Source organism: Streptomyces sp. NPDC002853, assembly GCF_053591915.1.
The window spans coordinates 625,523-824,174 of sequence record NZ_JBSFUS010000001.1 but is presented as its reverse complement, the minus strand read 5'-3'; the positions used below and the strand labels follow the sequence as shown (position 1 = coordinate 824,174).

The window sequence follows — 198,652 nt, the reverse complement described above, 5'->3', positions numbered from 1 at the left end:
GCACTCACCGGACCCCGCACCGCACTCACCGGACCCTGCACCGCACCCGCCGGACCCTGCACCGCACTCACCGGACCCCGCACCGCACTCACCGGACCCTGCACCGCACCCGCCGGACCCTGCACCGCACTCACCGGACCCCGCACCGCACTCACCGGACCCCGCACCGCACTCACCGGCCCCTGCACCGCACCCGCCGGTCCCTGCACCGCACCCGCCGGTCCCTGCACCGCACCCGCCGGTCCCTGCACCGCACCCGCCGAACCCCGCCGCACCCGCCGAACCCCGCGACGCACCCACCGGACCCCGCACCGCACTTGCCGAACCCCGCGCCGCCCCACCGAACCCCGCGCCGCACCCCCGCCTCGCCCTCCGTTCACCTTCCGGTTCACGTACGTCTGCGAACATCCCCGGGTGGACAACCCGAACCCCCCGCACCCTCCCGCGCACCTCCTCGCCCAGGCCCCCGGCGCCCCCATCCGCTCCGGCATCCCCGAGCACGGGCGCATCCCGAAGTACTACGCGGTGAAGGCCAAGATCGCCGACCTGACGGAGGAGTTGGGGGACGGGCAGACGCTGCCGACCGAGCGGGACCTCGCCGTCCGGTACGAGGTCGCGCGCGAAACCGTGCGGCAGGCGCTGCGTGAGCTGTTGCTGGAGGGACGGCTGCGCAGGCAGGGGCGCGGCACCGTCGTCGCGGGCCCCAAGCTGGAGCAGCCGCTGTCCCTCGCGAGCTACACGGAAGGCGTCCGGCGACAGGGGCGTACCCCCGGGCGAAACCTCATCTCCCTCGACCGATTCCCCGCCCCGCAAGCACTCGCCGCCGAGATCGGGGTCACGCAGGGCGAGCCCGTCTGGCACATGGAACGCGTACTGCTCGCCGACGACGAGCGGGTGGGCCTCGAGAGCACGTACGTCTCCGTGGCCCGAGTCCCCGCCCTTGACCGGGAGTTCGAGCCCGACTCCTCCTTCTACGCCTACCTCCGCGACCAGCTCGGCATCTCCTTCGGCGACGCCGACGAACGCATCGAGACCGTCCTCGCCACTCCCCGCGAGGCCCTCCTGATCGGTACCCCTCCCGCGCTGCCCATGCTGCTGATCCACCGCGTCTCGCGTGACACCACCGGCCACCCCCTGGAGCGCGTCCGCACCCTCTACCGCGGCGACCGGTTCTCCTTCACCACGCATCTGGGGAACAGCGGCGCCTGAACTCCTCGTACGCGAACAGGGAGCCGTTTCGTAGTAACGAGAATGTAACGGGTCTAGTCCAAGCTTGGGTGGCCGTTCACCATCCCGTTGCCGCCCGGCCCACGGCGGGACACTCGTCCCCAGGAGCGTTGCCGCCGTGAGAGTCATCGTCGTAGGAGCCGGCGTGGTGGGAACCATGCACGCCTGGCACGCAGTGGAACGCGGCCACGAGGTCGTACAGATCGAGCGCGAGAGCGAGGCCCGCGGGGCGTCGCTGCGCAACTTCGGGCAGATATGGGTGAGCGGCCGCGCCGGGGGCGAGGAGCTGGACACCGCCCTGCGAGCCCGCGAGCTGTGGGAGGAGATCGGCGCGCGGGTGGAGGGCATCGGCTTCCGGGCCAACGGCTCCCTCACCCTGGTGCGCGACGAACGCGAGCGCGCGGTCGCCGAGGCCGCCGTCGCCCGCCCCGACGCGGCGGCCCGCGGCTACAAGCTGCTCGACGCCGACGAGGCCCGCGCCCTCAACCCGGCGCTGCGGGGTGACTTCATCGCCGGGCTGTGGTGCGAGCGGGACGCCGCGGTCGAGCCGCGCGTCGCCCAACTCCGGCTGCGCGAGGCGCTGTTGGCCTCCCCCCGTTACACCTTCCTGCCCGGCCGCGAGGTCCGCGAAGTCGTCGGCGAGAACGCGGTGCGGGACGACCACGGTGACGTACACACCGGTGACGTCGTCGTGCTCGCCACCGGCGCCTGGCTCGGTGGCCTCGTCCGCGAGCTGGCGGGGCCCGACCTGCCCGTGCGCCGCGTACGGCTCCAGATGATGCAGACGGAAGCCCTCGGTGAGGCGCTCACCACCTCCGTCGCCGACGCCGACAGCTTCCGCTACTACCCGGCGTACGCGTCGGACGCCCTCGACGCGCTCAATGCCGGGCAGCCGCAGACGCCGACCGCCGCCGAGCACAAGATGCAGCTCCTGATGGTGCAGCGCGAGGACGGCGGCCTGACCATCGGCGACACCCACGAGTACGAGCACCCCTTCGCCTTCGACACCCTTGAAGACCCCTACGACCACCTGACGGAGGTCGTCGAGGGCTTCCTCGGCCGTCCGCTGCCGAAGATCAGGCGGCGCTGGGCCGGGGTGTACGCGCAGTGCGTCGACACGGCCCGTGTCGTGCACCGCCAGCAGGTCCGCGACGGGGTGTGGCTGGTCACCGGGCCCGGCGGGCGCGGCATGACGTGCTCGCCCGCGATCGCGGAGAAGACCGCCGACGAGCTGGGATGGTGAGGGAGTTGACCACGCAGAGCAGCATTGGACTCGTCGTGCTCGACATGGCCGGTACGACCGTCGCGGACGGCGGCCTCGTCGAAGAGGCCTTCGCCGCCGCCGCGCGGGAACTCGGCGTCGAGCCCGGGTCCGCCGACCACGCCGAGAAACTGGACTACGTACGCGCCACCATGGGCGAGTCCAAGATCTCCGTCTTCCGGCACCTGTTCGGCGACGAGACCCTTGCCCGGCAGGCCAACGCGGCCTTCGAGAAGGCGTACGGGGAACTCGTCGACGGCGGCCGGATCGCGCCGATACCCGGCGCGCGCGAAGCCGTCGAGGAGCTCAAGTCCGATGGCCGCACGGTGGTGCTGACCACCGGCTTCGCCCGCGTCACCCAGGACGCCATACTCGACGCGCTCGGCTGGCGGGACCTCGTCGGGCTCACCCTGTGCCCCGCAGACGCGGGCGGCCGCGGGCGGCCCTACCCGGACATGGTGCTCAGCGCCTTCCTGCGGACGGCGGCGGTGCAGGACGTCCGGCAGGTCGCCGTCGTGGGCGACACGGCGTACGACATGCTCAGCGGCGTACGCTCCGGCGCCTCGGTCGTCGCCGGGGTGCTGACCGGAGCGCACGACGACGGGACGCTGCGCTCCGCGGGGGCCACACACGTCCTGGCGTCCGTCGCCGAACTGCCCGCTGTTCTCAAGGGTGTCGGCGGATGAGCAGCGGTATCCGCTTCGATCGCGTGTCGGTCGCCTACGGCAAGAACACCGTGCTGGACTCGCTCGACCTGACCGTCGAGCCCGGCGAGGTCATGGCCCTCTTCGGCCCTTCGGGCTCGGGCAAGACGACCGCGCTGCGGGCCGTCGCCGGGTTCGTGCGGCCCGCGTCCGGGAGGGTGTTCATCGGGGAGCGCGACGTCACCGGTCTGCCGCCGCATCAGCGGGGGATCGGGATGGTCGTCCAGCAGTACGCGCTGTTCCCGCACATGCGGGTGGCGGAGAACGTCGCCTTCGGCATGAAGGCGCGGAAGGTCGCCAAGTCCGAGATCCCGGGGCGGGTCACCGACGCGCTGGAGATGACGGGGATGGCCGCGTACGCCAAGCGGTATCCCCGGGAGCTCTCCGGTGGGCAGCAGCAACGGGTCGCCATCGCGCGGGCGCTGGCCATCCGGCCCGGGGTGCTTCTGCTCGACGAGCCGCTCTCCGCACTCGACGCGCAGTTGCGGTCCGGGATGCTGGGGGAACTCGCCCGCCTGCACCGGGAGTTGCCGGACGTCTCCATCCTGTACGTCACCCATGACCAGGTGGAGGCCCTGACCCTGGCGGATCGGATCGCCGTCATGGACCGGGCGCGGTTGCGGGACTGCGGGACTCCGCAGGAGCTCTACCGGTCGCCCCGGACCGAGTTCACGGCCTCTTTCGTGGGGAACGCCAATCTGTTGCCGGTGCGGGTCGGGTCCGGTTCCGTCTCGCTCGGCGGGACCGACCTGAAGGTCGATACGGGGGAGGCGACTCGGGGTGCCACCGCCACCTTGTGCGTGCGGCCGCATCTGGTCGGCCTTGGGGACGGACCCAACGCCCTTTCCGGCCGGGTCGCCGAGGTCCAGTGGCGGGGTGCCACCCACCGGCTGTACGTCGATGTCGCCGGGCAGCGGGTGAAGGCGGACCTCCGGGAGCTCCGGGACCCGCCGGGCATCGGTGACGAGGTCACGCTGCATTTCGCACCGGAAGACGCCGTGCTGCTGTCCGGTGGGGTGAGCGATGGTTAGCGCCACGCTGACCGCGACCCGTGCGGGGAAGGACAAGCGGCCCCCGCAGGTGCCCCGGTGGGTCTGGGCCCTGCCCCCCGTCGCGGCCCTCGCCCTCTTCTTCCTCTACCCCCTCGCCCTCGTCGTCCAGCAGTCCGTCCAGCCCGACACCGGCGGGACCTCCCTGCGGCCCTACTCCGATGTCTTCGCCTCCGCAGCGTTCCGGGAGGCGCTCGGGACCACCGTGTGGCTGGCCGTCGGGTCCACCGTCGGGTGTCTCGTGCTCGGGTTCGCGCTCGCGCTGATCATCGCTTTCGTGCCGTTCCCGGGAGGAAAGGCCGTCGCCCGGTTCATCGACGTCTTTCTCTCCTTTCCGTCCTTCCTCATCACCCTCGCCCTGCTGTTCATCTACGGCACCAAGGGCATGGCCAACGGAACATGGACGGACGCGACCGGGGGCGCCGAAGGGCCGTTCCAGTTCCTGACCACCCCGTGGGGCGTGCTCCTGGCCGAGATCACGTACTTCACGCCGTTCGTGATGCGCCCACTGCTCGCCGCGTTCTCTCAGATCGACACCGCGCAGCTGGAAGTGGCATCGAGCCTCGGGGCGAAACCCGGCCGCATCGTCCGGCGGGTCATCCTGCCCGAGGCACTGCCCGCCCTCGCCGCCGGCGGCAGCCTCGTACTCGTCATGTGTCTGAACGAATTCGGGATTGTTCTCTTCACCGGGGCGAAAGGGGTCACGACCCTTCCCATGCTCGTCTACAGCAAGGCAATTCTCGAATCCGACTATCCGGCGGCCTGTGTCGTCGCCGTCGTCAACATCGCGATCTCAGTGGGTCTTTACAGCCTCTACCGGGTGGTGAGCCGTCGTGTTGGTGCATAGCCGCAAGGGGAAATGGGCCACCTGGTTCCTGTTCCTCGTCTTCTTCCTGCCGCTCTTCGCGCTTCCCCTGCTCGTGATTCTTGCGGCGTCCTTCTCCTCGCACTGGTCCGGGGCATTTCCGTCCGGGTTCACCACGGGGCACTACGAGTCCGCCACCCGCGGTGAATCGCTCAAGGCGCTCACCACCAGCCTGGTCACCGCGGCCGGCGCCAGCCTGCTCGCGCTGACCGTCGGCACCTGGGCCGCGCTCGCCGCCGCCTCGCTGAAGAAGGGAGGCAAGCGCCTCCTCGACACCCTCTTCATGCTGCCGGTCGCCGTGCCGTCCGTCGTGGTCGGGCTCGCGATCCTCGTGGCGTTCAGCAAGCCGCCGATGATCCTCAACGGCACGCGCTGGATCGTGATCCTCGCGCACGCCATTCTCGTCACCGCGTTTGCCTACCAGTCGGTTTCGGCTGCCATCGTCCGACTCGACCCGGCGTACGAACAGGCCGCGGCATCGCTCGGTGCCCGGCCCTCGTACGTTCTGTGGAAGGTGCGGCTGCCGCTGCTGCTGCCGTCGCTCAACGCGGCCGCGGGCCTCTGCTTCGCCCTCTCCATGGGCGAGTTGAGCGCCACGATGATGCTCTATCCGCCCACCTGGATGCCGCTGCCCGTGCAGATCTACGCGGCCACCGACCGCGGCTCCCTCTTCACCGGCGCCGCCGTCGCGGTGGTCCTGATGGCGGCCACGCTGCTCGTCCTTCTCGCCTTCTCCCGCATGCGCACCCGCGCCTCCTACCGCTGAGGCCCGCAAGCTCTCAAGGAGTACCAAACGTCATGTCACGCCTTACCCGAGTCCGCCACGTCCGCACGCTCGCCGCCGTCTCCGGCAGCCTCGTCCTCGCCGGATCACTCACCGCGTGCGGCGGCGAATCCGCCGCGTCCGACGCGAAGGAGGTCACCGTCTACAGCGCCGACGGCCTCAAGGGCGAGAACGGCGACGGCTGGTACGACCAGGTCTTCGAGGACTTCGAGAAGAAGACCGGCATCAAGGTGAACTACGTGGAGGGCGGCTCCGGCGAGATGGTGCAACGCGCCGTCCGCGAGAAGTCCAACACCCAGGCGGACGTGATCATCACCCTGCCGCCGTTCATCCAGCAGGCCGACGAGAAGGGGCTGCTCCAGGCCTACAAGCCCGAGGGGTCCGACCAGGTCGACGGCGCCCTCAAGGCCACCGACGGCAAGTGGACCTCCGTGGTGAACAACTACTTCGGCTTCATCTACAACAAGAAGGAGCTCGGCGGCTCCAAGGCCCCCAAGACCTGGGAGGACCTCACCGACTCCGCGTACAAGGACAAGGTCCAGTACTCCACGCCCGGTGTCGCGGGCGACGGCACCGCCGTGCTCATCAAGGCGATGCACGACTTCGGCGGCAAGAAGCCCGCCATGGACTACCTGAAGAAGCTCCAGACGAACAACGTCGGGCCCTCCGCCTCCACCGGCAAGCTCGCGCCCAAGGTCGACAAGGGCGAACTCCTCGCCGCGAACGGCGACGTCCAGATGAACTACGCGCAGTCCAAGGACATGCCGAACCTCGGCATCTGGTTCCCGGCCAAGGAGGGCGGCAAGCCCACCACCTTCGCGCTGCCCTACGCGGCCGGCCTGGTGAACAAGGCCCCGCACTCCGCCAACGCCAAGAAGTTCCTGGACCACCTCCTGACCCAGAAGGCCCAGCAGCAGGTCAGCGAGATCGGTGGCGGCTTCGCCGCGCGCAAGGACATCAAGGCCACGGACGCCGACGCGGTCGCCCTCGACAAGATCGTCGACGGCGTCGAGGTCTTCGAGCCGGACTGGGGCGACATCTCCGGGAACCTCCAGGCGTACGTGGAGGACTGGAAGTCGGCCACCGGCAGCTGAGAGACGATCGGCGGGGTCAAGATCACCCCTTCCTGATTAGGGTGGGGGCGTCGGCACAGCGCTGTCCCGGCGCCCCAGCCAACCCGTACACCGCAGGAGTGCACCCCATGGCAGAGCGCAAGCCCATCGAATCGTGGCTCACCGACATGGACGGCGTGCTCATCCACGAGGGCGTTCCGATCCCCGGAGCGGACGCCTTCATCAAAAGGCTTCGTGACTCCGGCAAGCCCTTCCTGGTCCTGACGAACAACTCCATCTACACCGCGCGCGACCTCCAGGCCCGGCTGAACCGCATGGGCCTCGAAGTGCCCGTCGAGAACATCTGGACCTCGGCCCTCGCCACCGCGAAGTTCCTGGACGACCAGCGCCCCGGCGGCACGGCGTACGTCATCGGCGAGGCGGGGCTCACCACCGCCCTGCACGACATCGGGTACGTCCTGACCGACCACGCCCCGGACTACGTGGTGCTCGGCGAGACCCGTACGTACTCCTTCGAGGCCATGACCAAGGCCGTACGGCTGATCAACGGCGGGGCCCGTTTCATCTGCACGAACCCGGACGAGACCGGGCCCTCCATGGAAGGGCCCCTGCCCGCGACCGGTGCCGTCGCCGCGCTGATCACCAAGGCCACCGGCCGCAGCCCCTACTTCGCCGGCAAGCCGAACCCCTTGATGATGCGCACGGGCCTGAACGCCATCGGGGCGCACTCCGAGACCAGCGCCATGATCGGCGACCGCATGGACACGGACATCCTGGCCGGTCTCGAGGCCGGGATGGAGACCTTCCTCGTCCTCACCGGCCTGACCTCCCGCAAGGACATCGACCAGCACCCCTTCCGGCCGTCCAACGTCGTGGACTCCATCGCTGACCTGGTCGAACGCGTCTGAGATCACCCGTTTGCCGCACACGGGAGGCGTGAGCCGACAGCGCGCGTGAACCTCGATACAGGAGGTTCACGATGCGTAGAGGCTCACTCACCCTGCGTGGTATAGCCGGGGCCGCTGTCCTCACCGCGCTCCCCCTTGCCGCCACGGCCCCCGCTCACGCCCACGAAGAGGGCAAGGTGCACGCCACGGTCACCCCGGCCAGTGCCGCGTCCGGGGCCAAGGTGGAGATCAGCGTCACGGGCTGCGAGGGAACGACCGGATCCGCTGGGTCCGGGGCGTTCTCCGGGGACGCGAAGCTCACCGGCAGGGACGGCGACAAGTACACGCTGAACGGCTCCGCCACGCTGCGGGACGGCGTCAGCGGCACGTACGACGTGACCGTGGTCTGCGACGGCCACCCCCATCAGGGCGTGGGCACCGTGGACGTCGTCAAGAACCGCACCGAGCCCGTCTCGCCGGTCCGCGCGGGCGGCGGCGGCACCGCGCAGCTCGCCGCGCACACCCAGGAAGCGGGCCCCGGCACCCGGCACGCGGTGATCGGCCTGGTGCTCGCCGGGGTGGCGGCGGTGGCCGTGGCGCTGCGCAGCGTCCGCCGGCGCCGTTCCGAGTGACGGGCGAGGACCGGCATGTCGGGTCATGAGGGGTCCACGGGGCACGGGCGGTTCCTCACCGGGGTCGCCTGGGCGCTGGTGCTCGTCGGGCTCTGGCTGTGGGGCAGCGAGATCACCGACGTACGGGGCGGTGTCTCCGAGCCCACGAACGGCGACGTGGCGGCGGTCGGCCGGCCGTTCGCCGTCGAACTCCCGGACGCACACGAGCCGTTGGGTGCTGCCATGCCGCAGCGCGTCGATGTTCCCTCGCTGAAGGTGCGGGCACCCGTGATCACCCGGGGGCTCGACCAGGACGGTGCCATCGATCCGCCGCCCTTCGAGCAGGCGGGCTCCGTCGGCTGGTACGGCGGCGGGACGCGCCCCGGAGCGGCGGGCACGTCCCTGTTCGTGGGCCACGTCGACACCGAGACGCGCCCCGCGGTCTTCTACGACCTCAGCGCGGTGCGTCCGGGCGAGAAGATCCTGGTGTCCCGGGACGACGGCTCGGTCGCCGAGTTCACCGTGGACGACGTGCAGGTCATCAGCCGGGACCGCTTCGACGCGAAGAAGGCGTACGGGCCCCACGAGGAGGGCCGCGCCGAACTCCGCCTGATCACCTGCGGCGGCACGTTCGACCGGGCCACCAGGACGTACTCGGCGAACGTGGTGGTGTCGGCCTACCTCACCGGCGTGGGGCCCTAGGGGGCGGCGGCGAGGCGCGAGCGCACTCCCGCCGCGCTCGCGCCGTGGTGGCGTGGGCCTGACTCAGGTGTCTGGGCAACCCGGCCCGGTCGGCGGCCCGCTCCCCCCGGAGCCGTCGACCGGGCTGGTCCTCGACCGCGCGCGCACGAGCTGCGGGAGTAACCCGGCGCCGGCGCGGGAGGTTCGGTGGCCAACCCCGCAGTGCGGGATGGACGACAGGCCGGGGGCTTGGGCCGTACTGACGACTCTAGAACGGATGGGCGCCGGAGCCTAGGGGTGGAATGACGCCATGTCGTGATCCGCTTCCCCTGCGTGATCACCGCAGGTGGTGGTGGCTGCGGTGTTGACCGTCACGAAGGCTCGGACCAACCGCCGCGCAGCGTCGCGTCGTCGAGCGATCCCTTGATCACCTCGGTGGCCACCAGGTCCATGACCAGCCGTTCTCTGCGCGCGTACCGACGCAGTGCGTCAAAGGCCTCGTCCATCCCGGTGTGCCAGCGCTCGGCAAGGACGCCTTTGGCCTGTTCGATGCGGATACGGCTGGTCAGAGCGCCCTGGAGCTGTGTGGCGAGCGTCCGATACTCCGTGTAGGCGCGGTGGTTGTGCAGCCCCACGGCGGCGGCGTCGGCGATCGCCTGCGCGAGCCGCAGCTCACCGTCGGCGCTCGGACTGCAGGAGGCCGCCTCGGGCATGAAGACGTTGAGCGCCCCGAGCAGGGTCTCGCGCTGCCGCAGCGGAACCGCGTACGTCGCCCCGATCCCATGGCGTCGCGCCAGCGCGGTGAACTCCGGCCAGCGTGCGGCGGCTTCGTCCTCGGTGAGGCGCACCGGCGGCACGGGACGCCCCGTGCCGAGGCTCTCCACGCAGGGCCCGCCGTTCTGCTGGGCCCCGAGCAGGCCGAGTGCGAGGTCCCGGGGGTGCCCGCCCGCGGCGAACGCGGGTGAGCCCGAGGCGTCGAAGATGACGCCGGCGGCGCACGCCTCGAGCAGCTCCACGCAGTGACCCGCGACCCGGCTCAGGTAGCGATCCGGGTCGAAGTCGTCGTCCAGTGTGTTCGTGGTCTCCACCAGAACGTGGGCCAGCCGTAGTTCAGAGGTGCGATCCCGCATGATCTCCTCCCCAGGAGCTCGGCCCCGCCCACTGCGCCTACCCCCGCGCGCCGAGCTGTAACAGGTCTCCAACAGGTCTCCGCAGCGGATGGGCGGGCCTCGTGAGCCGGGAGTGCGTATGTCAGGATTGAGAATCGGACAGTGCACCCAAGGGGGAGTGGATGTACCACAAAGGCACCGGCCGCGGTCATCGGATCGCGGCCCGGGGGGTGAAGGCTGCGGCGGCGTTTGCGGGGGCTGCGCTGCTGCTGTCGGGGTGCTCCTCCGATGACGGCTCGGGCGAGGAGGAGTCCTCGGGGCAGCCGGTCAAGCAGCAGCCCAAGGGCTCCGACCCGTACTGGGTCAATCCGGAGGGGAACGCGGCCAAGCAGGTCGCCGCGTACGAGAAGGACGGCAAGAAGGACGACGCCGGGCTGATCCGGAAGATCGCCGAGCAGCCGGTCGCCGAATGGATCATCCCGGAGAACGCGGAGGACCAGGCGCGCGGCTTCACCGAGGCCGCCGAGAAGGCCGACCGGGACGCCCTGTTGGTCCTCTACAACATCCCGCACCGTGACTGCGGCCAGTACTCGGGCGGCGGCGCGGCCGACGGCAATGAGTACAGGAAGTTCATCGACCAGGTCGCCAAGGGCATCGGCGACCGGAAGACCACGGTCATCCTGGAGCCGGACGCCGTGCTCCACATGGTCGACAACTGCACGCCGGAGGAGTTCCACGAGGAGCGTTACGACCTCCTCAAGGGCGCCATCGGGAAGCTCAAGTCCCTGAAGAACACCAAGGTGTACCTGGACGCGGGCAACGCGGGCTGGAAGAACCCGGACTCGCTCTGGGAGCCCCTGAAGTGGTCGGGCGTCGAGCAGGCCGACGGATTCTCGGTCAACGTCTCGAACTTCCAGACCACCGAGGCCAGCACGGAGTTCGGCAAGAAGCTCTCGGCGAAGATCGGCAACAAGCCGTTCGTCATCGACACCGCGCGCAACGGCAACGGCCCGTACACCAAGGGCAAGGACACCTGGTGCAACCCGCCGGGCCGGGCGCTCGGCGAGGCACCCACGACGAAGACGGGCGATCCGCTGGTCGACGCGTACCTCTGGATCAAGCGTCCCGGTGAGTCGGACGGGACCTGCCGGGGTGGCCCCAAGGCGGGGGAGTGGTGGCCCGAGTACGCGCTGAAGCTTGCCGAGGGCGCCAAGTAGCGGCAAGCCGCAGTCGCATCCGCCGGGATTTCGGCGGATGCGACCGCGGCTTTTTCGTGGTTGCTCGCGCAGTTCCCCGCGCCCCTTGCGGGGCTAGGGAATGTGCACCCACTGAGCCTTGCTCGGGGTGCCCTGATCGTCCGTCACGAAGAGCATGTACCAGCCGGACTCGACCAGGCTCTTCTCCTTCGGGATCGTCACCGTGACGCCGCCCGCGGACTTCTTCAGGTCGAGTGCGACCGACGTCTGGTCGATGTCCGTGACGTGCGTCGACGCGCTCGGCCTGATCAGGCGGGCCGTCTTGATGGACGAGGCGTGCTGGGTCTTGAAGGTGCCCGAACCGCCGCGCCTGATCTCCTCGGGGCCGCCGGTGAGCGTGGGCTGCGAGCCCTGGTACAGGTACGGCGGGGTGTAGATCTCGATGCGCTGCTCGAACTCTCCGGGCTTGGTGTTGGCCTTGTCGGAGTAGAGCGAGTCGGAGCCGAAGAACATCACGCGGCCGTCCGGCAGCAGGATCGAGCCCGAGTGGTAGTTGCGGCCGACCTCCGGGTCCGCGACCCGCCGCATGTTGCCGGTCTTGGCGTCGTAGATCCGCGCCTGCTTGATGTTCGAGTCGCTGCGGCCGCGGTAGTCCTCGGAGCCGCCGGATATGAGCACCGTGTCGTCCGGCAGGGTCGAGGCCTGCGGGTAACGCGTGCCCTTCTCCAGCTCGGGGCCGTCCTCGAACTTCGGGTCGTCTTCCAGGAGGTCGACGATGCGGGTCTTCTTGCTGGACTTCTTGGACTCGCCGACACCGCCGCCGCCGATGACCATGTACTTCTGGTCCTGCGCGGGCGGCAGTTCGACCGTGTTGGAGGTCTCCAGGAGGTTCGGGTCGCTCATCCCCGGAATCCCCTTCCAGCTGCCCTTCTTCTCCAGGTCCCAGGTGCCGGGCTTGCGGCCGACGTCATCGGGGCCGTAGCCCGCGTTCGATCCCGAGTAGAAGAGCCTGCCGCTCTGCAGCTGGAACACGGCGGGGTAGGTGGGGAACTGGCGGACCTGCTTGGTGTAGGTCCACTTCTTGGTCTTGGGGTCGTAGATCTCGTTCTTGCCCGGGACCAGCTGGCCGATCTCGTCGAGGCCGGAGAGGCTGAGCACCTTGCCGTCCGAGAGCGTGGTCAGCGTGGGGTACCAGCGGGCCTCGTTCATCGGGTCGACCTTGATGTACTTCTCGGCGACCGGGTCGAACTCGAAGGCGTCCTTGATCCCCTGGAAGTCCTTCTTGTCCAGGGCGAGCTTCTGCGCGATGCCGTACGTGTTGCGGGTCGCGGCGCCCTTGAGGCCCTGCACGCGGTAGTTGTCCTGCGTGCCGGTCTCGTACTTCGTGCCGCTCTGCTGTGCCTCGACATACACCCGGCCGAGGCCCGGTTCGTTGCGCACGAACGCGCCGGTCTGCTTGTCGAAGACCTTCTTGGCGCGCTCGACGACCACCGGGTCCTTGGAGACGAACGTCTTGCCGTTCTTCTTGCCGGTGAACTTCGTGCCCGCGGGCAGCGTGATCGGCTTGTCCGGGTCTTCGTTGTGCACCACCATCAGGCCGCCGGCCTTGGTGATGTCGCCCTTGAGCTTCTCGTAGCGCTGGGTGCCGCCGGCGATGAGGAGATTGCCGTTGGCGAGCTGGGTGTGGCCGGTGCAGAAGAGGTCGACGGGTGTCTTGATCTTCTTGATGGTGTTCTTGACCGGGTCCCACAGGCGGGTGTCGAACTTCTTGGCGTCGAAGTTCTTCTGGTTGTTGCCGGAACCGGCGACCAGAAGGATCTTGCCGGTGTGCAGGAGCGCCGCGTGGATCGTGTTCTGGCGGTACTCCTCGGGGAAGTTCACGACCTGCCAGTGGCCGTTGTCGGCCTTGTACTCCGGCTTGTTGATCTTGTAGTCGTGGTACTTCTCCGAACCCACGCGCCACAGCCACGGGCCGTTCATCCCGGCCAGCGCTATGACCACCGCCGCGCCTATCGCGATGCGGCGGGCGCGGCGGCGGCTGGAGCGGTCCTTCATTTCTTACGTCCCCCAAGGGCGATCTGCATGGTCTGGTCGTTCGCTGCCCAGCTGGGCTTCTGCTGCGGCGCGTGCGGCGCCTGCGGCGGCTGGTGTCCCTGTGGCAGCTCCGCCGTGGCGTCACGCTGCTGCGGCACCGTCGGGTCCCCGCCGCCCGAAGGCGGCCCCGAGGGTCCGGCACCGTGCCGGGACCTGCGCTTCTTCTTGTCCTGGCGCATGCCCCACCGCCAGGCGAAGATCGGCGCGGCCGTGATCAGGAGGGCGAACGTGGCCCAGATGATCATCGCCGGGTGGACGTGGTCGAACACGAACGCGGCGGCCATCGATCCGGCGAAGACCAGGATGAAGAACAGGTGGATGCGGAACGTGCCGAACAGGGTGTCCGGACTCGCCGAGTCGCCCTTGGGGGTCACCACGAACTTGCTCTTGCGGCGCAGCACGGCGTCGAGCAGGGAGCGTGCGTAGACCGGCGCGGAGAGGGCCGACATCACCATGCCCGCGATACCGCCGGAGCCCTCGGGCTCGTGCGGCGAGACGTTGTGGCGGCGGTTCCAGATGTAGAGGCCGATCTGCAGCGCCGAGGCGTTGCCGTACAGCATCAGCCAGATCGTCGGGTCGATGTTCACGCCCGATGCGCCCATGCCGAGGAACAGCGCGCAGGAGAGCGCGGCCAGAATCCAGTTCATGGCGGACATCGGGTAGAAGATGACCATCATCGTGTAGTTGAAGAGCCGGCCGGGCGGCAGCGAGAACGGCGCCTTCCAGAACTGCTTCAGGATGGTCTCGTACGTCCCTCGCGACCAGCGCAGCTGCTGCGTGAAGAAGTCCGTCCAGGCGTTGGGGCCCTCACCGACCGCGAGCACGTCCGGGGTGTAGATCGACTTCCACTTCTTGCCGGTCTTCGGGTTCGTGGCGCGGTGGATCTCGAAGCCGGTCGCCATGTCCTCGGTGATCGAGTCGTACAGACCGCCGATCTGCTTCAGGGCGCTGATGCGTACGGCGTTGCTCGTGCCGACGAACATGGGGGAGCCGTAGGCGTTGCCCGCGCGCTGGATCAGCGCGTGGAAGAGGAACTGCTGGGACTCGGCGGCCTTGGTGATGAAGTTGTCGTAGTTGCCGTAGACCTGCGGGCCGATGACGAAGCCGACGTTCTCGTCGCGGAAGAAGCCGAGCATCCGCTCGAGATAGTTGGGCATCGGGACGTGGTCGGTGTCGACCGATGCGAAGTAGTCGTAGTCGTCGCCGTGCGCGTCGAGCCAGGCGTTGTAGTTGCCGTGCTTCGTCTTGGCGCGGTGCGGGCCCTTGGCCATGTTCCACTTCGCGACGCCCTTGCGGGAGAAGTGGTGCACGCCGAGCCGTTGGCAGACCTCCTTGACGGCGGGGTCGTCGCCCTCGTCGAGGAGCCAGACGTGCATCAGGCCGCGGTGGCGGATCTTGACCGCGGCCTCCAGGGTCTTCGTCACCATCTCCAGCGGCTCTTTGCCGGGCACGAAGGAGGTGAGGAAGGCGACACGGGTGCCGGTCTCGGGCACCACGGGTATCGGGTCACGTGCGACGAGCGTGGCGTGCGCGTTCGACAGCACGTTCATGCAGCGGAAGAACTCGATCAGGCCGATGGATATGAGCATGATGACGTCGAGCGTCGGCAGCCAGTCGTTCGCGACGTAGTCACGCTTCGTCCAGTGCGTCGGCTGCAGCAGCCAGGCGAGCAGCACGAGGGAGAGCAGCGGCGCGGCCCCCAGCATGAGGGCGGCCCTGATCCGGTGCGGCTCCTGCGAGAGCAGGGAGCGGTACTGCACCTTGTACGGCTTGGTCGGGTCCGGCTGCGTGAGCGGCCCCGCGAGACGGCTGTAGTGCTCGTAGTCGTATCTCGGCAGTGCCTTCTTGATACGCCTGAACCCGCCTGTCCGGTGCGACGGCACCCGCAGTTGGGTCGTCTCTGACGGGTCGTTCGGCCGCGCGCCCGTCGGCGTCGACGTCATGAGTCATCCCCCCGCACGCGGTCGCCCGCGTGTTCGTTGGTCCTTCCGTCCGGCCAGGTCCCCCGACCTTCACGGACGCATCAGTGGCAGGCCACCGTCCCCATAGACATGGAACAGCTACCTTCCGGTTGCATGATGCCCCCCTCGGCATCCAATCGTGAAAGGGACCCCCGTCCCTCACCCCGTGGGCCTCGGTCCGCCGGGCCCCCCAACTGCCCGGCACCGCCAGCCTCATGAGAGCCAATGGCTCCAGCACAAGGTTCTACGCCCCTAGCCATGATCGCAAGAGCGAAACAAGGTGTTTACCGGTCATACGAGAGATCCGAGTTACCTGTTGGGACAGGAGCGCTCAATCGCGTTCGAATATTACCGAAGTGTTCCCGTATCGCCCGCTCGGCCCGCAGTACATCGCCGGACCGGACCGCGTCGAGGATCTCCCGGTGCTGACGGCAGGTGACCTTGGGATCGTGCGGAACATCGACCAGATCGGTGCGTACCTTGTGGAAGGCGTCCCAGAACGCCTCCAGGACCTCGCCCAGCAGCGGATTGCGCAGGCAGCGGTAGAGAGTGGCGTGAAATGCGCGGTCGGTTTCGGTGTGCACCGCGCCCGGCTGACCGCTCCGGCCGTCGCTCTCCGCCGCCTCGGTGTCCATCCGGTCCACGAGTGCGTCGAGTTCGGCCAGATCCGCGGCCGGAATGCGACCCGCGAGGCGCGCGATGAGTCCGGTCTCCACGGCCTCCCGCAGCTCGAGGAGCTGGAGCAGGCTGTCCTCGCCGCGGTAGTGGCCGGCCACCGTGCGGAAGGTGAGGCCCTCGATCATCGGAGCCATCGACATGGGTCCGACATATGTGCCGAAACCGTGCCGGATTTCCACGATGCCCATCGCCTGCAGCGCCTTGAGGGCTTCTCGCACGGAGTTCCGACTGACGCCGAGGCGTTCCATCAGTTCGGGCTCGGTGGGCAGAGAGGCGCCCGAGGGCAGCCGCTGGTCGATGATGAGCTTCTTGATCCGCTCCTGAATGTCGCGCGCCATGGCGCAACGGTAGCGGTACGAACCACGAAAGCCCCCCGCGTGAACGGGGGGCTTTCGCTGTCTGTGCGCCGCCAGGGACTCGAACCCCGGACCCGCTGATTAAGAGTCAGCTGCTCTAACCAACTGAGCTAGCGGCGCCTGCTGACCTGGAGAACTCTACCGGACGCCGACGGGTGCTCCGAACCCTCCGGGAGCCTGCGGGTGCCCGGGGTAGCTCTGGGCTGGGCTTCGAGCGGGTTTTGCTCGAGGGCGGGTCCCCGGGGAATGCGGGGTGGCTCCATCATTCGGACCGTCAACATGCGATATCACCGGACAGTTGAGAAGCTGACGACTGTGCAGATGCGACGCAGGCATTCTTTCCTGGAGTGTGAGGGGAATCGCATGGAGGGTGCTCCGGCATTCGAGGAATTCGAGCCCGAGAGCGACTGCGATTGCCCCGGATGTATTCACCGGCGACGAGCCATGACCCACGCACTCCCCGTACGGCAGGGCGGCCACCCGGCGGCGCACGGCGCGCGCCGCGCCCTGGTCGTCGCCGCGGCGGCCGGCACCGTGCTCGGCGGTGGCCAGGTCCTGCCGGCGGTGGCGGCACCGGGCGCCGGCCATCACCCGGTGGGACCACCGGGCACGGCTCCGGCGATCCCGCCGGACGAGGACCCGGGTACCGGGCCGGGCCCCGGTACCCCGCAGGGCGACACGAGCGCGCTGCACGGGGTGCCTGGCAGGCCGGGTTCGCCGGGTCCCGCGGCGTCGGCGGCGCGGAACACGACGCGGGCCCAGATCCTCGCCCGCGCGCAGAAGTGGGTCGCGGCGAAGGTGCCGTACAACATGGGCGCGTACTGGTCCGACGGCTACCGGCAGGACTGCTCGGGCTATGTCTCCATGGCCTGGAATCTCGGCCGCAACGAATGGACGGGCAGCCTCGCTCGGTACTCGGTCCGTATTACGAAGGACCAGCTCCAGCCCGGCGACATCCTTCTCTTCCATAATCCCGCGAACCCCGAGAAGGGGTCGCACGTGACCATTTTCGGCGGCTGGGCGAACGCGGCGCACACCCAATACGTCGCGTACGAGCAGACCCGCCCGCACACCCGCAAGCAGACGACCCCTTATGCCTATTGGAGCAATGCGAGCCGCTATCTGGCGTACCGCTACAAAGGGGTCACGGTCGGCACCACCCCGGGCGGCGCGGGTCCTGGCACGGGGACGCGCTACCCCGGGGCGGCGTCCTTCGGCCCGGGCGCGAACAACGAGTACGTCACCCGGCTGGGCAAGGCGCTGGTCGCCCGGGGCGGTGCCCGCTTCTACACGACGGGGCCCGGCCCACGCTGGAGCGACGCGGACCGCCGGGCCACGCAGGCGTTCCAGCGGGCGCAGGGCTGGACCGGCGCCGACGCGGACGGTCTGCCGGGCCCCGGGACCTGGTCGTACCTGATGACGGGCAAGGGCCGGGACATCCCGCGCGCCGGGTCGGGCGGCACCCAGGGCGGCGCGCCGGCGTACCCCGGCAGGGGCGTGTTCCGACCCGGCCAGTCCAGCCCGTCGATCGAGCAGCTCGGCAGGCAGCTGGTGAGGAAGGGCTTCGGCCGGCACTACGCGCGAGGCCCGGGCCCGCAGTGGAGCGAGAGCGACCGCCGCAACGTCGAGGCGTTCCAGCGGGCCCAGGGCTGGCGGGGCGCGGCAGCGGACGGCTACCCGGGCCCCGAGACCTGGCGGCGGCTGTTCGCGTGAGCCCCATGAGCGCGGTCGCGAGACCGATCCGCCCGAGACGCGGGCAGGAAGGTGACCGGGTCACGTATGAGACCGGGGCACGAATCGCGGCGAGGCTCGGATGTGGCCGGGGCACGGATGACATTCAGGCACGTATGAGATCGAGGCACGTATGAGCCGGAGGCAAGGATGAGTGCGACAGCGGCATCACGGTCACAGACCCCCCAGCCCGAGGAACCGCAGACCGCCGGCGCCCCGGACACGGCCGCCCGCTCCCCGCGCCTGATCCACAGCGAGGCCACCACCGAGATCCCCATCCATCTGCTCTTCCGCGACGACCCCGCCGACCCGGGGGTGCCCTTGGCGCCCGCCGTGGTGCGGCGCCGCCAAGGAACAGGGGAACAGCCGCGCGCCAACCGGCGGCCCCCGGCCAAGGCGTCGCCCGCGTCGGCGGTGGCGCGGCCCCTGCCCGTGGTCGACCCCGACCTCGGCGAGCGGTCCGCGCGCGTGCTGCCCGGCGCGGTCGGTGTGCTCGGCGGCGCGGCGGGAGTCACCGGATGCGTGGCGGCGCTGTGGTGGGCGGGGGTGCTGCCCGAGCCGGTGGCGCAGGCGGCCGGATTGTTCGGGGTGGAGGAGCCCGGCGGCCACGGCGCGTACGCCGGGATCGGTCTCGCGCAGTGGGCCTCGCTCGCCGGATCGGGCGCCCTCGCGCTGTTCGGGTTCGGGGGCCTTGCCCGGGGGAGGGTCGGTACGGCGTGGGTGCTCACCCTCTTCGGGCGGTACCGCGGCAGCATCCGCCGCACCGGCCTGATGTGGGTCAACCCGCTTCTCCTGCGCCGCCGCGTCGACGTACGCCTGCGGCACTGGCGCAGCGAACCGATGCCCGCCGTGGACCGGGGCGGGGTCGCGCTGCGGGTCGTCGTCCTCGTGGTGTGGCGGGTCAAGGACGCGGCGCGGGCGACGCTCGGCGTCGCCGACCATCAGGAGTATCTGCGCGAGTGCGTCGAGGCGGCGACGGCACGCGTCCTGTCGCGGCTGCCCGCCGACGCCTTCCACGACGACACCCCGACCCTGCGCGACGCGGACGCGGTGGGCGACGCGCTGACCCGGATGCTCGTGGCGGAGGCCGAGCCGGTCGGCATCGAGATCTTCTCGGCCCAGCCGACCCGCATCGAGTACGCCCCCGAGATCGCCGACACCATGCGTCTGCGCCGGGTCGCCGCCCTGGACGCACGGCACCGGGACAGCGTGCTCACCTCGGTGGTGGACTCCGTCGAGGACACGGTGACCCGGCTGACCACCCGCGGCCTGGTCGAGCTCGACGACTACGAGCGCAAGGCCTTGGTCAAGGACCTCACGGTGGCGTTCTATACGGGACATGGAGACCGCTGACCCCACCCCCGCCCCTGACCCCACCCCCACCGCCGCCCCCACGCTCCCGGCCCTGGCCAGGGAAGCCCGGCTGCTGACCGCCGACCGGCCCCGCGTCCTCCTCGGGATCGCGGGGCCGCCCGGCGCGGGCAAGTCGACGTTCGCGCGGGCGCTGGTGGAGGAGATCGGCGAGGGGGCCGCGTATCTCCCGCTCGACGGGTTCCACCTCTCGAACGACCAGTTGGAGCGCCTCTCCCTCACGTCCCGCAAGGGCTCGGAGCCGAGCTTCGACGTCCGGGGGTACGTCGCACTCCTCACCCGGGTCCTCGACGACACGGGCCACGACATCTACGTACCCGATTACGACCGCACGCTCCACGAGCCGGTGGCCGCCCGGCACCGCGTCCCGCCGACCGCCCGGATCGTGGTCACCGAGGGGAACTATCTGGCCTGCGATCTGCCCGGCTGGCGCGACGCGCGGGAGCTGATGAGGGAGTGCTGGTACGTGGCGGCACCTGCGGAGGTACGTCAACAGCGCCTGATCGAGCGGCAGTTGACGGGCGGCCTGACGGCCGGTGGGGCGGCCGCGTGGGTGGAGACGAACGATGGCCCGAACGGTGATCTCGTCGAGAAGTCGCGCCACCGCTGCGATCGGATCGTCTCCACTATTGGTATGGACATGTTCAACTACCGCCCATAATCTGGGCTTGGTCTAGACCGCAGTACTCACTGCATTCACTGCGCCCCGCACCCGCGGCGGTGCGGTGCCGCGGCGCGCGCACGGCTCACGGAACCCCCACGTTTCCCCTGGAGCGGCAGCATGCGAAACAAGAAGTTGTACGCGGCCATGCTCGGCGCCACCACGGTCGGGGCCCTCGCGCTCTCGTCCGGTGGCGCGAGCGGTCACGGCTACACCGATTTGCCGGCCAGTCGCCAGATCAACTGTGCCAACGGCACGGTGAGCGGCTGCGGTTCGATCCAGTACGAACCCCAGAGCGTCGAGGGCCCCAAGGGCTTCCCGGCGTCCGGTCCCGCCGACGGCAAGATCTGCTCGGCGGGCGTCGGCGGCTTCGACTCGCTCAACCAGCCGAAGGCGCCGGGCGGCGGAGCCTGGCCGACGACCAGTGTCAGCGCGGGGCAGAACTACAGCTTCCGCTGGCAGTTCACGGCACGCCACCGCACCACCGACTTCAAGTACTACATCACCAAGCAGGGCTGGGACGAGAGCAAGCCCGTCACGCGGGCCGCCCTCGAGACGACCCCGTTCCTCAACGTCCCCTACAACGGCCAGCAGCCGCCCGCCACGCTCTCGCACTCCGGGACCATCCCCGGCGGCAGGAGCGGACACCACGTGATCGTCGCGGTGTGGACGGTCCACGACACGGCGAACGCGTTCTACGCCTGCTCCGACGTCAAGTTCTGAGCAGGGCTTGAGGCTCCACGGCACTCCCCACGGGTAGGTTCTGCGCACGCCGTCCAAGGTCAGGGCGGCGTGCGCGGGGCAGTACCGGCAGCAACCACCGGGGGATGCAGTGGAGTTCTTCTTCTATGCCGTGCCGACATTGATCGGCGCCGTTGTGATCGCCACGGGGGTCGCGGTGATCAATCGCCATCTGCGGCTGCGCGAGGCATGGGCAAGTGGCCTGACGGCGCAGGCGCGTTGTCTGCGCACGTACACCACGACGAGCCGCCACGGCGACCGGGGCCGCGTCAGCACCTCGCTGCACCACGTCTACGAGTTCACCCCGCCCGCGGGCCGCCCCGTACGGTTCGAGGAGACGAACGGCCCCGGGACGATCATCGAGGGCGACATCGTCACCGTGTACTACGCCGCCGACCGCCCGGAAGCGGCGACGGTGCGTGCGCCGGACCCCGCCAGGAGCACGGCGGCCCTGATCGGCGCGCTCTGCTTCTTCGGCGTCATGCTCGCCTTCTGCGTCTTCTTCATGGTGACGGCGAACGACATGTTCGACGCCTCTGAATCGTTCGACTGGGACCCGACGGACTCGGGCGACGAGATCGACCAGGGGTGGCCGTAACCCTCTCCCCATCTGACGAAGCATCAGTTATGGTGCGCGGCCATGGAGTCCACCGGGAGAACCGTCGCGGAACTCGTGCAGGCGCGCTGGGGCGACCACCACACCGGGCTGCGCTTCGAGCAGCAGGAGCTCACTCACCACCAGGTCGCGGCGGGCGCGGCGGCCAGAGCGGCGCTCCTCGCCGACCTGCTGCCCAAAGGAGCCGAGCCGCATGTCGGCGTCCTGCTCGACAACACCCCCGAGTACCCCCTGTGGCTGAGCGCGGCGGCGCTCGCGGGCGCGGCGGTGGCAGGCATCAACCCCACGCGCAGGGGCGCGGAACTGGCCCGCGACATCGTGCACACCGACTGCCGGGTCCTGGTCACGCAACGGGCGCATCTCGCGCTCCTGGACGGGCTCCAACTCCCGGGCGTACGCATCCTGGTGACGGACACGGATGCGTACGGGGAGCTGCTCGCCCCTTACGCGGACGCGCGCCCGGAGGTGTCGCGGGCGGCGACCCCGTCGAGCCGGATGCTGCTCTATTTCACCTCCGGGTCGACGGGCGCGCCCAAGGCCGCGATCTGCAGCCAGGGGCGTCTGGCGGCGGCGGGGCAGTCCCTGGCCGGCCACTTCCGGCTCGGCCCGGAGGGCGTCCACTACATCTGCATGCCCATGTTCCACGGCAACGCGGTGATCGCGGACTGGGCGCCCGCGCTCGCGGCCGGGGCGGGGGTGGCGCTGCGGCGGCGCTTCTCGGCCTCGGCGTTCCTGGACGACGTACGGGCGTACGGGGCGACGTACTTCACATACGTGGGCCGGGCGGTGCAGTACCTCCTGGCGACGCCCGAGCGCCCCGACGACACGGAGAACCCCCTCCTGATGGGCTTCGGCACGGAGGCCGGGGCGGTGGACGCGGCGCGGTTCGAGAAGCGCTTCGGCGTGCGGCTCGTGGAGGGCTACGGATCTTCGGAGGGCGGTGCGGCGATCCAGCGGGTGCCGGGGACTCCGGCCGGGGCGATCGGGCGGGCGGCGCCGGGGGACGAGCTCGCGGTGGTGGACGCCGGTACGCGTGAGGAGTGCCCGCCTGCCGTCTTCGCCGCGGACGGGCGGCTGCTGAACGGCTACGCGGCGATAGGGGAGTTGGTCAACAAAGGCCGGTCGCCCTTCGAGGGGTACTGGCGCAACGCGGAGGCGGACGCGGCGCGGCTCCGGGACGGCTGGTACTGGACGGGGGACCTCTTCTACCGCGACGCGGAGGGGTTCCTCTACTTCGCGGGTCGCACGGATGACAGGCTCCGCGTGGACAGCGAGAACCTGGCGGCGGCGATGATCGAGAACATCCTCGCGCGGTGGGAGGCGGCCGCGGCGGTCGCCGTGTACGCGGTGCCTGATCCGGTTTCCGGGGATCAGGTGATGGCGGCGATCGCCCCGCGGCCGGGGGTGGAGTTCGATCCGCTCGCCTTCGCCGAGTTCCTGCTGGCGCAGGGGGACCTGGGCACGAAGATGGCGCCCCGCTTCGTACGGGTGGTGGGGCGGATGCCGGTCACCGCGACCAACAAGGTGGCGCGGGCCGCGTTGCGGGGGGAGGGGTTCCGCTGCGGGGACCCCGTGTGGTGGCGACCGGATCCCGGGGCGGGGGACTACCGCCGCCTCGTGCCGTCAGCCATGGCTGAACTGCTGGGCCAGTACCGGGCCCAGGGCCGCGAGGGTCTGCTGACGGGTTGATCCGCAGCCCATACCGTGGCCTCATGACCGGGGTGAGCGCGTGGGTGGGCATGCAGGGGCGGGCGTATCTGAGGAGCGGGGCGCCCTGGAGGGGCGTGGCGTACCTGCTGGGGGGTGTGCTGCTCGGGGTTCTTGTTCTCATCGGCGGGATTCTCGGCCTCACCCTCGGCCTTGCCCTCGCCCTGGTCCTCGTGGGCATCCCCCTCCTCCCCCTCCTGGCCTTCGCCGGCATCCCCATCGCCGCACTCGAACGCCGCCGCACACGCCTCGTCGACCCCGCACCCCCGGCCCCCACCCCGCACCGCACCCCCGAAGCCCCCGGCATCCCCGCCTGGTTCAGGCTGCGCCTCAAGGAGCAGGCCACCTGGCGCGAGCTCGCGTACGCCGTGCTGCTCGCCCTCGTCCTGTGGCCGCTGGACCTCCTGGTGCTCGCCTGCACCGTCGGAGCCCCCGCCCTCCTCATCGTCACTCCCGCCCAACTCGCCCTGGACGGCGGCGAGATCCGCGCCGCGAAGCTCTGGCTGGTCGGTGACTACCCGCACGCCTTCGCCCTGGCGGCGCTCGGACTCGTCCTCCTGGCCCCGCTGCTCTACCCCCTCGGCGCCTACGCCACCGCCCGAGCCTCCCTCGCCCGCCTCCTCCTCGCGCCCCGCGAGGCCGAGTTGGCCACCCAGCTGGAGCAAGTGACCCGTTCCAGGGCCCGACTCGTCGACGCCTTTGAGGCCGAACGGCGGCGGATCGAGAGGGACTTGCACGACGGGGCCCAGCAGCGACTCGTCGCGCTGACCATGACCCTGGGGCTGGCAAGGCTCGACGCCGCCCCCGGCAGCGCCCTCGCGGCCCAGCTCGCCACGGCCCACGACGAGGCGGGCAGCGTCCTCACCGAACTGCGCGAACTCATCCGCGGCATCCACCCCCAGGTCCTCGCCGACTACGGCCTCGCCGCCGCCATCGAGGACGCCGCCGACCGCTCCCCGGTCCCGGCGGACACCGACCTTGACCTGCCCCGCCTCCCCGAACCGGTCGAATCCGCCGGGTACTTCGCCACCCGCGAGGCCCTCACCAACATCGCCCGGCACAGCAACGCCCGCCGCGCGCACATCAGCGCCCGTCATGAGCGAGAGGTGCTGCGCATCGACGTGCGCGACGAGGGCGACGGCGGCGCGGATCCCGCCCACGGCACCGGCCTGACGGGCCTGGCGGACCGGATCGCGGTGCTCGATGGCACACTGACGGTCACCAGCCCGCCGGGCGGCCCGACCGTACTGTCCGTGGAGATCCCGTGCCGAGCCCAGCAACCGACCAGCGCCCAGCACTGAGAATCGTCGTCGCCGAGGACAGCGTGCTGCTCCGCGAGGGACTCATCGGCCTGCTCGCCCGCTTCGGCCACGAGGTGCCCGCCGCGCTCGGTGACGCCGAAGGACTGAGCGCCGCCGTCGACACGCACGAACCGGACCTCGTCCTCACCGACGTGCGCATGCCGCCCAGCTTCCAGGACGAAGGGCTGCGTGCCGCCCTCGCGTTGCGGGCACGGCGGCCGAAGCTGCCGGTGCTCGTGCTCAGCCAGTACGTGCAACGCTCGTACGCCGCCGAGCTCCTGGACACCGGGGACGGCACCGGCGTCGGCTATCTGCTCAAGGACCGGGTGGGCCAGGTCGAGCAGTTCGCCGACGCGGTGGCGCGGGTCGCGGACGGCGGCACGGTCGTGGACCCGGAGGTCGTACGGCAGCTGATCAGGCGCCGCCGCGACCCCCTCGAACAGCTCACGCCGCGCGAGCGCGAGGTGCTCGGCCTGGTCGCCGAGGGCAGGTCGAACGCGTCGATCGCCGCCGAACTCGTCGTCAGCGAGGCCGCGGTGGGCAAACACATCGGCAACATCCTCGGCAAACTGGACCTGCCCCCGGGGGACGGAACGCACCGCAGGGTCCTCGCGGTCCTGGCGTACCTGCGCTCCTGAGCCGGGAAAGCATGCACAGGCCACCGGTCAGGTCGATTACGATCCTGAACCATGAGCACGTCAGACCAGATACGGGCAGGCCTCACGCCGCGCCAGGCCCGCCGCATACGGATCGCCGCGGCCTCGGTGCTGATGGCCGCGGCGGCCGTGGTGCTCGCCGTACGTCTGGCGAGCCGGTCGTCCGTGCTGGTCGTGGGGGTGTACGGGCTGCTGCTCGTGCTCTGCGGCCTGGTGATCGAACTCAGCAGGCGGGGCAGGACCCGGCTCGGCAGCTATCTCCTCGCCGCCGGCCTGGTGGCCGCCCTGGTCATGGACTGGGTGGTGCTTGCCTGACGAGGTCCTGGTCGGAAGAGGTCTCCTCGCGCAGCCCGTACCGCTGGTGGAGTTTCCGCATCCGCGGCGGCGCCCACCAGGCACGGCGGCCCAGCAGCGTCATCGTCGCCGGGACGAGGAACATCCGCACCAAGGTCGCGTCGATGAGCACCGCGAGCGTCAGGCCGAGACCGATCTGCAGGATCGGTGAGAAGCCGCCGGTCATGAAGCCGCCGAAGACGATCGCGAGCAACAGCGCCGCGCAGCTGACGACACGGCCCGAGCGGCGCAGGCCCTCGACCGTGGCGGCACGGTGGTCGCCGGTCTCCAGCCACGTCTCCCGCATCCGGGACAGGATGAACAGCTCGTAGTCCATCGCGAGCCCGAACGCGATCGCGATGATCAGCGGCGGTGCGGTCAGACTCAGCGCCCCGAGACCCTCACCGCCGAGCAGCCCCGCGGGATGCCCGTCCTGGAACACCCACACCACGACGCCGAGGGCGGCGCCCAGGCTGAGCAGGGTGGTGGCGAGCGTACGCAGCGGGAGCAACAGTGAGCCGGTGAAGGCGAAGAGCAGGGCGAACAGGCCGACCAGGACGGTGAGTACGGCCCAGGGAGCGCGCTCGGCGAGCATCGAACGGAAGTCGACGAGGCTCGCCGCGTTGCCGGTGACCTGGACCGGTTCGTCGCCCCGGAGGTCGCGCACCTGCTCCACGAGCCGCGTGGCGGTGGGGCCGTCGACCGAACCCACCGGGGTCAGTTCGAGCAGGACCGTGCCGTCGGAGAGCCGCTCGCTGTCGGCCGACCTGACCCCGGCCAGGGCCCGGAACGCGTCCTCGCGGTCAGGATCGGCGTCCGGCCGGATGAGCACCTGGACGGGGTCGGTGTCCGTCCCCGCCGGGTAGTGCTCGCGCACGGTCTCGTACAGCTGCCGCGCCTCGGTGTCGTGCGGGAGCTGCCGTGCGTCGCCGATGTTGATCCGCATCCCGAGTGCGGGCAGGGCGAGGAAGGTGAGTACGGCCACGGCGGTGGCGGTCACGGCCACCGGGCGCCGGGCGGAGAAGAGGGCGAGGCGGGCGAAGAAGGCACCGGGCTCGGGTGCGGCCCCCGCCCGGCCGGCGCGCCGCCAGGTCAGGCGCCGCGTACGGGGCTTCGCGCCCGAAGGGGCGATCTTCCCGCCGAACAGGGCGAGCAGCGCGGGCAGCAGCGTCAGCGCCGCCAGCATGTCGACCACGACCACCGCACCGGCCGCGAGGCCCATGCTGCGCAGGAACGGGCTGGGGAACCAGACCAGCCCCGACAGGCTGATGGCCACCGTCAGACCGGAGAACAGGACGGTGCGTCCGGCATTGGCGACGGTCGCGTGCACGGCCCGCACCACGTCATCGGTCTTCCCCCGCTCCTCGCGGAAGCGGATCACCATCAGGAGCGCGTAGTCGACGGCCAGGCCGAGGCCCAGCATGGTGACGATCTGGACGGCGTAGACGGAGATCTCGGTGAACTGGCTGAAGCCGTAGAGGGTCAGGAAGGCGCCGGCCACGCCGCTGACGGTGACCAGGAGGGGGAGCCCGGCGGCCCGCAGCCCGCCGAAGATGAGCAGGAGGGCGATCAGTACGGCGGGCAGGGTGATCAACTCGGCCTGGGCCACGTCCTCCTGGGCCCTGCCGCCCATCTGTTCGCCGAGCAGCGGCCCGCCGCTCACCGCCACGTCACCGGCGGTGATCTCACGGAGGCGGTCGGCCGCGTCGCCGACGGCCTCCTCCTCGGCGTCGTCGTCGAGGCCGCCCTTGAGCGTGACGGGGATGAGCAGGGCCTTCCCGTCCTGGGCGACCAGGCCACGGGTGGTGTACGGATTCGGCACCTGGGCGATGCCCGGCTGCTTCCGCACGTCGGCCACCGCGTCGCCCACCTGCGCGCGGATCTGCGGGGTGTCGACGGAGGGAGCGGCCACGACGGCGTTGAAGTCGTCGCCCTCCGGGGTGAGTTCGGCCAGGCGTTCCGTCGTGACGACCGACTCGCTTCCCGGCACGTCTTCCACCGAGGAGGTCAGATCACCGAAGACCCGGGTGCCGAAGCCCAGGCCGATGACGAGAAGCAGGAGCCAGACGAGGACGACGGTTCGAGGGCGTCGGGTCGCGGTACGGGCGAGGGCGGCCGGCATGGCTCTGCCTCCTCCAAGGAAGGGGTCCGGGTACGCCCCTCAGCGTCGCCGTCGACCGGACGCGGCGGATCGCCGTACCGAGCGGTCTTGCCGCCTCCCTCGCGCGGGGCAGACCTCCGTCGGACGGGGGAGAGGAAACGGCGGCCAAGGGCGCGGCCCTAGCTCCCCGGCACCACGAGCCCCGTCTCGTACGCGCAGATCACCGCCTGTACCCGGTCCCGCAGCGCCAGCTTCGACAGGACGTTGCTGACGTGGGTCTTCACCGTGTGCTCGCTGACGACGAACGACGCCGCTATCTCCGCGTTGGACAGGCCCCGGGCGAGCAGCCGCAGCGTCTCCTCCTCGCGGGCGGTGAGCACCGCCAGGCGTTCGGAGGGCGACACGGGGGGCGCGTCGGCGTCCGTGCGGCGGCGCCGGACCACGTCCGCCACCAGGCGCCGCGTCACCGAGGGCGCGAGCAGCGAGTCCCCGGCCGCCACGACGCGCACCGCGTGCACCAGGTCGTCCCTGCGCACGTCCTTGAGCAGGAAACCGCTGGCTCCCGCGTACAGCGCCTCGTACACGTACTCGTCGAGGTCGAAGGTGGTGAGCATGACGACCCGGCAGCTGGACTGCGCGCACACCTGGCGGGCCGCCTCGATGCCGTCCATCCCCGGCATCCGGATGTCCAGGAGGATGACGTCGGGGGTGTGCCTGCGCACCGCCGCCACCGCCTCGGCGCCGTCACCGGCCTCCGCCACCACCTCGATGTCGGGCTGCGCCTGAAGGATCATGGAGAAGCCGCTGCGCACCAGCTCCTGATCGTCGGCCACGGCCACCCGGATGCTCATCCCCCAAGGATGCCGTGGGCAGCCGCACGGCGACACGGAATCCACCATCGGGCCCGTCCCCGGCTTCGGCGGTGCCGCCGCAGGCGATGGCACGCTCATGAATGCCGACGAGGCCGTGCCCGGTGCCGTCGGAGGCGGAACGCCCGCAGCCGTCGTCCTGGACGAGCAGCGTCAAGTCGACGGTGCTCCATTCCAGTTGAACGGTCACGGTGGTCGCCCCCGCGTGCTTCACGCAGTTGGTCAGCGCTTCCTGGACGATGCGGTACGCGGCCACCTCGACGTCGGGCGGCAAGGGGCGGGGCTCGCCCTCCTCCGTCAACTCGACCCGCAGGCCCGCCTGTTCCACCAGCTCGGCCAGCTCCGGGAGCGCCGCGAGCGTCGGCTGCGGGACGCGCCCGCCACCGGGGTCCGACGGCTCCCTCAGTACGCCCAGAATCCGTCGCAACTGCACCATCGCGTCGCGTCCCGCACCCGCGATCGCGTCGAACGCCCCCACCGCGCGGTCCGGGTCGCTGCGGACCACCACGGGGCCCGCCTCCGCCTGGACCACCATCAGGCTCACCGCGTGGGCGAGGATGTCGTGCATGTCGCGGGCGATCCTGGACCGCTCCTGGCCGACCGCCCGCGCCGTCTCGGCGGCACGCTCCCGCTCCAGGCGCCGGGCGCGTTCCTCCAGGGCCTGGGTGTACGCGCGCTGCACGCGGGCGAAGGACCCGAGGGCGTACGCGCTGATGAGGCTGAGCAGGTGGAAGGGGTACTCGTACGGCTCGGCGTGCTCCTTGAAGGTCATCGTGACGGCGGCCCCCGTCAGCCACCCGGCGAGCATGACGCGCCGCTGCAGCGGGGTGCTCAGGGCGGCCACGGTGTAGAGGGCGACCATGCCGCCGATGCAGACGTCGGGCGGCGGCCGGTGGTACAGCGCCATGGCGGGCGTGAAGACGGCGATCACGCTCGCGCAGATCATCGGCGCGCGACGCCGCCAGATCAGCGGGAGCGCGGTGCCCGCGCCCAGCGCGAACCCGGCCGCGCTGAGCGGATCGCCGCCCTCGTCCGGGAAGAGGAACTGGAGCGAGACGGCGAAGAGCACCAGGGCGGCGAGCGCGGTGTCCATGACGTAGGGGTGGGCGGTGCGCAGCCGGGTCAGCCTGGACAGTGCGGGGGAGGGACGGTGCACGGGGCGGCTCCTCGGGGCAGGAGGGCCGTGCCAGTATCGCGGGGCCCTGAGGGCGCTGTCCTCACCGGTGCGAGGGATATGCGCGGGAGATCCCGCCCGGATCTGCCGCGAGACCGCCGCCGAACGAAAGAAGCCCCTCGCTTCCGCGAGGGGCTTCCTTCTGTCTGTGCGCCGCCAGGGACTCGAACCCCGGACCCGCTGATTAAGAGTCAGCTGCTCTAACCAACTGAGCTAGCGGCGCCTGCTGACTCAAAAATAATACCTGGTCCCGAAGGGTGCTCAGGACCGCCCACGACCGGCCGGGCGTCCGCCCCTAGATCGCCAGCGAGAGCAGCACCGGCGCGGCCCTGCGATTGAGCGTCCGGGCCGCCTCCCGCAGCCGGTGCGCGTGCTCCACCGGGAGGGAGAGCGCCAGGCAGCCGACCGCGGAGCCCGCGGTGATGGGGACGGCGGCACAGACCGTGCCGACCGCGTACTCCTGGAGGTCGAGGACCGGGACCGTGGCGGGCTGGGCGGCGAGGCGGTTCAGCAGGACCCGCTCGTTCGTGATCGTCCGCGAGGTGAGGCGGGCCATCTTGTGGCGGGAGAGATGGTCCCTGCGGCCGTTCAGGTCGAGCTGGGTCAGCAGGCTCTTGCCGACCGCGCTGGCGTGGGCGGAGGAGCGGAAGTCCACCCATTCGTTGACCTTGGGGGTGCGGGGGCCGTCCGCGAAGTCGGTGATCTTGATTTCGCCGTCCTCGTACCGGCTGATGTAGACGGCGGCGCCGATCGAGTCGCGCAGTTCGTCGAGGGTGTCCTTGAGCTTGTCCCGCAGGGCCTGCTCGCGGCGGTGGGCCGAACCGAGGCGGGCGAGGGACGCACCGGTGACATACGCGCCGTCGGCGACCTGCTCGACGTACGCCTCGCGACGCAGCATCCGCAGCAGGGCGGCGAGCTGGGGTGCGGGCAGTTTGGTCTGTCGGGCGAGCTCGGCGTCGGTGACGCCTGCGTTGTGCCGGGCGACGATCTCGAGCACGCGCAGCGCGCTCTGCACCGAGTGCTGCGGCGTGGTCGGCTCGTGCTTCAGCGCCACGGCTTCCCCCTGCGTGCAACGGTTCCGGACAGCTGGGCTCCGTCCACGATAGCGGCCAAGAGGGGTATATGGAGCGGCTGTTGGGGACATTGGTGGCGCGTTCCGGCACTCTCAGCAGGAACGCGCCACCCTGGCATATGCCAGCGTCATCACCCAAGGCCATAGCCTGCGCAATTGCGATGTGCGGTCACAGAACCGCGCTGAGGAACTCCCGGGTCCGCTCGTGTTCGGGCTCGGTGAAGATCTTCTCCGGCGTCCCGGACTCGATCACCCGGCCGGAGTCGAACATCAGGACCTGGTCCGAGATGTCACGGGCGAAGTTCATCTCGTGGGTCACGCAGAGCATCGTGATGTCCGTGGTGTGCGCGATGTCCCGCAGGACGTCGAGGACACCCGCCACCAGCTCGGGGTCGAGCGCGGACGTGACCTCGTCCAGGAGCAGCACCTGCGGGCGCATCGCCAGGGCGCGCGCGATCGCGACGCGCTGCTGCTGGCCGCCGGAGAGCTGGTTGGGGTACTTGTCGATGTGCTCGGTGAGCCCGACCAGTTCCAGCAGCCCGCGGGCGCGCTCCTCGGCCTCGTCCTTGGACAGGCCGAGCACCTGGACCGGCGCCTCGGTGATGTTCCGCAGGACCTTCATGTTCGGGAAGAGGTTGAACTGCTGGAAGACCATCCCGATGTTCTTGCGGACCTCGCGGATGTACTTCTCGCCCGCGGGCACGAGCTTGCCGTTCTTCTCCTCGTGCGTGAGGTAGCGCCCGCCGACCTTGATGGTGCCCTCCTCGGGCTTCATCAGGGTCATGAGCAGCCGCAGGATCGTGGTCTTGCCGGAGCCCGACGGGCCGATCAGCGTGACGTGCTTGCCCGAGTCCACGGAGAAGTCGAGCTCGTCCAGGACGGTGTTCGAGCCGAACCTCTTGGTGACCTTGTCGAAGCGGATCAGCTCGCTGCCGTCCACCGCCGGGTTGGCCGTTTCCTTGGGAGTGGTTTCAGACGACAAGACGACGCTCCAGAGCTCGGAGGAGGAGGGAGGACGGGTAGGCGATGACGATGAAGGCGACGCCGACGACGGTCAGGGCCTCGGTGTACTGGAAGGTCTCCGCCGCCTGGAGCCGCGAGCGCTGCAGCAGCTCAAGGACGCCGATGCTGGCGAGCAGCGGGGTGTCCTTCAGCATGGCGATGACGTAGTTGCCGAGGGCGGGGATCACGCGGCGGATGGCCTGCGGCAGGATCACCGCGGTCCAGGTGTGGCGGTAGGGCAGGCTCAGCGCCGTGGCGGCCTCCCACTGTCCGACGGGTACGGCCTCGATGCCCGCGCGGTAGACCTGCGCGGTGTACGTCGAGTAGTGCAGGCCGATCGCGATGGTGCCGGTCGTCAGCGCGGAGAACTGGATGTCCCACTCCGGCAGCACGAAGAAGAAGAAGAAAAGCTGCACGAGCAGCGGAGTGTTGCGGATGAACTCGGTGATGATGCCGACCGGCCACCGCACGAAGCGGCTGGGCGCGCGGAACAGGAGCGCCCACACCAGGCCGAGCGAGAACGAGATCAGCGAGCCCAGGGCGAGGATCTGCAGGGTGGTGAGGACACCGTCCCAGAAGTGCGGCATGAAGTCGGAGACGGCGCCCCAGTCCCACTTGTCAGCAGCGATGATCATGCGCCGGTGCCCCCGCTCTTCGGAATCTGTGCAACTTCGATCTCCTGACGCCAGTTGAGCCTGGACATCAGGCCCCGGGACTCGGTCTTCTGCCCGATGCCGGCCTTGGTCTTACGCTCCAGGGAGCGCATCCCGCGGGTCAGCAGGAACGCGATCACGAAGTAGATGACCAGGGTGATCGTGTAGATCTCGGCGCTCTCCGTGGTCGCCAGGCGCACCAGGTTCGCGGCGAAGGACACGTCGCCGATGCCGAGCAGTGAGACCAGGGCGGTGCCCTTGAGCAGCTCGATCAGCAGGTTCGAGAACGGCGGGATCATCTCCGGGATGGCCTGCGGCAGCAGGATCAACCGCATCCGCTGCGCCGGGCTGAAGCTCAACGCGACCCCCGCCTCGCGCTGTGCCGGTGTCACGGAGTTGAGCGATCCGCGCACGATCTCGGCGCCGTACGCACCGTAGGAGAGTCCGAGTGCGAGCACGGCCGCCCACATCGGGACCAGCGCCCAGCCCACCAGCTGCGGCAGGACGAAGAAGATCCAGAACATCAGCACCAGCGACGAGGTGCCGCGGAAGATCTCGGTGTAGAAACCGGCCAGGAAGCGCACCGTGCGCAGCCGGTGGGTGCGGGCCATGCCGACGCCGAAGGCGACGACGGTGGCGAGGGCCGCGCTGTAGACCGTCAGTTGGATGGTGATCCAGATACCGGGCAGAACCCAGTGTTCCCACAGTCCCGCTGTCATTTGCACAGCTCCTCTGCGGTCAGCGTGGTCATCTCGTCCTTGGTGAAGCCGAAGTCCTTCAGCATGCGGAAGAGCTCGCCGCTCTTCTTCATCTTGTGGATCTCCACGTTGAAGGCGTCGCGCAGCTCCGTGTCGGTCGGCCGGAAGGTGAAGCCGCCGCCGTCGATCTGCTTCTCACCGTCGACGATGGGCGCGAAGGCCTCGGTCGCCTCCGCCTTGGTGCTCTTGCGCACCACGCCACGACCGGTGAGCGCGGTGCCCGCGAAGAAGTCGATGCGGCCGGCCTCGACGGCGTTCATGCCCGCGACCGGGTCCGGGAAGATGGAGATGTCGCCCCGCTTGTAGCCCGCTGCGATGCCGTAGTCGATCTCCGCGTAGGCGGGACCGGTGCCCATCTTCGCCTTGATCTTGAAGGCGTCCTGGTAGTTGTTGATCTTCTTCGGGTTGCCCTTGGGGACGATGAAGGCGTCCAGCATCTGGTACTCGGGGTCGGAGAAGATGACCTGCTGACAGCGCTCTTTGTTGATGTACATCCCCGCCGCGACCACGTCGAACTGCTGCGTGTTCAGGCCGGGGATGAGTGAACCGAACTCGGTCGCCACGGGCTGGACCTTGGCGACGCCGAGGCGCTTGAAGATCACTTTCGCGAGCTCCACCGCCTCGCCGGTGAAGGCTCCGTTCTCGTCGATGTACCCGTACGGCGCCTCACCCGCGATCCCGAGCCGTACGGTCCCCTGCGACTTCAGGCGCGCCAGCGTGTCCCCCGTGGGCACCTTGCTGCAGCCCGCGGCGCCGAGCGCGCCCATCGCACCTACCGCGCCCGCGCCGAACAGGAGTGATCGTCGGCGGACCCCGGTGTTCCGAGGCGCCGCACTCGGTCCCGGGCCGTCGGCACGGGAGCTCTCTGTCTCATTGCTCTCTGGGTTGTTCCAAAGTGGTGGAGCCATGGGCGCGCGGCTACCCGACTCGACGCGGAATATGCGGGCCAATTTCAGCCCCTGATGCAATCGTTGTGGTCTTGACCCAGGGAGGAGCATGGGACACATGGCAGACCGATTCATCGAAGTCTCCCTCGCCAAGCGGGGAGTTCAGTGCACGGCAAGGCTGCTCGACGACCGGGCCCCGTTGACCTGCGAGGCGGTGTGGGAGGCGCTTCCGCTCAGCGAGGACGTCTATCACGCGAAGTACGCCCGCAATGAGATCTACGCCCTCTTTCCGGCTTTCGCGGACCGCGAGCCGCCCCTGGAGAATCCGACAGTCACCCCCATTCCCGGCGACCTCTGCTATTTCTCTTTCAACGGGACGCAGTTGGGCACGCAGGCCTATGGGTACGAACCGGCCGCGGACGTCAAGGCGGGCGCCACGGTCGTGGACCTCGCCCTCTTCTACGAACGCAACAACCTGCTGCTCAACGGCGACGTCGGCTGGGTCCCCGGCATCGTCTGGGGGCAGGTGGTCGACGGCCTCGACCGGATGGCCGAGGCCTGCAACGACCTGTGGCGCGCGGGCGCGCAGGGCGAGACGCTGAATTTCCGCAGAGCGTAGGCCGCGGGCTCGCAGGTTCAGTCAAGGGCGGGCGGCGCGATCCCCGCGCTGCCCGCTTCGTACAACGCGTGCGCGGCCCGCAGGACGAGCGCGTCCGCGTGCCGCGCCCCCACGATCTGCACCCCGATGGGCAGCCCCTCCCCGCCCACCCCGCACGGGACGGTCGCGGCGGGCTGCTGCGTCAAGTTGAAGGGGTACGTGAAAGGGGTCCATCCGGTCCACCTGCGATGGCCGGAACCTTTCGGTACCTCCGCCCCCGCCTCGAACGCGGTGATCGGCAACGTCGGAGTGACCAGGAGGTCGTACGTCTGGTGGAAGCGGCCCATGCGACGGCCCAGCTCCATGCGTACGTCGACTGCGGCAAGGTAGTCGAGCGCGCTGTACCGGGCGCCCTGCGCACAGATCTCGCGCAGCCCCGCGTCGAGCAACTCCCGCCGGTCGGGCGGCAGATGCTGGGTCACCCGCGCGGCCCCGCTGAACCACAGCGTGTGGAAGGCCTCCACCGGGTCCGTGAAGTCGGGGTCCGTCTCCTCGACGTACGCACCCTGCGCGGCGAGGGACTCCACCGCCCGCCGCACCGCGGCGGCGACCGCGGGCCGCACCGCGACCTGGCCGCCGAGCGAGGGTGAGTACGCGATGCGCAGGCCGCGTACGCCGCCTTCGATACCCGCGCTGAAGCTGTCCGTCGCCGGGGCGAGCTGGGACCAGTCACGCGCGTCGGGCCCGCTGATGACGTCCATCAGGAGCGCCGCGTCCGCCGCGTCCCGCGTCATGGGGCCGACGTGCGCGAGTGTGCCGAACGCGGACGCGGGGTACAGCGGCACCCGTCCGTACGTCGGCTTCAGCGCGAAGATGCCGCAGAAGGCACCCGGGATACGCACCGAGCCGCCGCCGTCCGTGCCCAGCGACACCGGTGCCGCGCCGAGCGCCACGGCCGCCGCGCTGCCGCCGCTCGAACCGCCCGCGGTGCGCGAGGTGTCGTACGGGTTGCGCGTGATCCCGCTCTGCGGGCTGTCCGTGACGCCCTTCCAGCCGAACTCGGGTGTCGTCGTCTTGCCGACGAACACCGCGCCGTGCTCACGCAGCCGCGCCACCGACGGCGCGTCCTCGTTCCAAGCCCCTTCCGTACGAATGGTCTTGGAGCCCCGCAGCGTCGGGCCGCCACGCTGCAGCAGGATGTCCTTGACGGTGACCGGAACCCCGTCGAGGAGGCCCTGCGGCTCACCGCGCCGCCACCGCCCGGCGCTCTCCTCGGCCTGCGCCAGGGCCTGTTCGCCGTCCACCCGCACGAAGGCGTTCACCGCGGGCTGCACTTCCTCGGCCCTGCGCAGCGCCGCGCGCGTAGCGTCGACCGGACTGAATTCGCCCTTGCGATAGGCCTCGACGAGTTGTACCGCGGTGAGATCCGTGAGCTCGGTCATGCACGCTCCTCAAGGGTGATCAATTCCCGGGTACATACCCACGTTTTTTGTCGACCACGTTGGAGAGGGGTCGCCCGGCCGCCCACTCCTCGTACAACTCCACGAACTGCGCGCCCAGTTCGTCGCGCCAGCCCACCGTGTCGCCGCTCATGTGCGGGGACACGAGGAGCCCCGGCGCCGTCCACAGCGGGCTGTCCGCGGGCAGCGGCTCGTGCTCGAAGACGTCCAGCGCCGCGCCCGCGATCCACCGCTTCGAGAGGGCGGCCGCGAGATCGTCCTCGACGACGAGCGCGCCGCGCCCGATGTTGATGAAGCGCGCCGACGGCTGCATCATCCCGAAGCGCCGCTCGTCGAACATGCCGCGCGTGTCGTCGGTGAGCGGCGCCGCGCACACCACCCAGTCGGCGCGCGCCATCAGCCGGTCGAGCTCGTCGGGCCCGTGCACGCCGTTCCGCGCGCTGCGCCCCACCAGGGCGGTGATGATCCCCAGGCCCTTGAGCATCCGGACGATGGCGTGCCCGATCGGTCCCGAACCGACGACGCACGCGCGCGTACGCGCGACACGCTGGGTCTCGCGGTGCTGCCAGGTGCGTTCGTCCTGGAGCCGGAGGGTGCGCGGCAGGTCCTTGGCCATGGCCAGGACGAGGGCCGCCACGTACTCGGCGATGGGCTGGTCGAAGACGCCGCGGGCGTTGGTGACCAGCGTGTCGGACGCGGCGAGCTCCGGGCACATGAGGCGGTCCACGCCGGCGCTCGCGGTGTGCACCCAGCGCGGCCGCGGGCCCGCGCCCGGCCACGCGAGCCGCACGGCGTCCGAGAGGAAGTCCCACACCAGCAGCACGTCGGCGTGGGGGAGTTGCTCCGCCAGGGTGTCGGCGTCCGCGTGCAGGATGCGGGCGCGGCCGGTGAGGCTGCCGAGGCGGGGCGGCGGGGCGGGAGATGGGGCGTCAAGGACCAGAACGGTTGTTTCGGACATCTGATCAGGCGTTGATTCGGACATCGAGGAGAAACCGTTTCGCAATGAGAGTCCGCTTCCCTGGGATCGTGTCGGCCAGAGCCGTCTGAGATGCGCGGATTGACCACGCTCGCACCTGAAACTACCTTCGTCAACAGAGGTGCTCTATCACAAGCACCCCACGACTGAGTACTCTCCGTACGAGGTCGTAGCACACTCTGTAGCGCTTTCTTCGCGCCTTCTGCCCCATCCCGACGTCCCGGCGCGTCGCCGGTTCCGCATCTCCCGGCCCCCGGCCGGTCCCTCCATTGCACGCACGCACGAACTTGGGGCCTGCTCATGGACGTCTCCTTCCTCGGCGGACCACACCCTCAACGCGGTGTAGGTGTCGTCGCCCCTTTCGACTTCGCCCTCGACCGGGAGCTCTGGCGCTGGGTGCCGGACGAGGTCTCCCTCCATCTGACCCGCACTCCCTATGTGCCCGTCGAGGTAAGCCTTGACCTGGCACGACTCGTCAGCGAGCACGAAACGCTCGGCGAGGCGGTGCGGGCGCTGAGCGCCGCCGAACCCGAAGTCCTCGCGTACGCCTGCACGTCGGGCAGCTTCGTCGGCGGCATCGCCGGCGAGCGCGCGATGTGCGAGGCCATGACCCGCGAGGGCGCGGTCTCCTCCGTCACGACCTCGGGCGCGCTGCTCGAAGCGCTCGCCGACCTGGGAGCGCGGCGCATCGCGCTCGTCACGCCCTACACCTGGTCGGTGACGCAGTCCCTGGAGCACTATCTGGCCGAATCCGGCGTGTCCGTCACCGGCCGCGCCTACCTGGGCCTGACCCGGCACATCTGGAAGGTGCCGTACAAGGACGTGGCGGACATGGCGCGGCGGGCGGTGCTCGGCGGGGCCGATGCCCTCTTCATCAGCTGCACCAACCTCGCGACGTACGACGTCATCCCGCAGCTGGAGGCCGAGCTGCGGATGCCGGTGATCTCCGCGAACCAGGTGACGATGTGGTCCGCCCTGCGCCGTCTGGGTACGCATGCGGTAGGGCCCTACCAGGCGCTGATCAATCCGAGCGCGAGGCCGGGCGCGGGTCCGGTCTCCGCACCGGGCGAGCTGCCCGGTGTGCTGCCGCTCGATCCGGGTCAGGGCCTGCCCGAAGGGCCACCAACGCTGCCTTGAAGGAGGCTGGAAGTGACCGCACTTGGTTTCCTCTATCCGGGTCACTCGGCTGAGGACGACTACCCCCGCATGGAGCAGATGCTGGGGAGTGATGTCCGGCTGCAGGTCGTCCACACCGACATCGGCGAGGACGCCCACCGGGTCGACGCGCTCCTGGAGATGGGGTCGGCGCAACGGCTCGCCGCCGGGGTCGAGGAACTGCGCCTCGCCGGGGCGGAGGCGGTGGTGTGGGCCTGCACCAGCGCGAGCTTCGTCTTCGGCTGGGAGGGTGCGCACGACCAGGTCCGCGCCCTGGCCCGGTCGGCGGGTCTCCCGGCGTCCAGCACGTCGTTCGCCTTCGCCCACGCGGTACGTGAGGTGGGGGCGGGGCGCGTCGCTGTCGCGGCGACGTATCCCGAGGACGTGGCGGGGCTCTTCGCCTCGTTCCTGAAGGCGTCCGGCGTGGAGGTCGTGTCGACCCAGGGGAGCGGCATCATCACGGCGGCGGAGGTGGGCACGTGGGGCTGGGACGAGGTGAGAGCCATGGCCCGCGCGGGCGACCACCCCGACGCGGAGGCGCTCCTCCTGCCCGACACGGCGCTGCACACGGCGGCGTACATCCACGACCTGGAGGAGGACCTCGGCAAACCGGTCCTGACCGCGAACCAGGTGACGGTCTGGGAGGCCCTGCGCCTGGCCACCCGCAGGGTGAACGCGCCGAGCCTGGGCGCACTCTTCACGAAGGAGCCGGTGGTGCAGGTGAAGGGGTAGCCGAAACCCGCCCACCAGCCCGGGGGAATAAAGCGGAGTCCACCTCCTGTTAGATCTGCGAAGCAGTACGCACCGCACACGCACGCGCAGCAGGAGGCAGGACCCCGTGACAGTGGACCCGAGCGACGACATCCGCGGCGAGCGGCACGGCAGCGCGCCGGTCCCGCTCTCCGTGCTTGACCTGGTGACCGTGGGGGCGGGACGGACCGCCACCGACGCGCTGCGCAAGAGCGTGGAGATCGCCGAGCTGGCGGAGGGACGCGGATACCACCGCTACTGGGTGGCCGAGCACCACTCCATGCCGGGCGTGGCCTCCTCCTCCCCGGCGGTCATCCTCGCCCACCTCGCCGCCCGCACCGAGCGGATCCGCCTGGGCTCGGGCGGCGTCATGCTGCCCAACCACGCCCCCCTCGTCATCGCGGAGCAGTTCGGCACCCTGGAGGCCATGGCTCCGGGCCGGATCGACCTGGGCCTCGGCCGCGCCCCGGGCACGGACGGCGCGACCGCCGCCGCGCTGCGCAGGACGGACCGGCTGAACGAAGGCGCCGACGACTTCCCGCAGCAGCTCGCCGAGCTCACCCGCTTCCTGGACGACGACTTCCCCGACGGCCACCCGTACAGCCGCATCCACGCCGTCCCCGGCCCCGTCCAGGCCACCTCACCCGGCGGTGTCCAGTCCATGCACCGCCCGCCCCTGTGGCTGCTCGGCTCCTCCGGGTTCAGTGCCCGCCTCGCCGGGGTCCTCGGCCTGCCCTTCGCCTTCGCGCACCACTTCTCCGCGCAGAACACCATCCCGGCGCTCGACCTCTACCGGGAGTCGTTCAAGCCGTCCGCGGTGCTCGACGCCCCGTACGCCCTGATCGGCGTATCGGCGCTCGCGACCGACGACGAGAAGGAGGCCCGGCGGCAGGTCCTCGCCGCCGCCCTGAACATGGTCCGGCTGCGGACCGGGAAGCCGGGGCTCGTCCCGACCCCGGAGGAAGCCGAGGCGTACGAGTTCAACGAGATGGAGCGGGACTTCATCAACAGCTGGAACTCCAACGTCATCCACGGCACCGCCGACCAGGTCCGCACCGGTCTCGACGACCTCGCCAAGCGCACCGGCGCAGACGAGTTGATGATCACCGCCAACGCGCACAGCGGCGAAGTGCGCCTGCGCTCCTACGAGTTGATCGCGGACGCCTACGGACTGCCCTCGGCCTGACCGGCCGAGCAGCCCTCAACCCGCCGCCAGCAGGGCGGAGATACGATCCGGCGCCACCGGGCGGGAGTACAGCCACCCCTGCCCGGTGTCGCACCCGATCCGCCGCAGCCGCGCCGCCTGGGACGTGGTCTCCACGCACTCGGCGGTGACGGTGAGGCCGAGCCGGTGCGCCAGTTGCACCAAGGCCTCGACGATGACCTCGTCCGCGGGGTTGATGTGCGCCTCGCCCGCCTCGGCGTCGTACTGGAAGCCGCGCACGAAGGAGCCGTCCAGTTTGAGGACGGACACCGGGAGCCGGCTCAGATACGCCAGGTTCGAGTACCCCGTGCCGAAGTCGTCGATGGCGATCCGCACCCCCATGTCGCTGAGCGACTGGAGCGCCTGCAACGGCCGGCCCGTCGAGCCCATCACCGCCGACTCGGTGAGCTCCAACTGGAGCAGTTCGGGGGCGAGTCCGGTCTCGGCGAGGATCTCCGCGACATCGGCCACCAGATCCGAGTCCCACACCTGGCGCACCGCGACGTTGACGCTCACGAAGACCGGTGGCCGTTCCGGGTGGTCCAGCTGCCACTGCCGGGCCTGACGGCACGCCGTCCGCAGCACCCAGCGGCCCAGCTGCACGATCGAACCGTCCTCCTCGGCCAGTCCGATGAACCGATTCGGCGTAAGGAGACCGAAGCGCGGATGCTGCCACCGCACCAGCGCCTCGACCCCGCGCACACCGCCGTCCTCCAGGCGCACCAACGGCTGGTAGTCGAGCAGGAATTCGCCCCGCTCCACGGCCGGGCGCAGTGAACTCGACAGTGTCTGGCGGGTCATGCGGTGGGCGTTGCGCTCGGGGTCGAAGAGCGTCCAGCGTGCCTTGCCGTCCGACTTCGCCCAGTAGAGCGTCGTGTCGGCCGCCTGCATCAGGCAGGTCGCCGTGGTCCCCGCGGCGCGCCGCTCCACGACACCGATCGACGCCGATACGGAGAGCCGCTGGCCCGCCAGGTCGAAGGGTTCCTGGAGCGCCTTGAGCGCCGTCTCGGCAAGGTCGGCCAACTGGTCCGTGCCCGTCGAGTCCTCCACGAGCAGCGCGAACTCGTCGCCTCCGAGCCGCGCCACCAGCGGCGTCGCCGTTCTGCCGTGGCCCGCCTCGTCGGCGCACCGCGTGAGCCGCTCCGCGACGGCCGCGAGCAGCCGGTCGCCGACCCGGTGGCCGAGGGTGTCGTTGACCGCCTTGAACCCGTCGAGGTCCAGATAGCAGAGGCCGATCCGGCCGGTGCCCGTGTCGTCGTACGCACCCGCTTCGAGCGCGGCGGCCAGCCGCTCGAAGAACAGGCTGCGGTTGGGCAGCCGGGTCACCGGGTCATGCATCTGCAGGTGTCGCAGCCGGGCCTGGAGCTCGCGGCGCGCGCTGATGTCGGTGGCGGCGAGCAGCACCGTACGCCCGCCGGGCATCGGCGAGACCGTGACCTGGACCCACAGCGAGTGCCCGTCGGGATGTTTCAGGCGCCGGGTACAGCGCAGCTTGGCCTGGCGGCCGCGGAGCACCTCGCGGTACGCGTGCCAGGTGCGCGCCTCCGACGTCAGGTCCACCAGATCGGCGGCCGGCTGCCCCGCGAGCTCGCCCGGGGTCACGCCGAGCAGCTCGGCGAGCGCGTCGTTGGCGTCGATGACGAGGCCGTCGCCGTCCACGACGCCGAGGGCCAGCGGGGCGGCGGCGAAAGCGGCTCGGTGGTCGGGCCGCTGCCCCCGATGGCGACGCTCCGTGATGGGCGCCCTGGCGAGGTCGGGTGCTGTGACCGCTGTGGGCGCTTGGCCTTCAGACGTTCCGTTCACCACTTGCTCCCGCAGTGCAGTTGTTCGGCGAGGCCGGGCCCGCGCAGGAAAGTGTGCCGATCATAGGGGCTGGCCCGAGGGCGCATCCAGCCACCGAGCGGTGCCGCGTGGCGGCCGCGCAGGGCATAGGACAGGCGCATGCCCGGCACGGATGTGGCACCTACCCGGCGACAGATCGTTTCTGCTCGCCCGTGTACTGCTTCCTTTACGCCTCAATCAGCCCGGCGACAACTTGTGACGTTCCGTGAGCGCTCCGGGAGTGGCGCATCACCCGGCTGGCCCAGACAAACAGGGCACAACAGAAAAAAGCTGCACAGGGTGGGTGGGATGCCCCGTAATCCGCATCCGGAGGTGGACGTGCCGCGTCAGCTACCCCCCTGGGGACTCACCCGTGGAGGGGAGAGACCCCGGTTGCGCAGCACGGCCGCCGTCCTTACGTCCTTGACCGCACTCGCCGCGACGGGGCTGGTCGCGGGCCCCGCGAGCGCCCGGACCTCGGCGGTCCCGTGTGCGCTGGAGCGCACACCGGCGCACCACTCGGAGGGCCTGGACACCTGGAACGGCGCCTATACGCGGCCCGACCGGGCCCTCGACGCCGTGATGGTCTTCCTCTCCTTCCCCGACTCCCCGCCCCAGGTCGCCACCGAGGATCTGACGGCCGACTACTTCCCCGCCACCAGCCAGTTCTTCGACCGCGCCTCCTACGGCAAGCTGGCCCTGCGCCCGCATCCGCGCCGCGAGTGGGTGGAGATGCCGGACGACTCCACCTCGTACGCCATACAGCGCGACTGGAACGCCTCCCGGCGCAGCGCCTATCTGCGGGACGCGGTGGCCGCCGCCGATCCGCGGGTCGACTTCTCGCGGTACGACGTCGTCTACTTCGTCGCCGACCCGGACGCCCCCGGCGTCGACTCGGACGCGACGAAGGTCGTCAACTTCGACCGGCCGATGCGGGCCGACGGCGCCGACATCAAGCGCATCGTCACGGTCTTCGAGCGCCATCCGCCGGACCGCAACGTCCTGGCCCACGAGACGGGCCACGTCTTCGACCTGCCCGACCTCTACCACCGGCCCACGGACGGCGACGGCGACTGGGACACGCACGTCGGCGACTGGGACGTCATGGGCAGCCAGTTCGGGCTCTCCCCCGACCTCTTCGGCTGGCACAAGTGGAAGCTCGGCTGGCTGGACCAGCGGCAGGTGGCGTGCGTGGAGGGCGAGGGCCGGCGGCTGACCCTGGAGCCGCTGTCGACGCGGCCCCTGCGCGGGGGCATCGGCGGCACCAAGCTGGCGGTCGTCCGCACGGGCCGCGGCAGCGCGATCGCCTTCGAGGCACGCGCGGCGGCGGGCAACGACCGCGCCACGTGCAGCGAGGGGGTGCTGGTCTACCGCGTACGCAACGAGGCGCCGTCCGGCGGCGGACCGGTCGAGGTGCTCGACGCCCACCCGGACTCCGAGGCGTGCTGGTCCGACTCGGTGTATCCGCCGCTCGCGGACGCGCCGGTGAGCGCTGGGGAGAGCTTCACGGTGCCGGGCGAGGACGTGCGCATCGAGGTGGAGGGGCGTACGGCGTCGGGGGCCTGGAACGTGAACGTGTCGGTGGGCTGACGGGCGCACCCCGAGCTCGTACCGGGCATGAAAGAAGCCCCTCGCTCGCGCGAGGGGCTTCTTTCTGTCTGTGCGCCGCCAGGGACTCGAACCCCGGACCCGCTGATTAAGAGTCAGCTGCTCTAACCAACTGAGCTAGCGGCGCCTGCTGACGTCGTAGACCTTAGCACCCTGATCGCCGCCAGGAAAAATCGATATACGGACCGCGGAGCCGGCCGCCGCGCGCGCCGCGCGGACGCACGCCCAGAGCATGACCTCGGGCCCGGGAAGCCAGGGGTGGCGGGCATCGGGAGCCACCAGCCAGCGCGATTCGAGGTGCCCCTCAAGGCGTCCGGAGTGCGCCGCGCCCCGGGTCTGCGGGGTGACCGGCGGCACCGTCACGGCGTCCCCCATGCCGTGGCAGAGGATGCCGGGCACGGCTCGGCCCCACTCCTCCCATTCCAGGAGCGAGGGCAGCCGCTGGGCGGTTCCCGGGGCGGCGAATAGGAGCATCCGGCCGCGGTGCGCGGCGACGGGGCCCGAGCCGGGGCCGTCCTCCCATAAACGGTCGAGCATCCGCCGGCCGAAGACCGCGGGGACGCTCACCACGTCGAAGACGGCGCCGCAGGGGAGAACGGCGGGGGCGGTGGGGCGGCTGCGCCAGTGGGCGAGCGTGCTGCGCGGATACGTTTCCGCGGAGGCGAGCCAGGCGGCTCCCTCGGCCGTGACGTCGGAGATGTCCTGGACGCGGGCGGGGTCGGGGCCCGGGTGGAGACGTGTGCTGCTCATGGCAACTACATCTACCGGTGGTGAGCGTTCCATTTCTGAGAGTTGTCAGAAATGGGGACAGTGGCGGGTGCGGAGGAGTACCTTGCCCTCCTTGGCATATGCCCGTGATCTTTTGGGCCGCCCTCAGGCCTCCGGGCCGCCGCCGCCCGCGCCGGACGCGCGCAACAGATCCCGGCCGAACTCGACCATCTTCTTCGCGTAGTCCTCGGTCCACTGGGCGCGCTCGGCGATCGCGGCGGGCGTCAGCCGGTCGAAGCGCCGGGGGTCGGCGAGCTGGGCCGCCGCGATGGCCTGGAACTCGACCGAGCGGTCCGTCGCGGCACGGAAGGCGTGCGTCAGCTCGGTGGCGCGGGCAAGCAGCTCCCGGGGGTCCTCCATCGACTCCAGGTCGAAGAAGTGCTCCGGGTCGGCGGCGGCTTCCGCGGGCTCGAAGAGCAGGGGCGCGGGTCGAAGGCGCTGCTCGGTCCGGGGCCGCTCGGGCTCCGCCATGGTTCTCCTCCTCGTACGGTTTCCGGCCGTGCGGCCGTCTTCCATTCTCCCTTGCCGCGCAAGGGGGCCCTGCGCCCTGGCGTTACGCCTGCCGCCATGGCACGCGGTGGTTGGACAGGTGGTCCCAGGTGGTCATCATGGCGTCCCAGCCATCGGGGAACTTCACCGTGACGCCCAGCTGGACCGGTTCCGTGGACGGGTGGTCGTCCAGCAGTTCGCTGACGCCCGCGCGGCAGATCACGATGCAGGCGTGGCGGTGGCGGGAGGTGAGGACGCAGAGGCGGCCCGTCTCCAGGTGGAACGCGGTGGCGTCCGGGCGGCCGGAGAGCGGGTGCAGGACCACCGTCACGTCGAACTCGCGGCCCTGCAGCCGGTTGGCCGTGTCCACCGTGACGTCCGCGACGCCGAGCTCCGCGAGGGCGGCGCGCACCGCCGCCGCCTGGTCGCGGTGGGCGGTGCCGACGGCGATCCGGTCGGCCGTCAGGGGAGTGGGGTCGGGGCCGCGCTCCGACGTGGCCGCGCCGCCGCGGTCCAGGAGGCGCCGGACGACCTGAGCCACCGCGCGTACGGCCTCGGGGTCGGTCCGCGGGGTGTTGCGCGCGGGCAGTTCGAGCAGGCCCCAGCCCGACTCGGCGGCCTCGTCGATCACCCGGTCGGGGGCCGAACCGTCCGACGGCACACCGAAGGTGAGCGCCCTGTCGCCGTGGTCGGTCCCGCTGCGGAAGGGCGTGTACGGATAGAACGCGGCCGAGACCAGCGGAGCCGCCGACGCCGGGAGCCGCCAGGACACCGGGAGGCGGTGCTGCGGCAGTTCGGGGTTGTGCGCGAGCAGGGTCGTCACCGCGCTCGCCGAAGGGTCGTACGCGAGGCCGGCCCACTGCTCGGCGCCCACGATCGAGAACGGGTCGAGCTGGCCGGGATCGCCCACGAACAGGGCCCGTTCGAAGAGGCCCGCCACGGCGAGCAGCGCGTCCGAGCGCATTTGATACGCCTCGTCCACGATGGCGTGCCGCCAGGGCTCCACGTCCTTGACGTGCGCCCACTTCGCCGCGGTCGAGACGACGACGTCGAGCCCGGCGAGGTCGGCGGCCTTCGTCGACGTACGGACGAAGGGCAGGTCGTCCAGGGCCTTGTCGTACGCGTCCGGGTCGCTGCTGTGCAGCCGGCCGACCGGCAGCTCCGGATCCTTCTCGGCGAGGCGCAGGACCAGGTCGTCGACCTGCGCGTTCGTCTGCGCGATCACCATCAACGGGCGTCCCGCCGCGGCCAGTTCGCGGGCCGCGCGCACGACCAGGGTCGACTTGCCCGCACCGGGCGGCGAGTCGACGACGACGCCGCGGTGCGCGCCGTGCAACGTGTCGTGCAGGATCGCGTCCGTGGCGCGACCGGCCGCCGCGCCCGGGTCGAAGGAGGCGCGGTCGAAGGAGGCGCGGTCGAAGGGAGCGGTCGGACTCACAGGGTGTCCTCCGGCGTGACGGGGTCAGGGCGCTCGGCGACGTCGCCCGGCGGGCCGCCGTGGGTCCAGGGAGTCGCCTCGGGGTCGGGGAGCTTGGGGCCGCCGCGCTGCTCGTGCTCGAAGAGCGTCCAGCAGATCTGGTCGCCCTTCTCCGGCACGGAGCCGGGCTCGGGCTCCTTGCCGCGGCCCATCTTGTCGGTGATGCGCAGGACGACAGACGTGGCGGGTCCCTCGGTCTCGTACGTCACGAACTCGGCCGACTGCGGCTTGCCGTGCAGCGAGCGGTACACCTTCGCGCGCTCGGCCAGGTGCGGCTGGTCGTCCGTGCGGACGGTGACCAGGGGGCGGGGTCTCGGGCTTTTCGCTTCGTTGTACGCCATGACCACCTCGGTCACCTCACCGGCGAACGCCTCGCCCGCGAGCCGGCGGCCCGCCATCACCAGGGGGTCGTCCAGGGCTTCCTGTGCCTCGAGTCTGGCCTGCTCGCGTTCACGCGTGGCGAGCTTGTTGGCCGCCGTCACCGCGTCGTCGACGCGCGGCTGCGGGGGTTCGCCGGCCGTCACGCGGTCCCGGTGGCCGGTGAACGACCAGCGGTCGCGGGTCCAGCGGTCGGCGGCGTGCGGGGCCTCGGGGAGCGTGCAGAGCGCGTCGAGGCCGCGCCACACGGCGTCCCAGGTGGGGCGGGTCCTGCTCTCGATCAGGGAGCGGATCTCCCGCTCGGCCGCGGACAGTTCGGCGAGGCGGGCGTCCGCCTGGATGCCGTCCTGCGCGGTGGCGAGGACGCCGCGCGCGCGGTCGTACCGCTCGATGGCCGGGGCGAGCAGACGGTTGTCGAACGCCGGGTCCGTGGCGGGGCCCGCGGGCGGGCAGAGCAGCTGGCCGTCCTTGTCCCGCGCCAGCTCGGCGCGGAGTGCGGCGTCGGCGCCCGAGGTGCCTTCCGGGGCCTCGATCCAGGCGAGCAGGGCGCCCAGATGCTGGTCCTCCAGGCTGGACTGGCCGGTGGCCCAGTGCAGCGAGAGCAGTTCGGTCATGGCGACCAGGAGGGAGGAGCCCGGGACGCGGGCACGCTCCCCGAAGTGGGTCAGCCAGCGGCCGAGGAGGGGGACGCGGGGCGGCGCGGGATACGGGGTCTGCGGGTCCTGCTCGGCGGTGCGGCGGAAGCGGGTGGAACGGCCGATCAGCCGGACGAAGTCGATGCCCGCGCGGCTCGGGACGATCAACTGCGGTGCGTCCGAGCAGAGTTCGACCTCCACCTTGACGCGCTTGCCGGTCTCGGGGTCCGTCTCGCTGCGTTCCGCCGCCTCGACGTCTTCGGTGAACGAATCCACGTACTCCAGGACGGTGTCGGCGAGTTGGGCCAGGAAGGTGAAGCGCAGATCGCGGTCGCGGGGCTGCGGTACGACGAGGACGCGGGGCGAGGTGCGCTCCGTCCCGACCAGCGCGCCGAGCGGGGCACCGGCCTCACCGGCGGTGATGAGGGGGACGAGGACGAGGGGGCGCTGGGTGAGGTGGCGGTGTCGAACGGTCGCGCGCGGCTGGGCGCGGCCTGTGGTGACCGCCTCCAGTCGGGCGAGGTTGTCGATCAGCGACATCAGGCCGTCCTCCCTTGCGGGCCGTGGGGGATCGCCCCGCCGCTGCGCGGCGATTCCTTCCCGTCCACCCACCCGTCCACCCAGCCGATCACCCGGCGTCGAGCCGACACCGAAGAGCCCGAGAAGGCCACGTGCCTCAGCATCCCGCACCCCCTGCGGCCCCGCCCGAGGCGCTCCCGCCGGCCAACGCCTCGGCCCGTAGCGCCGCCGCCCGCCTGAGCGCCGCCACCGCGGGATCCGCGGGATCGCCCGTCGTGCCGTTCGCCGCCGACAGGACCCCGGCGACCGTCGTCAGGCCGCCGAGCTCGCCCCGCACCGAACGCCCCAGCGCCGTCACCGCACCCTCCTCGCGGGAGCGCTCGCGGCAGTGGAAGGCCAGTTCGCAGGCGGCCAGGCACTCGGGGGCGTACGTCGCCGGGACCGATTCGACCGCTGCCGTCAGGTCGGCCGTGGGTCGGTTCACGTCGAAGGTGGTGCCCTCCGGGAGCGCGTCCGCGATGTCCTCGATGCGGGTCAGGCGCGCCAACTGGCGCCTGGTCACGGAGATCTGCTTGCGCACGTCGATCGCCGACGCCGTGGGGAGGTTCGAGAAGTCCTTGGGGCAGACCAGGAGCACGTGGTGGCGGATGCGGGGCGCGGGGTCCATGTGGGCCGCCACCCGCTCGAGCGCCAAGGCGTACACCGCGGACTGGCGGGCCGCCGCGCCCACCTTCGCGGCGTCCGCCGAACCGTCGATCATCGGGAAGGACTTGATCTCGACGACCGTCCAGCCGCCGTCCGGATGGACCACCACCGCGTCCGGTTCGAGGAAGGCGGGCGTCCCCGCCACGTCGAGGGCCAGCATGGGGTGGTCCAGGAGGGTCCAGCCCTCCGTCGCCGTGGCCTCGCGCAGCGCGAGCGAGGTGCGGGCCGCGCGGCCCTCGGGGCCCACCGCGGCGAGGTCGGGGACGGCTGACTCACCCGGCACCGGTTCCGGGCCGCCCCCGAGCCTGCCGTGCACCAGACGCAGCAGCTCCGCGCCGCCGTCGGCCTTGACCTTCGCCTCGAAGGCGTTGCCCCGCATGAACGCGAACTGCGACTGACCGAAGGGTGCGGGGGAGCCGAGTGACTGCGCGAGCGTCGCCTTGTTCACACCCGCGCCGTCGAGCAGCGCGCGCCGTCGGCAACCCGGATTCGCGGCGAGGGCCGCGAGCGCGCGGGCGTCGAGCGGCGACGCGGGGACGTCCGGTCCGCGCAGCTCAGCGAGCCGCTGTCGGAGTGCTGTCCCCCGCTTCGGCGGGTCGGGCACTGGGCTCGGCGCCTGGCTCGGCAGGCCGCTTGCGCGGCCGGGGAATTCGCTCACCCACGGAAGTCTGGCACCCGCCACTGACAATTGAGGACTCTGGGGCGGACGAGACGGACGACACGCCCGCGTGGGGCGCCGGGCGGGCCCCGCCCGCGACCCCCGACGAAGGCCGCGCGACATCGAACGGCAGTTTGACCCTGGCCTTCACGCGGTCCGCGAGTCGCAGCACCGGCTGTGCGAGGAGCAGTCCGAGGCCCATCACCGCGGCGCCCGCGACCGCGTCGAGGAAGTAGTGGTTGGCGGTACCCATCACGACGATCGTGGTGATCAGGGGGTAGGCCACCGCCGCGGTCCTGACCAGCGGTGAGCGGCCCTGGCGCCACAGCACGACCCCGCACCACAGCGCCCACCCCACGTGCAGGCTGGGCATCGCCGCGTACTGGTTGGTCATGCCGCCGAGCCCGCGCGGCGCGCTGGCCTCGCCGCCCCACCAGCCGAAGTCGCTGTACTGCGCCATGGTGTCGACGAAGCCGTACCCCTCGCTCAGCAGGCGGGGCGGGCAGGTCGGCAGGAGCGTGAAGCCGACCAGGCCGATCATGGTGGAGGTCATCAGCCACGCGCGCGCCGCGCGGTAGTGCACCGCGCGGCTGCGGAAGAGCCACACGAGGACCAGGGGCGTGACCAGGTAGTGCAGGGACGCGTACCAGAAGTCGGCGGGGACACCTATCCAGGAATGGTCGGTGAAGAGACGGTTCAGCGGGTGCTCGGCGTTGAGATGCAGGAACTTCTCGACCCGGAGGATGCTCAGGCCGTTGTCGACCGCGCCCGCCACATCGCCGCGGGCCAGCAGGCGTCCCGCCGAGTACGCGGCGTACACCAGCACGATCAGCGGCAGCTCCGTCCACCAGCGGAGCCGAAGCCCGCTGATGCCCCCGGTGCCCGGAGCGTCAGTCTGCGGCATCCGGTCGGTCCCCCATCTGTCTTTGGTCATGCGGTGTTCAACGGCGCCTCACCTTACGGCGTACGCGATGGGACGCTGAGGCGGTCCCCGGTCGTCTTAGACGCAGAGATCGACGAGCGGGTTGCTCCTGGCGGGCAGGAGTGATCGCGACATGGCACGTGAGTGATGATGGAGGGGACGGACAGCTGTCTGTCCACAGAATTCCCTCTATGACGGCTGATGGTCTCCACCGATGGGCTGTCGGCTCGGAAAGGCTCGACATGGCACCGCGCATCCTGCTGGCCCGCCACGGACAGACGGAGTGGTCCCTGTCCGGGAAGCACACCGGCAGGACGGACGTCCCGCTCCTGGAAGAGGGCCGCAACGGCGCGAAGCTCCTGGGCGAGCGCCTGCACCGCGCCCCCTTCGACGGCCTCAAGGACGTCGAGGTGCGCACCAGCCCCCTGGCGCGTGCGCGCGAGACCTGTGAGATCGCCGGCTTCGGGGAGCGCGCCACCACCTGGGACACGCTCATGGAGTGGGACTACGGCTCCTACGAGGGGATGACCCCGGCCGACATCCAGGCCGTCCGCCCCGGCTGGTTCATCTGGCGCGACGGCGTCCCCCGGGGCGAGACCCTGGAGCAGATCACCGCCCGCGCGGACGAGGTGGTGGCCTGGGCGCGCGGCGCGGACCGTGACGTCCTGGTCTTCGCGCACGGGCACATCCTGCGCTCCATCGGCGCGCGCTGGCTCGGCCTCGGCGTCGACTTCGCCGCCCGCGTCCGCCTCAACCCGACCTCGATCTCCACCCTGGGCTGGGCCTACGGCGAACCGGCCATCGAGTCGTGGAACGACACCGGACACCTGGCTTGAGGGCCCGCTAGACGGCCCGCGGCAGCGACGCGTGCCGCTCCAGGAAGCCGCACACCCCCGAGGCCCGCCGGTGCGGAAGCAGCACCCGGGCCGTCGTGGCGAGCATCGCCTGGATGCGTGAGGACTGCACCTCGTCGAGCAGCCCGAGCACCCGCATGCCCGCCGTCGCGGCCTCGTCCGGACGGCCCGCGCGGGCCAGGTCGTCGGCGAGCTCCGCGGTGTAGAGGGCGATGTTGCGGGTGAACTGCGGGGTCTGCGCCGACGCGATGCCCGCCGCCCGCCGTGCGTGCCGGGCCGCCCGCTCCCAGTCGCCGAGCGCCGACCAGCACTGCGCCTCGAGGACTTCCAGCTCGGCGGGCCCGTAGAAGGTCATCCACTCCGGGTCGGAGTCCGCCGGGCCACGGTCGAACAGGGCGTGGGCGCGGACGAGCGAGCGTTCGCAGCCGGCCCGGTCCCCGAGCCCCGCCCAGCCGCCGCCCTCCCGCAGCGCGAGGAGCGAGAGCAGCCGCGGTGACGCGAGTTGCCGGGCGGCCCGGGTGGCCGCCTGGGCCGCCCGCACCGCCTCCCGGGGCCGCCCGGCATCGCGCGCGAGGAAGGCCGTGTTGCAGAAGGCGTGCGCCTCCAGGGCCGGGTCGCCGGCCATGCGGGCCGTCGCGAGCGCCTCCGCGTAGTGCGAGCGGGCGTCGTCGAAGCGGCCCGAGTCGTGCGCCAACCACCCCACGGAGATGGACAGTTCCCCCGCGCCCGTGTAGAGCCGGTCCGCCATCGGCTGGCGGGTCGTGCCCGCGTCAAGGAGGGCGTATGCGGTCCGCAGCGGGGCGGACGCGCGCCGGTAGAGGCCGTCGGCGCCGTGCCGGTCGTCGAGCAGCCGGATCCTGCGCACGGCCTCCTCGACCGCGGTCGCCTCGGCCTCGCCCGGCCGGCCGCCGCGCTGCGCGGTGGCCTGGGCCGGACTCGTGTCGGCGAGCCCGAAGGGCCCCAGTGAGGCGGCGGCCACCGTGGCCGTACCGCTCATGAATGCGCGACGCCGCACGTCGATCTCCTCGTGACTCTGGATCTCGTACGGGTCGCACTCGTGCAGTTCGGGGCTCAGCGGCCCGGACGGGGGAGACTCATACAGCTGGATCGTGGTGTGTGATGCGGGCGCCCCGGACTTGGCGCGCGCCCCCCGCCCGCGCACTGTGGAACGGGGCGCGAACCCCAGATCCGTCAGTGTCCGGCCGGGGAACATGTGCAGGAACACCCGCTCGTAGGCGTAGTTGGGACAGCGGATCTCGCCCGCCTCGACGCGTCCGATGTAACGGGCGTCGCAGCTGACGCGCTCACCGATCTCGCGAGCGGCCCGCCGGATCAAGGCGGCGAACTCGCCCGGAGAGCGCTGTCCGCGCAGCTGCCTGAAGCGAAGGTTCGGTCGTGGGGACGGAGTTGACGATGCCATCGGTGACGACGCCATGGCCTGACCCTCTCGTACGGATCGTGCCGGATTGCGCTGAATCCTGCGGATTCGGCGATACTGCCCCTGTTCCGGCGGAGCACGAACGTACCCGCTGTCATGGGTCCGGCACGCAGAGTTTGGCTACAAACCGGATATCTCACCCACGATCCGCCATGAAGTGCCATCCTTTGCGGCGGCATTGCGCCGTAGCCGTTGACGCCCTGCCGCGTTGAACCATGCGGAGAGGGAGCGACGCGGCTTCCGCCCTTGCGAGGAGGGGTCCCCTTGTCGGAGATCGGCTTGTCGGAGATCGGCGTGCAGAACGGCGAAGCGAGGGCATCGCTGACCACGGCACGGCACCTGCCGTCGCAGGAGCGCAGCGCACCACCACGGCAGGGCGCCCGGCCCCCCGAGCCCGCCGACTTCTGCGATCTCGTCACCGTCCCGGCCCGCCAGGGACTCGAAGCGGTCGACATCCTGCGCCGCGGGGCGGGCGACGACGCGGTCGGCCCCGTCCTGCACGACGGCAGCTGCGACACCCTCGGCTTCCTGGTGCCGCCCGGCACCGCCGAGTGCTGGGACCTGCCGGGCAGCGCGTGTACGCAGACCTTCGGCCGCGGCATCCGCGCGCACGCCGAACCGGCGCCCGCACCCCCGCCGCCCCCGGTCGCGGGCACCGGCTGGCTGCTGCCCCCCGACGAGACCGACCCGGTCACCGACCCCGCAGTCCTGCGCGAGGCGCTCGGCAAGGCGGCCCGCACGATCGAGGCCGCCGACAACTGCCGCTGAGCCCGGCAGAAGCGGTTCTCCAAGGTCATCGGGCCGCGCACCGCGCGTACGCCGATAATGGTCCGATGGCAAGGAACAGGCGGTCCCGGGAAGAGGCGCAAGCCGTCGTCGAGGAGGTTGACGGGGGGCTCGCCGAGCTGATGCCCGACCGGGACAGGCCGCGCGCGTGGACGCTGCTCGTGGACGGCGCCCCGCAGTCCCACGTGGACCTCGACGACCCGGCGTATCTCGACTTCGAGTACCAGCGCAGGCTCGGCCACGTCGCCGACCTGGTCGCGCCGCCTGGCAAGCCGGTCCAGGCCCTGCACCTGGGCGGCGGAGCCTTCACCCTCGCCCGCTACATAGCCGCGACCCGCCCCCGCTCCACCCAGCAGGTCATCGAGCGCGACACGGCGCTCATCCAACTCGTGCGCCGCGAACTGCCCTTGGACCCGCAGGCCCGGGTCAGGGTGCGCGGCACCGACGCCCGCGAAGGGCTCGCGAAGATCGCGGACGGCTGGGCGGACCTCGTCATCGCCGACGTCTTCAGCGGCGCCCGCACCCCCGCCCACCTCACCAGCGCCGAGTTCCTCGGTGACGTACGCAGGGTCCTGAGGCCCAACGGGTTCTACGCCGCCAATCTCGCCGACGGGCCGCCGCTGGCGCATCTGCGCGGCCAGCTCGCCACCGCCGCCACGCTCTTCCCGGAGCTCGCGCTCATCGCCGACCCCGCGGTCCTTCGCGGCAAGCGCTTCGGCAACGCGGTGCTCGTCGCCTCCGGCCTGCCGCTGCCGATCGCCGAGCTGACGCGGCGCAGCGCGGGGGACTCGCATCCGGCCCGGGTCGAGCACGGCAGGGCGCTCATCGACTTCAGCGGGGGAGCGGCAGCGGTCACGGACGCGAGCGCGGTGGCGTCACCGGCGCCGCCGCCCTCGGTGTTCCGCTGAACCGGCCCATGAACTGACCCGGCCGGTCAGTACTCGTTGATCTCGACCGCCGGGGCGTGGTCGTGCCACGTGCAGAACACCGAGACCTTGTCGGCGCCCGACGTGAACTCCACCCGGATCCAGGTGTCCTGCTTCCACACCTGCACCGACCAGCCCGCCGCCGGGGTCGCCGACACCAGCGTCGCGGAGTCCTTGCCCAGGTCGAAGACGACCCGGCCGCCCTCGGATGAGTAGCTCTTCACGTTGCCCGGTGCGGCGGCGGGGGTGGAGGGGCTGCTCGGCTTGCTCGTCCGCGTCTTCGACGGCTCGCTCTCGGGGGGCTTCGAGGACTTTGACGACGCCGGGGGCTTCTTCGTCTTAGAGGGCGTCGGGGTCGGCGCCGGGTCCGGGCGGTGCGTGGAGGAGGAGAGCGGCTCGGCACGGTCGCCGTCGGCGGCCAGTGGCACGGCACGCGGCGGGTCGTAGGCGGTGCCCGCCATGACCGTGTGGACACCCCACCAGGAAAGCGTGACCGCCGCGCCCGTGGCGAGCGACCAAGCCATTGCGTGTATGAGTCCTCTGCGCATCGCGAGCCATACTGCACCACCGGGCCCCTCGGCGTCCCAGGAGGACCGGGGTCACTCACATGGCGTACGGTGCCGCCCATGGCAAGTGTGCTCGTCGTCGAGGATGACCAGTTCGTACGCTCCGCTCTCATCCGGCATCTGACCGAGGCATCGCACACCGTGCGCAGCGTCGGCACGGCCCTGGAGGCGCTGCGCGAGGTGGCCCATTTCCGGTTCGACGTGGTGATCCTGGACCTCGGTCTGCCCGATCTGGACGGTTCCGAGGCATTGAAGATGCTCCGCGGGATCACCGACGTCCCCGTGATCATCGCCACCGCGCGCGACGACGAGACCGAGATCGTCAGGCTCCTGAACGACGGCGCCGACGACTACCTGACCAAGCCGTTCTCCGTCGAGCACCTCTCGGCGCGGATGGCGGCCGTCCTGCGCCGCTCGCGCGTCCCGGCGGGCGAGGCCCCGCCGAGCCGGGAGATACGCGTCGGCGGGCTCGCCATCGATCCGCTGCGCCGCCAGGCAGAGCTGGACGGGGCGCGGCTCGATCTGACCCGGCGCGAGTTCGATCTGCTCGCGTTCCTCGCCGGGCGGCCCGGTGTAGTCGTACCGCGCAAGGAGCTGCTCGCCGAGGTGTGGCAGCAGAGTTACGGGGACGACCAGACCATCGACGTACATCTGTCGTGGCTGCGCAGGAAGCTGGGCGAAACGGCCGCGCGGCCGCGTTATCTGCACACGCTGCGGGGTGTCGGCGTCAAGCTGGAGCCACCGCTGTGAGGTGGGCGCTCGTCAAGGTGTGCCTGGCCGTCACGACGATGGTCGTGGTCGCCTTCGCGGTGCCGCTCGGCCTGGTCATCCAGGAGATGGCGCGGGACAGGGCCTTCTCGAACGCCGAGCGGCACGCGGCCGGCATGGGCCCCACGCTCTCCATCACCACCGACCGCGATCAGCTGACCCGGGCCGTCGCCACGTCCGAGGCGGGCGGCGAGGGCCGCATGGCCGTGTACGTGCCGTCCGTCGACAAGGCGCCCGCCCTGGAGATCGGCGACCGGCGGGCGGACGCGGACGCGGTGGAGACCACACGCAAGGAGGGCCGGGCGCGGACGACGACGGTCGACGGCGGCTTCGCGCTGCTCCAGCCGACGGCGCTCAGCTCCGGCCAGATCGCCGTCGTCGAGATCTTCGTGCCGGAGGGCGCGGTCAGCAACGGCGTGACCACGGCCTGGCTGGTGCTCGCGGGCGTCGGCGTCGCGCTGATCATCGGGTCCGTGGCGGTGGCCGACCGGCTCGGCGTACGCATGGTGCAGCCCGCCAAGCGGCTCGTGGGCGCCACGCAGTCCCTCGGCGAGGGGAAGCTGGGGGCGAGGGTCCCGGAGGAGGGGCCGAAGGAACTGCGCCTGGCCGCCGTGGCGTTCAACTCGATGGCCGACCAGGTGGTCCAACTCCTGGCGAACGAGCGGGAACTGGCGGCGGACCTGTCGCACCGACTGCGTACTCCGCTGACGGTCCTTCGGCTCAACGCGGCCTCGCTGGGGGACGGGCCCGCGGCCGAGCAGACCCGGATCGCGGTGGAGAAGCTGGAGCGCGAGGTCGACACGATCATCCGCACCGCGCGCGACGCCAAGCCGCAGACCGCCGCGGTCGGGCCCGGCGCGGGCTGCGACGCCTCCGAGGTGATCCGGGAACGCATGGCCTTCTGGTCGGCGCTCGCGGAGGACGAGGGGCGCGAGGTACGCGTCGCGGGTGTGGAGCGGCCGGTGTGGATTCCGGTGGCGCGCCCCGAACTGGTCGCCTCCCTGGACGCGTTGCTGGGCAACGTATTCCGGCACACGCGGGAGGGTGCGGCGTTCGCGGTGGACGTGCACAGCGGCGAGGACGCGGTGATCGTCCTGGTGTCGGACGCGGGGGCGGGGATCGCCGACCCCGAGGCCGCGTTGGCGCGGGGCGCGGGGTCGGGAGCCGACGGGTCCACCGGCCTGGGGCTCGACATCGTGCGGCAGCTGGCGGAGTCCACCGGTGGTGACGTGCGCATCGGGCGGTCCGTGCTGGGCGGGACCGAGGTCCGCATCTGGATCCAGCTGGACGGGCGGCGGCCTGTCGCCGGGGGGCGGGGGCATCGGGGTGCCGCCGTACGCCGCCGAAAGCGCACCCCGAGCGTCGGCTAGGCCCTGAACCGCCGCTTCGCGGCGGATGTTTCCCGCCCACCCACCCGATACCCCGAGCCGGCCCCTTGACGGAAACTACCTGCGCTCCGTTCACAGTCGGATGCGGGGTAATCGAGTGGGTGAGCGGGAAAAGATCCGCGCGAAGCGCGGAAAGGTGTCCGCGGCTCGCACCCGGGAGCACCCCGGAGCCCCCCGGAAGCACCCCGGAGCCCACCATTAAACGCCCCCGATCGCTCCCTTAAGCCCGCCCTAAGATCCAGTGCAGAGCCCCAATTGCCCGCAATGTCGCGCCCACGCGAGGCTAACGTGCAGCACGCACCCCCACCCCCCGCACAGCTAAGGCAGGCACGCGATGAGCAGCACGCATCGACGCACGGTGAGCGCCAGGTCCAAGGTCATAGGCGGGCTCGTGGCCGCGGGCCTCGTCGGCGGCGGCGCTTTCCTCTTCTCGGGAACGGCCCTCGCGACCAAGGCGCCTGCGGAGAAGACCCCCGCCGAGGCGGCCGCCCAGGCCAAGTTCGCCCCGTTCGTCGACACTTCGCTCGCCCCCGCGTACGACCTCGTCGACACCGCCGACAAGACCGGCGTCAAGGAGTTCACCCTCGCCTTCATCACCTCCGGCGGCAGCTGCGAGCCCCTGTGGGGCGGCACCACCGGGCTCGACGACGACAAGGTCGCCTCGCAGATCGAAGCGCTGCGGGCCAAGGGCGGCGACGTACGCGTGTCCTTCGGCGGCGCGGCGGGCTCCGAGCTGGGCCTCAAGTGCTCCAGCGCCGACGAGCTCGCCAAGGCGTACGGCAAGGTCATCGACAAGTACAAGCTGACGAAGGTCGACTTCGACATCGAGGGCGCGGCCTTGCCCGAGACCGCCGCCAACACCCGCCGCGCCCAGGCCATCGCGCAGCTGCAGAAGGACCACGAGGGCCTGGACGTCTCGTTCACGCTGCCCGTCATGCCCGAGGGGCTGACCCAGCCGGGCGTCGACCTCGTCGCGGACGCCAGGAAGAACGGTGTGCGGGTCTCCGCAGTCAACATCATGGCGATGGACTACGGGCCCTCCTACAGCGGCGACATGGGCCAGTACGCCATCGACGCGGCAACCGCCACGCAGAAGCAGATCAAGGGCGCCCTCGACCTCTCCGACGAGGCGGCGTGGAAGACCGTCGCGGTCACCCCGATGATCGGCGTCAACGACGTCACCACCGAGATCTTCAAGGTCGACGACGCCACGGAGCTGGTGAAGTTCGCCGAGGAGAAGGGTCTCGGCTGGCTCGCGATGTGGTCCTCGACCCGCGACAAGGCCTGTGAGGGCGGCGCCAACAACGGTGCGCAGCCCACCTGTTCCTCGATCGAGCAGGAGCCGCTGGCCTTCACCAAGGCGTTCGCCGCCTACAAGTAACCCCTGAACCACCGCCCCCCCCACGGCGCCTCGACCGGCATTCCCCCCACCCGGTCGGGGCGCCACTCATGCTCAGACCCTGCTCGCCTGCCACTCCGCCGCGTAGTCGTGGAAGATCGCCCGCAGGTGGTGGCCGATCTTCAGGTAGTCGAGGTCGTCGAGATTGGCGAGCGACACGCGCACCGACCACTCGGGGCCCTCGAACCCGCCCCCGTTCAGCAGGACCACATGGGTCTGCTCGGCGAGCCGGAACAGCGGGTCGACCGGCTCGTAGTTCTTCTCCAGGAAGTCGGCGAAGTCCTTGCCGTGGACGCGTTCCGCCTCGGCGAGCAGATCGAGCTCGATGTAGTAGCCGGCCCGGTGCGGATCGTCCGAGATCTTCATCTCGGCTCCCTCCAGGAGGAGTTCGAGCCGCCGCTGCACGATCGCGCGGATGCGCCGCTTGTACGCCTGTCCTTCCTCCAGCATGTCGAAGAGGGAGAACAGGGCCATCATCATCTGCTGGGGGAGCGAGAGCCCCGAGGTGTGGTTCAGGGCCACCTGGCGCGAGTCGGCGACGAGACGGTCGATGAACTTGATCTTTGCGGGATCCAGCGTCAGCGTCCCGTACCGCTTGGCGAGCCGGTCCTTCTCGGCCTGCGGCAGCGCCGCGATCAGCTCGTCGATGACGTTGTCGTCGTGCAGCCCGATCACGCCGAGCCGCCAGCCGGTGGCGCCGTAGTGCTTGGAGTACGAGTAGACGAGCAGCGTGTTGCGCGGCAGGTCGGCGGCGAGGGAGCGGAAACCCTCGACGAACGTCCCGTACACGTCGTCCGTCACGATCAGCAGGTTCGGGTTCGACGTGGCGACGATTCTCTTGATCTGGTCGGCGACCCGCTGACTCAGCGCGAGCGAGGGCGGGTTGGAGGGATTGACCAGGCAGACCATCTTGATGTCGGGGTCGGCGAGCTTGGCGACCTCCTCCTCCGGATAGCGCCACTCCCGCACGCCCTCCTCGGCGAACTTGCCGGCCTCGACGTACGTCACGTCGAACTCGTACGTGTCGAGCTCGGGAATCTCGATGTACGGCGTGAACACCGGCACCATCAGGGCGATCTTGTCGCCCTTGTGCAGGATGCCGTTCTTCATGAGCGAGTCGAAGATGTAGCACATCGCCGCTGTGCCGCCCTCGGTGGCGAAGAGCGACAGATTGCCGGCCGGCGGTTTCTTGTCGAACATCTCGTCGGCGATGTAGCCGCGCACGATCTGCTCCGCGTGCTTCAGCATCCGGTCCGGCACGGGGTAGTTGTCGCCGACCGAGCTGTCCGTCAGCTCGTGCACGAACTCGTCCTTGTCGAAGCCGAACCGCTCGATGGCGTGCTCCACGCACTTCTGGAGCAGGTCGATGCCGGGCAGGTCCGGGTGCCGGTGCGCGAAGGTGTCGAAGCGGGCGCCGGCGCCCGCCTTCTCCGGCATGCCGCCGAGGTCGTCGGCGGTCCAGACGCGGCGGGACTCGGAGAGGGCGAAGTATCCGAGCGCGTAGAAGGCCTCGCGGGGGCCCGTGGCGATCCAGTTGGGATTGCCGCGTCCCGCGTTCAGCATCTGAACGCTGGAGGTCTCCTTCTGCCCCGGCTTGTCGGCCTGCACCGTCTGGGCGATCTGGATGAACTTGTCCTTCAGCTCGAACGGGCTGAGCTGGGCGAACGACTGGATTTCCGCGCGGGTGAAGGTGGTCTTGGGCACGGCTCGTTCCTCACGTGGGGGAGCGGGGGGTCAGTGGTGGAGCAGGACGATGACGGCGCCCCAGATGGTCAGGAGCACGTTTCCGACGGCGTAGGGGATCGTGTAGCCGAGCGTCGGGATCTGGGACCGCGACGATTCGTTGATCGCGCCGATCGCCGCGGTGGTCGTCTGGCCGCCCGCGAGGACGCCCATCAGGATCGGGAAGCGGATCTTCTGTACGTAGTGGCCGAAAAGGAAGCCGACGATCAGCGGGATCACCGTGGCGACCGCCCCGAACAGGAGCAGCCCCCAGCCCGCGGTCGAGAGGCCGGAGGTGAAGCTGGGCCCGGCGTTGATGCCGACGACGGCGACGAAGAGGCAGAGCCCGAGGGTGTCCATGAACCACTGGGCGCCGGGCGGGACGTTGCCGTACGTCGGGTACTTGCCGCGGATCCACCCGAAGACGAGCCCCATGATCAGCGCGCCGCCGGAGGTGGAGAGCGAGATCGGCACGCCGCCCGCGGTGAGCGCCGGGATGCCGATGCAGCCGCCGAGGAAGATGCCGAGCCCCACCCAGATCATGTCGGTGGCGAAGGACGTCGGCACGGGTTTGCCGAGCTCCTTGCCCGCCGGGTCCACCAGGCGTTTGGGGCCGGTGAGGATCAGGGTGTCGCCACGCTCCAGCTTCGTGGTGAGGCGGTAGGGGAACTCGGCGCCGGAGCGGTACAGCTTGTCGACGTAGACCCCGACCATGAACGGTTCGCGCCGCAGGTCCGCGATGCTCTTGCCCAGTTGGCTCTTCTCGGAGGCCACCACGTGCAGTGACTCGGTCTGGTAGCCGAGGAGTTCGACGTCATCGGTCTCGGCGCCGATGTGCGTACGGGGGTCGAACTCGACGAGGGAGCCGCGCAGTGCGCTCAGTGCGACGACGTCGCCCTCACGCAGGGCGGTCCGCTGGTCATGGTCGAGGATGTTCCCTTCTCTGCGTACGCGGGTGATGTAGACCCGGCGGCCCAGCTCGCGCTGCTGGTTCTCGAAGTCCTCGATGGTGCGTCCCGCGAGGTCGGGGCGCTGGATGGTGTAGGCGCGCAGGACGACCTCGTAGTAGCCCTCGGCCAGGTCGGGATTGGCGCCCGGGGCATCCAACTCGCGTGCCAGCGCCGCCGATTCGGCTGCCAGATCACGCCGGTAGAGCCTGGGCAGCACGTTGGCGAGCAGCATCGCGCAGAGGATCGTGCCGAGCGGATAGGTCACGGCGTACCCGATGGCGACCAGGTTCGACTCGCTCTTGACCTGCGCGGAGCTCAGACCCGGAAGATTGGAGATGGCGTCACCCGCGACACCGATGACGGCGGACTGCGTGAGCGCCCCGCCGAGCAGCCCTGCCGAGAGCCCGGGTCCGTAGCCGAGCATCGCGGCGAAGGCCCAGCAGACGAGGAGGCCGGTCACACAGACGACGACCGCGTTCAGGACCTGCGGCAGGCCGTCCTTCTTCAGGCCGCGGAAGAACTGCGGGCCGACCTTGTAGCCGAGGGCGAAGAGGAACATCGTGAAGAAGAGGTTCTTCACCGTCCCGTCGATCTCGACCTTGAACTGCGCCCCGAGCAGCAGTCCCGCGATGAGACAGCCGGTGACCGCGCCGAGGCCGATGGCCTTGTAGCGCAGTTTCCCGAAGAGGAAGCCGATCGCCACGGTGATGAAGACGAGCAGCTCGGGGTGGGGCTGGAAGATGTTCCGGTTGAGGAAGTCGATCATTTTCTACCCTCCGGGTGCGCCGCCTCAGGCACCTAGTACGCCGACGAGGATCGGCCCGGTCAGGGGGAGCAGGAAGTTCGAGAGGGCGTAGGTGATCGTGTAGCCGAGCAGCGGGACCGAGCTCTGGGCCACCTGGGTGACGGAGGTGATCGCCGGGGTCGAGCACTGCTGGCCCGCGATGGCGCCGATCAGGAGCGGTTTCTCGATCTTCAGGAGCTTGCGGCCCACGATCAGCGAGATCGTCGCCGGCACCAGGACCATCGCGATCCCGGCGAACGGAAGCAGCACGCCGTACTGCTTGAGCAGCGGCCAGGCCTGCGGCCCCGAGACGAGCCCCGTACAGGCGATGAAGATCGCCAGACCCATGTCCTTGAGGGTGTTGGCTGCCTGCGGCGGGAACGCCCCGAAGGTCTGCTTGCGGGAGCGGAACCAGCCGAAGAGCAGCCCGGAGATCAGGCAGCCGCCGCCCGTGCCGAGCGACATGGGCACGTCGCCGAAGTGCACGACGACCTGCCCGAGCAGGGAGCCCGCCGCGATGCCGAGACCCAGATAGATGAAGTCGGTGGCGTCGTTCTTGACGACGGCGCCGATCCTGGCGACCAGCTTGTTCAGGCCCGAGCGCGCACCCACCAGGGTGAGCACGTCACCGCGGCGCACGGTGGTGCCGCCGGCCGCGGGCAGGTGCTGATCGCCGCGCAGTACGTCGGTGACGTAGACCCCGTCCTTGATGAACTCGGGGTGCGCGCGCTGCAGCTCGTCCACGCTCAGGCCGTCCGACGCCTTCTCGGTGACGGCGACCTGGGCGGTGGCCAACGGGGTGTCGACGCCGGGGATGCCGGGGGTCTCGGGGCCGATGAGGTGCCCGGACTCGATGACGTTGGCGCGGCGGCCGACCACCAGGACCAGGTCGGAGAGGGTGAGCGCGAGGCCGGGTGCGGGCGTCAGCTGCTTGCTGCCGCGCTTGACGGCCTCGACGGTGACCCGCCCGTCGAGCTCCGCCTCCAGATCGCCGACGGTCCTGCCGTCGCCCGCGGTCACCAGATAGGTGCGGCCGACCATGCCCGGCAGCGCCTGGCGCTCGTCGGACTCCAGACCGCCGCCCGCGCCTCGCATCTTCTCCCACAGCTCGCGCGAGGCGTCCCGCAGGTTGATCCGCAGCATCATCGGCATGATCTGGCTGGTGTAGAGCACGATGGTGATCAGGCCGAAGAGGTAGCAGACCGTGTACGCGGTGGCGACGTGCCCCTGGTACTGGGTGATCTGGTCCGGGGTGAGGCCGTCCAGCTTGCCGATGGCCTCGGTCGCCGTGCCGACGACGGCCGACTCGGTGGCCGCGCCCGCCAGGATGCCCGACGCGGTGCCGACGTCCAGGTCGAAGGCCTTGGCTAGGCCGAGCGCGATGCCCAGGACACAGACGAGCTCGATCCCGCAGAGCGCGAAGAAGCGCAGGCTCTCGCGGTTGAGGTTGGAGAAGAACTGGGGGCCCGCGAGATAGCCGAGGGCGAAGATGAAGAGCGCGAAGAAGATCGTCTTGACGTCGTCCGAGACGACGACCTTCGCCCAGGCGCCGAGCAGCAGCGAGACGATCAGCGTGCCGCAGATGCCGCCCAGGGTGATCGGGCCGACGCGTACCTTGCCCACGAGGTAGCCCAGGGCGAGGCAGACGAACAGCGCGAGCTCGGGGTGGTCACGGAGTACGCCCATCGGCGCTCACCGTGCCTGTTCTCTTGCGTTATGTGGCATATCGGCAACCTAAGGAGCCGAGTGGCGCAGTGCCACTCGGCCCCTCGGGTCTGCCGGCCCCGCGGGTCAGCCCGCGACGTGCTCCCGCGGCAGCTCACCGCTGGACGCGACGCCCGCGTACCAGTGGGCGCTGGACTTGGGGGTGCGGGCCTGCGTCTCGTAGTCGACGTACACCGCGCCGAAGCGCTTGCTGTAGCCGTACGACCATTCGAAGTTGTCCAGCAGGGACCACAGGTAGTAGCCGCGGACGTCGGCCCCGTCCGTGATGGCCCGGCGTACGGCGGCCAAGTGTCCGTGCAGGTAGGCGATGCGCTCGGGGTCGTGGACGCGGCCCTCCGGGTCGGGCTTGTCGTCGTACGCCGCGCCGTTCTCGGTGACGTACAGCGGCAGGCCCGGCGCCTCCCGGGTGTAGCGCATGATCAGGTCGTGCAGCCCCGTCGGGTCGATGGTCCAGCCCATCTCGGTGCGGTCGCCCGGCGTCTGGTGGAAGGCCACGTCGTCGGAGCCGGGCCACGGGGAGTGATCGCTGGCGCCGTGTCCGTCGTTGCGCGCGTTCGCCGGGTCGTTCCGGGCGTCCGAGACCAGCGCGGGCGTGTAGTAGTTCAGGCCGAGCGCGTCCAGCGGCTGATGGGCGGCGGCCAGATCGCCGTCCTGCACGAAGGACCAGTCGGTGATCCGGGCGGTGTCGGTGAGGAGGTCCGCCGGGTAGGCGCCGTGCAGCATCGGGCCGTGGAAGACGCCGTTGGCGAGGTTGTCGATGCGGCGGCGGGCGTCCTGGTCCGCCGGGCTGTCCGAAACCGCCCTGACCACCGACGAGTTGAGGCTCACCGCCACCCGGGCGCGGGCCGGAAGCGCCGCACGCAGCGCCTGGGTGCCAAGGCCGTGCGCGAGGTTGAGGTGATGCGCGGCCTGCAGCGCGGCCGCCGGGTCGGTGCGGCCGGGCGCGTGCACGCCGGAGCCGTAGCCGAGGAAGGCGCTGCACCACGGCTCGTTGAGCGTGATCCAGGACTCGACGCGGTCACCGAGCGCCTCGGCGACGAAGCCCGCGTACTCGGCGAAGCGGTAGGCCGTCTCCCGCGCCGGCCAGCCGCCCGCGTCCTCCAACTCCTGGGGCAGGTCCCAGTGGTAGAGGGTCAGGGCGGGCTTGATGCCCTTGGCCAGCAGCTCGTCGACGAGCCGCCGGTAGAAGTCGAGGCCGCGCTGGACGGCGGGGCCGCGCCCGGTGGGCTGCACCCGCGACCAGGAGACGGAGAAGCGGTAGGCGTTCAGGCCGAGGTCCGCCATGAGCGCCACGTCGTCGCGGTAGCGGTGGTAGTGCTCGACGGCGACATCACCGGTGTCGCCGCCGGCCGTCCTGCCGGGCGTGTGGCTGAAGGTGTCCCAGATGGAGGGGGTGCGGCCGTCTTCGCGTACGGCGCCCTCGATCTGGTACGCGGACGTGGCGGCACCCCAGAGGAAGTCGGCCGGAAAAGCAAGGGATTCAGGCATGGAAGCGCTCCCATGGAAAGGGGAAAAGGACAGGGGGAAGAGAAGGAGGGGCGGACGGGGCGGATGGCCAGGGCCGAGGTGGCGGCGGCTCGGCCCTGGCGGGGGAGGAATCGGCGGGCGGCCGGGCCTCAGCCCTTGACGGCGCCCTGCATGATGCCGCTCACGATCTGCTTGCCGAACAGGATGAACGCCAGGAGCAAGGGCAGTGTGCCGAGCAGGGCACCCGCCATGATCACCGCCCGGTCCGGGATGTAGCCCGTACCAAGGGAGTTGAGCGCCACCTGCACGGTGGGGTTCGACTGGTTCAGCGCGATGATCGGCCAGAGGAAGTCGTTCCAGGCCATCACGAACGTCAGCAGGCCGAGCACCGCCATCGCGGGCCGTGCCGCGGGGAACACCACGTGCCAGATGATCCGCAAGCTGCTCGCCCCGTCCATCCGCGCCGCCTCGATGAGTTCGCTCGGCAGCGCCTGCAGCAGGTACTGCCGCATGAAGAACACCCCGAAGGCGCTCACGAACGTCGGCAGGATCACCGCCTGCAGCTGGTTGGTCCACTGCAGGTCGGCGACCCACAGATAGAGCGGTACGACACTCAGCTGCGGCGGCACCATCATCGTGCCGATCGTCAGGAGGAGCAGCAGCCCGCTGAACTTGAACTTCAGCTTGGCGAAGGCGAACCCGGCGATCGTGGAGAACAGCACGGTGCCGATGGTGATGCTGCCCGCCACGATCGTGGTGTTCAGCATCGCGTCGCCCAGACTCGCCTCCACCCAGGCCCGCTCCAGGTTCTTGAAGAGGTTCCCGCCGAACCACAGGGGCGGCGGTGTCTGGGCGAGCCGCCCGCTCGTGCGGGACGCCGCGATCGCCGTCCAGATCAGCGGGGCCAGCGACACGGCCGTGAACAGCGCGAGCACGAGGTAGGTCCACGGACCCGCGTGCATCGTGCGCCCGGCCTTGAGCCCCAGCGGGCGGCCCGACTTCGGACGCGGCGCCGAAGCGGCCTTCGGGCTCGTGATCACGTCGGTCGGCGGGTCCGATACGAGGTCCGTCGTCGGGCCCGAGGTGCGGGACTTCATTGGGCCTTCCTCAGACGTCGGGCGATCAGCAGATTGACCGCGGCGATGAGCAGCAGGATCGCGAGCATCAGCCAGGCGACGGCCGAGGCCCGGCCCAGATGGCCGTTGATCCAGCCCTGGTCGTAGAGATAGAGGCCAAGGGTCTGGAACTGGTGGTCCGCGCCGCCCTTGGACCCGGCCGTGCCGCCGAACAGCAGCGGCTCACCGAAGAGCTGGGTCGCCCCGATGGTCGAGACGACCACCGTGAACAGGATCGTCGGACGGAGCATCGGGATCGTCACGTGCCGGAACTGCTGCCAGCGCGAGGCACCGTCCAGGGACGCCGACTCGTACAGGTCGTGCGGCACGGCCTGCATCGCCGCCAGGTAGATCAGCGCGTTGTAGCCGGTCCACCGCCAGATGACGATCGACGACACCGCGAACTGCGAACCCCACGAGGATTCACGCCAGTTGATCGGGTCCACCCCGATCGACCCGATGATCCAGTTGACCATGCCGCCGTCCCACGCGAAGAGCAGCGTGAAGACCAGCGAGGCACTCGCCACCGACGTGGCGTACGGGGCGAGCATCGCGACGCGCCACAGGGTGGAACCGCGCAGCTTGTAGTTGAGCAGATGCGCGATGCCGAGCGCGACGCAGAGCTGCGGGACGGTGGAGATGACGCCGATGGTGAAGGTGTTGCCGAGAGCGTTCCAGAAGTAATCGCTCTGCAGCAGGTTGGTGTAGTTCTCCAGACCGATCCAGGTGCTGCCGTCGAGGTCGGTCAGCGACAGCCGGTGCAGCGAGGCCCAGCCGGTGTAGAGCAGCGGGAACAGCCCGAAGGCACCGAAGAAGAGGAAGAAGGGGGCGACGAAGACGTACGGCGACGCCTTTATGTCCCAGCGGTACAGGCGGCTGCGCCACGAGGACGTGGGGGAGGACTTGCGCCTCCCGGACGCGGCCGGGGCCGCGCCCCCCTCTTCGGGGGACGCGGTCTCGGCGTACTCAGCGGTCTCGGACATGCGCGTCACTGTCCCAGAACATCCTTGATCTCCTTCTGCGCGGCCTCCCAGCCCTGCGCCGGAGACTTGCCCTGTTGCTCCACCTGGAGCACGCCGATGTCCGTGATGGACTGGCCGATCTGGGCGTCCTTCAGGCCGTAGATGGCAGAGGGGGTGTTCTTCGCGATGTCGGCGAAGATCTCCGTGATGGGCGCGTCATTGAAGTACGCCTTGGTCGCCGGGGACGGCTTCAGCGTGTCGTACGCCGACGGGGTGGAGGGGAAGCTGGCCTGCTTGGCGAAGACCTTGGCGAGCTGCTCGGGCTGCGTCAGCCAGACGGCGAGCTCGGTCGCCTCCTTCTTGTGCTTGCCCGCGCTCGGCACACCGAGGAAGGTGCCGCCCCAGTTGCCGTCGGTCGGCGCCTTGGCCATGTCCCACTGGCCCTTGCCCTCCGGGCCCGTCTTCTCCTGGATGTAGCCGGCCATCCACGCGGGGCAGGCCACCGAGGCGAACTTGGCGTTGGCGAAACCCTGGTCCCACGTCGGGTCGAACTGCTTGAGCTTGGACGACATGCCGCCCTGCGCGACCTTCATCGCCGCGTCCCAGGCGTCCTTGCGGCCCTGGCTCTTCTCGTAGATCTCCTTGCCGCCCTTGTCGTAGTACCGCTCGGTGGCACCGGCGAAGACCGCGTTGTAGACGCTGGAGGCGGAGTCGACGAACTTGGTGCCCTCGGGGGCCTTCTTCATGTACTTGTCGCCGAGCGCGACGTACTTGTCCCAGCCGCCGGCCCACTCCTTGGCGAGCTCCTCGCGGTCGGTGGGCAGACCGGCCTTCTTGAAGAGGTCCTTGCGGTAGCACAACGCCGTCGGGCCGATGTCGACGCCGAGGCCGACCGTCTTGCCGTCCTCGGTCGTGGCCTGGTTCCACTTCCAGTCGAGGTACGTGGACTTGTCCACGCCCTCGGCCTTGCTCAGGTCCTCGAACTTGGCGCCCTGGGTCTGTACGACCTCGGTGATGTTGCTGACCTCGATGGCGGCCACGTCATTGACACCCGCGCCGGACTGGAGCTGGGTGAGGAGCTTCGGGTAGTAGGCGTCGTTCCGCTCGATCACGTTCTCTTTGATCTTGATGTTCGGGTGCGACTTCTCGTACTCGTCGTAGAGACCGGCCTGCTTGAGGCCCAGCACACCGAACGTGCCCACATTGAGCGTGACCTTGCCGTCGCCGCCCTCCGAGCTGCTGTCGTCGTCGCTGGAACAACCGGCCAGCAGGCTGCCGGCCAGCGCGGTCACGGCCGCGAAGGCCACCAGCCGACCGGGTCGGCGGGAACTCGTGCGCATTACGTCCTCCTGTTGCCTGACGTGCCGACCCCCCGGCCAACTGCACTTCATGCCCCGTTGCTTGACTCTTCGGCTCGGGCGGGGAACGTGCGGGATGTGTACGTGTCAGGTACTGTGGGAGCGCTCCCACAAGTGATGAGTTGAAGAGTCGTGGCTCGGAGCGGGGGTGTCAAGGGACCGGACAGCGAGACATGTCTTCAGTTATCGGGCTGTTACGAGGAGGCCCGCGCGATCGGCCCATCCGATCGGCGAAGATCGGGCTGTTACATTCCTCTACATTCCTCGCCCGGGGGAAGTGCGACGGGAGGCGGACAATGCCAGCTCACGGACCGCGCGGCCGCAGCGGCGGACGACCGACCCTGGAGGAGGTCGCCGCGAGGGCGGGAGTGGGCCGCGGGACGGTCTCCCGGGTGATCAACGGCTCGCCGCGGGTGAGCGAGGCGACCCGGACGGCCGTCGAGGCCGCCGTCGCCGAACTGGGTTACGTCCCGAACACGGCGGCCCGCGCCCTGGCCGCCAACCGCACCGACGCCATCGCCCTGGTCGTGCCCGAGCCCGAGACCCGCTTCTTCGCCGAGCCGTACTTCTCCGACGTCCTGCGCGGGGTCGGTGCGGAGCTCGGCGAGACGGAGATGCAGCTCCTGCTGATCTTCGCCGGGAACGACCGCAGGCGCCAGCGCCTGGCCCAGTACCTCGCGGCCCACCGCGTCGACGGCGTCCTGCTCGTCTCGGTCCACGCCGACGACCCGCTGCCGGACCTCCTGGCCCAGCTGGAGATCCCCGCGGTGATCAGCGGCCGCCGCTCGGCCGACGAGCAGCTGCCCTCGGTCGACTCCGACAACTTCGCCGGGGCCCACTCCGCGGTCGAGCACCTCCTGTCGCGTGGCCGCACGCGGATAGCCACCATCACGGGCCGCCTGGACGTCTACGGCGCCCAGCGCCGCCTCGACGGATACCGCGCGGCGCTTTCGGACGCGGGCCGCCCCGTGGACGAGCGGATGATCGCGCCGGGCGACTTCACGGAGGAGGGCGGCCGCAGGGCGATGACGGAGCTGCTCGCGGCGTTCCCGGACGTGGACGCGGTCTTCGCGGGCTCCGACGTGATGGCGGCCGGCGCCCGCCAGGTCCTGCGCGAGGCGGGGCGCCGGATACCCGACGACGTGGCGCTCGTCGGCTTCGACGACTCGGCGATCGCCCGCCACATGGACCCGCCCCTGACGAGCGTGCGCCAGCCGATCGAGGAGATGGGCCGCGCGATGATCGACCTCCTGCTGGCCGAGATCGCCGACGACCGCCCGGCATCGGCCCGCCGCCTGGAGCACCGCCAGCTGGTCCTGCCCACGGAACTGGTGGAGCGGGAGTCGTCCTGAGCGTCCGGGCGAGGCACGAAGAAGGCCCGGTCCGCTTTCGCGGACCGGGCCTTGATCATTCAGGGTGAGTGACGGGACTTGAACCCGCGGCCACCTGGACCACAACCAGGTGCTCTACCAACTGAGCTACACCCACCATGTCCGGTCGTCTTGCTTTCTTCCGACCGGCCGAGAAAAAGTGTACAGGGTCCGAAGGGGTGCTCGCGCACGCGTTTTCCGGACCCCGTACAGAGGTGATCCGCGAAGGCTACTCCGCAGGCAGCACGTACTTCGCCGCGATCGTTTTCGCGGTGTCGGAGTCCGGACCGGGCTGCGGGACGAAGACCGCCTCGCGGTAGTAGCGCAGCTCGGCGATGGACTCGCGGATGTCGGCGAGTGCCCGGTGGTTGCCGTTCTTGTCCGGGCTGTTGAAGTAGGCCCGGGGGTACCACCGCCGGGCGAGTTCCTTGATGGAGGACACGTCGACGATGCGGTAGTGGAGGAACTCCTCCAGGGTCCGCATGTCACGCAGCAGGAAGCCGCGGTCGGTACCGACCGAGTTGCCGCAGAGCGGCGCCTTCCGCGGCTCCTTGACGTGCTCACGTACGTACGTCAGGACCTGCTCCTCGGCGTCGGCCAGCGTCGTGCCCGATGCCAGTTCGTCGAGGAGCCCCGAGGTGGTGTGCATCTTGCGCACCACCTCGGGCATGGTCTCCAGCGCCGCGTCCGGCGGGCGGATCACGATGTCCACACCTTCGCCGAGCACGTTCAGTTCCGAGTCGGTGACCAGTGCGGCCACCTCGATAAGTGCGTCATCCGTCAGCGAGAGCCCGGTCATCTCGCAGTCGATCCACACCATGCGATCGTTCATGCGTCTTACCCTACGGCGCACTCCTCTGGCCGGGCAGTGGCGGACGTCCTGGCGCGTACACATCCGAGTTCGGCTTCCCCGGCTCCGCGGTCAGCGAGGCCGACGGGCCGATGGCACTCGCGGCCGCCGTACGCCGTGTCTGCGAGGGCACGGGTCCCGTGCCCTCCGCGTGCACCGTCGCCGTGGCGGGCACGGGCGCCGCCGATTCCAGCAGTGCCCGCTCACCCCCCTGCGGCCTGCGGGCGCGGTAAGCGGCCCGGTAGGCGGCGGGCGACGAGCCCAGCTGGCGCCGGAAGTGGCCGCGCAGGGCCACCGGCGAACGGAAGCCGCAGCGGCCCGCGACCTCGTCGACGGAGTAGTCGGAGGTCTCGAGCAGCCGCTGTGCCTGCAGCACGCGCTGAGTGATCAGCCACTGCAGGGGAGCGCTCCCGGTGAGCGAGCGGAACCTGCGGTCGAAGGTGCGCCTGCTCATGTACGCGCGCGCGGCCAGGGTCTCCACGTCGAACTGCTCGTGGAGATGCTCCAGGGCCCAGGCGACGACCTCGGCGAGCGGGTCGGCGCCGATCTCCTCAGGTAAAGACCTGTCGAGATAGCGCTCCTGGCCGCCGGCCCGGCGTGGTGGCACGACGAGCCTGCGCGCGAGCGCGCCCGCCGCCTCGTTGCCATGATCCGTGCGCACGATGTGCAGGCACAGATCAATTCCGGCCGCGGTCCCCGCGCTGGTGAGCACGTCCCCGTCGTCGACGAAGAGCTCACGCGGGTCCACGTGGACGGACGGATATCGCTTGGCCAGCGTCGGTGCGTACATCCAGTGCGTGGTCGCCGGACGGCCGTCGAGCAGACCGGCCGCGGCGAGCACGAACGCCCCGGTGCACAGGCCCACGATGCGGGCGCCCTCTTCGTGCGCGCGGCGCAGCGCGTCGAGTGCCTCCGGCGGCGGCGGTGATGTGATCGACCGCCAGGCCGGCACCACGACGGTGCCCGCGCGCCCTATCGCCTCCAGGCCATGTGGCGCGGTGAGTTCGAGCCCCCCGGTCGTACGCAGCGGTCCCTCTTCACCGGCGCAGACCAGCAGCCGGTAGCGGGGGACCCCGGCGTCCTGCCGGTCGATCCCGAACACGGAGAGCGGTATGGAACTCTCGAAGATGGGGCCACCGCTGAACAGCAGCACCGCGACAATCTCCCTGCGGCGGCGTCCGGAGAGTTTCCGCGACGCGGCTTCTTGCACGGCAGTGGAGTCGTGGCTCATGGTGCTAAGCCCCCCTCGGTCGTCGCGGCTCCCTGTTCTTGGCGTGCTCTGTCTCTGCGTGTCCTGCGTTCTCGGCGCTCTTGGCGTTCCTGTCGGACCTGTCGCTCCTGCACGTTTCCCCTCGGTCCTCCACCAGTCCCCCGCCGTAATACAGTCATGATCGAATCTACTGCGTCCCGTGCTGCCGGGGTGACCAGTTAAGGACCCGGCACTATGTCGACATGGCAACTTGGCGTGAAGCAGTCGATCACGAAGCGTTGCACTCACGGGCGTTGCTGGGAAGTGCGCCTCAGCTCCGTGGCCGGTCCCCGTAGGGTTCAGGCGCCCTCCGCATGCCTTTCAGCCCTGGTGGGACCGGGGTTGAGCACCCCTTCGGCCAAGGAATGCATGGCCATAGGAAGTTGGCTGAAAAGTTACGGGTAGGTGCGCGTGAATCGGTCAGTCCACCGGCGCTGACCCACCAGCATGCCGACCGCCCCTGTGTGCCCCCGGAGCCGTCCGTCCGTGCCGCCCGCGACGCTCGTCCGCCGGCTCGTCGCGCCGCTCGTCGGCCGACCGCGCCGCCCCCCGCTCGGACTGCCGCAGGAGCAGCCGGCAGACCCCCGTCACGGCAAGCAGTCCGAGGGCCGAACCCGCGGCTCCCGCCAGCGAGGTCCCGTACCCCACGAGGACGACGGGAACCAGGACGCAGCTGAATGCCGCCCAGCGCACGACATCGCTCGCGGAGTCCTGCAAGGGGGTGGGTGGCGACTCCTCGGCGCGCGGCGCCGGGACGCCTCCGCGCTGGCGCTCACGCGCCCCCTCGGGCGGGCGTCGGTGGCCCTGCGGCGTGACGCGTGAGGATGTCGTGGCTCGTGAGGTCGTCGTGACTCGTGAGGACACTGGCGGCGGTCCAGGCACGGCGGGCTCCCTGTGGCGGTGGCGTACCGAGGTTCAACGCGTGGTCGCGCGGCCGGTCACTGGCGTGATCCTTGTGGCCGACGACAGCCCCACGGGTGGGTGCCCAAACCACCTGTACGAGGCAGCAACCATTGCCATACGGGCGCCGCTCATGCATGCTCCGGTGAACGCCGTGAGGCTCCCGCAGGGCCGACAGCAAGCTCTGGGCAGGAGAGGAGTGTCGCCGTACCCTTGGGGGTATGGGATTGGGAAGATGATTCCCGGACACAGCTCCGGTGGTCGCCGCTCCTCCTCGTCCCTGCCCGATCCTGTCTGATCTTGTCCGATCTGCTCCATCTGCGCCGTACGACCCGAACAGAGCCGACCCTCCCACAGAGGACTCCTTCGCCGAGACACCCATGGCCGGTCACGAATTCTCCGAACCAGCGGACCGCAAGCGGCAGGTCGCCGATTCCACGGCGACCCCCCAGGCGGCGGAACAACCACGTCACTCCTGCGATCCGGCCTTCCGGCACGGAGTCGTCGTCGGATTCGACGGCTCGACCTCCAGTGAACGCGCTCTCTCGTACGCGATCGGGATGGCCCATCGCTCGGGCTCCGGCCTGATCATCGTGCACGTCGCCAACCGGCTTCCCACCACGGTGTGGGCGGGCTGTGAGCCGCCGGTCTTCGTCGACGTGCCGGATCACCGCACGGAAGTGCTCGGTCTCGAACTGGCCTGTGCGGACTATCTGGCCGAGGTGTCGTGGATCCTGGTCGAGCGCGGCGGCGACATCTGCCACGAGCTCGAAGAGGTCGGCCGGGAGTACTCCGCGGACGCCATCGTCGTCGGGTCGACGCACGGGATCGTGGGGCGCATCTTCGGCTCGGTCGCGGGCCGGCTCGCGCGCCGTGCGCAACGCCCCGTCGTGGTCATTCCCTGACGTCCCCGCGTCCCAGGTGGGGTGAGGGTGGCGAGGCGTCAACTTCCTTTGTGTGTAGATAAATCTACTCGTGCGTAGAGGTGCTTTGTGCCCTTGTGAAGGGTACGTACAGGGGCACGACCACCTGCCGACCGGGGAGTGACGGCTACCGGCTTTGGCAGGCGTGGGTCGGGGGAATGGGCGCCCCTGGCCCCTGAAGAACGACCCCTCGCACGCTTGGTGGCACGCGCGAGGGGTCGTTCATCTCCGGGTGTCCGGTGCCCGGGGCGGTCCTACTCGACCGTGACCGACTTGGCCAGGTTGCGCGGCTTGTCGATGTCGCGGCCCAGGGCCAACGCCGTGTGGTAGGCGAGGAGTTGGAGCGGGATGCCCATCAGGATCGGGTCGAGCTCGTCCTCGTTCTTCGGGACGAGGATGGTCTGGTCGGCCTTCTCCTGCTCCTGGTGCGCGACCGCGAGGATCTTGCCGCTGCGGGCCTTGATCTCCTCCAGGGCGGCGCGGTTCTTCTCCAGGAGGTCGTCGTTCGGGACGATCGCGACCGTGGGGAGCGCGGGCTCGATGAGCGCGAGGGGGCCGTGCTTGAGCTCGGACGCGGGGTAGGCCTCGGCGTGGATGTACGAGACCTCCTTGAGCTTGAGGGAGGCCTCGCGGGCGACGGGGTAGCCGCGTACGCGCCCGATGAAGAGCATCGAACGGGCGTCCGCGTACTGCTTGGCGATCTTCTTGATCTCGTCCTCCTGCTTGAGGATCTCCGAGATCTGCCCCGGCAGCTTGCGCAGGCCCTCGATGATCCGCTTGCCGTCGGAGACCGACAGGTCGCGGATGCGGCCCAGGTGCAGGGCGAGCAGGCCGAAGGCGACCGTGGTGTTCGTGAAGCACTTGGTCGAGACGACGCAGACCTCCGGGCCCGCGTGGACGTACACGCCCGCGTCGGCCTCACGGGCGATCGCGGAACCGACGACGTTCACGACGCCGAGCACACGGGCGCCCTTGCGCTTGAGCTCCTGGACCGCGGCAAGGACGTCGTACGTCTCGCCGGACTGGGAGACCGCGATGTAGAGGGTGTCGGGGTCCACGACCGCGTTGCGGTAGCGGAACTCGGACGCGGGCTCCGCGTCGGCGGGGATGCGGGCCAGCTCCTCGATCATCTGGGCGCCGATCATGCCCGCGTGGTACGAGGTGCCGCAGCCGAGGATCTTGACGCGGCGCACCTTGCGGGCGTCGTGCGCGTCCAGGTTCAGCCCGCCGAGGTGCACGGTGGAGAAGCGGTCGTCGATGCGGCCGCGCAGGACGCGGTCCACGGCGTCGGGCTGCTCGAAGATCTCCTTGTGCATGTACGTGTCGTGGCCGCCCATGTCGTACGACTCGGCCTCCCACTCCACGGTGGTCGGGGAGGCGGTCGTGCGCGAGCCCTCGGTGGTGTAGGTGCGGTAGTCGTCGGCCTTGATGGTGGCCATCTCGCCGTCGTCGAGGGTGACGACCTGGCGGGTGTGCGAGACGAGCGCGGCGACGTCCGAGGCGACGAACATCTCCTTCTCGCCGATGCCGAGGACCACGGGGGAGCCGTTGCGGGCGACCACGATGCGGTCGTTGAAGTCGGCGTGCAGGACGGCGATGCCGTACGTGCCCTCGACGTGGCGCAGGGCCTCGCGGACCCGGTCCTCCAGCTTGTCCGCCTGGGCGCGGGCGATCAGGTGGGTGAGGACCTCGGTGTCCGTCTCGGAGAGGAACTCGACGCCGTCGGCGGTGAGCTTGGCGCGCAGCTCGGAGGCGTTGTCGATGATGCCGTTGTGGACGACGGCGACCTTGTTGTCGCCCGACATGTGCGGGTGCGCGTTCTCGTCGGACGGGGCGCCGTGGGTCGCCCAGCGGGTGTGGGCGATGCCGGTGGTGCCCTTGAAGCGGGCGGGCACCTTCGCCTCGAGGTCGCGGACGCGGCCCTTCGCCTTGACCATCTTCAGGCCGGAGGTCTTGGGGCTGGTGATGACGACGCCCGCGGAGTCGTAGCCGCGGTACTCCAGGCGCTGGAGGCCTTCGAGGAGGAGGGGGGCCACGTCACGCTTGCCGATATAACCGACGATTCCGCACATAGAGGGTTTCCTAGCCGTAGATGATGCGGCGCAGCTGCCGGAGGGTGAGCTCGGGCGGCGCGACCGCGCGGTATGTGAGGTCCGCCGAGATCTGTTCGAAGATCGCCGCGTTCAGCAGGCCCTGACCTTGCAGTTCGCGGTGGCGGCGACGGACGAATTCTTCGGTCGTCTCGTCGAAGTAGGCGAGCACGTCCTGGATGACCCGCAGCGCTTCGCCCCGCTGGAGCGGGGTGCTGCGGGTCAGGTGATCCACCAGGTCGTCGTGCATTCGTTGATCCTGAAGGAAGAGCCCCGCGCGTGCAACAATCCTGCCCGGTATCGGGCAGGGATGCGTCGAAAACTGGCCCCGACGGCTTACATCCGCTTCCGCTCGCTCACATTCGCTTCAGGATCGCCTGCTTGGCGAGAGCGAACTCCTCGTCCGTGAGTATCCCGCCCTTGTGCAGCTCGCCCAGCTCACGCAGGCGCCGCAGCAACGCGTCATGGTCGTCCTCGGCGGACACCGGCGCGGGCGTGGCGGTCGCCGCCGTGAGGGCGGCCGGGGCCTCGGGGGACTTCGCGAGGCCCGGCGTCCCGGCCGGATGGGGGAGCCGTACCTGCACGGCGGCGGCGACCAGCGCCATCAGCGGGTCCTTCTTGAAGCCCCACAGCTCGACCGAGTTCGGGTCGTACTTCGGCGGGGCCTTGGTGGGCGCGTGCCGGACGGTGAAGCGGAGGCAGCCGTTCTCCAGGCCCACCGCGGGCTGCCATTCCACCGCCGCGACCTCGGAGAGGGACAGCGTGCGCGTACCGGACGCCGACTTCGCCTCCTCCGTCTTCCAGTTCCACTCCAGGCGGATGGTCTCGCCGTCGAAGCTGGCCGTGCCGTCCCCCGCCGAGACCGACAGCGGCACCGAGGGGCCCGGCAGCAGATAGCTGTCGCAGGGCGCGGCCGGCACCTGTTCGAGCAGCAGCGCGTTGCGGACCTCGTCCACGACGTACTCCGCGACCCCGTAGCGGTCCGAATCCACCGCGAGCTGATACGGATCGGCATCCCCGAGCTTGCCCCCCGCGGCCTGCAGCAACGGGTCGGCGCCGTCCCGCAGCCGCAGCCGCAGACGCCCCGACTTCTTGCCCTGTTCGAAGGCGATGCCCGCCAACGCGTCCAGCGGCACGGCCAGTTCTCCCAGCGCCTTGCGCAGCAGAGACACGTTCTTGTCGCGTCCCGGCACCAGGCGCAGCGTCTCTCCGTCGAAGGTCCAGGTCCCGTCGCGCTGGATGATTTCCGCCATGGGAGGATTCTTCCATTGGCGGGCGACCGAAGTGGTCTACACCCTTGACCCGCTCCGGGGCGCAAGGTACCCATGGTGACCGTTCGATTGCGATGCACCACAGTGATGGCCCGTCGAAGGGACCCGCTCGTGAGACAGCACCACAGATCGACCCGCCTGTTCGGCTCGTTGCTGCTCGTCGCCGCGGCCGGCTTCTCGTCCGTGGCCGCCGTGCCCGTCGGCGACAGCGGGGCGCGGGAGGCGGCCGCGGCCACCACGCCGACCCCGCTCGGCCAGGTCGTCCCGGCCCCCGTGTCCGCCGACCCGGGCGGATCCCCGTACGCGATCAACTCCAAGACCCGCATCAGGGTCGACGACTCGCGTGACGCGCGCCGGATCGGCGGCTATCTGGCGGATGTCCTGCGCCCCTCGACCGGCTACCCCCTGAAGGTCACCGACGACGGGGGCCGCGACGGCATCCGGCTCCGGCTGGACTCCAAGGACAAGTCCCTGGGCAAGGAGGGCTACCGCCTCGATTCGAGGCGGGGTTCCGTCACCATCACGGCCCGCGAGCCCGCCGGGCTCTTCTACGGCGTGCAGACGCTGCGGCAGCAACTGCCCGCGGCCGCCGAGAAGAAGACGAAGCAGGAGGGCCCCTGGCTCGTCGCGGGCGGCACCATCAAGGACGCGCCCCGCTACGCGCACCGCAGCGCGATGCTCGACGTGTCGCGGCACTTCTTCTCGGTCGACAAGGTCAAGCGCTACATCGACCAGATGTCGCTCTACAAGGTCAACAAGCTGCACCTGCACCTGAGCGACGACCAGGGCTGGCGCATCGCCATCGACTCCTGGCCCAGGCTCGCGACGTACGGCGGCTCCACGCAGGTCGGCGGCGGCAAGGGCGGCTACTACACGAAGGCCCAGTACAAGGACATCGTCCGGTACGCGGCATCGAGGCAGCTCGAGGTCATCCCCGAGATTGACATGCCGGGCCACACGAACGCGGCCCTCGCCTCGTACGCCGAGCTGAACTGCGACGGCGTCGCGCCCCCGCTCTACACCGGCACCGAGGTCGGCTTCAGCTCGCTGTGCGCCAAGAAGGCGGTCACGTACGACTTCGTGGACGACGTCATCCGCGAGATCGCCGCGCTGACCCCCGGCAAGTACATCCACATCGGCGGCGACGAAGCGCACTCCACGAGCCACGAGGACTACGTGGAGTTCATGAACAAGGTGCAGCCCGTCGTCGCCAAGTACGGCAAGACCGTGATGGGCTGGCACCAGCTGACCGGCGCCACGCCCGCCAAGGGCGCCGTCGCGCAGTACTGGGGCTATGACGCCACCGGCGCCGCCGAGCGCGAGCAGGTCGTGAACGCCGCGAAGAACGGCACCAAGCTGCTCCTCTCGCCGGCCGACCGCTCCTACCTCGACATGAAGTACAACAAGGACACGCCGCTCGGCCTCTCCTGGGCGGGCCTGGTCTCGGTGCAGCGCAGCTACGACTGGGACCCGGCGACCTACCTGAAGGGCGCGCCCGCGGACTCGATCCTGGGCGTCGAGGCACCGCTGTGGTCGGAGACGCTCTCGACCTCGCAGCACATCGAGTTCATGGCGTTCCCGAGGCTGCCCGGCATCGCCGAGCTCGGCTGGTCGCCCGCCTCGACGCACGACTGGGACACGTACAAGGTGCGGCTCGCCCAGCAGGGGCCGCGCTGGGACGCGATGGGCATGGACTACTACAAGGCCTCCGAGGTGCCCTGGCCCGCCAAGTGACCTGCGCGGTCGGGCATGAGAGCGGGGCTCCCGGGGACCGTCCCGGGAGCCCCGCTCGGCTCATGAGGTGACCGTCTCCTGCGCGATCGGGTTCGCCAGCGTCCCGACCAGCTGGAGCGCGCCCGCCGGGTCGGCGAGGTCCACCATCTGTTCGTTGTCCCGCAGCTGGAGCCGGTTCAGGCAGGAGCGCGCGAACTCCGGGGCGAACATGTCGTACTGCTTGAACTTGTCGGCCAGCTGGGGCGTGGCCTCCTGGTACGTCGTCACGCACTCGGCGACGGCGTCCCAGAACGTCTCCTCGTCCACCAGGCCCTCGGTGACGAGGTTCGCGGACAGGAAGCGGAAGAAGCAGTCGAAGACGTCGGTGAAGATCGACAGGAGCTTCTGGTCGTCGGGGACCTCGACCCGCAGCCGCTCGACCGCGGGCGGCAGGACCGCGTCCGGGTCCATGACCGCGATCTCCTCGGCGATGTCCTTGAAGATCGCCCGCTGTACGACGCCGTCCTTGAGGACCAGGATGACGTTCTCGCCGTGCGGCATGTAGACGAGGTCGTACATGTAGAAGCTGTGCAGGAGCGGCGTCAGGTAGGCGTGCAGATAGCCGCGCAGCCACTGCGCGGGGGTGAGACCGGAGCGCTCGATGAGGGCGCCCGCGAAGGACGCGCCCTCCTGGTCGGTGTGCAGGAGCGAGGCCATCGTGGCCAGCTGCTCGCCCTCGGCCAGCGAAGGGACGGGGCTCTCGCGCCACAGGGCCGCGAGCATCTTGCGGTACGGGGAGTAGCGGTCGGTCGCGGCCTCGTACTCCAGGTGGCGATAGCCGACGGCCGCGCGCTCGCGGATGATCGTGAGGCCGGTCGACTTCAGGGTCTCGTCGGTGTCGATGAGGTTCGCGAGCCAGTCGTTGATCGCGGGGGTCGCCTCCATGTACGCGGCCGAGAGCCCGCGCATGAAGCCCATGTTGATGACCGAGAGGGCCGTTTTGACGTAGTGCTTGGCCGGCTCGCTCTTGTTGAAGAAGGTACGGATCGACTGCTGGGCCAGGTACTCGTCGTCGCCTTCGCCGAGGCACACCAGGTGCCGCTGGGCGACCTCGGCCGCGAAGGTCACCGACAGTTTGTTCCACCACTGCCACGGGTGCGCCGGGATCAGGAGGTAGTCCTCCGGGTCCAGGCCCTGCTCACGGAGTGTGCGGTCGAACCGGTCCAGGGTCTCCTGGCCCAGTTCGGCCCGCAGGAACGACTCGTAGTCGATGCCCGCGCCCGCCGTGAACGCGGCCCGCTCCTTGCTCGCCGCCAGCCACACGAGCCGTACGGGGCTCGCGGTCTCCGGCGCGTACGAGAGGTACTCGTGGACGCCGAAGCCGAGCCGGCCGTTGTTGGCGACGAAGCAGGGGTGGCCCTCGGTCATGCCCGTCTCGATCTCCTGGAAGCCGGAGCGGGAGAGCTCGGCGGAGGGGATCGCGGGCTTGGTGAGTTTGTAGCAGGTGCCGGAGAGGGTGGAGGAGATCTCCTCCAGGTAGACCGGCAGGATCTCGTCGCTCAGGCCGAGCGCCGTACGCAGCTCGATGAAGAAGTCGAGTGCGTTGAGGGGGAGTTCGGCGCCGTCGCGGTGCCGGGAGATCGAGTCGGCGTCGACCTGCCAGTGGTCGAGCCGCAGCCGCTTGGCGGTGAAGCGGTAGCGGGTCAGGGCGTCGTCGCTGCGGATGACGTATTTGTCCTCGCCCAGTGGCTCCGGGGTGAAGAGCCGCTCGTGGGAGAACTCGGCGATGGCTTTGCGGATGAGGAGGCGGTTGGCCTGCTCCCAGCGCTCGGGGGAGAGGTGCGCCGTTGCGTCGGACAGGGTCATATCGCCGATTCCCTTTCGCGTACTGCTGTGTCGAACTGTTCGCGGGTGCAGAAGCTCAGCAGAGCTTTCTTCTCCGGCTTCTGGATGACCTCGGACGCCCGGAAGCCGACGGCTTCGTTGAGGGCGTGCACGGCCGTGTTGTCGACGTCCGGCTCGACCACGACGCGCTCGGTCGCCGGGTCCTCGAAGAGCGTCGTCATGACCTTGGTGATCACGTCCCGGGTGAAGCCGGGGATGCGCACGTCGGAGGGCGCGGTGAGGAAGTGCATGCCCACGTCGCCGGGCTGCGGCTCGTAGAGCCCGACCAGTTCGACGTACCGGGGGTCGTAGCGCTCCATCAGGAAGGCGGGGACGCCTTTGTGCAGGCCGATGAACGCGTCGTGGTGCTCGTGGGCGGCGATCGCCATGTACTCGCGTTCGACGTCCGGCAGCGACGCGTCCTGCATCATCCAGAACGAGGCCTTGGGGTGGGTGACCCAGCCGTGCAGGAGCTCGGCGTCCTTCAGGGGGTCGAGGGGGCGGAGGGTCAGCTCCGGATTCGTGCTCGGGTTGCTCGGGTTGCTCATACGGCGAACTCCTGGAACGCGATGGACTTCTCGACGGGGTAGTACTCCGCGCCGAGCAGCTCACCGATGATGTACGCGTTGCGGTACGGGCCCATGCCCAGGTCCGGGCTGGTCAGCGAGTGGGTGTGCACGGCTCCGTTCTGCAGGAAGATGCCGCGCCCCGTGGTGTCGATGGAGTAGTTGCGGGCGACCTCGAAGCGGCCGCGGCCGTCCCAGCGGATGCGGTCGCGCACGGGCTCCAAAAAGTCGGGCGTGACGTACTGGTAGCCGGTGGCCAGGATCAGGCCCTCGGACTCCAGCTCGAAGTCCTTGCCCTGCTCGTCCTGGTGCAGGCCGAGCGTGTAGGTGCCGTTCTCGTGACGGGCGCTCTGCAGCGAGGAGTTGGTGAGCAGCCGCGTCGGCACCGGGCCGCCGAGGTTCTTCTGGTAGAGGAGATCGAATATCTCGTTGATCAGGTCGCCGTCGATGCCCTTGAAGAGCGTCTTCTGCTGATCCTGGAGGCGGTAGCGGGTCGCTTCCGGCAGTGCGTGGAAGTAGTCGACGTACTCCGGGGAGGTCATCTCCAGGGTCAGCTTGGTGTATTCGAGCGGGAAGAAACGCGGGGAGCGCGTGACCCAGTTCAGCTTGTAGCCGTGGACGTCGATCTCGCTCAGGAGGTCGTGGTAGATCTCGGCGGCGGACTGGCCGCTGCCGACGAGCGTGATCGAGTCCTTCTTCTGGAGCTCCCGCTTGGACTGCAGATAGCGGGAGTTGTGGATGAAGTCGCCGCCGAGGCCCGCGCACGCCTCGGGGATGTGCGGCGGGGTGCCGGTCCCGAGGACGAGGTGGCGGGCGCGCAGGGTGTCGCCGGTGCTGGTGTGGACGACGTACAGCTCGTCCGCGTACGTCACCTCGGTCACCGTCGTGCTGAAGCGGATCGAGGAGAGCTTCGCGGCGGCCCAGCGGCAGTAGTCGTTGTACTCGGTGCGCAGCGGATAGAAGTTCTCGCGGATGTAGAAGGAGTACAACCGCCCTGCTTCCTTCAGGTAGTTGAGGAAGGAGTAGGGGGACGTGGGGTCCGCGAGGGTGACGAGGTCCGACATGAACGGGGTCTGGAGGTGAGCGCCCTCCAGGAACATGCCCGAGTGCCACTCGAAGTCCGGCTTGGACTCCAGGAAGAGGCCGTTCAGCTCGTCGATGGGTTCGGTCAGACAGGCGAGGCCGAGGTTGAAGGGGCCCAGTCCGATACCGATGAAGTCCAGTGGTTCCAGTGGCTCTCGGTGATCAGGAAGCGCGGTCAAGGGTCTCTCCCAGGTACTGCTCGGCGTGGCCGGCGATCAGATCGAGGACGGCCGTGATGTCGGCGACCGTGGTCTCGGGATTGAGCAGGGTGAACTTGAGGTACTGACGCTCGCCGACCTTGGTGCCCGCGACGACGGCGTCGCCGGAGGCGAACAGCGCCTTGCGGGCGTAGAGGTTGGCGCGGTCGATGGCGGACGGGTCGCAGATCGACCCGGGGATGTAGCGGAAGACGAGGGTGGAGAGCTGGGGCTCCACGACGACGTCGTAGCGGGGGTCGGCGGCGAGCAGCTGCCAGCCCTCGTCCGCCATGTCGCAGACGGAGTCGAAGAGCTCGCCGATGGCGTCGGCGCCCATCACGCGCAGCGTCATCCACAGCTTGAGGGCGTCGAAGCGGCGTGTGGTCTGCAGGGACTTGTCGACCTGGTTGGGGATGCGCTCCTGCACCATGCGGCGGGGGTTGAGGTATTCCGCGTGGTACGTCGCGTGGCTCAGCGTCGTCCGGTCCCGCACCAGGACGGCGGAGGAACTCACCGGCTGGAAGAAGGACTTGTGGTAGTCGACGGTCACGGAGTCGGCGCGGTCGATGCCGTCGAGGAGGTGACGGTTCTTGAGCGAGGCGAGCAGACCGCAGCCGTACGCCGCGTCGACGTGCATCCAGGTGCTGTACTGCTCGCAGAGCTCGGCGATCTCGGGGAGCGGGTCGATGGAGCCGAAGTCGGTGGTGCCGGCCGTGGCGACGACCGCCATGGGGGTGAGGCCGTTGTCGCGGCAGCGCTCCAGCTCGCGGGCGAGGGCGACGGTCTGCATGCGCTTGTCGTGATCGGTGGGGATGACGATCACGGCTTCCTCGCCGAGGCCCAGCAGGGTCGCGGCTTTCTGGATGCTGAAGTGGCCGACCTCGGAGGCGAAGATGCGCAGTTCGGTGGCCGGCTTTCCGGCCTTGGCGGCCTCCTCGCGGGCGAGCAGCATGGCCTGGAGGTTGGACTGCGAACCGCCGCTGGTGAACACGCCGTCGGCGGCCGGGCCGAGCCCGATGCGTTCGGCTGTCCAGTCGATGAGCCGGCGCTCGATCAGTGTGCCGCCGGCGGATTGATCCCACGTGTCGAGGGAAGAGTTGACCGCGGACAGCACCGCCTCGCCGAGCACGGCCGGGATGACGACCGGGCAGTTGAGGTGCGCGAGATAGCGCGGGTGGTGGAAGTACACGGCGTCGCGCAGGTAGAGCTCGTCGAGCTCGTCCAGGGCGGCGATGGTGTCGTGCAGGGGCTCGTCCAGGTCGACGGCCTCGATGCGGGGCGCGAGGTCGTCGACGGAGACGCCGGTAAAGGGGCGTGAGGTGGTGGCGATTCTGGCCGCCACCCGCTCGACTCCTTCGGTCACGGAGCTGCGGTAACGCTCCGCGGTGGTGTCGTTGAGCAGGTGCGAGCGCATGAACTTCCTCTGGGTGAGGGGACTTGGGGGAAGTGAGGTAAGCCTAACCTAACTACCCTTGTGGTTAAACCCAGGGGGTCCCTCCGGTCACCAAGAGGCAGAAAAACGGAACAGCCCTCTCCGGAATGCGGAGAGGGCTGTCGGTCGTGCGGAGAGGTCAGCTGACCTTCTTGGCCTTCTCGATCGCGTCGGCGAGGTCCTCGAGGATCGGGGCGCACTTGTCGTACGAGTAAATGGGCTCGGTGACGCGGGGGATGACCTGGCCGGCCTTGACCGCGGGCAGCTTCGCCCAGGTCGGCTTCTCGATGTCGGCGGGCTGGATGGTGGCGGTGCGGTTGTCCATCATGATGATGTCCGCGTCGTGCTTGTTGACGTTCTCCCAGCTGAGGTTCTCGAACCAGCCGCCGCTCGCCTTCTTGGCGGCCTCGGACGGCTCGACGAAGTTCACGCCGAGGGACTTGAAGTACTCCAGGTCCGCGGAGAGGTTCGTCCCGGAGACGTAGAAGATGTCCTGGCTCGCCGAGCCGACGAGGACCTTGATGTCCTTGTTCGCCTTGGCGACCTTGCGCAGCCGCTCGGCCGCGGCCTCGAAGCGCTTCTTCGCCTTGACGACCTTCTCGGCCTTCACGTCCGCGCCGAGCGACTCGGCAAGTGCGAGCAGGCGCTGGAGGGGCTCGGTCATCTTGCGGTCGTAGACGCTGACGCCGACGCTCGGGGCGAGCTTGAGGATCTTGTCCTTGCTCTCCTCGGGAACGGACCAGAGCGTGCCCGCGTCGTCGAACATCGTGGAGACGAGGAGGTCGGGGGCGAGGCTCGCGTACTTCTCGATGTTGAACTTGCCCCATTCGTTGCCGAGGATCGTCACCTTGCTGACGTCCATGTCGCCGGCCTGGACGTCGGCCTTGCCGTCCTTGGTCTTCGTCGGGCCGAAGACGCCCTTGACCTCGATGCCGTAGTCGAAGAGGGCGGCGGCGACGCTGGTGAAGGCGACGATGTTCTTCGGGGTGCCCTTGGCCTTGGCGGTCGTGCCGCGGTCGTCCTTGAAGCTCCAGGGGCCGGAGTCGCCGGAGTCCGCAGCGCCCGAGTTGTCCTTCTTCTCGTCTCCACAGGCTGCCAGCAGGGCCGTCAGGCCGAGGGCTCCGCCTGCGGCGAGGATGCCGCGGCGGGAGGGCTGGGGGAGGCGGGAGTGGGGCATGAGGGTCTCTGCTTTCGTGAGGACGGCGGCACGGTGGGGCCACTGGCCGGAACTAGCGCTTAGGTTAACCTAACCTAAGGTGCTGTCCAGTGGCCCCCGCGGGCGCCTTCCCCGACGCGGGGGTGGTTATCCCGCGAATCCCAGCTCCCTGGCGATCAGCATGCGCTGCACCTCGCTGGTGCCCTCGCCGATCTCCAGGATCTTGGAGTCCCGCCACATGCGGGCCACCGGATACTCGTTCATGAAGCCGTACCCGCCGTGGATCTGGGTGGCCTCGCGGGCGTTGTCGACGGCGACCGTGGAGGAGTAGAGCTTCGCGATCGCCGCCTCCTTCTTGAAGGACTCGCCGCCGACGAGGCGCGACGCCGCGTCCCGCCAGCCGACCCGGGCCATGTGCGCCCGCATCTCCATGTCGGCGATCTTGAACTGGATCGCCTGATTCGCCCCGATCGGCTTGCCGAAGGCGTGCCGCTCCTTGGCGTACTTCACGGACTCGTCGACGCAGCCCTGTGCGAGGCCCGTCGCGAGCGCGGAGATCGCAACCCGGCCCTCGTCGAGGATGCGGAGGAACTGGGCGTAGCCGCGGCCCTTTTCGCCGAGGAGGTTCGCCGCGGGCACCCGGACGTCCGCGAAGGACAGCTCGCGGGTGTCCGAGGCGTTCCAGCCGACCTTCGAGTACGGAGCGGCGACCGTGAACCCGGGCGTCCCGGACGGCACGATGATCGAGGAGATGAGCGGCCGTCCGTCCGGCTTGCGGCCGGTGACGGCGGTGACCGTGACCAGGCCAGTGATGTCCGTGCCGGAGTTGGTGATGAAGCACTTGGAGCCGTTGATCACCCACTCGTCGCCGTCGAGTACCGCGGTCGTGCGGGTGCCGCCCGCGTCCGAGCCGCCGTCCGGCTCGGTCAGGCCGAAGGCGCCCAGGAGTTCACCGGAGCAGAGCCGGGGCAGCCACTCCTGCTTCTGCTCGTCCGTGCCGAAGAGGTGGATCGGCATGGCGCCGAGCGAGACGCCCGCCTCCAGGGTGATCGCCACCGAGGAGTCGACCCGGGCCAGCTCCTCGAGGGCGATGCCCAGGGCGAGATAGTCGCCGCCCATGCCGCCGTACTCCTCGGGGAAGGGCAGGCCGAACAGGCCCATGCGGCCCATCTCGCGGACGATCTCGTACGGAAACTCGTGGCGCTCGTACAGGTCGCCGATCTTGGGGGCGACCACCTCGTGCGCGAACTCCTCGACGGTGCGGCGGAGTTCCTCGTGCTCGGGGGACAGACGGTGGTCCATCGTTCTTCACTGCTCCTGGTGGGAGGTGCCCGACAGGGCACGGACGGTGCGGGAGGGGCTGGGTCGGCCCAGTTGTTCGGCCATCCACGCGCTGGTGGCGGTGAGCTTGCCGAGATCGACGCCGGCCTCGATGCCGAGGCCGTCGAGCATCCACACGAGGTCTTCGGTGGCGAGATTGCCGGTGGCGCTCTTCGCGTACGGGCAGCCGCCGAGGCCGCCCGCCGATGAGTCGACCGTGCGCACGCCGTGCTGCAGGGCGGCGAGGGTGTTGGAGAGCGCCTGGCCGTACGTGTCGTGGAAGTGCACGCCGATGCGGTCCGTCGGCACACCCTCCTCGTTCAACTGAGTGAGCAGGGCGAGGACATGACCGGGGGTGGCCACGCCGATGGTGTCGCCGAGGCTCAGCTCGTCGCAGCCCATGTCGAGGAGCGCCTTCGCGGTGCGGACGACCTGGGCGATGGGCACCGGGCCCTCCCACGGGTCGCCGAAGCACATGGAGAGATAGCCGCGCACCCGCACCTCCCGCTCGCGGGCGCGGGCCACGACCGGCTCCGACATGGCGAGCGCCTCGGCCATGGTGCGGTTCAGGTTGGCCTTGGCGAAGGACTCCGTGGCGCTGACGAAGACCGCGATGTCGCGGGCGCCGAGCGCCAGCGCGCGGTCGAGGCCCCGGTCGTTCGGCACCAGGACGGGGAGCTTCGTCCCTCCGTCCTGCGCGAGGTCCCGCACCAGCGGGAACAACTGCTCGGAATCGGACAGTTGGGGCACCCACTTGGGGTGCACGAAGCTGGTCGCCTCGACGGTCGTGAGGCCCGCCGCGGCGAGGCGGCGGATGAACTCCGCCTTGGTCTCGGTGGGGACGACCGCTTTCTCGTTCTGCAGGCCGTCCCGTGCACCCACCTCGTAGATACGGACGCGGCGCGGGAGGTCCGGGGAGGGCACGGCCATCGGGAGCGAAACGGGGGGCGTCACTTCTCCTCCTGCGGGGTCTCGTCGGGGATCACCACGGCCAGGACCTGGTCCATGGCGACGGTCGAGCCCGGCGTGACGTCGAGTTCGCTGACGGTGCCCGCGTGCGGGGCGGAGATGACGTGCTCCATCTTCATCGCCTCCACCACCAGGAGGCTCTGCCCCTGGGTCACGTGGTCGCCGGTGGACACCTTGACGACCGTGACCGTGCCGGGCATGGGGGCCGTGAGGGCGTCGGCACCGCTGTGGGCCGCGCCGGTGAGGCTCGCCTCCACGGGGTCGTGGTCCTGGACGTGCCACGCGTCGCCGTCCCTGCCGAGCCAGTCGGCGGCGCGGTGGAAGGTGTGGGCGACGCCGTCCACGTGGACCGTGACGCGGCCGGGTTCCACGGTGCGGGGGCCCTCGCCCGCGATGTGCGCCACGGGCTCGTGTCCCGGCACGCGCAGGCTGTGCGTCAGGGGGGCCGGGGTGCCGCCGAGGCGCCAGTTGGTCGGGGCCGAGAAGGGGTCACGCCAGCCGTCACCGGTCGGTTCGAGGGCGGCGGTGCGGACTGCTGCCGCCGCTTCGTACACCTCGTCGGGCACCCCTTCGGGGACGAGGCCGTCCGCCTCGCGCTCCACGAGGCCGGTGTCCAGCTCCCCGGACACCACCGCCGGGTGGGCGAGGAGGCGCCGCAGGAACCCGGCGTTCGTCGGTACGCCCAGGGTGACCGTCTCCGCGAGCGCGGCCCGCAGCTTGCGCAGGGCGGTCGGGCGGTCGGGGCCGTACGCGATGACCTTCGACAGCATCGGGTCGTACAGACTCCCGACCTCCGTGCCCTCGCTCAGCCCCGAGTCGGTCCGCACGCCGTCGCCCTGCGGCTCGTGCAGGGCGAGGACGGTGCCGCCCGACGGCAGGAAGCCGCGCGAACCCGCTTTAACAGACACAGTCTCCGCGCAGACGCGGGCCTCGATCGCGTGCCCGGTGAGGGTGATGTCGTCCTGCCCGTACGGCAGTTCCTCGCCGGCGGCGACCCGCAGCTGCCACTCCACCAGGTCGAGGCCGGTGATCAGCTCCGTCACCGGGTGCTCCACCTGGAGGCGGGTGTTCATCTCCATGAAGTAGTACGACGCCGGGTCCTTGCCCGGCACGATGAACTCCACCGTGCCCGCGCCCGCGTAGCCGCAGGAGCGTGCCGCCTGGACCGCCGCCTCGCCCATGGACGCGCGCGTGGCCTCGTCGAGCAGGACGCTGGGGGCCTCCTCGATGATCTTCTGGTGGCGGCGCTGGAGCGAGCACTCGCGCTCGCCGAGGTGGATCACGTTCCCGTGGCCGTCCGCGAGGACCTGGATCTCGATGTGCCGGGGGCGGTCGATCCAGCGCTCCACGAGCAGCGTGTCGTCACCGAAGGAGGACCGCGCCTCGCGCCGCGCGGCGGCGATCTCGTCCGCGAGCAGGGAAGCGTCCCGCACGAGGCGCATGCCCTTGCCGCCGCCGCCCGCCGACGGCTTGAGCAGCACCGGCATGCCGATCTCCCGGGCGGCATCGGCCAGTTGGGCGTCGGTCAGGCCGCTGCCCGAGGAGCCGGGGACCACCGGGACCCCGGCGGCCTTGACCGTCTCCTTGGCGCGGATCTTGTCGCCCATCAGGGAGATGGCCTCGGCGGGCGGGCCGATGAAGACGAGCCCGGCGTCGGCGCAGGCCCGTGCGAACTCGGCGTTCTCCGCGAGGAAGCCGTACCCCGGGTGGACGGCCTGGGCGCCGCTGCGGGCCGCCGCTTCGAGCAGCCGCTCGGCCGAGAGATAGCTCTCGGCGGCCGGGGCCGGGCCCAGGCGCACGGCCGTGTCCGCCTCCCGCACATGCCGGGCGTCCGCGTCCGCGTCGCTGAAGACGGCGACCGAGCGCACGCCGAGGGCGCGCAGCGTCCGGATGACGCGGACCGCGATCTCGCCCCTGTTGGCGACCAGAACCGTGTCGAACATCGTCCCTCTCCCCGGGATGGTCCTTTGCTGGAAGTCGCTCATCGTCCGCCCCTCACATCCGGAAGACGCCGAAGCCGGGCTCGCCCAGCGGCGCCTCGGCGCAGGCGGTCAGGGCGAGGCCGAGGACCTGCCGGGTCTCCATGGGGTCGATCACACCGTCGTCCCACAGCCGGGCCGTGGCGTAATACGCGTTGCCCTGCTCCTCGTACTGGGCGCGGACCGGGTCCTTGAAGGCCTCCTCGTCCTGCGCCGACCACTCCTCGCCCCGCGCCTCCAACTGGTCGCGCTTGACGGTCGCGAGGACCGAGGCGGCCTGCTCACCGCCCATCACGGAGATCTTGGCGTTCGGCCACATCCACAGGAAGCGCGGGGAATACGCCCGGCCGCACATCGAGTAGTTCCCCGCGCCGTACGAACCGCCGATCACGACCGTCAGCTTCGGCACGCGCGTGCAGGCCACCGCCGTCACCATCTTGGCGCCGTGCTTGGCGATGCCGCCCGCCTCATAGTCCCGGCCCACCATGAAGCCGGAGATGTTCTGCAGGAAGACGAGGGGGATGCCGCGCTGGTCGCACAGCTCGATGAAGTGGGCGCCCTTCTGGGCGGATTCGGAGAACAGGATGCCGTTGTTCGCGATGATGCCGACCGGGTGGCCGTGCACATGGGCGAAGCCGGTCACGAGCGTCTGGCCGTACTCCGCCTTGAACTCGGCGAAACGCGAGCCGTCGACCACGCGCGCGATGACCTCGCGGACGTCATAGGGGGTGCGGGAGTCCGTCGGCACCGCCCCGTACAACCCGAGGGGGTCGACCTTGGGTTCCTCGACCGTCCGGACCGACCAGGGGAGTTCACCGCGCTCGGGGAGCGTGGAGACGATCGTGCGCACGATCCGCAGCGCGTGCGCGTCGTCCTCGGCGAGGTGGTCCGTCACGCCGGAGACCCGGGAGTGGACCTCGCCGCCGCCCAGCTCCTCGGCCGTCACGACCTCGCCGGTCGCGGCCTTCACCAGGGGCGGTCCGCCGAGGAAGATCGTCCCCTGATTGCGGACGATCACGGCCTCGTCGCTCATCGCGGGGACATACGCCCCGCCCGCCGTGCACGAGCCGAGCACGGCGGCGATCTGCGGGACGCCCGCACCGGACATCCGCGCCTGGTTGTAGAAGATCCGCCCGAAGTGCTCGCGGTCCGGGAAGACGTCGTCCTGCATGGGCAGGAAGGCGCCGCCCGAGTCCACCAGATACAGACAGGGGAGGCGGTTCTCCAGCGCGACCTCCTGGGCCCGCAGATGCTTCTTCACCGTCATGGGGTAATACGTGCCACCCTTGACGGTGGCGTCATTGGCGACGATCACGCAGGTGCGCCCGGAGACCCGGCCGATGCCGGCGATGACTCCGGCGGCCGGTGCGTCCCCGCCGTACAACCCGTCGGCCGCCAGTGGTGCCAGCTCCAGGAAGGGTGAGCCGGGGTCGAGCAGGGCGTCCACGCGGTCGCGGGGCAGCAGCTTGCCGCGCGCGACATGGCGGGCCCGGGCCCGCTCGCCGCCGCCGAGCCTGGCCGCCGCGAGCCTGGCCCGCAGGTCCTCGACGAGGGCGGTGTGCCCCGCCTCGTTCGTCCGCCATGCCTCGGACGCGGGATCAGCCGCGGTCGTCAGCACCGGTGCCTGCAGCATCAGTCGAGCCCCCTTGCCCGGTTAATGAGCGTTAACGCGTTTCCATCAGGTTAACGAGCGCTAACCGCCCTGTCTAGAATTGATTCCATGGCCACCAGAACCGACGCCCCCACCCGTCGCGAGCAGATCCTCAGGGAAGCCGCCAGGCTCTTCGCCGAGCGCGGCTTCCACGGAGTCGGAGTGGACGAGATAGGGGCTGCCGTCGGCATCAGCGGGCCCGGTCTCTACCGCCACTTCGCGGGCAAGGACGCGATGCTCGCCGAACTGCTCGTCGGCATCAGCGGGCAGCTCCTGGCCGGCGGCAAGCGATGTGTGGCCGACACGGAAGGACCGCCGGAGCGGGTGCTCGACGCGCTCATCGAGGGGCACATCGACTTCGCCCTCGACGACCGTTCCTTGATCACCCTGCACGACCGCGAGCTCGACCGCCTGCGGGACACCGACCGCAAGCTGGTCCGCCAGCTCCAGCGGCAGTACGTGGAGATCTGGGTCGACGTCGTGCGCAAGGTCTATCCGGACCTCGCGGAGAACGCCGCCCGCGTCTGCGTGCACGCGGTCTTCGGGCTGCTCAACTCCACGCCGCACCTGAGCCGCCGCGACGCGCTGCCGAGCCGCAGCGCCATGGCCCAGTTGCTGCACGGCCTCGCGCGCGGGGCCTTCGCGGCGGCGGTGGCGTGACGGGAGCGACAGGACTTCTCTCTGGACGGTCCGGTGACCGGCGGGTAACGTTGCTCTGAGCAAGCGCTTAGTCGTGTTGCGCTTGGCCGAGCCTGGTGCCGTATCGAAGGAGTTCTCCGTGCGCCGTACCGTTTTCAATGAGGACCACGAGGCGTTCCGGGAGACCCTGCGCGCCTTCATCGAGGCCGAGGTCGTCCCGGTCCACGAGGAGTGGTTCGCCGCGGGTCAGGTGCCGCGCGAGTTCTACTACAAGCTGGCCGAGCTCGGCCTGTTCGGCATCAACGTCCCCGAGGAGTTCGGCGGCGCGGGCCTGGACACCCACAAGTTCGAGGCCATCCAGTACGAGGAGACCGCCCGCGCGGGCGTCACCTTCGGCGGCTCCGGCGTCCACGTGCTGCTCGCCCTGCCGTACATCAAGGCGCTCGCCACCGACGAGCAGAAGAAGCGCTACCTGGAGAAGTTCGTCTCCGCCGAGGAGATGTGGGCCCTGGCGATGACCGAGCCGGGCACCGGCTCCGACCTCGCGGGCATGAAGAGCACCGCCAAGCTCTCCGAGGACGGCACGCACTACGTCCTGAACGGCTCCAAGACCTTCATCACCGGCGGCGTGCACGCCGACCGCGTGATCGTCTGCGCCCGTACGTCGGCGCCCACCGCCGAGGACCGCCGCCACGGCATCTCCCTCTTCGCCGTCGACACCAAGTCCGAGGGCTACTCCATCGGCCGCAAGCTCGACAAGCTCGGCCTGAAGACCTCCGACACCGCCGAGCTCGCGTTCGTCGACGTCAAGGTCCCCGTCGAGGACCTCCTCGGCGAGGAGAACAAGGGCTTCTACTACCTCGGCAGCAACCTCCCCTCCGAGCGCTGGGGCATCGCCTACGGCGCGTACGCGCAGGCCAAGGCCGCCGTCCGGTTCGCCAAGGAGTACGTCCAGGACCGCACGGTCTTCGGCAAGACGGTCGCCTCCTTCCAGAACACCAAGTTCGAGCTGGCCGCCTGCCAGGCCGAGGTGGACGCCGCCGAGGCCGTCGCCGACCGCGCCCTCGAGGCCCTGGACGCCGGTGAGCTGACCGCCGCCGAGGCCGCCTCCGCGAAGCTGTTCAACACCGAGGTCGCGCACCGCGTCATCGACAAGTGCCTCCAGCTGCACGGCGGCTACGGCTTCATGAACGAGTACCCCATCGCCCGCCTGTACGCGGACAACCGCGTCAACCGCATCTACGGCGGCACCAGCGAGGTCATGAAGATGATCATCGCCAAGAACATGGGCCTGTAGGACAGCGGCAGGCAACGACACGGGCCTGTGCAGACCGCCCTGTAGAACTGGATTCATGAACAAGGCACTTGAGTCACTCCTCGATCTGCTCGACCTCGAGCAGATCGAGGAGGACATATTCCGGGGCGTGAGCCGTTCGGCCCTCGTCCCGCGCGTCTTCGGCGGCCAGGTGGCCGCCCAGGCGCTGGTGGCGGCAGGACGCACGGTCCCCGCCGAGAGGCCCGCCCACTCCCTGCACGCGTACTTCCTGCGCGCAGGGGACCCGGGCGCGCCGATCGTCTACACCGTCGACCGGATCCGTGACGGCCGCTCCTTCACCACGCGCCGCGTCGTCGCCGTTCAGCACGGGCAGCCCATATTCCACCTCTCCGCGTCCTTCCAGACGCACGAGGAGGGCCTGGAGCACCAGACGGGCATGCCGTCGGCACCGGACCCGGAGACACTCCCCACCGCCGCGGAGATGCTGCCGCGTCACCTGCCGGCGCACGTCGCCGAGCGCCTGATCGAGGCCCGCGCTGCCGTCGACCTGCGCTACGTGGACGCGCCGCCCTGGGCCACGGTCGGGCAGCCGCGCGAACCGCGCTCCCAGGTGTGGTTCCGCACGAACGGCAAGCTCGACGGCGGTAACGACGCGTCCTTGCTGCACGTCTGCCTCGCCACGTACGTCTCCGACATGACGCTGCTCGACTCGGTGCTGCTCGCGCACGGCCGTGGCGGCTGGGCCGTCGGTGACGTCGTCGGAGCCTCGCTCGACCACGCCATGTGGTTCCACCGCCCCTTCAAGGCGGACGAATGGCTCCTGTACGACCAGGAGTCGCCCTCGGCGTCCGGAGGGCGCGGACTCGGCCAGGCGCGGATCTGGACCCAGGACGGGCAGCTCGCGGTGACGGTCATCCAGGAAGGCGTCGTTCGCGTCCCGCGCTGATCCGGGAGGGCGTCGTTCGCGTTCCCGGGTGATCGGACATACCGTCCGATACATGAGTGAGCCGGTCGACAGCAGTCAGCCCGAGCCGCCCGAGAGCGGCGGCGAAAGCACCTTCACCGTCATCGTCGCCGCCGTCGCCAACCTCGGGATCGCCGTCGCCAAGGCCGTCGCCGGTGTCATCAGCGGGTCGAGCGCGATGCTCTCCGAGGCGGCGCACTCGCTGGCCGACACCGTCACCGAGGTGCTGCTCCTGACCGCCCTGAAACGGAGCGAGAAGCCCGCCGACGAGGACCACCCGCTGGGGTACGGCCCCGAGCGCTACATCTGGGCGATGCTCGCGGCCGTCGCCACCTTCGTCGGCGGCGCCGTCTTCTCGATCTACGACGGCGTCCACACCCTGGTCGCGGGCGAGGAACTCGGCGACCCGCTCATCTCGTACGTCGTGCTAGCCATCGCCTTCCTCCTGGAGGGCTACTCGCTGCGTACCGGCGTCAAGCAGGCCCGCGGTGAGGCGGCGCGCTTCGGGGCGTCCTTCGGGCGCTATCTGCGCCACACGCCCGACACCGCCGTGAAGGCCGTGGTCCTGGAGGACTCCGCCGCCCTGGCCGGGCTCGTGCTCGCCGCGGGCGGACTGCTCGGCGGGCAGCTCACCGGGTCCGGCGTGTGGGACGGCGTGGCCTCGCTCTGCATCGGCGCGCTGCTCCTGTACGTCGCCTGGGTGCTCGGACGCAGCAACGCCCAGCTCCTCATCGGGCGGCCGCTGCCGAAACCGATGCGCGAGGAGATCCGCGAGGTGCTGCTCGCCTCCGAGCACATCGAGGCCGTGCTCGAGCTGACGACGCTGCTCCAGGGGCCGCGCGAGGCGCTGGTCGCCGCCAAGGTCGACTTCCGGGACGCCTCCACGGCGGCACAGATCGAGTGGGCCTGCGAGCAGGCCGAACGGCGGCTTCGCGAGCGTTTTCCCGGTGTACGACGGGTCTATCTGGACCCCACGCCCGGGTTCGCCCAGCGCCGCACGGAAGGGCTCAGCCCGTGGCCGTGACTCAAGGAGTCGGCGTGAGGCCCGCGGCGTCCAGCAGGTAGGCCGTCATGGGGTCGTAGAAACGCGGGCTCGTGACGTGGTCGTCCAGCGGGACCGTCACCTGGACGGTGCCCTCGGCCTCGCCGATGAACAGCGCCGGGTCGTTGCAGTCCGCGTACCCGACGGAGTCGACGCCGCGCTGGCCCGCCCGTCCAGCCCACCCGTGGTCGGCGACGACCAGGTCGGGCAGCGGGCGTCCCGCGCGCTCCAGGCCGTCCAGGATCGCGTTCATCGGCTCGGGGGAGTGGGTGTGCCAGAGGGTCGCGCCGCGCTCCAGCATCGCCACGTCCGCGAACTGGAAGACCATGCCCTCGTCGGCGGTGAGGCCCTCCGGGATGACGACGATCTCGCAGCCCGCCGAGCGCAGGGCCGCCGCTGTCGCGCGGTGCACGTCGAGCAGGCCCCCGGGGTGGCCGGTGGCGAAAAGGACCCGCTCCTTGCCGGCCGCCGCCTTGCGCAGGCGCGCCGCCATCCGCTCCAGGGCGTCGACCGTCAGCTCGGGGTCGATGGTGTCCTGCCCGTGCCGGTACTCGGCGTCGTCGATCACACCGCACCGCTCGGCCATCACCGCGAGGACGTCCTGCTCGTCGGTCCAGCGGTCACCGAGCTCCAGGCCGAGCCAGTAGTGACGGTCGCCGTTCGCGAGCTTCCTGTAGTGGCTGAGGTTGTTCTCGCGCGGCGTGGCGACATCGCCCGCGATGCGGGAGCGTACGAGGTGATCGACGAGCGCGGCACGGCTGGGTATCGGCATGGGGTCCATTCTGCCGTCGGTAACCGGATGGTGGCGGGCTGTCCCGAAGCCTGGACCTGTGAGTTGCGCCCCTCCGTACGCCCGCGTCACCTCTCGCGGCCCAGCGCGAACCACAGCTCCATGCGGACATCAGGGTCGTCCAGGTCCGCCGCGAGGAGCGTCCCGCACCGCGTGATGCGCTGCCGGACCGTGTTGCGGTGGACCCCCAGAGCCGTGGCCGTGCGGTCCCAACTGCCGTGCAGGGAGAGCCAGGTGCGCAGGGTTTCCGTGAGCGCACCGCCGGTGCCGAGCGGGGCGAGCAGCACGCGCGCGTGTGCCGCGGCCTCGGCGGGCGACACCAGCGCCGCGATGCCCGCCTCCCGGTGCCGGACGAGCGGCGCGCGGGTGGCCTCGGCACGGCGCAGGGCGCGGTCCGCCTGGGCGTCGGCGGCGGGCAGGTTCCCGGGGGCGGCGGGGGCGGAGACGCCCAGGGTCCAGCCCGGTTCCCCGGCGAGCTCGCGGCCGGCGGGGAGCAGCAGCCGTACGAGGCCCTGTCCCGCGTCCGCGTCCACCAGGCCGCTGCCCAGTGCGGCGGCCAGCGCGGAGGCGGCCACGGAGTGCGCCACCGGGTCGTTCTCGTCGCCCCCGCGCGCGTGCACCACGGTCCACTCCTCGGCCCCCAGGAGAGGCGCCACATCGCCCACCGCCGAGCCGAGCAGCAGCCGTACGAGAGCCGCCGACCGCACGGAATCGGCGGCGCCCTGATGCTTCCCGGTCAGGAGCGAGAGCAGCACGACGGCCACCCCGGTGATGGTGTGGTCCCCCGGCTCGCGCTGCTCGGCGGCGACCCCGAGCGCGAACCCCTGCCCGCCGCCCAGCGCGTACGCGGCGAAGTGCTCGCCGCCCACGGAGTCGGTGGCGGAGGCGGGGGCGGGGCCGGGCCGCCCCGAGGGACGCACGACTTCGGAGAGCTCGCGCACCGCCTGCCGCGCCCCTGCTCCCGGAGCTGTTCCCGCCGTGTGGAGCACCGTGCCGTCCGGGGCGTAGAGCGCCGCCCAGCCGCCCAGGCGCACCGCGAGCTGGCGCAGCACCGCGGGCACCGGGTCGGGACGCGCGGCGGCCGTGGCGAGGCCCTGCTGTGCCTCGGTCACGCGGCGCAGCTCGGCATGCCTGGCCTCCGCCACCAGTTGCCACACCGCGCGGGCGACCCCGCTGAACGTCGTGCGCGGCGGCACCTCGAGGAGCGGCAGGCCGTAGTGGTCGCAGGCCGTCACCAGGGCGCGCGGCACCGTGTCGTGCACGGGCGCGACGCCGAAGCCGAGGGCCGCGCCGCCCGCCTCGACGATCCGCGCCACGTAGTCGTCGAGGTACACGCCCGCGCCCACCGGGTCGGTGATGTGCACGCCCGCCGTCAACAGCAGCTCGCCGCCCAGGAGGTACGGATACGGGTCGGCCATCTCCGAGGTGTGCACCCACTGGACGACCGCCCCGCTCTCCCCGGCGTCGGGGCCCGCGATCTGCCGCAGGCCCAGATCCTCGCGGGCCAGGAGCGCGGTCAGGGGGACGGGCGGGGTCGGCGGAGTGATGGGAGAGGGGGCGAGGTCCGGCACGGTGGATGATCCATCCATATCGATCACGAGGAGTGGATGAAACGTACACTTCAGCGTTGCTTTCCGGCCACCTAAGGTCGTGCCGACCCCAGGCCGCGGGTACGGGCGGATGTCCCCGCGGCTGGTTGCAACCCCCCCCACCCCCATCTGCACGACACGCCACCGAGGTGCGCGAAGGAGGGCCCTATGGCCGTCGACTACACAGTGATCGTCGTCTATCTCGCCGGCATGCTCGCCATGGGCTGGTGGGGCATGCGCCGCGCCAAGTCCAAGAGCGAGTTCTTGGTCGCCGGACGCCGCCTCGGACCGTGGATGTACTCCGGGACCATGGCCGCGATCGTCCTCGGCGGCGCCTCCACCATCGGCGGCGTCGGCCTCGGCTACCAGTACGGGCTCTCCGGCGCCTGGATGGTCTTCACGATCGGCCTCGGTCTTCTCGCGCTCAGCGTCTTCTTCTCGGCGCGCATCGCGCGCCTGAAGGTCTACACCGTCTCCGAGATGCTCGACCTGCGCTACGGCGGGCGCGCGGGCGTCATCTCCGGAGTGGTCATGTGGTCGTACACGCTGATGCTCGCGGTCACCTCGACCATCGCGTACGCCACGATCTTCGACGTCATCTTCGACATGAACCGCACGCTCGCGATCATCCTCGGCGGCTCGATCGTCGTCGCGTACTCGACGCTCGGCGGCATGTGGTCCATCACGCTCACCGACATGGTGCAGTTCGTGGTGAAGACCATCGGCGTGCTGCTCCTGCTGCTTCCCATCGCGGTCGTCAAGGCCGGTGGCTTCAGCGAGATGAAGGCCAAGCTGCCCACCGAGTACTTCGACCCGCTGGGCATCGGCGGCGAGACGATCTTCACGTACGTCCTGATCTATACGTTCGGCATGCTCATCGGGCAGGACATCTGGCAGCGCGTGTTCACCGCGCGCAGCGACAAGGTCGCCCGTTACGGCGGCACCGTCGCCGGTACCTACTGTCTCGTCTACGCGATCGCGGGCGCCGTCATCGGCACGGCCGCCAAGGTCATGTACCCGAAGCTGCCGAGCGCCGACGCGGCCTTCGCGACCATCGTCAAGGACGAACTGCCCATGGGCGTACGGGGTCTCGTGCTCGCCGCCGCGCTCGCCGCCGTGATGTCCACGTCCTCCGGAGCGCTCATCGCCTGCGCGACCGTCGCCAACAACGACATCTGGTCGCGGCTGCGCGGGGTCGTGAAGTCCGAAGGAGCGGGCGACGAGCCGCACGACGAGGTGAAGGGCAACCGCCTCTTCATCCTGATCATGGGCATCGCCGTCGTCTGCATCGCCATCGCCCTCAACGACGTCGTCCAGGCCCTCACCGTCGCCTACAACCTGCTCGTCGCCGGTCTGCTGGTGCCGATCCTCGGCGGACTGCTCTGGAAGCGCGGCACCGCCGAGGGCGCGCTCGCGGCCATCGTCGCCGGCGGTCTCTCCGTCGTCGGGCTCATGTGGGGGTACGGAATCCTCGCCAACGAACCCATCTACTACGGCCTCTTGATCTCCCTGGCCGTGTACGTCGTCGTTTCCCTCGCCACGAAGCCGACCGACGCCCGGGTCCTCGCGGCCTGGCGCGAGCGGCTCGCGGGCCGGGGGTCGGAGGAGGCGGAGCCGGAGACTCCGGTGACCGTCTAGTTTTCCGCGCGGCCCGCTGCCGACGTCACTGTCAGTGGGCCGCGCGACACTTGTCCCAGCAGCACAGCAACACTCGTACCAGCAGGAGGAAACCGACCATGAGCAGCGCCGAGACCCCGACCCCCCGCGGCCCGGTCGACTCCTCCCGCGTCCCGCGGTACGCGGGCCCGGCGACCTACGCCCGCCTCCCCCGGCTCGACGAGGTGGGCGGCAAGACGGACATCGCCGTGGTCGGCGTGCCCTTCGACACCGGCGTCTCGTACCGCCCCGGCGCCCGCTTCGGCGGCAACGCGATCCGTGAGGCCTCGCGCCTCCTGCGTCCGTACAACCCGGCGCAGGACGCATCCCCCTTCGCGCTCGCGCAGGTCGCGGACGCGGGCGACATCGCCGCCAACCCGTTCAACATCAACGAGGCGGTCGAGACGATCGAGGCCGCCGCGGACGACCTCCTCGGCTCGGGCGCCCGCATGATGACGCTCGGCGGCGACCACACCATCGCCCTGCCGCTGCTCCGCTCGGTCGCCAAGAAGCACGGCCCGGTCGCCCTGCTGCACTTCGACGCGCACCTGGACACCTGGGACACGTACTTCGGCGCGGAGTACACGCACGGCACGCCGTTCCGCCGGGCCGTCGAGGAGGGCATCCTCGACACCGAGGCGCTCTCCCACGTCGGCACGCGGGGCCCGCTGTACGGCAAGCAGGACCTCACCGACGACGAGAAGATGGGCTTCGGCATCGTCACCTCGGCGGACATCTACCGCCGCGGCGCCGACGAGGTCGCCGACCAGCTGCGCCAGCGCATCGGCGACCGCCCGCTGTACATATCCATCGACATCGACTGCCTGGACCCGGCCCACGCGCCCGGCACGGGCACCCCGGAGGCGGGTGGCATGACGTCGCGCGAGCTCCTGGAGATCCTGCGGGGCCTGTCCTCCTGCAACCTCGTCTCGGCCGACGTCGTCGAGGTCGCCCCCGCCTACGACCACGCGGAGATCACGGCCGTCGCCGCCTCGCACACCGCGTACGAGCTGACGACGATCATGTCCCGCCAGATCGCGGAGGCCCGTCAGGCCACCGAGGGGAGCGCGGCCAAGTGACGCACGACCACGACGTAGTACTGCGGCCCACCGACGCACAGCGGGAGGCGGCCCTGAACGCCCCCGAGGGGCGCAACGGCGGCGACCTCGTCGTGGAGACCCTCCAGGGCCTCGGCGCGACGACGGTCTTCGGCCTCCCCGGCCAGCACGCGCTCGGCATGTTCGACGCCCTGCGGCGCTCGTCCCTGTCGTACGTCGGCCTGCGCGTGGAGAACAACACGGGCTTCGCGGCGGACGCGTACGGCCGGATCACCGGTGAGGTGGCCCCGCTGCTCCTCTCCACCGGGCCCGGCGCCCTGACCTCGCTCGCCGCGCTCCAGGAGGCGGCGGCCGGGTCCTCGCCCGTGCTCGCGATCGGCAGCCAGATCCCGGTGGCGGGCCTGGGCGGCGGCCGGCACGGCTACCTCCACGAGCTGCGCGACCAGCAGGCATCGTTCCGCGACATCGTGAAGTCCGTCCACACGGTCCGCACGGCCTCGCAGATCCCCTCCGCCATCGCGGCGGCCTGGGAGTCGGCGCTCACCGCCCCGCACGGCCCGGTGTGGGTGGAGATCCCGCAGGACGTGCTGCTCGCGGAGACGACCCTGCCCGTCGTCACGGCCATGGACGCGACCCCGGACGAGGTCGTCCCGCGCCCCGAGCTGACCGCGGTGGCGGCCGACCTGCTGTCCCGGGCCGAGCGCCCGGCGATCATCGCGGGCGGCGGCGTGGTGCGGTCGGACGCGAGCGGCAAGCTGCTCGCGCTCGCCGAGCTGGTGAACGCGCCCGTCGTCACCACCTTCGGCGGCAAGGGCGCCTTCCCCTGGGAGCACCCGCTGTCGCTCCAGTCCTGGCTGGAGGACCGGTACACCACGGACTTCCTGGAGGACGCGGACGTCCTCCTGGTGGTCGGTTCGGGCCTGGGCGAGCTCTCCTCGAACTACCACACGTTCAAGCCGCGCGGCCGGGTCATCCAGATCGAGGCCGACGCGGGCAAGCTGGAGTCCAACCACCCGGCGCTCGGCATCCACGCGGACGCGCGGCTCGCGCTCTCCGCGCTCCTGGAGACGATCGACGCCCCCCGGGAGGACGCCACGGCCCCCGAGCGGGTGCGGACGGTCCTCTCCCGTGTGAAGGACCGGATCGCCGCCCAGGAGCTCACCCTGGAGCAGCAGGTGCTCGCGTCGGTGCGCGAGGCCCTGCCGGACGCGGCGCCGTCCTTCTGGGACATGACGATCCTCGCCTACTGGGCCTGGTCCGCCTTCGACGCGCGGCGCCCGAACACCATGCACTCGGCACAGGGCGCGGGCGGCCTCGGGTACGGCTTCCCGGCGGCGCTGGGAGCGGCGGCCGCCGACCCCACGAAGCCGGTCCTTGCCGTCTCGGGCGACGGCGGCGCGATGTACTCCATCGCGGAACTGGCCTCCGCCAAGCAGCATGGCCTGCCCGTCACCTGGCTGATCGTGGACGACGGGGGCTACGGAATCCTCCGGGAGTACATGTCGGACGCCTTCGGCGAGCCCACGGCCACGGAACTCTCCCGCCCCGATTTCGTGGCGCTCGCGGAATCCTTCGGGGTGCCGGGGGTCAGGACGACCCCGGAGAACCTCCGCGACGACCTGGCGAAGGCCCTCGCGGAGCCCGGCCCCTCGGTGGTCGTGCTCCCGGCGGTGCTGCGGATGTTCGAGCCGACGCACCTCTGAGCCGGCGGGTGCCGTGACACGGGCTGATTACAGATCGGTCATCTGTTCTCAAACTCGTGCATCCATGTACGGGTGCCGGTGAGTCATGTGAGGTGAGTGCGCCGGGGGGCGCGCTTGTACGGGCCCCGAGGGTCTTGTACGGACCCAAGGGGATGGGGAAACTCCATGACTCACCCGGTATCCGGGACATCCAGGCGTGCCCGCGTGCTTTCGGCGGGCCTTGCCGCCGGAGTGCTCGTGCCGCTCGGTACGGCCACGATCGCCACGCCCGCCGCCGCCGCGACGGCACCGAAGGTCATCTGCACCTCCGCACAGGCCGGCCTGGCGGCCAAGCTCACGAAGGACATCACGGCGGCGCTCAAGAACCGCAAGGGCACGGTCGCGATAGGCCTGCACGACCGCACCACCAAGACCACCTGCACCCTGCGCCCGACCACCTCGTTCGACTCGGCGAGCGTCGTCAAGACGACCGTCCTCGCGGCGCTGCTGTGGGACGCGAAGAAGACCGACCGCAAGCTCTCGGCCCGTGAGTCGGACCTCGCGTACGCCATGATCACCAAGTCGGACAACGCGGCGACGAGCAAGCTCTGGCGCCAGCTCGGCACGGGCAAGATCAATGGCTTCCTCAGGGCCGCCAAGATGACGAAGACCGTGCCGGGGTCCGGCGGCTACTGGGGCCTGACCCGGATCAACGCGGCCGACGAGCAGAAGCTCCTCGCCCTGATCACCGCCAAGAACTCCGTCCTGAGCGACAACGCGCGCGCCTACATCCTCAAGCTGATGAACAAGGTCGTCTCCTCGCAGCGCTGGGGCACCCCGGCGGGCGCGCCGTCCGGCGTCAAGATCCACGTCAAGAACGGCTGGCTGCAGCGGGCGACCCACGGCTGGCGGGTGCACAGCATCGGCGCGTTCAAGGGCGGCGGCCACGACTACACGCTCACCGTGCTCACCCACGGCAACAGCACCATGAACTACGGCGTCGCCACCATCCAGGGCGTGGCCAAGGCCGTCCACAAGGACCTGACGCCCAGGACCGCCGCGTCCCAGCGCTACACGCCGACGGCCGCACCGCGGGAGGCGTTCGTGGCGGTCCCCGGCAGCTGACGGGGTCCTAGGACCTCAGACCCCTCTTTGTTGCGGCGGGATGAAATCCGCATCCCGCCGCGTTGGGCCTCTCGGCAGGTCAGGTCGACGGGTCGACGGGATGAGGCAGCACGTGGTGGAGCAACGGGGCGGGGTCGAGCGGGAGGAATCCCCGGAGAAATCCCAGGAGAAATCCGGCTGGGGGAAACGGCTCACCGGGTACGCGTGGCGGTACCCCAAGGACGTCCTGCTCGCGCTCGGCTCCTCGCTCGCCGGCATGGCCGTCATGGCGCTCGTCCCGCTCATCACCAAGGTGATCATCGACGACGTCATCGGGGACAAGTCCCGCGACATGGGCCCCTGGGTCGGCGCCCTCATCGGCGCCGCCGTCCTCGTCTACGTCTTCACCTACATCCGCCGCTACTACGGCGGCCGCCTCGCCCTCGACGTCCAGCACGACCTGCGGACCGAGATGTACGGGACGATCACCAAGCTCGACGGGCGGCGGCAGGACGAGCTGTCCACCGGGCAGGTCGTCGGACGCGCGACCAGCGACCTCCAACTCATCCAGGGCCTGCTCTTCATGTTGCCGATGACCATCGGCAACATCCTCCTCTTCGTCATGTCCCTCGTGATCATGGCGTGGCTCTCCGTCCCGCTGACCCTCGTCGCGCTCGCCGTCGCCCCCGCCCTCTGGTTCATCGCCAAGCGCAGCCGGGGCCGTCTGCACCCCTCCACCTGGTACGCGCAGGCCCAGGCCGCCGCCGTCGCCGGGGTCGTGGACGGCTCCGTCTCCGGCGTACGCGTCGTGAAGGGGTTCGGCCAGGAGGAGCAGGAGACCGGGAAGCTCAGGGAGGTCGGCCGCAAGCTCTTCGCGGGGCGCCTGCGCACCATCCGGCTCAACTCCAAGTACACGCCCGCTCTCCAGGCCGTGCCCGCGCTCGGGCAGGTCGCCATGCTCGCGCTCGGCGGCTGGCTCGCGGTGCGCGGGCAGATCACGCTCGGCACCTTCGTCGCCTTCTCCAGCTATCTCGCCCAGCTCGTCGGCCCGGTGCGCATGCTCGCCATGGTCCTCACCGTCGGCCAGCAGGCCCGCGCGGGCGCCGAGCGTGTCCTGGAGCTCATCGACACCGAGCCGACGCTGAAGGACGGCACGAAGGAACTGCCGGCCGACGCACCGGCCACCGTCGAGTTCGACGACGTCTCCTTCGCCTACGAGGACAGCCGCCCCGTCCTCGACGGCCTCTCCTTCGAGATCCGGCCCGGCGAGACCCTCGCCGTCGTCGGCACCTCCGGCAGCGGCAAGTCCACCGTCTCGCTGCTGCTGCCCCGCTTCTACGACGTGACGCACGGCGCCGTCCTCGTCGGCGGCCACGACGTGCGCGAGCTGACCACCGATTCGCTGCGGGCCGCGATCGGCCTGGTGCCCGAGGACTCCTTCCTCTTCTCCGACACCATCCGCGCCAACATCGCGTACGGAAAGCCGGAAGCCACCCAGGAGGAGATAGAGACCGCGGCCCGCGCCGCCCAGGCCGACCGCTTCATCGCCGAGCTGCCCGACGGGTACGACACCACCGTCGGCGAGCACGGCCTGACCCTCTCCGGCGGCCAGCGCCAGCGCGTCGCCCTCGCCCGCGCCATCCTCACCGACCCCCGCCTCCTCGTTCTCGACGACGCGACGTCCGCGGTGGACGCGCGGGTCGAGCACGAGATCCACGAGGCGCTGCGCGGCGTCATGGCGGGCCGCACCACCCTCCTCATCGCCCACCGCCGCTCCACCCTGAACCTCGCCGACCGCATCGCCGTACTGGACGGCGGACGCCTCGCCGCCATCGGCACGCACGAGGAGCTGACCGAGCGATCGGCGCTCTACCGGCGCCTGTTGACCGACCCGGACGAGCTCGGCGGCGTCTCGCCGGGCCGCACGGTCCCGGTCGAGATCCCCGAGGACACCTCCGTACGCGACGAACTCGACGCCGAGTTCGACGCCGAGCGCGGCATCACCCCACAGCTCTGGGTCGGCGACCGGGAGCCGAAGGACACCGCGATGGCCGGGATGCCCGCGACGCCCGAGCTCCTTGCCCAGGTCGACGCGCTGCCCCCGGCCACCGACACCCCCCGCGTCGACGAGGCACGCGCGGTCACCCCGGAGGAGTCGTACGGCCTGCGCCGCCTGCTCGCCGGGTTCGGGAAGCCGCTGCTCCTCGCCCTGCTGCTGGTCGCGATCGACGCGGGCATGGGCCTGCTGCTTCCGGTGCTGATCCGGCACGGCATCGACGAGGGCGTCTCACAGCTCGCGCTCGGCGCCGTGTGGGCGGCGTCCGGGCTCGCGCTGCTCGCCGTGCTCGTCCAGTGGTCGGCGCAGATCGGCGAGACCCGGATGACGGGACGGACGGGCGAGCGCGTGCTCTACTCCCTCCGCCTGAAGATCTTCGCCCAGCTCCAGCGGCTCGGACTCGACTACTACGAGCGGGAGTTGACCGGGCGCATCATGACCCGGATGACCACGGACGTGGACGCGCTCTCCACCTTCCTGCAGACCGGACTCGTCACCGCCTTCGTCTCCGTCGTCACCTTCTTCGGCATCATGGTCGCGCTCGTCGTCATCGACGTGGAGCTCGCGCTCGTCGTCTTCGCGACGCTGCCGCCGCTGATCATCGGCACGTTCTTCTTCCGCCGCTCCAGCGTGAAGGCGTACGAGTTGGCGCGCGAGCGCGTCTCGGTGGTCAACGCCGACCTCCAGGAGTCCGTCGCCGGACTGCGCATCGTGCAGGCCTTCCGCCGCGAGCGCTCCGGCGGAAGGAAGTTCTCGCAGGCCAGTGCCGACTACCGCAGCGCCCGTATCCGCGGGCAGTGGCTGATCTCGATCTACTTCCCGTTCGTGCAGCTGCTCTCGGCGGTCGCGGCCGCCGCGGTCCTGATGGTCGGCGCGGGGCGCGTGGAGGCGGGGACGCTGACGACCGGCGCCCTGGTCGCCTACCTCCTCTACATCGACCTGTTCTTCGCGCCCGTCCAGCAGCTCTCCCAGGTCTTCGACGGCTACCAGCAGGCCACGGTCTCGCTCGGCCGCATCCAGGAACTGCTCCGGGAGCCGACCTCCACCGAGGCCGCGGACGAGCCGCTCGACGTGCTCTCCCTGCGCGGCGAGATCGCCTTCGAGGACGTGAACTTCGCGTACGGAGACGAAGAAGAAGCCCTGAGTGACGTGCGCCTGCACATCCCCGCGGGCCAGACCGTCGCCTTCGTGGGCGAGACCGGCGCGGGCAAGTCGACGCTCGTCAAGCTCGTCGCGCGGTTCTACGACCCGACCGGCGGCCGGGTGACGGTGGACGGCACGGACCTGAGGTCCCTCGACCTGACCTCGTACCGCCACCGGCTCGGCGTCGTCCCGCAGGAGGCCTACCTCTTCGCGGGCACGGTGCGCGACGCGATCGCCTACGGGCGGCCCGACGCCACCGACGCCGAGGTGGAGGCCGCGGCCCGCGCGGTCGGCGCGCACGACATGATCGCCACCCTGGACGGCGGCTACCTCCACGAGGTCTCCGAGCGCGGCCGCAACCTCTCGGCGGGCCAGCGCCAGCTGATCGCCCTGGCCCGCGCCGAGCTCGTCGACCCGGACATCCTGCTCCTCGACGAGGCGACCGCGGCCCTCGACCTCGCCACGGAAGCGCAGGTCAACCAGGCCACGGACCGTATCGCGGGCAAGCGCACCACCCTGGTCGTCGCCCACCGCCTCACCACGGCGGCCCGCGCGGACCGCGTGATCCTGATGGACCACGGCCGGGTCGCGGAGGACGGCACGCACGAGGAGCTGCTCGCGCTCGACGGGCGGTACGCGACGCTGTGGCGGACGTTCGTGGGCGAGGCGGAGCCGACCGCGGCCTGACCCGGCGAACAAATGGGGGCGGGTACGCAACCAGGCGCCCCGCGGACCGCGTCCGTACATCAGTACGCTGATGCGGAAGTGTCGGGAGGGAAACCGGTGAGCAGTGGTCGAATACGGCGGAGCCTTGCGCTCGGCGCCGTCGTCCTTGCGGCTGCCGTCCTGCTCGGTGTCGCGGGCGCGGGTGCCGCGCAGGCCCAGGCGTCGGCCGGACGCTGCGCCGGGCACAAGGTGCGCACCCTCTCCTTCAGCACCGGCAAGGTCGTCGTCTACAAGAGCCGCGGCTACGTCTGCGCCGTCACCGTCGCCAGGCGCCCCGGCGCCCGCAAGACGATGTCCGTGAGCGTCCAGGCCCGGGGCAACCGCCCGGCCAGGGACAAGGGCCGCTACACGCATCACGCGGGGCCGGTGACGGTGCACGCGGGGCAGCGCTGTGTGTGGGTCAAGGGACGGGTCGGCGGGGGGAGCACCAGCTCCGGCTGGATCCTCTGCTGATCGCATCTTGCGCGTTGTGCGCCCCTTTGTGACGTACTGCGTCCTGACGTGACGCAAGAGCCCCTAGTGGTGAGCGAGTTGCTCCGATAAGTTCCGGCGGACGCAATCGCGAACTTAGGGGAGAGTGCATGCGCAAGGCGCTCAGATGGCTGCTGTCGCTCGTCGTGCTGATAGGCATCGGCACCGCGGGCACAGTGAGCGCGGCAGGGGCGGCCACCGCCGCGAAGCCGCAGGCCACCGACATCAAGGACAGGCTCCTCGCGATACCGGGCATGAGCCTGATCGAGGAGAAGCCGTACACCGGCTACCGCTACTTCGTCCTCAACTACACCCAGCCGATTGACCACCGGCACCCCTCCAAGGGCACCTTCAAGCAGCGCCTGACGGTCCTGCACAAGGACACCGCCCGCCCCACGGCCTTCTTCACCAGCGGCTACAACGTCTCGACGAACCCCAGCCGCAGCGAGCCGACGCGGATCATCGACGGCAACCAGGTCTCCATGGAGTACCGCTTCTTCACGCCGTCCCGCCCCGAGCCCGCCGACTGGTCCAAGCTCGACATCTGGCAGGCCGCGAGCGACCAGCACCGCATCTTCAAGGCGCTCAAGCCCGTCTACGACAAGAAGTGGCTGGCGACCGGCGGCTCGAAGGGCGGCATGACCGCCACGTACTACGAGCGCTTCTACCCGCGTGACATGGACGGCATCGTCGCGTACGTCGCCCCGAACGACGTCGTGAACAAGGAGGACTCGCGCTACGACGAGTTCTTCGAGACGGTCGGCACCAAGGAGTGCCGCGCCAAGCTGGAGGCCGTGCAGCGCGAGGCGCTCGTGCGCCGCGAGCCGCTGGAGAAGAAGTACGCGGAGTTCGCCGAGGCCGGCAACCACACCTTCAAGACGGTCGGCAACCTGGACAAGGCCTACGAGGCCGTCGTCCTGGACCTGGTGTGGGGCTTCTGGCAGTACCAGCCCGAGGCCGCGTGCGCGGACGTCCCCGACGCCAAGTCCGCCACGGACCAGGCGATCTTCGACTACGTCGACCAGGTGGGCGGTTGGGCCTCCTACACGGACCAGGGCCTGACCCCGTACACGCCGTACTACTACCAGGCCGGTACGCAGCTCGGCTCGCCCGACATCTCGCAGCCCTGGCTCGGCGACCTGAGCCGCTACGGCTACCAGCCGCCGCGGAACTTCGTGCCGCGCGAGATCCCGATGAAGTTCCAGTCGGGCGCCATGAAGGACGTGGACCGCTGGGTGCGTCACAACGCGCAGCGGATGATGTACGTCTACGGCGAGAACGACCCGTGGGGCGCCGAGCCGTTCCGTCCCGCCAGGGGCGCGAAGCACGACTCCCACGTCTTCACCGCGCCGGGCGCCAACCACGGCGCGAACGTGGCGGGTCTCGTCGCGGCGGACAAGGCCAAGGCGACGGAGCGGATCCAGGCCTGGGCCGGGGTCTCCACCGCGGCCTCCCCGAAGCCGCTGGCTCCTTACGACGCGAAGCTCGACCGCAAGGAAGAGCAGAAGCAGCTGACCCTGCGCCCGTAGGGCCGGATTCAAGCGCCGGACGGGCTGAGAATCAGCCCGTCCGGCGCTTGAGGACCGGGGTCCGGGGCGGAGCCCCAGCTTCGGGAAGGGGTGGGACCGGGGAAAGGGAACCGCTCATACCCGCACCGCACACCCCACCGGCTTCCCGCCCTCCAGTGACACATAGAGCTGCGTGGCGGCCGGGCACGCGGCACGTGACGGAACCGCCGAAGTCACCCGGTACTCCGGAGCCTTCGCACCGGACCCGTCGCACGCCGTCTCCCGCACCTCGCCCTCGCCCGCCCCGTACACGCAGTCCCCGACGACCGTCCGAGGACCGCCCCCGCCCCCGGGGTCCCCGGGATGCGGCAGCTCCAGGTTCCGCATGCAGGCGTAGCCCCGCGGCACCTCACCGTTCCCGTCCTCGTCCACGGCGGGCCTGTTCTCGCTGATGTGCAGGACGAAGTCCGTGCGCGCCGGGCACGAAGGGCCCTCCGCTACCTTGCCGTCGTGGCGGGCGATGACCCGCGCCGCCGCACGCTCACTCGTGCACGACACCTCCGTGAAGGTCTCGCGCCCCCGCGAACTGCACTCGTCCACCGCGAGGAAGACCGCTCCGTGCCCGGGAGGCGCCGACGAGGACGGCCGCCGGGCGGACGCATCCGACCCCGGGTCCGAGGAGTCCTGGCAGCCGGCCGCACCGACGCACGCGACCAGAAGCAGCACCCCCGCACACCGCCGCCCAAGCATGACAAGCATGGCGAACCCCCCGATACGTGCACCCAGCGTGGCCCGCGCGGGCGGGCGCACGCCAGGTGCGTGGGGTGCTTTGGGCCAGGTGGAGGTGGCGCGCCGCCGACCCGGCGTACGGATCAGTACGTCAGGCCGTGCCCGACCGGGTACAGCACCTGCGCCGGGTCATCCGCACGCTGCACCGGCACGGGCAGTTTCCCGCGCGGCTCGGCGCGCCCCGCGATCACCCGTACCGCGGCGCGCAGTTCGACGTCCGTCCAGCAGTACGCGGCGAGGGACGCGCCCACGCCCCCCAGCCGCGCCACGTCGTACGGGTTGCGGATCGCGAGGGCGACGACCGGCACCCCGGTCGCCACCAGCGCCTCCACCAGGGCGATCTGAGCGCTTCCCGCCCCCACGTTGTACGTGCCCACGAGCACCGCGTCCTTGCCGGCGGCCGCCGCCACCGCCTCGGCGATCCTGGCGGCGGAGGGGGCCGTGCCCGTCGGCAGCACCGTCGGCGTGAAGCCGAGGTCCGTCAGCTCGCGCCCGATGACGGTCGTCGGCGGACCCGTCGTCCCCGAGGGCGACGCCGGATCCGCGCCCACGACGAGCACGTCCCGCTGGGTGCGCCGCGAGAGCGGAAGCAGCCCGTCCGCGTTGATCAGCAGCGTCGTCGTCTCCTCCGCGATCCGGTCGGCGGCGGCGAGATGCGCACGTGTGCCGACCGCCCTGTCCACGCCGCGCGAGGTGACGTACGGGTCGGAGAAGAGGTCAAGCCTCGCCTTGAGGCGCAGGATCCGAAGGATCGATTCGTCGAGCCTCGCCTCCGTCAACTCGCCGTCCCGCACGGCCTGGAGCACCGCGTTCCAGGCGATCTCCGGCTTCGGCGGGTTCAGGAGCTGGTCGACACCCGCCTTCAGCGCGAGCACCGGCACGCGGTCGTCGCCGTACTTCGTGCGCACGCCCTGCATGCCCAGCGAGTCCGTCACCACGACCCCGTCGTAGCCGAGTTCCTCCCGCAGGATGCCGGTGAGGATCGGGCGGGAGAGCGTGGCCGGGTCCTCCGCCGGGTCGAGGGCCGGGACCACGATGTGCGCGGTCATGATCGAGTCGATGCCCGCGGCCACCGCCGCCCGGAACGGCGGGGCGTCCAGGGTCTCCCACTGCTCACGCGTGTGGTGGATGTACGGCAGCTTGGAGTGGCTGTCGTCCTTGGTGTCGCCGTGCCCGGGGAAGTGCTTGGACGTCGAGGCGATGTCCGTGCCCTGGTAGCCCTTGACCTGCGCGGCGACCAGATCGGCGACCGCTTCGGGGTCCGAGCCGAAGGAGCGTACGCCGATGACGGGGTTGGCGGGGTTGACGTTCACGTCCGCCACCGGGGCGTAGTTCTGCCGGATGCCGAGCGCGCGGAGTTCGGTGCCCGCGATGCGGGCCGCCTTGCGCGCGGTGGACCGCGAGCCCGCGGCGCCCAGGGCCATCGCGCCGGGCAGGAGCGTGGCGGGGACGCCGACGCGGGCGACGGCTCCGTGCTCCTGGTCGGTGGAGATGAGCAGCGGGATGCGGGCGGTCGGCGAGTCGTCCGGCTCCAGGGCGGCGCGCTGGATGCCGTTCGAGAGGTCGGCGATCTGGTGCGGGGCGCGGGTGTTGTGGGCCCAGCCGAAGTAGATGATGCCGCCGAGGTGGTACTTGGCGACCGCCTCCGCGGCGGTGCGCACGCCGAGCTCCTTGAGGTTGGCGTCGATGTCGGCCTGGTCGGGGGCGGTGGCGGAGTGGCCGTACACATGCATCACGAAGAGCTGGCCGACCTTCTCCTCGAGGCTCATGCGGGAGATGAGCTCCCGCAGCTTCCGGTCGCGACCGCGGTCGCCGCTGCCGGCCGCGTGGGCGGCGGAGGGCGCGGCCAGTGCCGTCGCCGCTACGGCCGTGGCGGTGAGCAGGGTGCGTCTGGAGGCGTTGCGGTGGGTCATGTGCGCTCCTTCGGGGACGTCCTCGGGGACGGATGCCGGACCGGAGCCGGACTGGGGGAACCGGCTGAAGGAAACTTTCCGAGTGCCACGGATATCCCGAAGATTTCTGCCGGTCAAGGTAATCGGCAGCCACTGTGGAGGAGAGGGGCCGTCACCGGCGCTGGTGGAGGGGGCGCACCGGTGACGGCATGCTGCCGGCCACGGGCGGCAGAGAGGGTGGTCAGCGTTCGCAGCCAGCAGCGATGCCGACACCGCCTCGCGGAGACTCACCCGACAGCACGGCGGTTTGACGGGGGTCGGTGCGAGCGGGTTCCCCCGCAGCGGGCGTTTTCCGGAAAGTGGTGCCGAGGGGGATTCTGAGGCTCAGGAAGCCTTCCTCCCGGGCGCCGCCTCGGCCCAGTGGCCCTGCAGGGTCCGTACGGTCTCCGAGATCGCGGGGCGCCGCGACGCCCCGGTCCGCCACAGCGCGTACAGCCGCCGCACCGGCAGCGGATCGAGCCGGACGGTGACCGCGCCGTCCGGGACGGGACCGCGGCCGAGGCGCGGAATGAGCGCGATGCCGAGCCCTGCCGCGACGAGCGCGACCAGGGTGGGGTTCTCCTCCGCCGTGTGCGCGATGTCCGGCTCGCAGCCCGCCTCGCGCAGGGTGCGGACCAGCCACTCGTGGCAGACGAGCCCCGGCGGCTGGGTGATCCACCGCTCGCCCTTGAGGTCCTCGCGGCGCACGGAGACCCGCGCCGCGAGCGGATGCGTCGCGGGCACCACGAGATCGCAGAAGTCGTCCCCGATGACGGCCTGTTCGACGCCGGGCGGTGTCGGCAGCGGCGCGATGTCCCAGTCGTGCACGACCGCCATGTCCACCGCGCCCTTGGCCACCAGGTCGATGGAGAGATGCGGGTCGATCTCCGACATCCGGGCGTCGAGCGCGGGATGCCGCCGGGCCAGATCCGCGAGGACGCCGGGCAGCAGACCGCGCGCCGCGGAGGCGAACGCGGCGACGGTCAGCCGTCCCGCGGGCAGCCCCCGGCGCTCCTCCAGCTCCGTCTCCGCGCGCTCCACGATGGCCATCAACTCCTGCGCGGTGGAGGCGAGATGGCGTGCCTCCTCGGTGAGCGCCACGCCCCTGCCCTGCCGTTCGAGGAGGGTGGTGCGGGTCTCGCGCTCCAGCTTGGCTATCTGCTGGGACACGGCGGAGGGGGTGTAGCCGAGTGCGGTGGCGGCGGCGCCCACGGTGCCGTGTACGGAGACGGCGTGCAGGGCGCGGAGCCGGGCGAGATCGAGCACGAGAGCCCTCCCCAGGGGTGGCGACGCCCGTCGGCGCCGTCGGATTCGTTAGCGTTGCTTCATCCCATCATGCAGAGATCCGCGCTGGTCCTACATGGTCGGAGCGGGTGATCCTCGACGCATGCGACCCGCTCACGTCCTCCTCGCCGTCCTCGTCGCCGCCGTCTGGGGCGCCAACTTCGTCGTCATCGAGGTGGGCCTCGACCACTTCCCGCCGCTGCTGTTCTCCGCCCTGCGCTTCCTGGTGGCGGCGCTGCCCGCGGTGTTCTTCGTGGGCCCGCCGAAGGTCGCGTGGAAGTGGATCGTCGGCGTCGGACTCGTCCTCGGGGTGGCCAAGTTCGGCCTGCTGTTCATCGGCATGGACGCGGGGATGCCGGCCGGCATGTCCTCTCTGATCCTCCAGGTCCAGGCGGTGTTCACGGCCTTCTTCGCCTTCGTGGCCCTCGGTGAACGGCCTGGCCGCGTACGCATGCTGGGCATGGTCATCGCGCTCACGGGCATCGGCGTCGCCGCCGTCGACGAGGGTGCGGCGGGGCCGCTCACGGCCTTCGCGCTGCTGATCGGCGCCGCGGCCTGCTGGGGCGCGTCGAACGTCCTGACCCGCAAGGCGTCCCCGCCCGACTCCCTCAACTTCATGGTGTGGGTGAGCACGGTCCCGGTCCTGCCGCTGCTCGGACTCTCGCTGCTGTTCGAGGGCCCGACCGCGGACCTCGACGCCCTGGCCGCACTCGACTGGCAGGGCGTCGGCATCATCGTCTACGTCGCGTGGATCACGACGGTCTTCGGCTTCGGCGCCTGGGGGTACCTGCTGCGCCGCCACCCCGCTTCGACCGTCGCACCCTTCTCGCTCCTGGTCCCGGTGTTCGGGATGTCCGCCGCCGGTCTCGTCCTCGGTGAGTCGGTGAGCGCACTCGGGTGGTGCGCGGCGGCGCTCCTGGTCGGCGGGGTGAGCCTGACGTCCCTGGCGGGCGTCAGGCGTGGGGGTTCAGGAGCGGCCAAGGCCGGCGTCAGGCGGGGCGGTTCAGGAGCCGCGACAGGAAGTCCCGTCCCTGCCCCAGGAGTTCGGGAAGCGGCTTCGCCTCCTCGTACCACCGCTTCTCGTACTCCCAGCACAGCCAGCCGTCCCGGTGCTCCCCGCTGAGCAGCACGTCCACGCATTCGGCGAGCGGCAGGACGCCCTCGCCGAGGCCGAGCGGCGTCGTGTCGCCGGCCGACGCGATGTCCTTCACCTGGACGTAGCCGAGGTACGGGGAGAGCGCCGCGTGGCTGTCGGCGGGGGACTCGCCGCCGAGCCAGGTGTGCATCACGTCCCACAGGGCGCCCGCGTGCCGGTGGCCGACCGCGCCGAGCACGCGGGTCGCCGCGGCGCCGGTGCGGTGCGAGTCGTGCGTCTCCAGCAGGATGCGTACGCCGAAGTCCGCGGCGGACTCGGCCGCGGTGCCGAGCCGCCGGGCAGCCGTCGCGTCGGCCTCCTCGGGGCTCTGCTCGGTGCCGCCGCCGGGGAAGACGCGGATGAAGGGGGCGCCCAGGTCGCGGGCGAGGGTGAGCAGCGAACGTATCTCTTCGAGTACGGGCCCGTCGTCGCCCGGCTCGGCCACGCGCGCGTATCCGGAGATGCCGAGGATCTCGATGCCCGCGGCCTTGAACTGCGCGGCCACGTCGGCCCGTTCGGCGAGCTCGATGCCCGGGTGGACCGGCTCTTCGGGGTGCGCGCGCAGCTCGATGCCGTGATAGCCGTGGGTGGTGGCCAGGTTCAGCACGTCGGCGAGGGGGAGTCCGGGCACGCCGAGGGTGGAGAAGGCGAGTTTCATGTCGCAGACCCTAGGTGCAGTTGCCAGTCCTGCCCCACGAGGTCGACGCCGAAGGAGCGGTGCGGCTTCTCGTCGACGAGGACGAAACCGTGCTTCTGGTAGATGGTGCGGGCGGCGCCGAGGATGTCATTGGTCCACAGGACCATCTCGCGATAGCCCACCCCGCGCGCGAACTCGACGCATGCGCCCACGAGTTGGTCGCCGATCCCATGACCCCGCGCGTCGGGCTCGACGAGCAGGAGCCGCAGCCGGGCGGTGCCGGGCGCGTCGTCACGCACGCACATCACGCACCCCACGGGCCGCCCGTCGAGCTCGGCGATCCATGTCCGCTCCAGATGCGGGTCGTGATCCTCGGCGTAGTCGGCGATGATCCGGGCGACCAGGCCCTCGTAGTCGGTGTTGAACCCGTACTCCGCCGCGTACAGGGCGGCGTTGCGCTGCACGATCCACCCGAGGTCACCGGCCCCGGGCTCGCGCAGGAAAGGGCGCGAGGGCTCCTTGCCGTCACGGTCGGCCAGGATCTCCCGGACGGTGCGCAGGGCGTCCGCGAGGCGGGGCCGCTCGCGGGCCGGGACGGTGGACAGCAGGGTCCCCATGGCCTCGTTGGACCGCTCGTCCAGCAGCCCCGCGGTCTCGCGCCCGCGCTGCGTGAGCGTGATGCGCTGGCGCCGCGGATCACGCTCGGAGGGGGCGCGCTCGATGAGCCCCGCCTTTTCGAACTTGCCGAGCAGACGGCTCAAGTACCCGGCGTCGAGGGTGAGTTCGGCCCTCAGGTCGGCTGCGTCGGGGCGCGACGAGTGGGCGATCTCGTAGAGGACCCGGGATTCGGTGAGGGTGTACGGGACATACAGCTGACGGCTGTAGTCGAGGGCGCCGATGAGGTTGGTGTAGAAGCGGTTGAAGGCGCGGATCTCGTGGATCGGCGTCTTGGAGGCGTGCGACATGACGGTTCCCTCCCGGGGTGACGAGACAAGTCACCCTTGACTGAGTCAACGGTACGCCGCCCCGCCCATGACCGCCATGCCTCGCCGGGGCGATGTCAGCGACATCGGGCCCTCACCGACACGGCGGCGCCGTGGACCCCCGCACCATCAGCTCCGCCCCGATCGTCGCCACGCCGCCGGGCGGGGCCTCCTCCGCGCCCGTGGCCAGGCGGCCCGCTCGGGCGCCCGCCTCGTGCAGCGGCAGGCGTACGGTCGTCAGCGCGGGGACGGCGTCGATCGCGAAGGGCAGGTCGTCGAAGCCCGCCACCGAGATGTCCTGGGGGATGCGCAGACCCTGGTCGCGCAGGGCGGCCGACGCGCCAAGGGCGACCGTGTCGTTGGCGGCGACGATGGCCGTCAGGTCCGGCTCCCTGCGCAGGAGTTCGAGGGTCGCCTCGTAGCCGGACCGGCGGGTGTAGGGGCCGTGGACGGTCAGTTCGTCCTGGTCGCCCTTGCCCGTGCCCTTGCCCGTGCCCGACGCCGCGAGCGCGTCCCGGTGGCCCTCCAGGCGGTGCCGGGTGGTCGTCCGCTCCATCGGGCCCGCCACGTACCCGATCCTGCGGTGCCCCAGCGTCAGCAGGTGCTCCGTGAGCCGCCGCCCGCCGCTGCGGTTGTCGAAGGTGAGCGTGGCCACCGCCGCGTCCGAGTCCTCGAGGGGCGGACGTCCGCAGAGCACGATCCGGGTGCCCGCGTCCGCGAGGCGGGCCAGCTTCGCGGACATCGCGGCGGCGTGAGCGGGGTCCTCCAGGGCGCCGCCGGTCAGCACGACCGCGGCGGCACGCTGGCGCTGCAGCAGGGTCAGATAGGTCAGCTCGCGCTCCGGGGAGCCCCCGGTGTTGCAGACCACGGCCATCCGCTCGCCGCCGGCGCGCCCGCCGGGGCCGCCGATCTCGGACTGGACGGCGCCCGCCATGATCCCGAAGAAGGGGTCGGCGATGTCGTTCACCAGGATGCCGACGAGGTCGGACGTGGCGGCGGCGAGCGAGCTCGCGGGCCCGTTGAGGACGTAGTCGAGGTCGTTCACGGCCCGCAGGACACGCTCCCGGGTGGCCGCGGCCACGGGGTAGTTGCCGTTCAGCACGCGGGAGACGGTGGCGGGGGAGACCTGGGCGCGGGCCGCCACATCGGCCAGGGTCACGGTCATCTCGTCGTCCTCCGGTCACGGCTCTGGTCCGAAGCCCTTGTCCGAACCTTGTGCGGCAGGCTAGCTTCTTCTCGTATAGAAAGCGCTTGCTATACGCTTACCTGCGTACGGAGGGACCCCCTGTGACTCGCAAGACGGTGCGCATCGCCATGAACGGTGTGACGGGACGGATGGGCTACCGCCAGCACCTCGTCCGCTCCCTGCTCGCCCTGCGCGAGCAGGGCGGACTCCCCCTGGGTGACGCCGACAACACGGTGCTGTGGCCCGAGCCGGTCCTGGTGGGCCGCAGGGAGCACGCCCTGCGGGAGATCGCGGAGCGGCACGGACTTGACGCCGGGAAGGCCGTCTCGACCGACCTGGACGCGGTCCTCGCCGACCCCACCATCGACATCTACTTCGACGCGCAGGTCACCTCGGCGCGCGAGGAAGCCATCAAGCGGGCCATCGCCGCGGGCAAGCACATCTACACCGAGAAGCCGTCCGCGACCGGCCTCGCCGGAGCCCTCGAACTGGCCCGCCTCGCCCAGTCGGCCGGCATCAAGCACGGCGTCGTCCAGGACAAGCTCTTTCTGCCGGGGCTGCTCAAGCTGAAGCGCCTCATCGACGGCGGCTTCTTCGGCAAGATTCTTTCCGTCCGGGGCGAGTTCGGCTACTGGGTCTTCGAGGGCGACTGGCAGAGCGCCCAGCGCCCCTCCTGGAACTACCGCCAGGAGGACGGCGGCGGCATCGTCGTCGACATGTTCCCGCACTGGGAGTACGTCCTGCACGAGCTGTTCGGCCGCGTACGCAGCGTCCAGGCGCTCGCCGCGACCCACGTACCGCAGCGCTGGGACGAGCGGGACAAGCCCTACGACGCCACGGCGGACGACGCCGCGTACGGCATCTTCGAGCTCGAAGGCGGCGCCATCGCGCAGATCAACTCCTCCTGGACGGTCCGCGTGAACCGCGACGAACTCGTCGAGTTCCAGGTGGACGGCACGGAGGGCTCGGCGGTCGCGGGCCTGCGCAACTGCCGCGTACAGCACCGGAGCACCACCCCGAAGCCGGTCTGGAACCCTGACCTTCCCGTCACCCACTCGTTCCGCGACCAGTGGCAGGAGGTCCCCGACAACCAGGAGTTCGACAACGGCTTCAAGGCGCAGTGGGAGCTGTTCCTGAGGCACGTGTACGCGGACGCGCCCTACCACTGGGACCTGCACGCGGGCGCGCGCGGCGTGCAACTGGCCGAACTGGGCCTGAAGTCCTCGGCCGAGGGCCGCCGCATCGAGGTGCCGGAGATCGCACAGTGACGCTTCTGCTGCCGCGGCCCGACGGCACGACGTACGCGTACGAGCCGTGCCGCACCCCACTGTCGGCCACCGCCGGAACCTCCCCTCTCGCCTCCCGCACGGTCTTCTCGGCGGCACACGTGGTCGCGGACCCCCGCGCCGACGTGTCCCCTGACTCCCCGGCGGCCGTCGACTGGGACGCCACCCTCGCCTTCCGCCGCCACCTGTGGGCGCAGGGCCTGGGCGTGGCCGAGGCGATGGACACGGCACAGCGGGGGATGGGCCTGGACTGGAAGGGCGCCGCGGAACTGATCACGCGTTCCGCGGCGGAGGCGAAGTCGGTGGGCGGCGCCATCGCCTGCGGCGCGGGCACGGATCAACTGACGGCTCCCGCGGACCTGTTGACGGTCCGTGCCGCGTACGAGGAGCAGCTGACCCTGGTCGAGTCGACCGGCGCCCAGGTGATCCTGATGGCTTCCCGGGCGCTGGCGGCGGCCGCGACATCACCGGACGACTATCTGGAGACGTACGGCCACCTCCTGCGCCAGGCGAGCGAGCCGGTGATCCTGCACTGGCTCGGCCCGATGTTCGACCCGGCGCTCACCGGATACTGGGGCAGCGAGGACCTGGACGCGGCGACCGACACCTTCCTGGAGGTCATCACCGCGCACCCCGACAAGGTCGACGGCATCAAGATCTCCCTCCTCGACCCGGGGCGCGAGATCGCCCTGCGCCGCCGCCTGCCGGACGGTGTCCGCTGCTACACGGGCGACGACTTCAACTACCCCGAACTGATCGCGGGCGACGAGCAGGGCTTCAGCCACGCCCTGCTCGGCATCTTCGACCCGCTGGCGCCGCTGGCCGCGCGGGCGGTGCGCCTTCTGGACACCGGTGACACGAACGGGTTCCACGCCTGCCTCGACCCCACGGTCGAACTGTCCCGCCACCTCTTCCAGACGCCCACCCGCTTCTACAAGACGGGCGTGGTCCTCCTGGCGTGGCTCGCGGGCCACCAGAGCCACTTCACGATGGTGGGCGGCCTGCAGTCGGCGCGTTCGCTGCCGCACGTGACCCGCGCCTACGAACTGGCCGACGGGCTCGGCCTGTTCCCGGACCCGGCCCTGGCCGAGTCCCGCATGAAAGCCCTGCTCACCACGTACGGAGTCCAGCAATGAGCGTGATCGGGAGCGGGGACCTCGCGCGGTTCTCCATCAACCAGATGACCGTCAAGCAGCTGTCCCTGCCGGAACTGGCCTCCGCCTGCGCTGACTTGGGAGTCCCCGGCGTCGGCCTCTGGCGGGAGCCGGTCAAGGCCCATGGCCTCGACGCGACCGCCAAGCTGATGCGCGACGCCGGCCTGACGGTGACCACGCTCTGCCGCGGCGGTTTCCTGACGGCCGTCGACCCGCTCGCGCGCGTGGCGGCCGTCGACGACAACAAGGCGGCGATCGACGAGGCGGCCACCCTCGGCACGGACACGCTCGTCCTGGTCTCCGGCGGCTTGCCCGCCGGCAGCAAGGACCTGCACGGGGCGCGCTCGCGGATCGCCGAGGCACTGGCGGAACTCGCTCCGTACGCGGCGGCACGCGGTGTCCGCCTGGCCATCGAGCCCTTGCACCCCATGTTCGCGTCGGACCGCTGCGTGGTCTCCACGCTGGGCCAGGCACTCGATCTGGCCGAGCAGTTTCCCGCCGCGCAGGTCGGGGTCTGCGTCGACACCTACCACGTGTGGTGGGACGACCGGGCGCCCGCGGACATCGCCCGTGCGGGGCGGGGAGGGCGGCTGCACGCCTTCCAACTGGCGGACTGGATCACGCCGTTGCCGGAGGGCGTCCTGAACGGCCGGGGACAGCTGGGCGCGGGCTCGGTCGACCTGCGGGCGTGGCGGGCCCTGGTGGAGGAGGCGGGTTACGGGGGTCCGATCGAGGTCGAACTCTTCAACGACACCCTGTGGTCACGCTCGGGCAAGGAACTCCTGACAGAGACGGCCACGGCCTACACCGAGCACGCCTGCTGACCTGTCACCCACTGCCGGGGGCCCCGCCCGTTGCCGGGCCCCGGGAATGGGCGGGCCTATCGCTTCTTGCCGCCCAGGATCTGGTTCAGGAGGTCGCCGATGCCGCCGCCTGCGGGGGAACCCGTGGCGCCCGGCTTCGACGACGTCCGGGCCCGCTTCGTCAGTACGGTCAGGAGTACCGGGATCAGGAGTTCGATCACCCGGGTCACGGAAGCCGCAGGGAGCCCCGTCTTCTTCGCCACGGCGTTCGCCACCGGCCTGCTCATCTTCGCCAGCACTCCCGAGAGCATCCCGCCCGCGGCGAGCCCGCCGAACCCGCCGAACCCGGCGATCCCCTGCGGAGGAGGTTCCGCGGGCGCCGCCTCGGCGAGCGCCTGCTCCACCTCGGCCGCCTCCGCGGGGTCCTCCGCCTTCTCCTGCAGATTCCCCGAGAGCGCGGTCACCGTGGTGCCCACGACGTCCTGCGCCCCCGCGGCATCCGTACCGAGAAGCCCCGCGATCTCCTGGAGCTTGTCGTCGCCGAGTTCGGCCAGGACGTCCTTCTCCAGAGAGGGGTCGGGCGGGGCGCCGGGCGTGGTCCCAGGAGGGTTTTCGGGAGATTCTTCGCTCATGCGTTAAAAGCTACTTCTGCCCCACTTCTTCGGCACCCCGAAAACTCGTAAAAACTCGTGGCTCTACGCGTGCAACCCTTCCCGCCCGACGCGGGTCGTACTTTGCGTCGGGACTTCCGTGGGGGGAGATCTGGGGGGATCAGCGGAGTTCTGACAGGGGAGGGGAGACCCGAGGGGGCCCGGTCGAAAGACCGGGCCCCCTCGAAGCTGCTGCCACCACCACCGCCCGGCCTTCGCGGAGTTGTCCACAGGCTTCCCGCGCTGTCAGCGCCGAGCGATAGCGTCGGCCCATGTCGAGTCCACCGAGTGCGACAGCCGCGACAGCCACCGCGGTGGTCGAGGGCGTCCTGGAGCGGATCACGTACGCCAACGAGGAGAACGGCTACACGGTCGCCCGTGTGGACACCGGTCGCGGCGGCGGCGACCTCCTCACCGTCGTGGGCGCACTGCTGGGCGCCCAGGTCGGAGAGTCCCTGCGCATGGAGGGCCGCTGGGCCTCCCACGCCCAGTACGGCAAGCAGTTCACGGTGGAGAACTACACCACCATCCTCCCCGCGACCATCCAGGGCATCCGCCGCTACCTCGGCTCGGGCCTCATCAAGGGCATCGGCCCCGTCATGGCCGACCGCATCACCACCCACTTCGGCGTGGACACCCTCGACATCATCGAGCAGGAGCCGAAGCGCCTCGTCGAGGTCCCGGGCCTCGGCCCCAAACGGACCAAGATGATCGCGGCGGCCTGGGAGGAACAGAAGGCCATCAAGGAGGTCATGGTCTTCCTGCAGGGCGTGGGCGTCTCCACCTCCATCGCCGTCCGCATCTACAAGAAGTACGCGGACGCCTCCATCTCCGTGGTGAAGAACGAGCCGTACCGCCTCGCCGCCGACGTCTGGGGCATCGGCTTCCTCACCGCGGACCGCATCGCCCGGTCCGTCGGCATCCCGCACGACAGCCCGGAACGGGTCAAGGCCGGTCTGCAGTACGCCCTGTCCCAGTCCACCGACCAGGGCAACTGCTACCTCCCGGAGGAGCGCCTCATCGCCGACGCGGTGAAGCTGCTCCAGGTGGACACGGGCCTGGTGATCGACTGCCTGGCGGAGCTGGCCACGGAGGACGAAGGCGTCGTACGCGAGACGGTTCCGGGACCCGACGGCGGCCCCGCGGGCGAAGGAGACGTCACGGCCGTCTACCTCGTCCCCTTCCACCGCGCGGAACTCTCCCTATCCGCCCAGCTCCTGCGCCTCCTCAGGGCCCCGGAGGACCGCATGCCCGCCTTCCGGGACGTGGCCTGGGACAAGGCCCTGCCCTGGCTGGCCACCCGTACGGGCGCCGACCTCGCCCCCGAGCAGGAGGAGGCGGTCAGGCTCGCGCTGACGCAGAAGGTGGCCGTCCTCACCGGAGGCCCGGGCTGCGGCAAGTCCTTCACGGTGCGGTCCATCGTGGAGCTGGCCCGCGCCAAGAAGGCCAAGGTCGTCCTCGCCGCCCCCACGGGACGTGCCGCCAAACGCCTCGCCGAGCTCACCGGCGCCGAGGCCTCCACCGTCCACCGCCTCCTGGAGCTGAAGCCGGGAGGCGACGCCGCCTACGACAAGGACCGCCCGCTCGACGCCGACCTCGTCGTGGTCGACGAGGCGTCCATGCTGGACCTGCTCCTGGCCAACAAGCTGGTGAAGGCCGTCGCCCCCGGCGCCCACCTCCTGTTCGTCGGAGACGTGGACCAGCTGCCGAGCGTCGGCGCCGGCGAGGTGCTCCGGGACATGCTCAGCGAGCGGAGCCCCGTCCCCGCGGTCCGGCTCACCCACATCTTCCGCCAGGCCAAGCAGTCCGGCGTCGTCACGAACGCCCACCGCATCAACTCCGGGGTGCCGCCCATCACCCAGGGGCTCACGGACTTCTTCCTCTTCGTGGAGGACGAGACCGAGGACGCCGGCCGGGTCACGGTGGACGTGGCAGCGCGCCGCATCCCGGCGAAGTTCGGCCTCGACCCGCGCCGCGACGTCCAGGTGCTCGCGCCCATGCACCGGGGCCCCGCGGGCGCGGGCAACCTGAACGGCCTGCTCCAGCAGGCCATCACCCCCAGCAGACCGGACGTACCGGAGAAGCGTTTCGGCGGCCGGGTGTTCCGCGTCGGGGACAAGGTCACCCAGATCCGCAACAACTACGAGAAGGGGCAGAACGGCGTCTTCAATGGCACCGTCGGAGTAGTCACCTCGCTCGACTCCGACGAGCAGCGGCTCACGGTCCTTACGGACGAGGACGAGGAGATTGCGTACGACTTCGACGAACTGGACGAACTGGCGCACGCGTACGCGGTCACGATCCACCGCTCCCAGGGCAGCGAGTACCCGGCGGTGGTGATCCCCGTGACCACGGGCGCGTGGATGATGCTCCAGCGGAATCTGCTCTACACGGCGGTCACACGCGCCAAGAAGCTGGTCGTCCTGGTCGGTTCGCGCAAGGCTCTGGGGCAAGCGGTGCGCACGGTCTCCGCGGGCAGACGCTGTACGGCCCTGGATTTCCGGCTCGCCGGAGGCCGTGGATCCGACCCGGGAACCCGCCCAGGATCCACCTCCCGAAATTTTGATCGATCAAACGAGTAGGAAAGGTCACAGAGCACTTCCGCAACCGGGGCACAGGGGGCAGGATGAGTAGGTTGGCGGCACTCAGTGCCGCCAATAGGCCCAATGGTCGACCCCGAGTGCACTCTCCAGGGCCAAATGGGGGATGGTAGAGACAGTCAGGGCACCTCGAAGAAGAGGCACAACGTCGGTGAGGGATGACGTGAGCGACAACTCTGTAGTACTGCGGTACGGCGATGGCGAGTACACCTACCCGGTGATCGATTCGACCGTCGGCGACAAGGGCTTCGACATCGGGAAGCTCCGCGCCCAAACCGGTCTGGTGACCCTGGACAGCGGCTATGGCAACACCGCCGCCTATAAATCCGCCATCACCTACCTCGACGGCGAAGAGGGCATCCTCCGGTACCGCGGCTACCCGATCGAGCAGCTGGCCGAGCGCTCCACCTTCACCGAGGTGGCGTACCTGCTGATCAACGGCGAACTGCCGAAGGTCGACGAGCTCGCCAGCTTCAAGAACGACATCACGCAGCACACGCTGCTGCACGAGGACGTCAAGCGGTTCTACGACGGCTTCCCGCGTGACGCCCACCCGATGGCGATGCTGTCGTCCGTGGTCAGCGCGCTGTCGACGTTCTACCAGGACAGCCACAACCCGTTCGACGAGGAGCAGCGCGACCTCTCGACGATCCGCCTGCTCGCCAAGCTTCCGACGATCGCGGCGTACGCCTACAAGAAGTCCGTGGGCCACCCGGTCGTCTACCCGCGCAACGACCTCGGCTACGTCGAGAACTTCCTGCGCATGACCTTCTCGGTGCCGGCCGCCGAGTACGACCTGGACCCGGTCGTCGTCTCCGCCCTTGACAAGCTCCTGATCCTGCACGCGGACCACGAGCAGAACTGTTCGACCTCCACCGTGCGCCTGGTGGGCTCGTCGCAGGCGAACATGTTCGCCTCGATCTCCGCCGGCATCTCGGCCCTGTGGGGCCCGCTGCACGGTGGCGCCAACCAGTCCGTCCTGGAGATGCTCGAGGGCATCAAGCAGGACGGCGGCGACGTCGACAACTTCATCCGCAAGGTGAAGAACAAGGAAGACGGCGTGAAGCTCATGGGCTTCGGGCACCGCGTCTACAAGAACTTCGACCCCCGGGCGAAGATCATCAAGGCCGCGGCGCACGACGTCCTCTCGGCTCTCGGCAAGGACGACGAGCTGCTCGACATCGCGCTCAAGCTCGAAGAGCACGCGCTGGCCGACGACTACTTCGTCGAGCGGAAGCTCTACCCGAACGTGGACTTCTACACGGGTCTGATCTACCGCGCGATGGGCTTCCCGACCGAGATGTTCACGGTTCTCTTCGCGCTGGGCCGCCTGCCGGGCTGGATCGCCCAGTGGCACGAGATGATCAAGGAGCCGGGATCCCGCATCGGGCGCCCGCGCCAGATCTACACCGGCGAGGTCCTGCGGGACTTCGTCCCGGTCGAGGGTCGCTGACCTTCCGGCCAAGCGAAAAGCGCCCCGCCGTCGATCCCCCCACGGGTCGACGGTCGGGGCGCTTTCCTGTTTCCCGGTGCGGATTCCCCCCACGGGATCCGGCCGGGCGTCTGTGGTGGCAGCGCGCCAGTCGTGCTGCGATCTGCCGGGACGCGTACGTATCGGGAGGGCCGCTCAAAGCTCCCCGGTGCACGTGTCCCGGCCAACGCATTCCTAGGAACATCCCCCAAGATGTCCCCGATGTCTAGAGACGTCCCCCAAGACGTCCCTGGCATCGTCCTCTTAGACTCGCGAGCCCCCCGAATGGTTACGTTGGGATCGCTGTGATCTGCGTCTCCTGCATATGTCCTGTACATGCGCAAGAGGCCCGATATGCCGATCGAGACTCAGGCGTGAGAATGCTGCGACCAAGATGTGAAGAGCTTATGTGAAGTTCCTGAGACGGAGGCTATTGGTGACAACAAAGACCGAGGAAAATGCCATCGCGGCCCCGGCGATCATCGGATTCAGGAGCCCGGCGGCGGCGAGCGGCAGCGCGGCGACGTTGTAACCGAAGGCCCAGAAGAGATTGCCCTTGATCGTGGCGAGGGTCCTACGGGAGAGCCTGATCGCGTCGGCGGCCCCGCGCAAGTCCCCGCGCACCAGCGTTAGATCACTCGCCTCGATGGCCGCGTCCGTGCCCGTGCCCATCGCGAGGCCCAGATCGGCGGTGGCGAGCGCGGCGGCGTCGTTGACCCCGTCCCCGACCATCGCGACGACCTTGCCCTCGGCCCGCAGCCGCCGTACGACGTCGACCTTGTCCTCGGGCAGCACCTCGGCGTACACGGCGTCCGCCTCGATGCCCACGGACCGCGCCACCGCTCGGGCGACGGCGCGGTTGTCGCCGGTGAGCAGCACCGGCGTCAGACCCAGGGCACGAAGCTCGCGCACCGCCTCGGCGCTGGTGTCCTTGACGGTGTCGGCGACGGCGAGGACACCGCGGGCCACGCCGTCCCAGGCCACCAGGACGGCCGTACGCCCCGCCTCCTCGGCCCGCGCCCCGAGCGCGGCCACCGAAGCGAGTCCCTCGACTCCCGCGTCCGCAAGGAGCCGTTCACGGCCCGCGAGCACCAAGTGCCCTTCCACCGTGCCGCGCACGCCCGAGCCCGCGATGTTCTCGAAGCCCTCCACGGCCGGCAGCGCGCCCACGGGGAGCCCCGACCGCGCGGCGGCGCCCGCGGCGACCGCCCGTGCCACGGGATGCTCGGAGGCGTGCTCCAGGGCCCCCGCGAGCCGCAGCAGCTGCTTCTCCTCGGTCTCCCCGGTGGCGTACACGTCCCGCAGGGTCATGCGCCCCGTCGTCACCGTCCCGGTCTTGTCCAGGACGATCGTGTCCACCCGCCGTGTGGACTCCAGGACTTCGGGGCCCTTGATGAGGATGCCGAGCTGCGCGCCCCGCCCCGTGCCGACCATCAGGGCGGTCGGGGTCGCGAGGCCGAGTGCGCACGGGCAGGCGATGATCAGGACGGCGACGGCCGCGGTGAAGGCGGCGGTCACGTCGCCGGTGGCGCCGAGCCAGCCGCCGAGCGTCGCGGTGGCGATCATCAGGACCACCGGCACGAAGATCCCCGCTATCCGGTCGGCCAGGCGCTGCACCTGGGCCTTGCCGGTCTGCGCGTCCTCGACGAGCTTGGCCATCCTGGCCAGTTGGGTGTCGGAGCCGACGCGTGTCGCCTCGACGACGAGCCGCCCCGAGACGTTCGTGGTCGCCCCGGTCACCGCGTCGCCCGCGGCCACGTCCTGCGGGACGGACTCGCCGGTCAGCATCGAGACGTCGACCGCGGACGCCCCGTCGACGACGGTGCCGTCGGTCGCGACGGTCTCCCCGGGGCGTACGACGAACCGGTCGCCGGCCACCAGACGCGCGACCGGTGTGCGGACCTCCGTGCCGTCGCGCAGCACGGCCGCGTCCTTGGCGCCCAGTTCGAGCAGCGTGCGCAGGGCCGCGCCCGCCTTGCGCTTCGAGCGGGCCTCGAGCCAGCGGCCGAGCAGGATGAACGTGATGACGCCGGCGGCGACCTCCAGATAGAGCGTCGAGGCGGCGTCGGCGCGCGAGACGGTGAACTCGAAGCCGTGCCGCATCCCCGGCATCCCCGCGTCACCGAGGAAGAGCGCCCACAGCGACCAGCCGAACGCGGCGAGCGTGCCCACCGACACCAGCGTGTCCATGGTCGCGGCGCCGTGTCGCAGGTTCGTGAACGCGGCCCGGTGAAAGGGGAACCCGCCCCACACGACGACGGGGGCGGCCAAGGTCAGCGAGAGCCACTGCCAGTTGTCGAACTGCAGGGAGGGGACCATCGCGAGCAGGACGACCGGCAGCGAGAGCAGTGCCGAGCCGATGAGGCGCTGACGCAGGGTGTCCGGCTCGGTGATGTCGGCGGTGGTCTCGGGAGCGGCCGGCTCGGGGGGCGCCGGGACGATCTCCGCCGCGCTGTAGCCCAGTTTCTCGACCGTCGCGATCAGCTGCCCGACCTCGACCCCGTCCGCGTACGAGACCTTGGCCTTCTCCGTGGCGAGGTTGACCGACGCGCTCACGCCCTCCACGCGGTTCAGCTTCTTCTCGATGCGGGCGGAACAGGAGGCGCAGGTCATTCCGCCGACGGCGAGTTCGACTTCGTTCATGGCTCTTTCATGCGGCTGGGGTGAAGCGGCTGCGGGCCCTGTGACGGTGTCACAGGGCCCGGGGTACCCGGCAGGGGGTGGGTCAGGCCTTGCTGACGCCGACGAGTTCGTAGCCCGCCTCGTCGACCGCGGCGCGGACCGCGGCCTCGTCGAGCGGGGCCTCGGAGACCACGGTCACCAGGCCGGTGGCGGCGACCGCCTTGACGGAGCTGACGCCGGCGATCTCCGAGATCTCTTCGCCGACGGCGCCCTCGCAGTGACCACAGGTCATGCCGGTCACCTCGTACACGGTCGTCACTGCGCCCTGCGGCGTCCCGGCGGCGCCGTCGGAGTGGCAGGAACCGCTGGGGGAGCAGCAGGAGCCGGTGGTCTCGGCCTGCGGGAGCTCGGTCTGGGCGCTCATGTCGTTCTCCTCGATGAGGGTGCGGCGTGTGTGCGTGCCGGTATATGCGTCGTAATGTGCAGGAGTGGTCCCGGTGTTCCCGGAGGCCCCCTGACACCCACCACTGTATACCCCTAGGGGGTACACCTCAATGAGGGGGCCGCTCGGACCCCGAGGGTGGTGTGCGGGGGCGTGTCCCACCTGGGCGGTCAGTCTCTGCGCCCGCGGTTGCCCGGCCTCGCGGCGACCCAGGCGCGGATGGTGTCCGCGTACCAGTAGGGCTTCCCGGACTCCACGTGGTCGGGGTCGGGGAGCAGGCCGTGCTTGCGGTAGGAGCGCACGGTGTCGGGCTGTACGCGGATGTGTGCGGCGATGTCCTTGTAGGACCAGAGCTTGCGGTCGGTCATCAGTGGCACCTCCCTGCGCGCGCCGCAGGGGCGGCTCGGGGGGAGCCGTCGGGGGAGCTGCGGCGTGACGCTGGCGATCAACTCAGCCTGTTCCCGGAGAACGACGCGGAGTGACCGCCGGGGGGTGGCTGTCGACCGGCTGTGACGAGGAGCCCGCGTATACGGGACATGTGTGACAGAAAGAGGTTCTTTGTGACGCGTGTGATGCGAAAGCGGGCCGGAGGCGACGGGGCTCAGGCGCCGCAGGAACGCAGGTACGAGCGGGTGCGGCGGGCGATGGGCAGCGGCTTGTCCGGCGGGCACGGGTACATGTCCTGCTCGACGATGGCGAACAGGTCGACGCCCAGCTTCTGGGCCGCCGCGAGGACCGGCTCGATCGCGGGCACCCCGGTCGGCGGCTCGCACATCACGCCGCGGGCCACGGCGGGCCCGAACGGCAGCTCCTGCGCGCGCACTTCGGCAAGGACGGCCGGGTCGACCTGCTTGAGGTGCAGATAGCCGATGCGCTCGCCGTACGTCTCGATCAGCTTGACGTTGTCGCCGCCGCAGTAGGCGTAGTGGCCCGTGTCCAGGCAGAGCGAGACGAGGTCGGGGTCGGTCGCGTCGAGGAAGCGGGTGACGTTGGTCTCGTCGTCGATGTGCGTGTCGGCGTGGGGGTGCACGACCACGCGCAGGCCGTACCGCTCGCGCACCTCGTACGCCAGCCGCTCGGTCTGGAGCGTGAGCTGGCGCCACTGCTCGGGGGTGAGCGTGCGGTCCTCCAGGGCCTCGCCGGTCTTGTCGTCGCGCCAGAAGGCCGGGATGACGACGAGGTGCTCGGCGCCCATCGCCTGCGCGAGCGCCGCATTCTCGGCCACGTGGGCCCACGTCCTGTCCCAGACGGCGGGACCGTGGTGCAGGCCCGTGAAGACCGTCCCTGCCGACACCTTCAGGCCGCGCTTCTGGGTCTCGGCGGTCAGCACGGCCGGATCGCTCGGCAGGTAGCCGTACGGACCGAGTTCGATCCACTCGTACCCGGAGTCCGCCACCTCGTCCAGGAAGCGGCTCCAGGGGACCTGGCCCGGGTCCTCGGGGAACCACACCCCCCACGAGTCGGGTGCCGAACCGATCCGGATGCGTGACAGCGTCGTCATGCCTTCAAGCTTTCAGGCCGCCGCGGAACGGTGTCAAGGAGTGGTCCGAATGTAAGGACAATGTGTTGACAGGGGTCATGGGGCGGAATAGACCTAGGGGTGGCCTCAAGGGGGCGATGTCGAGAGGGAGTGCAGGGTGACCGATCCGTATGGCGTCAGCGATCCGTACGACGTGATCACGATGGGCCGGATCGGGGTGGATCTGTACCCCCTGCAGGACGGGGTGGCGCTCGCCGACGTCAGCACGTTCGGCAAGTTCCTGGGCGGCTCCGCGTCGAACGTCGCCGTCGCCGCCTCCCGGCTCGGCCGCCGCGTCGCGCTCGTCACCCGTACCGGGGCCGACCCCTTCGGGGACTATCTGCACCGGGAGCTGCGGGAGTTCGGCGTCGACGACCGGTGGGTGAGCGCGGTCGCCGGCCTGCCGACCCCGGTGACCTTCTGCGAGATCTTCCCGCCGGACGACTTCCCGCTCTACTTCTACCGGCAGCCCAAGGCGCCCGACCTGGAGATGTACGAGAAGGAACTCGACCTGGACGCGATCGCGTCCGCCCGGGTGTTCTGGATGACGGGTACGGGGCTCTGCGCGGAGCCCAGCAGGTCGACGACGCTGGCCGCGCTGCGCCACCGGGCGAAGGCGGGGCTCACCGTCTTCGACCTCGACTGGCGGCCGATGTTCTGGGAACGGGCCGACGAGGCGCGGAACTTCTACGCCCAGGCCCTCGCGCAGGCCACCGTCGCGGTCGGCAACCTCGACGAGGTCGAGATCGCCACGGGCATGCGGGAACCGGACGCCGCCGCCCGCGCGCTGCTGGACTCCGGCGTCGAACTGGCCGTCGTCAAGCAGGGCCCCAAGGGGGTCCTCGCGATGAACCGCGCGGGCGAGCGCGCCGAGGTGCCGCCACTGCCCGTGACGGTGCTCAACGGCCTCGGCGCCGGTGACGCCTTCGGTGGGGCGCTGTGCCACGGGCTGCTCGCGGGCTGGGAGTTGGAGCGGATCATGCGGTACGCGAACGCGGCGGGGGCGATCGTCGCCTCCCGCCTGGAGTGCTCCTCCGCGATGCCGTTCCCGGACGAGGTCGAGGCGGCGCTGGCGGCAGGAGCCGTTACGCATGATTGACCTCGCCGAACTCATCCGCGTCAGGGCCTCCCACCCCGAAGCCATCGCCGAGGCAGCCGCCCGGCGCGTCCGGCGTCCGCTGCTCGGCGACAGCGGGCGGCTGATGATCATCGCCGCCGACCACCCCGCCCGTGGCGCCCTCTCCGTCGGCGGCGACAAGCTGGCCATGGCCCACCGCGGAGACCTCCTCGAACGGCTCTGCCTGGCGCTCTCCCGGCCCCGCGTGGACGGAGTGCTCGCCACCGCCGACATCATCGAGGACCTCCTGCTGCTCGGCGCCCTCGACGGCAAGGTCGTCATGGGGTCGATGAACCGGGGCGGGCTGGCGGGGGCCTCCTTCGAGCTGGACGACCGGTTCACGGGGTACCGGGCCGAGGACATCGACCGGCTCGGCTTCGACGCCGGGAAGCTGCTGCTGCGGGTCGACTACGACGACTCCGGCTCGCTCGACACACTGCACTCCAGCGCCCGCGCCGTCGACGCCATGGCCGCGCGCAGGCTGCCCGTCTTCGTCGAGCCGTTCCTCTGCCGCCGCGCCCCCGAGGGCGGGCCGCCGCGCAACGACCTGAGCGCCGAGGCCGTCACGACGTCCATCGCCATCGCATCGGGGCTCGCCGGGACGTCGGCGTACACCTGGCTGAAGGTCCCGGTGACCGAGAATCCGGACGACATGGCGCGCGTCATGGAGACCTCGACCCTGCCCGCCGTCCTCCTGGGAGGTGACCTCGGTGACGACAGCGACGCCGCGTACGAGAAGTGGCGCGGGGCGCTCCAACTGCCGACCGTGCACGGCCTCGTCGCGGGGCGCACGCTGCTGTACCCGGCGGACGGCGACGTGGCGGGCGCCGTCGACACCGCTGTCGGACTGCTGTAGGAGGGCCATATGACGTACGTACCGAAGGGCAGCGCGGCCGAAGGGCCGTACGCCCTCGAACTCGACCCGAAGCGGTCCGGTCTGGTCTGTTCCGCGCTGCGCGTGGTCGACATCGAACCCGGCAGCACGCACTCCTTCGCGACCGGGGAGAGTGAATGGATCGTGCTCCCGCTGACCGGCGGCTGTACGGTGCACGCAGAAGGCGAGATCATTGAACTGCTGGGCCGTCAGAGTGTGTTCAGCGGAGTGAGCGACTTCGCCTACGTGCCTCGTGACGCTTACATCCAGATCGCCTCCGGCGCGGGAGGCCGCTTCGCCCTGGCAGGAGCGAAGTGCGAGCGTCGACTCCCCGCCCGCTACGGCTCCGCGCCGGAGGTTTCCGTCGAACACCGCGGCAGCGGCACCTGCGCCCGCGAGGTCCGCAACTTCGCGTCCGCCGACGCCTTCGACTGCGACCGCCTCATCGCCGTCGAGGTGATCACCCCCGGCGGCAACTGGTCCTCGTACCCGCCGCACAAGCACGACGAGCACCGCCCTGGGGTGGAGGCCGAGCTCGAAGAGATCTACTACTTCGAGATCGAGGCCGGGCCGAGCGGACAGGAAGGCGTCGGCTACCAGCGCGTGTTCCCGTCCCGGCCCGGCGGCACCGACGTCCTGGCCGAGGTCCGCACGGGCGACGCGGTCCTCGTCCCCGACGGCTGGCACGGCCCGTCCATCGCCCAGCCCGGACACCGCATGTACTACCTGAACGTGATGGCCGGTCCCGGCGACGAGCGGGAGTGGCGGATCTGCTTCCACCCCGACCACACGGAGGGATACCGATGACAGTGGAGGGAAAGCGATGACCCCGATCAGGCTGACCACCGCGCAGGCCCTCGTCCGCTTCCTGTCCCGGCAGTTCACCGAGCGCGACGGCGAGCGGCAGCGGCTCATCGGCGCCACCTGGGGCATCTTCGGGCACGGCAATGTGGCGGGCATCGGCCAGGCCCTCGTCGAGTACGGCGACGAGATGCCGTTCCACCAGGGGCGCAACGAACAGGCCATGGTGCACGCCGCCGTCGGGTACGCCCGCCAGTCGGGCCGCCTGTCCACGCACGCCGTCACCACCTCCATCGGGCCCGGTGCGACCAACCTGGTCACCGGCGCCGCGCTCGCGACCATCAACCACCTGCCCGTGCTCCTCCTGCCGGGCGACATCTTCGCGACCCGCCCCGCCGACCCCGTGCTCCAGCAGCTCGAAGTCCCGTACGCGGGCGACGTGTCGGTGAACGACTGCCTGCGCCCGGTGTCGAAGTACTTCGACCGCGTGACGCGCCCCGAGGCCCTGATCCCGGCCGCTCTCGCCGCGATGCGCGTCCTGACCGACCCGGTGGACACCGGCGCGGTCACCCTCGCGCTTCCGCAGGACGTCCAGGCGGAGGCGTACGACTGGCCGGAGGAGTTCTTCGCGGAGAGGGTGTGGGGCGTACGCCGTCAGGCGCCCGATCCGCGCGAACTGGACGCCGCCGTACGGGCCGTGCGCGCGGCGCGGCGCCCGCTGATCGTCGCGGGCGGCGGCGTCCACCACAGCGCGGCCGAGGAGGCGCTGCGGGGCCTCGCGGACGCGACCGGCATCCCCGTCGCCTCCACCCAGGCCGGGAAGGGTTCCCTGCGCTTCGACCACCCCGCGGACGTCGGCGGCATCGGGCACACGGGCACCGCCACGGCCGACGAACTCGCCCGCGCCGCCGACCTGGTGATCGGCGTCGGCACCCGCTACAGCGACTTCACCACCGCGTCCGGCACGCTCTTCGAGACGCCGGACGTCCGCTTCGTGAACCTCAACGTCGCCGCGTTCGACGGCCACAAGATGGCGGGCGCCCCTCTGATCGCGGACGCCCGCGCCGGCCTGGAGGCCCTGACCGGAGCCCTGGAGGGGTGGCACGTGCCGCCCGCGTACGTCACCGAGTACACCGAGGACAAGGCGCGCTGGGAGCATCGCGTCGACGCGGCGTACGCGGCCGACGAACCCGACGTACGGCCCACACAGGTCCAAGTCCTCGGATTGCTGGACGAGTTGGTCACGGACGACGACGTGCTCATCAACGCGGCGGGATCACTCCCCGGCGATCTCCACAAGCTGTGGAGGACGCGCTCTCCCCGGCAGTACCACGTCGAGTACGGCTACTCCTGCATGGGCTACGAGATCCCCGCCTCGATCGGTGTCGCGCTCGCGGCGCCGGACCGGCCGGTCTGGGCCCTGGTGGGCGACGGGACGTATCTGATGGTGCCCACCGAAATCGTGACCGCCGTCCAGGAGAACATTCCGGTCAACATCGTGATCCTGCAGAACCACGGGTACGCGTCCATCGGCGGGCTCTCCGAGTCCGTGGGCGGCGAGCGGTTCGGCACCGCCTACCGCTTCCGGGCGCCGGACGGGACGTACACCGGGGCACCGCTGCCGGTGGATCTCGCGGCCAACGCGGCCTCGCTCGGGATGCGGGTGATTCGCGCCAAAACAGTGGCTGACCTGCGGGATGCCCTTGCGCAGGCGCGGGCGGCCGACGGTCCCACATGTGTCTACGTGGAGACGGAAACGGCAGACACAGTGTCGCCCCCGCCCCCGGCGCAGGCGTGGTGGGATGTGCCCGTGGCCGAGATCGCGGACCGACCGTCGGCGGTCAAGGCCAGGAAAGAGTACGACCGGCACGTCTCAGCCCGACGCCGCCACCTGTGAGAGTAGGGATGCTTGTCATGACGAAGACCGTCAATCACTGGATCGGCGGGAAGACCGTCGAGGGTGCGTCGGGTACGTATGGTCCGGTCACCGACCCCGCGACCGGCGCCGTCACCACGCAGGTCGCCTTCGCGAACGTGGACGAGGTGGACGCCGCCGTCGCCTCCGCGCGCGAGGCGTACGCCACGTGGGGCAAGTCGTCGCTCGCCAAGCGCACCTCGGTGCTCTTCGCCTTCCGCGCGCTGCTCGACGCCAACCGTGACGCGATCGCCGAGCTGATCACCGCCGAGCACGGCAAGGTGCACTCGGACGCGCTCGGCGAGGTCGCCCGCGGCCTGGAGATCGTGGACCTCGCCTGCGGGATCACGGTCCAGCTCAAGGGCGAGCTGTCGACGGAGGTGGCCTCGCGCGTGGACGTCGCGTCCATCCGCCAGCCGCTCGGTGTCGTCGCGGGCATCACGCCGTTCAACTTCCCGGCCATGGTGCCGATGTGGATGTTCCCGCTGGCCATCGCGTGTGGCAACACCTTCGTCCTGAAGCCGTCGGAGAAGGACCCGTCGGCCGCGCTGAAGATCGCGGAGCTGCTGAGCGAGGCCGGTCTCCCGGACGGTGTCTTCAACGTCGTGCACGGCGACAAGGTGGCCGTCGACCGCCTCCTGGAGCACCCGGACGTGGCGGCCGTCTCCTTCGTCGGCTCCACCCCGATCGCCCGCTACATCCACACCACCGCGACCGCCAACGGTAAGCGCGTCCAGGCGCTCGGCGGCGCGAAGAACCACATGCTGGTCCTGCCGGACGCGGACCTCGACGCGGCGGCCGACGCCGCCGTCTCGGCGGCTTACGGCTCGGCGGGCGAGCGCTGCATGGCCATCTCGGCCGTCGTCGCGGTCGGCTCGGTCGGCGACGAACTGGTCGCCAAGATCAAGGAGCGGGCCGAGAAGATCAAGATCGGTCCCGGCAACGACCCGGCGTCGGAGATGGGCCCGCTGATCACCGCGGCCCACCGCGACAAGGTCGCCTCGTACGTCACCGGGGCCGCTGCCGAGGGCTGCGAGGTCGTCCTCGACGGCACGGGCCACACGGTCGAGGGCTTCAAGGACGGCCACTGGATCGGCCTCTCGCTCCTGGACCGCGTGCCGGTGACGGCCGCCGCGTACAAGGACGAGATCTTCGGCCCCGTCCTGTGCGTCCTGCGCGTCGACACGTACGACGAGGGTGTGGCGCTGATGAACGCCTCGCCCTTCGGCAACGGCACCGCGATCTTCACGCGTGACGGCGGCGCCGCGCGGCGCTTCCAGCTGGAGATCGAGGCGGGGATGGTCGGCGTGAACGTCCCGATCCCGGTGCCGGTCGGCTACCACTCCTTCGGCGGCTGGAAGGACTCCCTGTTCGGGGACCACCACATCTACGGAAATGACGGGACGCACTTCTACACCCGGGGCAAGGTTGTCACCACCCGCTGGCCGGACCCGTCGGACGCCCCCGCTGGCGTGGACCTGGGCTTCCCGCGCAACCACTGAGTCCGATGGCGCCGCGGGGTCCGGATTTCCGGCCCCGCGGCGCTTCGGTTTCCCGCGTACCGCAACCGTCGTACGCGCGGCTTCCCCCGTACTCCCCAGGTATGCACCCGGGTTCAGACCACCGGCTGCCTCGGTTGTCGGACCTCGCCCGTACGGTTGACGCATGGATCTACGACTGCCCAGGCGCAGACTGCTCGCCGCCGCGGCCGCCCTCGCCATCCTGGCGGGGGCCGGCACGTGGACGGCGGCGGCCTCGGACGACGGGCCCGCCGTGCACCGCGAGGACCGCCTCATGGAGATGCCCGGTGTGGACAAAACGGGCGGCGCGAAGATCGACACCTCGTACTTCACCGCGGGGGACCCGGACACGAAGCGCCCCGCCGTCCTCATCGGCCACGGCTTCGGCGGCAGCAAGAACGACCTGCGCGCCCAGGCCGAGGACCTGGCCGAGAAGGGGTACGCGGTCCTGACCTGGTCGGCCCGCGGCTTCGGCAAGTCCACCGGCAAGATCGGCCTGAACGACCCGAAGGGCGAGGTCGCCGACGCCCGCCGGCTGATCGACTGGCTGGCGAAGCGCCCCGAGGTGCAGCTGGACAAGAAGGGCGACCCCCGCGTCGGCATGACCGGTGCCTCGTACGGCGGCGCGGTCTCCCTCCTGGCCGCCGGGTACGACGATCGGGTGGACGCCATCGCCCCCCAGATCACGTACTGGAACCTCGGCGACGCGCTCTTCCCGAACGGCGTCTTCAAGAAGCTCTGGGCCGGCCTCTTCATCAACACCGGCGGCGGCTGCGAGCGCTTCGAGAAGCAGCTGTGTGAGATGTACAACCGCGTCGCCGAGGCCGGCAAGCCGGACGCCGCCGCACACAAGCTCCTCGCCGCCCGCAGCCCCGAAGCCGTCGGCGACCGCATCGACGCGCCCACCCTGCTCTTCCAGGGACAGTCCGACTCCCTCTTCCCGCTCGGCCAGGCCGACGCCATCTCCAAGGCGATCCGCGGCAACCACGCGCCCGTGTCCGTCGACTGGATCTCGGGCGGCCATGACGGCGGCGACCGTGAGACCGGCCGGGTGGAGTCCCGCATCGGCTCGTGGTTCGACCGGTATCTGAAGGACGACGAGGGCGCGGACACCGGCCCCGCGTTCCGGGTCACCCGCACCGGAGGCGTCGACTCCACCGACGGCGCCGCGCAGCTGCGGGGCGCGAGCGGCGACCGTTACCCCGGCCTGGAGAGCGGGCAGCGGAAGATCGCGCTCAGCGGGCGCGACCCGCAGCGCGTCGAGAACCCCGCGGGCGCCGCGCCGCCCGCCATCTCCGCGCTTCCCGGCGCGGGCGGCGGCGGACTCAACCAGCTCTCCTCGCTCGGCGTCGGCGTCTCCCTCGACTTCCCGCGCCAGCACGCCGCGTTCCAGTCCGCGCCGCTGGGGGACGACCTGCGGATCACCGGGTCACCGAAGGTGCGGGTGCACGTCAGGTCCGACAGCGAGGACGCCGTGCTCTTCGGCAAGGTGTATGACGTCGGGCCCGGTGGCGGCCAGAAGGTGCTGCCCTCGCAGCTGGTCTCGCCGATCCGGGTGGAGGGCGCGCAGGCGGGCAAGGACGTCACCCTCACCCTGCCCGCCGTCGACCACGACGTGCAGAAGGGCCACCGGCTTCGCCTCGTCCTCGCCTCGACGGACCTGGGCTATGCCTCCCCGGCCAAGCCCGCCACGTACGCGGTGTCCGTGAAGGGCGACCTGTCGGTCCCGACGGCGCCCGGCGTGAAGACCGCGGCAGCCCCGCTGCCCGCCTGGGTGTGGTGGCTCCCCGCGGCCGGAGCGGTGATCGCCGTGCTGCTCCTGGTCACCGCCCGGCGCCGGACCTCGGCGCCCGCGCCCGACCCGGAGCTCGCGGAAGTGCCGCTGCGGATCACGGACCTGAGCAAGCGGTACGCCAAGTCGACCGACCGTTACGCGGTCCGTGACCTGTCCTTCGGCGTCGAGAAGGGCCAGGTGCTCGGCCTCCTCGGCCCGAACGGCGCGGGCAAGACGACGACCCTGCGCATGCTCATGGGCCTGATCCGGCCCGACGCGGGCGAGATCCGCGTCTTCGGCCAGGCGATCCGGCCCGGCGCCCCGGTCCTCTCCAGGGTCGGCGCGTTCGTCGAGGGCGCGGGCTTCCTCCCGCACCTCTCCGGCCGCGAGAACCTGGAGCTGTACTGGAAGGCCACCGGACGCCCCGCCGAAGACGCCCGCATGGACGAGGCGTTGGAGATCGCGGGGCTCGGCGACGCGCTGGCCCGCGCGGTGCGCACGTACTCGCAGGGCATGCGCCAACGGCTCGCGATCGCCCAGGCGATGCTCGGCATGCCGGACCTGCTGATCCTCGACGAACCGACCAACGGCCTCGACCCGCCACAGATCCGCGAGATGCGCGAGGTGATGATCCGGTACGCGCAGGGCGGCCGCACGGTCATCGTCTCCAGCCATCTCCTCGCCGAGGTCGAGCAGTCCTGCACCCACCTGGTGGTCATGGACCGCGGCCGGCTGATCCAGGCCGGCCCGGTCGCCGAGATCGTCGGCTCCGGGGACACGCTCCTGGTGGGCCTCGCGGAGGACGTCTCCGACCCGATGGTCGACAAGGTGGCCGCACTGCCCGGCGTCGCGTCGGCGGCCCGCGCGGACGGCGGCCTCCTGGTCCGCCTGGACGGCACGGAGGCAGGCAGCGCCGCACGGCTGCTGCCCGAACTGGTGCGCCTGGAGCTGCCGGTGGAGTCCATGGGCCCGCACCGCCGCCTCGAAGACGCGTTCCTGACCCTGATCGACGGAGGCACCGCATGAGCGTCACAGCCACGGGGCCGGGCACGGAACGCGCCACGGCCCCCGGATACCGCCCCGGCCGTACGCTGCCGCTGCGGGTCGAGGCGGTCCGCCAGCTGAAGCGGCGCAGGACCCTGGTCATGGCCGGGGTGATGGGCCTGCTGCCCTTCGTCCTCGTCCTGGCGTTCGCCGTCGCCGGTTCGCCGGAGTCCCGGAGCGGCCGGGTGACGCTGATGGACACGGCCACGGCCTCCGGCGGGAACTTCGCGGCGACGTGTCTGTTCGTCTCCGCCGGTTTCCTCCTGGTCATCCCCGTCGCGCTGTTCTGCGGGGACACGGTCGCCTCGGAGGCGAGCTGGTCGTCCCTGCGCTATCTGCTCGCCGCCCCGGTGCCCAGAGCCCGCCTCCTGTGGTCGAAGCTGGCCGTGGCGCTCGGGCTCAGCGCGGCGGCCATGGTGCTGCTCCCGCTGATCGCCCTCGCGGTCGGGACCGTGGCGTACGGCTGGGGCCCGCTGCAGATCCCGACCGGCGGGGCACTGCCCGCGGGGACGGCGGCGCAGCGCCTGGTGATCGTCGTGGCGTACATCTTCGTCTCCCAACTGGTCACGGCTGCCCTCGCGTTCTGGCTCTCCACGAAGACCGACGCGCCCCTGGGAGCGGTGGGCGGCGCGGTCGGCCTGACCATCGTCGGCAACGTCCTGGACGCGGTGACGGCTCTGGGCAGCTGGCGTGACTTCCTGCCCGCGCACTGGCAGTTCGCGTGGGCGGACGCCATCCAGCCGAGAATGGAGTGGGGCGGAATGATCCAGGGCTCCGCCGTCTCGGTGACGTACGCACTGGTGCTGTTCGCGCTGGCGTTCCGGGGGTTCGCGCGGAAGGACGTGGTGTCGTAGGGGCCCCGCGCGCCCGACCCTCGTAACTCGCGCTGTTCCCGCATCGAGACTCTTCTGCAACGGTTTCGAGCGAGCGTTCGTGGTGCCCCCCGCGTCACAGTCATGTGAACCGACGACGCGAGGGGGCCGGGATGCGGACCTGGAAAGTACGGCGGGGGCTGCTCGCCGCGGCCGTGGCGGGCGGGCTGTTGCTCACCGGGTGCACGTCCGGTGACGAGAACACGGGCCGGGCCGACCGCGGCAAGAGGGACCTGACCGGTACCGGCCCGCAGCCCGCGCCGGGCCCCGCATCGCCCGGCACCGGCGACGCCCCCACCCCCGGTGAAGAACAGGAGGGCAAGGAACGCGGCTTCAGCCCGCGCCCGGACTACCTCTCCACCTTCGCACTGGACGTGGACACCGCCTCCTACGGCTTCGCCCGCCGCACCCTCGCCGAGGGCCGCCTCCCCGATCCGGCGACCGTGCGCCCCGAGGAGTTCGTCAACAGCTTCCGGCAGGACTATCCGCGCCCTGACGGCGACGGATTCTCGGTGAACGTGGACGGCGCCCGCACCGATGACGACGACTGGTCCCTGATGCGGGTGGGCCTGGCCACCCGCGGCGACACATCGGACGGCGAACGCCCGCCCGCCGCCCTCACCTTCGTGATCGACGTCTCCGGCTCGATGGCGGAGCCCGGCCGGCTCGACCTGGTCAAGGAGTCGCTCGCGATCATGACCGACGAGCTGCGCGGCGACGACTCCATCGCGCTCGTCACCTTCAGCGACAGCGCCGAGACCGTACTGCCCATGACCCGCCTCGGCGACCACCGCGGCAAGGTGCACTCGGCCATCAGCGCCATGGAGCCCACCCAGTCCACCAACCTGGAGGCGGGCGTCCGCACGGGCTACGACACCGCGGTGGGCGGAAAGCGCGACGGCGCGACCAACCGCGTCGTGCTCCTCTCCGACGCCCTAGCCAACACCGGTGAGACCAGCGCCGACGGCATCCTGGAGCGCATCTCCGACGCCCGCCGCGAACACGGCATCACCCTCTTCGGGGTCGGCGTCGGCAGCGACTACGGCGACGCCCTGATGGAACGCCTCGCCGACAAGGGCGACGGCCACACCACCTACGTGTCCGACAGCGAGGAGGCCCGCAAGGTCTTCTGCGAGCAGCTCCCCGCCAACATCGAGCTGCGGGCCCGCGACGCGAAGGCGCAGGTCGCCTTCGACCCGCGGACCGTCAAGCAGTTCCGGCTCATCGGCTACGACAACCGCGCGGTCGCCGACGAAGACTTCCGCGACGACAGCGTGGACGGCGGCGAGGTCGGTCCGGGACACACCGTGACCGCGCTGTATGCCGTACGGATGAGGCCGGGCGGGACCGGGCACGTGGCGACGGCCAGCGTCCGCTGGCTCGACCCCGACAGCCGTGTCCCGCACGAGGAGTCGAACGAGATCGAGTCCGGGGACCTGGAGGGCGGCCTGCCGGACGCCGACCGCGGCCTGCGCACCGCGGCGGTCGCCGCGTACTTCGCGGACGCGCTGCGCAACGGCACCGGCACCGGCACGACGGCCGACACCCCCGAGCCCTCCTGGCGGCCGCTGCCCGGCGCGCCCACTTTCGCGGAACTGGCGAAGAGCGCCGACGAGCTGTCGTCGGACTCGGACGGCGACAAGCCCCTGCGCGACCTCGCGACCGCCGTCCGCCAGGCGGACCGCCTCACCGGCGATTCCGGGTACGGCGGAGGCGGGGGAGAGGACGAGGGCGAGATCACCGGCTAGCGCCGACCGCAGAGCTGACGCTCGGCCCGCACCGGGTCGTTGGGGAAGCGGAACGAGGTGCGCTCCCAGGCGCCGGTGACATTGCGCAGGAACCTGCCGGGCGTCATCGGGTCCCGCGTCGCCGCCCGCAGCTCGGCCAGCGGACCGCAGCCGAGCGCACGCCGGGCGGCGGCGACACCCGCCGGGTCGAGGCCTTCGGGGAGGGGGCCACGGCCACGGTCGGCGAAGATCCAGGTGTCCGGCAGCCGCTTGTCGTGGCCCACCCGGCCGTCGATGCGCTCGGAGTGCGCGGCCAGCGGATAGGCGAGCCCGATCGGGTCGAGGGCGGCGCCGTCCAGGGGCACCACGGTGCCGCTGAAGCCGAGGGTGCTGTAGACGCCGGTGACCGTGGGGGAGTTGGCGGTGGCGGGGGTCCTGGCGAGGAACAGGCTCGGCGTGCCCGCACGATCGGCCTCGCGCACGAGACGGGCGTACGCGACGTTGCTCGGGTAGCCCGCGAAGTCGTGGTGGAGTGGGTGGGCCGCCGCGTTCTGCTGGACGTACACACCGCGCTCGTCCGCGACGCCGCCGGGCCCGATCCGCCCCTCGTACGGAATCCGCAGCCAGCTCGCGCAGGCCACGGCCCAGATCCCGACGCCCGCCACCGCGATGGTCCACGCGCGCGTGCAGGGCACCAGGAAGACCGGCAGGAGCATGAGGAGCAGCCCCGGCAGGAACATCCGGCCGTGCATGAAGTCGCCGCCCACCTTGATGACGTAGACCCAGCAGAGGAGCCCCGCGACGACGGGCGCGAGCGCGGGGACGAGGGAAGCGACGTCCCGCCGGACGGCCGTCGCGGGCAGCAGGGCGGCGAGCAGGAACAGCGCGGGCACCCAGAGGAGATAGGGCCCGGAGAAGTCCGCGAGGTAGTCGAACCCGCGCCCCCACAGGCTCTGCGAGGCCTCCTTGGTCACGCCGGGCAGCGGCATCAGCTGCCCGTAGTACCCGATCCGGAAGATCTCGTACGCGACCGGCAGCGCGAGGGCCGCTCCCAGGCCGCCGAAGGCGGCCCGCCGCGAGGGCCGTGCCATCAGCCACTGCGCACCGAGGAAGACGGCGGACACGAGCGCCAGGTCGGGCCGCACGAGCGGGCCCAGACCCAGGACCACGCACGAGGTGAGCGCATCAGCCCGGGTCACCAGGAGCAACCAGGCGCCCGCGATCCAGCAGGTGGCGAGCCCGGTCTCCAGGCCCGAGGTGGCGAAGTCCCAGACGGGCGGCAGCGCGAGCAGGACGAGGCAGCCGAGCGGCAGGACCGCCCTGTCCGCGTACAGGCGCAGCGCCCCGAGCGAGGCGAGCGCGAACCCGGCGGCGGTCAGCAGCAGCCCGCCGTACATCGCGGCCCGCGCGATGTCGAGACCCGGCAGCCCCGCGAGCACGAGCAGCCACTGCCACAGGGTGCCGGTGGAGGACTCGGCGCGTTCGCCCGCGTTGAAGACGGGGCCGTTGCCGGCCAGGATCTGCCGGACCGTACGGACGTAGATGTGCCCGTCGTCGGACATCCAGCGCCGCTGGAACCCGGCGAACGCGATGACGCAGGCAGGCAGCAGACAGAGGACGCCGTGCCGGAGCCTGCGCCCGGCGTCGCTTCGGCTGTTGATCAGCCCGAGGACGGCGTCGGGCTCACGGAAGGAGAGTTGCGTCGACGTCATGATCTTTTCATCGGCGCGGTCCGGTGGGGGCTTTAGGCGGGTTTGTCGCCGATCGCGGGTCGGTCCCTCGGCCTAGCGGATCTGCCGCCCCGAGATCGCCCGGGCGATCACCAGGCGCTGGATCTCGCTCGTCCCCTCGAAGATCGTGTAGATCTTCGCGTCCCGGTACATCCGCTCGACCGGATGCTCCCTGCTGTAGCCCGCGCCGCCCAGCACCTGCACCGCCTTCTCCGTGGCCGCCACGGCGAGCTCCCCGGCGCGCAGCTTGGACATCGAGCCCTGCCCCGCGTCGAACGCCTTGTCGTTGCGGGCCATCCACGACGCCTGCCAGATCAGCAGCCGCACAGCCTCGATCTCGGTCCGCAGGTCGGCGAGCGCGAAGGCGATGGACTGGTTCTCGATGATGGGGCGGCCGAAGGCGACCCGGGAGCCCGCGTAGTCGAGGGCGTACTCGTAGGCGGCCCGCGCGATGCCAAGCGCTTGCGCCCCCACCGTCGGGCGGCTGACCTCGAAGGTCGCCATGGCGGCCTGCCCGCGCCCCCCGGAACCGGCCCCGGTCCCCTCCCGGGCCCGCGCGAGCCGGGCGTCCAGACGCTCCTTGCCGCCGAGCAGACAGTGCCCTGGCACGCGTACGTCGTCCAGGAAGACGTCCGCGGTGTGCGAGGCCCGCAGTCCCAACTTCTTGATCTTCTTGGCGCCTTCGAGGCCACCTGTGCCGGGCGGCACGATGAAGGCCGCCTGACCCCGCGAGCCCAGCGAGGGATCGACGGAGGCGACCACCACATGGACGTTCGCGATGCCGCCGTTGGTGATCCACGCCTTCTGGCCCGACAGGGTCCACTCGTCGCGTGCCTCGTCGTACGTCGCGCGCGTCCGCATCGCCGAGACGTCGGAGCCCGCGTCGGGCTCGGAGACGCAGAACGCCGCGACCTTGGGGTCGTCCTCGTCGCCGAAGCACTGCGGCACCCACTCGGCGAGCTGGTCGGGCGTGCCCGCGGAGAAGATCCCGGCCACCGCGAGCGACGTGCCGAACAGGGCCATCCCGATGCCCGCGTCGCCCCAGAACAGCTCCTCGTTGGCGATCTGCAGCGAGAGTCCGCTGGGATCGCCGAACAGGTCGGCCAGGGACTCGAATCCGTACAGGCCGATCTTGGCGGCCTCCTGGATGACGGGCCAGGGCGTCTCCTCGCGCTCGTCCCACTCGGCGGCCGCCGGCCGCACCACGTCGGCGGCGAAGCCGTGCACCCAGCCGCGCAGGTCCCGTTGTTCCTCGGTCAGTTCGAGCGAGAAGGCCATCGTGTGTTCCCTTCCGGAAGTCGGTTCAGGCTGGTGGGGTCAGGCCTTCGGGATGTCGAAGTAGCGGGTCAGTCCGGCGGCGAACGCCACGTCGCCCACGATCTTGAGCTTGCGCATCATGAACATCGTCACGGGGCTCGAGTTGCCGGAGACCAGCTTGAGGAACTCGGCGTCGGGCATGACGAGCGTGACGCGCGGCTCGGTCTCCGAGCGGCCCTCGCGGACGGTGCAGGTGCCCGCCGAGATCTCCGTCTCGTAGACCGCCTCGTCGACCCCGGTGATCTTCCAGCGGATCAGCGCCTCGACGCTGCCCGCGGCCTCCGGTTTGAACTGCCGGCCCATCCGCCCGAAGACCTCCTGCAGGACGCGGGCGCGCAGCTCGGCGTCCTGGGCGATCGCGGTGATCTCCTTGCCGGAGAGCCCCTTCACGATCTTCGCGAACTCCTCGGGGGTGACGCTCGCGAAGTCCAGTCCGGCCAGACCCTCGGGGCCGCCGATGCCGTCCGCCATGGCAATCTCCTTACTCAAGAGTAAACTTACTAAGGGGTAAGGTAGTCCCGAGTCTGGGAGGCTGCAAGGGTGACGGTCAACGGGAGAACTGAGGGACGACGGAAGCGCGTTCCGCGCCAGGAGCGCGAGCAGCAGATCATCGATGTGGCGGTGACGGTCTTCGCCAAGCGCGGCTATCACGCCGCGTCCGTGGACGAGATCGCCGAACTGGCCGGGATCTCCAAGCCGATGGTTTATCTCTATCTCGACTCCAAGGAGGGACTTTTCCTCGCCTGTCTGCGGCGCGAGGCCGACCGCCTGGTGGCCGCGTTCCAGGGGGCGGCGCGAGCCGGCGGCGGAGCGCCCGAACTGCGCCTGCACGCGGGGCTTTCGGCGTTCTTCGCCTTCGTCGCCGAGCACCGCGACAGCTGGGTCGTGCTGCACCGCCAGGCGTCGGAACTGAGCGAGACCATCGCGTCCGCCGTCGCCGACGCGCGGCGTGCGGTGATGGCGGAGGTCGCGGGCCTGGTCTGGGACGGCATCGCGCAGAACCCCGGCGGGTCCCAACTGGACGACGAAGACGCCGACTTCGTCGCGCACGCCCTGGTCGGCGCGGCGGACTCGCTCACCGACTGGATGGGCGGCCACCCGAACCAGTCGCCGGAGGGGGTCACCCTGCGGCTGATGAACATGGTGTGGGTGGGGATGGGCCGGGTCCTCGAGGGGGAGGTGTGGGTGCCGGGGGAGGGGAGCGCGGCAGAATCCCGCTCGGCCCCCTCGCCGGACTGAAACCTGTTGCCGGCGGAGTGAGGGCCACCCGTCTGTCATCGGGGCGAGGGCCGCCGGTTTGTCACCGGAGTGAGGGCCACCCGGTGATTTCTCCGCTGCCCGCCCCATTGAACTTTCCCTACGCTTGAGTAAGTTGACCTCCCAGTAAGTACGCACCGCATCACCTCTGCACGGCAGTTGATGGGCACGTCAGCAGGTAGCAGGCACGTCAGTTGGTAGCCGGGAGCCGGGAGCCGTCATGGGCGTACGCAAGGATCTGAAACGGGCGCAACGCCACCGCGGCCTCGCGGAGCGCGCCACGGTGGCGATCGTCCGGGACGAGCACGGCACGGTGCGCGAGGCGCGCACCGCCCGGCTCGCGGCGAAACCCACCGCGGGCAGCACCGCCGACATCCCCTTCACCAACGCCGCCGAGGCGCCCGGCGCGGTCGTCCTGCGCCGCAAGCAGGGCGACCGGTGGCGTCCGGTCACCGCGGCGGCCTTCGCGCACGAAGTCACCGTCGCGGCGAAGGGGTTGATCGCGGCCGGGCTCCAGCCGGGCGGCCGGGTCGCGCTGATGTCCCGTACGCGGTACGAGTGGGCCGTACTGGACTTCGCGATCTGGGCGGCGGGCGGGCAGACCGTGCCCGTGTACGCCACATCGGCGGCGGAACAGGTCGAGTGGATCGTGCGGGACTCCGGCGCGACGCTGCTGATCGCGGAGACGGCGGAGAACGTCACGACGGCCGAGGCGGCCGTCGGGGGCCTCGCCGAGCCACCGCGCATTTTCTGCCTCGACGACGGTGCCCTGCGCGAACTGGCTGACCTCGGAGCCGAGTTGTCCGACGAGGAGGTGACCAAGCGCAGGTCCGCGCTCACCCCGGACTCGATCGCCACCATCTGCTACACGTCGGGCACGACCGGCAAACCCAAGGGCTGCGTCCTGACCCACGCCAACCTGCACGCCGAGGCCGCGAACACCGTCGACCTGCTGCATCCCATCTTCAAGGAGATCACGGGACAGGTCGCCTCCACGCTCCTCTTCCTGCCGCTCGCCCACATCCTGGGCCGAACCATCCAGATCGCCTGCATGCTCGCCCGCATCGAACTCGGCCACTGCCCCAGCATCAAGCCGGACGAACTGCGCCCGGAACTGCGCTCGTTCAGGCCGACGTTCGTCGTCGGCGTCCCGTACCTCTTCGAGAAGATCCACGACACGGGGCGCGCGACCGCCGAGAAGATCGGGCGCGGCGCGTCCTTCGACCGGGCAGAGGGGATCGCGGTGCGGTTCGGGGAGGCGTATCTGAACAAGTTCCTCGACAAGCGGAGCCCCGGCCCCTCCGTCGGCCTCCACCTCGGCTGGGCGCTCTACGAACTGCTCGTCTACCGCCGCATCCGCAAGGAGGTCGGCGGCAGGCTGCGCTACGCGATCAGCGGCGGCTCGCCCCTGGACCGGCGCCTCAACCTCTTCTTCTACGCCGCCGGGATCATCATCTACGAGGGGTACGGCCTGACGGAGACCACGGCCGCCGCGACCATCACGCCGCCGCTCAAGCCCCGCCCCGGCACGGTGGGCCTTCCGGTGCCCGGAACCGCCGTGCGCATCGCGGACGACGGCGAGGTGCTCATCAAGGGCGGCATCGTCTTCGGCTCGTACTGGAACAATCCGGCCGCGACGGACGCCGTGCTGCGGGACGAGTGGTTCGCCACCGGTGATCTGGGGGCGCTCGACGGCGACGGCTATCTCACGATCACCGGGCGCAAGAAGGACATCATCGTCACGTCCGGGGGCAAGAACGTCTCTCCGGCGATCCTGGAGGACCGGCTGCGCGGCAGGGCGCCGGTCGGGCAGTGCATCGTCGTAGGCGACAACCGTTCGTACGTGGCGGCGCTCATCACCCTCGACCCGGAGGCCGTCGAGCACTGGCTGGCCGTGCGCAAACGCCCGAAGGACACCCCGCTCGCCGAACTGTGCCGGGACCCGAAGATGATCGCGGAGATCCAGAAGGCTGTCGACTACGCCAACGAGGCGGTCTCACGAGCGGAGTCCATCCGGAAATTCTCCCTGGTGGAGGGCGAGTTCACCGAGGACAACGGATTGCTGACGCCATCGCTGAAGATCAAACGGCATGCGGTGACGGCGGCGTACGAGGACGAGATCGAGGCGCTGTACGGCGAGTCCGCACAGTGAGCGGCGAGCCTGACGGGGCCTTCGACTTCGACGTACTGGTGGTCGGTTCGGGCTTCGGCGGTTCGGTGGCGGCGCTGCGCCTGACCGAGAAGGGCTACCGGGTCGGCGTCCTGGAGGCGGGGCGCCGCTTCACCCGCGATTCGCTGCCCCGGCACTCCTGGGACCTGCGGAACTACCTGTGGGCCCCGGCCCTCGGTCTCTACGGCCTCCAGCGCATCCACCTCCTGCGCAACGTCATGGTCCTCGCGGGCGCCGGGGTGGGCGGCGGCTCGCTGAACTACGCGAACACCCTCTACGTACCGCCGCCCGCCTTCTTCCAGGACAAGCAGTGGGCGGGCATCACCGACTGGCAGGCGGAACTCGCCCCGTACTACGACCAGGCCCGGCGCATGCTCGGCGTACGCCAGAACCCGACCATGACCGAGGCGGACGAACACCTGCGGGCCGCGGCGGACCGGATGGGCGTGGCGGACACCTTCCGGCTGACGCCTGTGGGGGTCTTCTTCGGCGACGGGGCGGACGCGGGTGGCGGCGCGGCTGCTGGGGTCAGTGGCGGTACCGGCGGCGCCACCGGCTCCACTCCTGCAACGGCCGGGGTAGGCGCGGAAGTTCCCGATCCGTACTTCGGCGGGGCCGGTCCCGCACGGGCTGCCTGCACCGAGTGCGGATCGTGCATGACGGGCTGCAAGGTCGGCGCCAAGAACACACTCACAGAGAACTACCTGTACCTCGCCGAGCGGGCCGGCGCGGAGATCCGCGCGATGACGACGGTGGTCTCGGTGCGGGAGGTTCCAGGGGGCCACGAGGTGGTGACGGTCCCCACGAACAGGCGCCGCAGGGCGACGCGCGGGGGCCGCAGGGAGAGGGGGGTGGTCCTGCGCGCACGCCACGTCGTCCTGGCGGCGGGCACGTACGGCACCCAGACCCTCCTGCACCGCATGAAGGACGAGGGGCTGCTGCCGCGCCTCTCCGACCAACTCGGCAGACTCACCCGCACCAACTCCGAGGCCTTGGTGGGCGCGGTGACCTTCCCGCGCCGCTACCGCAAGAAACACGGCGCCGGCCGCCCCCTGGACTTCACGCGAGGCGTCGCCATCACCTCATCGATCCACCCGAACCCCACCACCCACATCGAGAACGTCCGCTACGGCAAAGGCTCCAACCTGATGGCGCTGATCTGCGTCCCGCAGTACAGCAGAAACCTCCCCAAGCTGCTGGCCGCCGTGCTCGCCTTCCTCACCCACCCCGTCCTGGTGGCGCGCGTCGCGTCGACGCACCGCTGGTCGGAGCGCACGATCATCGGCCTCGTCATGCAGACCCACGACAACTCCCTCACCACGCGCCTGGGGCGCCGCCGCCTCCTGACGGCCGAGCAGGGGCACGGCGCGCCCAACCCCGTGCACATCGCGGAGGGCTGGGAGGCGGCCGGCCTGGTGGCCGAGCGCATCAACGGCTTCGCCGGGACGAACCTGGGCGAGCTCCTCAACAAGCCGCTCACGGCGCATTTCCTGGGCGGCTGCCCGATCGGCGCATCGCCGGAAGAGGGAGTGATCGACCCCTACCACCGCTTGTACGGCCACCCGGGCATCTCCGTGGTGGACGGCTCGGCGATCTCCGCGAACCTCGGCGTGAACCCATCGCTCACGATCACGGCACAGGCGGAGCGAGCCATGGCGCACTGGCCCAACAAGGACACCCCGGACACCCGCCCGCCACCGGGCACGCCCTACGCGCGCGTGCGGGCCGTGCCCCCGAAGAGGCCCACGGTCCCGAAGGGGGCCTACGGCGAGCTGCGGCTACCGGCGGCCACCTGACCAGGGGCTCGCCACATCGCCCCGTCCAACAAAAAGGCCCTCCCGAAGGGAGGGCCGAACAGGGATCGTAAGAAGCGCCCCCGGCAGGACTCGAACCTGCGGCCAAGCGCTTAGAAGGCGCCTGCTCTATCCACTGAGCTACGGGGGCCGGATGGTGGCCGGTGGCCTGGAGCCCGGGTGGGTCGAGCCGTGACCTTGCCGGGGACAAGGATAGGGCTCCCGGGTCCTTGTCCCTGGTGCTTCGCCTCCGCGGCACTATGTGGAGGTTCAGTGAAGCGGTCCTGATAATCGCAGGCAGGTGCGAATCTCGCATCGCTTTTGGCGTCTCGCGCCCCGGGTGTTGTGCACTCGTTATGCCTGTGCCCCAGTCGCCCCTTCCATCCCATGTGTCCGATCGGCGCGCAGGGGTGCCCATATGCTTCAGAAAGCCACCAAAATTGGGCATTCTTCGCATGTGGTGACCTTGGACGTACGGCCTCAACTGCTCGAGGCACTCTCCGCCCTGCGCGAGCGTGTCGCCGCCGCACGCTTTCCGCTCCCCTTGCCGGGGGCGCCACGCGCGCGTGCCAACCGGGACGAGCTCCTTGCCCAGCTCGACGACTACTTGGTGCCCCGCCTGCGGGCCCCCGAAGCCCCGCTGCTCGCCGTGATCGGGGGTTCCACCGGGGCGGGCAAGTCGACCTTGCTGAACTCCCTCGTCGGGCGGCAGGTCAGCGAGGCGGGGGTACTGCGGCCGACGACCCGCACACCGGTCCTCGTATGCCATCCGGAGGATCATCACTGGTTCGCCGGCATGCGCGTACTGCCCGACCTCACGCGCGTGTGGGTGCCGCGTCCGGAGCCTTCGGCCGGGCGGGACGAGGACGACGACGACAGCGACGACCTGCTGCCGCTCGCGCCCGACGGCGAACGCGCGCTGCGCATCGAGACCGCGGAAACCCTGCCCAAGGGGCTCGCCCTCCTGGACGCCCCCGACGTCGACTCGCTCATCTCCGACAACCGGATCCTCGCCGCCGAGCTCATCTCCGCGGCCGACGTCTGGGTCATGGTGACCACCGCGTCCCGGTACGCGGACGCCGTGCCCTGGCATCTGCTGCGTACCGCGAAAGAGCACGACGCGACCCTCGTCACCGTCCTCGACCGGGTGCCGCACCAGCTGGTGGCCGAGGTGTCGCGGCAGTACGGGGCGCTGCTCCTGAAGGCGGGCCTCGGCGACGTACCGCGCTTCACCGTGCCCGAGCTGCCCGAGTCCACGGGCGGTGGCGGGCTGCTCCCCGCCACCGCCGTCGCGCCGCTGCGGGCCTGGCTCACCCACCGCTCCCAGGAGCCCACGGCCCGCGCGGAGGCCATCGCGCGCACGGCACACGGCGTCATCCAGTCCCTGAACGTGCGGGTCCCGGAACTCGCGGGCGCCGTAGCCCTCCAGTACGCGGCCGCGCTGCGGCTCACCTCCGCCGTCGACGAGGCGTACGGACACGAGCACGCGCGCGTGCGGGAGTCTCTGCAGTCCGGCGCCGTCCTCGCGGGCGACGCGCTGAAGCGGTGGCGCAGCTATCCGCTGGACTGCGGCGCCGGTGAACTCCTCGACGCGGTCGCCGAGAGCCTGGAGGCGCTGCTGCTCTGCGCGGTGACCGCCGCCGACGAGCGGATCGACGAGGCGTGGCGGCGTGAGCCGGCCGCCGCGGCACCCGGGCTCGGTGACCGTGACCGGTCCGGCCAGAGCGCCGAGGGCGCCGAGCACCGCATCGGGATGGCCGTACGGCGCTGGCGACGCATCCTGGAGGAGTACGCGGAGGACGAGGTCCGCGGGCTCGACCGGATCGAGAAGAACCTCGTGCCCGACCCCGAGATGGTGGCCGCCCTGCTCGCCACGGCCCTGCTCGGCGGGGGCCGCGGACGCTCGGCGGGCGAGACGCTCGCCGAGCGGATCGGCGCCCAAGGAGCGCTCCGGCTGCGGGACCGGGGCGGACGCCTGCTCACCACCTACCTGGACAACGTCCTGGACGCGGAGCGCGAACGTCGCCTCGCCCCCCTCGACAGCCTCGACGTGAACCCCGAACCCCAGGCCGACCTGATCGCCGCGCTGTCCGTACTGCAGAAGGAGAGGTGACCGCGGTGACTGCCGTCACTGATCACACCGAGCACGAGCGCGACGAGCCCCCCAAGGAGCCGCCGAGCCCAGGAGGCGCCGCCGGGGAGGCCCGCGGTGACTCCGAAATCGTCTGGGACGACGGGCTGATCGCGCGACGCGGCGGTGCCACGCGAACCGGCGCCGCCCGGGGGACGGGGGGCAGCGACGACGCGTACGCTCCCGCGGGAACCCCGGCCGCGACACCCTCCTGCGCGCCCTCCGGTGTGCCGTCCACTACGCCATCCGGTGCACCTTCCAGCGCACTTTCCAGTGCGTCGTCCGATACGTCGTCCGGTGCGCCATCCAGTACGTCGTCCGATGTCTCGACCGCCTACGAAGGGCCCCTGCGCGCCCGGCTCGACGCCCTGCGGGAACTCGTCGGGCTCTCCCGCACCCGGCTGGACGGGGCCACGCTCGCCGAGGCCGGCAGGGTCCTTGACGAGGCCGCCGCCCGGCGCAGGCTCTCCGGCCGGCACACCGTCGTGGCCATCGCGGGCGCCACGGGGAGCGGAAAATCGACGCTCTTCAACGCCCTTGCCGGCGTGACGATCTCCGACACGGGCGTCCGCAGGCCCACCACGGCGGCCCCCATCGGGTGCAGCTGGACGGATGGCGCGGCGGGGCTCCTCGACCGGCTCGGCATCCCGGGGCGGCTGCGCAGACGCCCTCTCCAGGGCCCGGACCTGAAGACCCTGGAGGGGCTCGTCCTGATCGACCTGCCCGACCACGACTCGGCGGTCGGGGAGCACCGCGCGCACGTGGACCGCATCCTCGCGCTCGTCGACGCGGTCATCTGGGTCGTCGACCCCGAGAAGTACGCCGACGCGATGCTCCACGAGCGCTATCTGCGGCCCATGGCCGGGCACGCCGAGGTCATGTTCGTCGTGCTCAACCAGGTGGACCGCCTTCCGGGCGACGCCGCCGACCAAGTGCTCGACGATCTGCGAAGGCTGCTCGACGAGGACGGCATCGCACTCGGCGAACACGGCGAACCCGGCGCCACCGTGCTCGCCCTGTCCGCGCTGACCGGTGACGGGGTCGACGAACTCCGGGACTCCCTCGGGCAGTTCACCAAGGAGCGAGGCGCCGCCGCCCGGCGGATCGCCGCCGACCTGGACGCCACCGCCGACCAGCTGTGGCCCGTTTACGCGGCCGGGGCCGGATCGCACGGGGGCCGGGGCCGCAACTGGATCGGGCTCAGCGAGGAGGCGCGCGAGGAGTTCACCGACCGGCTCGCGGACGCGGTGGGAGCGGCCGCGGCCGGCCAGGCCGCGGAACGTGCCTGGCGCCGCAACGCAGGCAAGGCATGCGGCACGCCGTGGCTGCGGCTGTGGCGTTGGTACGAGGCCCAGCGCTCACCGAGCATCGGCTGGCCCGTGGCGCAGGCGCCCGCGGACGAGGAGGCCACGGCCCGCCAACGCGTCGAGCACGCGGTGCGCACAGTGGCCGACGAGGCCGCCTGGGGGCTGCCGCAGTCCTGGGGGCAGGCAGTGCGGGAGGCCGCGGTGCGCGGCGCGGAGGGGCTGCCCGAGGCCCTCGACGAGCTGACGGCGTTGGCCGGGGTGCCCGAGGGGAAGCCGCCGCGGCCGGGGTGGTGGCCGGTCGCGGTCCTCGCCCAGGCGGCGATGACGCTGTTGCAGGTCGTGGGCGGGATCTGGCTGGTGGCGCAGATCATCGGGGTCGCCGTGCCGAACCTGGGCGTGCCCGTACTGCTGATGCTGGTCGGCATCGTGGGCGGTCCCTGCGTGGAGTGGGCGAGCCGGATGGCGGCGCGGGGGCCCGCACGGCGCTACGGCCTGGACGCGGAACGGCGGTTGCGGGAGGCGGCGGCCGGGTGCGGGCGCGCGAGGGTCCTGGATCCGGTGGCGGCGGAGGTACTGCGGTATCTGGAGGTACGGGAGCAGTACGTGCGGGTGACGGGGGCGTCGGTGGGCTGAGCGGGGGACGGCTCGTCCCGTCCTCCGTCCTTTGATCCCTCGTCCGGGTGAGGGAGTTATCCACAACTGCCCGGTAGACCACAGGGCTCAGCGGGGCCGCCCCGACCGGTCCACTCTGAGATCGAAGCCGCGGGACCGACCGCCGCGGCGGTGTAAGCGGAGTGGACGAGGGAGGGGTTCGGCATGAACGAGACCTTGGTGACGGTGGTGGGGAACGTCGCGACGACACCGGTGTTCCGGGAGCTGCCCTCCGGGCCGGTGGCGCGGTTCCGGCTCGCGGTGACGGCGCGGTACTACGACGCGGTGCAGAACGTCTGGGCGGACGGACACACCAACTTCTTCACGGTGTGGGCGAGGCGGTCGCTCGGAGCGAACGTGCAGGGCTCGCTGACGATCGGCGAACCCGTCATCGTGCAGGGCAAGTTGAGGGTGCGCGACGAGGAGCGTGGCGGTCAGCACTGGACCTCGGCGGACATCGACGCGACGACCGTCGGCCACGATCTCTCGCGCGGGACGGCGGCTTTCCGGCGCGTGCTGAAGGCCAATGCGGCACTGACGGATCCGGCGGCGGCGCGCGAGCGGGTGCTCGGTCATGAGCCTGAACCCGAGCCGGAGCGCGAGTCGATGCCCGAGCCGATGCCCGAGCCCGAGCCGGTGGGGTGATGGGCCGTCAGAGGGAGGGCGACCGATGTGCGGCTTATCGGGGAATGGGTGCCGTTGATTTGTCGATAAGCCCGGTTCTGAAAGGTTGTTGGCGATAACGATTCCGAGTCGGATCGGTTATCGAACGGTAGGACGGGGGACCGTGGTGTGCCGCGTCCCTAGGATGCCGAAGGTAGCTCACGGGGCAGTTGGTAGTGGATGCCACGCAGGTGGCAGGTGATTCTGCCCCTTCAATCTGCTGGCGGGACCACCCCCCTCGACGTGAACGGGTCCCGCCCGGAGGGGAATTCTGTGTCTTTCGCACGTTCAGTGGTTTCCGCGTTCTCGGCGTTCTCGGCAGTACCGGCGTTTTCGCCGCTGCCCGGGGGACGTGCGTGCTCTGCCCCGTCCCGGGGGAGACGGGGCGCCGCGCGTCTCGCCGCGGTGACGCTGGCGACCGGAGCCCTCGCGGCGGGCGCGATAGCCGCCGCGGGTCCCGCGGCAGCGGAAGAGGTTCCGCAAGCCCAGGGCGGAGCCGTCGCGACGCTGGGCGGACTGCAGACGTACGACCAGGCCGTCATCCGTGAGAACGGGACGAGCCAGCAGGTGCCCGCCGGGCTCTTCGAGATGTCCGTGGACGGCGGCGGCACCCTCCAGACGTACTGCGTCGACATCCAGAACCCCACGCAGAAGGACGCGAAGTACCAGGAGACCCCCTGGAGCGGCACGTCGCTGAACAGCAACAAGGACGCGGGCAGGATCCGCTGGATCCTGCAGCACTCCTACCCGCAGGTGAACGACCTCGCGGCGTTGGCCCACAAGGCGGGCGCACGGGCGCTGACCGAACAGGAGGCGGCCGCCGGCACCCAGGTGGCGATCTGGCGCTACTCGGACGGCGCCGAGGTGGACGCGGTCGACCCGCAGGCCGAGAAGCTCGCGGACTACCTCTACAAGAACGCCCGCGGCGCGGCCGAGCCCAGGGCCTCGCTCACCCTCGACCCGCCCGCGGTCTCCGGACGCGCGGGGGAGCGGGTCGGTCCGGTCACCGTGCGGACGGACGCGGACGCCGTGTCCGTGACCCCGCCCACGGACTCGGCGACGAGCGGGGTGAAGATCGTCGGCAAGAACGGCAAGCCGGTCACCTCCGCGGCCAACGGCGGCCAGCTGTTCTTCGACATCCCCGAGGACGCCCCCGACGGCTCGGCGGCACTCGCCGTGCAGGCGTCGACCACGATCCCGGTCGGCCGGGCCTTCGCGTCCGAGACCCGGAGCCAGACGCAGATCCTCGCGGGCTCCAGCGAATCCACGGTCTCCGCGACGGCGAGCGCGACCTGGGCCAAGAAGGGCGCGATACCAGCGCTGTCCGCCGAGAAGAACTGCGCCAAGAGCGGCGTGGACATCACGGCGAGCAACAAGGGCGACCAGCCGTTCACCTTCCGGCTCATGGGCCTCAAGCACACCATCGAGGCCGGCACCACGCGGACGGTGACGATCCCGCTGCAGGAGGACCAGGCCTACGACTTCACGATCAAGGGCCCGAACGGCCACGAGAAGCGCTTCAAGGGCGTGCTCGACTGCCGTACGGAGGTCAGCGCGATCGGCAACAAGACGGAGCCGGTGTCTGTCCCGAGCCCCGCGTCGGCCGGAGGTACCAGCACGGGCGGCGGCGACCTCGCGGAAACGGGCGGCTCAAGCGCGACACCGATGATCGCCGGAATAGCGGTCCTGATGGTGGTACTGGGCGCGGCGGCGATGTTCCTCCTCCGCAAGAAGCCGACCCCGACCACCACGGATCCGGAGCCGTCTCCCGAGGACTGACCAAAAGCCACGGCCAGTGACAGAACGATTACCCAAACGCCTGACGAACGTCCAGGTCATGGCCCCCCGGCCATACTGGTTTCCCCCGGTAGGTGGCCGTCAGGCAAGATGGGGTGTATCTGCCCACTCACTGATTGCCGGACGGTTTCTCTTGGCTGAGTACATCTACACCATGCGCAAGACGCGCAAGGCGCACGGCGACAAGGTGATTCTTGATGACGTCACCCTGAGCTTCCTGCCTGGCGCCAAGATCGGTGTCGTGGGCCCCAACGGCGCCGGTAAGTCCACGGTGCTGAAGATCATGGCCGGGCTCGAGCAGCCGTCGAACGGCGACGCGTTCCTCACGCCCGGTTTCAGCGTCGGCATCCTCATGCAGGAGCCGAAGCTCGACGAGTCGAAGACCGTCCTGGAGAACGTCCAGGACGGCGCCGCCGAGACCATGGGCAAGCTCAAGCGCTTCAACGAGGTCGCCGAGCTCATGGCGACCGACTACTCCGACGCGCTCATGGACGAGATGGGCAAGCTCCAGGAGGACCTGGACCACGCCAACGCGTGGGACCTCGACGCCCAGCTCGAGCAGGCCATGGACGCCCTCGGCTGCCCGCCCGGCGACTGGCCCGTCACCACCCTCTCCGGTGGTGAGAAGCGCCGCGTCGCGCTCTGCAAGCTCCTCATCGAGGCGCCCGACCTGCTCCTCCTCGACGAGCCCACCAACCACCTCGACGCCGAGTCGGTGAACTGGCTGGAGCAGCACCTCGCGCAGTACGCGGGTTGCGTCATCGCCGTCACCCACGACCGGTACTTCCTGGACAACGTCGCCCAGTGGATCCTCGAGCTCGACCGCGGTCGTGCCATCGCCTACGAGGGCAACTACTCCACCTACCTGGAGAAGAAGCAGACCCGCCTCAAGGTCGAGGGCCGCAAGGACGAGAAGCGCGCCAAGCGGCTCAAGGAAGAGCTCGAGTGGGTGCGGTCCAACGCCAAGGGGCGTCAGGCCAAGTCCAAGGCGCGTCTGGCGCGCTACGAGGAGATGGCCGCCGAGGCGGACAAGATGCGGAAGCTGGACTTCGAGGAGATCCAGATCCCGCCGGGCCCGCGGCTCGGTTCGATCGTCGTCGAGGTCGAGAACCTGTCCAAGGCGTTCGGCGACAAGGTTCTTGTCGACGACCTCAGCTTCTCGCTGCCGCGCAACGGCATCGTCGGCATCATCGGTCCGAACGGCGCGGGCAAGACCACGCTGTTCAAGATGATCCAGGGCCTCGAGGAGCCGGACGCCGGCAGCATCAAGATCGGCGACACGGTCAAGGTCAGCTACGTCGACCAGGGCCGCGCCAACATCGACCCGAAGAAGACCCTGTGGGCCGTCGTCTCCGACGAGCTCGACTACATCAACGTCGGCCAGGTCGAGATGCCCTCGCGGGCGTACGTCTCCGCCTTCGGGTTCAAGGGTCCTGACCAGCAGAAGCCCGCCGGCGTGCTCTCCGGTGGTGAGCGCAACCGCCTCAACCTGGCGCTGACCCTCAAGGAGGGCGGCAACCTGCTCCTCCTCGACGAGCCGACGAACGACCTCGACGTCGAGACCCTGTCGTCGCTGGAGAACGCGCTGCTCGAGTTCCCCGGTGCGGCCGTGGTCATCTCCCACGACCGGTGGTTCCTCGACCGAGTCGCCACCCACATCCTCGCCTACGAGGGCGAGTCCAAGTGGTACTGGTTCGAGGGGAACTTCGAGTCGTACGAGAAGAACAAGGTCGAGCGCCTGGGTGCGGACGCGACCCGTCCGCACCGCGCCACCTACAAGAAGCTCACCCGAGGCTGAGACTGACATGAGTCGGCATATCTACAGCTGCCCCCTCCGGTGGTCGGACATGGATGCCTTCGGGCACGTCAACAACGCCGTCTTCCTGCGGTATCTGGAAGAGGCGCGGATCGACTTCATGTTCCGGCTCGCACCGGGGGACGGCAGCCCGTCGTTCTCGGGCGGGTCCGTCGTGGCCCGCCATGAGATCGACTACGTACGGCCGCTGGTCCACCGGCACTCGCCGGTGACCATCGAGTCGTGGGTGACGAAGATAGGCGCGGCCTCGCTCACCATCTCGTACGAGATCAAGGACCCCGACCAGGTGTACGTGCGGGCCTCGACGATCGTCGTCCCGTTCAACCTGGAGGCGCAGCGCCCGCGGCGGATCACCGCCGAGGAGAAGGCCGTTCTCCTGACCTACATGGACGACGACGGCGATGACGCCGGGAGTTCGGAGGCGCTCGTCGCATGACGGCGCAGCTGCACTTGGCCGACGCCGGGGAGGCGGGGGATCTCGCCGCCTTCCTGGCCCGGCTCATCCACTACGACAAGGCCGCGGCGGTCCGTCTGCAGGCGGCCGGCGACACGCTCGCCGTGTTCGGCAGGCCGCCGTCGTTCGAGGTGCTCGCCATCCGTACGGCGCGCCTCGCGAAGCCGTACGAGCACGGGCTCGACTCCTCCCTCGACGTCACCGTCTCCGCCGGTGAACTCCTCGAATCCGTGGGGGAGTCGGCGGAGTCCGTCGATGCGGCGGGCGTGGTCCTCGTGCCGCAGGCCGTGACCGGGCCGCCGTGGGCCGGAGTTCTCCCGCCGCGCGGCGGCTGGCAGCCCGAGCGCGGGCTTCCGCACGTGGATGCCGTGCGGGGCCTCGTGGCGGCCGCGGTCGCCGAATTCAAGTCCCGGGTCGAGGAGTTGCCGCAGGAGCGGCGGGTCCGGGCCGAGCTGGACCGCCTGGGCCGGGAGATCTGGTCGAGGACCATCGGTGACACGGGCCTGCCCGTGCGGGCCGCGCACGCCGCGCAGGCCCTGGGGTTCCTGCGGGGGGACACGCTCGACCTGCTGTCCTCCGGACCGTGGCTGCGGCTGCGCACGAACTACGGGTCGATCGCCGTGCGCCGGGCCGGTGCCGGCGGCCTCTCGGTGACGCCGGCCTAGCGGCCGGGTCACCGGAAGAAGCGCGCCCGAGAGCCGTCAGCCCTCGGAGTTGACCATCGACGCCGCCGCGTACGTCAGGTAGTTCCACAGCGTCCGCTCGTGCTCCTCGGAGAGCTTCAGCTCCTCCACGGCGGCACGCATGTGCTTCAGCCAGGCGTCGTGCGCGGCCCTGTCGACGGTGAACGGGGCGTGGCGCATCCGCAGCCGGGGGTGGCCGCGGTTGTCGCTGTACGTGCGGGGGCCGCCCCAGTACTGCATCAGGAACAGCGCGAGGCGCTCCTCGGCAGGGCCCAGGTCCTCCTCGGGGTACATCGGTCGCAGCAGCGGGTCCTCCGCGACCCCCTGGTAGAAGAAGTGCACCAGGCGCCGGAAGGTCTCCTCGCCGCCGACCTGTTCATAGAAGGTCTGCTCCTGAAGCGTGCCGCGCGGGATCTCTATCACACCGTCCATGGTCTCAGACGGGGCGACCGAGGACGGAAGACTTAGGACCGCCGCCATCCGGAGCGGGACCGATCTCCCGCAAACCGGTACTGATCTCCCGCAAACCGGTACTGATCTCCCGCAAACCGGGACCGATCTCCTCCGGATCGGTACGTCCTGCCGCTCGCATCGCGGGCCATACCGCAGCACAGTGGCTATATGGGACCCACAGTCGACCCGCTGCTGGCCGCCGAGGCCGGAACCGCCCTGGTGCGCGAGATCGAGGCCGGCGGCGCCTGGGCGCGGGACCCCGCACTGCGCGCGGCCTTCGAACAGGTCCCGCGGCACCTGTTCGTGCCGTACTACTACGTCACGTCATCGGGCGGCGGATACGAACGCCTCTGGGGCGAGGACCCCGACCCCGGACACCGGGCACGCTGGCTGCGCGGTGCCTACGCGGACGTACCGCTCGCCACCCGCGTACGGGACGGAGAGCTCCTCTCGTCCAGCAGCCAGCCCTCCCTGATGGCGAAGATGCTGGACGAGCTCGACCTGCGGGACGGGGACTGCGACGTCCTGGAGATCGGCGCGGGCACCGGCTACAACGCGGCGCTGCTCGCCCACCGGGTCGGCCAGGAGCACGTCACGACCGTCGACCTGGACCCGGAGATCACCGAGTCCGCGCGGCGGCATCTGACGGCCGCCGGATACCACCCGGCCGTGGTCACCGGTGACGGGACCGCGGGGTGCCCCGAGCGCGCCCCGTACGACCGGATCATCGCGACCTGCACCCTGGGCTCGGTGCCGCGGCCCTGGCTGGCCCAGTGCCGCCCCGGCGCCCGCATCCTGGCTCCGCTGGCCACCGGTCTGATCGCCCTCACGGTGCGGGACGCCGCGTACGCGGAGGGCCGCTTCCTGCACACGCCCGCCTACTTCGTGCCGCTGCGGGGCGGCGGCAGAAGGGCCCCGCACGAGCAGCACCTCGGGGGGCTGCCGCGCAGGGCCCTGCAGAACGAGCTCTTCCGCTTCTTGCTCGAGCTGACCGCGGGCAGCCTCGACCCCTATGAGGCCCTCGCCCTGTGGCAGCGCGAGGACCGGCCGGTGCGCGAGCGGTTCGGGGTCACCGTCAGCGGGCCACACGAATGGGCCTGGCTGGACGACCCCGAAGGGCCGTACGCCTGGCCACTCGTGTGAGAAGGCCCTGACGGCTCCGGCTCAGCTGTGCCGGATCGTGATCGTCGTCCAGGCGCCCACGTGCACCCGGTCGCCGTCCTGGAGCGGCACGGGGACGAACGGCTGGATGGGCTCCTCGCCGTTGTTGACCGTGGTGCCGTTGGTCGAGTTCTGGTCGACGACCGCCCAGCTGCCGTCCGGCTGCTGGACCAGGACCGCGTGCTGGTGCGAGACGCCCGGGTCCTCCGGCGGCACCGACAGGTCGATGTCCGGGGTGTCACCGGTGGAGTGGCGGCGGCGGCCGATGGTGATCTGGTTGCCGGCCAGCGGGCGCTGCTGCTCGGGCGAGTACGCGGGCAGGTTCAGGCCCGACGCCTCGGGACCGCTGCGGTGCATCATCGCCATGAAGTACTCGCGGTCCGGGCCGATCGTCGCCGACCAGGAGACCGTGCCGGTGCTGGGACCGGGCACCGCCTGGAAGCCCGGAGGGCCCTGCGGTGCCTGCGTCTGCTGAGGCTGCTGGCCCCAGTCGCCCTGCTCGGGAGCCTGCGGAGCACCCGGACCAGGAGCACCCGGACCCGGCGTCGATGACGAGGGCGGCGGGAGCACCCAGTCGTCGCCGCCGAAGGACGGCGGCGGCGGGGTCCCCGTCTCCTGCGGGAACGCGGGCGGAGCCGGCGGACCCTGCTGCTGGAACGACTGCGGGGGCCGGCCCGAAGGGTCACCGCTGTAGGGCGGCGGGGGCGCCTGGCCGGATGGGTTGCCGTTGCCGAACGGCGGGATCGGCTCGGCGGGCCGGTTCATCTGCGAGGGACGCGAGCCCTGGTAGCCGAACGGGTCCTGCCCGGGCTGGGTGCCGTGCGGCTGGTGGCCCGGCGGCTGCTGGAACTGCTGCGCCGGGTTCGGCGTCGGGCTCGGCGCCGGCGGGTGCGGGGCGGCCGGGGTGTACGAGGTGGCCGTGTTCGTCAGGAAGTTCCAGCGGCACTCCTCGCAGAACGGCGCGTTCGCCTCGCGGGGCGTGCGGCACTGCGGGCAGAGCTCGGGCTCGGCGCCCTGGTCCGGCACGGCCGACAGATGCGGGTGCCCCGGGGCCTGCTGGGGGTATCCGTACCCGGCGTCCTGGCCGGGCCCCGGCGGCGGGTAGCCGTAACCGGGAGCGGCCGGGGGCGGCGGGGGCGGGGGCACGGCACCGGCCATGCGGTGACCGCAGACCTCGCACCAGTCGTCGGAACCCGACTGGTGTCCGTTCGGGCAGGTCGGCATGTCGGCGCTTCCCCCTCTCCTTCTCCGGCCCAAAGGGCCGTACGTGCTGCTGTGGGGCTGATAACGGATGTGGGTGGTGCTACTTCTTCACGCGAACGGTCTTCGTCGACCGCGTCTCGAGAGTCATCTCGTCGGCCTCGGCGACCCTCGCCTTCAATCGAACAGTACCTGCCACGGCGTCGACCACGTCGACCACCTTCGAAAGCAGCTTCGCGGTGTCCTCGTTGCCCGAGGCGCTGGCGAGCTGGACGGCGCGGCCCAGTTTGGCCGTGGCTCCGTCCATATCTCCCGACTTGCGCGCATCGAGGCCCTGCTGGATCACCTGTGCCAGTTCCGCCTGGCCCGTGTAGTGCGCCACCTGCGGGTTGATCGACGTCGACGCGGACATGTCGTCCGTCCACACGGCCCGCACCAGGCCCTGCGAGAGCGTCTGGGCGCTGCCGTCCGGCTGCGGCACGATCAGCGAGACGCGGGCCGCGAGCATCTCCTGGCCGAGCTCGGCGTTCGGCACCTCGACACAGATGTGGTAATCGCGGGACTCGTCACCCCAGGACCCGGTGGGATAGTCACCGGCGCGCGGCCCCGCCTCCGTGCGACGGTCGGTCAACTCCTCCACCGTGGGCGCCACTTGCTTGACGAACTTGATCTCCGCGCCCAGCGGCGTCCAGAGCCGCAGGCTGACGTCGGCGACCTCCTTGCCCATCGCCGCCTCCATCATCTGCGTGAAGTCGGCGGCCAGGCCCGAGGGGTCGGCGACGATGTCGGCCGTACCGAGCAGCGCGGAGGCGATGCCGGTGACCTCCTTGACCTCCCAGTCGGTGCCGACACCGCGGGCGTCGCAGGTGAAGCGGCCCGCGCAGGCGTCGAGGGAGGCCTGCAGGTCCTCGGGTGACTCGTGTTCATTGCGGCCGTCCGTCAGGACGATTCCGTGCCGTATCGAGACATCGGCCGAGGAGAGCAGCCGGTCGGCGAGGCGCAGCCAGGTGCCGATCGCCGTGCCGCCGCCCGCGCTGAGCTTGCGCAAAGCCTGCTTGGCCTGCTCCCGGGTCTGCCGGTCGGCGACCGCGAGGCGGCCGTTGCCCGGATAGACCTCCTTGGCGACATGGGTGCCGCCGATCACCGCGAAGTGGACTCCGTCACGTACGGCGTCGATGGCGGCGGCCGTGGCGTCACGGGCGCCGCGCATCTTCGTCGGCGGGTAGTCCATCGAGCCCGAGCAGTCGACCATGATCGCCACGGCCGCGTCCGGGGTCTGCCCCGCCGAGTAGAGGTGCGGGGCGCTCACCGCTGACCCCACCGTGCCACCGCCCGTCGAGGTGACCGTGGCGATCGCGTTGACCTCGCGGCCGCCCTCCGGGAGGTACTCGTTCTGATAGACGTCGACCGCGAACTGCGGCACGTTCGACTTCGAGAAGTTGGCCATGGATCCCTGCTCCCCCTAGACGTTCCCACCGGCTTCCCCAAGCCGGTGGGTGACAAGTGCGCATGGGCGGCCCCCTCTCGCGGGGGCTTCCACTAGGCCGATCCTGCCCCTTGCGGCACGACACGGAACGGCAGAATCGCCACTGTTACGTTGTCGTGGCCCCCGCCGTCCAGCGCGTGGCCGACCAGGACCTGGGCGCTGTGCAGCGGGCGCACGGCGGAGTCGACGGGCACGGCGCGTGCCATGTCCTCCACCGCTTCCGCGTAGTTCCAGAGCCCGTCGGTGCACACGACCACTACACCCGCACGGTCCGGCTTGAAGGAAGCGGTGTGCGGCTCCAGTTCGTACGCGTCCGCGCCGAGCCAGCCCGTGATGGCGTGCGCGCGCTCGTCCGCGTACGCCTCCGCCTCGTTCATCAGACCCGCCGCCACCATCTGCGCGGCCCACGAGTCGTCCTCGGTGAGGCGGGCGGTCGGGCCGCTGCGGTCGTCCGGGACCCAGTAGGCACGGCTGTCGCCGACCCAGCCGACCACCAGCAGACCACCGGCGACGATCGACCCGACGAGGGTGCACGCGGGCGCGTTCTGGTGCGGGGAGTGCTCCCTGGCCTGAGTGGGCTCCGCGGCAAGGGCGTTGACGGCGTCGGACGCCGCGAGGATCGCGTCGTGCATGGCCTGCTGCGGGTGCGTGCCGCGCGGCAGGGCGGCGAGCAGCGATTCGTTCGCCGCGCGTGAGGCGGCGAGCGATGCCTCGTCGGGGCGGGTCGCGGACGAGACACCGTCGCAGACGATCGCGACGACGGCGGGGGATCCGTCCGGCAGCGCGGTCGACGAGATGGCGAACGCGTCCTCGTTGCGGTGGTGGCGCAGGCCCCGGTCGCTGACCGCGGCGACCGCGTCGAGCTCCTGCTCCATGTGGTCGCGCTCGCGCGGCTGCGCGTGCCCGCAGTTCTCGCAGTAGCCGTCCGGGTCCACGCGGCCCGAACGGCACGCCACGCAGAGCTTGGTGCCCGCGGGCGGCGTGGGGTCGGGCAGCGCCGTGCGGGGGTCGGCGGGCTCGGGCTCCGGCTGGACGCCGGGGGCCGGAAGGGGGTACTCGTCCGGCTCCGCGGGCGGGGCCGCGGGGGCGTCCGTCCGTACCTCACCCGCGTTCGGGGAGAGCTCGCCGCCCGACGACTCCGTGACCGGCAGGTCGGTGGGCAGGTGCGCGGGCACCGGCATGTCGGAGCTGTCCGCGTCCGGGGCGACGGGCCACTGCGACGACGCGCCCGGGGACGGCGCCGGTGACGAGCCGTTCATGGCGACGGTGGGCCGGTCGTCGGACCCGGCCGGCTGCGCCGACAGGTCGAAACCGCACGCGCCGCAGAACAGGTCACCCGCTTCCAGCGGCTCTTCGCAGCCGGGGCACGTGGAACCTGCCCCGGCAGTCTGCTGGTGCATCTGCGACATCTTCACACCCACGTCCGAGGGCGGAAACGGTTGGCCCGCTCCACCAGTTCGATCCTTTCCTCGCCACCCTGTGCGAGCCGGGCAAGCGTGCGGTACGAGCGCTCCAGGCCGAACCGGAGGCCGCGCTCGTCCAGGTCGCTGCCGAGCAGCACGGTCCGCGAGCCGCTCGCCGGTGCAGCGGGTGCTGCCGGCGGGGCGGAAGCGTGACCAGGGTGCCTACCGGAGAGTACCCAGTCCAGCGCGGTGCCGAGGACCTCGGTGGAGAGCCGCTCGCGGCGCACCGCGTCCAGGCCGAAGCCCGCGAGGGCTTCCACCTGGCCCGCCGCGGCCGTCAGATCGTCCAGGAAGAGCGCGCCGGGTGACGGCGCGGTGTCCAACGTCATACGGTGCCGCAGCCTCGCCCGCACCGCCGCGACGCGGGCCGCGGTGTAGTGGATCGAGGCCTCGGGCACGGACTCCAGGGTGTGCACGGCACCGCGCCGGTCGCCCGCGGCGAGCTGCACCCGGGCCAGGCCGAACGCCGCGCTGACATAGCTCGGGTCGGTGGCCCACACGAGGCGGTAGTACTCGGCGGCGTTGTCCAGTTGCTCAAGGACCTCCGCGCAGACGCCGAGGGCCAGCTTGGGGGCGGGCTCGCCGGGGAACGCGTCGTACACCGCGTCGAAGGACAGCGCCGCGCTCTCGTGGTCGCCGGTCGCCAGCGAGGCGACGCCTCGGTACCAGACCACCCGCCAGTCGTCCGGATGCTGTATCTCCAGCTCGGTCAACGCCTGCGCGGCGGGCGCCGGTTCACCCATGGCGAGGCGGGCGCGCAGCCCGCGCAGCCGCAGCTCCACCGAGTCGGTGGGCGCGGCCCGCAGCGCGGTGATCAGCTCGGCGGGCGCGGAGGCCATGAGCCCGGCGAGGAACCCGGCGTTCGGGTCGTCCGGGTCGACGCGCGGCACCGGCAGGGCGAGCGCCGTCGCGGGGGCGTCGAGCGGCCGGACGATGCGGGCCGGCGGTGCGGCGGGCGGCACGGGCGGTGCGGTGATCGCCGGGGTGCCGTTGGCCGTGGCCCGGCCGTTGCCCGCCGTCAGCTCGGCGCGCCCCTTGCGCCGCCCCGGGGGCAGCACACGTACCCCGAAGTGCGAGACGTCGCCGGTCAGTTCGGCGAACAGCTCCGTGTCCGTGACCTTCACCTCGGGCCCGAACAGCGTGGAGAGCGCGGGCCGTGGCCGCCCCGTCTGGATCGCCACGACCTCCCTCAGGACGCCGGTGAGCTGCTCCGCCATCTCCTGCGCCGAGGCGAACCTGCGGGCCGGGTCCGGGTCGGTGGCGCGCACGAGGAGGCGGTAGAACGACTCGTACGTACGGAAGACCTCGATGTTGTCGGGGTCCGGCAGGGAGTCCACGAAGACGTTCGTGTAGCCCTGGAAGTCGAAGGTGAGCACGGCCAGGGTGCGCGCCACCGTGTACAGGTCGGAGGCCACCGACGGGCCGAGCTCGGCGACTTCGGGGCCCTGGTAGCCGACCGTGCCGTAGATCGCCGACTCGTCGTCGTCCATGCGGCGGACCGCGCCCATGTCGATCAGCTTGAGCTGGTCCTCGGTCTGGATGGCGTTGTCGACCTTGAAGTCGCAGTACAGGAGATTGCGGCTGTGCAGGTGCCCGAGGGCCTCAAGAGCCTCGATGCCGAACGCACAGGCCTGTTCCACGGGCAGCGGGTCGCGCTTGCCCTGCGCCGTGCGGCGTTCGTTGGCGATCTCCTTGAGGGACTTGCCGCCGACGTACTCCATGACGATGTAGCCGTCCATGGAACCCGTGCGCTGGTCGAGGTGTTCGACGAAGTTGTAGATACGGACGATGTTGCTGTGCTCGATCTCGGCGAGGAAGCGGCGCTCGGAGATCGCGGCGGCCATCGCGTCCTGGTCGCCCGTGTCGAGCAGGCCCTTGAGGACCACCCAGCGGTCGGAGACCGCGCGGTCGACGGCGAGATAGACCCAGCCGAGGCCGCCGTGCGCCAGACAGCCCACGACCTCGTACTGCCCGTGGACGATGTCGCCGGGGTTCAGCTTCGGCACGAACGAGTACGGGTGGCCGCACTTGGTGCAGAACCCCTCGGTGCGCCCCGGCCGATCGCCCCGCGCGCGGCCCACCGGCGCCCCGCAGTCGGAGCGCGAGCAGAAGCGCTTGCGCTCGGGAACCTCGGGGTTCTTCTGCACCGCCTGGCGCGGATCGGGGCGCGGGACCTCGGGCACCAGGACCAGGCCCACGCCGAGCCTGCTGCGGGCGGACGTGCCGGCGGAGGGTCCTGAGCTGCGCACCGAGACCGAGCGGGACGTGGAGCTGCCGGAGAGCGAGCGCGAGAGCCGCCCCGACACCGATCTGCGCGATGACTGGGACCGCGACGAGCGGGACGAGGCGCGCGAACTGGACCGGGAGCTGCTGCTGCCCGAGCCCTTGCCGCCGCCGGTGATGCCGGTCGGGGGAGAGGACACCAGGCCGGTCGGGGAGACGACCGGGGCCAGGCCGCAGGTGTCGCAGTACAGCTCGCCGCCGCCCATGTCCTCGTACGACCCCGTGCATCCGGGTCGCTGGCACTTCTGCTGCTCACTCATGCTTCCCCCCTCCGGTCGGTGGGACCGCCCTGTTGCGGGACCCTCGATGCGAGGACTTCGGCCGCCGCCTGCTGATAACGAAGCACCGCCTGTTCGGCGACGCGCAGATCGCAGGGCGCGCTCCACAGCATCCGGCGCGCCGCGTCGTACCGCTCGACCAGCAGCGGGTCCTCCGCGTGGCCCAGGCGGGAGACCTTCGCCTTGTAGGCGTCCAGGCGGCCGCGCAGCTCCGCGCGGACCGCGAGGGGCTGGGTGACGGCCGTCAACGACTCACGGGCACGCATGAGTTCGTCCTCGGCCTTCTGTTCGAGGGACTCCAGGAGCGGGGAGAGCCGGTGCCACTGGGCGTGCCTGCGGTAGTCGGACGCCGTCGCGAGCTGCTCCTGCAGCGCGGTCGAAGGGCCGCTGACGGCGGGCACCTCGGACGCCGCGATCTTCGCGAGGACCTCGCCGCGCGCCGAACGGGCCTCGGCCAGGGTGCGGTCCGCTCGCGAGAGCACGTCACGCAGCCTGGCGAGCCGCAGCTCCGCGTCCTGCCTGACCGTGAGCACCGCGTCGATCTCACGGCGTACGTCCTCCAGGGCGCGGGCCTCGCGGTCGTACCGCTCGGTGTGCGGGCGGCCGCCGCCGGGGGCCGAACTGCCCTGCGCGGGCTGCCAGAAGGCCAGCGGATCGGACACCACCTGCTCGCGCAGGAGCGTCAGCTCCGACGTGATCCGCTCCAGGTCGTCGCCCGCCGGGTGCTCACCCGGGCGTACTCCCACGGAATGGGCGAGCCGGCGGGTGCGGTGCAGTTCGGCGGCCAGCAGGTCGATCCGGGCGGGCAGCGCGGACCAGACCGCGTCGGCGGCGACGACCATGTCGAGCGAGTGCGCGTACAGGTCGTTCATCCGCGAGACGAGGTCGATGAGCGTGAAGCGCTCGGTGAGCTTGGCGGGGCCGGTGATCGAGGCCGACGGCGCGGGGGCGGCGCCGCCGGCGACGGTGACACTCTCACCGCGCAGCAGCTCGGTCAGCTCCACCAGGTCGTCACGGTTGGGCCAGCGTCTGCGGGCCCGCACCTCGTGCGCCGCGCGCAGGGCGGCGGCGTACGCGTCGAAGTATGCCCAGAGCAGGGTGATCCGCTGCTCGGTGGACTGCCAGCGCTCCTGTGTGGTGCCGGTGAGACCGGCACCTTCGAGGAGCCTGCGGCCCGCGTGATCCTGGAGGGCGAGCAACGAGGTCTCGATCGCCTCGTGCTCCGCGTCGAGGCGCGCCAGCGCACGGTCCACCTCGTCCCGGTCCATCACAGGACCGGGGGGTCCCGCGACGCTCATCGATCACCTCTCCGCTCTGCGTTGCCGTACATGTCAGGATCAGTCGCTGTACTTCGGTGCGGGCGGTCCCGCCGATTCGCCGAGGGCCGGCTTCAGCCAGTGGTCGTAGCTCTTCTGCCAGCCGCTCTTGCTGTCGCGGTAGTCCTCGAGGACTTGGTTGACCCGCCGCACCAGGTCGTCCTCGCCCTTCGCCGGCTTCTTCATCGCCACGCCGTAGTACTCCGTGTTGAGCGGTGCGTCGCCCTTGAGTTCGACCGTCGGGTCCTGCGCGGCCTGGCTCGCGGCGAGCGCGCTGTCCGTCACGACGGCGTCCACCTCACCCAGCTGGAGCCTTACCAGGCAGTCGAGTTGATTGGGCACCGTCGTACCGATGTCGGCATCCAGGCCTTTCTTCTTGAGCTCCTCCAGCTTGGTCAGTGCCGTGGAACCCTTCGCGGAGCAGACCTTCTTGCCGTCCAGTGAGTCGTCGAACCCAGTGATGTCCGAGGACTTGGGGGCGAGGACCTGCTGGCCGGTCTTGAAGTACGCGGTGGAGAAGGCGACTTCCTTCTCGCGGTCACAGGTGATCGTCATGGTCCGCACGACCATGTCGACCTGGCCGCTCTGTATCGCCTTGACGCGCTGGTTGGTCGGGACGGCGCGGAAGAGGACGGCGTCGCGGTCGCCGAGGATCTCCTCGGCGATCTTGTGCGCGAGGTCGATGTCGAAGCCTTCGAGCGTCCCCGTCTTTTTGTTCGGGTCGCGATAGCCCCAGCGGTAGCTGTTCTGGTCGACGCCGACGATGAGCTTCTTGCGGTCGCGGATGGCCTTGATCGTCGGGCCGTCCTTGCCGGAGGGGGAGAGGCTCTCCTCCGGGGTCTCGCACTCCTCGGCGCGCGCGGGCGCTGCCGCGGCGGAGCCCCTGGACGCGGCCTGGCCCTCGCCCTTGCCGGCCCCCGCCGCGCCGCCGGCCTCCGGCAGCACGAGCACCAGGGAGCCCGTGAGGGCGCAGGCCACCGCCATGGCGGCAGCTCCGCCCCAGCCGCGCATCCTCGCCACTCCTCGCGTACGCATCGTCCGCTCGCCCCCTCTCACCTGTACTCCGACAGCCTGCGCCCGACGCCGAGCACGGCGCCCGCCGCGGCGAGCACCGCGAGTACGGCGGCGCCGACCGGGAGCCCGCTCATCGCCCCCTTGCCGTCCTTCGCCGCCTGCTGGAACTCGCCGCGCTCGTGCGTCAGCGCGTCTTCGAGCGCGTCGTCGACGTTGTCGAAGCACTCGCCGGTGGGCTCGTCGCTCTTGTCGCCGACGACCTTGGCGAGCGCTCCCTTGTAGTCACCCGCGTCGTCGCTGTCCCGCGCGGTCTTGTGCCGGTCCTTCCAGACCGACACGTTGTCCGCGGCCGCCTTGACGGGATTCTTGCCCGACGCGTCGTCGGCGATGGCCGCCGCCTTGCCGAGCAGACCGCTGTCGGCGCTGCCGAGCTGCTTCATCTGCGCTTGGTAGGCGACGTCGAACTTGTCCTTGATCTCCTTGTCCGCGCCCACCTCGACGGTCTCCGCGCCCCGGCTGACCAGCGTGAGGTTTTCGTTGCTGCGGGCCTTGAGGGAGCTGATGCGGGCGTCGTTCAGGACGTTCAGGGATTCCACGCCGTGGTCGTACGAGTCGTTGAGCCCCGAGCGGGCGAAGGTGTGACCGGCGACGAGCCAGAGGAGGACCACCGTGGTCGCGGCGGTCGCGGCGACCAGGCCGTGGTTGAACACCCGGTTCGTGCGGCGGTAGTTGCGGCGCTGGGCCCAGAACAGGGCGCCGAGCGCGAGCAGGCCGAGGGCGATGGCGAACCAGGGGTACGGCTTCGCGTCGTCGTAGTCCGAGTTCAGCCGCTGCTTCTCCGCGGTGTAGAGCTGCTCGGCGGCCGGGAGCATCTCGGTCTGCATCTTGTCGTTCGCGTACCGCAGGTAGGCACCGCCCAGGGGCAGGCCCTGGCGGTTGCTCGCGCGGGCACGCTCGATCAGGCCGGTGTACTCGGGCAGCAGTTTGTTCAGCTTGCTCACCGACGCGGCGGCCGACGAGCCCGAGCCCGCGTTCGACGCGGCGTTCGCCAGCTTCTCGGAGGCCCGCTCGATGTCGGCCTTGTACCGGTCGCGCACCGCGGCGGGTTCCTGGCCGCCCGCCAGGAAGCCGCTGGAGGCGGCCGTGTTGGCGTCGGCGAGGGAGCGGTAGATGGCGGCGGCGTCGTCGCTCAGCGGCTGGCTGCGGTTCAGGACGCTGTCCGCGGCGGCCGAACGGTCGGACATCTGCCAGGTGGTGATCGCGCCGAACGCCACGACGAGCAGCGCCAGGAAGGCGCCGATGATCCGCAGCCTTCCCGGTTCCGTCGTCGCCGCCGCGCGCAGCCGGTCCCGGCCCTCGATCCACGCGGGCCTGCGGGGCGCCGCGCCCGGCACGGCCGGTGCGGACGACGCGGGGTCCGGCCCTGCCTGCGGCGGGACGACGGGCATCGTCGGCGCGGTCTGTCCCGGCGGCGCGGCGCTGCCGTTCGGCGGGTATGTCACCTCGACCTCGACCTCCCCCTTGGTCATCGGACGTTCACTTCCGCCCGGCGTGCGCGGTGCGGGTGGAAGTGCACGGCGGCAAGTATCGCCGCAGGGACCGACATCCGCACAGGTCTTGACTGGATCTTGTATTGATCACTGCGTCGGGAGACCTGTCCGGATCATGCGAATCCAGTCCGGATCAAGCGAAGATCGCACACCACCCCTGCCCTTGAATACGCGATTCTGTGCGGATCGGTTCCCTGCCGGGCCGATGAACTCCGGGCGGTCGGGCCCGGACGCCTCTCAGGAAGCCCCCGTCTCGTAATGCCCCCGCACGCGCGCGTGCACGTCGGTGGGTGCCCCCACCTGGTCCAGGCCGAGCAGCGCGGCGCCGAGCACGGGGCGGGCGACGACCACCCTGGCCACCGCCTTGGGCGCCCGGTCGGCCAGCAACGCCCGTACCCGGTCGTCCAGTTGCGGGTGCCTGGCGGCGAGGACGCTGCCGCCGAGAAGCACCGGGGTCTCCTCGCCGAGCAGGTCGAGGCGGTCCAGGGCCACCGTCGACATGGCGACGACCTCGTCGGCCATCCGGTCCACCAGGGCGCGGGCCACCGCGTCGCCGGCCGCCGCCGTCGCGAAGAGCACCGGCGTCAGCTCGTGCCGCCGTACGGGGGCGATGGAGCCCAGGTGCAGGGCCTCGATCAGCGCGTACATGGAGGGCAGGCCGAAGTGCGCGGGCAGTGCCTCGCGCAGCGCGGTCGCGTCGCCGCGGCCGTCCTCGGCCCGCGCCGCGTACCAGAGCGCCTCCTCGGCCAGGCCGCCACCGCCGCCCCAGTCGCCGGACATCCGGCCGATGGCGGGGAAGCGCGCCGTGCGCCCGTCGGGCAGCATGCCCACGCAGTTGATGCCGGCCCCGCACACCACGGCGACACCCCGCGGCTCGGCGTCCTCCAGGAGTCCGGCCCGCAGGATGGCGAAGGTGTCGTTGCGTACGTCGACGGAGGGGCCCCACGCGCGGCGGCGCAGGGCCGCCGCCAACTCCCGCTCCTCCACCGGCAGATCGGCGTTGGCCAGGCAGGCGGACACGTGCTCCACGGAGTCGGTGCCCGCCTCCGCCAGGGCCCGCGTCACCGCCTCCTCCAGGACGTCCACCGCGGTCTCGACGCCGACCTGGGGTGGCTGGAACCCGCCGCCGCGGGCCGCGCCGACGACGGTGCCGTCGGCCGCGACCACCGCGACGTCGGTCTTGCTGTTGCCCGCGTCGATCGCGAGCACGCTCTTGCCTACGCCCACGCCAGGTGCTCCCGGTTGTGCGCGATGAGGCTGTCGGTGAGCTGCTCCGCGTACGCGTACTGGCCGACCAGCGGGTGGGCGAGCAGCGCCTTGAACACGCGGTCGCGGCCGCCGTGCAGCGCGGCCCGGAGTGCCAGGTCCTCGTAGCCGGTGACGTTCGCGATGAGCCCCGCGTACAGCGGGTCGAGCTTCGGCACCGCCAGGGGCTTGGCGCCCGTGCCGTCGACCGTGGCCTGGACCTCGATCACGGCGTCGTCGGGCAGGAAAGGCAGCGTGCCGTTGTTGACGGTGTTCACCACCTGGTACGGGCTGCCGCCGTTGCCGAGCAGTGAGGCCGCCAGGTCGACGGCCGCCTCCGAGTAGAAGGCGCCGCCGCGCCTGGCGAGCAGTTCGGGCTTCTCGTCCAGCGTCGGGTCGCCGTACATCTCCAGCAACTGGCGTTCCATCGCGGCGACTTCGGCGGCGCGCGACGGTTTGGTCCGCAGCTCCTCCACCACCGCGTCGTGCTGGTAGAAGTAGCGCAGGTAGTACGAGGGCACGACGCCGAGCCGGTCGACGATCTCGCGCGGCATGCGCAGGTCGGCGGCGACCGCGTCACCGTGCTCGGCGAGCAGCTTGGGCAGGATGTCCTCGCTGGCCGGACCCCCGAGACGTACGCCCGTCTCCCACGTCAGGTGGTTGAGGCCCACGTGATCGAGGTGCACCTCGCCCGGGGCTACATCGAGCAGCTTGGCGAACTTCCGCTGGAAGCCGATCGCCACGTTGCACAGGCCGACGGCCTTGTGACCGGCCTGGAGCAGCGCTCGCGTCACGATGCCCACGGGATTGGTGAAGTCGATGATCCAGGCGTTCGGGTTGGTGCGGCGTACGCGCTCGGCGATGTCGAGGACGACCGGCACCGTGCGCAGGGCCTTGGCGAGACCGCCGGCGCCGGTGGTCTCCTGGCCGACGCAGCCGCACTCCAGGGGCCACGTCTCGTCCCGCTGACGGGCAGCCTGCCCGCCGACGCGCAGCTGGAGCAGGACCGCGTCGGCGTCCGCGACGCCCGCGTCCACGTCGGACGTGGTGACGATGCGGCCGGGGTGCCCCTGCTTGGCGAAGATGCGCCGTGCCAGGCCCCCGACGAGTTCGAGGCGGTCCGCGGCGGGGTCGACGAGGACGAGCTCCTCGATTGGCAGGGTGTCCCTCAACCGTGCGAATCCGTCGATGAGTTCGGGTGTGTAGGTCGACCCTCCGCCGACCACTGCGAGCTTCATATCGGTTCTCAGCCCTTTACTCCGGTGAGGGTGACGCCTTCGACGAAGGCCTTTTGTGCGAAGAAGAAGATGATGATGACCGGCGCCATGACGAGCAGGGTCGCTGCCATGGTCATGTTCCAGTTGACGCTGTGGGCGCTCTTGAAGGATTCCAGGCCGTAACTGAGCGTCCAGGCACCGGGGTTCTGGGCCGCGTAGATCTGCGGTCCGAAGTAGTCGTTCCAGCAGTAGAAGAACTGGAAGAGCGCGATGGCGGCGATGCCGGGCTTGGCCATCGGCACGACGATCTTGATCATCGTGCGGAACTCGCCGCACCCGTCGACCTTGGCCGACTCGATGTACTCCTTGGGGATGGTGAGGAGGAACTGCCTGAGCAGGAAGATCGAGTACGCGTCGCCGAACGCCATCGGGATGATCAGCGGCCACAGCGTGCCCGACAGGTGGAACTGCTGGGCCCACACCAGGTACATCGGGATCACGATGACCTGCGGCGGCAGCATCATCGTGGAGATGACGAGCAGCATCGCGGTGCGCCGGCCGCGGAAGCGGAACTTGGCGAGCGCGTACGCCACGGGGATCGCCGAGCAGACCGTGAAGAGGGTGCCGAGGCCCGCGTACATGAGCGAGTTGCGCCACCAGTCCAGGAAGCCGGGGGTCTCGAACACGGCCTGGTAGTTGGACCAGTGCCAGGAGTCGGGCCACAGGTCGCCGCTCATGGCCTGTGAGTCGCTCATCACCGACGTCAGGAAGACGAAGACGAACGGCAGGACGAACAGCAGCGCCACGGCTATCGCCACGCTGTGCACGGCGATCCAGTGCAGGGCCCGCTTGCGGCGGGCGCGGGCCGCGGCCGGGCCGCGCTGCTTCGGGGTGGCGGGGGCGGGCGTGGTGGGTGCGGTGAGCGTCGTGGTCGTCATGAGTCCTCAGTCCTCCGCCGAGAGCAGCCCGGAGCGCTTGCGCATCAGGAGCAGCGTGACGGCCATGGCGATGGCGAAGAGCACGAGCGAGAGCACGCACGCGGCGCCGGTGTTGAAGTTCTGGAAGCCCATCTGGTAGACGAGCTGGGGGACCGTGAGGGTCGAATGGTCGGGGTAGCCGGGCTGGATGACCGACCCCGGCCCGATGTTGACGCCGGAGGCGACCTTCCCCGCGACCAGGGCCTGCGTGTAGTACTGCATGGTCTGCACGACACCCGTGACCACCGCGAACATCACGATGGGTGTGATCGCGGGCCAGGTGACGTAACGGAACTTGGCGAACGCCCCGGCGCCGTCCAGATCCGCGGCCTCGTACTGCTCCTTCGGGACGTCGAGCAGCGCCGCCATGAAGATGACCATGAGGTCGCCGATGCCCCACAGGGAGAGCAGCACCAGCGAGGGTTTGGCGGTGTCCGGGTCGTTGAACCAGTTGGGCCCGGAGATCCCGACCGCGCCGAGGATCTCGTTCACCGGTCCCGTGCCCGGGTTGAGCAGGAAGACGAAGGCGACGGTGGCGGCCACCGGCGGGGCGAGATACGGGAGGTAGAAGGCGGTGCGGAAGAGCCCGGGGCCCGTCTTGATCTTCGTGATCAGCAGCCCGAGCGAGAGCCCGAAGACCACCCGCAGGGCCACCATGATCACGACCAGCCACAGGGTGTTCCACAGGGCGGGACCGAACAGCGGCATCTGCTCGAACACGTACTTCCAGTTGCGGAGGCCCACGAACGAGGGCTCCTTGATCTGGTTGTAGTGCATGAACGAGAAGTAGACGGTGGCGATCAGCGGGTACGCGAAGAAGACGCTGAAGCCGACGAGCCAGGGGGAGAGGAAGCCGAGCGTGCGCAGTCTGCGGCGCGCGGGATTGGAAAGGGTCATGGCCATGGCGGGGTCCTCAGCTCTTCAGCTCTTCGACTGGAGGGTGTCGGCGTCGATCTGCTCGTCGAGCTTCTTCAGGCCCTTGCGCAGGTCACCGATGCGCCCGGCCTCGACGGAGTACGCGAAGTCCTGCAGCGAGACGACGTAGGCGCCGCCGTTCACGGAGGGCGGCAGGGCCTTGCTGTGCTTGTTCTCCAGGATGTCGAAGAAGGTCCGGAAGGTCGGATCGGCGTCCAGGTCGGGGGACTTGAGCGCCGCGAACGTGGAGGGCACGTTGTGGATGGCGTTCGCGAAGCTCACGACCTGCTTGGTGTCCGCGGTCAGGAACCGCACCAGTTCCCACGCGGCGTTCTGGTGCTTGCTGCTGTGCGCGATGCCGGCGACGGTGCCGGTGATGAAGCCGCGTCCGTAGGTGTCGGCCTGGTCGTCGGGGACGGGCAGCGGGGCCACGCCCCAGTCGAACTCCGCCTTCGCCTCGTCCAGCATGAGGCCGCGCCACTCGCCGTCCAGGTGCATGGCGACCTTGCCGGTCAAAAAGGCGTTCTGGCTGGACATCTCGTCGCCGAAGGTCAGCCGGAACCGCTCCAGGTCGTTGAACCCGCCCTGCGCGGCAGCGAGTTGTCCGGCTGTCTTGAAGAACTTGTACGTGGAGGGATCGTCCGCGAGCCGCGAGTTCCCCTTGGCGTCGAAGTACTTCGGCCCCCACTGGGCGAAGAGCCGGTCCGGACTGTTCTGGTAGAAGCGGAAGTTGGGCAGATACCCGACCTGCTTGTACGAGTTCTTGCCGCTGCGGACGGTCAGTTTCCTGGCGACCTTCTCGAACTCGGACATCGTGCGCGGGGGCCGCTCGATGCCCGCCTTCTTGTAGGCGTCCTTGTTGTAGTACATGCCGAAGGCGTCCGCGAGCAGCGGCAGGGCGCACTGGCTGCCCCGGTAACTGGTGTAGTCGAGAAGCGTCTTGGGGAAGACCTTCTCCTTGTCCAGGCCGGTCTTCCTCATGAACGGATCGAGGTCCGCCCACATCCCGGAGTCGCAGTACTGGCCCACGTTGTTGGTGGTGAAGGAGGACACCACGTCCGGGGCTTTGTCGCCGCCCGCCCGCAGGGCCTGGTTGACGGTCTCGTCGGAGACGTTCCCGGTGGCCTTGACCTTGATGTTCGGGTGCAGCTTCTCGAACCGGTCGATGCTGTCGTTGACGGCCTTGACCTCGCCGGGCGTCGCCCAGCCGTGCCAGAACTTCAGGGTGACCGGCTTCGTCGGGTCGTCGTTCGCGCTGCCGACGCTCGGGTTGGCGCAGCCGGAGAGCAACAGACCGGCTGCGGCGAGCGCCGCGGACGCGCAGGTGGACATGCGCCATCGCGGCATGGCGGACTTCCTTTACGGGGAGGGGAGTTGGGGTGGAGCCGGGCGAGGGGTGGGGCCGGGCGAGGGGTGGAGCCGGGCGAGGGGTGGGTCCGGGCGAGGGGTGGGTCTCCCTCAGGCCGTGTCGAAGACCTGGTCGCGGGCCTGGGTGAGGGCCGAGCGCAGGGCGCCGGTGAGGATCGGGTCGCCGTCGAGTTCGCTGATGCGGATCTGCGGGCGGGGGAGCGCGAGCCCGGTCAGCTCCTCCTCGACCCGGGCGCGCAGCTTGTCGCCGCCCGCCTGGGCCACCGAGCCGGAGAGCACGACGAGTTCGGGGTCGACGACGGCGACCACGGCGGCGATGCCGGTGGCGATGCGCCGAGCGACCTCGGCGAGCGCGGCGTCGTCGGCCATGACCTGCGCCAACGTCGCCCCGCCACCGGTGAGTTCACGCACGACGTACGCGGAGACGAGGCTCTCGAAGCCGCCGCCGCCCCCGCCCCGCGTGTCCCCGCGAAGGAGCGGAGCGCCCGGCAGCGGCATGTAGCCGATCTCGCCCGCGCCGCCGGTCGCGCCGCGCAGCAGGGTGCCGCCGAGCACGATGGCGGCGCCGACGCCTTCGTCGAGCCAGGTCAGCACGTAGTTGTCGTGGTCCTGGGCGGCGCCCTCGTACTGCTCGGCGACGGCGGCAAGGTTCACGTCGTTCTCGATGACGACGGGGGTGCCGAGGACGGCGGCGAGATCGTCGCGCAGCGTCCGTGAGTGCCAGCCCGGCAGGTGCGGTGCGTACCGCAGGGCGCCGGTGTGCGGGTCGATGGCGCCGGGGGTGCCGATGACGGCGGCCCGCAGATCCTCGTGCCCGAGCCCTGCCTGGCGCAGGGCGCCGTCGACGGCCTCCGCGACGAGCTGGGCGGTGCGGTGGCGCACGTCCTCGGCGACGGCTTCCGCCTCCACGCGCTCCTTGCCGAGGACGGTGCCGGTGATGTCGGCGACGAGTGCCGTGATCCCGGTGGGGTCGGCGGACAGCGCGGCGACGTGTCCGGCGCCGGGGTCGATCTCGTACAGCAGGGCGTTGGGTCCGGGACGGCCGCTCAGGCTGCCGGTGGTGTGCACGAGCCCGGCCGCCTCCAGGCGCCCCAGGAGCTGGGAGGTGGTGGGCTTGGACAGCCCGGTCAGCTCGCCGATGCGGGTGCGGGTGAGGGGTCCGTGCACGACGAGAAGATCGAGGACGGCCCGGTCGTTCATGGCACGCAGGACGCTCGGGGTGCCCGGAGTGCTGCCCGCTGCTGCCATGACGTCACCTTACTTTTGGACGACCGCTAACTGTTAGGAAACTTTCCAATTCGTGAGGACGGTACGACCGGCGCGAAGAGGGCGTCAATAGCGAACGCCCCCGAGGCAACCAAGTCGTTACCTGCGGGGGCGTGCTGTTGCGCGGGGTGCTTCTGGGGCGCTACTTCGAGAGATTCGGCGGCGGGGTTATCGGGGAGGCCGCAAGGGACTGCGGGGACGTCGCCGACGCGTAGGCCGACGGGGCCGCCATGGCCGCCGACGGGTCCGCGGCCGCTTCCTCCGTCGCCTGGAGCGGGAGGCCGCCCACGATGCGGATGCCCGCTTCGTCGAAGGCACGCTTGATGCGCCAGCGCAGCTCGCGCTCCACGCCGAGGGCGTTGCCGGGCATCGTCTTCGCGGAGACCCGTACGACCATCGAGTCGAGCAGGACACTGTCCAGGCCGAGGACCTCCACCGGGCCCCACAGGCGCTCGTTCCACGGCTCGTCCTTGGCCATGGTCTCGCCGACCTCGACCAGCTTCGCCTTCACCTTCTCCAGGTCCTCGTCCGGGCGGACGGTGACGTCGACGCCCGCCGTGGACCAGCCCTGGCTGAGGTTGCCGATGCGCTTGACCTCGCCGTTGCGGACGTACCAGATCTCGCCGTTGTCGCCGCGCAGCTTCGTCACGCGCAGGCCGACCTCGATCACCTCGCCGGACGCCACGCCCGCGTCGATCGAGTCGCCCACGCCGTACTGGTCCTCAAGGATCATGAAGACGCCGGAGAGGAAGTCCGTGACCAGGTTGCGGGCGCCGAAACCGATCGCCACGCCCGCCACGCCCGCCGAGGCGAGCAGCGGGGCGAGGTTGATCTGGAATGTGCCGAGAATCATGAGCGCGGCGGTGCCGAGGATCAGGAACGACGCCACCGAGCGCAGCACCGAGCCGATCGCCTGCGAGCGCTGGCGGCGGCGCTCCACGTTCACCAGGAGGCCGCCGAGCGCGGTGCCGTTCACGGACTGGGCCGTGCGGTTCATGCGGTCTATGAGCTTGGTGATCGAGCGCCGGATGACCACGCGCAGGACGATGGCCACGGCGACGATCAGCAGGATGCGGAGCCCGATGCCCAGCCACGCCGACCAGTTCTGCTCGACCCAGCTCGCGGCGTTCGTCGCGTGCTCCTGGGCGTCTTCCAGTGTCGGGGGCTTGGGTGTCGACTTGTCGTCCGGGTCCGTTCCGGCTGCTGACAGGACGGACAGGAACACGGCAGGTACCTCCAGGCATAGCGGCCTGCCCAGGAGATGCACCGGGCAGAGACACCACACTAACGGGGCATTGTGTGTGGATCGTTGTGATGTTCGAGGGAGAGACGGTGCTCACCTGGGGAAGATGAGGGTGTTGTACATGTGTGGTCGAAAACACTCCGAGCCCGTTACGAGCACATGGTGGCGCTTGGACCAGGCATGAGGGGAGACTGGCTACAGATCGTCCCGGCGCGAGCCACGCGCCGCCGGCGTAATAGGAGGCATCCGTGCCGCACGTCCTGGTCCTCAATGCGTCGTACGAGCCTCTGGGCGTCGTACCGCTCCGCCGCGCGCTCGTCCTCGTCCTGGAGAACAAGGCTCTCTGCCTCGAGGAATCCGGCGCCTTCATGCACAGCGCAACGCGCACCGTCCCCGCACCCAGCGTGGTCCGCCTCAAGCGGTTCGTCCGGGTCCCCTACCGGGGGCCCGTTCCTCTGACCAGGCGGGCGCTCTTCGCCCGCGACGGCGGTCGGTGCATGTACTGCGGTGGCGTCGCAACCAGCGTCGACCACGTCATTCCGAAGAGCCGTGGCGGTCAGCACGCCTGGGAGAACGTGGTGGCATCCTGCCGCCGCTGCAACCACACCAAGGCGGACCGCCATCTCCTGGAGCTGGGGTGGCGCCTGCGTCACAAGCCCGCGCCGCCCTCAGGGCTCGCGTGGCGCATCATCGGGACCGGGCACAGGGATCCGCGCTGGCTGCCGTACTTGCAGCCGTTCGGCGCGGACGACGCGATGGCCCGGATCGACGGCATCTCTGCCTGAGAGATCCGGGCTTTTGCGTGGGGGCGGGGCGGGGCGTGCGGCCGTTGCGGGCTCGCCCCGCCCGGCCCCGCGTCACTGGCCGTTGCGGCGCTGCACAGCCGTGATCACGGCCGCCAGTGCCGCGACACCGCCGCCGAGCAGACCGGCGCCCGCGCCTGCCGAGCCGTGGTCGACGCAGTACTTGGCGATCCAGAGGTAGCCGACGATCCCGCCCGCGCCCAGGGCCACGCCGGTCACCAGGCCCGCCGCCCTGAACCACACGTTGACCAGGTCGAGGCGGCGGTTGTGCTCGGCGTCCTGGACCCGCTGGTCGACGAGCTTGTTCTTCATCTGGAACTCCTGCTCGACGAGCGACAGCATCCGCTCGGCGGAGTCGGACACCAGCTCGTTCCAGATCCTCATCTGCTCACCGGAGGGCAGCTCGCGGTACTCACCGGCCGCGGGCGGCGCCGCGGGTTCCGGTGACGTCTCCGGCTCCTGCGGGTCCACCGGCTCCGGGGATCGGGGTGGGACGGGGGCGGTCATGGAGTGGTCCCGTTGTCGTCGGGCGAAGGGGATGGCGCAGGGGATGCGGGAGACGCGGGGGGCGTCGGCGGGTCCGGGGCCCGCATCTGGGGCACGGGCAGACGGGCGTACAGGGCGCTCAGGGACCGCTCGACCGCGGCCCGGCTCTCCTCACGGGTCGGGCGGGCGGGGACGGGCTGCGGGGGGCGCGCGGGCGTGGCGGCCAGCGGACCCGAGAAGCCCCAGGCCGCGAACACGCCGTCCGCGAAGGCGCGGCCCCGGGGCACGGGGGACGCCGTGGACGCCTTGCCGGGCGGGCGGCCCCGGGCGGGCGGCGTCCGCAGCCGTGCACTCACGATCCCGATGACGGCCAGCACCGCCCACAGACCGAGCAGCACGGCGGCTCCCCACGTCCCGCGCAGGGGCGGCAACGCACGGAGCAGCGCGAAGAGACCGCCCGCGACCATCGCGACGGCCAGCAGCAGGAGGGCGAGCGGCGCGGATGCGGACAGCGCCGAGCCGGTGGCATCGCGGGCCTTGGCCAGTGCGGAACGGGTGCGGGCGAGCGACTGGTTGAGGGCGCGGGCGCGGTCCCTGGCCACCGGTTCCCGGCCGCCGGGTCGCCCGGACCCGGTGAGCCGTACGTCGCGGCCGTCCGCCCGGAGCAGGACACGGGCCCGCGGGTGGGCGGCAAGCGTGTGCGCGGTGAGCGGGCTGTCGCCGCCGAGCGCGTCGGCGAGGAAGGACCGGGAATACCCGGGGAAAGGTTCGGCGACGATCAGTGTGAGACGGCCCTGCGAGCGCCGCGTCAGGTGCGCGTACCGGTGGTGGAATTCCCCCTCGTGGGGGGTCTCGGCCTGCCAATCAGGTTCCAGGACCACGACGACGTGCCGGGCCGATGCCGATTCAAGGACATCAAGCAGTTCGAGCAGCGGCAGGCCGCGCCGGGTGCCGGGGGCACCGTCCAGGACACCCGTGTCCAGGGCGCCCGCGTAGTGGACTAGCAGGAGATCGCGTGTGTCCCGGACGGCATCGCGGAGCCAGGACGGTCTCTCCACGGAAGTGCTGCTCAGCAGGAGGACACGATCCGGTTCGGCGTGGAAGAGGCTGTCGGGCCAGCGGGTCAGGGAGTCCCGGAGGGCCCGCGTGACGGGAGGAGGCCCGGACCGGCGCCGCTGCTCCAGCCGGCTCCGCTCCTGCCGGCGCTGCTCCCGCTCGCGCTCCAGCCGCAACCGGTCAAGGCGCGCCAGTGCCCGCTCGCGTTCCCGCCGCGCCTCGTCGCCCAGCTCGCGTTCCCGCCGCTCCCGCTCGGCCCGATGGCGATCGAGGTCTTCCCGCGCGTCCTCTTGCCACGTGTGCAGCTCGCGCTCCAGTCGCTCCCGCGCATCCGGTTCCAGCGCCGCCCAGGCGCGCTCGCTTCGTTCCCGGTCCGCTCGGAGGTCTCGCTCGCGCCGGTCGCGTTCACGGAGCTCCCGCTCGTACGGATCGTCCCCGGGCCCGGGACCACCGCGGTAGGCGTCCGGCTCGTCGGCGCCGCCCTCGTACAGCAGCACGGCACACGAGACCCGCGCATTCGGTCGATGCGCCAGTAATCGCATGTCGATCCCCCCGACGAGGCCTGGTCTCCATCATCGCGCGTCCGACCGCTCAACTGGCAAGCTTCGCAGCCGCCTTGTTGAGCGGCTCGTCCGCTCACGCGCCGTCGGCCACCGCGTACGCCTCCACCGACCACAGCGAATAGCCGAAGCGTGTGGCCCGTTTGTCGCCCTGGATACGGATGTGGCGGGTGTCGCGGGCGTCCATGCGGATCGTCTCGCGGCCTCCCTTGCCGTCCTTGACGGTGGCCGCCGTACGCCAGGTCTTGCCGTCGGCGGAGGTCTGCACGCGGTAGCCCGCCGCGTACGCGTCCTGCCAGCGCAGGACGACCTGGCCGAGCCTGACCGGCTCCGCGAGCTCCAGCTGCCACCAGGCACCGTCCTCGACCGGCGATGACCAGCGGGTCTTCGGGTCGCCGTCGTTGGCGCCGGAGGCGGGGAAGTCCTTCGTCTCGTCGCCCGACGACGACGCCTTCGCGCCGCGCGCCAGGTCGGGGCCGTCGGTGCGGGGGTAGGCGCGGACCGACACCGTGCGGGTCTGGCCGTCGAAGGTGACCGGGATCTCGTACGTCCCCGCGCGCGTGCCCGCGGGGACGGTGACGTCGACCGGGACGTCCACGCGCGTGCCGCGCGGCAGCGTCGACTTCTCCGGGGTGCGCACCTGAACGCCCTTCGGCGCCTTCGCCGTGACCTTGCCCTGTACGTCGCCGGGGCGCAGGGACGTGAGCTCCGCGGTGATCCGCTGCGGGCCGCCGCCGATCTCCACGTCGGCCTCGGTGCGGGCCAGGGAGAAGCGGGCGGCGGGGGAGTCGGCGTACCAGGGAACGACGTGGCGCACCGTGCCCTCGGTGACCGTGACGCGGACGGCGTCGGCCCGCAGGCGGGTGCCCTTGGGCGCGGAGGGCTTGGCCTCGGTGAAGCCCGTGCCCGACAGGGCGCCGACGCGGCGCCAGCCCTCGCCGGGGACGTGCGCCTCGATGCTGCCCTTGGTGCCGGGGTCGGTCAGCGCCGTCACCGCCGTCAGAGGGCGGGCGCGGGGGGCACGGACCGTGGCGCGGTCCGACGCCTGCTCGCCGTCGAGCCCCGCCCACGACCCGTACGCCTTCTGGGCCCGCGTCAGGAAGGGGGCGAGGACGCCCTTGCCGACGGTCACCCGGGAGGCCTTCAGGTCCTTCTGGAGCCCCGACAGGGTGCGCGAGGCGCGCCAGGCGGCGGCGCCGTCGCCGGTGGACTGCGCACGCAGCATGTCGACCGCCGTCTCGCCGGCCTCGCCGTAACGCGCCAACTGCTCCACCCAGGGCCCCACCTCGGTGTCGAGGTCGCTGCCGGCGAGGCGCCGCGGCGCCTCCTTCATGACGGTGAAGGCGTCCCGCAGGGCCTGGCCCGTCTTCTCGACGCGGGCGGTGTCCGTCGTGGTGCGCGCCCGCCAGAAGTCGTCCATGAGCGGACGCAGATACGCCGATTCGTCGGCGCCGAGGACGGACGAGGCGTCATTGCCCGCGAGGGCCCGCAGCGCGCCCCGGGCCTTCGCGTCGCCGCCCGACAGGTCGTCGATCGCGGCGAGCCAGGACTCGTGCGGGCGGTAGGCGCGCGGATTCCACGCGTAGTCGGCGGCGGTGAACAGCGGGATGCGCGAGGCGGACGGCTGCTCCATGGCGTTGCCGAGCAGCGCCGCCGAGCCGGTCGCCACGGCCGGCTCGCGGCCGGTGTAGGGGCCCAGGAAGATACGGTCCTGCGCGAAGTCGTTGACGGGGTAGTTGTCCATCGTCACGAGCGGGTGCGAGCCGAACGCCTTGCGCGCGCCCGCCAGTTCACGCCCGGTGATGGTCTTGGGGACCACGCCGACGCCGGTCCACGCCACCTCGACCCGCTCGTCGAGGCGGGCGGCGATGGCGTCGCGGTACTCCGTGGAGCCGTTCTGGTAGTACTCCGTGGGCATCAGCGAGAGCGGCTTCGCGCCGGGGTGGCGCTCGGCCAGGTGCGCGGAGACCGCGTTGGCGACGCGTGCCTGCGCCTTCGCGGCGGCATCGGGCCCCGAACCGAAGGCCTCGGCGTCGGCACCGCAGTGCCACTCGCTGTAGCTGACGTCCTGGAACTGCAGCTGGAAGGCGCGTACGCCCAGGGCCCACATCGCGTCGATCTTGCGGTTCAGGGCCTTGACGTCCTTGTCGGACGACATGCACATGGCCTGGCCGGGCGCGACGGCCCAGGCGAGCGTCACGTGATTGCGCTTGGCCCGCTCGGCGAGGGCACGGAAGTCGGCGCGCTGGTCGGCGGGGTACGGCTCGCGCCAGCGCGCCTGGCGGTAGAGGTCGTCGCCGGGGGCGTAGAGGTAGCGGTTCTGCTTGGTGCGCCCCATGAAGTCCAGCTGGTCCAGGCGCTGCTCGCGGGTCCACGGGGTGCCGTAGAAACCCTCCGTCATGCCGCGGACCGCGGTGCCGGGCCAGTCGCGGATCTGGACCCCGGGGACGGTGGTGCCGCCGGTGCCCTTGATGAGCAGCTGACGCAGGGTCTGCACGCCGTGGAAGAGGCCGTCGCTGCCCGCCCCCGCGAGGGCGACGGTGTCCTGGCCGCCGATCCGGCCCACCGCGAGGCGGTAGCCCCCGGCGGGGAGGTCGCCGCGGGCGCGGGCGCCGAGGGTGCGCAGTGCCTGGTCCGCGCCGATGCCTTCGGCGCGGATGACGAGCTTTCCGCCACCCGCGGGGAGCTGGGCGCCGTCCTCGACCTCGGTGATCTCACGGGCGCCCGCGTCGCGGAGCAGGGCGCGCAGGGCGTCCATGGCGTACGGATCGGGGTCCTTGCCGGTGGCCAGCACGACCTCGTCGGTGACGGTGACCGGGGTCCCGGCCGTGGTCAACGACTGGGGGCGGGGCCAGACCGGGGGAAGGGTGCCGTCACTCTCGCGGTCGTCGTCCGGTGAGGTGGCGGGGGCGCCGGGCTTTCCGGGGAGGCCGGGGGCGGCGACGGCGCCGGGGGCGCCGGAGAGCGCGCCCGCGATGACGGCGACGGCGATGGCCGCCGCGCCTTTTCTGCGCCGCAGTTGCACGGCCCTCTCCTCGTGTCCTTCGTGCCGGTGATCACGTGTGGTGCGTCTGTTGTCTCAGGGTGTCACTGAGCCCACCACTCGCGTGGTGGGAGTGTCAACGGGCGTGGGTGTTGTGGGGGTTTTCTTCCCTGTGACATAGGCCGGTCCGCCGTCGAACGCGTGGGTGGATCGGGGGTCGGGATGCGGCGGGGCCGGAATGTATCGCCCGGACGGGGGCAGGGACGGGGGGTACCGAAGGTGGGGGGAAGGAAGATCTTGCGTTCGACCCCCCACACAGGGAAACGAATGTGAGTGCGCGCACGTTCATACAACGGATATGTCTGCGACCCCGTGCATTGGGTAGGGCTGCCGAAGACCTGCCCCTGACACCTGCCCCCTGACAATGGAGCCTTACGTGCCCGCTTCCGCGAATCTTCTTCTCTCCGCTCTCTCCAAACAGGTCTCCGGCCCGGACTCGGGCCTGGACGGCTCCTGCTCCTGCGGCTGCCTCGAGCCGCCCCTGACCAGCGAGCCCCCGCTGGCCGACGCAGCACCCCTGACCAGCGAGCCTCCGCTCGCCGACGCCGCCCCGCTGACCAGCGAGCCCACCTCAACCGGCACCGCGTCGGGCCTGGCCTACATGGGGGTCTAGATGGCCCCATCCGGAGTGACCGGCCCCACCACCGGGCCCACCGATCCCACCGGACTTTCCCGCCTTGCCGTCCTGCACGGCGTGGCGACTTCTTACTCCCCGTCCCCGGACCGCACGGTTCCGGCCACCGACGCCGCGGTGATCGCGGCCCTGGCCGCCCTGGACGTGGACGCGAGCACCCCCGAGGCGCTGCGGCACGCCCTCACGGCCCGCGAGGCAGAGCTGAGCGCCCGCCTGCTGCCGCCGACGGTGGTGGTGTGGCAGGGCGACCCCGAGACGCCCCCGCCCTGGGCCGGGCTGCCCCCGGGCACGCGGGTGAGCGTGGATACGGAACGGGGCGAGCGTCTTGAGTGGGACCTGCCGGGGGCTGCCTCCTCGGAGCCGGGCTTCGGGGGAACGGCCTCGGCGGACGTGGGCTTGGCGAGTGCGGCTTCCGGAGACACCGCCTCCGCGAGTGAGGCCCCCGGAGGCACGGCCCCCGCGAGCACTGCCTCCGCGAGCACGGCCTCCCCGGGTAGGGCACCCGCGAGCATGACCTCCGTGGCCCCCGCCTCCGCGGACGCCGCCTTCGAAGACTTCGCCTTCGCGGACGCCGCCCCCGAAGGCTCTGCCCCCGCGCCGCAGTCGCCGGAAGCGGAGTCGGAGTCCGTGGGGGTGTTGCCGCTCGGTGTTCATCGCGTTCGCGTCACGACGCCGGGTCCCGAAGCCCGTACGGCCGTCGCGCATCTCGTGGTTGCCCCGCACCGCCTGCCGCCCCCGCGCGAGAAGACGTACGGGATTCTCGTCCAGCTCTACTCCCTTCTCTCCCGCCGGTCCTGGGGCATGGGTGATCTCGGTGACCTCGCCGAGCTCGCGGCCTGGTCCGGGCGGGCCCTGCGTGCGGGATTCGTGCAGGTCAACCCCCTGCACGCGGCGGTTCCGAAGCCTTCGGACGGGCCGTCCGACCCCTCCCCGTACCGCCCCTCGTCGCGCCGCTTCCCCGACCCCGTCCACCTCCGGATCGAGGACGTTCCCGAGTACGCCCACCTGGACGGTGCGGCCCGTGACATGGCCGCCGACCTCACGCGGCGGGCCGCCGCGCTCCGTGAATCCGTCCTCCAGCAGGGCCAGTTGATCGACCGTGACGCGGTCTGGGCGCTCAAGGCCCAGGCCCTGGAACTGATCCGCGAGGTTCCGCTCGGCCCCGGCCGCCGCGCCGCCTACAACGACTTCCTGGCCGAGCACGGCGAGGACCTCGAGGACCACGCCACGTGGTGCGCGCTCGCCGAGCGGTACGGCCCCGACTGGCACGCCTGGCCAGAGCCCCTGCGCGACCCCGCGTCCCCCGAAGCCGCCCGCGCCCGCCGCGAGTTGATGGACCGCGTGGACTTCCACTCCCGCCTCGCCTGGCTCACCGACGCCCAGCTCGCCGCAGCGCAGCGCTCCGCGCGGGACGCGGGCATGGCCATCGGCCTCGTGCACGACCTGGCGGTCGGCGTGCACCCGGCCGGAGCCGACGCCTGGGCACAGCGACGGCACTTCGCCGCGGGCATGTCGACCGGCGCGCCGCCGGACGCGTTCAACGCGCGCGGCCAGGACTGGGGCCTGCCGCCCTGGCGCCCCGACCGCCTCGCCGAGTCCGGCTACGCCCCGTACCGCGCCCTCCTGCGTGCCCTGCTCCGCCGCGCGGGCGCGATCCGCATCGACCACGTCATGGGGCTCTTCCGGCTCTGGTGGGTCCCGGAGGGCCGCGCGCCCACCGAGGGAACGTACGTCCAGTACGACGCGGATGCGATGCTCGCCGTTCTCGCCCTGGAGGCGCACCGCGCGGGCGCCCTCGTCATCGGCGAGGACCTCGGCACCGTCGAGCCCGGCGTCCGCGAGACCCTGCAGCGGCGCGGCGTGCTCGGCACCTCCGTGCTCTGGTTCGAGCGGGACTGGGCCGGCACCGGGCGGCCGCTGCCGCCCGAGCTGTGGCGCGCGGACTGCCTGGCCACCGCCACCACCCACGACCTGCCCTCCACCGCGGCCCGCATCACCGGCGAGCACGTGCAACTGCGCGACAGACTCGCCCTGTTGACCCGCCCGTTGGCCGTCGAGCAGGCCGAGGCCGCGGCGGACGTCTCGGAGTGGCTCGCGCTGCTCACGCGCCTCGGAATGCTGCCCGGCGGCGGCGGACACGAGCAGGAGGAGATCCGTGCCGTCCACCGTTTCCTGCTCGCCACCCCGGCCCGCATGATCGGCGTCTGGCTGCCGGACGCGGTGGGCGACCGCCGCCCGCAGAATCTCCCCGGCACCTGGGACCAGTATCCGAACTGGCGACTGCCGATCGCCGACGCCGCGGGCCGCCCCGTCACCCTGGAGGAACTCGCCGCGTCACCACGTGTCCACGCGTTCATGGACGTGTTCCGTACCCGCGAAGGTCCCCGTACGGCACCCCCGGGCGCGCGTCCCGTTTAGCAGTTCGCTACGTTGGCACCGTGGACAAGAAGAATGCCCTGCGCGCCGGCGCCCTGGCTTCCGGTACGACGCTGATGATGCTGCTCATGTCGTCCCCCGCGTTCGCGCTCACGCGTGACGACGGCGACGACCCGGGTCCCGGCCTGAGCGTGATCGACACGCTCGGCCTCTATGTCGTGGCGCCCATCGTGCTGTTCCTGGTGATCGCGGGTCTCGTCATGGTCGGTGACAAGTCCCGCAAGCCGGTGAAGAAGGGCTGACGCCACTTCGTCCGAACACTTCCGGACGAAGACTTCCGGAGTTCTCCGTAGGGGGCTCTTCGCCGTCGTACGCAACGCACGCGTACGAGGGCGAAGAGCCCCCTACGCGTGTCATGGCCGCTCGGCCGTGAGATACCGCTGCACCGTCGGCCCGACCCAGTCCGCCATCTCATCGGCGGACAGCGCGACCGCGGGCGGGAACCGCAGCACATAGCGGGTCAGCGCCATGCCGAGGATCTGTGAGGCGCACAGCCCGGCCCGCGTCGGGGCCTCGGCCGGGTCGGGGCAGACGCGGCGCGCGACCGGCAGCAGCTGATCCCTGAAGATGCCCTGCATCCGCTCGGCGCCCGCCGTGTTGGTGATGCCGACGCGAAGCATCGCCGTCAGCACGCCGTCCTTCTCCCAGACGTCGAGAAAGTGCGTCACCAGGGCGCGTCCCACGGCCTCGCGCGGCACCGAGGAGAGATCGGGCAGGCGCAGATCGATGGCACAAGCCGCGGCGAACAGGCCCTCCTTGTTTCCGTAATAGCGCATCACCATCGACGGATCGATCCGCGCGTCCCTGGCGATGGCGCGGATGGTGGCCCGCTCATAGCCGTCGGCGGCGAACCGCTCACGGGCGGCGGCGAGGATCGCGCCGCGGGTCGCGTCGGAGCGGCGGGGCGGTGCCGGGGGTCCCCCGACGGCTGTCCGGGTCGCTGAATCGGGTGCACTTTCGGTCATGCCAACAAGCGTAGGCCAACATGTGTTGACAGTCCATGGTGGCGGTCCTACGTTAGCCAACAAGCGTTGACCAACAGCTGTTGGCACAAGGAGGCCGTCATGAACGGAACACAGGACACGACCGGCACCGCGAGCCCCGCTGTGATCGTCGTCGGCTCCGGACCCACCGGGCTCCTGCTCGCCGGGGACCTGGCCGCCGCGGGCGTCTCCGTCACCCTGCTCGAAAAGCGGCCGCACGAGATCAGCAACCTCTCGCGCGCCCTGGTGCTGCACGCCCGCACCCTCGAACAGCTCGACGCGCGCGGTCTCGCCGACGAGCTGGAGGCCAAGGGCCGGACGCTCGACCGCCTGCGCCTCTTCGCTCACCTCGACGTGGGCCTGGACAAGCTGCACTCGCGCTACAACCACCTCCTGGTCCTGCCGCAGTACGAGGTGGAGAGGGTCCTCGAACGGCGGGCCATCGCGGCCGGTGTCGACTTCCGCTTCGAGTGCGAGGTCACCGGACTCACCCAGGACGCGGACGGCGTGCGCCTCGAAGTCCGGGGCCCCGACGGCGAGTCGAGCACGCACGGGGCCGCGTACGTCGTCGGCGCAGACGGCCTGCACAGCCCGGTCCGCAAGGCCATCGGCCTGCCCTTCCCCGGAAAGTCCGCCATCCGCTCGCTCGTGCTCGCCGACGTGAAGCTCGCCGAGAAGCCCGCATCGGTCCTCACGGTGAACGCGGCCGGGGACGCCTTCGCCTTCATCGCGCCCTTTGCCGACGGCTATTACCGCGTCATCGGCTGGAACCGCGCGCACAACGTCCCCGACAGCGAGCCCCTCGACCTCGAAGAGGTCAAGGAGATCACCCGGCTCGCGCTCGGCCACGACTACGGCATGCACGACGCCCGCTGGATGTCCCGCTTCCACAGCGACGAGCGGCAGGCGCCGGCGTACCGGGTCGGCCGGGTCTTCCTCGCCGGGGACGCCGCGCACGTCCACACTCCGGCAGGCGCGCAGGGCATGAACACCGGACTTCAGGACGCCGTGAACCTGAGCTGGAAGCTGGTGGCGGCGGTCCAGGGCCGCGCCTCGGACGGGCTCCTCGACACCTACCAGGCCGAGCGGCACCCGATCGGCAGGGCGGTCCTGCGCAGCAGTGGCGGGATCGTGCGGCTCGCGATGGCCAAGCGCCCGTGGTCGGTCGCGGGCCGCGCCGTCCTCGCGTCCTTCATCAACGTCGTACGCCCGGTGCGCGAGAAGGCGATCGGCCAGATCACCGGCATCGGCTACCACTACCCCGCCCCGAAGGGCGCCCACCGCATGACCGGCCACCGCGCGCCGGACATCGCGCTCAGGGAGGGGCGGCTGTACGAGGCTCTACGCGAGGGCAGGTTCGTGCTGATCGCTCCGGAGGGCGCGGAGTACAAGGAGGGCGACGGGGCGGGGCGCGCGGTGGTGACGCACTGGGCGAGCGGCCGGTGTACGACCGTGCTGGTCCGCCCCGACGGGTACGTGGCCTGGGCGGCCGACGAGGCGGAGCCGGGGGATGTGCGGGCGGCGCTGGAGGAGTGGGGTGCGGAGGCCGCGGTCTGAGGCGGCGGGGCAGGAGGGCTGTTCCCCCGGTCCGGTGTCCGCGTGAGTCCGCGCAATCATTCAGTACAACTTAAAAGAGGTCTCGAAAAGTTTCGATGGACCTGATGGGTCTGCGGGTGTGAAGGTAGTCCCGCAACCAACCAAGTGATCCCCGCCGGGTGGTGTGTACCCCGGCGGGGATCGTGCGTTCCCGGGATCACCGGGAGAGAGGCAAGGGATACCAAGTGACAGTCCTGGACCGGACGACTCCCCTCCACACCGCGTCGAGGCCGACGGCGGGCAAGGCGCGGCGGGCCTCGGGCCCCATCGGCCTCGGTCTCGCCCTCGCGGCGCTCGCCACCGTCGTCTGGTCGGGCAGCTTCGTCACCTCGCGTGCCCTCGCCGACAGCGTGCCGCCCGTCCAGCACGCGTTCTGGCGGTGGATCATCGCGATCGTGGCGGTGGCGCCCTTCGCGGCGCGCCAGGCGTGGCGGCAGCGGGCCGTGCTCCGGGCGCACCTCCGTTTCCTGCTCCTCGCCGCGCTCCTCGGCGTCACCATCTACAACACCCTGGTCAACCAGGCCGGCGTCACCACCACCGCGGGCAACATGGGCATGATCATGGCGGCGTCGCCGGTCCTGATGGCGGTGTACGAGCGCCTGGGCGGCGCGAAGCTCGGCGCGCGCCGGGTGACGGGCATGCTGATCGCCTGCGCCGGTGTCCTGGTCCTCGTCTCCGGGGGATCGCTCTCCATGGACTTCGCGGTGGGTGACCTGTGGGTGATCGCGGGGGCTCTGTCCTTCGGCTCGTACAGCGCGCTGCTCAAGCGGAAGCCCGCGGAGATCGGCGGACTCCCCTTCCTCTTCGCGACGTTCGTGCTCGGCGCGCTGATGCTGCTGCCGGTGTTCGTGGTCAGCTTCCTGGTCCAGGGCGGCTTCGAGCCGACCGTCGGCACGGTCTCCCCGCTCCTGTACGTGGGTGTCGTCTCGTCCGCGATCGCCTTCTTCGCCTGGAACAAGGCGATCTCGATCATCGGCGCCGCCCGCGCCGGGGTCATCTACTACCTCCAGCCGGTGTGCGTCGCCCTGCTCTCCTTCGCGGTGCTCGGCGAGGCGATGGGATGGCTGCAGGTGCTGTGCATGGGGCTGATCCTTGGCGGGGTCGTGCTTGGCGCGGCGCGCGCGAAGTAGGGGGTGCGACCGGTGGGATCAGCCCTCGTGACCAGTCGGTACGTTGACTCCATGAGCGAGTGGGACATCAAGAAGCTGCAGATCCTGCGTACGTTGAGCGAGCGGGGCACGGTCACCGCGACGGCGCGGACGCTGCAGATGACGCCGTCGGCGGTGTCGCAGCAGCTGTCCAACCTCGCCAGGCAACTGGGGGTGCCGCTCCTCGAGGCATACGGGCGGCGGGTACGTCTGACCGACGCCGCGCATCTCGTCCTGCGGCACGCGGAGGCGGTCTTCGCCCAACTGGAGCAGGCGGACGCGGAGTTGGCGGCGTACGCGCAGGGCGAGGCGGGGGAGGTGCGGGTCGGGGCCTTCTCGACGGCGGTGCCCGCGCTGGTCGTCCCCGCGGTGCGGGAGCTGCGGGCGGCGGCGCCGGGGATCTCGGTGCGGGTCCGTGAGGTGGAGGCGGCGGAGGCGTACGAGCTGCTTGCCGCGGGGGAGGTGGACGTGGCCCTCTCCTTGGCGGTGACGGCACCTGCGTCTCCTGACGCGGACACGCGCTTCACGCGGGAGTCACTGCTCGCCGATCCGCTGGACGTGGCGCTGCCGGGGGAACATCCGCTGGCGGCGGTGGAGGGGCTCAGGCTCGCGGATCTGGCCGGGGAGCCGTGGATCTTCGGGGGCAGCGGGCCCTGGTCGGAGATCACGCGGGCGGCGTGCGAGGGGGCCGGTTTCACGCCGGAGCAGGCACATTCCGCTTCCGGCTGGACGGCGATCCTCGCGATGGTGGAGGCGGGGATGGGGGTCGCCCTCGTCCCGCGGATGGCGGCGGTTCGCCGGGACGGCGTGGTGATGCGCTCCTTGTCCGCGGACCGGCCTCGCCGCCACGTCGTGGCGGCGGTTCGCCGCGGGGCGGCCGGCGGGGCGGCGGTCGGCAGGGTCTTGTCGGCGTTGCGGGGGGCGGTTCCCCTGCGGGGGGCTGGGGCGGAGTAGGGGGCTCGCCTGCGGGCCGGCGCCGCCCTTCCCGCGCTTCGCGCGGATCTTTCCCGCCCGCCCACCCGTTTGCCCGGCAGTGGACAGGGGGCCGGGTCTTTCGTCTGCGGGTCGGCGCCGTCCTTCCCGCGCTTCGCGCGGATCTTCCCCACCCGCCCACCCGATTGCCCGGCAGTGGATGGGGGCGATTGCCCGGTAGGGGTTGGCGCCGGTCTTTTGTCTGTGGGGTGCAGTGCCCCTTCCCGCGCTTCGCGCGGATGCTCCCCGCCCACCCACCCGTTCACCCCGCAGCTGCGGGGCAATCGGGTGGGTGGGCGGGAAAAAATCGCGCGAAGCGCGGAATGGGCGAATTCGGCCGGCAGGCGGACTCCCGGCGGTCGGGCGGTGGCGTCTCCCCCGGCCGGTATGCGGCTCCCGGCGGTGGCGTGCCCCCCCCCGGCCGGGGAGAACCGGGCCGGGGGCGATACCCCCGGCCCGGTGAGGGCTAGACGTCCGCCGCCTGGGCCCGCAGCGCGCGCTCCACGCCTGCCCGGGACTCCGTGATCAGGCGGTGCAGGGCCGCTGACGGGGACGCCGAGGAGAGCCATGCGTCCGTGGCGTCCAGCGTTGACTGGGAGATCTGCAGCGACGGGTAGAGGCCCACCGCGATCTGCTGGGCCATCTCGTGCGAACGGGAGTCCCACGCACCCTTGACCGCCGCGAAGAACTTCTCCGTGTACGGGGCGAGGAGTTCGCGCTGGTCCGTCTGGACGAAGCCGCCGATCACGGACTCCTGGATCGCGTTCGGGAGCTTGTCGGACTCGACGACGGAGGCCCACGCCTCCGCCTTCGCCTCCGGCGTGGGCCGCGCCGCCCGCGCCGAAGCCGCGTGCCGCTCGCCCGCGGCCGTCTTGTCGCGGTCGAGCTCCGCCGCGATCCCGGCCTCGTCCAGCCGGCCCGTCGCCGCGAGCCGGTGCACGAAGGCCCAGCGCAGCTCCGTGTCCACCGCGAGGCCCTCGATGGCCTGCTTGCCCGACACCAGCTCCTCGAGCAGCGTCAGCTGCTCATCCGTACGCGCCGCCGACGCGAACGCCCGCGCCCACGCCAGCTGGTGGTCGCTGCCAGGCGCCGCCGAGCGGAGGTGCGCGAGCGTCGCCTCCGTCCAACGGGCCAGCGCCTCGTCCCGCCGCGCCGGAGCCGCGTACAGCTCCAGGGCCAGCTTCACCTGACGGTGCAGGGACTGGACGACCCCGATGTCCGACTCCTTGGCGATGCCGGAGAGGACGAGGGAGAGGTACTCCCGCGTGGGGAGTTCCGCGTCCCGCGTCATGTCCCACGCCGACGCCCACGACAGGGCCCTGGGCAGCGACGCCTCGAAGTCACCGATGTGCTCCGTCACGAACGCGAGCGACTCCGCGTCCATGCGTACCTTCGCGTACGAGAGGTCGTCGTCGTTCAGGAGGATCACCGCCGGGCGCTTGCGGCCCACCAGCTCGTCCACCGCCGTCAGTTCGCCGTCCACGTCCAGCTCGACGCGGTCCGTGCGCAGCAGCTTGCCGCTCGCCTCGTCGAGGTCGTACAGGCCGATCGCGATCCGGTGGGGGCGGAGAGTCGGCTCGCCCTTCGCGCCCGCGGGGAGCGCCGGGGCCTCCTGCTTCACCGCGAACGACGTGATCTTGCCGGACGTGTCGACGTCCACCACCGGACGCAGGACGTTGATCCCGGCCGTTTCGAGCCACTTCTTCGACCACGTCTTCAGGTCGCGCCCGCTGGTCTCCTCAAGGGCGCCGAGCAGATCGGACAGACGCGTGTTCCCGAACGCGTGCGCCTTGAAGTACGCCTGCACGCCCCGGAAGAACTCGTCCATGCCGACGTACGCGACGAGCTGCTTCAGGACGCTCGCGCCCTTCGCGTACGTGATGCCGTCGAAGTTGACCAGGACGTCGTCGAGGTCACGGATGTCCGCCATGATCGGGTGCGTCGAGGGAAGCTGGTCCTGGCGGTACGCCCACGTCTTCATGGAGTTGGCGAACGTCGTCCAGGAGTGCGGCCAGCGCGAGTTCTCCGCGTACGCCTGGCAGGCGATGGACGTGTACGTGGCGAACGACTCGTTCAGCCACAGGTCGTTCCACCACTCCATCGTCACCAGGTCGCCGAACCACATGTGGGCCAGCTCGTGGAGGATGGTCTCCGCGCGCGTCTCGTACGCGGCGTCCGTCACCTTCGAACGGAACACGTACTGGTCGCGGATGGTCACCGCGCCCGCGTTCTCCATCGCGCCCGCGTTGAACTCCGGCACGAAGAGCTGGTCGTACTTCGCGAAGGGGTACGCGTAGTCGAACTTCTCCTGGAACCAGTCGAAGCCCTGCCGGGTGACCTCGAAGATCGCGTCCGAGTCGAGGAACTCGGCCAGCGAGGGACGGCAGTAGATGCCGAGCGGAACCGACTGGCCCCCAGGACCCTCGTACGAGCTGTGGACCGAGTGATACGGACCGACGATGAGCGCCGTGATGTACGTCGACATCCGCGGCGTGGGCTCGAAGACCCAGACGTCACCGCTGGGCTCGGGGGTCGGCGAATTCGAGATGACCGTCCAGCCGGACGGCGCCTTCACGGTGAACTGGAACGTGGCCTTGAGATCGGGCTGCTCGAACGAGGCGAAGACACGCCGCGCGTCCGGCACCTCGAACTGCGTGTAGAGGTAGGCCTGTTCGTCGACCGGGTCGACGAAACGGTGCAGGCCCTCGCCGGTGTTGGTGTAGTCGCAGTCGGCGACCACCTTGAGCTCGTTGGGCCCGGCCTCCAGGTGCTTCAGCGCGATGCGCGAGTCACGGAAGACGGCGGCGACGTCCAGCGAGTGGCCGTTCAGGACGACCTCGTGGACGGCGGGGGCCACCAGGTCGATGAACGTCTCGGCGCCCGCCTCCGCGGAGTCGAAGCGCACCGTGGTCACCGACCGGTAGGTGCCGCCCTCTTGCGCGCCGGAGAGGTCGAGGTCGATCTCGTACGAGTCAACGGTGAGCAGCTTCGCCCGCTGCTGCGCCTCTTCGCGGGTCAGATTGGTGCCGGGCACGCGGTCATCTCCTCAGGAACGTCAGGTACGACTTGTGGCGTTTCCGGCCATCCTTCCACGTGGGTCCGCGGACGTGACCGGGCATGGTCCATGGACCGCCACGCGGCATTGTTCGCGGGCCGGGGTGCCGCTAGCATCCGCGCGTCGACACACGCCCCGGGGGGAGCGTCCATGGGAAAACGACGGTCACCGCGATCCGCGCGATTACCCGGTGCGGGGTGCGCCGCATGATCGACGTACTTGTCGCGGGAGCGGGTATCGGCGGGCTCACCACCGCGCTCAGCCTGCACGCGGCGGGCATCGGGGTACGGGTCATCGACGCGGTGGACGCGCTGCGGCCCGTCGGCGTCGGCATCAACCTTCTGCCGCACGCGGTACGGGAGTTGACGGAGCTCGGCCTCGGCGCCGAGCTGGCGGCCACGGCCGTGCCGACCGCCGAGACGCTCCACTTCGACCGGCACGGCAACTACATCTGGGGCGAACCGCTCGGCCTCGCGCGCGGCCACCACTGGCCGCAGTACTCCCTGCACCGCGGGGCGCTGCAGCTCATCCTCCTCGACGCGGTGCGCGACCGCCTCGGCGAGAACGCCGTCCAGACCGGGATCGCCTTCGTGCGGTACGCGGAGCCGGAGGGGTCGGGGGCGCTGCGGGTGACCCTGCGGGACGTGCGGCGCGGGCGGGAGTTCGCGGTGCCGGTGCGGGCCCTGGTCGGCGCCGACGGCCTGTACTCGGCGGTGCGGGCCCGGCTGCATCCCGGGGAGGGGCCGCCGCTGTGGAACGGCATCCGGATGTGGCGGGGTGTCACCGAGTGGGATCCGGTGCTCGGCGGCCGTGCGATGGCGTTCGCGGGCAGCAACGCGACCGCGAAGCTCGTCGTCTACCCGATCTCGCGGGAGGCGGAGACGCGGGGGCGCGTGCTGCTCAACTGGGTGGCGGAGGTGCGTTTCCCGGTCCATCACCACGGGTCGCCCGGCCCCGTGGACTGGAACCGCTCGGGGCGTCTTTCGGACGTCCTGCCGCACTTCTCCGGGTGGCGGATCGGGGACCTGGACGTGCCCGCGCTGCTCGCGGCGACCGGGTCGACGGCGCGCATCCTCGAGTACCCGATGGTGGACCGTGACCCGCTGCCGTGGTGGGGGCGCGGATCCGTGACCCTGCTGGGCGACGCGGCTCACCCGATGTACCCGGTGGGGTCCAGCGGCGGTTCGGAGGCGGTGCTGGACGCGCGGGCGCTCGCGCGGTGCGTGGCCCTTGCCGGTGCGGACCGGGTGGCCGGGCTTCGCGCCTACGAGGCGGAGCGGTGGGGGCCCGCCAACGCGGTGGCGCTCGCCAACCGGGCGATGCCGGTGGACGAGGTCCTGCGGGCCGTCGCGGAGAGGGCGCCGGAGGGGTTCGCGCGGGTGGAGGACGTGCTGACGGGGGAGGAGTTGGCGGGGCTGGGGGAGGGGTACCGGCGGATGCGGGGGTGTTGACAGGGCGACCTCTCCTTCACGGGGCCGGGGAGCGCAACGTCCGAATCCCGCCAGCCCCCGCCCACCCCCACGCGCGACCCTCGACCCATGACCGCGACGACCTACGCCCCGCTCCCGATCGACCCCACCGCCCTCAAGGAACTCCGCACCTCCGACGACGCGGGCAACCCCTGCCGCCCCTACGTGGACCCGGAGGGCGGTGACCCCCTCCGCTGCTGCCTGCGTCCCGTCGCCCCCGGTGAACGCGTCGCCCTCGTCTCGTACGCGCCCCTGCGCCGCTGGGCCGAGCAGACCGGCGCCGCCCCCGGCGCCTACGACGAGCAAGGCCCCGTCTTCATCCACGCCGAGGAGTGCGAGGGCCCGGCGGCAGTCGGCGCCGAGTACCCCTTCGCCCGGCCCGGAGCCCTGCGCACCATCCGCCGCTACAACGCCGACGGCCGCATCGTCGGCGGCCGCCTGATGGAGATCCCGGACCCGGCGACGCAAGGCTTCGACGCCGCCTTCGCGGACGCCTTCGCCGACCCGGAGGTCGCCCTCGTGCACGTCAGGGCCGTGGAGTACGGCTGCTTCCACTTCGAGGTCCGCCGCCCCTAGGGTCCCCCAACGCCCGCGCGAACGCCCGCACCCGCTCCGTCTCCGCGTCCCCGCGCCACACCATCCCGAGGACGGAGTCCGGCACCCCCTCCACCGGCACGAACGTGACGTCACGCCGCCCGTGGTACTCCGCAGTGGGGCGGCACAACAGCATCGCCCCCCGTTCGGCCGCCACCAGGGTCAGCCCCTCCTGGAGGGTGCGCACCTCCGGCGCGGGCACCGTCGAAGGAGCCTGCGCCGCACGCCAGTACGCGGGTGCCGGGGCCGTCGCCGAGATCAGCGGGGTCCCGGACAGCTCGGCGGCGCACAGCGACGCGCGGCCCGCGAAGGGATGGCGTACCGACACGGCGACCGTCTGCTGCTGGCGGGAGAAGAGCGGGCCGAGCACCAGGTCGGGTTCCTCGACGGGCAGCAGCACGATCGCCGTGTCCACGTCCCCGTGCCGCACCGCCCCGAACGGATCCGCGAACGGCACCTCCACGATCTCCGTCACGCACCCCGGATGCCGCTCCTGGAAGTCGGTGATGGCCCGCATCAGCCGGGCGTCCGCCGTCCCCTGGAAGCCGATCCGAAGGCGCCCGGAGACCCCCCGCGCCGACTCCCGCGCCGCGTCGACCGTGGCGCTCAACGCCTCGTATGCCGGGCGTAGTTCGGCGAGAAAGCGCTCACCGGCCGGGGTCAGCCGCAC

General features: G+C 70.9%; 159 protein-coding genes, 5 tRNA genes and 2 pseudogenes (1 of these 166 only partly in view). 79 read left to right on the top strand and 87 right to left on the bottom strand.

Annotated features, from left to right (window positions below):
• Window positions 1–414: 414 nt before the first annotated feature.
• The 10 genes from ACWD02_RS03615 (at window position 415) to ACWD02_RS03570 (ending at window position 9,163) form a co-directional block, all read left to right on the top strand.
• The gene (locus tag ACWD02_RS03615) at window positions 415–1,209 is read left to right on the top strand and encodes a GntR family transcriptional regulator (RefSeq protein ID WP_451204011.1); all 795 of its coding nucleotides are present in this window, start codon (window positions 415–417) and stop codon (window positions 1,207–1,209) included.
• Between the two features lie 136 nt (window positions 1,210–1,345).
• Window positions 1,346–2,470, top strand: coding sequence for a TIGR03364 family FAD-dependent oxidoreductase (locus tag ACWD02_RS03610; protein WP_451204009.1), 1,125 nt, complete (start codon window positions 1,346–1,348; stop codon window positions 2,468–2,470).
• 5 nt (window positions 2,471–2,475) lie between these two features.
• Entirely contained in the window at window positions 2,476–3,174 is a 699-nt protein-coding gene (locus ACWD02_RS03605; protein ID WP_451204007.1) for a phosphonatase-like hydrolase, read from the top strand.
• Window positions 3,171–4,223: an ABC transporter ATP-binding protein gene (locus ACWD02_RS03600; RefSeq protein ID WP_451204005.1), complete on the top strand. Its 1,053-nt coding sequence runs from the start codon at window positions 3,171–3,173 to the stop codon at window positions 4,221–4,223. The genes ACWD02_RS03605 and ACWD02_RS03600 overlap by 4 nt, the downstream gene beginning before the upstream one ends.
• Entirely contained in the window at window positions 4,216–5,088 is an 873-nt protein-coding gene (locus ACWD02_RS03595; RefSeq protein ID WP_451204003.1) for a 2-aminoethylphosphonate ABC transporter permease subunit, read from the top strand. The genes ACWD02_RS03600 and ACWD02_RS03595 overlap by 8 nt, the downstream gene beginning before the upstream one ends.
• Complete coding sequence (locus tag ACWD02_RS03590; protein ID WP_451204001.1) at window positions 5,075–5,872, top strand: ABC transporter permease; 798 nt, start codon at window positions 5,075–5,077, stop codon at window positions 5,870–5,872. The genes ACWD02_RS03595 and ACWD02_RS03590 overlap by 14 nt, the downstream gene beginning before the upstream one ends.
• Before the next feature lie 32 nt (window positions 5,873–5,904).
• Window positions 5,905–6,984, top strand: a complete 1,080-nt coding sequence (locus ACWD02_RS03585; protein WP_451203999.1) for a 2-aminoethylphosphonate ABC transporter substrate-binding protein — start codon at window positions 5,905–5,907, stop codon at window positions 6,982–6,984.
• Between the two features lie 107 nt (window positions 6,985–7,091).
• Entirely contained in the window at window positions 7,092–7,871 is a 780-nt protein-coding gene (locus ACWD02_RS03580) for an HAD-IIA family hydrolase (protein WP_451203997.1), read from the top strand.
• Between the two features lie 71 nt (window positions 7,872–7,942).
• Window positions 7,943–8,482 (top strand): hypothetical protein, encoded by a 540-nt coding sequence (locus ACWD02_RS03575; protein WP_451203995.1) that lies wholly within the window; start codon window positions 7,943–7,945, stop codon window positions 8,480–8,482.
• Between the two features lie 15 nt (window positions 8,483–8,497).
• Window positions 8,498–9,163, top strand: a complete 666-nt coding sequence (locus ACWD02_RS03570; protein WP_451203993.1) for a class F sortase — start codon at window positions 8,498–8,500, stop codon at window positions 9,161–9,163.
• A 350-nt stretch (window positions 9,164–9,513) separates the two neighbouring features.
• Here the strand turns inward: ACWD02_RS03570 and ACWD02_RS03565 are convergent, their stop codons facing one another.
• A complete protein-coding gene (locus ACWD02_RS03565; protein ID WP_451203991.1) occupies window positions 9,514–10,272 on the bottom strand; it encodes an ANTAR domain-containing protein in 759 nt (252 codons plus the stop codon).
• Window positions 10,273–10,433: 161 nt separating this feature from the next.
• On the opposite strand from ACWD02_RS03565, the gene ACWD02_RS03560 reads away from it, so the two are divergent.
• Complete coding sequence (locus ACWD02_RS03560) at window positions 10,434–11,468, top strand: glycoside hydrolase family 6 protein (protein WP_451203989.1); 1,035 nt, start codon at window positions 10,434–10,436, stop codon at window positions 11,466–11,468.
• Window positions 11,469–11,561: 93 nt separating this feature from the next.
• Here the strand turns inward: ACWD02_RS03560 and ACWD02_RS03555 are convergent, their stop codons facing one another.
• From ACWD02_RS03555 to ACWD02_RS03540, 4 genes are all read right to left on the bottom strand, one after another.
• The gene (locus ACWD02_RS03555) at window positions 11,562–13,502 is read right to left on the bottom strand and encodes a galactose oxidase-like domain-containing protein (RefSeq protein WP_451203987.1); all 1,941 of its coding nucleotides are present in this window, start codon (window positions 13,500–13,502) and stop codon (window positions 11,562–11,564) included.
• Entirely contained in the window at window positions 13,499–15,484 is a 1,986-nt protein-coding gene (locus tag ACWD02_RS03550; protein ID WP_451203985.1) for a glycosyltransferase family 2 protein, read from the bottom strand. Before ACWD02_RS03550 ends, ACWD02_RS03555 begins: the two co-directional genes overlap by 4 nt.
• Before the next feature lie 302 nt (window positions 15,485–15,786).
• The gene (locus tag ACWD02_RS03545; protein ID WP_451203983.1) at window positions 15,787–16,518 is read right to left on the bottom strand and encodes a FadR/GntR family transcriptional regulator; all 732 of its coding nucleotides are present in this window, start codon (window positions 16,516–16,518) and stop codon (window positions 15,787–15,789) included.
• Between the two features lie 64 nt (window positions 16,519–16,582).
• Window positions 16,583–16,656 (bottom strand) — tRNA-Lys (locus ACWD02_RS03540).
• Window positions 16,657–16,899: 243 nt separating this feature from the next.
• Here ACWD02_RS03540 and ACWD02_RS03535 point away from each other — a divergent pair.
• The 9 genes from ACWD02_RS03535 to ACWD02_RS03495 all read left to right on the top strand — a co-directional run bounded on the left by ACWD02_RS03535 (window position 16,900) and on the right by ACWD02_RS03495 (window position 25,635).
• A complete protein-coding gene (locus tag ACWD02_RS03535; RefSeq protein WP_451203981.1) occupies window positions 16,900–18,249 on the top strand; it encodes a peptidoglycan-binding protein in 1,350 nt (449 codons plus the stop codon).
• Between the two features lie 168 nt (window positions 18,250–18,417).
• Entirely contained in the window at window positions 18,418–19,620 is a 1,203-nt protein-coding gene (locus ACWD02_RS03530; protein ID WP_451203979.1) for an SPFH domain-containing protein, read from the top strand.
• Entirely contained in the window at window positions 19,607–20,299 is a 693-nt protein-coding gene (locus tag ACWD02_RS03525; protein ID WP_451203977.1) for a nucleoside/nucleotide kinase family protein, read from the top strand. Before ACWD02_RS03530 ends, ACWD02_RS03525 begins: the two co-directional genes overlap by 14 nt.
• A 120-nt stretch (window positions 20,300–20,419) precedes the next feature.
• A complete protein-coding gene (locus tag ACWD02_RS03520) occupies window positions 20,420–21,022 on the top strand; it encodes a lytic polysaccharide monooxygenase auxiliary activity family 9 protein (RefSeq protein ID WP_451203975.1) in 603 nt (200 codons plus the stop codon).
• Between the two features lie 130 nt (window positions 21,023–21,152).
• Complete coding sequence (locus tag ACWD02_RS03515; protein WP_451203973.1) at window positions 21,153–21,638, top strand: DUF3592 domain-containing protein; 486 nt, start codon at window positions 21,153–21,155, stop codon at window positions 21,636–21,638.
• Window positions 21,639–21,680: 42 nt separating this feature from the next.
• Entirely contained in the window at window positions 21,681–23,345 is a 1,665-nt protein-coding gene (locus tag ACWD02_RS03510) for an AMP-binding protein (protein ID WP_451203971.1), read from the top strand.
• Window positions 23,346–23,368: 23 nt separating this feature from the next.
• Entirely contained in the window at window positions 23,369–24,664 is a 1,296-nt protein-coding gene (locus ACWD02_RS03505) for a sensor histidine kinase (RefSeq protein WP_451203969.1), read from the top strand.
• Window positions 24,628–25,302: a LuxR C-terminal-related transcriptional regulator gene (locus ACWD02_RS03500; RefSeq protein WP_451203967.1), complete on the top strand. Its 675-nt coding sequence runs from the start codon at window positions 24,628–24,630 to the stop codon at window positions 25,300–25,302. Before ACWD02_RS03505 ends, ACWD02_RS03500 begins: the two co-directional genes overlap by 37 nt.
• Window positions 25,303–25,353: 51 nt before the next feature.
• Window positions 25,354–25,635, top strand: coding sequence for a hypothetical protein (locus ACWD02_RS03495; protein WP_451203965.1), 282 nt, complete (start codon window positions 25,354–25,356; stop codon window positions 25,633–25,635).
• On the opposite strand, the gene ACWD02_RS03490 is transcribed toward ACWD02_RS03495, so the two are convergent.
• The 9 genes from ACWD02_RS03490 to ehuB form a co-directional block, all read right to left on the bottom strand.
• Complete coding sequence (locus ACWD02_RS03490; RefSeq protein WP_451203963.1) at window positions 25,610–27,775, bottom strand: MMPL family transporter; 2,166 nt, start codon at window positions 27,773–27,775, stop codon at window positions 25,610–25,612. The two genes, ACWD02_RS03495 and ACWD02_RS03490, sit on opposite strands and share 26 nt — an antisense overlap.
• A gap of 158 nt (window positions 27,776–27,933) precedes the next feature.
• Window positions 27,934–28,605, bottom strand: coding sequence for a response regulator (locus ACWD02_RS03485; RefSeq protein ID WP_451203961.1), 672 nt, complete (start codon window positions 28,603–28,605; stop codon window positions 27,934–27,936).
• On the bottom strand, window positions 28,499–29,779 hold the full coding sequence (locus tag ACWD02_RS03480) for a sensor histidine kinase (RefSeq protein WP_451203959.1): 1,281 nt from the start codon (window positions 29,777–29,779) through the stop codon (window positions 28,499–28,501). Before ACWD02_RS03480 ends, ACWD02_RS03485 begins: the two co-directional genes overlap by 107 nt.
• Window positions 29,780–29,946: 167 nt before the next feature.
• Window positions 29,947–30,020 (bottom strand) — tRNA-Lys (locus ACWD02_RS03475).
• 72 nt (window positions 30,021–30,092) lie between these two features.
• Window positions 30,093–30,851: an IclR family transcriptional regulator gene (locus ACWD02_RS03470; RefSeq protein ID WP_451203957.1), complete on the bottom strand. Its 759-nt coding sequence runs from the start codon at window positions 30,849–30,851 to the stop codon at window positions 30,093–30,095.
• 187 nt (window positions 30,852–31,038) lie between these two features.
• Window positions 31,039–31,851: an ectoine/hydroxyectoine ABC transporter ATP-binding protein EhuA gene (gene ehuA, locus ACWD02_RS03465; RefSeq protein ID WP_451203955.1), complete on the bottom strand. Its 813-nt coding sequence runs from the start codon at window positions 31,849–31,851 to the stop codon at window positions 31,039–31,041.
• Entirely contained in the window at window positions 31,841–32,506 is a 666-nt protein-coding gene (gene ehuD / locus ACWD02_RS03460) for an ectoine/hydroxyectoine ABC transporter permease subunit EhuD (protein WP_451203953.1), read from the bottom strand. The genes ehuA and ehuD overlap by 11 nt, the downstream gene beginning before the upstream one ends.
• Window positions 32,503–33,243, bottom strand: coding sequence for an ectoine/hydroxyectoine ABC transporter permease subunit EhuC (gene ehuC / locus ACWD02_RS03455; RefSeq protein WP_451203951.1), 741 nt, complete (start codon window positions 33,241–33,243; stop codon window positions 32,503–32,505). Before ehuC ends, ehuD begins: the two co-directional genes overlap by 4 nt.
• Window positions 33,240–34,049: an ectoine/hydroxyectoine ABC transporter substrate-binding protein EhuB gene (ehuB, locus tag ACWD02_RS03450; protein ID WP_451203949.1), complete on the bottom strand. Its 810-nt coding sequence runs from the start codon at window positions 34,047–34,049 to the stop codon at window positions 33,240–33,242. The genes ehuC and ehuB overlap by 4 nt, the downstream gene beginning before the upstream one ends.
• A 238-nt stretch (window positions 34,050–34,287) precedes the next feature.
• On the opposite strand from ehuB, the gene ACWD02_RS03445 reads away from it, so the two are divergent.
• On the top strand, window positions 34,288–34,788 hold the full coding sequence (locus ACWD02_RS03445) for a DUF3830 family protein (RefSeq protein WP_451203947.1): 501 nt from the start codon (window positions 34,288–34,290) through the stop codon (window positions 34,786–34,788).
• 17 nt (window positions 34,789–34,805) lie between these two features.
• Here the strand turns inward: ACWD02_RS03445 and ACWD02_RS03440 are convergent, their stop codons facing one another.
• Together ACWD02_RS03440 and ACWD02_RS03435 are read right to left on the bottom strand one after the other, a co-directional pair.
• Entirely contained in the window at window positions 34,806–36,209 is a 1,404-nt protein-coding gene (locus ACWD02_RS03440) for an amidase (RefSeq protein WP_451203945.1), read from the bottom strand.
• Window positions 36,210–36,228: 19 nt separating this feature from the next.
• On the bottom strand, window positions 36,229–37,185 hold the full coding sequence (locus ACWD02_RS03435; RefSeq protein ID WP_451203943.1) for a D-2-hydroxyacid dehydrogenase: 957 nt from the start codon (window positions 37,183–37,185) through the stop codon (window positions 36,229–36,231).
• A 318-nt stretch (window positions 37,186–37,503) separates the two neighbouring features.
• Here ACWD02_RS03435 and ACWD02_RS03430 point away from each other — a divergent pair, with 318 nt between their 5' ends.
• The 3 genes from ACWD02_RS03430 to ACWD02_RS03420 all read left to right on the top strand — a co-directional run bounded on the left by ACWD02_RS03430 (window position 37,504) and on the right by ACWD02_RS03420 (window position 40,294).
• The gene (locus tag ACWD02_RS03430; protein WP_365816696.1) at window positions 37,504–38,340 is read left to right on the top strand and encodes a maleate cis-trans isomerase family protein; all 837 of its coding nucleotides are present in this window, start codon (window positions 37,504–37,506) and stop codon (window positions 38,338–38,340) included.
• Between the two features lie 12 nt (window positions 38,341–38,352).
• Window positions 38,353–39,090, top strand: coding sequence for a maleate cis-trans isomerase family protein (locus ACWD02_RS03425; protein ID WP_451203940.1), 738 nt, complete (start codon window positions 38,353–38,355; stop codon window positions 39,088–39,090).
• 106 nt (window positions 39,091–39,196) lie between these two features.
• Complete coding sequence (locus ACWD02_RS03420) at window positions 39,197–40,294, top strand: LLM class flavin-dependent oxidoreductase (protein WP_451203938.1); 1,098 nt, start codon at window positions 39,197–39,199, stop codon at window positions 40,292–40,294.
• Window positions 40,295–40,309: 15 nt separating this feature from the next.
• Here the strand turns inward: ACWD02_RS03420 and ACWD02_RS03415 are convergent, their stop codons facing one another.
• Window positions 40,310–42,115, bottom strand: coding sequence for a putative bifunctional diguanylate cyclase/phosphodiesterase (locus ACWD02_RS03415; protein ID WP_451203936.1), 1,806 nt, complete (start codon window positions 42,113–42,115; stop codon window positions 40,310–40,312).
• 327 nt (window positions 42,116–42,442) lie between these two features.
• Here ACWD02_RS03415 and ACWD02_RS03410 point away from each other — a divergent pair, with 327 nt between their 5' ends.
• Window positions 42,443–43,723 (top strand): M6 family metalloprotease domain-containing protein, encoded by a 1,281-nt coding sequence (locus ACWD02_RS03410; RefSeq protein WP_451203934.1) that lies wholly within the window; start codon window positions 42,443–42,445, stop codon window positions 43,721–43,723.
• 71 nt (window positions 43,724–43,794) lie between these two features.
• Here ACWD02_RS03410 and ACWD02_RS03405 read toward each other — a convergent pair.
• The 7 genes from ACWD02_RS03405 to ACWD02_RS03375 all read right to left on the bottom strand — a co-directional run bounded on the left by ACWD02_RS03405 (window position 43,795) and on the right by ACWD02_RS03375 (window position 50,274).
• Window positions 43,795–43,868 (bottom strand) — tRNA-Lys (locus ACWD02_RS03405).
• Complete coding sequence (locus ACWD02_RS03400) at window positions 43,859–44,491, bottom strand: bifunctional DNA primase/polymerase (protein ID WP_451203932.1); 633 nt, start codon at window positions 44,489–44,491, stop codon at window positions 43,859–43,861. The genes ACWD02_RS03405 and ACWD02_RS03400 overlap by 10 nt, the downstream gene beginning before the upstream one ends.
• 123 nt (window positions 44,492–44,614) lie before the next feature.
• Complete coding sequence (locus ACWD02_RS03395; RefSeq protein WP_451203931.1) at window positions 44,615–44,980, bottom strand: hypothetical protein; 366 nt, start codon at window positions 44,978–44,980, stop codon at window positions 44,615–44,617.
• A gap of 82 nt (window positions 44,981–45,062) precedes the next feature.
• Window positions 45,063–46,436: an AAA domain-containing protein gene (locus tag ACWD02_RS03390; RefSeq protein ID WP_451203929.1), complete on the bottom strand. Its 1,374-nt coding sequence runs from the start codon at window positions 46,434–46,436 to the stop codon at window positions 45,063–45,065.
• Window positions 46,433–48,028, bottom strand: coding sequence for a hypothetical protein (locus ACWD02_RS03385; protein WP_451203927.1), 1,596 nt, complete (start codon window positions 48,026–48,028; stop codon window positions 46,433–46,435). Before ACWD02_RS03385 ends, ACWD02_RS03390 begins: the two co-directional genes overlap by 4 nt.
• A 136-nt stretch (window positions 48,029–48,164) precedes the next feature.
• The gene (locus ACWD02_RS03380; protein ID WP_451204380.1) at window positions 48,165–49,316 is read right to left on the bottom strand and encodes a hypothetical protein; all 1,152 of its coding nucleotides are present in this window, start codon (window positions 49,314–49,316) and stop codon (window positions 48,165–48,167) included.
• Window positions 49,267–50,274 (bottom strand): phosphatase PAP2 family protein, encoded by a 1,008-nt coding sequence (locus ACWD02_RS03375; protein ID WP_451203925.1) that lies wholly within the window; start codon window positions 50,272–50,274, stop codon window positions 49,267–49,269. The genes ACWD02_RS03380 and ACWD02_RS03375 overlap by 50 nt, the downstream gene beginning before the upstream one ends.
• A 260-nt stretch (window positions 50,275–50,534) precedes the next feature.
• Between ACWD02_RS03375 and ACWD02_RS03370 the strand changes: the two genes are divergently transcribed.
• Entirely contained in the window at window positions 50,535–51,128 is a 594-nt protein-coding gene (locus ACWD02_RS03370) for a histidine phosphatase family protein (RefSeq protein WP_451203923.1), read from the top strand.
• Between the two features lie 7 nt (window positions 51,129–51,135).
• Here ACWD02_RS03370 and ACWD02_RS03365 read toward each other — a convergent pair whose 3' ends face one another.
• Complete coding sequence (locus ACWD02_RS03365) at window positions 51,136–52,581, bottom strand: tetratricopeptide repeat protein (RefSeq protein WP_451203922.1); 1,446 nt, start codon at window positions 52,579–52,581, stop codon at window positions 51,136–51,138.
• A 267-nt stretch (window positions 52,582–52,848) separates the two neighbouring features.
• Here ACWD02_RS03365 and ACWD02_RS03360 point away from each other — a divergent pair, with 267 nt between their 5' ends.
• Both ACWD02_RS03360 and ACWD02_RS03355 read left to right on the top strand, forming a co-directional pair.
• A complete protein-coding gene (locus ACWD02_RS03360; protein WP_451203920.1) occupies window positions 52,849–53,352 on the top strand; it encodes a hypothetical protein in 504 nt (167 codons plus the stop codon).
• Window positions 53,353–53,417: 65 nt separating this feature from the next.
• Entirely contained in the window at window positions 53,418–54,278 is an 861-nt protein-coding gene (locus ACWD02_RS03355) for a spermidine synthase (protein WP_451203919.1), read from the top strand.
• 26 nt (window positions 54,279–54,304) lie between these two features.
• On the opposite strand, the gene ACWD02_RS03350 is transcribed toward ACWD02_RS03355, so the two are convergent.
• Entirely contained in the window at window positions 54,305–54,844 is a 540-nt protein-coding gene (locus ACWD02_RS03350) for a hypothetical protein (protein WP_451203917.1), read from the bottom strand.
• A 78-nt stretch (window positions 54,845–54,922) separates the two neighbouring features.
• Here ACWD02_RS03350 and ACWD02_RS03345 point away from each other — a divergent pair, with 78 nt between their 5' ends.
• The 3 genes and pseudogenes from ACWD02_RS03345 to ACWD02_RS03335 all read left to right on the top strand — a co-directional run.
• On the top strand, window positions 54,923–55,612 hold the full coding sequence (locus tag ACWD02_RS03345) for a response regulator transcription factor (protein WP_363211347.1): 690 nt from the start codon (window positions 54,923–54,925) through the stop codon (window positions 55,610–55,612).
• A complete protein-coding gene (locus tag ACWD02_RS03340; RefSeq protein ID WP_451203914.1) occupies window positions 55,609–57,000 on the top strand; it encodes a sensor histidine kinase in 1,392 nt (463 codons plus the stop codon). The genes ACWD02_RS03345 and ACWD02_RS03340 overlap by 4 nt, the downstream gene beginning before the upstream one ends.
• Before the next feature lie 508 nt (window positions 57,001–57,508).
• Window positions 57,509–58,399, top strand: a pseudogene (locus ACWD02_RS03335) (chitinase); the annotation flags it as partial.
• A 72-nt stretch (window positions 58,400–58,471) separates the two neighbouring features.
• On the opposite strand, the gene ACWD02_RS03330 reads toward ACWD02_RS03335, so the two are convergent.
• The 7 genes from ACWD02_RS03330 to ACWD02_RS03300 all read right to left on the bottom strand — a co-directional run bounded on the left by ACWD02_RS03330 (window position 58,472) and on the right by ACWD02_RS03300 (window position 68,482).
• Window positions 58,472–60,121, bottom strand: coding sequence for a bifunctional aspartate transaminase/aspartate 4-decarboxylase (locus ACWD02_RS03330; RefSeq protein ID WP_451203912.1), 1,650 nt, complete (start codon window positions 60,119–60,121; stop codon window positions 58,472–58,474).
• 30 nt (window positions 60,122–60,151) lie between these two features.
• Window positions 60,152–61,855 (bottom strand): aspartate-alanine antiporter, encoded by a 1,704-nt coding sequence (aspT, locus tag ACWD02_RS03325; protein ID WP_451203910.1) that lies wholly within the window; start codon window positions 61,853–61,855, stop codon window positions 60,152–60,154.
• Window positions 61,856–61,879: 24 nt separating this feature from the next.
• Window positions 61,880–63,559, bottom strand: coding sequence for an aspartate-alanine antiporter (gene aspT / locus ACWD02_RS03320; protein WP_451203908.1), 1,680 nt, complete (start codon window positions 63,557–63,559; stop codon window positions 61,880–61,882).
• A 105-nt stretch (window positions 63,560–63,664) separates the two neighbouring features.
• On the bottom strand, window positions 63,665–65,086 hold the full coding sequence (locus tag ACWD02_RS03315) for a GH1 family beta-glucosidase (protein ID WP_451203906.1): 1,422 nt from the start codon (window positions 65,084–65,086) through the stop codon (window positions 63,665–63,667).
• Window positions 65,087–65,214: 128 nt separating this feature from the next.
• The gene (locus tag ACWD02_RS03310; protein ID WP_451204379.1) at window positions 65,215–66,027 is read right to left on the bottom strand and encodes a carbohydrate ABC transporter permease; all 813 of its coding nucleotides are present in this window, start codon (window positions 66,025–66,027) and stop codon (window positions 65,215–65,217) included.
• Window positions 66,028–66,158: 131 nt separating this feature from the next.
• Entirely contained in the window at window positions 66,159–67,163 is a 1,005-nt protein-coding gene (locus ACWD02_RS03305) for a carbohydrate ABC transporter permease (protein WP_451203904.1), read from the bottom strand.
• Window positions 67,164–67,168: 5 nt separating this feature from the next.
• Window positions 67,169–68,482, bottom strand: coding sequence for an ABC transporter substrate-binding protein (locus ACWD02_RS03300; protein WP_451203902.1), 1,314 nt, complete (start codon window positions 68,480–68,482; stop codon window positions 67,169–67,171).
• 314 nt (window positions 68,483–68,796) lie between these two features.
• On the opposite strand from ACWD02_RS03300, the gene ACWD02_RS03295 reads away from it, so the two are divergent.
• Complete coding sequence (locus tag ACWD02_RS03295; RefSeq protein ID WP_451203900.1) at window positions 68,797–69,852, top strand: LacI family DNA-binding transcriptional regulator; 1,056 nt, start codon at window positions 68,797–68,799, stop codon at window positions 69,850–69,852.
• 63 nt (window positions 69,853–69,915) lie between these two features.
• On the opposite strand, the gene ACWD02_RS03290 is transcribed toward ACWD02_RS03295, so the two are convergent.
• From ACWD02_RS03290 to ACWD02_RS03275, 4 genes are all read right to left on the bottom strand, one after another.
• Window positions 69,916–69,988: transfer RNA gene (locus tag ACWD02_RS03290), tRNA-His, on the bottom strand.
• Between the two features lie 111 nt (window positions 69,989–70,099).
• Complete coding sequence (orn, locus tag ACWD02_RS03285) at window positions 70,100–70,702, bottom strand: oligoribonuclease (protein WP_451203898.1); 603 nt, start codon at window positions 70,700–70,702, stop codon at window positions 70,100–70,102.
• 10 nt (window positions 70,703–70,712) lie between these two features.
• Window positions 70,713–71,951 (bottom strand): GlxA family transcriptional regulator, encoded by a 1,239-nt coding sequence (locus tag ACWD02_RS03280; RefSeq protein ID WP_451203896.1) that lies wholly within the window; start codon window positions 71,949–71,951, stop codon window positions 70,713–70,715.
• A 438-nt stretch (window positions 71,952–72,389) separates the two neighbouring features.
• The gene (locus tag ACWD02_RS03275) at window positions 72,390–72,686 is read right to left on the bottom strand and encodes a hypothetical protein (RefSeq protein WP_451204377.1); all 297 of its coding nucleotides are present in this window, start codon (window positions 72,684–72,686) and stop codon (window positions 72,390–72,392) included.
• A 563-nt stretch (window positions 72,687–73,249) separates the two neighbouring features.
• Between ACWD02_RS03275 and ACWD02_RS03270 the strand changes: the two genes are divergently transcribed.
• Entirely contained in the window at window positions 73,250–73,774 is a 525-nt protein-coding gene (locus tag ACWD02_RS03270; protein ID WP_451203894.1) for a universal stress protein, read from the top strand.
• 272 nt (window positions 73,775–74,046) lie between these two features.
• On the opposite strand, the gene glmS is transcribed toward ACWD02_RS03270, so the two are convergent.
• The 3 genes from glmS to ACWD02_RS03255 form a co-directional block, all read right to left on the bottom strand.
• Window positions 74,047–75,864 (bottom strand): glutamine--fructose-6-phosphate transaminase (isomerizing), encoded by a 1,818-nt coding sequence (gene glmS / locus ACWD02_RS03265; protein ID WP_451203892.1) that lies wholly within the window; start codon window positions 75,862–75,864, stop codon window positions 74,047–74,049.
• Between the two features lie 10 nt (window positions 75,865–75,874).
• Window positions 75,875–76,132: a hypothetical protein gene (locus tag ACWD02_RS03260; protein ID WP_363309460.1), complete on the bottom strand. Its 258-nt coding sequence runs from the start codon at window positions 76,130–76,132 to the stop codon at window positions 75,875–75,877.
• Between the two features lie 106 nt (window positions 76,133–76,238).
• A complete protein-coding gene (locus ACWD02_RS03255) occupies window positions 76,239–77,135 on the bottom strand; it encodes a DUF4429 domain-containing protein (protein ID WP_451203890.1) in 897 nt (298 codons plus the stop codon).
• A 129-nt stretch (window positions 77,136–77,264) separates the two neighbouring features.
• Between ACWD02_RS03255 and ACWD02_RS03250 the strand changes: the two genes are divergently transcribed.
• Window positions 77,265–78,887, top strand: a complete 1,623-nt coding sequence (locus tag ACWD02_RS03250; protein WP_451203889.1) for a beta-N-acetylhexosaminidase — start codon at window positions 77,265–77,267, stop codon at window positions 78,885–78,887.
• A 60-nt stretch (window positions 78,888–78,947) separates the two neighbouring features.
• Here ACWD02_RS03250 and ACWD02_RS03245 read toward each other — a convergent pair whose 3' ends face one another.
• From ACWD02_RS03245 to ACWD02_RS03205, 9 genes are all read right to left on the bottom strand, one after another.
• Window positions 78,948–80,732, bottom strand: coding sequence for an IucA/IucC family protein (locus ACWD02_RS03245; RefSeq protein WP_451203887.1), 1,785 nt, complete (start codon window positions 80,730–80,732; stop codon window positions 78,948–78,950).
• The gene (locus tag ACWD02_RS03240; RefSeq protein WP_451203885.1) at window positions 80,729–81,298 is read right to left on the bottom strand and encodes a GNAT family N-acetyltransferase; all 570 of its coding nucleotides are present in this window, start codon (window positions 81,296–81,298) and stop codon (window positions 80,729–80,731) included. The genes ACWD02_RS03245 and ACWD02_RS03240 overlap by 4 nt, the downstream gene beginning before the upstream one ends.
• Entirely contained in the window at window positions 81,295–82,578 is a 1,284-nt protein-coding gene (locus tag ACWD02_RS03235; protein ID WP_451203883.1) for a lysine N(6)-hydroxylase/L-ornithine N(5)-oxygenase family protein, read from the bottom strand. The genes ACWD02_RS03240 and ACWD02_RS03235 overlap by 4 nt, the downstream gene beginning before the upstream one ends.
• On the bottom strand, window positions 82,562–84,010 hold the full coding sequence (locus tag ACWD02_RS03230) for a pyridoxal phosphate-dependent decarboxylase family protein (protein WP_451203881.1): 1,449 nt from the start codon (window positions 84,008–84,010) through the stop codon (window positions 82,562–82,564). The genes ACWD02_RS03235 and ACWD02_RS03230 overlap by 17 nt, the downstream gene beginning before the upstream one ends.
• A gap of 157 nt (window positions 84,011–84,167) precedes the next feature.
• The gene (locus ACWD02_RS03225) at window positions 84,168–85,205 is read right to left on the bottom strand and encodes an ABC transporter substrate-binding protein (protein WP_451203879.1); all 1,038 of its coding nucleotides are present in this window, start codon (window positions 85,203–85,205) and stop codon (window positions 84,168–84,170) included.
• Between the two features lie 126 nt (window positions 85,206–85,331).
• Window positions 85,332–86,486: an acyl-CoA dehydrogenase family protein gene (locus ACWD02_RS03220; RefSeq protein ID WP_451203877.1), complete on the bottom strand. Its 1,155-nt coding sequence runs from the start codon at window positions 86,484–86,486 to the stop codon at window positions 85,332–85,334.
• A 6-nt stretch (window positions 86,487–86,492) separates the two neighbouring features.
• Window positions 86,493–87,434, bottom strand: a complete 942-nt coding sequence (locus tag ACWD02_RS03215) for a hydroxymethylglutaryl-CoA lyase (protein ID WP_451204375.1) — start codon at window positions 87,432–87,434, stop codon at window positions 86,493–86,495.
• A 20-nt stretch (window positions 87,435–87,454) separates the two neighbouring features.
• Complete coding sequence (locus tag ACWD02_RS03210) at window positions 87,455–89,416, bottom strand: ATP-binding protein (protein ID WP_451203875.1); 1,962 nt, start codon at window positions 89,414–89,416, stop codon at window positions 87,455–87,457.
• Window positions 89,417–89,468: 52 nt separating this feature from the next.
• The gene (locus ACWD02_RS03205) at window positions 89,469–91,085 is read right to left on the bottom strand and encodes a carboxyl transferase domain-containing protein (RefSeq protein ID WP_451203873.1); all 1,617 of its coding nucleotides are present in this window, start codon (window positions 91,083–91,085) and stop codon (window positions 89,469–89,471) included.
• Between the two features lie 87 nt (window positions 91,086–91,172).
• Here ACWD02_RS03205 and ACWD02_RS03200 point away from each other — a divergent pair, with 87 nt between their 5' ends.
• The 4 genes from ACWD02_RS03200 (at window position 91,173) to ACWD02_RS03185 (ending at window position 95,006) form a co-directional block, all read left to right on the top strand.
• Window positions 91,173–91,763 carry an SACE_7040 family transcriptional regulator gene (locus ACWD02_RS03200; protein WP_451203871.1) on the top strand — a complete coding sequence of 197 codons (591 nt, stop codon included), beginning with the start codon at window positions 91,173–91,175 and terminating at the stop codon, window positions 91,761–91,763.
• A gap of 118 nt (window positions 91,764–91,881) precedes the next feature.
• Window positions 91,882–93,039 carry an acyl-CoA dehydrogenase family protein gene (locus tag ACWD02_RS03195; RefSeq protein ID WP_451203869.1) on the top strand — a complete coding sequence of 386 codons (1,158 nt, stop codon included), beginning with the start codon at window positions 91,882–91,884 and terminating at the stop codon, window positions 93,037–93,039.
• 55 nt (window positions 93,040–93,094) lie between these two features.
• Entirely contained in the window at window positions 93,095–93,964 is an 870-nt protein-coding gene (locus ACWD02_RS03190) for an acyl-CoA thioesterase (protein ID WP_451203867.1), read from the top strand.
• 52 nt (window positions 93,965–94,016) lie between these two features.
• Complete coding sequence (locus ACWD02_RS03185) at window positions 94,017–95,006, top strand: cation diffusion facilitator family transporter (RefSeq protein WP_451203865.1); 990 nt, start codon at window positions 94,017–94,019, stop codon at window positions 95,004–95,006.
• Window position 95,007: 1 nt separating this feature from the next.
• On the opposite strand, the gene ACWD02_RS03180 is transcribed toward ACWD02_RS03185, so the two are convergent.
• Together ACWD02_RS03180 and ACWD02_RS03175 are read right to left on the bottom strand one after the other, a co-directional pair.
• Window positions 95,008–95,796: a phosphatase gene (locus ACWD02_RS03180; RefSeq protein ID WP_451203863.1), complete on the bottom strand. Its 789-nt coding sequence runs from the start codon at window positions 95,794–95,796 to the stop codon at window positions 95,008–95,010.
• A gap of 86 nt (window positions 95,797–95,882) precedes the next feature.
• Window positions 95,883–97,403: a PucR family transcriptional regulator gene (locus tag ACWD02_RS03175; protein WP_451203861.1), complete on the bottom strand. Its 1,521-nt coding sequence runs from the start codon at window positions 97,401–97,403 to the stop codon at window positions 95,883–95,885.
• 168 nt (window positions 97,404–97,571) lie between these two features.
• On the opposite strand from ACWD02_RS03175, the gene ACWD02_RS03170 reads away from it, so the two are divergent.
• The 7 genes from ACWD02_RS03170 (at window position 97,572) to ACWD02_RS03140 (ending at window position 108,828) form a co-directional block, all read left to right on the top strand.
• Window positions 97,572–99,041 carry a sodium:solute symporter gene (locus ACWD02_RS03170; RefSeq protein WP_451203859.1) on the top strand — a complete coding sequence of 490 codons (1,470 nt, stop codon included), beginning with the start codon at window positions 97,572–97,574 and terminating at the stop codon, window positions 99,039–99,041.
• A gap of 98 nt (window positions 99,042–99,139) precedes the next feature.
• Window positions 99,140–100,138, top strand: a complete 999-nt coding sequence (speB, locus tag ACWD02_RS03165; RefSeq protein ID WP_451203857.1) for an agmatinase — start codon at window positions 99,140–99,142, stop codon at window positions 100,136–100,138.
• Window positions 100,135–101,820 carry a thiamine pyrophosphate-binding protein gene (locus ACWD02_RS03160; protein ID WP_451203855.1) on the top strand — a complete coding sequence of 562 codons (1,686 nt, stop codon included), beginning with the start codon at window positions 100,135–100,137 and terminating at the stop codon, window positions 101,818–101,820. The genes speB and ACWD02_RS03160 overlap by 4 nt, the downstream gene beginning before the upstream one ends.
• A gap of 165 nt (window positions 101,821–101,985) precedes the next feature.
• Complete coding sequence (locus ACWD02_RS03155) at window positions 101,986–102,924, top strand: serine hydrolase (protein WP_451203854.1); 939 nt, start codon at window positions 101,986–101,988, stop codon at window positions 102,922–102,924.
• A 100-nt stretch (window positions 102,925–103,024) separates the two neighbouring features.
• Entirely contained in the window at window positions 103,025–106,789 is a 3,765-nt protein-coding gene (locus ACWD02_RS03150; protein ID WP_451203852.1) for an ABC transporter ATP-binding protein, read from the top strand.
• A gap of 96 nt (window positions 106,790–106,885) precedes the next feature.
• Window positions 106,886–107,281: a hypothetical protein gene (locus tag ACWD02_RS03145; protein WP_451203850.1), complete on the top strand. Its 396-nt coding sequence runs from the start codon at window positions 106,886–106,888 to the stop codon at window positions 107,279–107,281.
• A gap of 128 nt (window positions 107,282–107,409) precedes the next feature.
• Window positions 107,410–108,828, top strand: a complete 1,419-nt coding sequence (locus tag ACWD02_RS03140) for a S28 family serine protease (protein WP_451203848.1) — start codon at window positions 107,410–107,412, stop codon at window positions 108,826–108,828.
• Window positions 108,829–108,942: 114 nt separating this feature from the next.
• Here ACWD02_RS03140 and ACWD02_RS03135 read toward each other — a convergent pair whose 3' ends face one another.
• From ACWD02_RS03135 to ACWD02_RS03125, 3 genes are all read right to left on the bottom strand, one after another.
• A complete protein-coding gene (locus ACWD02_RS03135) occupies window positions 108,943–109,566 on the bottom strand; it encodes a hypothetical protein (protein ID WP_451203846.1) in 624 nt (207 codons plus the stop codon).
• A 113-nt stretch (window positions 109,567–109,679) separates the two neighbouring features.
• Complete coding sequence (locus ACWD02_RS03130; protein WP_451203844.1) at window positions 109,680–111,509, bottom strand: glycoside hydrolase family 3 protein; 1,830 nt, start codon at window positions 111,507–111,509, stop codon at window positions 109,680–109,682.
• A gap of 363 nt (window positions 111,510–111,872) precedes the next feature.
• Window positions 111,873–112,793, bottom strand: a complete 921-nt coding sequence (locus ACWD02_RS03125; protein WP_451203842.1) for a LysR family transcriptional regulator — start codon at window positions 112,791–112,793, stop codon at window positions 111,873–111,875.
• Between the two features lie 121 nt (window positions 112,794–112,914).
• On the opposite strand from ACWD02_RS03125, the gene ACWD02_RS03120 reads away from it, so the two are divergent.
• Window positions 112,915–113,934 carry an EamA family transporter gene (locus ACWD02_RS03120; RefSeq protein WP_451203840.1) on the top strand — a complete coding sequence of 340 codons (1,020 nt, stop codon included), beginning with the start codon at window positions 112,915–112,917 and terminating at the stop codon, window positions 113,932–113,934.
• Here ACWD02_RS03120 and ACWD02_RS03115 read toward each other — a convergent pair.
• The 3 genes and pseudogenes from ACWD02_RS03115 to ACWD02_RS03105 all read right to left on the bottom strand — a co-directional run.
• A pseudogene (locus tag ACWD02_RS03115) lies at window positions 113,885–114,604 on the bottom strand (sugar phosphate isomerase/epimerase family protein); the annotation flags it as partial. The gene ACWD02_RS03120 and the pseudogene ACWD02_RS03115 sit on opposite strands and share 50 nt — an antisense overlap.
• Window positions 114,601–115,548 (bottom strand): bifunctional helix-turn-helix transcriptional regulator/GNAT family N-acetyltransferase, encoded by a 948-nt coding sequence (locus ACWD02_RS03110; protein WP_451203838.1) that lies wholly within the window; start codon window positions 115,546–115,548, stop codon window positions 114,601–114,603. The pseudogene ACWD02_RS03115 and the gene ACWD02_RS03110, both read right to left, overlap by 4 nt.
• Before the next feature lie 112 nt (window positions 115,549–115,660).
• The gene (locus tag ACWD02_RS03105) at window positions 115,661–116,731 is read right to left on the bottom strand and encodes a LacI family DNA-binding transcriptional regulator (RefSeq protein WP_451203837.1); all 1,071 of its coding nucleotides are present in this window, start codon (window positions 116,729–116,731) and stop codon (window positions 115,661–115,663) included.
• Window positions 116,732–116,853: 122 nt separating this feature from the next.
• On the opposite strand from ACWD02_RS03105, the gene ACWD02_RS03100 reads away from it, so the two are divergent.
• Genes ACWD02_RS03100 through ACWD02_RS03090 form a run of 3 tightly spaced genes read left to right on the top strand, consistent with a single transcriptional unit; the run spans window position 116,854 to window position 120,016 of the window.
• Entirely contained in the window at window positions 116,854–118,020 is a 1,167-nt protein-coding gene (locus ACWD02_RS03100; RefSeq protein WP_451203836.1) for a Gfo/Idh/MocA family protein, read from the top strand.
• On the top strand, window positions 118,017–119,174 hold the full coding sequence (locus tag ACWD02_RS03095; protein ID WP_451203834.1) for a dihydrodipicolinate synthase family protein: 1,158 nt from the start codon (window positions 118,017–118,019) through the stop codon (window positions 119,172–119,174). The genes ACWD02_RS03100 and ACWD02_RS03095 overlap by 4 nt, the downstream gene beginning before the upstream one ends.
• Window positions 119,171–120,016 carry a sugar phosphate isomerase/epimerase family protein gene (locus ACWD02_RS03090; RefSeq protein WP_451203832.1) on the top strand — a complete coding sequence of 282 codons (846 nt, stop codon included), beginning with the start codon at window positions 119,171–119,173 and terminating at the stop codon, window positions 120,014–120,016. The genes ACWD02_RS03095 and ACWD02_RS03090 overlap by 4 nt, the downstream gene beginning before the upstream one ends.
• A 56-nt stretch (window positions 120,017–120,072) precedes the next feature.
• Here ACWD02_RS03090 and ACWD02_RS03085 read toward each other — a convergent pair whose 3' ends face one another.
• On the bottom strand, window positions 120,073–120,627 hold the full coding sequence (locus ACWD02_RS03085; protein WP_451203830.1) for a DUF937 domain-containing protein: 555 nt from the start codon (window positions 120,625–120,627) through the stop codon (window positions 120,073–120,075).
• Window positions 120,628–120,917: 290 nt separating this feature from the next.
• Between ACWD02_RS03085 and recD2 the strand changes: the two genes are divergently transcribed.
• Window positions 120,918–123,227 (top strand): SF1B family DNA helicase RecD2, encoded by a 2,310-nt coding sequence (recD2, locus tag ACWD02_RS03080; protein WP_451203828.1) that lies wholly within the window; start codon window positions 120,918–120,920, stop codon window positions 123,225–123,227.
• Window positions 123,228–123,351: 124 nt separating this feature from the next.
• Window positions 123,352–124,698, top strand: coding sequence for a citrate synthase (locus tag ACWD02_RS03075; protein WP_451203826.1), 1,347 nt, complete (start codon window positions 123,352–123,354; stop codon window positions 124,696–124,698).
• Between the two features lie 423 nt (window positions 124,699–125,121).
• Here the strand turns inward: ACWD02_RS03075 and ACWD02_RS03070 are convergent, their stop codons facing one another.
• From ACWD02_RS03070 to ACWD02_RS03055, 4 genes are all read right to left on the bottom strand, one after another.
• On the bottom strand, window positions 125,122–127,359 hold the full coding sequence (locus ACWD02_RS03070; RefSeq protein ID WP_451203824.1) for a heavy metal translocating P-type ATPase: 2,238 nt from the start codon (window positions 127,357–127,359) through the stop codon (window positions 125,122–125,124).
• A gap of 82 nt (window positions 127,360–127,441) precedes the next feature.
• A complete protein-coding gene (locus ACWD02_RS03065; protein ID WP_451203822.1) occupies window positions 127,442–127,762 on the bottom strand; it encodes a heavy-metal-associated domain-containing protein in 321 nt (106 codons plus the stop codon).
• A gap of 188 nt (window positions 127,763–127,950) precedes the next feature.
• Entirely contained in the window at window positions 127,951–128,148 is a 198-nt protein-coding gene (locus ACWD02_RS03060) for a MarR family transcriptional regulator (protein ID WP_451203820.1), read from the bottom strand.
• 233 nt (window positions 128,149–128,381) lie between these two features.
• Window positions 128,382–129,281: a sugar phosphate isomerase/epimerase family protein gene (locus ACWD02_RS03055; RefSeq protein WP_451203818.1), complete on the bottom strand. Its 900-nt coding sequence runs from the start codon at window positions 129,279–129,281 to the stop codon at window positions 128,382–128,384.
• Between the two features lie 136 nt (window positions 129,282–129,417).
• Here ACWD02_RS03055 and iolC point away from each other — a divergent pair, with 136 nt between their 5' ends.
• From iolC to ACWD02_RS03015, 8 genes are all read left to right on the top strand, one after another.
• The gene (gene iolC / locus ACWD02_RS03050; RefSeq protein ID WP_451203816.1) at window positions 129,418–130,398 is read left to right on the top strand and encodes a 5-dehydro-2-deoxygluconokinase; all 981 of its coding nucleotides are present in this window, start codon (window positions 129,418–129,420) and stop codon (window positions 130,396–130,398) included.
• Window positions 130,391–131,272, top strand: a complete 882-nt coding sequence (locus ACWD02_RS03045) for a Cgl0159 family (beta/alpha)8-fold protein (RefSeq protein ID WP_451203814.1) — start codon at window positions 130,391–130,393, stop codon at window positions 131,270–131,272. Before iolC ends, ACWD02_RS03045 begins: the two co-directional genes overlap by 8 nt.
• Window positions 131,273–131,281: 9 nt before the next feature.
• Complete coding sequence (gene iolB, locus ACWD02_RS03040; protein ID WP_451203812.1) at window positions 131,282–132,097, top strand: 5-deoxy-glucuronate isomerase; 816 nt, start codon at window positions 131,282–131,284, stop codon at window positions 132,095–132,097.
• Between the two features lie 16 nt (window positions 132,098–132,113).
• Window positions 132,114–133,988 carry a 3D-(3,5/4)-trihydroxycyclohexane-1,2-dione acylhydrolase (decyclizing) gene (gene iolD / locus ACWD02_RS03035; protein ID WP_451203810.1) on the top strand — a complete coding sequence of 625 codons (1,875 nt, stop codon included), beginning with the start codon at window positions 132,114–132,116 and terminating at the stop codon, window positions 133,986–133,988.
• A gap of 17 nt (window positions 133,989–134,005) precedes the next feature.
• A complete protein-coding gene (mmsA, locus tag ACWD02_RS03030) occupies window positions 134,006–135,508 on the top strand; it encodes a CoA-acylating methylmalonate-semialdehyde dehydrogenase (protein ID WP_451203808.1) in 1,503 nt (500 codons plus the stop codon).
• 163 nt (window positions 135,509–135,671) lie between these two features.
• Window positions 135,672–138,326 (top strand): alpha/beta fold hydrolase, encoded by a 2,655-nt coding sequence (locus ACWD02_RS03025; protein ID WP_451203806.1) that lies wholly within the window; start codon window positions 135,672–135,674, stop codon window positions 138,324–138,326.
• Entirely contained in the window at window positions 138,323–139,198 is an 876-nt protein-coding gene (locus ACWD02_RS03020; protein ID WP_451203804.1) for an ABC transporter permease, read from the top strand. The genes ACWD02_RS03025 and ACWD02_RS03020 overlap by 4 nt, the downstream gene beginning before the upstream one ends.
• A 131-nt stretch (window positions 139,199–139,329) precedes the next feature.
• Window positions 139,330–140,964: a YfbK domain-containing protein gene (locus ACWD02_RS03015; RefSeq protein WP_451203802.1), complete on the top strand. Its 1,635-nt coding sequence runs from the start codon at window positions 139,330–139,332 to the stop codon at window positions 140,962–140,964.
• Here ACWD02_RS03015 and ACWD02_RS03010 read toward each other — a convergent pair.
• From ACWD02_RS03010 to ACWD02_RS03000, 3 genes are all read right to left on the bottom strand, one after another.
• Window positions 140,961–142,655, bottom strand: coding sequence for a hypothetical protein (locus ACWD02_RS03010; RefSeq protein WP_451203800.1), 1,695 nt, complete (start codon window positions 142,653–142,655; stop codon window positions 140,961–140,963). The two genes, ACWD02_RS03015 and ACWD02_RS03010, sit on opposite strands and share 4 nt — an antisense overlap.
• Window positions 142,656–142,727: 72 nt before the next feature.
• Entirely contained in the window at window positions 142,728–143,951 is a 1,224-nt protein-coding gene (locus ACWD02_RS03005) for an acyl-CoA dehydrogenase family protein (protein WP_451203798.1), read from the bottom strand.
• Window positions 143,952–143,990: 39 nt separating this feature from the next.
• Entirely contained in the window at window positions 143,991–144,461 is a 471-nt protein-coding gene (locus ACWD02_RS03000) for an SCP2 sterol-binding domain-containing protein (RefSeq protein ID WP_451203796.1), read from the bottom strand.
• 69 nt (window positions 144,462–144,530) lie between these two features.
• Here ACWD02_RS03000 and ACWD02_RS02995 point away from each other — a divergent pair, with 69 nt between their 5' ends.
• From ACWD02_RS02995 to ACWD02_RS02985, 3 genes are all read left to right on the top strand, one after another.
• A complete protein-coding gene (locus ACWD02_RS02995; protein ID WP_451203794.1) occupies window positions 144,531–145,229 on the top strand; it encodes a TetR/AcrR family transcriptional regulator in 699 nt (232 codons plus the stop codon).
• 238 nt (window positions 145,230–145,467) lie between these two features.
• Entirely contained in the window at window positions 145,468–147,399 is a 1,932-nt protein-coding gene (locus ACWD02_RS02990) for an AMP-dependent synthetase/ligase (RefSeq protein WP_451203792.1), read from the top strand.
• On the top strand, window positions 147,396–149,213 hold the full coding sequence (locus ACWD02_RS02985) for a GMC oxidoreductase (protein WP_451203790.1): 1,818 nt from the start codon (window positions 147,396–147,398) through the stop codon (window positions 149,211–149,213). The genes ACWD02_RS02990 and ACWD02_RS02985 overlap by 4 nt, the downstream gene beginning before the upstream one ends.
• Before the next feature lie 75 nt (window positions 149,214–149,288).
• Here ACWD02_RS02985 and ACWD02_RS02980 read toward each other — a convergent pair.
• Window positions 149,289–149,361, bottom strand: a tRNA-Arg gene (locus tag ACWD02_RS02980).
• Between the two features lie 306 nt (window positions 149,362–149,667).
• On the opposite strand from ACWD02_RS02980, the gene ACWD02_RS02975 reads away from it, so the two are divergent.
• The 7 genes from ACWD02_RS02975 to ACWD02_RS02945 all read left to right on the top strand — a co-directional run bounded on the left by ACWD02_RS02975 (window position 149,668) and on the right by ACWD02_RS02945 (window position 158,694).
• A complete protein-coding gene (locus tag ACWD02_RS02975) occupies window positions 149,668–151,323 on the top strand; it encodes a dynamin family protein (protein WP_451203788.1) in 1,656 nt (551 codons plus the stop codon).
• Between the two features lie 5 nt (window positions 151,324–151,328).
• Window positions 151,329–153,281 carry a GTPase gene (locus tag ACWD02_RS02970; protein ID WP_451203786.1) on the top strand — a complete coding sequence of 651 codons (1,953 nt, stop codon included), beginning with the start codon at window positions 151,329–151,331 and terminating at the stop codon, window positions 153,279–153,281.
• Window positions 153,282–153,464: 183 nt separating this feature from the next.
• Window positions 153,465–153,944, top strand: a complete 480-nt coding sequence (locus tag ACWD02_RS02965) for a single-stranded DNA-binding protein (RefSeq protein ID WP_451203784.1) — start codon at window positions 153,465–153,467, stop codon at window positions 153,942–153,944.
• 429 nt (window positions 153,945–154,373) lie between these two features.
• Window positions 154,374–155,741: a Cys-Gln thioester bond-forming surface protein gene (locus ACWD02_RS02960; RefSeq protein ID WP_451204373.1), complete on the top strand. Its 1,368-nt coding sequence runs from the start codon at window positions 154,374–154,376 to the stop codon at window positions 155,739–155,741.
• Between the two features lie 151 nt (window positions 155,742–155,892).
• Entirely contained in the window at window positions 155,893–157,557 is a 1,665-nt protein-coding gene (ettA, locus tag ACWD02_RS02955) for an energy-dependent translational throttle protein EttA (RefSeq protein ID WP_451203782.1), read from the top strand.
• A gap of 7 nt (window positions 157,558–157,564) precedes the next feature.
• On the top strand, window positions 157,565–158,011 hold the full coding sequence (locus ACWD02_RS02950) for an acyl-CoA thioesterase (RefSeq protein WP_451203780.1): 447 nt from the start codon (window positions 157,565–157,567) through the stop codon (window positions 158,009–158,011).
• Window positions 158,008–158,694, top strand: a complete 687-nt coding sequence (locus ACWD02_RS02945) for a hypothetical protein (RefSeq protein ID WP_451203778.1) — start codon at window positions 158,008–158,010, stop codon at window positions 158,692–158,694. Before ACWD02_RS02950 ends, ACWD02_RS02945 begins: the two co-directional genes overlap by 4 nt.
• A gap of 36 nt (window positions 158,695–158,730) precedes the next feature.
• Here ACWD02_RS02945 and ACWD02_RS02940 read toward each other — a convergent pair whose 3' ends face one another.
• Window positions 158,731–159,144, bottom strand: a complete 414-nt coding sequence (locus ACWD02_RS02940) for a globin (protein ID WP_361835995.1) — start codon at window positions 159,142–159,144, stop codon at window positions 158,731–158,733.
• Between the two features lie 189 nt (window positions 159,145–159,333).
• On the opposite strand from ACWD02_RS02940, the gene ACWD02_RS02935 reads away from it, so the two are divergent.
• A complete protein-coding gene (locus tag ACWD02_RS02935) occupies window positions 159,334–160,308 on the top strand; it encodes a methyltransferase domain-containing protein (protein WP_451203775.1) in 975 nt (324 codons plus the stop codon).
• A gap of 21 nt (window positions 160,309–160,329) precedes the next feature.
• Here the strand turns inward: ACWD02_RS02935 and ACWD02_RS02930 are convergent, their stop codons facing one another.
• The 14 genes from ACWD02_RS02930 to ACWD02_RS02865 form a co-directional block, all read right to left on the bottom strand.
• Entirely contained in the window at window positions 160,330–161,550 is a 1,221-nt protein-coding gene (locus ACWD02_RS02930) for an FHA domain-containing protein (protein ID WP_451203773.1), read from the bottom strand.
• Between the two features lie 79 nt (window positions 161,551–161,629).
• Entirely contained in the window at window positions 161,630–162,973 is a 1,344-nt protein-coding gene (locus tag ACWD02_RS02925) for a VWA domain-containing protein (RefSeq protein WP_451203771.1), read from the bottom strand.
• 92 nt (window positions 162,974–163,065) lie between these two features.
• Window positions 163,066–164,421 (bottom strand): PP2C family protein-serine/threonine phosphatase, encoded by a 1,356-nt coding sequence (locus ACWD02_RS02920; protein ID WP_451203769.1) that lies wholly within the window; start codon window positions 164,419–164,421, stop codon window positions 163,066–163,068.
• 2 nt (window positions 164,422–164,423) lie between these two features.
• On the bottom strand, window positions 164,424–167,018 hold the full coding sequence (locus tag ACWD02_RS02915) for a tetratricopeptide repeat protein (protein ID WP_451203767.1): 2,595 nt from the start codon (window positions 167,016–167,018) through the stop codon (window positions 164,424–164,426).
• On the bottom strand, window positions 167,015–168,334 hold the full coding sequence (locus ACWD02_RS02910) for a hypothetical protein (RefSeq protein WP_451203765.1): 1,320 nt from the start codon (window positions 168,332–168,334) through the stop codon (window positions 167,015–167,017). The genes ACWD02_RS02915 and ACWD02_RS02910 overlap by 4 nt, the downstream gene beginning before the upstream one ends.
• A gap of 39 nt (window positions 168,335–168,373) precedes the next feature.
• On the bottom strand, window positions 168,374–169,387 hold the full coding sequence (locus tag ACWD02_RS02905; protein ID WP_451203763.1) for a glutamate ABC transporter substrate-binding protein: 1,014 nt from the start codon (window positions 169,385–169,387) through the stop codon (window positions 168,374–168,376).
• A gap of 17 nt (window positions 169,388–169,404) precedes the next feature.
• Window positions 169,405–170,868 (bottom strand): hypothetical protein, encoded by a 1,464-nt coding sequence (locus ACWD02_RS02900; RefSeq protein ID WP_451204371.1) that lies wholly within the window; start codon window positions 170,866–170,868, stop codon window positions 169,405–169,407.
• A 285-nt stretch (window positions 170,869–171,153) separates the two neighbouring features.
• On the bottom strand, window positions 171,154–172,143 hold the full coding sequence (locus ACWD02_RS02895; RefSeq protein ID WP_451203761.1) for an N-acetylglucosamine kinase: 990 nt from the start codon (window positions 172,141–172,143) through the stop codon (window positions 171,154–171,156).
• Complete coding sequence (locus tag ACWD02_RS02890) at window positions 172,134–173,399, bottom strand: 6-phospho-beta-glucosidase (RefSeq protein WP_451203759.1); 1,266 nt, start codon at window positions 173,397–173,399, stop codon at window positions 172,134–172,136. Before ACWD02_RS02890 ends, ACWD02_RS02895 begins: the two co-directional genes overlap by 10 nt.
• Before the next feature lie 8 nt (window positions 173,400–173,407).
• Window positions 173,408–174,316, bottom strand: a complete 909-nt coding sequence (locus tag ACWD02_RS02885) for a carbohydrate ABC transporter permease (RefSeq protein WP_451203757.1) — start codon at window positions 174,314–174,316, stop codon at window positions 173,408–173,410.
• Window positions 174,317–174,322: 6 nt separating this feature from the next.
• Window positions 174,323–175,258: a carbohydrate ABC transporter permease gene (locus ACWD02_RS02880; protein ID WP_365816883.1), complete on the bottom strand. Its 936-nt coding sequence runs from the start codon at window positions 175,256–175,258 to the stop codon at window positions 174,323–174,325.
• An 18-nt stretch (window positions 175,259–175,276) separates the two neighbouring features.
• Complete coding sequence (locus ACWD02_RS02875; protein WP_451203755.1) at window positions 175,277–176,617, bottom strand: ABC transporter substrate-binding protein; 1,341 nt, start codon at window positions 176,615–176,617, stop codon at window positions 175,277–175,279.
• A 111-nt stretch (window positions 176,618–176,728) separates the two neighbouring features.
• A complete protein-coding gene (locus ACWD02_RS02870) occupies window positions 176,729–177,886 on the bottom strand; it encodes an ROK family transcriptional regulator (RefSeq protein ID WP_363211243.1) in 1,158 nt (385 codons plus the stop codon).
• Between the two features lie 160 nt (window positions 177,887–178,046).
• Entirely contained in the window at window positions 178,047–179,129 is a 1,083-nt protein-coding gene (locus ACWD02_RS02865; protein ID WP_451203752.1) for a mechanosensitive ion channel family protein, read from the bottom strand.
• A 266-nt stretch (window positions 179,130–179,395) separates the two neighbouring features.
• Here ACWD02_RS02865 and ACWD02_RS02860 point away from each other — a divergent pair, with 266 nt between their 5' ends.
• Window positions 179,396–179,932: an HNH endonuclease gene (locus tag ACWD02_RS02860; RefSeq protein ID WP_190080400.1), complete on the top strand. Its 537-nt coding sequence runs from the start codon at window positions 179,396–179,398 to the stop codon at window positions 179,930–179,932.
• A gap of 72 nt (window positions 179,933–180,004) precedes the next feature.
• On the opposite strand, the gene ACWD02_RS02855 is transcribed toward ACWD02_RS02860, so the two are convergent.
• The 3 genes from ACWD02_RS02855 to ACWD02_RS02845 all read right to left on the bottom strand — a co-directional run bounded on the left by ACWD02_RS02855 (window position 180,005) and on the right by ACWD02_RS02845 (window position 185,077).
• Window positions 180,005–180,457, bottom strand: coding sequence for a hypothetical protein (locus tag ACWD02_RS02855; protein WP_451203749.1), 453 nt, complete (start codon window positions 180,455–180,457; stop codon window positions 180,005–180,007).
• Window positions 180,454–181,989, bottom strand: a complete 1,536-nt coding sequence (locus ACWD02_RS02850; protein WP_451203747.1) for a hypothetical protein — start codon at window positions 181,987–181,989, stop codon at window positions 180,454–180,456. The genes ACWD02_RS02855 and ACWD02_RS02850 overlap by 4 nt, the downstream gene beginning before the upstream one ends.
• Before the next feature lie 139 nt (window positions 181,990–182,128).
• Window positions 182,129–185,077, bottom strand: a complete 2,949-nt coding sequence (locus tag ACWD02_RS02845) for a beta-N-acetylglucosaminidase domain-containing protein (RefSeq protein WP_451203745.1) — start codon at window positions 185,075–185,077, stop codon at window positions 182,129–182,131.
• A gap of 394 nt (window positions 185,078–185,471) precedes the next feature.
• On the opposite strand from ACWD02_RS02845, the gene ACWD02_RS02840 reads away from it, so the two are divergent.
• Genes ACWD02_RS02840 through ACWD02_RS02830 form a run of 3 tightly spaced genes read left to right on the top strand, consistent with a single transcriptional unit; the run spans window position 185,472 to window position 188,407 of the window.
• Window positions 185,472–185,708: a hypothetical protein gene (locus tag ACWD02_RS02840; RefSeq protein WP_160505071.1), complete on the top strand. Its 237-nt coding sequence runs from the start codon at window positions 185,472–185,474 to the stop codon at window positions 185,706–185,708.
• Window positions 185,709–188,147, top strand: a complete 2,439-nt coding sequence (malQ, locus tag ACWD02_RS02835; protein WP_451203743.1) for a 4-alpha-glucanotransferase — start codon at window positions 185,709–185,711, stop codon at window positions 188,145–188,147. It begins immediately after the preceding gene.
• Between the two features lie 20 nt (window positions 188,148–188,167).
• On the top strand, window positions 188,168–188,407 hold the full coding sequence (locus tag ACWD02_RS02830; protein WP_451203741.1) for a hypothetical protein: 240 nt from the start codon (window positions 188,168–188,170) through the stop codon (window positions 188,405–188,407).
• Between the two features lie 111 nt (window positions 188,408–188,518).
• Here the strand turns inward: ACWD02_RS02830 and ACWD02_RS02825 are convergent, their stop codons facing one another.
• Entirely contained in the window at window positions 188,519–189,130 is a 612-nt protein-coding gene (locus ACWD02_RS02825) for a TetR/AcrR family transcriptional regulator (protein WP_451203739.1), read from the bottom strand.
• A 99-nt stretch (window positions 189,131–189,229) separates the two neighbouring features.
• Here ACWD02_RS02825 and ACWD02_RS02820 point away from each other — a divergent pair, with 99 nt between their 5' ends.
• The 3 genes from ACWD02_RS02820 (at window position 189,230) to ACWD02_RS02810 (ending at window position 192,846) form a co-directional block, all read left to right on the top strand.
• Window positions 189,230–190,705, top strand: coding sequence for an FAD-dependent monooxygenase (locus ACWD02_RS02820; protein ID WP_451203738.1), 1,476 nt, complete (start codon window positions 189,230–189,232; stop codon window positions 190,703–190,705).
• Window positions 190,706–190,929: 224 nt separating this feature from the next.
• The gene (locus ACWD02_RS02815) at window positions 190,930–191,874 is read left to right on the top strand and encodes a DMT family transporter (RefSeq protein ID WP_451203737.1); all 945 of its coding nucleotides are present in this window, start codon (window positions 190,930–190,932) and stop codon (window positions 191,872–191,874) included.
• Between the two features lie 51 nt (window positions 191,875–191,925).
• Complete coding sequence (locus ACWD02_RS02810; protein ID WP_451203735.1) at window positions 191,926–192,846, top strand: LysR family transcriptional regulator; 921 nt, start codon at window positions 191,926–191,928, stop codon at window positions 192,844–192,846.
• A gap of 484 nt (window positions 192,847–193,330) precedes the next feature.
• Here the strand turns inward: ACWD02_RS02810 and pepN are convergent, their stop codons facing one another.
• The gene (gene pepN / locus ACWD02_RS02805) at window positions 193,331–195,898 is read right to left on the bottom strand and encodes an aminopeptidase N (protein ID WP_451203733.1); all 2,568 of its coding nucleotides are present in this window, start codon (window positions 195,896–195,898) and stop codon (window positions 193,331–193,333) included.
• A gap of 227 nt (window positions 195,899–196,125) precedes the next feature.
• Between pepN and ACWD02_RS02800 the strand changes: the two genes are divergently transcribed.
• Both ACWD02_RS02800 and ACWD02_RS02795 read left to right on the top strand, forming a co-directional pair.
• The gene (locus tag ACWD02_RS02800) at window positions 196,126–197,370 is read left to right on the top strand and encodes a flavin-dependent oxidoreductase (protein ID WP_451203731.1); all 1,245 of its coding nucleotides are present in this window, start codon (window positions 196,126–196,128) and stop codon (window positions 197,368–197,370) included.
• Window positions 197,371–197,457: 87 nt separating this feature from the next.
• Window positions 197,458–197,964: a DUF1203 domain-containing protein gene (locus ACWD02_RS02795; RefSeq protein ID WP_451203729.1), complete on the top strand. Its 507-nt coding sequence runs from the start codon at window positions 197,458–197,460 to the stop codon at window positions 197,962–197,964.
• Here the strand turns inward: ACWD02_RS02795 and ACWD02_RS02790 are convergent.
• Window positions 197,915–198,652, bottom strand: the 3' portion of a protein-coding gene (locus ACWD02_RS02790; protein WP_451203727.1) for a LysR family transcriptional regulator. It continues 183 nt past the right edge of the window; only the last 738 of its 921 coding nucleotides appear in the window; its start codon lies beyond the right edge, outside the window — the gene reads right to left on this strand; the stop codon is at window positions 197,915–197,917. The two genes, ACWD02_RS02795 and ACWD02_RS02790, sit on opposite strands and share 50 nt — an antisense overlap.

What these genes read in the sequence shown, in the direction of transcription:
- ACWD02_RS03600 (WP_451204005.1), top strand. Translation starts at nt 3,171, where the DNA reads ATGAGCAGCGGTATCCGCTTCGATCGCGTGTCGGTCGCCTACGGCAAG.
- ACWD02_RS03595 (WP_451204003.1), top strand. Translation starts at nt 4,216, where the DNA reads ATGGTTAGCGCCACGCTGACCGCGACCCGTGCGGGGAAGGACAAGCGG.
- ACWD02_RS03585 (WP_451203999.1), top strand. Translation starts at nt 5,905, where the DNA reads ATGTCACGCCTTACCCGAGTCCGCCACGTCCGCACGCTCGCCGCCGTC.
- ACWD02_RS03580 (WP_451203997.1), top strand. Translation starts at nt 7,092, where the DNA reads ATGGCAGAGCGCAAGCCCATCGAATCGTGGCTCACCGACATGGACGGC.
- ACWD02_RS03575 (WP_451203995.1), top strand. Translation starts at nt 7,943, where the DNA reads ATGCGTAGAGGCTCACTCACCCTGCGTGGTATAGCCGGGGCCGCTGTC.
- ACWD02_RS03570 (WP_451203993.1), top strand. Translation starts at nt 8,498, where the DNA reads ATGTCGGGTCATGAGGGGTCCACGGGGCACGGGCGGTTCCTCACCGGG.
- ACWD02_RS03565 (WP_451203991.1), bottom strand. Translation starts at nt 10,272, where the DNA reads ATGCGGGATCGCACCTCTGAACTACGGCTGGCCCACGTTCTGGTGGAG.
- ACWD02_RS03560 (WP_451203989.1), top strand. Translation starts at nt 10,434, where the DNA reads ATGTACCACAAAGGCACCGGCCGCGGTCATCGGATCGCGGCCCGGGGG.
- ACWD02_RS03555 (WP_451203987.1), bottom strand. Translation starts at nt 13,502, where the DNA reads ATGAAGGACCGCTCCAGCCGCCGCCGCGCCCGCCGCATCGCGATAGGC.
- ACWD02_RS03550 (WP_451203985.1), bottom strand. Translation starts at nt 15,484, where the DNA reads ATGACGTCGACGCCGACGGGCGCGCGGCCGAACGACCCGTCAGAGACG.
- ACWD02_RS03545 (WP_451203983.1), bottom strand. Translation starts at nt 16,518, where the DNA reads ATGGCGCGCGACATTCAGGAGCGGATCAAGAAGCTCATCATCGACCAG.
- ACWD02_RS03535 (WP_451203981.1), top strand. Translation starts at nt 16,900, where the DNA reads ATGGAGGGTGCTCCGGCATTCGAGGAATTCGAGCCCGAGAGCGACTGC.
- ACWD02_RS03530 (WP_451203979.1), top strand. Translation starts at nt 18,418, where the DNA reads ATGAGTGCGACAGCGGCATCACGGTCACAGACCCCCCAGCCCGAGGAA.
- ACWD02_RS03525 (WP_451203977.1), top strand. Translation starts at nt 19,607, where the DNA reads ATGGAGACCGCTGACCCCACCCCCGCCCCTGACCCCACCCCCACCGCC.
- ACWD02_RS03520 (WP_451203975.1), top strand. Translation starts at nt 20,420, where the DNA reads ATGCGAAACAAGAAGTTGTACGCGGCCATGCTCGGCGCCACCACGGTC.
- ACWD02_RS03510 (WP_451203971.1), top strand. Translation starts at nt 21,681, where the DNA reads ATGGAGTCCACCGGGAGAACCGTCGCGGAACTCGTGCAGGCGCGCTGG.
- ACWD02_RS03505 (WP_451203969.1), top strand. Translation starts at nt 23,369, where the DNA reads ATGACCGGGGTGAGCGCGTGGGTGGGCATGCAGGGGCGGGCGTATCTG.
- ACWD02_RS03495 (WP_451203965.1), top strand. Translation starts at nt 25,354, where the DNA reads ATGAGCACGTCAGACCAGATACGGGCAGGCCTCACGCCGCGCCAGGCC.
- ACWD02_RS03490 (WP_451203963.1), bottom strand. Translation starts at nt 27,775, where the DNA reads ATGCCGGCCGCCCTCGCCCGTACCGCGACCCGACGCCCTCGAACCGTC.
- ACWD02_RS03485 (WP_451203961.1), bottom strand. Translation starts at nt 28,605, where the DNA reads ATGAGCATCCGGGTGGCCGTGGCCGACGATCAGGAGCTGGTGCGCAGC.
- ehuD (WP_451203953.1), bottom strand. Translation starts at nt 32,506, where the DNA reads ATGATCATCGCTGCTGACAAGTGGGACTGGGGCGCCGTCTCCGACTTC.
- ehuC (WP_451203951.1), bottom strand. Translation starts at nt 33,243, where the DNA reads ATGACAGCGGGACTGTGGGAACACTGGGTTCTGCCCGGTATCTGGATC.
- ehuB (WP_451203949.1), bottom strand. Translation starts at nt 34,049, where the DNA reads ATGGGCGCGCTCGGCGCCGCGGGCTGCAGCAAGGTGCCCACGGGGGAC.
- ACWD02_RS03445 (WP_451203947.1), top strand. Translation starts at nt 34,288, where the DNA reads ATGGCAGACCGATTCATCGAAGTCTCCCTCGCCAAGCGGGGAGTTCAG.
- ACWD02_RS03440 (WP_451203945.1), bottom strand. Translation starts at nt 36,209, where the DNA reads ATGACCGAGCTCACGGATCTCACCGCGGTACAACTCGTCGAGGCCTAT.
- ACWD02_RS03435 (WP_451203943.1), bottom strand. Translation starts at nt 37,185, where the DNA reads ATGTCCGAAACAACCGTTCTGGTCCTTGACGCCCCATCTCCCGCCCCG.
- ACWD02_RS03430 (WP_365816696.1), top strand. Translation starts at nt 37,504, where the DNA reads ATGGACGTCTCCTTCCTCGGCGGACCACACCCTCAACGCGGTGTAGGT.
- ACWD02_RS03410 (WP_451203934.1), top strand. Translation starts at nt 42,443, where the DNA reads ATGCCCCGTAATCCGCATCCGGAGGTGGACGTGCCGCGTCAGCTACCC.
- ACWD02_RS03400 (WP_451203932.1), bottom strand. Translation starts at nt 44,491, where the DNA reads ATGAGCAGCACACGTCTCCACCCGGGCCCCGACCCCGCCCGCGTCCAG.
- ACWD02_RS03395 (WP_451203931.1), bottom strand. Translation starts at nt 44,980, where the DNA reads ATGGCGGAGCCCGAGCGGCCCCGGACCGAGCAGCGCCTTCGACCCGCG.
- ACWD02_RS03385 (WP_451203927.1), bottom strand. Translation starts at nt 48,028, where the DNA reads ATGTCGCTGATCGACAACCTCGCCCGACTGGAGGCGGTCACCACAGGC.
- ACWD02_RS03375 (WP_451203925.1), bottom strand. Translation starts at nt 50,274, where the DNA reads ATGCCGCAGACTGACGCTCCGGGCACCGGGGGCATCAGCGGGCTTCGG.
- ACWD02_RS03370 (WP_451203923.1), top strand. Translation starts at nt 50,535, where the DNA reads ATGGCACCGCGCATCCTGCTGGCCCGCCACGGACAGACGGAGTGGTCC.
- ACWD02_RS03365 (WP_451203922.1), bottom strand. Translation starts at nt 52,581, where the DNA reads ATGGCGTCGTCACCGATGGCATCGTCAACTCCGTCCCCACGACCGAAC.
- ACWD02_RS03355 (WP_451203919.1), top strand. Translation starts at nt 53,418, where the DNA reads ATGGCAAGGAACAGGCGGTCCCGGGAAGAGGCGCAAGCCGTCGTCGAG.
- ACWD02_RS03350 (WP_451203917.1), bottom strand. Translation starts at nt 54,844, where the DNA reads ATGCGCAGAGGACTCATACACGCAATGGCTTGGTCGCTCGCCACGGGC.
- ACWD02_RS03345 (WP_363211347.1), top strand. Translation starts at nt 54,923, where the DNA reads ATGGCAAGTGTGCTCGTCGTCGAGGATGACCAGTTCGTACGCTCCGCT.
- aspT (WP_451203910.1), bottom strand. Translation starts at nt 61,855, where the DNA reads ATGATCGACTTCCTCAACCGGAACATCTTCCAGCCCCACCCCGAGCTG.
- aspT (WP_451203908.1), bottom strand. Translation starts at nt 63,559, where the DNA reads ATGGGCGTACTCCGTGACCACCCCGAGCTCGCGCTGTTCGTCTGCCTC.
- ACWD02_RS03315 (WP_451203906.1), bottom strand. Translation starts at nt 65,086, where the DNA reads ATGCCTGAATCCCTTGCTTTTCCGGCCGACTTCCTCTGGGGTGCCGCC.
- ACWD02_RS03310 (WP_451204379.1), bottom strand. Translation starts at nt 66,027, where the DNA reads ATGCACGCGGGTCCGTGGACCTACCTCGTGCTCGCGCTGTTCACGGCC.
- ACWD02_RS03305 (WP_451203904.1), bottom strand. Translation starts at nt 67,163, where the DNA reads ATGTCCGAGACCGCTGAGTACGCCGAGACCGCGTCCCCCGAAGAGGGG.
- ACWD02_RS03300 (WP_451203902.1), bottom strand. Translation starts at nt 68,482, where the DNA reads ATGCGCACGAGTTCCCGCCGACCCGGTCGGCTGGTGGCCTTCGCGGCC.
- ACWD02_RS03295 (WP_451203900.1), top strand. Translation starts at nt 68,797, where the DNA reads ATGCCAGCTCACGGACCGCGCGGCCGCAGCGGCGGACGACCGACCCTG.
- orn (WP_451203898.1), bottom strand. Translation starts at nt 70,702, where the DNA reads ATGAACGATCGCATGGTGTGGATCGACTGCGAGATGACCGGGCTCTCG.
- ACWD02_RS03280 (WP_451203896.1), bottom strand. Translation starts at nt 71,951, where the DNA reads ATGAGCCACGACTCCACTGCCGTGCAAGAAGCCGCGTCGCGGAAACTC.
- ACWD02_RS03270 (WP_451203894.1), top strand. Translation starts at nt 73,250, where the DNA reads ATGGCCGGTCACGAATTCTCCGAACCAGCGGACCGCAAGCGGCAGGTC.
- glmS (WP_451203892.1), bottom strand. Translation starts at nt 75,864, where the DNA reads ATGTGCGGAATCGTCGGTTATATCGGCAAGCGTGACGTGGCCCCCCTC.
- ACWD02_RS03260 (WP_363309460.1), bottom strand. Translation starts at nt 76,132, where the DNA reads ATGCACGACGACCTGGTGGATCACCTGACCCGCAGCACCCCGCTCCAG.
- ACWD02_RS03255 (WP_451203890.1), bottom strand. Translation starts at nt 77,135, where the DNA reads ATGGCGGAAATCATCCAGCGCGACGGGACCTGGACCTTCGACGGAGAG.
- ACWD02_RS03245 (WP_451203887.1), bottom strand. Translation starts at nt 80,732, where the DNA reads ATGACCCTGTCCGACGCAACGGCGCACCTCTCCCCCGAGCGCTGGGAG.
- ACWD02_RS03240 (WP_451203885.1), bottom strand. Translation starts at nt 81,298, where the DNA reads ATGAGCAACCCGAGCAACCCGAGCACGAATCCGGAGCTGACCCTCCGC.
- ACWD02_RS03230 (WP_451203881.1), bottom strand. Translation starts at nt 84,010, where the DNA reads ATGCGCTCGCACCTGCTCAACGACACCACCGCGGAGCGTTACCGCAGC.
- ACWD02_RS03225 (WP_451203879.1), bottom strand. Translation starts at nt 85,205, where the DNA reads ATGCCCCACTCCCGCCTCCCCCAGCCCTCCCGCCGCGGCATCCTCGCC.
- ACWD02_RS03220 (WP_451203877.1), bottom strand. Translation starts at nt 86,486, where the DNA reads ATGGACCACCGTCTGTCCCCCGAGCACGAGGAACTCCGCCGCACCGTC.
- ACWD02_RS03215 (WP_451204375.1), bottom strand. Translation starts at nt 87,434, where the DNA reads ATGGCCGTGCCCTCCCCGGACCTCCCGCGCCGCGTCCGTATCTACGAG.
- ACWD02_RS03210 (WP_451203875.1), bottom strand. Translation starts at nt 89,416, where the DNA reads ATGTTCGACACGGTTCTGGTCGCCAACAGGGGCGAGATCGCGGTCCGC.
- ACWD02_RS03205 (WP_451203873.1), bottom strand. Translation starts at nt 91,085, where the DNA reads ATGCTGCAGGCACCGGTGCTGACGACCGCGGCTGATCCCGCGTCCGAG.
- ACWD02_RS03200 (WP_451203871.1), top strand. Translation starts at nt 91,173, where the DNA reads ATGGCCACCAGAACCGACGCCCCCACCCGTCGCGAGCAGATCCTCAGG.
- ACWD02_RS03190 (WP_451203867.1), top strand. Translation starts at nt 93,095, where the DNA reads ATGAACAAGGCACTTGAGTCACTCCTCGATCTGCTCGACCTCGAGCAG.
- ACWD02_RS03185 (WP_451203865.1), top strand. Translation starts at nt 94,017, where the DNA reads ATGAGTGAGCCGGTCGACAGCAGTCAGCCCGAGCCGCCCGAGAGCGGC.
- ACWD02_RS03180 (WP_451203863.1), bottom strand. Translation starts at nt 95,796, where the DNA reads ATGCCGATACCCAGCCGTGCCGCGCTCGTCGATCACCTCGTACGCTCC.
- ACWD02_RS03175 (WP_451203861.1), bottom strand. Translation starts at nt 97,403, where the DNA reads ATGGATGGATCATCCACCGTGCCGGACCTCGCCCCCTCTCCCATCACT.
- ACWD02_RS03170 (WP_451203859.1), top strand. Translation starts at nt 97,572, where the DNA reads ATGGCCGTCGACTACACAGTGATCGTCGTCTATCTCGCCGGCATGCTC.
- speB (WP_451203857.1), top strand. Translation starts at nt 99,140, where the DNA reads ATGAGCAGCGCCGAGACCCCGACCCCCCGCGGCCCGGTCGACTCCTCC.
- ACWD02_RS03155 (WP_451203854.1), top strand. Translation starts at nt 101,986, where the DNA reads ATGACTCACCCGGTATCCGGGACATCCAGGCGTGCCCGCGTGCTTTCG.
- ACWD02_RS03150 (WP_451203852.1), top strand. Translation starts at nt 103,025, where the DNA reads ATGAGGCAGCACGTGGTGGAGCAACGGGGCGGGGTCGAGCGGGAGGAA.
- ACWD02_RS03140 (WP_451203848.1), top strand. Translation starts at nt 107,410, where the DNA reads ATGCGCAAGGCGCTCAGATGGCTGCTGTCGCTCGTCGTGCTGATAGGC.
- ACWD02_RS03135 (WP_451203846.1), bottom strand. Translation starts at nt 109,566, where the DNA reads ATGCTTGTCATGCTTGGGCGGCGGTGTGCGGGGGTGCTGCTTCTGGTC.
- ACWD02_RS03130 (WP_451203844.1), bottom strand. Translation starts at nt 111,509, where the DNA reads ATGACCCACCGCAACGCCTCCAGACGCACCCTGCTCACCGCCACGGCC.
- ACWD02_RS03120 (WP_451203840.1), top strand. Translation starts at nt 112,915, where the DNA reads ATGCGACCCGCTCACGTCCTCCTCGCCGTCCTCGTCGCCGCCGTCTGG.
- ACWD02_RS03110 (WP_451203838.1), bottom strand. Translation starts at nt 115,548, where the DNA reads ATGTCGCACGCCTCCAAGACGCCGATCCACGAGATCCGCGCCTTCAAC.
- ACWD02_RS03105 (WP_451203837.1), bottom strand. Translation starts at nt 116,731, where the DNA reads ATGACCGTGACCCTGGCCGATGTGGCGGCCCGCGCCCAGGTCTCCCCC.
- ACWD02_RS03090 (WP_451203832.1), top strand. Translation starts at nt 119,171, where the DNA reads ATGAGCGTGATCGGGAGCGGGGACCTCGCGCGGTTCTCCATCAACCAG.
- ACWD02_RS03085 (WP_451203830.1), bottom strand. Translation starts at nt 120,627, where the DNA reads ATGAGCGAAGAATCTCCCGAAAACCCTCCTGGGACCACGCCCGGCGCC.
- recD2 (WP_451203828.1), top strand. Translation starts at nt 120,918, where the DNA reads ATGTCGAGTCCACCGAGTGCGACAGCCGCGACAGCCACCGCGGTGGTC.
- ACWD02_RS03075 (WP_451203826.1), top strand. Translation starts at nt 123,352, where the DNA reads ATGGTAGAGACAGTCAGGGCACCTCGAAGAAGAGGCACAACGTCGGTG.
- ACWD02_RS03070 (WP_451203824.1), bottom strand. Translation starts at nt 127,359, where the DNA reads ATGAACGAAGTCGAACTCGCCGTCGGCGGAATGACCTGCGCCTCCTGT.
- ACWD02_RS03065 (WP_451203822.1), bottom strand. Translation starts at nt 127,762, where the DNA reads ATGAGCGCCCAGACCGAGCTCCCGCAGGCCGAGACCACCGGCTCCTGC.
- ACWD02_RS03060 (WP_451203820.1), bottom strand. Translation starts at nt 128,148, where the DNA reads ATGACCGACCGCAAGCTCTGGTCCTACAAGGACATCGCCGCACACATC.
- ACWD02_RS03055 (WP_451203818.1), bottom strand. Translation starts at nt 129,281, where the DNA reads ATGACGACGCTGTCACGCATCCGGATCGGTTCGGCACCCGACTCGTGG.
- ACWD02_RS03045 (WP_451203814.1), top strand. Translation starts at nt 130,391, where the DNA reads ATGATTGACCTCGCCGAACTCATCCGCGTCAGGGCCTCCCACCCCGAA.
- iolB (WP_451203812.1), top strand. Translation starts at nt 131,282, where the DNA reads ATGACGTACGTACCGAAGGGCAGCGCGGCCGAAGGGCCGTACGCCCTC.
- iolD (WP_451203810.1), top strand. Translation starts at nt 132,114, where the DNA reads ATGACCCCGATCAGGCTGACCACCGCGCAGGCCCTCGTCCGCTTCCTG.
- mmsA (WP_451203808.1), top strand. Translation starts at nt 134,006, where the DNA reads ATGACGAAGACCGTCAATCACTGGATCGGCGGGAAGACCGTCGAGGGT.
- ACWD02_RS03025 (WP_451203806.1), top strand. Translation starts at nt 135,672, where the DNA reads ATGGATCTACGACTGCCCAGGCGCAGACTGCTCGCCGCCGCGGCCGCC.
- ACWD02_RS03020 (WP_451203804.1), top strand. Translation starts at nt 138,323, where the DNA reads ATGAGCGTCACAGCCACGGGGCCGGGCACGGAACGCGCCACGGCCCCC.
- ACWD02_RS03015 (WP_451203802.1), top strand. Translation starts at nt 139,330, where the DNA reads ATGCGGACCTGGAAAGTACGGCGGGGGCTGCTCGCCGCGGCCGTGGCG.
- ACWD02_RS03010 (WP_451203800.1), bottom strand. Translation starts at nt 142,655, where the DNA reads ATGACGTCGACGCAACTCTCCTTCCGTGAGCCCGACGCCGTCCTCGGG.
- ACWD02_RS03005 (WP_451203798.1), bottom strand. Translation starts at nt 143,951, where the DNA reads ATGGCCTTCTCGCTCGAACTGACCGAGGAACAACGGGACCTGCGCGGC.
- ACWD02_RS03000 (WP_451203796.1), bottom strand. Translation starts at nt 144,461, where the DNA reads ATGGCGGACGGCATCGGCGGCCCCGAGGGTCTGGCCGGACTGGACTTC.
- ACWD02_RS02990 (WP_451203792.1), top strand. Translation starts at nt 145,468, where the DNA reads ATGGGCGTACGCAAGGATCTGAAACGGGCGCAACGCCACCGCGGCCTC.
- ACWD02_RS02965 (WP_451203784.1), top strand. Translation starts at nt 153,465, where the DNA reads ATGAACGAGACCTTGGTGACGGTGGTGGGGAACGTCGCGACGACACCG.
- ACWD02_RS02950 (WP_451203780.1), top strand. Translation starts at nt 157,565, where the DNA reads ATGAGTCGGCATATCTACAGCTGCCCCCTCCGGTGGTCGGACATGGAT.
- ACWD02_RS02945 (WP_451203778.1), top strand. Translation starts at nt 158,008, where the DNA reads ATGACGGCGCAGCTGCACTTGGCCGACGCCGGGGAGGCGGGGGATCTC.
- ACWD02_RS02940 (WP_361835995.1), bottom strand. Translation starts at nt 159,144, where the DNA reads ATGGACGGTGTGATAGAGATCCCGCGCGGCACGCTTCAGGAGCAGACC.
- ACWD02_RS02935 (WP_451203775.1), top strand. Translation starts at nt 159,334, where the DNA reads ATGGGACCCACAGTCGACCCGCTGCTGGCCGCCGAGGCCGGAACCGCC.
- ACWD02_RS02930 (WP_451203773.1), bottom strand. Translation starts at nt 161,550, where the DNA reads ATGCCGACCTGCCCGAACGGACACCAGTCGGGTTCCGACGACTGGTGC.
- ACWD02_RS02925 (WP_451203771.1), bottom strand. Translation starts at nt 162,973, where the DNA reads ATGGCCAACTTCTCGAAGTCGAACGTGCCGCAGTTCGCGGTCGACGTC.
- ACWD02_RS02920 (WP_451203769.1), bottom strand. Translation starts at nt 164,421, where the DNA reads ATGTCGCAGATGCACCAGCAGACTGCCGGGGCAGGTTCCACGTGCCCC.
- ACWD02_RS02915 (WP_451203767.1), bottom strand. Translation starts at nt 167,018, where the DNA reads ATGAGTGAGCAGCAGAAGTGCCAGCGACCCGGATGCACGGGGTCGTAC.
- ACWD02_RS02910 (WP_451203765.1), bottom strand. Translation starts at nt 168,334, where the DNA reads ATGAGCGTCGCGGGACCCCCCGGTCCTGTGATGGACCGGGACGAGGTG.
- ACWD02_RS02905 (WP_451203763.1), bottom strand. Translation starts at nt 169,387, where the DNA reads ATGCGTACGCGAGGAGTGGCGAGGATGCGCGGCTGGGGCGGAGCTGCC.
- ACWD02_RS02890 (WP_451203759.1), bottom strand. Translation starts at nt 173,399, where the DNA reads ATGAAGCTCGCAGTGGTCGGCGGAGGGTCGACCTACACACCCGAACTC.
- ACWD02_RS02885 (WP_451203757.1), bottom strand. Translation starts at nt 174,316, where the DNA reads ATGACGACCACGACGCTCACCGCACCCACCACGCCCGCCCCCGCCACC.
- ACWD02_RS02880 (WP_365816883.1), bottom strand. Translation starts at nt 175,258, where the DNA reads ATGGCCATGACCCTTTCCAATCCCGCGCGCCGCAGACTGCGCACGCTC.
- ACWD02_RS02875 (WP_451203755.1), bottom strand. Translation starts at nt 176,617, where the DNA reads ATGCCGCGATGGCGCATGTCCACCTGCGCGTCCGCGGCGCTCGCCGCA.
- ACWD02_RS02870 (WP_363211243.1), bottom strand. Translation starts at nt 177,886, where the DNA reads ATGGCAGCAGCGGGCAGCACTCCGGGCACCCCGAGCGTCCTGCGTGCC.
- ACWD02_RS02855 (WP_451203749.1), bottom strand. Translation starts at nt 180,457, where the DNA reads ATGACCGCCCCCGTCCCACCCCGATCCCCGGAGCCGGTGGACCCGCAG.
- malQ (WP_451203743.1), top strand. Translation starts at nt 185,709, where the DNA reads ATGGCCCCATCCGGAGTGACCGGCCCCACCACCGGGCCCACCGATCCC.
- ACWD02_RS02825 (WP_451203739.1), bottom strand. Translation starts at nt 189,130, where the DNA reads ATGACCGAAAGTGCACCCGATTCAGCGACCCGGACAGCCGTCGGGGGA.
- ACWD02_RS02820 (WP_451203738.1), top strand. Translation starts at nt 189,230, where the DNA reads ATGAACGGAACACAGGACACGACCGGCACCGCGAGCCCCGCTGTGATC.
- ACWD02_RS02810 (WP_451203735.1), top strand. Translation starts at nt 191,926, where the DNA reads ATGAGCGAGTGGGACATCAAGAAGCTGCAGATCCTGCGTACGTTGAGC.
- ACWD02_RS02800 (WP_451203731.1), top strand. Translation starts at nt 196,126, where the DNA reads ATGATCGACGTACTTGTCGCGGGAGCGGGTATCGGCGGGCTCACCACC.
- ACWD02_RS02795 (WP_451203729.1), top strand. Translation starts at nt 197,458, where the DNA reads ATGACCGCGACGACCTACGCCCCGCTCCCGATCGACCCCACCGCCCTC.